At 67.8% G+C, this 221,132-nt stretch carries 208 protein-coding genes, 2 tRNA genes, 1 other RNA gene and 2 pseudogenes (2 of these 213 only partly in view); 95 read left to right on the forward strand and 118 right to left on the reverse strand.

Annotated features, from left to right (window positions below; translation table 11 throughout):
- A protein-coding gene (locus ACUTAG_RS07085) for a LysR substrate-binding domain-containing protein (protein ID WP_020926880.1) crosses the window boundary here: on the forward strand, positions 1–452 show its 3' end. The gene continues 496 nt to the left of window position 1, outside the view; 452 of the gene's 948 nt are visible here — the last part of the coding sequence; its start codon lies off the left edge, out of view; the stop codon is at positions 450–452.
- A 29-nt stretch (positions 453–481) separates the two neighbouring features.
- Here the strand turns inward: ACUTAG_RS07085 and ACUTAG_RS07090 are convergent, their stop codons facing one another.
- Positions 482–1,999 carry an acetyl-CoA hydrolase/transferase family protein gene (locus tag ACUTAG_RS07090; RefSeq protein WP_148319174.1) on the reverse strand — a complete coding sequence of 506 codons (1,518 nt, stop codon included), beginning with the start codon at positions 1,997–1,999 and terminating at the stop codon, positions 482–484.
- A gap of 238 nt (positions 2,000–2,237) precedes the next feature.
- Between ACUTAG_RS07090 and ACUTAG_RS07095 the strand changes: the two genes are divergently transcribed.
- Positions 2,238–3,143 carry a LysR family transcriptional regulator gene (locus ACUTAG_RS07095; RefSeq protein ID WP_054498053.1) on the forward strand — a complete coding sequence of 302 codons (906 nt, stop codon included), beginning with the start codon at positions 2,238–2,240 and terminating at the stop codon, positions 3,141–3,143.
- 111 nt (positions 3,144–3,254) lie between these two features.
- Positions 3,255–5,669: a DUF3772 domain-containing protein gene (locus ACUTAG_RS07100; RefSeq protein ID WP_053514801.1), complete on the forward strand. Its 2,415-nt coding sequence runs from the start codon at positions 3,255–3,257 to the stop codon at positions 5,667–5,669.
- A gap of 32 nt (positions 5,670–5,701) precedes the next feature.
- Here ACUTAG_RS07100 and ACUTAG_RS07105 read toward each other — a convergent pair whose 3' ends face one another.
- Complete coding sequence (locus ACUTAG_RS07105; RefSeq protein ID WP_148319175.1) at positions 5,702–6,403, reverse strand: hypothetical protein; 702 nt, start codon at positions 6,401–6,403, stop codon at positions 5,702–5,704.
- Positions 6,404–6,450: 47 nt separating this feature from the next.
- Positions 6,451–6,930: a hypothetical protein gene (locus ACUTAG_RS07110; RefSeq protein ID WP_020926875.1), complete on the reverse strand. Its 480-nt coding sequence runs from the start codon at positions 6,928–6,930 to the stop codon at positions 6,451–6,453.
- A gap of 526 nt (positions 6,931–7,456) precedes the next feature.
- Between ACUTAG_RS07110 and ACUTAG_RS07115 the strand changes: the two genes are divergently transcribed.
- Entirely contained in the window at positions 7,457–7,747 is a 291-nt protein-coding gene (locus tag ACUTAG_RS07115; protein WP_020926874.1) for an antibiotic biosynthesis monooxygenase family protein, read from the forward strand.
- 81 nt (positions 7,748–7,828) lie between these two features.
- Here the strand turns inward: ACUTAG_RS07115 and ACUTAG_RS07120 are convergent, their stop codons facing one another.
- From ACUTAG_RS07120 to ACUTAG_RS07140, 5 genes are all read right to left on the reverse strand, one after another.
- Positions 7,829–8,446 (reverse strand): 3'-5' exonuclease, encoded by a 618-nt coding sequence (locus tag ACUTAG_RS07120; RefSeq protein ID WP_020926873.1) that lies wholly within the window; start codon positions 8,444–8,446, stop codon positions 7,829–7,831.
- Positions 8,447–8,449: 3 nt separating this feature from the next.
- On the reverse strand, positions 8,450–8,674 hold the full coding sequence (locus ACUTAG_RS07125) for a DUF1653 domain-containing protein (protein ID WP_024070026.1): 225 nt from the start codon (positions 8,672–8,674) through the stop codon (positions 8,450–8,452).
- A gap of 120 nt (positions 8,675–8,794) precedes the next feature.
- A complete protein-coding gene (locus ACUTAG_RS07130) occupies positions 8,795–10,264 on the reverse strand; it encodes a methyl-accepting chemotaxis protein (protein ID WP_058665079.1) in 1,470 nt (489 codons plus the stop codon).
- A gap of 376 nt (positions 10,265–10,640) precedes the next feature.
- Entirely contained in the window at positions 10,641–11,351 is a 711-nt protein-coding gene (locus tag ACUTAG_RS07135; protein WP_148319177.1) for a glutathione S-transferase, read from the reverse strand.
- Positions 11,352–11,375: 24 nt separating this feature from the next.
- On the reverse strand, positions 11,376–12,458 hold the full coding sequence (locus tag ACUTAG_RS07140; protein WP_024070028.1) for a GlxA family transcriptional regulator: 1,083 nt from the start codon (positions 12,456–12,458) through the stop codon (positions 11,376–11,378).
- A gap of 124 nt (positions 12,459–12,582) precedes the next feature.
- Between ACUTAG_RS07140 and ACUTAG_RS07145 the strand changes: the two genes are divergently transcribed.
- The 7 genes from ACUTAG_RS07145 to ACUTAG_RS07175 all read left to right on the forward strand — a co-directional run bounded on the left by ACUTAG_RS07145 (position 12,583) and on the right by ACUTAG_RS07175 (position 18,672).
- A complete protein-coding gene (locus ACUTAG_RS07145; RefSeq protein ID WP_148319179.1) occupies positions 12,583–13,638 on the forward strand; it encodes an ABC transporter substrate-binding protein in 1,056 nt (351 codons plus the stop codon).
- A gap of 16 nt (positions 13,639–13,654) precedes the next feature.
- Positions 13,655–14,704 (forward strand): ABC transporter ATP-binding protein, encoded by a 1,050-nt coding sequence (locus tag ACUTAG_RS07150; RefSeq protein WP_054501155.1) that lies wholly within the window; start codon positions 13,655–13,657, stop codon positions 14,702–14,704.
- On the forward strand, positions 14,701–15,549 hold the full coding sequence (locus tag ACUTAG_RS07155) for an ABC transporter permease (RefSeq protein ID WP_024070031.1): 849 nt from the start codon (positions 14,701–14,703) through the stop codon (positions 15,547–15,549). The genes ACUTAG_RS07150 and ACUTAG_RS07155 overlap by 4 nt, the downstream gene beginning before the upstream one ends.
- Entirely contained in the window at positions 15,546–16,337 is a 792-nt protein-coding gene (locus ACUTAG_RS07160) for an ABC transporter permease (RefSeq protein ID WP_054428328.1), read from the forward strand. The genes ACUTAG_RS07155 and ACUTAG_RS07160 overlap by 4 nt, the downstream gene beginning before the upstream one ends.
- A gap of 39 nt (positions 16,338–16,376) precedes the next feature.
- Complete coding sequence (locus ACUTAG_RS07165) at positions 16,377–17,390, forward strand: proline racemase family protein (RefSeq protein WP_148319180.1); 1,014 nt, start codon at positions 16,377–16,379, stop codon at positions 17,388–17,390.
- A gap of 384 nt (positions 17,391–17,774) precedes the next feature.
- A complete protein-coding gene (locus ACUTAG_RS07170; protein WP_054516057.1) occupies positions 17,775–18,248 on the forward strand; it encodes a type II toxin-antitoxin system RelE/ParE family toxin in 474 nt (157 codons plus the stop codon).
- Positions 18,232–18,672 carry a CBS domain-containing protein gene (locus tag ACUTAG_RS07175; RefSeq protein WP_006383925.1) on the forward strand — a complete coding sequence of 147 codons (441 nt, stop codon included), beginning with the start codon at positions 18,232–18,234 and terminating at the stop codon, positions 18,670–18,672. The genes ACUTAG_RS07170 and ACUTAG_RS07175 overlap by 17 nt, the downstream gene beginning before the upstream one ends.
- A 33-nt stretch (positions 18,673–18,705) precedes the next feature.
- Here ACUTAG_RS07175 and ACUTAG_RS07180 read toward each other — a convergent pair whose 3' ends face one another.
- Positions 18,706–19,470, reverse strand: a complete 765-nt coding sequence (locus ACUTAG_RS07180; RefSeq protein ID WP_148319182.1) for a TSUP family transporter — start codon at positions 19,468–19,470, stop codon at positions 18,706–18,708.
- Between the two features lie 292 nt (positions 19,471–19,762).
- Here ACUTAG_RS07180 and ACUTAG_RS07185 point away from each other — a divergent pair, with 292 nt between their 5' ends.
- The 4 genes from ACUTAG_RS07185 (at position 19,763) to ACUTAG_RS07200 (ending at position 25,270) form a co-directional block, all read left to right on the forward strand.
- Positions 19,763–20,647: an FxLYD domain-containing protein gene (locus ACUTAG_RS07185; RefSeq protein ID WP_148319184.1), complete on the forward strand. Its 885-nt coding sequence runs from the start codon at positions 19,763–19,765 to the stop codon at positions 20,645–20,647.
- Positions 20,637–21,536, forward strand: coding sequence for an FxLYD domain-containing protein (locus ACUTAG_RS07190; RefSeq protein WP_148319186.1), 900 nt, complete (start codon positions 20,637–20,639; stop codon positions 21,534–21,536). The genes ACUTAG_RS07185 and ACUTAG_RS07190 overlap by 11 nt, the downstream gene beginning before the upstream one ends.
- Before the next feature lie 315 nt (positions 21,537–21,851).
- Positions 21,852–24,443 (forward strand): bifunctional aconitate hydratase 2/2-methylisocitrate dehydratase, encoded by a 2,592-nt coding sequence (acnB, locus tag ACUTAG_RS07195; protein WP_148319188.1) that lies wholly within the window; start codon positions 21,852–21,854, stop codon positions 24,441–24,443.
- Positions 24,444–24,670: 227 nt separating this feature from the next.
- Entirely contained in the window at positions 24,671–25,270 is a 600-nt protein-coding gene (locus ACUTAG_RS07200; RefSeq protein ID WP_006383920.1) for a transglycosylase SLT domain-containing protein, read from the forward strand.
- A gap of 88 nt (positions 25,271–25,358) precedes the next feature.
- Here ACUTAG_RS07200 and ACUTAG_RS07205 read toward each other — a convergent pair whose 3' ends face one another.
- Complete coding sequence (locus tag ACUTAG_RS07205; protein ID WP_054438655.1) at positions 25,359–26,018, reverse strand: thiopurine S-methyltransferase; 660 nt, start codon at positions 26,016–26,018, stop codon at positions 25,359–25,361.
- A gap of 275 nt (positions 26,019–26,293) precedes the next feature.
- Between ACUTAG_RS07205 and ACUTAG_RS07210 the strand changes: the two genes are divergently transcribed.
- The 3 genes from ACUTAG_RS07210 to ACUTAG_RS07220 all read left to right on the forward strand — a co-directional run bounded on the left by ACUTAG_RS07210 (position 26,294) and on the right by ACUTAG_RS07220 (position 28,207).
- Entirely contained in the window at positions 26,294–26,533 is a 240-nt protein-coding gene (locus tag ACUTAG_RS07210) for an RNA polymerase sigma factor (protein WP_241122880.1), read from the forward strand.
- A gap of 249 nt (positions 26,534–26,782) precedes the next feature.
- Positions 26,783–27,328 (forward strand): fasciclin domain-containing protein, encoded by a 546-nt coding sequence (locus ACUTAG_RS07215; protein WP_148319190.1) that lies wholly within the window; start codon positions 26,783–26,785, stop codon positions 27,326–27,328.
- 132 nt (positions 27,329–27,460) lie between these two features.
- Positions 27,461–28,207, forward strand: coding sequence for a hypothetical protein (locus ACUTAG_RS07220; protein ID WP_262352303.1), 747 nt, complete (start codon positions 27,461–27,463; stop codon positions 28,205–28,207).
- A 56-nt stretch (positions 28,208–28,263) separates the two neighbouring features.
- Here the strand turns inward: ACUTAG_RS07220 and ACUTAG_RS07225 are convergent.
- Both ACUTAG_RS07225 and ACUTAG_RS07230 read right to left on the reverse strand, forming a co-directional pair.
- A pseudogene (locus ACUTAG_RS07225) lies at positions 28,264–29,001 on the reverse strand (YoaK family protein); the annotation flags it as partial.
- Positions 29,002–29,259: 258 nt separating this feature from the next.
- Positions 29,260–30,306 (reverse strand): aldo/keto reductase, encoded by a 1,047-nt coding sequence (locus ACUTAG_RS07230; protein WP_006383913.1) that lies wholly within the window; start codon positions 30,304–30,306, stop codon positions 29,260–29,262.
- Positions 30,307–30,625: 319 nt separating this feature from the next.
- On the opposite strand from ACUTAG_RS07230, the gene ACUTAG_RS07235 reads away from it, so the two are divergent.
- The 3 genes from ACUTAG_RS07235 to ycaC all read left to right on the forward strand — a co-directional run bounded on the left by ACUTAG_RS07235 (position 30,626) and on the right by ycaC (position 33,433).
- Positions 30,626–31,573, forward strand: a complete 948-nt coding sequence (locus ACUTAG_RS07235) for an AraC family transcriptional regulator (protein WP_148319194.1) — start codon at positions 30,626–30,628, stop codon at positions 31,571–31,573.
- A 126-nt stretch (positions 31,574–31,699) separates the two neighbouring features.
- Complete coding sequence (locus ACUTAG_RS07240) at positions 31,700–32,680, forward strand: LysR substrate-binding domain-containing protein (RefSeq protein ID WP_148319196.1); 981 nt, start codon at positions 31,700–31,702, stop codon at positions 32,678–32,680.
- 129 nt (positions 32,681–32,809) lie between these two features.
- Positions 32,810–33,433, forward strand: coding sequence for an isochorismate family cysteine hydrolase YcaC (gene ycaC, locus ACUTAG_RS07245; protein WP_006383910.1), 624 nt, complete (start codon positions 32,810–32,812; stop codon positions 33,431–33,433).
- Positions 33,434–33,462: 29 nt separating this feature from the next.
- Here ycaC and ACUTAG_RS07250 read toward each other — a convergent pair whose 3' ends face one another.
- On the reverse strand, positions 33,463–34,608 hold the full coding sequence (locus ACUTAG_RS07250) for a sterol desaturase family protein (protein ID WP_024070034.1): 1,146 nt from the start codon (positions 34,606–34,608) through the stop codon (positions 33,463–33,465).
- A 258-nt stretch (positions 34,609–34,866) separates the two neighbouring features.
- Between ACUTAG_RS07250 and ACUTAG_RS07255 the strand changes: the two genes are divergently transcribed.
- From ACUTAG_RS07255 to ACUTAG_RS07265, 3 genes are all read left to right on the forward strand, one after another.
- The gene (locus ACUTAG_RS07255) at positions 34,867–35,091 is read left to right on the forward strand and encodes a YdcH family protein (protein ID WP_006383908.1); all 225 of its coding nucleotides are present in this window, start codon (positions 34,867–34,869) and stop codon (positions 35,089–35,091) included.
- 241 nt (positions 35,092–35,332) lie between these two features.
- The gene (locus ACUTAG_RS07260) at positions 35,333–35,584 is read left to right on the forward strand and encodes a hypothetical protein (protein WP_020926849.1); all 252 of its coding nucleotides are present in this window, start codon (positions 35,333–35,335) and stop codon (positions 35,582–35,584) included.
- A gap of 105 nt (positions 35,585–35,689) precedes the next feature.
- Positions 35,690–36,292 (forward strand): LysE/ArgO family amino acid transporter, encoded by a 603-nt coding sequence (locus ACUTAG_RS07265; protein WP_148319198.1) that lies wholly within the window; start codon positions 35,690–35,692, stop codon positions 36,290–36,292.
- Between the two features lie 19 nt (positions 36,293–36,311).
- Here ACUTAG_RS07265 and ACUTAG_RS07270 read toward each other — a convergent pair whose 3' ends face one another.
- From ACUTAG_RS07270 to ACUTAG_RS07285, 4 genes are all read right to left on the reverse strand, one after another.
- Positions 36,312–36,779, reverse strand: coding sequence for a carboxymuconolactone decarboxylase family protein (locus ACUTAG_RS07270; RefSeq protein ID WP_148319200.1), 468 nt, complete (start codon positions 36,777–36,779; stop codon positions 36,312–36,314).
- A 105-nt stretch (positions 36,780–36,884) separates the two neighbouring features.
- Positions 36,885–37,988, reverse strand: coding sequence for a glycosyltransferase family 4 protein (locus ACUTAG_RS07275; protein ID WP_035200342.1), 1,104 nt, complete (start codon positions 37,986–37,988; stop codon positions 36,885–36,887).
- On the reverse strand, positions 37,988–38,344 hold the full coding sequence (locus ACUTAG_RS07280) for a hypothetical protein (RefSeq protein WP_006383903.1): 357 nt from the start codon (positions 38,342–38,344) through the stop codon (positions 37,988–37,990). The genes ACUTAG_RS07275 and ACUTAG_RS07280 overlap by 1 nt, the downstream gene beginning before the upstream one ends.
- A gap of 299 nt (positions 38,345–38,643) precedes the next feature.
- Positions 38,644–38,720 (reverse strand) — tRNA-Pro (locus tag ACUTAG_RS07285).
- A 167-nt stretch (positions 38,721–38,887) separates the two neighbouring features.
- Between ACUTAG_RS07285 and ACUTAG_RS07290 the strand changes: the two genes are divergently transcribed.
- A complete protein-coding gene (locus ACUTAG_RS07290) occupies positions 38,888–40,243 on the forward strand; it encodes an MFS transporter (RefSeq protein ID WP_006385462.1) in 1,356 nt (451 codons plus the stop codon).
- Between the two features lie 144 nt (positions 40,244–40,387).
- Here the strand turns inward: ACUTAG_RS07290 and pstB are convergent, their stop codons facing one another.
- From pstB to ppk1, 5 genes are all read right to left on the reverse strand, one after another.
- Positions 40,388–41,164 carry a phosphate ABC transporter ATP-binding protein PstB gene (gene pstB, locus ACUTAG_RS07295; RefSeq protein WP_006385463.1) on the reverse strand — a complete coding sequence of 259 codons (777 nt, stop codon included), beginning with the start codon at positions 41,162–41,164 and terminating at the stop codon, positions 40,388–40,390.
- A 47-nt stretch (positions 41,165–41,211) separates the two neighbouring features.
- Entirely contained in the window at positions 41,212–42,069 is an 858-nt protein-coding gene (pstA, locus tag ACUTAG_RS07300; protein ID WP_006385464.1) for a phosphate ABC transporter permease PstA, read from the reverse strand.
- A 24-nt stretch (positions 42,070–42,093) separates the two neighbouring features.
- Positions 42,094–43,110: a phosphate ABC transporter permease subunit PstC gene (gene pstC / locus ACUTAG_RS07305; RefSeq protein WP_045953031.1), complete on the reverse strand. Its 1,017-nt coding sequence runs from the start codon at positions 43,108–43,110 to the stop codon at positions 42,094–42,096.
- A gap of 138 nt (positions 43,111–43,248) precedes the next feature.
- The gene (gene pstS, locus ACUTAG_RS07310) at positions 43,249–44,289 is read right to left on the reverse strand and encodes a phosphate ABC transporter substrate-binding protein PstS (protein ID WP_006385466.1); all 1,041 of its coding nucleotides are present in this window, start codon (positions 44,287–44,289) and stop codon (positions 43,249–43,251) included.
- A 445-nt stretch (positions 44,290–44,734) separates the two neighbouring features.
- Positions 44,735–46,810 carry a polyphosphate kinase 1 gene (gene ppk1, locus ACUTAG_RS07315; protein WP_148319204.1) on the reverse strand — a complete coding sequence of 692 codons (2,076 nt, stop codon included), beginning with the start codon at positions 46,808–46,810 and terminating at the stop codon, positions 44,735–44,737.
- 219 nt (positions 46,811–47,029) lie between these two features.
- Between ppk1 and ppx the strand changes: the two genes are divergently transcribed.
- On the forward strand, positions 47,030–48,517 hold the full coding sequence (gene ppx / locus ACUTAG_RS07320; protein ID WP_006385468.1) for an exopolyphosphatase: 1,488 nt from the start codon (positions 47,030–47,032) through the stop codon (positions 48,515–48,517).
- 170 nt (positions 48,518–48,687) lie between these two features.
- Here ppx and ACUTAG_RS07325 read toward each other — a convergent pair whose 3' ends face one another.
- From ACUTAG_RS07325 to ACUTAG_RS07345, 5 genes are all read right to left on the reverse strand, one after another.
- Positions 48,688–49,491 carry a GNAT family N-acetyltransferase gene (locus tag ACUTAG_RS07325; RefSeq protein WP_006385469.1) on the reverse strand — a complete coding sequence of 268 codons (804 nt, stop codon included), beginning with the start codon at positions 49,489–49,491 and terminating at the stop codon, positions 48,688–48,690.
- A gap of 218 nt (positions 49,492–49,709) precedes the next feature.
- Complete coding sequence (glmM, locus tag ACUTAG_RS07330) at positions 49,710–51,053, reverse strand: phosphoglucosamine mutase (protein ID WP_006385470.1); 1,344 nt, start codon at positions 51,051–51,053, stop codon at positions 49,710–49,712.
- The gene (gene folP / locus ACUTAG_RS07335; protein WP_006385471.1) at positions 51,050–51,895 is read right to left on the reverse strand and encodes a dihydropteroate synthase; all 846 of its coding nucleotides are present in this window, start codon (positions 51,893–51,895) and stop codon (positions 51,050–51,052) included. Before folP ends, glmM begins: the two co-directional genes overlap by 4 nt.
- Positions 51,896–51,913: 18 nt before the next feature.
- Positions 51,914–53,812 (reverse strand): ATP-dependent zinc metalloprotease FtsH, encoded by a 1,899-nt coding sequence (gene ftsH, locus ACUTAG_RS07340; protein WP_006385472.1) that lies wholly within the window; start codon positions 53,810–53,812, stop codon positions 51,914–51,916.
- Between the two features lie 228 nt (positions 53,813–54,040).
- Positions 54,041–54,673, reverse strand: coding sequence for an RlmE family RNA methyltransferase (locus tag ACUTAG_RS07345; RefSeq protein ID WP_006385473.1), 633 nt, complete (start codon positions 54,671–54,673; stop codon positions 54,041–54,043).
- Positions 54,674–54,691: 18 nt separating this feature from the next.
- Here ACUTAG_RS07345 and ACUTAG_RS07350 point away from each other — a divergent pair, with 18 nt between their 5' ends.
- Positions 54,692–55,294, forward strand: a complete 603-nt coding sequence (locus ACUTAG_RS07350) for a YhbY family RNA-binding protein (RefSeq protein WP_020926788.1) — start codon at positions 54,692–54,694, stop codon at positions 55,292–55,294.
- 124 nt (positions 55,295–55,418) lie between these two features.
- Here the strand turns inward: ACUTAG_RS07350 and greA are convergent, their stop codons facing one another.
- Positions 55,419–55,895 carry a transcription elongation factor GreA gene (gene greA, locus ACUTAG_RS07355; protein WP_006385475.1) on the reverse strand — a complete coding sequence of 159 codons (477 nt, stop codon included), beginning with the start codon at positions 55,893–55,895 and terminating at the stop codon, positions 55,419–55,421.
- A 697-nt stretch (positions 55,896–56,592) separates the two neighbouring features.
- Between greA and ACUTAG_RS07360 the strand changes: the two genes are divergently transcribed.
- Positions 56,593–58,212, forward strand: coding sequence for a methyl-accepting chemotaxis protein (locus tag ACUTAG_RS07360; RefSeq protein ID WP_006385476.1), 1,620 nt, complete (start codon positions 56,593–56,595; stop codon positions 58,210–58,212).
- A 114-nt stretch (positions 58,213–58,326) separates the two neighbouring features.
- Here the strand turns inward: ACUTAG_RS07360 and ACUTAG_RS07365 are convergent, their stop codons facing one another.
- Positions 58,327–59,637 carry a solute carrier family 23 protein gene (locus ACUTAG_RS07365; protein ID WP_024070092.1) on the reverse strand — a complete coding sequence of 437 codons (1,311 nt, stop codon included), beginning with the start codon at positions 59,635–59,637 and terminating at the stop codon, positions 58,327–58,329.
- Between the two features lie 131 nt (positions 59,638–59,768).
- Here ACUTAG_RS07365 and ACUTAG_RS07370 point away from each other — a divergent pair, with 131 nt between their 5' ends.
- The 6 genes from ACUTAG_RS07370 (at position 59,769) to ACUTAG_RS07395 (ending at position 66,195) form a co-directional block, all read left to right on the forward strand.
- Positions 59,769–60,200 carry a FlxA-like family protein gene (locus tag ACUTAG_RS07370; protein WP_020926786.1) on the forward strand — a complete coding sequence of 144 codons (432 nt, stop codon included), beginning with the start codon at positions 59,769–59,771 and terminating at the stop codon, positions 60,198–60,200.
- A 143-nt stretch (positions 60,201–60,343) separates the two neighbouring features.
- Entirely contained in the window at positions 60,344–61,669 is a 1,326-nt protein-coding gene (locus ACUTAG_RS07375; RefSeq protein ID WP_148319206.1) for an ABC transporter substrate-binding protein, read from the forward strand.
- Positions 61,670–61,756: 87 nt separating this feature from the next.
- Positions 61,757–63,466, forward strand: a complete 1,710-nt coding sequence (locus ACUTAG_RS07380; protein WP_148319208.1) for an ABC transporter permease — start codon at positions 61,757–61,759, stop codon at positions 63,464–63,466.
- Between the two features lie 16 nt (positions 63,467–63,482).
- Positions 63,483–64,568, forward strand: a complete 1,086-nt coding sequence (locus ACUTAG_RS07385) for an ABC transporter ATP-binding protein (RefSeq protein WP_026384023.1) — start codon at positions 63,483–63,485, stop codon at positions 64,566–64,568.
- A gap of 24 nt (positions 64,569–64,592) precedes the next feature.
- Complete coding sequence (locus ACUTAG_RS07390) at positions 64,593–65,501, forward strand: LysR family transcriptional regulator (protein ID WP_047993222.1); 909 nt, start codon at positions 64,593–64,595, stop codon at positions 65,499–65,501.
- A 49-nt stretch (positions 65,502–65,550) separates the two neighbouring features.
- On the forward strand, positions 65,551–66,195 hold the full coding sequence (locus tag ACUTAG_RS07395) for a histidine phosphatase family protein (protein WP_006385484.1): 645 nt from the start codon (positions 65,551–65,553) through the stop codon (positions 66,193–66,195).
- Between the two features lie 52 nt (positions 66,196–66,247).
- Here the strand turns inward: ACUTAG_RS07395 and ACUTAG_RS07400 are convergent, their stop codons facing one another.
- The 4 genes from ACUTAG_RS07400 to carA all read right to left on the reverse strand — a co-directional run bounded on the left by ACUTAG_RS07400 (position 66,248) and on the right by carA (position 72,461).
- Entirely contained in the window at positions 66,248–67,021 is a 774-nt protein-coding gene (locus ACUTAG_RS07400; RefSeq protein ID WP_006385485.1) for an SDR family oxidoreductase, read from the reverse strand.
- 87 nt (positions 67,022–67,108) lie between these two features.
- Positions 67,109–68,005, reverse strand: coding sequence for a lipid A hydroxylase LpxO (gene lpxO / locus ACUTAG_RS07405; RefSeq protein WP_020926779.1), 897 nt, complete (start codon positions 68,003–68,005; stop codon positions 67,109–67,111).
- A 48-nt stretch (positions 68,006–68,053) separates the two neighbouring features.
- Positions 68,054–71,296, reverse strand: coding sequence for a carbamoyl-phosphate synthase large subunit (gene carB, locus ACUTAG_RS07410; protein ID WP_020926778.1), 3,243 nt, complete (start codon positions 71,294–71,296; stop codon positions 68,054–68,056).
- Between the two features lie 10 nt (positions 71,297–71,306).
- Complete coding sequence (gene carA, locus ACUTAG_RS07415; RefSeq protein WP_006385488.1) at positions 71,307–72,461, reverse strand: glutamine-hydrolyzing carbamoyl-phosphate synthase small subunit; 1,155 nt, start codon at positions 72,459–72,461, stop codon at positions 71,307–71,309.
- A gap of 223 nt (positions 72,462–72,684) precedes the next feature.
- Between carA and tal the strand changes: the two genes are divergently transcribed.
- A complete protein-coding gene (gene tal, locus ACUTAG_RS07420) occupies positions 72,685–73,638 on the forward strand; it encodes a transaldolase (RefSeq protein WP_006385489.1) in 954 nt (317 codons plus the stop codon).
- A gap of 41 nt (positions 73,639–73,679) precedes the next feature.
- On the opposite strand, the gene ACUTAG_RS07425 is transcribed toward tal, so the two are convergent.
- Positions 73,680–74,207, reverse strand: coding sequence for a carboxymuconolactone decarboxylase family protein (locus ACUTAG_RS07425; RefSeq protein WP_020926777.1), 528 nt, complete (start codon positions 74,205–74,207; stop codon positions 73,680–73,682).
- Between the two features lie 166 nt (positions 74,208–74,373).
- Here ACUTAG_RS07425 and ACUTAG_RS07430 point away from each other — a divergent pair, with 166 nt between their 5' ends.
- Genes ACUTAG_RS07430 through ACUTAG_RS07445 form a run of 4 tightly spaced genes read left to right on the forward strand, consistent with a single transcriptional unit; the run spans position 74,374 to position 78,173 of the window.
- A complete protein-coding gene (locus ACUTAG_RS07430) occupies positions 74,374–76,581 on the forward strand; it encodes an ATP-binding protein (protein ID WP_148319210.1) in 2,208 nt (735 codons plus the stop codon).
- Positions 76,578–76,943: a response regulator gene (locus tag ACUTAG_RS07435; protein WP_020926775.1), complete on the forward strand. Its 366-nt coding sequence runs from the start codon at positions 76,578–76,580 to the stop codon at positions 76,941–76,943. The genes ACUTAG_RS07430 and ACUTAG_RS07435 overlap by 4 nt, the downstream gene beginning before the upstream one ends.
- A gap of 7 nt (positions 76,944–76,950) precedes the next feature.
- Positions 76,951–77,601, forward strand: coding sequence for a hypothetical protein (locus tag ACUTAG_RS07440; protein ID WP_020926774.1), 651 nt, complete (start codon positions 76,951–76,953; stop codon positions 77,599–77,601).
- Positions 77,598–78,173 carry a biliverdin-producing heme oxygenase gene (locus ACUTAG_RS07445; RefSeq protein ID WP_020926773.1) on the forward strand — a complete coding sequence of 192 codons (576 nt, stop codon included), beginning with the start codon at positions 77,598–77,600 and terminating at the stop codon, positions 78,171–78,173. The genes ACUTAG_RS07440 and ACUTAG_RS07445 overlap by 4 nt, the downstream gene beginning before the upstream one ends.
- 44 nt (positions 78,174–78,217) lie before the next feature.
- Here ACUTAG_RS07445 and ACUTAG_RS07450 read toward each other — a convergent pair whose 3' ends face one another.
- The 12 genes from ACUTAG_RS07450 to ACUTAG_RS07505 form a co-directional block, all read right to left on the reverse strand.
- Entirely contained in the window at positions 78,218–79,012 is a 795-nt protein-coding gene (locus ACUTAG_RS07450; RefSeq protein WP_020926772.1) for an ABC transporter permease, read from the reverse strand.
- Between the two features lie 51 nt (positions 79,013–79,063).
- A complete protein-coding gene (locus tag ACUTAG_RS07455; RefSeq protein ID WP_148319212.1) occupies positions 79,064–79,876 on the reverse strand; it encodes an ABC transporter ATP-binding protein in 813 nt (270 codons plus the stop codon).
- Positions 79,869–80,909, reverse strand: a complete 1,041-nt coding sequence (locus tag ACUTAG_RS07460; RefSeq protein WP_020926770.1) for an ABC transporter substrate-binding protein — start codon at positions 80,907–80,909, stop codon at positions 79,869–79,871. The genes ACUTAG_RS07455 and ACUTAG_RS07460 overlap by 8 nt, the downstream gene beginning before the upstream one ends.
- The gene (locus ACUTAG_RS07465; protein WP_006385498.1) at positions 80,890–82,179 is read right to left on the reverse strand and encodes a CaiB/BaiF CoA transferase family protein; all 1,290 of its coding nucleotides are present in this window, start codon (positions 82,177–82,179) and stop codon (positions 80,890–80,892) included. The genes ACUTAG_RS07460 and ACUTAG_RS07465 overlap by 20 nt, the downstream gene beginning before the upstream one ends.
- Positions 82,180–82,275: 96 nt before the next feature.
- Positions 82,276–82,884, reverse strand: coding sequence for a recombination mediator RecR (gene recR / locus ACUTAG_RS07470; protein WP_006385499.1), 609 nt, complete (start codon positions 82,882–82,884; stop codon positions 82,276–82,278).
- Positions 82,885–82,951: 67 nt separating this feature from the next.
- The gene (locus ACUTAG_RS07475; protein ID WP_006385500.1) at positions 82,952–83,278 is read right to left on the reverse strand and encodes a YbaB/EbfC family nucleoid-associated protein; all 327 of its coding nucleotides are present in this window, start codon (positions 83,276–83,278) and stop codon (positions 82,952–82,954) included.
- A 45-nt stretch (positions 83,279–83,323) separates the two neighbouring features.
- Complete coding sequence (locus ACUTAG_RS07480; RefSeq protein ID WP_446650085.1) at positions 83,324–85,588, reverse strand: DNA polymerase III subunit gamma/tau; 2,265 nt, start codon at positions 85,586–85,588, stop codon at positions 83,324–83,326.
- 121 nt (positions 85,589–85,709) lie between these two features.
- An RNA gene (gene ffs, locus ACUTAG_RS07485) (signal recognition particle sRNA small type) lies at positions 85,710–85,807 on the reverse strand.
- A gap of 780 nt (positions 85,808–86,587) precedes the next feature.
- Positions 86,588–90,088, reverse strand: coding sequence for a UvrD-helicase domain-containing protein (locus ACUTAG_RS07490; protein WP_148319216.1), 3,501 nt, complete (start codon positions 90,086–90,088; stop codon positions 86,588–86,590).
- 3 nt (positions 90,089–90,091) lie between these two features.
- Positions 90,092–92,755, reverse strand: coding sequence for a PD-(D/E)XK nuclease family protein (locus tag ACUTAG_RS07495; RefSeq protein WP_054499107.1), 2,664 nt, complete (start codon positions 92,753–92,755; stop codon positions 90,092–90,094).
- 59 nt (positions 92,756–92,814) lie between these two features.
- A complete protein-coding gene (locus ACUTAG_RS07500; protein ID WP_006385506.1) occupies positions 92,815–92,976 on the reverse strand; it encodes a hypothetical protein in 162 nt (53 codons plus the stop codon).
- A 16-nt stretch (positions 92,977–92,992) separates the two neighbouring features.
- On the reverse strand, positions 92,993–94,192 hold the full coding sequence (locus ACUTAG_RS07505; RefSeq protein ID WP_006385507.1) for an MFS transporter: 1,200 nt from the start codon (positions 94,190–94,192) through the stop codon (positions 92,993–92,995).
- Positions 94,193–94,413: 221 nt separating this feature from the next.
- On the opposite strand from ACUTAG_RS07505, the gene ACUTAG_RS07510 reads away from it, so the two are divergent.
- Positions 94,414–95,367, forward strand: a complete 954-nt coding sequence (locus ACUTAG_RS07510; protein ID WP_024070109.1) for an NAD(P)H-dependent flavin oxidoreductase — start codon at positions 94,414–94,416, stop codon at positions 95,365–95,367.
- Between the two features lie 75 nt (positions 95,368–95,442).
- Here ACUTAG_RS07510 and ACUTAG_RS07515 read toward each other — a convergent pair whose 3' ends face one another.
- From ACUTAG_RS07515 to ACUTAG_RS07555, 9 genes are all read right to left on the reverse strand, one after another.
- Positions 95,443–95,871 (reverse strand): type II toxin-antitoxin system VapC family toxin, encoded by a 429-nt coding sequence (locus ACUTAG_RS07515; RefSeq protein WP_035181958.1) that lies wholly within the window; start codon positions 95,869–95,871, stop codon positions 95,443–95,445.
- Entirely contained in the window at positions 95,868–96,122 is a 255-nt protein-coding gene (locus ACUTAG_RS07520) for a type II toxin-antitoxin system prevent-host-death family antitoxin (protein ID WP_006385511.1), read from the reverse strand. The genes ACUTAG_RS07515 and ACUTAG_RS07520 overlap by 4 nt, the downstream gene beginning before the upstream one ends.
- Before the next feature lie 151 nt (positions 96,123–96,273).
- On the reverse strand, positions 96,274–97,245 hold the full coding sequence (locus tag ACUTAG_RS07525; RefSeq protein ID WP_049053909.1) for a Bug family tripartite tricarboxylate transporter substrate binding protein: 972 nt from the start codon (positions 97,243–97,245) through the stop codon (positions 96,274–96,276).
- Positions 97,246–97,317: 72 nt separating this feature from the next.
- The gene (locus ACUTAG_RS07530) at positions 97,318–98,514 is read right to left on the reverse strand and encodes a CaiB/BaiF CoA transferase family protein (protein ID WP_024070111.1); all 1,197 of its coding nucleotides are present in this window, start codon (positions 98,512–98,514) and stop codon (positions 97,318–97,320) included.
- Positions 98,511–99,245 carry an enoyl-CoA hydratase/isomerase family protein gene (locus tag ACUTAG_RS07535; RefSeq protein WP_110059562.1) on the reverse strand — a complete coding sequence of 245 codons (735 nt, stop codon included), beginning with the start codon at positions 99,243–99,245 and terminating at the stop codon, positions 98,511–98,513. The genes ACUTAG_RS07530 and ACUTAG_RS07535 overlap by 4 nt, the downstream gene beginning before the upstream one ends.
- Before the next feature lie 91 nt (positions 99,246–99,336).
- Complete coding sequence (locus ACUTAG_RS07540) at positions 99,337–99,873, reverse strand: MarR family winged helix-turn-helix transcriptional regulator (RefSeq protein ID WP_006385515.1); 537 nt, start codon at positions 99,871–99,873, stop codon at positions 99,337–99,339.
- Between the two features lie 87 nt (positions 99,874–99,960).
- Entirely contained in the window at positions 99,961–100,911 is a 951-nt protein-coding gene (locus tag ACUTAG_RS07545; RefSeq protein ID WP_006385516.1) for a hydroxymethylglutaryl-CoA lyase, read from the reverse strand.
- A complete protein-coding gene (locus tag ACUTAG_RS07550) occupies positions 100,908–102,530 on the reverse strand; it encodes an AMP-binding protein (RefSeq protein ID WP_006385517.1) in 1,623 nt (540 codons plus the stop codon). The genes ACUTAG_RS07545 and ACUTAG_RS07550 overlap by 4 nt, the downstream gene beginning before the upstream one ends.
- Entirely contained in the window at positions 102,527–103,291 is a 765-nt protein-coding gene (locus tag ACUTAG_RS07555) for an enoyl-CoA hydratase/isomerase family protein (protein WP_148319218.1), read from the reverse strand. The genes ACUTAG_RS07550 and ACUTAG_RS07555 overlap by 4 nt, the downstream gene beginning before the upstream one ends.
- Before the next feature lie 215 nt (positions 103,292–103,506).
- On the opposite strand from ACUTAG_RS07555, the gene ACUTAG_RS07560 reads away from it, so the two are divergent.
- Positions 103,507–103,581: transfer RNA gene (locus tag ACUTAG_RS07560), tRNA-Arg, on the forward strand.
- Positions 103,582–103,893: 312 nt separating this feature from the next.
- The gene (gene pbpG, locus ACUTAG_RS07565; protein ID WP_024070114.1) at positions 103,894–105,177 is read left to right on the forward strand and encodes a D-alanyl-D-alanine endopeptidase; all 1,284 of its coding nucleotides are present in this window, start codon (positions 103,894–103,896) and stop codon (positions 105,175–105,177) included.
- 136 nt (positions 105,178–105,313) lie between these two features.
- On the opposite strand, the gene ACUTAG_RS07570 is transcribed toward pbpG, so the two are convergent.
- Positions 105,314–105,703, reverse strand: coding sequence for a ribbon-helix-helix domain-containing protein (locus ACUTAG_RS07570; protein ID WP_006385521.1), 390 nt, complete (start codon positions 105,701–105,703; stop codon positions 105,314–105,316).
- 211 nt (positions 105,704–105,914) lie between these two features.
- On the opposite strand from ACUTAG_RS07570, the gene adhP reads away from it, so the two are divergent.
- Complete coding sequence (gene adhP / locus ACUTAG_RS07575; RefSeq protein ID WP_020926756.1) at positions 105,915–106,943, forward strand: alcohol dehydrogenase AdhP; 1,029 nt, start codon at positions 105,915–105,917, stop codon at positions 106,941–106,943.
- 150 nt (positions 106,944–107,093) lie between these two features.
- On the opposite strand, the gene ACUTAG_RS07580 is transcribed toward adhP, so the two are convergent.
- The 4 genes from ACUTAG_RS07580 to ACUTAG_RS07595 form a co-directional block, all read right to left on the reverse strand.
- Positions 107,094–107,672, reverse strand: coding sequence for a DJ-1/PfpI family protein (locus ACUTAG_RS07580; RefSeq protein ID WP_006385523.1), 579 nt, complete (start codon positions 107,670–107,672; stop codon positions 107,094–107,096).
- 147 nt (positions 107,673–107,819) lie between these two features.
- Positions 107,820–108,308, reverse strand: a complete 489-nt coding sequence (gene ybaK, locus ACUTAG_RS07585; RefSeq protein ID WP_026383153.1) for a Cys-tRNA(Pro) deacylase — start codon at positions 108,306–108,308, stop codon at positions 107,820–107,822.
- Positions 108,309–108,374: 66 nt separating this feature from the next.
- Positions 108,375–109,358 (reverse strand): site-specific tyrosine recombinase XerD, encoded by a 984-nt coding sequence (gene xerD, locus ACUTAG_RS07590; protein ID WP_024070116.1) that lies wholly within the window; start codon positions 109,356–109,358, stop codon positions 108,375–108,377.
- A 125-nt stretch (positions 109,359–109,483) separates the two neighbouring features.
- Positions 109,484–110,389: a LysR substrate-binding domain-containing protein gene (locus tag ACUTAG_RS07595; RefSeq protein WP_006385526.1), complete on the reverse strand. Its 906-nt coding sequence runs from the start codon at positions 110,387–110,389 to the stop codon at positions 109,484–109,486.
- 167 nt (positions 110,390–110,556) lie between these two features.
- Between ACUTAG_RS07595 and ACUTAG_RS07600 the strand changes: the two genes are divergently transcribed.
- The 3 genes from ACUTAG_RS07600 (at position 110,557) to ACUTAG_RS07610 (ending at position 114,804) form a co-directional block, all read left to right on the forward strand.
- Positions 110,557–112,239: a thiamine pyrophosphate-binding protein gene (locus ACUTAG_RS07600; RefSeq protein WP_024070118.1), complete on the forward strand. Its 1,683-nt coding sequence runs from the start codon at positions 110,557–110,559 to the stop codon at positions 112,237–112,239.
- 132 nt (positions 112,240–112,371) lie between these two features.
- Positions 112,372–113,565, forward strand: a complete 1,194-nt coding sequence (locus tag ACUTAG_RS07605; RefSeq protein WP_006385528.1) for an acyl-CoA dehydrogenase — start codon at positions 112,372–112,374, stop codon at positions 113,563–113,565.
- 252 nt (positions 113,566–113,817) lie between these two features.
- Complete coding sequence (locus ACUTAG_RS07610; RefSeq protein ID WP_148319224.1) at positions 113,818–114,804, forward strand: TRAP transporter substrate-binding protein; 987 nt, start codon at positions 113,818–113,820, stop codon at positions 114,802–114,804.
- Between the two features lie 42 nt (positions 114,805–114,846).
- Here the strand turns inward: ACUTAG_RS07610 and ACUTAG_RS07615 are convergent, their stop codons facing one another.
- The 7 genes from ACUTAG_RS07615 to ACUTAG_RS07645 form a co-directional block, all read right to left on the reverse strand.
- Positions 114,847–116,454 (reverse strand): hypothetical protein, encoded by a 1,608-nt coding sequence (locus ACUTAG_RS07615; protein WP_058207473.1) that lies wholly within the window; start codon positions 116,452–116,454, stop codon positions 114,847–114,849.
- Positions 116,455–116,587: 133 nt separating this feature from the next.
- The gene (locus tag ACUTAG_RS07620; RefSeq protein WP_223203229.1) at positions 116,588–118,351 is read right to left on the reverse strand and encodes a phage tail protein; all 1,764 of its coding nucleotides are present in this window, start codon (positions 118,349–118,351) and stop codon (positions 116,588–116,590) included.
- Positions 118,352–118,512: 161 nt separating this feature from the next.
- A complete protein-coding gene (locus ACUTAG_RS07625) occupies positions 118,513–118,953 on the reverse strand; it encodes a MaoC family dehydratase (protein WP_024070121.1) in 441 nt (146 codons plus the stop codon).
- A 60-nt stretch (positions 118,954–119,013) separates the two neighbouring features.
- Positions 119,014–120,261: a benzoyl-CoA 2,3-epoxidase subunit BoxA gene (gene boxA / locus ACUTAG_RS07630; RefSeq protein ID WP_024070122.1), complete on the reverse strand. Its 1,248-nt coding sequence runs from the start codon at positions 120,259–120,261 to the stop codon at positions 119,014–119,016.
- 51 nt (positions 120,262–120,312) lie between these two features.
- On the reverse strand, positions 120,313–121,740 hold the full coding sequence (gene boxB / locus ACUTAG_RS07635) for a benzoyl-CoA 2,3-epoxidase subunit BoxB (RefSeq protein ID WP_006385534.1): 1,428 nt from the start codon (positions 121,738–121,740) through the stop codon (positions 120,313–120,315).
- A gap of 109 nt (positions 121,741–121,849) precedes the next feature.
- The gene (boxC, locus tag ACUTAG_RS07640; protein ID WP_054447987.1) at positions 121,850–123,511 is read right to left on the reverse strand and encodes a 2,3-epoxybenzoyl-CoA dihydrolase; all 1,662 of its coding nucleotides are present in this window, start codon (positions 123,509–123,511) and stop codon (positions 121,850–121,852) included.
- Positions 123,512–123,749: 238 nt separating this feature from the next.
- On the reverse strand, positions 123,750–124,661 hold the full coding sequence (locus ACUTAG_RS07645) for a helix-turn-helix transcriptional regulator (protein WP_006385536.1): 912 nt from the start codon (positions 124,659–124,661) through the stop codon (positions 123,750–123,752).
- A gap of 178 nt (positions 124,662–124,839) precedes the next feature.
- Between ACUTAG_RS07645 and ACUTAG_RS07650 the strand changes: the two genes are divergently transcribed.
- The 8 genes from ACUTAG_RS07650 (at position 124,840) to ACUTAG_RS07685 (ending at position 132,455) form a co-directional block, all read left to right on the forward strand.
- On the forward strand, positions 124,840–125,310 hold the full coding sequence (locus ACUTAG_RS07650; RefSeq protein WP_006385537.1) for a DUF4863 family protein: 471 nt from the start codon (positions 124,840–124,842) through the stop codon (positions 125,308–125,310).
- Positions 125,311–125,469: 159 nt separating this feature from the next.
- Positions 125,470–127,029 carry a benzoate-CoA ligase family protein gene (locus ACUTAG_RS07655; RefSeq protein ID WP_024070125.1) on the forward strand — a complete coding sequence of 520 codons (1,560 nt, stop codon included), beginning with the start codon at positions 125,470–125,472 and terminating at the stop codon, positions 127,027–127,029.
- Complete coding sequence (locus ACUTAG_RS07660) at positions 127,026–127,871, forward strand: alpha/beta fold hydrolase (RefSeq protein ID WP_006385539.1); 846 nt, start codon at positions 127,026–127,028, stop codon at positions 127,869–127,871. Before ACUTAG_RS07655 ends, ACUTAG_RS07660 begins: the two co-directional genes overlap by 4 nt.
- 19 nt (positions 127,872–127,890) lie before the next feature.
- Positions 127,891–129,051: an ABC transporter substrate-binding protein gene (locus tag ACUTAG_RS07665; protein ID WP_006385540.1), complete on the forward strand. Its 1,161-nt coding sequence runs from the start codon at positions 127,891–127,893 to the stop codon at positions 129,049–129,051.
- A 15-nt stretch (positions 129,052–129,066) separates the two neighbouring features.
- The gene (locus tag ACUTAG_RS07670; protein WP_006385541.1) at positions 129,067–129,948 is read left to right on the forward strand and encodes a branched-chain amino acid ABC transporter permease; all 882 of its coding nucleotides are present in this window, start codon (positions 129,067–129,069) and stop codon (positions 129,946–129,948) included.
- Positions 129,949–129,950: 2 nt separating this feature from the next.
- A complete protein-coding gene (locus ACUTAG_RS07675; RefSeq protein WP_052102912.1) occupies positions 129,951–130,991 on the forward strand; it encodes a branched-chain amino acid ABC transporter permease in 1,041 nt (346 codons plus the stop codon).
- Positions 130,984–131,757 carry an ABC transporter ATP-binding protein gene (locus tag ACUTAG_RS07680; RefSeq protein WP_038504272.1) on the forward strand — a complete coding sequence of 258 codons (774 nt, stop codon included), beginning with the start codon at positions 130,984–130,986 and terminating at the stop codon, positions 131,755–131,757. The genes ACUTAG_RS07675 and ACUTAG_RS07680 overlap by 8 nt, the downstream gene beginning before the upstream one ends.
- Positions 131,745–132,455, forward strand: coding sequence for an ABC transporter ATP-binding protein (locus ACUTAG_RS07685; protein ID WP_006385544.1), 711 nt, complete (start codon positions 131,745–131,747; stop codon positions 132,453–132,455). The genes ACUTAG_RS07680 and ACUTAG_RS07685 overlap by 13 nt, the downstream gene beginning before the upstream one ends.
- A 39-nt stretch (positions 132,456–132,494) precedes the next feature.
- Here the strand turns inward: ACUTAG_RS07685 and ACUTAG_RS07690 are convergent, their stop codons facing one another.
- Together ACUTAG_RS07690 and ACUTAG_RS07695 are read right to left on the reverse strand one after the other, a co-directional pair.
- Positions 132,495–134,051 carry an acetolactate synthase large subunit gene (locus tag ACUTAG_RS07690; protein WP_006385545.1) on the reverse strand — a complete coding sequence of 519 codons (1,557 nt, stop codon included), beginning with the start codon at positions 134,049–134,051 and terminating at the stop codon, positions 132,495–132,497.
- 228 nt (positions 134,052–134,279) lie between these two features.
- Entirely contained in the window at positions 134,280–135,302 is a 1,023-nt protein-coding gene (locus ACUTAG_RS07695; RefSeq protein ID WP_006385546.1) for an amino acid ABC transporter substrate-binding protein, read from the reverse strand.
- Between the two features lie 355 nt (positions 135,303–135,657).
- Here ACUTAG_RS07695 and ACUTAG_RS07700 point away from each other — a divergent pair, with 355 nt between their 5' ends.
- From ACUTAG_RS07700 to ACUTAG_RS07715, 4 genes are read left to right on the forward strand one after another with little or no spacing between them, the layout of a single operon-like run.
- Positions 135,658–136,674 (forward strand): Bug family tripartite tricarboxylate transporter substrate binding protein, encoded by a 1,017-nt coding sequence (locus ACUTAG_RS07700; protein ID WP_006385547.1) that lies wholly within the window; start codon positions 135,658–135,660, stop codon positions 136,672–136,674.
- A 44-nt stretch (positions 136,675–136,718) separates the two neighbouring features.
- Positions 136,719–137,399 (forward strand): 3-oxoacid CoA-transferase subunit A, encoded by a 681-nt coding sequence (locus ACUTAG_RS07705; protein ID WP_006385548.1) that lies wholly within the window; start codon positions 136,719–136,721, stop codon positions 137,397–137,399.
- 9 nt (positions 137,400–137,408) lie between these two features.
- Positions 137,409–138,050, forward strand: a complete 642-nt coding sequence (locus tag ACUTAG_RS07710; RefSeq protein WP_006385549.1) for a 3-oxoacid CoA-transferase subunit B — start codon at positions 137,409–137,411, stop codon at positions 138,048–138,050.
- Complete coding sequence (locus tag ACUTAG_RS07715) at positions 138,050–138,877, forward strand: IclR family transcriptional regulator domain-containing protein (protein ID WP_446650086.1); 828 nt, start codon at positions 138,050–138,052, stop codon at positions 138,875–138,877. The genes ACUTAG_RS07710 and ACUTAG_RS07715 overlap by 1 nt, the downstream gene beginning before the upstream one ends.
- A gap of 16 nt (positions 138,878–138,893) precedes the next feature.
- Here ACUTAG_RS07715 and ACUTAG_RS07720 read toward each other — a convergent pair whose 3' ends face one another.
- From ACUTAG_RS07720 to ACUTAG_RS07745, 6 genes are all read right to left on the reverse strand, one after another.
- Entirely contained in the window at positions 138,894–139,940 is a 1,047-nt protein-coding gene (locus tag ACUTAG_RS07720) for an L-threonylcarbamoyladenylate synthase (protein WP_006385551.1), read from the reverse strand.
- Positions 139,941–139,944: 4 nt separating this feature from the next.
- Positions 139,945–141,135 carry a 5-(carboxyamino)imidazole ribonucleotide synthase gene (locus ACUTAG_RS07725; protein WP_006385552.1) on the reverse strand — a complete coding sequence of 397 codons (1,191 nt, stop codon included), beginning with the start codon at positions 141,133–141,135 and terminating at the stop codon, positions 139,945–139,947.
- Positions 141,136–141,140: 5 nt separating this feature from the next.
- Positions 141,141–141,662 carry a 5-(carboxyamino)imidazole ribonucleotide mutase gene (purE, locus tag ACUTAG_RS07730; protein WP_026383173.1) on the reverse strand — a complete coding sequence of 174 codons (522 nt, stop codon included), beginning with the start codon at positions 141,660–141,662 and terminating at the stop codon, positions 141,141–141,143.
- Positions 141,663–141,736: 74 nt separating this feature from the next.
- On the reverse strand, positions 141,737–142,309 hold the full coding sequence (locus tag ACUTAG_RS07735) for a disulfide bond formation protein B (protein WP_020926730.1): 573 nt from the start codon (positions 142,307–142,309) through the stop codon (positions 141,737–141,739).
- 10 nt (positions 142,310–142,319) lie between these two features.
- A complete protein-coding gene (locus tag ACUTAG_RS07740) occupies positions 142,320–142,478 on the reverse strand; it encodes a DUF5993 family protein (RefSeq protein WP_006385555.1) in 159 nt (52 codons plus the stop codon).
- A gap of 258 nt (positions 142,479–142,736) precedes the next feature.
- Positions 142,737–143,618, reverse strand: a complete 882-nt coding sequence (locus ACUTAG_RS07745; RefSeq protein ID WP_006385556.1) for a phosphoribosylaminoimidazolesuccinocarboxamide synthase — start codon at positions 143,616–143,618, stop codon at positions 142,737–142,739.
- A 172-nt stretch (positions 143,619–143,790) separates the two neighbouring features.
- On the opposite strand from ACUTAG_RS07745, the gene ACUTAG_RS07750 reads away from it, so the two are divergent.
- Positions 143,791–144,246, forward strand: coding sequence for a GFA family protein (locus ACUTAG_RS07750; RefSeq protein WP_020926728.1), 456 nt, complete (start codon positions 143,791–143,793; stop codon positions 144,244–144,246).
- 85 nt (positions 144,247–144,331) lie between these two features.
- On the opposite strand, the gene fba is transcribed toward ACUTAG_RS07750, so the two are convergent.
- Together fba and ACUTAG_RS07760 are read right to left on the reverse strand one after the other, a co-directional pair.
- A complete protein-coding gene (gene fba / locus ACUTAG_RS07755; protein WP_006385558.1) occupies positions 144,332–145,396 on the reverse strand; it encodes a class II fructose-bisphosphate aldolase in 1,065 nt (354 codons plus the stop codon).
- Positions 145,397–145,569: 173 nt separating this feature from the next.
- Complete coding sequence (locus ACUTAG_RS07760; protein WP_035181935.1) at positions 145,570–146,469, reverse strand: SMP-30/gluconolactonase/LRE family protein; 900 nt, start codon at positions 146,467–146,469, stop codon at positions 145,570–145,572.
- Between the two features lie 333 nt (positions 146,470–146,802).
- Between ACUTAG_RS07760 and ACUTAG_RS07765 the strand changes: the two genes are divergently transcribed.
- Complete coding sequence (locus ACUTAG_RS07765; RefSeq protein WP_006385560.1) at positions 146,803–148,113, forward strand: dicarboxylate/amino acid:cation symporter; 1,311 nt, start codon at positions 146,803–146,805, stop codon at positions 148,111–148,113.
- Between the two features lie 113 nt (positions 148,114–148,226).
- Here the strand turns inward: ACUTAG_RS07765 and ACUTAG_RS07770 are convergent, their stop codons facing one another.
- From ACUTAG_RS07770 to phnG, 8 genes are all read right to left on the reverse strand, one after another.
- On the reverse strand, positions 148,227–148,661 hold the full coding sequence (locus ACUTAG_RS07770) for a hypothetical protein (RefSeq protein WP_006385561.1): 435 nt from the start codon (positions 148,659–148,661) through the stop codon (positions 148,227–148,229).
- Between the two features lie 118 nt (positions 148,662–148,779).
- Positions 148,780–149,985 (reverse strand): alpha-D-ribose 1-methylphosphonate 5-triphosphate diphosphatase, encoded by a 1,206-nt coding sequence (locus ACUTAG_RS07775; protein WP_049054883.1) that lies wholly within the window; start codon positions 149,983–149,985, stop codon positions 148,780–148,782.
- Positions 149,986–149,987: 2 nt separating this feature from the next.
- On the reverse strand, positions 149,988–150,704 hold the full coding sequence (gene phnL / locus ACUTAG_RS07780; protein ID WP_026383179.1) for a phosphonate C-P lyase system protein PhnL: 717 nt from the start codon (positions 150,702–150,704) through the stop codon (positions 149,988–149,990).
- 2 nt (positions 150,705–150,706) lie between these two features.
- The gene (phnK, locus tag ACUTAG_RS07785) at positions 150,707–151,483 is read right to left on the reverse strand and encodes a phosphonate C-P lyase system protein PhnK (RefSeq protein ID WP_006385564.1); all 777 of its coding nucleotides are present in this window, start codon (positions 151,481–151,483) and stop codon (positions 150,707–150,709) included.
- Positions 151,480–152,370 carry an alpha-D-ribose 1-methylphosphonate 5-phosphate C-P-lyase PhnJ gene (locus tag ACUTAG_RS07790; protein ID WP_024070138.1) on the reverse strand — a complete coding sequence of 297 codons (891 nt, stop codon included), beginning with the start codon at positions 152,368–152,370 and terminating at the stop codon, positions 151,480–151,482. The genes phnK and ACUTAG_RS07790 overlap by 4 nt, the downstream gene beginning before the upstream one ends.
- Positions 152,367–153,482, reverse strand: coding sequence for a carbon-phosphorus lyase complex subunit PhnI (locus ACUTAG_RS07795; protein WP_070541613.1), 1,116 nt, complete (start codon positions 153,480–153,482; stop codon positions 152,367–152,369). Before ACUTAG_RS07795 ends, ACUTAG_RS07790 begins: the two co-directional genes overlap by 4 nt.
- A gap of 1 nt (position 153,483) precedes the next feature.
- Positions 153,484–154,101 (reverse strand): phosphonate C-P lyase system protein PhnH, encoded by a 618-nt coding sequence (phnH, locus tag ACUTAG_RS07800; RefSeq protein ID WP_024070139.1) that lies wholly within the window; start codon positions 154,099–154,101, stop codon positions 153,484–153,486.
- Position 154,102: 1 nt separating this feature from the next.
- Positions 154,103–154,573, reverse strand: a complete 471-nt coding sequence (gene phnG / locus ACUTAG_RS07805; RefSeq protein WP_054438527.1) for a phosphonate C-P lyase system protein PhnG — start codon at positions 154,571–154,573, stop codon at positions 154,103–154,105.
- A gap of 184 nt (positions 154,574–154,757) precedes the next feature.
- Here phnG and phnF point away from each other — a divergent pair, with 184 nt between their 5' ends.
- The 4 genes from phnF to phnN all read left to right on the forward strand — a co-directional run bounded on the left by phnF (position 154,758) and on the right by phnN (position 158,095).
- Positions 154,758–155,480: a phosphonate metabolism transcriptional regulator PhnF gene (phnF, locus tag ACUTAG_RS07810; protein WP_006385569.1), complete on the forward strand. Its 723-nt coding sequence runs from the start codon at positions 154,758–154,760 to the stop codon at positions 155,478–155,480.
- Between the two features lie 97 nt (positions 155,481–155,577).
- Entirely contained in the window at positions 155,578–156,774 is a 1,197-nt protein-coding gene (locus tag ACUTAG_RS07815) for an alpha-D-ribose 1-methylphosphonate 5-triphosphate diphosphatase (protein ID WP_020926717.1), read from the forward strand.
- A gap of 2 nt (positions 156,775–156,776) precedes the next feature.
- Positions 156,777–157,520, forward strand: a complete 744-nt coding sequence (locus ACUTAG_RS07820; protein WP_148319226.1) for a DUF1045 domain-containing protein — start codon at positions 156,777–156,779, stop codon at positions 157,518–157,520.
- Entirely contained in the window at positions 157,517–158,095 is a 579-nt protein-coding gene (gene phnN, locus ACUTAG_RS07825; protein WP_006385572.1) for a phosphonate metabolism protein/1,5-bisphosphokinase (PRPP-forming) PhnN, read from the forward strand. Before ACUTAG_RS07820 ends, phnN begins: the two co-directional genes overlap by 4 nt.
- 41 nt (positions 158,096–158,136) lie before the next feature.
- Here phnN and ACUTAG_RS07830 read toward each other — a convergent pair whose 3' ends face one another.
- Positions 158,137–159,096, reverse strand: a complete 960-nt coding sequence (locus tag ACUTAG_RS07830) for a LysR family transcriptional regulator (RefSeq protein WP_070539957.1) — start codon at positions 159,094–159,096, stop codon at positions 158,137–158,139.
- Between the two features lie 107 nt (positions 159,097–159,203).
- On the opposite strand from ACUTAG_RS07830, the gene ACUTAG_RS07835 reads away from it, so the two are divergent.
- From ACUTAG_RS07835 to ACUTAG_RS07845, 3 genes are read left to right on the forward strand one after another with little or no spacing between them, the layout of a single operon-like run.
- Entirely contained in the window at positions 159,204–161,036 is a 1,833-nt protein-coding gene (locus ACUTAG_RS07835) for a gamma-glutamyltransferase family protein (RefSeq protein WP_054442910.1), read from the forward strand.
- A gap of 56 nt (positions 161,037–161,092) precedes the next feature.
- Complete coding sequence (locus ACUTAG_RS07840) at positions 161,093–162,064, forward strand: Bug family tripartite tricarboxylate transporter substrate binding protein (protein ID WP_006385576.1); 972 nt, start codon at positions 161,093–161,095, stop codon at positions 162,062–162,064.
- On the forward strand, positions 162,061–162,552 hold the full coding sequence (locus ACUTAG_RS07845) for a GAF domain-containing protein (RefSeq protein ID WP_006385577.1): 492 nt from the start codon (positions 162,061–162,063) through the stop codon (positions 162,550–162,552). The genes ACUTAG_RS07840 and ACUTAG_RS07845 overlap by 4 nt, the downstream gene beginning before the upstream one ends.
- Before the next feature lie 32 nt (positions 162,553–162,584).
- On the opposite strand, the gene phnE is transcribed toward ACUTAG_RS07845, so the two are convergent.
- From phnE to phnC, 3 genes are all read right to left on the reverse strand, one after another.
- Complete coding sequence (phnE, locus tag ACUTAG_RS07850; protein WP_070539952.1) at positions 162,585–163,379, reverse strand: phosphonate ABC transporter, permease protein PhnE; 795 nt, start codon at positions 163,377–163,379, stop codon at positions 162,585–162,587.
- 77 nt (positions 163,380–163,456) lie between these two features.
- Positions 163,457–164,437, reverse strand: a complete 981-nt coding sequence (gene phnD, locus ACUTAG_RS07855; RefSeq protein WP_006385579.1) for a phosphonate ABC transporter substrate-binding protein — start codon at positions 164,435–164,437, stop codon at positions 163,457–163,459.
- A 29-nt stretch (positions 164,438–164,466) separates the two neighbouring features.
- Positions 164,467–165,309 carry a phosphonate ABC transporter ATP-binding protein gene (phnC, locus tag ACUTAG_RS07860; protein ID WP_006385580.1) on the reverse strand — a complete coding sequence of 281 codons (843 nt, stop codon included), beginning with the start codon at positions 165,307–165,309 and terminating at the stop codon, positions 164,467–164,469.
- 198 nt (positions 165,310–165,507) lie between these two features.
- Between phnC and ACUTAG_RS07865 the strand changes: the two genes are divergently transcribed.
- The 5 genes from ACUTAG_RS07865 (at position 165,508) to ACUTAG_RS07885 (ending at position 168,157) form a co-directional block, all read left to right on the forward strand.
- Entirely contained in the window at positions 165,508–165,939 is a 432-nt protein-coding gene (locus ACUTAG_RS07865; RefSeq protein WP_049054896.1) for a GFA family protein, read from the forward strand.
- A gap of 52 nt (positions 165,940–165,991) precedes the next feature.
- Positions 165,992–166,351 (forward strand): ArsR/SmtB family transcription factor, encoded by a 360-nt coding sequence (locus tag ACUTAG_RS07870; protein WP_006385582.1) that lies wholly within the window; start codon positions 165,992–165,994, stop codon positions 166,349–166,351.
- Positions 166,348–166,887 (forward strand): SRPBCC family protein, encoded by a 540-nt coding sequence (locus tag ACUTAG_RS07875; protein WP_006385583.1) that lies wholly within the window; start codon positions 166,348–166,350, stop codon positions 166,885–166,887. Before ACUTAG_RS07870 ends, ACUTAG_RS07875 begins: the two co-directional genes overlap by 4 nt.
- A 517-nt stretch (positions 166,888–167,404) precedes the next feature.
- Entirely contained in the window at positions 167,405–167,668 is a 264-nt protein-coding gene (infA, locus tag ACUTAG_RS07880) for a translation initiation factor IF-1 (RefSeq protein WP_006385584.1), read from the forward strand.
- A 162-nt stretch (positions 167,669–167,830) separates the two neighbouring features.
- Positions 167,831–168,157: a hypothetical protein gene (locus ACUTAG_RS07885; protein ID WP_006385585.1), complete on the forward strand. Its 327-nt coding sequence runs from the start codon at positions 167,831–167,833 to the stop codon at positions 168,155–168,157.
- Between the two features lie 14 nt (positions 168,158–168,171).
- On the opposite strand, the gene ACUTAG_RS07890 is transcribed toward ACUTAG_RS07885, so the two are convergent.
- The 3 genes from ACUTAG_RS07890 to mog are packed head-to-tail and all read right to left on the reverse strand — an operon-like array spanning position 168,172 to position 170,090.
- Complete coding sequence (locus ACUTAG_RS07890; RefSeq protein ID WP_172561412.1) at positions 168,172–169,056, reverse strand: peptidoglycan DD-metalloendopeptidase family protein; 885 nt, start codon at positions 169,054–169,056, stop codon at positions 168,172–168,174.
- Positions 169,056–169,403, reverse strand: a complete 348-nt coding sequence (locus tag ACUTAG_RS07895) for a hypothetical protein (RefSeq protein WP_058665112.1) — start codon at positions 169,401–169,403, stop codon at positions 169,056–169,058. The genes ACUTAG_RS07890 and ACUTAG_RS07895 overlap by 1 nt, the downstream gene beginning before the upstream one ends.
- A 39-nt stretch (positions 169,404–169,442) precedes the next feature.
- A complete protein-coding gene (mog, locus tag ACUTAG_RS07900) occupies positions 169,443–170,090 on the reverse strand; it encodes a molybdopterin adenylyltransferase (RefSeq protein ID WP_006385588.1) in 648 nt (215 codons plus the stop codon).
- A gap of 264 nt (positions 170,091–170,354) precedes the next feature.
- Here mog and ACUTAG_RS07905 point away from each other — a divergent pair, with 264 nt between their 5' ends.
- The 4 genes from ACUTAG_RS07905 to ACUTAG_RS07920 all read left to right on the forward strand — a co-directional run bounded on the left by ACUTAG_RS07905 (position 170,355) and on the right by ACUTAG_RS07920 (position 174,026).
- Positions 170,355–171,479 carry a D-alanyl-lipoteichoic acid biosynthesis protein DltD gene (locus ACUTAG_RS07905; protein ID WP_058665113.1) on the forward strand — a complete coding sequence of 375 codons (1,125 nt, stop codon included), beginning with the start codon at positions 170,355–170,357 and terminating at the stop codon, positions 171,477–171,479.
- 43 nt (positions 171,480–171,522) lie between these two features.
- Positions 171,523–171,648, forward strand: coding sequence for a hypothetical protein (locus ACUTAG_RS07910; RefSeq protein WP_020926707.1), 126 nt, complete (start codon positions 171,523–171,525; stop codon positions 171,646–171,648).
- Between the two features lie 155 nt (positions 171,649–171,803).
- Positions 171,804–173,279 (forward strand): inorganic phosphate transporter, encoded by a 1,476-nt coding sequence (locus ACUTAG_RS07915; protein ID WP_148319228.1) that lies wholly within the window; start codon positions 171,804–171,806, stop codon positions 173,277–173,279.
- A gap of 99 nt (positions 173,280–173,378) precedes the next feature.
- Entirely contained in the window at positions 173,379–174,026 is a 648-nt protein-coding gene (locus tag ACUTAG_RS07920) for a DsbA family protein (protein ID WP_006385591.1), read from the forward strand.
- Here ACUTAG_RS07920 and ACUTAG_RS07925 read toward each other — a convergent pair whose 3' ends face one another.
- The 3 genes from ACUTAG_RS07925 to ACUTAG_RS07935 all read right to left on the reverse strand — a co-directional run bounded on the left by ACUTAG_RS07925 (position 174,027) and on the right by ACUTAG_RS07935 (position 176,052).
- Complete coding sequence (locus ACUTAG_RS07925) at positions 174,027–174,641, reverse strand: glutathione S-transferase family protein (protein WP_006385592.1); 615 nt, start codon at positions 174,639–174,641, stop codon at positions 174,027–174,029. It abuts the gene before it with no gap.
- A gap of 140 nt (positions 174,642–174,781) precedes the next feature.
- Positions 174,782–175,099, reverse strand: coding sequence for a chaperone modulator CbpM (locus tag ACUTAG_RS07930; RefSeq protein ID WP_006385593.1), 318 nt, complete (start codon positions 175,097–175,099; stop codon positions 174,782–174,784).
- A 2-nt stretch (positions 175,100–175,101) separates the two neighbouring features.
- On the reverse strand, positions 175,102–176,052 hold the full coding sequence (locus ACUTAG_RS07935) for a DnaJ C-terminal domain-containing protein (protein WP_035181969.1): 951 nt from the start codon (positions 176,050–176,052) through the stop codon (positions 175,102–175,104).
- 190 nt (positions 176,053–176,242) lie between these two features.
- Between ACUTAG_RS07935 and ACUTAG_RS07940 the strand changes: the two genes are divergently transcribed.
- From ACUTAG_RS07940 to fabI, 8 genes are all read left to right on the forward strand, one after another.
- The gene (locus ACUTAG_RS07940) at positions 176,243–176,728 is read left to right on the forward strand and encodes a GNAT family N-acetyltransferase (protein WP_026383191.1); all 486 of its coding nucleotides are present in this window, start codon (positions 176,243–176,245) and stop codon (positions 176,726–176,728) included.
- Positions 176,729–176,777: 49 nt separating this feature from the next.
- Entirely contained in the window at positions 176,778–177,107 is a 330-nt protein-coding gene (locus ACUTAG_RS07945; protein WP_148319230.1) for a DHCW motif cupin fold protein, read from the forward strand.
- A gap of 158 nt (positions 177,108–177,265) precedes the next feature.
- The gene (yfcF, locus tag ACUTAG_RS07950; RefSeq protein WP_446650087.1) at positions 177,266–177,901 is read left to right on the forward strand and encodes a glutathione transferase; all 636 of its coding nucleotides are present in this window, start codon (positions 177,266–177,268) and stop codon (positions 177,899–177,901) included.
- Between the two features lie 19 nt (positions 177,902–177,920).
- Complete coding sequence (locus tag ACUTAG_RS07955) at positions 177,921–178,322, forward strand: VOC family protein (protein WP_148319232.1); 402 nt, start codon at positions 177,921–177,923, stop codon at positions 178,320–178,322.
- Between the two features lie 184 nt (positions 178,323–178,506).
- A complete protein-coding gene (locus ACUTAG_RS07960; RefSeq protein WP_148319234.1) occupies positions 178,507–180,909 on the forward strand; it encodes a DUF3141 domain-containing protein in 2,403 nt (800 codons plus the stop codon).
- Positions 180,906–181,850: a phosphate acetyltransferase gene (locus tag ACUTAG_RS07965; RefSeq protein WP_024070154.1), complete on the forward strand. Its 945-nt coding sequence runs from the start codon at positions 180,906–180,908 to the stop codon at positions 181,848–181,850. Before ACUTAG_RS07960 ends, ACUTAG_RS07965 begins: the two co-directional genes overlap by 4 nt.
- 76 nt (positions 181,851–181,926) lie before the next feature.
- Positions 181,927–183,111 carry an acetate/propionate family kinase gene (locus ACUTAG_RS07970; protein ID WP_049054974.1) on the forward strand — a complete coding sequence of 395 codons (1,185 nt, stop codon included), beginning with the start codon at positions 181,927–181,929 and terminating at the stop codon, positions 183,109–183,111.
- A complete protein-coding gene (fabI, locus tag ACUTAG_RS07975; protein ID WP_006385602.1) occupies positions 183,108–183,881 on the forward strand; it encodes an enoyl-ACP reductase FabI in 774 nt (257 codons plus the stop codon). Before ACUTAG_RS07970 ends, fabI begins: the two co-directional genes overlap by 4 nt.
- Before the next feature lie 29 nt (positions 183,882–183,910).
- Here fabI and ACUTAG_RS07980 read toward each other — a convergent pair whose 3' ends face one another.
- A complete protein-coding gene (locus ACUTAG_RS07980; RefSeq protein WP_006385603.1) occupies positions 183,911–185,602 on the reverse strand; it encodes a SulP family inorganic anion transporter in 1,692 nt (563 codons plus the stop codon).
- A 297-nt stretch (positions 185,603–185,899) separates the two neighbouring features.
- Between ACUTAG_RS07980 and ACUTAG_RS07985 the strand changes: the two are divergent.
- Positions 185,900–186,861, forward strand: a pseudogene (locus ACUTAG_RS07985) (Bug family tripartite tricarboxylate transporter substrate binding protein).
- 88 nt (positions 186,862–186,949) lie between these two features.
- On the opposite strand, the gene ACUTAG_RS07990 reads toward ACUTAG_RS07985, so the two are convergent.
- The 3 genes from ACUTAG_RS07990 to tkt form a co-directional block, all read right to left on the reverse strand.
- Positions 186,950–188,143 carry a phosphoglycerate kinase gene (locus ACUTAG_RS07990; RefSeq protein ID WP_024070157.1) on the reverse strand — a complete coding sequence of 398 codons (1,194 nt, stop codon included), beginning with the start codon at positions 188,141–188,143 and terminating at the stop codon, positions 186,950–186,952.
- A gap of 97 nt (positions 188,144–188,240) precedes the next feature.
- Positions 188,241–189,251 carry a type I glyceraldehyde-3-phosphate dehydrogenase gene (gene gap, locus ACUTAG_RS07995; protein WP_006385607.1) on the reverse strand — a complete coding sequence of 337 codons (1,011 nt, stop codon included), beginning with the start codon at positions 189,249–189,251 and terminating at the stop codon, positions 188,241–188,243.
- A 15-nt stretch (positions 189,252–189,266) separates the two neighbouring features.
- Positions 189,267–191,303 carry a transketolase gene (gene tkt, locus ACUTAG_RS08000; protein ID WP_006385609.1) on the reverse strand — a complete coding sequence of 679 codons (2,037 nt, stop codon included), beginning with the start codon at positions 191,301–191,303 and terminating at the stop codon, positions 189,267–189,269.
- A 259-nt stretch (positions 191,304–191,562) separates the two neighbouring features.
- Here tkt and ACUTAG_RS08005 point away from each other — a divergent pair, with 259 nt between their 5' ends.
- The gene (locus ACUTAG_RS08005) at positions 191,563–192,069 is read left to right on the forward strand and encodes a hypothetical protein (RefSeq protein ID WP_148319236.1); all 507 of its coding nucleotides are present in this window, start codon (positions 191,563–191,565) and stop codon (positions 192,067–192,069) included.
- A 104-nt stretch (positions 192,070–192,173) separates the two neighbouring features.
- A complete protein-coding gene (locus ACUTAG_RS08010) occupies positions 192,174–192,905 on the forward strand; it encodes a 16S rRNA (uracil(1498)-N(3))-methyltransferase (RefSeq protein ID WP_020926689.1) in 732 nt (243 codons plus the stop codon).
- A gap of 74 nt (positions 192,906–192,979) precedes the next feature.
- Here ACUTAG_RS08010 and ACUTAG_RS08015 read toward each other — a convergent pair whose 3' ends face one another.
- The 4 genes from ACUTAG_RS08015 to ACUTAG_RS08030 form a co-directional block, all read right to left on the reverse strand.
- Positions 192,980–193,447, reverse strand: a complete 468-nt coding sequence (locus tag ACUTAG_RS08015; protein ID WP_006385613.1) for a barstar family protein — start codon at positions 193,445–193,447, stop codon at positions 192,980–192,982.
- A complete protein-coding gene (locus ACUTAG_RS08020; RefSeq protein ID WP_020926688.1) occupies positions 193,444–194,679 on the reverse strand; it encodes a patatin-like phospholipase family protein in 1,236 nt (411 codons plus the stop codon). The genes ACUTAG_RS08015 and ACUTAG_RS08020 overlap by 4 nt, the downstream gene beginning before the upstream one ends.
- Complete coding sequence (locus ACUTAG_RS08025) at positions 194,660–196,948, reverse strand: NADP-dependent malic enzyme (RefSeq protein WP_054446705.1); 2,289 nt, start codon at positions 196,946–196,948, stop codon at positions 194,660–194,662. Before ACUTAG_RS08025 ends, ACUTAG_RS08020 begins: the two co-directional genes overlap by 20 nt.
- Positions 196,949–197,087: 139 nt before the next feature.
- Complete coding sequence (locus tag ACUTAG_RS08030; RefSeq protein WP_148319238.1) at positions 197,088–197,984, reverse strand: FAD-binding protein; 897 nt, start codon at positions 197,982–197,984, stop codon at positions 197,088–197,090.
- Between the two features lie 44 nt (positions 197,985–198,028).
- On the opposite strand from ACUTAG_RS08030, the gene ACUTAG_RS08035 reads away from it, so the two are divergent.
- From ACUTAG_RS08035 to ACUTAG_RS08045, 3 genes are all read left to right on the forward strand, one after another.
- Positions 198,029–199,189, forward strand: a complete 1,161-nt coding sequence (locus ACUTAG_RS08035; RefSeq protein ID WP_020926685.1) for a pyridoxal phosphate-dependent aminotransferase — start codon at positions 198,029–198,031, stop codon at positions 199,187–199,189.
- 380 nt (positions 199,190–199,569) lie between these two features.
- Positions 199,570–200,679: a fimbrial protein gene (locus ACUTAG_RS08040; protein WP_262352305.1), complete on the forward strand. Its 1,110-nt coding sequence runs from the start codon at positions 199,570–199,572 to the stop codon at positions 200,677–200,679.
- Positions 200,680–200,996: 317 nt separating this feature from the next.
- Positions 200,997–202,103: a hypothetical protein gene (locus ACUTAG_RS08045; RefSeq protein WP_058665119.1), complete on the forward strand. Its 1,107-nt coding sequence runs from the start codon at positions 200,997–200,999 to the stop codon at positions 202,101–202,103.
- 113 nt (positions 202,104–202,216) lie between these two features.
- Here ACUTAG_RS08045 and ACUTAG_RS08050 read toward each other — a convergent pair whose 3' ends face one another.
- Positions 202,217–202,954 carry an anti-sigma factor family protein gene (locus ACUTAG_RS08050; protein ID WP_070539848.1) on the reverse strand — a complete coding sequence of 246 codons (738 nt, stop codon included), beginning with the start codon at positions 202,952–202,954 and terminating at the stop codon, positions 202,217–202,219.
- Entirely contained in the window at positions 202,951–203,466 is a 516-nt protein-coding gene (locus ACUTAG_RS08055; RefSeq protein ID WP_054446725.1) for a sigma-70 family RNA polymerase sigma factor, read from the reverse strand. The genes ACUTAG_RS08050 and ACUTAG_RS08055 overlap by 4 nt, the downstream gene beginning before the upstream one ends.
- Before the next feature lie 298 nt (positions 203,467–203,764).
- Between ACUTAG_RS08055 and ACUTAG_RS08060 the strand changes: the two genes are divergently transcribed.
- Both ACUTAG_RS08060 and ACUTAG_RS08065 read left to right on the forward strand, forming a co-directional pair.
- Positions 203,765–204,829, forward strand: a complete 1,065-nt coding sequence (locus ACUTAG_RS08060; protein ID WP_148319260.1) for a catalase family peroxidase — start codon at positions 203,765–203,767, stop codon at positions 204,827–204,829.
- Entirely contained in the window at positions 204,826–205,395 is a 570-nt protein-coding gene (locus tag ACUTAG_RS08065) for a cytochrome b (protein WP_148319240.1), read from the forward strand. The genes ACUTAG_RS08060 and ACUTAG_RS08065 overlap by 4 nt, the downstream gene beginning before the upstream one ends.
- 17 nt (positions 205,396–205,412) lie before the next feature.
- Here the strand turns inward: ACUTAG_RS08065 and ACUTAG_RS08070 are convergent, their stop codons facing one another.
- The gene (locus tag ACUTAG_RS08070; protein ID WP_006386629.1) at positions 205,413–206,231 is read right to left on the reverse strand and encodes a lytic transglycosylase domain-containing protein; all 819 of its coding nucleotides are present in this window, start codon (positions 206,229–206,231) and stop codon (positions 205,413–205,415) included.
- Positions 206,232–206,314: 83 nt separating this feature from the next.
- On the opposite strand from ACUTAG_RS08070, the gene ACUTAG_RS08075 reads away from it, so the two are divergent.
- A complete protein-coding gene (locus tag ACUTAG_RS08075; protein WP_148319242.1) occupies positions 206,315–207,859 on the forward strand; it encodes a UbiD family decarboxylase in 1,545 nt (514 codons plus the stop codon).
- 98 nt (positions 207,860–207,957) lie between these two features.
- Here the strand turns inward: ACUTAG_RS08075 and ACUTAG_RS08080 are convergent, their stop codons facing one another.
- The 7 genes from ACUTAG_RS08080 to ACUTAG_RS08110 all read right to left on the reverse strand — a co-directional run bounded on the left by ACUTAG_RS08080 (position 207,958) and on the right by ACUTAG_RS08110 (position 213,231).
- Positions 207,958–208,317: a hypothetical protein gene (locus tag ACUTAG_RS08080; protein WP_020926680.1), complete on the reverse strand. Its 360-nt coding sequence runs from the start codon at positions 208,315–208,317 to the stop codon at positions 207,958–207,960.
- 3 nt (positions 208,318–208,320) lie between these two features.
- Complete coding sequence (locus ACUTAG_RS08085; RefSeq protein ID WP_148319244.1) at positions 208,321–208,731, reverse strand: phage holin family protein; 411 nt, start codon at positions 208,729–208,731, stop codon at positions 208,321–208,323.
- 68 nt (positions 208,732–208,799) lie between these two features.
- Positions 208,800–209,117: a DUF883 family protein gene (locus ACUTAG_RS08090; protein WP_006386633.1), complete on the reverse strand. Its 318-nt coding sequence runs from the start codon at positions 209,115–209,117 to the stop codon at positions 208,800–208,802.
- A gap of 82 nt (positions 209,118–209,199) precedes the next feature.
- On the reverse strand, positions 209,200–209,925 hold the full coding sequence (locus tag ACUTAG_RS08095) for a hypothetical protein (protein ID WP_148319262.1): 726 nt from the start codon (positions 209,923–209,925) through the stop codon (positions 209,200–209,202).
- A 220-nt stretch (positions 209,926–210,145) separates the two neighbouring features.
- Positions 210,146–211,024, reverse strand: coding sequence for an ABC transporter ATP-binding protein (locus ACUTAG_RS08100; protein WP_020926678.1), 879 nt, complete (start codon positions 211,022–211,024; stop codon positions 210,146–210,148).
- A gap of 4 nt (positions 211,025–211,028) precedes the next feature.
- Positions 211,029–211,904 carry a nitrate ABC transporter permease gene (gene ntrB, locus ACUTAG_RS08105; protein ID WP_026384961.1) on the reverse strand — a complete coding sequence of 292 codons (876 nt, stop codon included), beginning with the start codon at positions 211,902–211,904 and terminating at the stop codon, positions 211,029–211,031.
- 28 nt (positions 211,905–211,932) lie between these two features.
- Complete coding sequence (locus ACUTAG_RS08110; RefSeq protein WP_047993284.1) at positions 211,933–213,231, reverse strand: CmpA/NrtA family ABC transporter substrate-binding protein; 1,299 nt, start codon at positions 213,229–213,231, stop codon at positions 211,933–211,935.
- Between the two features lie 607 nt (positions 213,232–213,838).
- Here ACUTAG_RS08110 and cysG point away from each other — a divergent pair.
- Entirely contained in the window at positions 213,839–215,254 is a 1,416-nt protein-coding gene (gene cysG, locus ACUTAG_RS08115) for a siroheme synthase CysG (protein ID WP_058665123.1), read from the forward strand.
- Positions 215,255–215,315: 61 nt separating this feature from the next.
- On the opposite strand, the gene upp is transcribed toward cysG, so the two are convergent.
- The 5 genes from upp to ACUTAG_RS08140 all read right to left on the reverse strand — a co-directional run bounded on the left by upp (position 215,316) and on the right by ACUTAG_RS08140 (position 220,398).
- Positions 215,316–215,954: a uracil phosphoribosyltransferase gene (gene upp, locus ACUTAG_RS08120; protein ID WP_006386639.1), complete on the reverse strand. Its 639-nt coding sequence runs from the start codon at positions 215,952–215,954 to the stop codon at positions 215,316–215,318.
- A gap of 122 nt (positions 215,955–216,076) precedes the next feature.
- Positions 216,077–217,525 (reverse strand): D-alanyl-D-alanine carboxypeptidase/D-alanyl-D-alanine endopeptidase, encoded by a 1,449-nt coding sequence (dacB, locus tag ACUTAG_RS08125; RefSeq protein WP_035182572.1) that lies wholly within the window; start codon positions 217,523–217,525, stop codon positions 216,077–216,079.
- Between the two features lie 111 nt (positions 217,526–217,636).
- Complete coding sequence (locus tag ACUTAG_RS08130) at positions 217,637–218,791, reverse strand: ABC transporter substrate-binding protein (protein ID WP_024070171.1); 1,155 nt, start codon at positions 218,789–218,791, stop codon at positions 217,637–217,639.
- A 66-nt stretch (positions 218,792–218,857) separates the two neighbouring features.
- The gene (locus tag ACUTAG_RS08135; protein ID WP_006386642.1) at positions 218,858–219,361 is read right to left on the reverse strand and encodes a flavin reductase family protein; all 504 of its coding nucleotides are present in this window, start codon (positions 219,359–219,361) and stop codon (positions 218,858–218,860) included.
- A gap of 23 nt (positions 219,362–219,384) precedes the next feature.
- On the reverse strand, positions 219,385–220,398 hold the full coding sequence (locus tag ACUTAG_RS08140) for an LLM class flavin-dependent oxidoreductase (RefSeq protein WP_148319246.1): 1,014 nt from the start codon (positions 220,396–220,398) through the stop codon (positions 219,385–219,387).
- A gap of 121 nt (positions 220,399–220,519) precedes the next feature.
- Between ACUTAG_RS08140 and ACUTAG_RS08145 the strand changes: the two genes are divergently transcribed.
- Positions 220,520–221,132, forward strand: partial view of an IclR family transcriptional regulator gene (locus tag ACUTAG_RS08145; RefSeq protein WP_054483102.1) — the 5' portion only. Its footprint extends 221 nt past the window's final position; the window shows 613 of its 834 coding nt (coding positions 1–613); its start codon is at positions 220,520–220,522; its stop codon lies off the right edge, out of view.

The following is a 221,132-nucleotide window of genomic DNA, read 5'->3' on the forward strand; positions in this document are numbered from 1 at the left end:
TGATTGCCCTGGCCTCGCCGGAAACGGCGGCGGCGCTGCCCGACAACACCGCCGAAACGCTGGCGCGCCAGCCCCTGCTGGGTGAACGCGACATGTGGCAGCACTGGTTCAACGCGGCCGGCTTGCGGGTGCCGGTCACGCCCGTGGCCACTTTCAACGACGCCGGCATGATGCTGCAGGCCGCCGAACAAGGACTGGGCATCACGTTGGGCCGCGAGCTGCTGGCGGCGGACGCAATCTGCGCGGGGCGATTGGTGCAGGTTTCCCCGGTGACCGTGCATTACGAGCAGGCCCAGACCTATCACCTGGTCTATCGGCCCAGTCTGCGCGACTGGGAACCGCTGGTCGCCTTGAAGCAATGGTTGCGCGATGAACTGGAGCGGTCGGGCAAGGGCCTGGTCACCGCGGCACGCCATGACCCCGCCCTGGCGGCGCGGGACGAGAAGCCATAGACGGTGCCGCCGGAAGCGGCGCTCGCGCCTCAGGCGACCTTGCGGGTCGCGGGCGGGACCGAACGCATCGTGTGGGTCTCATTGAAGCGTTGGTGCCAGGAAAACGCTTCCTCGAGCAGGTGCGGCGTCTGTCCGCCGCGTTCGCAGGCCCGGTCGAAATAGTCCTGCAGCGCTTCTCGGTAGGAAGGATGCACGCAATGCTGGATGATGGCGCGGGCGCGCTCGCGCGGCGCCAGGCCGCGCAGATCGGCCAGGCCGCATTCGGTGACCAGGACGTCGACATCATGCTCGGTGTGGTCCACGTGGGACACCATCGGCACCACACTGGAAATGTCGCCGTTCTTGGCCGTGGACTTGGACACGAAGATCGCCAGATGCGCATTGCGGGCAAAGTCGCCCGAGCCGCCGATACCGTTCATCATGTGCGTGCCGCCAACGTGGGTCGAATTGACGTTGCCGTAGATATCGAATTCCAGGGCCGTATTGATGGCGATGATACCCAGGCGGCGCACGATCTCGGGCGCGTTGCTGATTTCCTGCGGGCGCAGCACGATGCGCTGGCGGTAGTGCTCGATGTTGGCCAGGATCTTTTCGTACACCGGCTTGGACACCGTGATGGACGAGGCCGAGGCGAACGCCAGTTTGCCCTGGTCGAGCAGCTCGATGGCGCTATCCTGCAGCACTTCCGAATACATCGTCAACGATTCGAAATCCGACGATTCGAAGCCGTGCAGCACGGCATTGGCGATGGTGCCGATGCCGGCTTGCAACGGCAGCAGCGAATTGCCCAGTCTTCCGGCGTCGACTTCGCGGCGCAGGAAAGCATTGATGTGCGCCGCGATGGCGTTGGTCTCGGCATCGGGCGGCAAGGCGTTGGACGGGCTGTCCGGCTCCTGCGTGATCACGATGGCGGCGATCTTGTCCGGGTCCACCTCGATGAATGGCCGGCCGATGCGCTGGTCAGCCGACACCAGGCCCATGGGCTCGCGCTTTGGACGATCCGTGGGCACGTAGATGTCGTGCAGGCCCTCGATGGCGGCGGGCACGCCCAGATTCAACTCGATGATGACGCGCCGGGCCTGCTGCACGAACGAGGCCGAGTTGCCCACCGACATGGTCGGCACGATGGCCCCGGTTTCGGTGATGGCGGCCGCCTCGATGATGGCCACGTCGACCGGCCCGATATGGCCGGCGCGCAACTGTTCCGCGGTTTCCGACAGGTGCTGGTCGATGAAGGCGATTTCCCCCTGGTTGATCTTGCGGCGCAGCGTGGTGTCGACCTGGAACGGCATGCGGCGCGCCAAGGCATTGGCCTGCGCCAGCATCTTGTCGGTGTCGTGTCCCAGCGAGGCGCCGGTGATCAGGGTGATGGACAGCGGCTCGTGCTCGGCGCGTCGGGCCAGTTCGGCCGGCACCGACTTGCAGTCGCCGGCGCGCGTGAAGCCGCTCATGCCGACGGTCATGCCGTCTTGGACCAGCAAGGCCGCCTGTTGGGCGGAAGTGATCTTGGCGCGTAGCCCGGGGTGGCGGATACGGTCGGAATGCATGGTGTCTCCTGATTCAATAGCCGGCGACTTGCGGCCGGACGCGGCGGAAGCGCCGCTCGCATCCAGGCGCCGTCTGACGCGGCGTTTCCTGACGTCCGACGCGCATTCCAGCGCGGTTTCGGGACGAATTTCCGGCAGTATAGGAAGCGCCGGCAAAATCTCGTAATGACTTAAAATCATTCAATCCAGTCGTTTTTTTCATTGATTGAGTGTTTCGCGCATTGCGCGGGGATGAGCCATGGACGTGCGCGCCTTACGGTATTTCGTGGAAACGGTCAGGCACGCCAGCTTTACGCAGGCGGCCAAGGCGCTGTTCGTCACGCAGTCGACGGTCAGCAAGATGATCCGGCAGTTGGAAGAGGAGGCCGGCACGCCGCTGCTGGTGCGCGATGGCCACACCGCGCGCCCCACCGATACGGGCCGCGTGATGTACCAGCGCGGCCTGCAAGTGCTGGAAACCATGCGCCAGCTGACCGAGGAAATGCGGCAGACGGCGGAACTGCAACGCGGCTCGCTCGAAGTGGGCATCCCGCCGATGATCAACCTGCTGTTCACGCCGGTGGTCAAACGCTTCCGCGAACTTCACCCCGGGATACACCTGACCTTGCGCGAAGGCACCGGCCGCGCGGTGGAAGAATTGGTCGCCAGCGGCGAACTGGAGGTGGGCGCCACCATCCTGCCGATCGTCCCCGACTGCGGCCTGGCCGCGCGGGCCTTCGGCAGCCATCCGATCTGGGTGATCGGGCCGCCGGACGCGGCCTGGGCCGGCAAGACTTCATTGCCCCTGAGCGCCTTGCGCGATACGCGCCTGCTGATCCCGACGGACGATTTCGCCATGACCCGACGGTTGCGGCAGGCTTTTGCCGACGCCGGCTTGCAACCCGGCATTGCGGCCCAGAGCGCGCATTGGGACTTCCTGGTGGCCATGGCTTCCGCCGGCCTGGGCGCGGCGCTGCTGCCTGAACCCCTGATGCGGCGCATGAAGACCCGCGGCCTGAGCACCGCCCGACTGGCAAAATCGGGATTGCAGTGGGAGGTCGGCCACATCTGGCAGCAATCGGGTTACTTGTCGTACGCCGCCCGCGCCTGGCTGCAAGTGTGCGATGAGGTTCTGGGCGCGGGCAAACGGGTTGGACGCTCCTGAAACGCGGTCGCCGCGAATCTAAGGGGGACACAGAGGAGTTTTTGTTGCAACGGACCGGGTGGCAGCTTGTTATGCTGCCGCCTCGATGCGAGCCTATCGCCCCAAGAAAACATGACCCCGAACCCGCAACATCCGCTTTTTCGCGCCCGTTCTTTCGCCGCGCTGATCGCCGCCTTGCTGCTGGCGCTGTGCCTGGCGCCGGCATTCGCCGCCACGCCCGCTTCGCCCGCCGAAGTCGACAGCATGCTGGCCGGTGCCCGCAAGCAACTCGATGACATCCGCAAACGGGTGCCGGATGAAACCGACGACGCCGAGCTGGTCAAGCAGCGGGGCGATGCGCTCGATATCCAGTCCAAGGCCGACGCCACCGCCGACGCGCTCACGCCACAGTTGACCAGCGTCGCCGCCCGCCTGAGCGAGTTGGGCGCGCCGCCCGCAGGCGCCAAGGAAGCGCCCGACGTCGCCGCGCAGCGTACGCAACTGGAAAAGAACAGCCGCGCGCTGGACGCGCAGATCAAACTGGCGCGGCTGCTGTCGGTCGATGCCGCGCAGACGGCGGAACAGATATCGGGTCTGCGCCGCACGCAATTCCAGGCACGACTCGGGGAACGACGCGATTCCTTCCTGTCGGGGCAGTTCTGGGCCGAATTCCGCGAGGAATTCCCGGGCGACCTCGAGCGGCTGGTGGCGCTGCGCGACGATCTGGTCACAGCGGTCGGCCAGACGCCGAAATGGGGTTGGCTGCTGCTGGCCACGGCGGCGGCGCTGGTGGTCGCGTTGCGAGTCTGGATCGGCCGGGTGCTGCTGCGCCTCACGGCCACGCGTGTGCCGCCGGGACGCCTGCGCCGCTCGTTCCTGGCGGTGGCGCTGTTGACGCTGGCGGTGGCCACGCCAGGCATCATTGCCCTGCTGGCCCACGTCGGCCTGGACTGGAATTCACAGTTGTCGGAGAGCACCGGCGCCCTGTTGGCCAACCTCGTCGTGACGGTCTGTTTCGGCGGCTACGTTTCGGGCCTGGGTTATGCGCTGCTGTCGGCCAACCGGCCGTCATGGCGCCTGCCGCCGATCTCCGACAAGGTGGCGTACCGCCTGCGTTGGCTGCCGGGCGCGCTTGGCGTGCTGGTCGTGATGATCTGGCTGGCCGAGCGGCTGCCGGTGCTGTTGAACGCCAGTCTCACCACCACCATCACGTTGACCGGCATCGTCGCGGTGTTCGTGATGGTGACGATGGCGGTGGCGCTGTCGATCGGCCGCCGGCTGCGGCGCCGGGCGCTGCGGGAAGAGGGCCCCCCTCCGCCCTTCTGGACCTCGCTGTTGCTGACGGCCACCGGCACGGTGCTGCTGATCAGTCTGGCCAGCCTGCTGGCCGGGTATGTCGCGTTCGGCAGCTTCCTGACCAAGCAGGTGCTGTGGGTCGTGATCGTGCTGGCGTCGGCGTACCTGCTGGCCGTGCTGATCGAGGACGGCTTCAGCACCTTGCTCGGCACCTCGCACCGCGATGACAGCGAAGGGCCCAGCCTGCGCGACCAGGCGGCCGTGCTGCTGTCGGGCGTGGGCCGGGTGGCGGTTGCCCTGCTGGCCATCATCCTGCTGCTGGCGCCTTTCGGCGAAGGCCCGATGGATCTGTTGCAACGCTTCGACCAGCTGCGCAAAGGCCTGGCCATCGGCGAGGCCCAGATCCGCCCCGGCGCGGTACTGCAGGCGCTGATGGTGCTGGGCCTGTCGCTGCTGGGCGTGAAGATGCTCAAGCGCTGGCTGTCGAATCGCTACCTGCCCACCACCGAACTGGATCCGGGCATGCAGCTGTCGGCGGCGACGCTGTTCGGCTATGCCGGCTTCGTGCTGGCGGTGGCATTGTCGCTGTCGGCCGCGGGCATCGGGCTGGAGCGGGTGGCATGGATCGCCAGCGCGCTGTCGGTGGGCATCGGTTTCGGCCTGCAGGCGGTGGTGCAGAACTTCGTCTCGGGCCTGATCCTGCTGGCCGAACGGCCGGTCAAGGTGGGCGACTGGGTGTCGCTGGGCGGCGTCGAAGGCGACATCCTGCGGATCAATGTGCGCGCCACCGAGATCCAGATGGGCGACCGTTCCACCGTGATCGTGCCGAACTCGGAGTTCGTGACCAAGACGGTACGCAACGTGACGCGCTCGAATCCGCTGGGACTGGTGCAGATCAAGCTGCCGCTGCCGCTGTCAACCGATGCGCAGCGCGTGCGCGAGTTGATCCTGCAGGCCTTTGCCGACCACGAGGACGTGCTGGAGACGCCGGCACCCAATGTGTTCCTGGATGGCATCGAGGGTGGCAACCTGATATTTAACGCCAAGGGCTACGTCTCGTCGCCACGCTCGGCCTATGGCGTGCGCAGCGCGCTGCTGTTCACGGTGCTGCAGCGCCTGCACGATGCCGGCCTTGAGGTGTCGTCGCCGCCCACGATGCTGCTGGCATCGCCCCCTCCAGCCATGGCCTCGCAGCGCCCCGACGCGGCCGAGGGGCCAGGCGCCGCGGCCGCGCCCGCCGCCACGCCCTGACCACCCGGGTCGATGATCGCGCGCCACAATCGTCAACCCGGCGAGTAGAAATCAAGCAAGCCCTGGCGATCCATCCTCGGATTACGCAGCGGCGGCGAATTGGCCATGATGTTCTGCGCGGACGACACAGGATATGCCTGCGCGACGGGCGCGCTCGCCGCATATTGCGCGCCGGGCGCCGGCGAGGGGGCGTATTGGGCCTGCACCGGCGGCGCGACCTGCGCGACGTTGGGCGTCGGATTCTCGAAGCGGTGATCGGCCGTGGTCAGCGAGGGATTGGTGCACAGTCCCTGCGCGGTGAGGGCGGCCTTGGTGCGGTCATCCGTCTGGCACAGGATGTCGACGGCGGCGGTTTCCAGCCGACGCGAACGCTCGGGGTCCTTGGTGGACGCGGCCGCCTGCATGGTGCGCTCGAAGTTGCGGCGCAGGCTGCACTTCTGGTCCTCGACCGGAAAAGCCACGTTCATGCCGAAGCCCACCACCGAGCCGCCGCCCCCCGCCGACACCATGCAGCTGTCGGAGGAGAACGAACCGTAGAAACTCTGCGCGCCGATCGGCGGGGCGGTGCGCAAGGTGCTCGAACCGTTGCTGTTGGAATTGAACGTGATGCCCTGATTGTTGCCGGCGTTGGTCGAGCCCGATGTCGCCGAGGTGGTCGAGGAAGAAGTACTGGTCTGCGCACCGGCGGAGAAGGCCACCAGCGACAGGGATAAGGCAAGCGCAAGGATTTTCATGATGTCCTCTCGACCGGACGGCCGAAGCCGTCCGGATTGCGTGCTGCTCAGTGACCGAAACCGCCCACGTGGCCCACCGGGCCGATGCCGTGGATCGACGCGGTGGCCCCGATCGCGCCGGCGTTGTACGTTCCCGTCGCCGTTGCGTTGGTGGTGGTGCTGCCGAACGTGGCGCCGCCGTTGGCGATGCTGTCGCCGACCATGATCGGCGCGTTGCCATGGATGTGGCCGTAGGTCTCGCTGGTGGCGTATTGGCGGGTGCTGGTGACCACGGTGGTGCCATCCGGGCTGAACGATCCCCCCGCGGTGGCGACGCCGCCCGTTTCACCAAACGACGTCTGGCTCGACGAGCCGTAGCCGTTGATCTGGGTGGAGACCACGGACGTGCCGGTGGAGACCGAGGATACCGTTCCGGAAATGGTGCCGACGTAGCCAGAGGCGGAAATGCCGGGTTGGCCCGGCCCGGTCGCGTAGGCGGTGGATACCGCGACGAGGGACAACGCTGCGACTGCTGCGAGCTTTTTCATTTGAGCTCCTCCTGATCCGCTGCACGCGGATGAACAGGTGCCGGTGGCCGACCGGCGCGGACCTTTACCACCCCAACGCAGTACGCCTATGAGGCAACGTGGCGCTCGGGACTTTCGTATTGGTACGGAATGATTGCGCCGGACTAAGGACGTCGGTATCGGGTAAACGGGCGACCGGTCCCAAGAGACTGGGGAGGAAGACGTAAAAGATGTCGGGCAATCTGCGACTACCGCGCCGCGGGCCATGCATATGGCCGAGGCCGGACGCCCGTGGCGCCAGATTGCTGCGCCGCATCTCAGCTCATAGGATGGGATGCGCTGGCGCCCCCTCGCACGATTTCCCTAGCGCGCAAGACGGCGGCCCGGCGGGCGCACGCCGTTAGGCTTACTGTCAGGATGAAGGTGGCGCGCGCGACGATGAAGTGGGGCAGGGTCGGGGAGGATCGATTCATCGGCCGGGAAATTTTGGGCCATACTACTCCGCCGGCCGGCCCCTGCCCGGCCTCTTTTATCCGGAGACACCATCATGATCCAGGAGATTGCCAGCATCCACGTGCGCGAAGGACAGGAAGCCCTGTTCGAAGCCGGCGTGGCACAGGCCAAGCCGTTGTTCCTGCGCGCCCGCGGCTGCCACGGCATGGAGTTGTACCGCAGCATCGAGCAGCCGCAGCGCTACACCCTGGTGGTGGACTGGGAAACCGTCGAAAACCACATGGTGGACTTCCGGGAATCCGCCGATTTCCAGGAGTGGCGCAAACTCGTGGCGGGCTTCTTCGTCGAACCGCCGCAGGTGCATCACGAACAGAAGGTGATCTGAGCCTGGGGTACTTTCCGGCGGATGCGGTTCAGGTCCGCCGGGCCATTGGAACGGCGTCGGCTTGCCCGTCCGGCGATGGCCTCAGGCCGCCGCCAGGCGGGAGCTGGCCGCCAGCGCAACGGCCACCGTGGTGCGCACGTCGGCCAGGGCCCGGTGGGTCGGCTCCGAGGCGCCCACGTGGCGCGCCAGCACGTCGAGCTTGTGCGACGGCAGTTCCGGCCAGGCGCGCCGGGCCAGCGCCAGCGTGCAATGGGTGGCGTTGGCGAACGGCAGGCCGGTCTGCAACGCCGCGGCATCCAGGAAACGGCGATCGAACGAGGCGTTGTGGAAAAACACCGGCAAGTCCTCGACGAAATCCAGGAACGCGGCAAATGCCTGTCCCACCGGCACTCCCTGGCGCTCGACCTCCGCCTCGGTGATGCCTGTCAGTCGCGTGATGAACGGCGGCACCGTGGCGCGGGTACGCACCACCTGCGCGTATTCGCGCTCGGCCGCGCCGTCGGCGCCGACCCGGACCGCCGCAAATTCCAGGATCTCGCAGGACGCTGTCGACAGCCCCGTGGTTTCCAGGTCGGCCACCACGAAGGGGCCGCGCAAGGCGTCCAGCGCCGCCGACAGCGCCGCTGAAGGCGCTCGGCCAGCGGCTGGCGAGCGCGCCGCGGCCCCCGGCGCGCGGGCCCTGCGGTAATAGAAGGCTATGCCCTACTCAGCCCGATGCAACGGCGCGAAGCGCGGCGAACCGTCGGCCAACTGGCCGAAGAACAGCTCCGCCGGACGCACCCACAAGCCGCGCGCATGCGGCCACAGGTGCTCATAGACCACCATCGCTTCTTCCGTCTCGGAATGGCGCGCCGTATCGATGTAGCGATAGAGACCGCCCTTGTAGTGGCGATGGGTGGCGAGAGCCAGGGCTTCGGATTCGGTCATGGAGCATTGCCGCAAAAGACGCGGCCCGGGCGGAAAGGCTCCTGCCAGGGCCGACGGGTTCGAACAAGACCGTATTTATAGCGCACTCGGGCCGCGGCCAAGACGCCGCCGCCCGGGCGCTCAGTAGCGCACGTACTCGAGCACCGGCTCGGCCGGCAACGGTGTGTTGGCGGCCGGCCGGGCGCGCACCGCCGGCGCCACCGGCTTGAGCGCGGATTTCAGGACGCGGTTGCCGCCGTGCAACCCGTGGGCCGCCTGCGGCACCGAGGCGGCATCGGCGGTCATGTGAGTGATGTCCTCGGTCACCTCGCCCAGTTTGCCCGACTGGGCCAGCGACACTTCCACCACTTCGGCCATGATCTCCGTGACCCGGCGCGACGACGCCACGATGTCCTCCATGGTGACGCCGGCCGACTGGACCTGGCCGGCGCCGTTCTCGATCTGTTCGACCGAGGTGGTAATCAGTCCCTTGATCTCCTTGGCCGCCGCCGCGCTGTTCTGCGCCAGGCTGCGCACTTCGGAGGCGACCACCGCGAAGCCCTTGCCGTGCGTGCCGGCGCGCGCGGCCTCGACCGCGGCGTTCAGCGCCAGGATATTGGTCTGGAACGCGATGCCATCCATCACGCCGATGATCTCGGAGATGCGCTTGGAACTCTCGGTAATGGCGCCCATGGTGCGCACCACGCCCGCCACGGTCCTGCCCCCTTCTTCGGCCACCCGACAGGCATCCTGAGCCAGCGCATTGGCCTGCCCGGCGCGATCGGCGTTCTCGGTCAGGCCCTGCACCGCTACCCGCAGCGTCTGCGCGGCGGTGAAGCGGCGGGTGATATCGGTGGCGAACTTCACCACTTTGAATGGCCGCCCTTCGGCGTCGAAGATGGGGTTGTAGCTGGCCTCGATCCAGACCTGCCGGCCATTCTTGCCGATGCGCAGGTATTGTCCGGTATCGTGCCGTCCGCTACGGAGCTTGTGCCAGAAATCGGCATAGGCGGAGCCGCGCGCCTCTTCCGGCAACACGAACATGCTGTGATGCCTGCCGCGCACTTCGTCCTCGCGGTACCCGACCGCATTCAGGAACAGTTCGTTGGCACGAATGATCGTGCCGTCCAGCTCGAATTCGATGATGGCCTGCACCTTGGAAATCGCCTCCAGCTGGCCTTCGGTATCGGCCTGGCGCTGCTGCTGCGCGGTAATGTCGGTGGCGTACTTCACTACTTTGAATGGCCGGCCATGCCTGTCGAAAATCGGGTTGTAGCTGGCCTGCAGCCAGACGTCGCCGCCATCCTTGCGAATGCGGCGATAACGCCCTGAGTCATGCGCCCCCTGTCCCAGCCGCTCCCAGAACGCCAGATAATCAGCGGATTCGCGCTCGTCGGGCAACACGAATATGCGGTGATGTTGCCCGATCACTTCGTCCAGCTCGTAGCCCATGGTGTCGAGGAAATTCTGGTTGGCCATCAGCACATGGCCATCGAGATCGAACTCGATAACCGCCTGTGCCTTGTGGATGGCCGCGATCTGCCCGTATAGATCCGCTTTCCGCATGCCGCGTTCGGCGCGCAGCAGGCGTTTTAGGGTAAGCCATTGCATATTGACGTCTCCCGCAGGGAATGGGACGAGTTTGCTGAAAGGCGATGAGGAAACCAGTTGGCTTGTCTGAAACAGACTGCTGGCGCGTCCCACAAACCGGGCCGTGCACGCCGCGCCGCATGCACACGCTTGCCTGGATGTCCGCCGCCAACGCCGCGGCGGGAGGGCAGTGATTACAGGAAGATGAAGAATGTATCCAGTCGAAAATATTTAATCCCAAAAATGGGGCGTTCTCAATATATTCAGCGCGCGTTTACCAAAAAAATTCCGCTCACCGCTATTTCACCGTGTTTCATCGGCGCGCAAGCCGCGGCCTTCCGGATTATTAATAGGGGTTAATACGAATCCGCCCGCCCCCGATTGCGAACCGGAATCGTTATTCCGCGTCCAGTTCCGGATAATGGCGGAATATGCCTTCGCCGAACGGCAGGCGGCGACCGCTGGTGAAATAGGGCTGCAGCGCCGGCAATTCGGCGACACGGCGGTGCAAGGCCATGACATTGGGAAACCTGACCGCCTGCGTCCGCATGCGACGCGGAAAGGCATAGAGCAGGCCATCGACCAGTTGAAACAGCGACAGGTCGACGTAGCTCCAGCGCTTGCCGCCCGCGAGCCAGGCGTCCGGGCCGCTCAGCACCTGCTCGAAGTAACCCAGGAATTTCGGAATGCGCGCTTCGCGAAAATCACGGGCGCGCCGCGCCGCCTCTTCTTTTTGGTCTTCGTAATAATCGCTGGCGGAAATGGGGTGGTGAGTATCGTGCGCCTCGGCCACCATATCGGCGATGGTCAGCTGCAATTGATTCACCCACAGCCGGCCTTCGACACTGGCGGGCGCGAGGCCGTGCTTTTCACCCAGGAACAGCAGAATGTTGGCGGTTTGCGCCAGGGTCATCTTGCCTGCCACCAGGTACGGCGGCGCAAAGGGCGGATGCTTGCGGTCGGACAGCATGTCCTTGACCAGCGCGTCTTCGTCGCCGGCCGGCTCGCGCGCGCGCTCCCGATACGGAATCCCGCCCGCTTCCAGCGCCAGGCGCACGAATTCCCCGCGTCCGGGTATGCCGTCCCAATACCAAAGGTCGTATGTCATGCCGGTCTCCTTGCGGGCGCAAGGCTACGCGGGAAAGACGCTGATTTCGCCTTCGTGCCGCGCGGCCTGCCGCCCGTGGCTTTGCTGATACTGGCGTGGGGATTGCCCGAAATGCGCGCGGAAATCGCGTGAAAAATGCGCGCCGTCGGCAAATCCGCAATCCAGCGCGATTTGCGTGATGCTGCAGGCATTATTAAGCAACAACCAGCTGCCATATTCCAGCCGCAATTGCCGCTGGAACGCCATCGGCGACATGCCGGTGGCCAGGCGGAAGGCCCGTTCCAGCTGGCGCCGGCCCACGCCGACGTAACGCGCGATGGCGTCCAGCGGCGGCGGATTGTCGATGCGCTGCTCGATGAAATGCGCCGCCTGCCGCACGCGCAGGTCCTGGATGCCGGACAGGTCGGTGCGGAAATGCGCCTGCGGCACGCGGCCCGGCCGCGCGCCCTGCAACATCATGTGGCGCATGGCCTGCTGCGCCTTGTCGCGGCCGCAATGGCGCGCCACCAGGTACAGGCCCAGGTCGATGGCGGCGGTGGAACCCGCGCAGGAAATCAGGTCGCCCTCGTCGACGAACAGGCGATCGACCACGGCGCGGGTCTGCGCGAAGCGCTCGCGGAAGGCTTCCAGCACATTCCAGTGCACGCAGACCGTGCGCGGCCCGATCACGTCGGCCTGCGCCAGGGCGAAGGTGCCGGTGCAGATGCCCAGCAGCCGCACCCGCAGCGCCGCCGCCAGCCGCAGCCAATCGCGCAGCGGCTCGGGCATGCGGCCGCTCGAATAATCATTGCCGCCGCAGACCGCGATGTAGTCGAACTGCGCCGGATCGTCGGGCAGGCCGGCTTCCACTTCGATGGTCAGGCCGGCGCTGGAGCAGCGCGGCTTGCCGTCCCAGCTCATCACGCGCCAGGCGGTATGGATCTGGCGGCTGCGGCCGCCATGGTCGCCGGCCAGCCGCAACACGTCGACGAAACCGGCGAACGCCGCCAGCGTGAACTGGTCCAGCAGCACGATGCCGATGGTCAGGGCGGGTTTTCCCTGAGGCGGGCGCGCTTCGCCGTCTTCATAGGAGAGCGGCAAGGACGGGGGTGGCGCGACGACGGACATGACGCAATTATTCAAGTTTATGTCCCGCGCCTTCAAGCTCGTTTTCCCGAGCATCGCCCAAGATGCGCCTGTGGTACTTGAGTCAATGAGTCGCGGATCGACAAATCTACAAGGGGAATCCGACATGGCAACAAACACCCGCAGCGCGCTGGGCGCGGCTGCGCTCGGCGCGGGGCTGCTCCTGGCTTCGCACGCGGCGCTGGCGCAACAGCAGAAAATCACCGTCGCCTGGTATGGCGGCAACTGGGGCGACGCGTTCCGCGCCTGCGTGGCCGAGCCCTTCACCAAAGCGACCGGCGTCACCGTGGTGCCGGAAGTCGGCACCTCCACCACCACGCTGGCCAAGCTGCAGCAGCAGAAGGCCGCGCCCACCATCGACGTGGCCTGGATGGACGGCGGCATCAGCGAGCTGGCGCAGCAGGCCGGCGTGCTGGATGCGCTGGACGGCAGCGCCATTCCCAACCTGAAGAACGTCATCGAGCAGGGCGTGTACCGCGACGGCAATGCCGCCTTCGCGGTCAGCACCGGTTATTACTCGCTCGGCATCACCTACAGCACCAAGGAGGTGACGCAGCCGCCGAGCAGCTGGAAGGACCTGTGGAAGCCCGAGTATGCCGGCGCAGTGGCGGTGCCCTCGCCCGCCAACTCGTCGGGCGTGCCGTTCATCTTCTTCCTGGCGCGGGTGTGGGCGATCGACCCGTCGAACCTGGGGCCGCTCTATTCCAAGCTGGCCTCGCTGGACACCGCGCTGTTCTTCGACAGCTCGGGCGCGGCCACCAACGCCTTCCAGAGCGGCGAAGCGGTGATCGGCGCGCACTTCAACGTCGGCGCCTGGGACCTGATCGACAAGGGCCTGCCGATCGGCTTCAGCGTGCCCAAGGAAGGCGTGTGGGCCACCGACGCCCGCCTGCACCTGGTCAAGGGCGCGCCCAACAAGGCCGCCGCGCAGAAGTTCATCGACACCGCGCTGACGCCGGACGCGGCCGCCTGCCTGGCGACCAAGCTGTACCTGGGCTCGGCGGTCAAGGACGTGCAGGTCTCCAAGGACGTGGCCCGCAAGCTGCCCTGGGGCGCGGAAGGCTCGGTCAAGAACCTGAGCCTGTTCGACTGGAACATCATCAACGCCCGCCGCGCCGAGGTCACCGACGCGTGGAACCGGCAGGTCGCCCGCAAGCGCTGAGCAAGGTCCGTTCCCCATGTCCGCTTTGCTCACCATCGAAGGCGTGTCGATGCGCTTCGGCGCCTACCAGGCGCTGGACCGCATCGACCTGGCGATCCAGCAGGGAGAGTTCGTGGCGCTGCTGGGCCCCAGCGGCTGCGGCAAGACCACGCTGCTCAAGTCGATCGCCGGTTTCCTGCAGCCGGAATCGGGCCGGATCCTGATCGACGGCCAGGACGTCAGCCGGCTGCCGGCGCACAAGCGCCCGCTCAATACCGTGTTCCAGAACTACGCGCTGTTTCCGCACATGACGGTGCAGGAGAACGTCGCCTACGGTCCGCGGCGCCAGGGCGCGTCGAAATCGGAAGCGGCCGAGCGCGCCCGGGGTGCGCTGGACATGGTCGGCCTGGCCGACTTCGGTCCGCGCTATCCGCGCGAGATGTCCGGGGGCCAGCAGCAGCGCGTGGCGCTGGCGCGCGCCATCGTCAACCAGCCCAAGCTGCTGTTGCTGGACGAGCCGCTGTCAGCGCTGGACCTGAAGCTGCGCAAGCGCATGCAGCTCGAACTCAAGCATCTGCAGGCCCGCCTGGGCATCGCCTTCATCTTCGTCACGCATGACCAGGAAGAAGCGATGACCATGGCGGACCGCGTCGTGGTCATGCACGCCGGCCGCATCGAGCAGGTCGGCGCCGGCACCGACATCTACCGCCAGCCGGCCACGCGTTTCGTCGCCGAGTTCATCGGCGACGCCAATTTCATCGCCTATACCGTGGCCGATGACGGCGCCCTGATGCTGGATGCCCAGGGCCTGCGCGTGCCGCTCGCCCAACGCCCGGCGGCGGGTCGCGGCCTGGCCGTGCTGCGGCCCGAAGACCTGAAGCTGTGCCAACGCGCGGACGCCATGCTGACCGGCACCGTGAGCGACGTGATCAACGTGGGCAGCCACAGCATGATCCACGTCGACATCGGCGGCCAGACGCTGGTGGCGCGCCACGGCGGCCTCGCGCCCGGCGGCCTGCATGCCGGCGGCGAGGTGACGCTGGCGTTCGCGCCCGCACACCTGCACCTGATCGGCGGCCAGCCATGACGCGGCGCGCCTGGCTCTCTCCCGGCCTGCTGCTGGCGGCCCCGGTGCTGTTCTTCGCGGCCTTCTTCCTGGCGCCGCTGGCGGTGGTGGCGCTGGCCAGCGCCACCGGCGGACCCGACGGACTGACGCCGACCGCCGCGCAATACATGAAGGTGCTGGCCGACCAATACCACTGGGACGTGATCCTGGTGACGTTCCGGCTGGCCCTGTTCACCACCGTCGCCTGCCTGCTGCTGGGCTATCCGCTGGCCTGGTACCTGGTGCGCGTGGTGCGCTGGCAGGCCTGGCGCCGCGCCTGCGTGATCCTGCTGGTGGTGCCGCTGTTCACCAGCAACATCGTGCGCGCCTTCGGCTGGATGGTGCTGCTGGGCCGCAACGGCCTGGTCAACCAGGGCCTGATGGCGACCGGCGCGGTGGACCGGCCGATGCGCTTCATCGGCACCGAGCTGGGCATCCTGATCGGCATGGTCTACGTGCTGCTGCCGTTCGTGGTGCTGGCGGTAGGCAATGCGCTGGCGCGGGTCGATCCGGCCTGCGAGCAGGCTTCGGCCGACCTGGGCGCGAGTCCGGCCGCGACCTTCCTTCACGTGACCTGGCCACTGACGCTGCCCGGCGTGGTGTCGGGCGCCATCATCGTCTTCACGCTGGCGGTCAGCGCCTACGTGACGCCGGCGCTGCTGTCGGGCGGCCGCGTCACGGTGCTGTCGATGCTGATCTTCCAGCAGTACAGCACGGTGTTCGATTTCCACTACGGCGGCGCGCTGAGCATGGTGCTGCTGGTCTTCACCCTGATCCTGGTGGCGCTGGCCAACCGCGCCGCCGCCTTGCCGGGAGCCGCGCGATGATCGCCCGCCACCTGATCCGCCTGACCGCGCTGGCCGTGCTGGCCTACCTGGCGCTGCCGCTCGTGGTGATCCTGGGCGCATCGTTCACCGCCACGCCGTACCTGGCGTTTCCGCCGCAGGGCTGGACGCTGGAGTGGTACCGCACCTTGCTGGTCGAGGCCGGCTATGTGGCCGCGTTCACCACCAGCACGGTGCTGGCGCTGGCCGCCACGGTGGCGGCGGTGCTGCTGACGGTGCCGGCGGCGCTGGCGCTGGCGCGCTACGAGTTCCCGGGCAAGGCCGCGCTGACCTCGGTGCTGATGTCGCCGCTGGTGCTGCCGCACATCGTGCTGGGCGCGGCGCTGCTGCAATTCGGCGCGTACTTCGGCCTGACCCGCAGCTTCCTGTCGCTCCTGATCGGCCACGTCGTGATCATCGCGCCGTTCGTGCTGCGCTCCACCCTGACGCTGCTGACGCCGGAACAGCGCGCGCTGGAGGAAGCCTCGGCCGACCTGGGCGCCAATCCGTGGACCACGTTCTTCCTGGTGGTGCTGCCGCAGATCCGCCCGGGCATCGTGACCGGTTCGATCTTCGCCTTCATCTCGTCGTGGATCAATGTGGAGCTGTCGATTTTCAACACCACGGCGGACCTGAACACCATCCCCGTGAAGCTTTTCAACTACGTGCAATACACGATTGATCCGACCATCGCAGCCGTATCGGGCGCCACGATCGTGGCTGCGGTCGTCGCCATCGTGATCCTGGATTTGACCGTCGGGCTGGACATGCTGTCCGAACGCGGCAAATAACTTTCCTCTTCCCCCTATCTACCGCCTGGAGTCACTGTCATGCGCAAGCAAGACGCGTTCGATGTCATCTATACCCATACGGAAGGCGAGCCCCTGTGCATCGTGCACAGCGGCATTCCGTACCCCGCCGGCTCCACCATCCTGGAGAAGCGCGCGTTCCTGGAGCGGCACTACGACTGGCTGCGCAAGGCGCTGATGCGCGAGCCGCGCGGCCACAAGGACATGTTCGGCGTGTTCCTGACGCCGCCGTCCAGCCCCGAGTACGACGCCGGCCTGATCTACATCGACGGCACCGAGTATTCGCACATGTGCGGCCACGGCACCATCGCGGTCAGCATGGCCATGGTGGCCAACGGCCTGGTGCCGCGCGGCCAGGACGGCATCACCCGCATCCGCTTCGAGACCACCGCCGGCCTGGTGGTGTCGGAAGTGGCCTCGGAAGGCGACAATGTGCTGTGGACGCGCTTCGAGAACGTGCCGGCCTATGTCGCGGCGCAGGACATCCCGGTGGAATTGCCGGGCTACGGCACGCTGTCGGCCGACATCGTCTGGGGCGGCAACTACTTCGGCATCGTCGACCTGTCGAACTGCGACCTGCGCATCTCGCCCGACAACGGCACCGAGCTGTCGCGCATGGGCCTGATCGTGCGCGACCAGCTCAATGCCCGCCAGCGCATCCAGCATCCGACCGAAGCGCATATCAACAACCTGAACTTCATCACGTTCTGGCACCAGCCGACGATCGAGGGCGCGTTCTACAAGAACGTGCACGTGTTCAGCGCCGGCCAGCTCGACCGCTCGCCCGGCGGCACCGGCACCAGCGCGATGATGGCCATGTTCGAGGCGCGCGGCAAGATGGGGCTGAACCAGCCGATCAGGTCCGAAGGCCTGCTGGGCAGCGGCACCTTCGAAGGCTGCCTGCTGGGCGAGGTCGACCTGAACGGCACCCGCGCGGTGCGGCCGACGGTGAAGGGCACGGCCAGCATCCTGGGCACGGCGCGCTGGGTCATCGACAAGAACGATCCGGTGGGCGCGGGATTCCTGATCCGCTGAAGATGCGGGGCGGCCGGCGCGAGCCGGCCGCTCGCGCGCGTTCGTCGAAAGATAGGACGAGAGGAATGGCTCAAAGGACTTGTCGCGTCGTCGTGCCGCAAATAGGCTATCCAGGTCGCCCACGCCTTTGGAATTCTCTACATGCCACGCCGTCCAACGCCATCCCAACGCCCCCCGTGCGGGAACACTGCCAATCGGATCCTCCCCCGGAGCTGCCGCCTCCCTATCTACCCGGCGTTGATCAGCGGGACGAAAACGCCTGGCTCAAGCGGCTCGAAGCGATAAGCCGGGCCAGCAAGGCGGATCCATCCCGCCTGCTCACCCCTGGCGAGGTTCTGGCCGCGCTCGCCGCGGAGCGCGCCAGACGACCTTCAGGCCGCTGACATGTTCTGCGTCGTGTTCACGCCGGACGCGCTCCGCGACATCGTCAACATGCAACGGTATTTCAGCGCGGCGGGGACTTCCGCAACAGCGGACGGCTATGTCGACGGCGTAATCCAGGCCGGCCTGGACCTGGCCCATTTTCCAAGACGCGGAGCGCGGCGCCATGCCGCCAACCCCAATCTCCGCTTCCTGCATCATCAGCAGCGTTGCATCATCGCCTACTCGCTGAACGATGACGGGTCCTTGACCATTCTTGGCGTGTTCTACGGAGGCCGCGACTATAGCCACCTGCTCCATGAACCCGCCAGGCCATACCGCGTGAGAACCTACCGGAAACTTGCGGCAATCCCGTCGCCGGGCTTAGGATGGAGCCACGGCCAGACCGTGCGCCGGCTGAAGGCGCCCGGCACGGACTCGGGCCGGCGCGTGAACCTTGCCAGCGATTCGGGAGCACATCGTGAAGAAAGTTGCTGAGATTCTCAGGGAAAAGGCCAACCCCGCCGTCGTGACCGTCTCACCGGACTCGTCCGTGTACGACGCCATCAAGACCATGGCCGAGCGCAGTATCGGCGCCGTGGTGGTGGCGCAGGGCGACGAGGTGCTGGGCATGCTGACCGAGCGCGACTACGCCCGCAAGATCGTGCTGCAGGACCGCTCGTCGCGCACCACCAAGGTGCGCGAAATCATGACCGATTCCGTCTTCTACGTGCGTCCGGAAGACACCCGCGAACACTGCATGGCGCTGATGACCGAACGTCACTTCCGCCATCTGCCGGTCATCCAGGACCAGAAGCTGGTCGGTCTGGTTTCCATCGGCGACCTGGTCAAGGACGTCATGAGCGAACAGAAGTTCATCATCACCGAACTCGAACGCTACATCACCGGCGAGCGCGGCTGAACGCCATCTCCGGCATCACCGGGGGCCTCGCGGCTAACCCGCCGCGAGGAGCCGCGACGCCGGCACCACCAAGCCCAGGCCGGCCGCCAGCAGCAGCACGAACACCATCCGCTTGACGGTCTTCATCGACCCGGCGGTGGCATAGCGGCGCGCCACCCACGTCACGCCGATCACCACCGGCAGGGCCTGCAGGCTCAGCCAGAACGAGGTCGCCATGAAGGCGCCCTGTCCCGCCACCAGCGTCAGGCGCACCACGGCGTTCAACGAAAACAGCACCAGCAGGCTGTTGCGGATCGACGCCAGCGGCAGCGGCTGGCGGTACAGGTGATAGACCATGGGCGGCCCGGCGCTGGAGAACAGGCCGCCCAGCACGCCCGAGACGCCGCCGAAGAACAGGAACGACGCGCGCGATGACAGGCGCGCCAGCGGCTGGGTGCGCGCCACCAGCAATACGGCGCAGGCCATGATGGTGAGGCCCAGCAGCAATTGCAGCAGCACCGCCATGGCGCCACTGATCCAGGCGAGCGCGGCCACGCCCACCGCCACGCCCGCCAGGCTGCTGAGCAGCGCCGGCGCCATCAACGGCCAGTTGACCTGGGGCTTGGCGCGCGCCAGCGTGACCACGGCGTTCACCAGCGAGAGGACGCTGACCACATTGGCCACCTCGGACACGGACGCCAGCTGGAACACCCCTGACAGGCCCAACAGCACCAGGCCAAAGGCGAAACCGGTCATGGTCTGGGCGTACGTCGCCAGCGCCACGCAGGCGAGGAACAACACGTGTTGGAGGATGCTCATGCTGGGGCGGAGCCTGACCTGCCTCGGCTCGGCCCCGCCGCGAAATATCGCGATCCGGAGCGGAACGACTTGGGGGAAACGGCGTATCAAGAGGGGTGTTCGACGCCGGCGATGATAGCACCGGGTCCAGGGCTTGCCTGGCGGTTTTCCTACATTTTGTAATAATCAGATGCGCTCATGCACCCCGCCCGCCGCGCCCGGCCGCTATCCTTGCCGCCCAGTACGCCCGCCGCGCCCGGGCGGGCCGCGCCATCCCGGCGCCACCCCGGACGCGGCCCGCCCGTCCCCACGCATGACACCCAAACAGACCACGATCAATACGGTGACGCTGACCTGCTCGACCTGCGGCAGCGCCCAGTTCACCAAGCTGGACACCAACGAGTACCAGTGCAGCCATTGCCACGCCGTCACCCTGGTCGAGGACAACGTCGCCCAGCGGCTGGAGAAGATTCTGCGCGGCATGCACCAGCCGGCGCCAGCCGCCAAGCTGCAGCCCGGCGCGGTCATCGCGATCGGGCTCGTGGTGCTTGCCGCCATCCTGGTGCCGGTCACCGCCTCGTTGTTCACCAGTGGTTCGTCGAACCGCCCGCCTTCGCGCGCGGCGCCTCCCCCCATCGATGCGGCGCTGGTCAAGCTGACGGACGTGCAGGAGGTGCGTTCGCGTGGCCGTAGCCAGCTGGTGATGCTGATGCGCAACGAGACCGGCAAGAAGATCGATGCGCCGCGCGTCACCGCCACGTTCTACCAGGGCGAGCTGACCCTGTCGTCCTCCTCGGGTTCGCCGATGGCGCGCACCCTGCTGCCGGGCGAATACACCCCGGTGACGATCTCCCTGCCGGACACGGCCTATAGCCGCTACGTCCTGAAGCCGGCCACGCCGTCGCTGGCGCACAGCAACGCCCGCGAGGTCGCCGCCGACAAAGTGCAGTTGGTGCGCAACGATGGCGCCTATCGGCTGGTGGGCCTGCTGCGCAACAAGGGCACGGCCGCGGCCAGCAGCACCCAGGTGACGGTGATGCTGTACGGCGAGGACGGCAAGCTGATCGGCACCGGCAATGGCTACGGGTCGGCCAGTCCGCTCGCCCCCGGCGCACTGACCTCGTTCGACGTGCGCTGCGACATGCTGGCCGAAGGCAAGGTCGGATCCTACGATTACATGGTGCAAAGTGAAGGCTGACCGTTCCCCTGCACGGCCCCTGTCGCGGCCCACCCGGGCCGGGCTGGTGCTGATCATCCTGGCCGCCGGCGGCTATGCCCTGGCCAAGTACAACGGCCTGCTGCCCTGGGACGCGCCCAAGGCAGCCCAGGCCGCGCCGGCGCCCGCCGCCGCGACGCCGGTTCCCGAAGGCCCCGCCAGCCGCATCGTGCGTGTCAGCCCCGCCAACCCACGCATCATCGACGATGTGCGATTGACCACGGCCGAACTGCTGGATCCGGACTTCGCCCTTTTCGATCCGGCGGCGCTGGCCTTGTCGCCGCCGCGCCGCCTGCTCGACGAGATCGAACGCCCGCTGCTGCTGGCCGAGGTGGTCAACCGCAGCGACAAGTATGTGGCGTTGTCGCCGGGTATGGAGATCTCGGTGTTCGACGGCTCGCGCCCCCTGCGTCTGCGCCAGGAATGGTCGCTGCCGGCCATGCTCTATCCCGGCGAGCGCATTCCGGTACTGTTGAACGGCGAGAATTTCGAGCGCTATTCCGAGGTCAAGACCCACTGGAAGCCGGCCAAGCGCGCGGCCCTGCCCGGCTCGCGCCCGGCGCTGGACATCAGCGTCGAAAACACCGAGGCCGGCATCGGCACCGGCACCCTGAATTTCACCTACCGCTATCGCTACAAGTACGTCACCGTGCATGGCCGGGTGCGCAACAACGACAACGCCGAGATCGACAACGTCAAGGTCTGGGTCAGCCTCTACGACGCCCAGGACAAGCTGACCGGCGCGCGCTATTCGGAGCTGCGCCTGCCCAAGCTCAAGCCGGGCGAGAGCGCGCCGTTCCAGCTGGACGTCAAGCAGTATGGCGCCAACTTCGCCCGCGTGGGCGTGGTGTACGACGCCAAGGCCAACTGAGCCACGGCCGCGGCCCGCCCGCAATTGATTGAGGCAGCGCAAAGGCACCGTTACCCCACCGCGGGTACGGCGCCTGACGCAGCGCCCGCAACGTCCCGCCCTGGACGCCCCCCCGGCGCGGAAGGCTGAATCGACCCCATTTTCACCCACGGCAGACCGCCGCCGCCATGCCGGGCGACGCCCCGGCGTGGCCCGCAGGCAACGCCTATCGACCCAAGTCTTATATAAGATATAAGACATTTGCTAGCGGCCCCCTCTTCCCTCTACAATTCCGGCGACAACCCTTCTTCCAACCCGACTTTGAGCAGGCCTCACATGCTGGATACTTACCGCCAACACGTTGCCGAACGCGCGGCCCTGGGGATTCCCCCGCTGCCCCTGACGGCAAAACAAACCGCTGAACTGATCGAACTGCTGAAGAACCCGCCCGCGGGCGAAGAGCAGAACCTGGTCGATCTGCTGACCCACCGTGTTCCGGCCGGCGTGGACGATGCCGCCAAGGTCAAGGCCTCGTATCTGGCCGCCGTGACCCTGGGCACCGAAGCTTGTGCCCTGATCAGCCGCGCCAAGGCGACCGAACTGCTCGGCACCATGCTGGGCGGCTACAACATTGGCCCGCTGGTCCAACTGCTCGACGACAAGGAAATCGGCACGATCGCCGCCGACGCCCTGAAAAAGACCCTGCTGATGTTCGACGCCTTCCACGACGTCAAGGAAAAGGCCGACAAGGGCAACGCCAACGCCAAGTCCGTGATGCAGAGCTGGGCCGACGCCGAATGGTTCACCAGCCGCCCGGAACTGCCCGAAAGCCTGACCATCACGGTCTTCAAGGTGCCCGGCGAAACCAACACCGACGACCTGTCGCCGGCCCCGGACGCCACCACCCGCCCCGACATCCCGATGCACGCCCTGGCGATGCTCAAGAACAAGCGCGACGGCGCCGCCTTCCAACCGGAAGAAGACGGCAAGCGCGGTCCCGTGAAGTTCATCGAATCGCTGAAGGAAAAGGGCCACCTGGTCGCCTACGTCGGCGACGTGGTCGGCACCGGCTCCTCGCGCAAGTCGGCCACCAACTCGGTGCTGTGGTTCACCGGCGAAGACATCCCCTTCGTGCCGAACAAGCGTTTTGGCGGCGTGTGCCTGGGCAACAAGATCGCCCCGATCTTCTACAACACCATGGAAGACGCCGGCGCCCTGCCGATCGAACTCGACGTTTCCAAGATGGAAATGGGCGACGTGGTCGAGCTGCGCCCCTATGAAGGCAAGGCCATCAAGAACGGCGAAGTCATCGCCGAATTCGAAGTGAAGTCCGACGTGCTGTTCGACGAAGTGCGCGCCGGCGGCCGCATTCCGCTGATCATCGGCCGCGGCCTGACCGCCAAGGCGCGCGAAGCGCTGGGCCTGGCCCCGTCGACGCTGTTCCGCCTGCCCAAGGACCCGGCCGACACCGGCAAGGGCTTCTCGCTGGCCCAGAAGATGGTCGGCCGCGCCTGCGGCCTGCCGGAAGGCCGCGGCATCCGTCCGGGCACCTACTGCGAACCGAAGATGACCTCGGTCGGCAGCCAGGACACCACCGGCCCCATGACCCGCGACGAGCTCAAGGACCTGGCCTGCCTGGGCTTCTCGGCCGACCTGGTGATGCAGTCGTTCTGCCACACCGCCGCCTATCCCAAGCCCGTGGACGTCAAGACGCACCACACGCTGCCCGAGTTCATCAGCACCCGCGGCGGCGTCTCGCTGCGTCCGGGCGACGGCGTGATCCACTCGTGGCTCAACCGCATGCTGCTGCCCGACACCGTCGGCACCGGCGGCGACTCGCACACCCGCTTCCCCATCGGCATCTCGTTCCCGGCTGGTTCGGGCCTGGTCGCCTTCGCCGCCGCCACCGGCGTGATGCCGCTGGACATGCCGGAATCGGTGCTGGTGCGCTTCAAGGGCAAGCTGCAGCCCGGCGTCACCCTGCGTGACCTGGTCAACGCGATCCCGCTGTACGCCATCAAGCAGGGCCTGCTGACGGTCGCCAAGCAAGGCAAGAAGAACATCTTCTCCGGCCGCATCCTGGAAATCGAAGGCCTGCCCGACCTGAAGGTCGAACAAGCCTTCGAACTGTCGGACGCCTCGGCCGAGCGTTCGGCCGCCGGCTGCTCGGTGCGCCTGAACAAGGAACCGATCATCGAGTACATCAACAGCAACATCGTGATGCTCAAGTGGATGATCGCCAACGGCTACGAAGACGAGCGCACGCTGGGCCGCCGCATCAAGGCGATGGAAGCCTGGCTGGCCAATCCCCAGCTGCTGGAACCGGACGCCGACGCCGAATACGCCGCCGTCATCGAGATCGACCTGGCCGACGTGCACGAGCCCATCGTGGCCTGCCCGAACGACCCGGACGACGTCAAGACGCTGTCGGAAGTCGCCGGCGCCAAGATCGACGAAGTGTTCATCGGCAGCTGCATGACCAACATCGGCCACTTCCGCGCGGCGTCCAAGCTGCTCGAAGGCAAGCGCGACATCCCGGTCAAGCTGTGGGTGGCCCCGCCCACCAAGATGGATGCCACCCAGCTGACCGAGGAAGGCCACTACGGCGTGTTCGGCACCGCCGGCGCCCGCACCGAAATGCCGGGCTGCTCGCTGTGCATGGGCAACCAGGCGCAGGTCCGCGAAGGCGCGACGGTGATGTCCACCAGCACCCGCAACTTCCCGAACCGCCTGGGCAAGAACACCAACGTGTACCTGGGTTCGGCCGAACTGGCCGCGATCTGCTCGAAGCTGGGCCGCATCCCGACCAAGGACGAGTACATGGCCGACATGGGCGTCATCAACAAGAGCGGCGACCAGATCTACCAGTACCTGAACTTCGACAAGATCGCCGACTACAAGGACGTGGCGGACGTGATCGAGGTGTAAACCTCGCCACGTAGGCTCGCCTGCGACACGGCCCCGGAATGATCCGGGGCCGTTTTCATTGGCGCGGCCCACGGGTTTGGCGAAGCCGCAGATAGGACGGACACACCCTGCCATGCGTCCGAAAGTAGGGGACGGAACTTTCACGACGATACGTTTTCATACAATCACCGCAAATCGTGACAAGCAAGACGTAACCGCCGCCCGCCGGCACCGGGAGAAAACCGCCAATGACACGGCTCTTGATGCCGCTGCCGCTGCTGACCGCGCTGGCCGGCTGCGCCACCGCCCCGCCCTCGAATCCCGAGAACATCTGCGCCATCTTCCGCGAAAAGCCGGATTGGCACGACGCCGCGCTGAAGGTGCAGAAGAAATGGGGCGCGCCGGTGCCGGTGCCAATGGCGATGATGTACCAGGAATCCAGCTTCAAGCAGGACGCGGTGCCGCCGCGCTATTACTTCCTGGGCATCATTCCGTGGGGCCGGGTCAGTTCCGCCTACGGCTACGCCCAGGCCAAGGACGAAACCTGGGCCGATTACAAGAAAGATGCCGGCGGCTGGGGCGCCAGCCGCGACAATTTCGCCGATGCGCTCGATTTCATGGGCTGGTACATGAACAAGACCCAGCGCCTGAATGGCATCTCCAAATGGGACGCCTATGGCCAGTACCTGAACTACCACGAGGGCTGGACCGGCTATCGCAACCGCAGCTACGACCGCAAGGCGTGGTTAAAGACCGTATCAAAGAAAGTGCAGGCGCGCGCCGACAAGTTCGCCAGCCAGTACAAGAGCTGCGAGAAGGACCTGACCCGCGGCGGCTGGTTCTTCTGAGCCGGCGAGCGGGACACGGCGCCAGGCGGCAGGCCGGGCACGCCCCTAGCGCCCGACGGGCGGCGTCGACGCGCCGCCCGGCAACCTCTCAGGCCTGGCCCCCCAGCCGGTAGACGACGGTGTCCAGCCGGCTGACGCCGCGTTCGGCGAACTTGGGTTCCTTGGCCAGGATGTCGCGGCGGTCGATGATGACCGCTGGCGACACGCCGGTGAACAGATTGCGCATCTCGGCGTCGACCACCGCGAATGGCGGCCCGTCCATTTCTTCCTGCGGATAGTCCAGGGTGATCAACAGCCCACGGTAGCCGGGCGCCAGCTGGCCATAGACGTGGCGCACATAGTCGCCGCGCATGTCGGCGGGCAGCGCCACCAGCGCGGCACGATCATACGCGCCCACGCAGTGCGACAGCAGCGGCGCGTCCAGCTTGAAGATGTCGCCGCAGATGATCTCGATATTGCCCGCCACGTAGTGCCTGCCATAGGCGCTCTCGTGGATCACCGGCTTGAGCTCATTCTCGGTGAAGAACTGCTCGACGGCCAATTGCGACAGTTCCACGCCCAGGACCTGGTAGCCCTGCGCCGCCAGCCAGACCATGTCCAGCGACTTGCCGCACAGCGGCACCAGCACCTTGCCGCCCGCGGGCACCGAGAGTGTCGGCCAGTATTTCTGCAACAGCGGCGTCACTCGTGTCTGATGAAAATGCGTGCGCCCGTCACGCCAGCGCTCCAACCAGAATTCCGCGTCCATGTTTGTTCTTGTCCTCCGGAAAATAGCGAATCGCGCGATTCGCGGACAATGCCGCGCGCCGGTGCGCGGCATGGCAATGCTCCCTGGATACTAACCGGCCGAAAACCGATCGAGGTTTCGAACAGACGCCCGAAAGGCGCGTTTACCGGTATGCCGTGCCGGCCATGCCCGGATTGCGTGCCGGACTGGCCGTCAAACGCACTATTGTAGTGATCGCGCCAGGGTGACGCGCGGGCTCCACGCCGGCATGCTTTAGCCGGCCTGCCCCCACCGACGTGATCGACCTTCTCCATGATCCGATGCCCGACGCCCAGCGTCTCCAGGACCTGCGCGCCGAATGTGCGCAACAGCGCGGATCCGCGCTGGCCGAACTGTACCGGCTTGCGTCCCCGCATCTGTTTGCGCTCGCCAGGCGTATGTTGAGAGACCAGGCAGCCGCCGAGGACGTGCTGCAGGAATGTTTCGTTTCGATCCGGCGGCCGGCCAATACCGCGCCGAGCAGAGCCAGGCGATGACCTGGATGACCCGCATCGTCCGCGACCGCTGCATCGACCGGCTGCGGCGTCCCGACATCGAACCCCGGGCAGCGCGCCGCGGGGCGCTCCGACCGGTCCGATCGTGCTCGGCGGCAAGGTGATCCGGGTCCGCGCCACGGGCCGGCGCCAAAGGGCTCCACCTAGGGTTTGTCCTGATCAAGCGACGGCATCCAACGGCTCAGGCGCCCCGTATTTCCTGGTGACGGCCAACCCCAAAAGGAGATCGTCATGAAACTGCTAGCCTCGCTTGCCATCGCCTGCTCTGCCCTGACCCTGTCGCCCGCCCATGCGGCCGACGTCATGGTCGGCGGACAACCGATGATGCCCGCCAGGAACATCGTCGCCAACGCGGTCAACTCCGCCGACCACACCACCCTGGTGGCGGCGGTCAAGGCCGCCGGCCTGGTCGATACGCTGCAGGGCAAGGGCCCCTTCACCGTGTTCGCGCCCACCAACGCCGCCTTCGCCAAGTTGCCGGTGGGGACCGTCGACAACCTGGTCAAGCCGGAGAACAAGGCAACCCTCATCAAGATCCTCACCTACCACGTCGTTCCGGGAAAACTGGACTTCGACGCGCTGGCCGCCCGGGCCAGGAAGGGCGGCGTCACGGAACTGGCCACCGCCAGCGGCGGCAAGCTCTGGGTCATGATGAACGGCAAGCACAACCTGATCGTCAAGGACGAAAAGGGCGGCGTGGCCAATATCAGCATCTATGACGTCTACCAGTCCAACGGCGTGATCCATGTGATCGACACCGTGCTCATGCCCAAGTGATCGCGGCGAGCCTCGGAGAGCGGCCATGGGCCCGACGGCAATGCCGGGCCCATGGCCGCGCGGCGTGCATGCCGGGATTTCGCGATATCGTAGGGGCTCCATCCTGAGCCTGGGGCCTGCATGCCGCCGATCATGCCTTCATCTTCCCGCCGCCGCTTCACCCTGGCCCTGGCCGCGTTGGCCTGCGCCCCGTTGCGCGCCCGGGCGAGCCCGGGGCGCGACACCATCGTCAGGCAGGTGTTCCAGGCCGCCCCCGGACAGATCCGCTATGGCGCGCAACACGCCGCGTTGATGCGGCGCCTGGGCGTGATCTGGATTCCGGTGGAATCGGGCGCGCCCGGCATCGAATTCGAGCATCCCCTGGGCGGCAGGGACACCTTGGCCGCGGCCATGGCTGCACTGGACACGCGCGACCCCGCGCTAGCGGCGCAACGGCTGGCGGAAGTCTGCCGGCTGGTGCCGACCTATGTTCGCCAGCTGGGACGGCTGGCGCCCGGCCGCTACGCCGTGCCGCCGGCGCGCCGGGAGATGTTCGACTTTCCCGACAGCGGCGTCGACGCGCAGGGCCGCTTCGAACTGCGGCGCGAGCACCTGACGCTGCTGCGCGCGGCCAGCTGGCGCGAAGCCGGCAAGGACGAACTGGAAGCGGTGCTGCGTGAAGGCGACGCCTTTTGGCCCATGCCGTTCATCGATGGCAAGCGCCCCTATGGCGACAGCAGCCACTACCAGATCGACATGGCGCGGCTGCTGGGAGAGCCCTATCCCATCGACGCCAAGGGCCGCGCCATCACCGACCCGGCCAAGGACGCCCGCCTCGAAAGCCTGCATTGGCAGACGGCCGCCGCGCTGCAGGTCTTTCTGGCACACGCCAAGGCCTGAGCCGCGCCCGGACCAGGCGCCAGGGTCATGCAACGCTAGGGGCGCGCAAAGAAATGGCGGATGTCGTCGGCCACCGGCACCGCCGCCAGAACCAGCAGGAACAGCGCCAGCGGCAGGGTCGAGCCGAAACCGTAGTGGAAGAAGGAATAGGCGCCCACCACCCCGCCGCAGAAAAACAGCGTGACCAGCGTGCTGAGCACGATCAGCTTGCCACGGTCGGCCCGCACTCGCGGGCCGCCAGCCTTGTCGTCGTGAGCCAGGTTCCAGTAGAACAGCTTGCCCAGCTCGATGCCGATGTCGGTGACCATGCCGGTCACATGGGTCGTGCGGATCTCGGACTTGGACACCTTGGTGATCATCGCGTTCTGCAGGCCCATGATGTAGCACAGCAGCATCACCGTGCCCGGCACGTAGAACCAGCGCAGGTCCCCCAGGTTCGCGCCCAGCAGGCCGAAGGCCAGCAGCAGCAAGGCCTCGAGCACCAGGGGCAGCGCGAATTCGCTGGCCAGGTGCGAACGCCGCCCAAAGTTGATCAGCGAGGCCGACGTCGCCGCGCCCGCCAGGAACGACAGCAGCGCGGCCAATCCCTGCAAGACCACTGCCACGCTGCCGAGCACCATGTGATCGGCCATCATCGAAACAATGCCGGACATGTGCGAGGTGTATTGCTGCACCGCCAGGAACCCGCCCGCGTTGACCGCCCCGGCGACGAAGGTAAGGAAGTAGGCCAGCCGCCGGTTGGCCTGCGGTGTGCGGCTGACCGCGGTGAGCTGGCGCAGGAAAGGAATGGCCATGGCGACGCGATACGCTAGCGCGTCGGGCGGTCCCACGGACCCACGTAGCCGGTGCGCGGCATGAGTTCGAGCGCGGCCAGCGATTTGTCACGCTGCGCCAGGGTGGCAACGCGCGCGGTGCGCGGCATACGGAGGCTCCCGGAAATAGGCGGCGCGGCCGGCTGGCCGGCCGCGCCTGGTTCCAGGATTCTACCCGCCCGGCCGCCCCTTCGGCAGGCGGCAGCCGCCGCCATCGACGCTTTACCAGCCCAAATCCGTTCACACGGCGTCGGACTCGCTCAGCTGCTTGCGCCGGAACTCGCCCTGGCGCGTGAACATCCAGCCCGGATATTCCGGCGGCAGGGCGCTGACCTTGTCCAGGGCCGCCAGTTCGTCGCCGGTCAAGCGGATGGCGGTGGCCGCGAGGTTGTCGTCCAGCTGGTCGACGCGCTTGGCGCCGATGATGACGCTGGTGACCGCTCGCTGATGGAGCAGCCAGGCCAGCGCAACCTGCGCCACCGACACGCCGCGCGCCTCGGCCACCTGGCGCAAGACGTCGATGCTGTCGAAGGCACGCTCGCGGTCGACCGGCGGAAAGTCAAACTGGGCGCGGCGGTCGCCGGCCGCGGCCTGGCCATCGCGGCCGTACTTGCCGGTGAGCAGGCCGCCCGCCAGCGGACTCCACACCATCAGGCCGAGCCCCTCGCTTTGCAGCATGGGCACGATCTCGCGCTCCAGGTCGCGGCCGGCGATGGTGTAGTAGGCCTGCAGCGATTCGAAACGGGCCAGGCCCAGGCGCTCGGCGATGCCCAGCGCCTTCACGATCTGCCAGGCCGCCCAGTTGGATACCCCGACGTAGCGCACGTGCCCGTGCTGCACCAGGTTGTCGAGCGCCCGCACCGTTTCCTCGATGGGCGTGGCCGGGTCAAAGCCATGAATCTGGTACAGGTCGATATGGTCCAGCTGCAGGCGCGCCAGGCTCTTCTTGACGCTGTCCATGATGTGAAAACGCGAATTGCCGCGGGCATTGGCCCCTGGCCCGGTCTGGCCGAACACCTTGGTGGCGACGACCACATCGTCACGCGCCACCTTCAGGTCGCGCAACGCCTGTCCGGTGATGATCTCGGAACGGCCTTCCGAATACACGTCGGCCGTGTCGATAAAGTTGACGCCCGCCTCCAGGGCACGGCCCACCAGCCGGTTGGCGTCCTCCTGCTGCAAGGCGCCGATCTTGCTCCACAACTCGCCTTCGCCGCCGAAGGTCATCGTGCCCAGGCACAATTCCGAAACGAACAGGCCGGTATTGCCGAATTTCTTGTACCGCATGAGTGCACTCCTTCGCAGGCAGGGCGCGGTACCGGCCCGGGATGGGACGGCGGCGGCGCACGGCCGGGGTGGAAACAGTATGCGGCGCCGCAGGGGCCGCAGGCGATGCTCGATCCTGCCCTTTTTTTGCCCGATCCTCCGGCCCGGCCGCCCCCCTCCCCGGCATGCGCCCGATCCTCCACGTTTTTTGCCTATTTCTCCGCATCCACTTGCTGGATGGCATGCAAGTTCCCTGGTTGGATCTACACTCGACGACGCCTGATCCTCCGGCGCCCCACCCGCCACGCGCGCGCAAGGGCGCCTTGCCCGGAGCCCCTCCATGCCTCCCGCCCCCACCGACACGACCACCCCGCCGAATGCCGTTTTCGAACCCGCCCGGCACGAACTGCTGTGCCTGCTCGAGCGCATGACCGGCACGCTCGAAGGCTCGCTCGATACACCCATCGAAGGCCTGTTCCTGCACCGCATCTCGCAGCCGACCGGCCCCAAGCCCGCCTTGCAGAAGGCGGCGCTGGCCGTCATCGCGCAAGGATCCAAGCGGGTGCTGATCGGTGACGAAGCCTACGAGTACGATCCGTTCCACTACCTGATCTCATCAGTCGACCTGCCGGTGGTGGCCAAGGTCTCGATGGCCAGCCCGACCCTGCCCTACCTGGGCTTGCGGCTGGACCTGAACCCGGAGGAAATCACCGCCCTGATCAGCGACGAGAACCTGCCGCCGCTGGTGCCGGCCGAAGCCTCGCGCGCCATGTGCGTCAATCCGCTGGGCGGCACCCTGCTGGACGTGATGCTGCGCCTGCTTCGCCTGCTCGATACGCCACGCGACATCCCCATCCTGGCGCCCATGGTCAAGCGCGAACTGCTGTACCGCCTGCTGATGAACGGCCAGGGCGTGGTGCTGCGCCAGACCGTGCTGCAGGACAGCCAGCTCAATCGCGTGGCCAAGGCGATCCGCATCCTGCGCGACAACTACGCGCTGCCATTGCGCGTCGAGGAAATCGCGCGCGACGTGCATATGAGCGTGTCGTCACTGCATCATCATTTCAAGCAGGCCACCGCCATGAGCCCGCTGCAGTACCAGAAGCACCTGCGGCTCCAGGAGGCGCGCCGGCTGATGCTGACCGATGATGCCGGCGTGGCCCTGGCGGCCCATGCGGTCGGCTACGAAAGTTCGTCGCAGTTCAGCCGTGAATACAGCCGCCTGTTCGGCACGCCGCCCTTGCGCGACAAACAGCGCTGGAAGGACGAAGCGCTGGCGGCTGCCTGATCCTGCGACGCACGGCCGCAGCCACACAGCCACCCGGCTCGGGCCTCCCAGCGACGCGACGCGGAGCGCCTGACCGGAAATCAGCGATATGCTTGGGAACTCCCCACTGCGAATGCGGGCGCGCCCATGCAAGACCTGAACGACCTTTACTACTTCGTGCAAGTGGTGCGCAACGGCGGCTTCGCGCCGGCCGGACGCGCGCTCGACATCCCCAAATCGCGCCTCAGCCGGAGGATCGCGCTACTGGAAGAACGGCTCGGCGTACGTCTGATCCAGCGCTCCACGCGTACTTTCGCGGTCACGGAGCTGGGCCAGGAATATTTCGAGCAGTGCCTGTCGATGCTTGCTGGCGCGGAGGCGGCGCAGGAAGTCATCGACCGCACCCACGCCGAGCCGCAAGGCACCATCCGCATGAGCGCGCCACCGGCGTTGATCTATTATTTCCTGGGCGACATGGTGGCGCGCTTCATGGAGCAGTGTCCCAAGGTGAACGTGTACCTGAAAAGCTTCAGCCGACCCGTGGACGTGCTGCGCGAGGGTTACGACCTGGCGGTACGGGTGCGCTTCGGCCAGATCGAAAGCAGCGACCTGGTGATGAAGCATCTGGGCGTTGGACGCCAGTGCCTGGTGGCCAGCCCCGCACTGGCGCGGCGCCTGCCGGCGTCGGCCGATCCGCAACAACTCAGCCAGCTGCCGACGCTGGCGCTGGGGCCCGAGCAGCGCGAATCGGTCTGGAGACTGGATGGCGCCGATGGCGCCGATGGCGCGCGCCTGGAAGTGCCTTACTCGCCGCGGTTTGTCACCGACGACATGCTGGCCTTGAAGCAGGCCGCGCTACGGGGCGTGGGCGTCGTCGCCTTGCCGATGGTCATGATCCACGACGAACTGGATGCGGGGCGCCTGGCGAACGTGGGCGGCCCCTGGCAGCCCGAGCCGGGCAACGTGCACGCGGTCTTCCCCTTGCGTCGCGGCCTGCTGCCGGCGGTGCGCGAACTGCTGGATTTCATGGCCGAGCAATATCACGGCATCAGCGAACTCGAAGCGCAGGCGCAGCGCCGCCATTGCCCGCAGATTGTTCAAGGGGCGCATATATCGTCCCAGGAATAGAACGCTGAGGATCGCTTTGAACCACTACCGACATGTTCCCCGGCTAATCTAGGATGCAGGCTACAGACTCAAGATTCTGACCACGGCGCGGCCCTGGGCCCGCCTCCCTCACGCAACCGGAGCAAAGCCATGAGCAAACCCTACGTCAAACTGGACAAGAACGAAGCCGCCGTACTGCTGGTCGACCATCAGGCCGGCCTGCTGTCCCTGGTGCGCGACTTTCAACCCGATCAATTCAAGAACAACGTGCTGGCGCTGGCCGACCTGGCCGCCTATTTCAAGCTGCCCACCATCCTGACCACCAGTTTCGAGGACGGCCCCAACGGCCCCCTGGTGCAGGAGCTGAAGGACAAATTCCCCAAGGCGCCCTACATCGCCCGCCCCGGCAACATCAATGCCTGGGACAACGAAGACTTCGTCAAGGCGGTCAAGGCCACCGGCAAGAAGCAGCTCATCATCGCCGGCGTGGTGACCGAAGTGTGCGTGGCCTTCCCCGCCTTGTCGGCGCTGGAGGAAGGCTTCGACGTATTCGTGGTGACCGATGCCTCGGGCACCTTCAACGAAGTCACCCGCAACGCCGCCTGGAGCCGCATGGAACAGGCCGGCGCGCAACTGATGTCGTGGTTCGGCGTGGCCTGCGAACTGCATCGCGACTGGCGCAACGACATCGAGGGCCTGGGCACGCTGTTCGCCAACCACATCCCCGACTATCGCAACCTGATGGCGTCGTACTCGACCACCAAGGGCAAGTAAGCCGCCCGGCGCAAGCCTGCCTCGCGGGCCTACCTCTTGCGGAAGGGGTAGGCCTGTTGCGCCAGGAACGTGCCGGGCATGTCGTTGTCGAGAATGCCGTAGTTTTCCGGCAGGCGCTTGCCGGTGCCGCGCACCGCCGTGCCGAACAGATAGTCGATGAACGACAGGTGCGCCGCGTAGTTCTTGTCGATGGCCTCGGTGTCGGACGAGTGATGCCAGTGGTGAAAGTCCGGCGTCACGATCACGTAGCGCAGCCAGCCCCACGGCAGCTTGACGTTGGAGTGGATGAGCACCGCCTGGAAGCCGACGATGATGATGTAGGCATCCAGCACCGGCTTGGAAAAGCCCAGCGCGAACAGCACGCCCAGCACCGCCACCCGCGTGATCAGCAGCTCGACGATGTGCAGGCGCGAACCGGCCAGCCAGTCGAGCGTACGGGTGCTGTGATGCACGGCGTGGATGCGCCACAGGAACGGCACCTCGTGATACGCGCGGTGCGCGGCATACTGCACCAGGTCCGCCACCAGCACCGCCACGAACAGTTCCGCCAGATACGGCAACGACTGGATCGCCTGCTGCAACGGCTCATACGCGGCCCACGAGAACAACCGGTGCACGAAGAAGTTGATGCACAACAGCACCGCGCCGACCGACAGGTGGTTGAACAGGAAGTGCTTCATGTCCACCTGCCATTCGCCGCGGAACACAGGCTGGCCCGGGTACAGGGGGAACAGCTTCTCGAAGATGATGAACACCGTGCTCGAGGCCAGCAGGTCCAGGATGAACCAGTCCAGCCCCAGATAGGGGTGGTGGCCGGTATTGGAGGAGGTCACCACGACCTGGCTGCCGCCCGCCGCGACCGCGCAGCACACCAGCACGAAAGCGGCGATGTTGAGCCAGCGCTGGCGGCCGAACACGATGTTGGTCAAGGCGATGGTGCCGGAGGCCAGCAAGGCGGCGAACAGCAGCGTGCGCATTGCCTCCACCGTATAGAAACTGCGTAGCTCCGGGGTCGTGAGATATGCCGGGAAATGAAATGCCAGGACGCCCAGTACCGACAGGATCGCCAGGAACAGCGCGATCACGCCGGTGATCATTCCCGTGCCGGGGCGGATGCGGCCGTCCTGCTTGAACAAATCCAGGACCTGGCGGTAAATGGGCGCGCGCTGATTCATTTCACTTTTATGGCAGACCACGGGGAAGCGAGTGTATCCCCGGCCCAGGCATGCCATGTAAACAAACGTGAGTAGATAAGACCAGGCGACGGCGCGCCTGAACCGTGCTTGCGCCGCGTCAAACCGGCCGCGGCGGTACGGGCGCCGCGGGTTGACTTTGACGGGGCATTGTTATGTCATGGAACCGACAGCTCATTTACGGGCCGGTCCGCCGGCCCCGCGCAGTCCCCTTCCACCCGGATCCAGCAAGAGGCCGTCATGTTCCCTGAGTACCGCCAACTGATCACCCGCCTGAAAGCCGAGAACGGTCACTTCTCGGCCCTGTTCCAGCGCCATAACGACCTGGACCAGGAAATCAAGAATATGGAGGCGGGCATCGTGCCGGCCTCGGATACCAGCGTCGAAATCCTGAAAAAGGAAAAATTGCTGCTCAAGGACAAGCTGTACAGCTTGCTGAAGGCGGCAGACCAGAGCGCCGGCTGACCCCCCTCCTTCCCGAGCCCGACCATTGCGCAGGGCGCCGCCATCGCGGCGCCTTTTTGCTGCCTGGCAAGCCGTTGCCACCGCGCTGCCGCGGCGTTCCGCCCATCCACGGGGTAAAGCTCCAGCCCCTTGCCCAGTTATCCAGTCCGATTATGGAGGCGCCCGCTTGCTGACAAATAACTGAATGAATAAAATCAAGCCTTCCGGCCATCCGCCGGATGCGTAAACAGGATGGTGCAAGGTGCAAGACAGAGATTTCAAGGCCGGCGAAGCCGTGTCGCCCGTGACGGGCTGGGCCATGATGCCGCTGCGGGAACATGATTCGCTGCTGCTGCGGCTGGATTTCCTGACCGATCCTTCGCCCACGGCGATGGGCCGCGCTGGCCGCGGCCGCGTCTACGCCATGACCTCCGAACAACTGCAACTGCTGCTCGATTCGCTGCAGGCCCAGCTCGACAAGCTGCAGCCCGAACCCACCCGTCCGCGCCACTGAGCCGCCTCCCGCATTCCTTCAGCATCTTTAAAGATGGATTAGCATCTTTAGATTCTCTAATCACCTTGCAGCCGCTAGTCTGTCGCCCTTGATCCAGGGTATGACATGACCAGCGCCTTCCTTCCCGGTTTTTTCCTCAGCCTGAGCCTGATCCTTGCGATCGGCGCCCAGAACGCCTTCGTGCTCCGGCAAGGCTTGCGCCAGGAACACGTCTTTGCCGTCTGCCTGGTATGCGCCGTCTCGGATGCGATCCTCATTGCCGCTGGCGTGGCCGGCTTCGGCCTGGCATCGCATGCCCTGCCCTGGCTGGAACCGGTGCTGCGCTATGGCGGGGCGCTGTTCCTGCTGGCGTACGCGGCGCGCAGCCTGCGTTCCGCCCTGCGCAACCACGGCAGCCTGACGCCATCGGGTCGGCAAGCGGCCGGGCTGGGCGCCACCCTGGCCACCTGCCTGGCCTTCACCTGGCTCAATCCCCATGTCTATCTCGACACGGTGGTGCTGCTCGGTTCGATCTCCAGCCAGTACGACGGACACAAGGCTGCCTTCGCGCTGGGCGCGATGACGGCTTCGTTCACGTTCTTCTTCACACTGGGGTTCGGCGCCCGCCTGTTGCGGCCGGTGTTCGCCAGCCAGACGGCGTGGCGGGTGCTGGACGTCCTGGTCGGCATCGCCATGCTGGCGATCGCGTTGAAGCTGGTCTGGCCGTGATTCTGTCGCGCCGCCGGCCTCATTGGCCCGACGTGGCTTTGCGGACGGCGGCCGGCGTATTGCGGAACGTGACGCCCAGGCGATTGAACGCGTTCATCAGTCCGATTGCATAGGTCAGGTCGGCCAGCTCCTTGTCGTTGAACTGTGCCGAGGCGGCCTCGTAATCATCATCCGGCACGCCGCTGTCGGCCACGCGCGTCACGCATTCGGCCCAGGCCAGCGCCGCCTGTTCGCGCCCGCTGAACAAGGCGCCCGCTTCGCGCCACACCGGCACCAGCACCAGCTTGTCCACCGAGACGCCCTGCTTGAGCAGGTCGCGCGAGTGCATGTCGATGCAATAGGCGCACCCGTTGATCTGCGAGACCCGCAGATACACCAGGTTGACCAGCTCCTCGGGCAGGCCACATTGGCGCAGATAGGCGTATACGGCGCCAAAGGCCTTGTAGCCCTCGGGCGCGGCTTGGGCGTAGTCGATGCGTTGGCTCATGGTGAATCCTGAATTCGGCTGTGAAAACGTCATGTTGCGCCTCCATGGCGTTTTCCGGTAGATCCAAGAATCAGGTTGTGTGCTGGGCCATGTGAATCGGCCCCCTCATCGCTTCAACCATCGCAGATAGGCGGCTTCCATGCTTTCCGCCATGCCGGCGAGCGAGAATTTTTTCTCGCCGCGCACGTAGGCCGCGCCGGCGGCGCCCATGCGTTGCCGCAAGGTGGCGTCGGCGGCCAGGGTTTCCAGGCAGGCGCGCAAGGCGTCGACATCGCCGTAGGGCACCAGCAGCCCGGTCTCGCCGTGCTTCACGACTTCGGGGACGCCTCCCACGCGCGTGCCGACGATGGGCAGCCCGCAGGCGGCCGCTTCGATGAACGAAGTGCCCAGGGCCTCGAACTGGGTGGCAAGCGCGAATATGTCGCTGGCCGCCAGCACGTTGCCGATATCGGCGCGTCGGCCAAGAAAATGCGTGCGCGCCTCGCAGCCATGCTGGCGTGCCATGTCCTTGAGGACGTCGAGCTGCGAGCCTTCGCCCGCGAAGACCAGATGGATATCGGCCGGACCGTTCATCAGGGGCGCCGCCGCGGACAGCAACAGGCCCTGGCCTTTCTGCGGCCGCAGGTGCGCGACGCAGACGATGACGATGGCCGCCCGCGCAATGCCCAGTTCTTCGCGCAGGCTGGAGCGGCCGTCGTTCGGCGCGATGGGAATGGCGTCGGACACCGTCGCGACATGGCTCTGGGGCACGCCGCGCTCGATCATCTGGGTGGCGACATAGTCGCTGACCGCCACCACGCGGTGTGGCAGCCGCGTGTAACTCCATAGGGACCCTGGCCGCTTCGCCAGGTGGCGGGTCCGCACGATCAGCGGCGTGCCCGCGAGCCTGCCCGCCATCGCCGCGATCACCGTATCGCGCCGGCTATGGGTATTGAGGACGTCGAATTTGCCGCGCGCCAGGATCCCGCGGATCCCGTATACCGCCCGGGTGTAGTTCGACACGCCGTCCATCAGGAATTCGTGCACGCGAAACCCTTCGGCCTGCAGGCGCGAAGACAGCTTGCTTGCGGGTTGGCAGATCGCCTCGAGCGTATGGCCGCGTTCGCGCAGCGCCAGCATTTCCCGGAAGATCCGATTTTCCTGACCACCGAAGGTGGTGGCCGCCTCGGAGTGCATGATCCGCAGGCGCTTCTGGCCGCCGTCGCGCATCAGGATGCCTCGCTTTGCGACATCAGAACCATGGCCTCGGCGTAGAGAAAATCCTCGGTCGAGATCACGCCATAAGGGGTGGTGGCCTTTGGCTCGATGTCCAGGCGCTTGTCATGCTGACGCGCCTGGATATTGCCGGACGGGTCCAGGCACAGGCGCCAGCCGGCCTGCCGCAACCGGGTCATGGTGGCGGAAGGTTCCAGCACGGTCAGCGCATAAGGCTCGGCTGCTTCGGAAATGTGTGACGGAATCGCACTGGCCAGCCCTACATCCACGAGCCGCGGAGCCTTGCCATTGCCAGGATCGAAAGAAAACCGAAACAACGCGGGTAGCCGAAGGCCCTGAAAATGCGGCATAAGAATATTTCAATTTGAAAATTATTGTCGCATTTTAACAAATTGCCCCCAATGTGCCGGCTTCGGCACGTAACGCGTCAACTTCTTGGTCTTATATTTTTCACATCGGCACCGAGCGGCAGGGACGAGGTCGGCCGGGGCAGGCGGAAGCTTACCATTTCCTGAATAAACAGGTTGCAAAAGCCACGGAGCGGACAACCGCTTGATAAACGCCCGTTCCGCTTATCGCCGCAAAAAAACTCGAGCGGGAAACGACAAAGGCCGTTAGTGAACGCGTTCACTAACGGCCTTCTGATTCCTGGTCGGGGCGGCGGGATTCGAACTCGCGACCCTCTGCTCCCAAAGCAGATGCGCTACCAGGCTGCGCTACGCCCCGAGGGTCGCAACTATACCAGATACCGGCGCCATCCCCGATCACATCGGGAGCAGGCCGCCGCTCCGCGTCCGTCGGGCGCCCCCTGATTGACACCTATATAGTTGAAGCATAAATTAAATGCGCCCCTCAGAGCCCCACGACTCATAACGACATTCATCGGGAAACACATGGCAAACGCCTCCACTCCGTCCGCCTGGGCCACGCCCGCGCGGACCACCTACACCGTGCTGTTCGTTTGCTGGCTGGCCATCCTGTTCGAGGGCTACGACGTCGGCGTCATGGGCGCGGTGCTGCCGGCATTGGCCGACGACAAGAGCTGGAATCTCAGTTCGATCGAACTGGGCATGCTGGGCAGCTACGCGCTGGCAGGCATGTTCGTCGGATCGTTCGCGGTGGGCACGCTGTCCGACCTGCTGGGCCGCCGGCGCATGCTGCTGGCCTGCGTGACGCTGTTCTCCCTGACCATGATCGGCGCGGCCTGGGCGCCCACCCCGACCTGGTTCGCGGCCTTCCGCTTCATCGGCGGCCTGGGGCTGGGCGGCGTGATCCCGGTGGCGGCGGCATTGACGATCGAGTATTCACCGCCCGCAAAGCGCGGCTTCAACTACGGCGTCATGTACTCCGGCTACTCGCTCGGCATCCTGTGCTCGGCCGCGGTGGCCATGGCGGTGCTGCAGCACTGGGGCTGGCGCGCGGTGATCCTGGTGGGCGCGGCGCCGCTGCTGCTGGTGCCGGTGCTGGCGCGCCTGCTGCCCGAGTCGCTCGAATACCTGCTGGCCAAGGGCGACGAGGCCGGCGCCCGCGCCATGGCGCAACGCCTGGGCATCGCCTCGCTGGAGCCGTTCCGCCCGCGCGAAGTGACGGGCGAGAAGACCACCTGGCGCGATGTGATGGCCGCGGTTTTCGCGCCGCGCCACCTGCGCGCCACCCTGTGCTTCTGGGGAGCGCTGTTCCTGGGCATGATGCTGGTCTACGGCCTGAACACCTGGCTGCCGCAGATCATGCGCAAGAACGGCTACGACCTGGGGTCGAGCATCTCGTTCCTGCTGGTCTTCAGCCTGGCCTCCGCAATCGGCGGCCTGGTGCTGGGCCAGTTCGCCGACAAGAGCGAACCGCGCAGGATCGTGGCGCTGTTCTATCTGGTGGGCGCTATCGGCATCTATTGCCTGACCTACAACAATCCGCTGGCGGTCAATTACCTGTGGGTGGCGCTGGCCGGGATCGGCAGCATTTCGTCTTCGCTGATCCTGACCGGCTATCTGGCAGGCTACTACCCGGCGCATGCGCGTGGCGCCGCCACCGGCTGGGCGCTGTCGTTCGCCCGCATCGGCGCGATGAGCGGCCCCATCGTCGGCGGCTATCTGGCCGGGCTGCAGTTGCCGCTGGCGTGGAATTTCATGGCGTTCTCGTGCGCGGCGGTGCTGGCGGCGGTGTTCGTGATCCTGATCCCGGGCCGCTACGCCGGTGGCGCGTCGGCGCAACCCGCGGCCGGCGCGCGGACGCTGGAACAGCAGCGTTCCTGATGTTGCCCATCTGCCGGGCGAGCAACGCAGGCCAGCGGAAATGACAACGGCGCGCCCTTTCGGGCGCGCCGCCGATACCACCGTGATGAAGCGCCGCGGGAGCGCCGCCCGCCGGTTGCCCGCCAGGCGCGCTCCCGCCGCCGATCAGCCGAAGCGGCCGGTGATGTAGTCTTCGGTTTCCTTGCGCGACGGCTTCACGAAGATCTGGTCGGTCTGGCCGAATTCCATCAGCTCGCCCAGGTACATGTAGGCCGTGAAATCCGAACAGCGGGCGGCCTGCTGCATGTTGTGGGTCACGATGACGACGGTGTAGTCGTTCTTCAGTTCGGCGATCAGTTCCTCGATCTTGGCGGTCGAGATCGGATCCAGCGCCGAACACGGCTCGTCCAGCAGCAGCACTTCCGGCTTGATGGCCACGCCGCGCGCGATGCACAGGCGCTGTTGCTGGCCGCCCGACAGGCTGTTGCCGCTCTGGTGCAGCTTGTCCTTCACTTCGTTCCAGAGCGCGGCCTTGCTCAGCGCCCACTCCACGCGCTCGTCCATCTCGCCCTTGGACAGGCGCTCGAACAGGCGCACGCCGAAGGCGATGTTGTCGTAGATGCTCATGGGGAACGGCGTAGGCTTCTGGAACACCATGCCGACCTTGGCGCGGATCAGCGAGATATCGGTCTTGGCGGTCAGCAGGTTCTCGCCGTCCAGGATGATCTCGCCCTCGGCGCGCTGGCCCGGGTACAGCTCGAACATGCGGTTGAAGGTGCGCAGCAGCGTCGACTTGCCGCAGCCCGACGGGCCGATGAAGGCGGTGACCTTCTTCTCCTGGATCGACATGTTCACATTGCGGATCGCATGGAACTTGCCGTAGTAGAAGTTCAGGTTCTTGACCTCGATCTTGTTCTTGACGGCGGTGGCGGTGTTTTCCATTTGGTTTCCCTAGGTCCGGCGCGGCATGCGCGCCGGCAAAGCGATCTTTATTTGCGGAACATGTTGCGGGCAATGATGTTGATGCCCAGCACCAGCAGCGTAATCAGGGTGGCGCCGGCCCAGGCCAGGTCGTTCCAGTCCTTGAAGGGGCTGGCGGCGTATTGGTAGATCACGACCGGCAGGTTGGCCATCGGGCCGTTCATGTTGGTCGACATGAACTGGTTCGACAGCGCGGTGAACAGCAGCGGCGCGGTTTCGCCCGAGATGCGGGCGATGGCCAGCAGCACGCCGGTGATGATGCCGGTCTTGGCGGCGCGATAGCACACCAGGGTGATCATGCGCCACTTCGGGCAGCCCAGCGCGGCCGCGGCTTCGCGCAGGCTGTTGGGCACCAGCAGCAGCATGTTGTCAGTGGTGCGCACCACCACCGGGATCACCAGGATCGACAGCGCGATGGCGCCGGCCCAGCCCGAGTAGTGCCCGACCTGCGCCACGTACACGGCGTAGATGAACAGGCCGATGATGATGGATGGGGCCGACAGCAGCACGTCGTTCAGGAAGCGCGTGGCGGGCGCCAGCCAGCCGCGCTGGCCGTATTCGGCCAGGTAGGTGCCGGCCAGGATGCCGACCGGCGTGCCGATCAGCGTGCCCACGCCCGCCATCATCACGCTGCCGAAGATGGCATTGACCAGGCCGCCGGACTGCCCGGGCGGCGGCGTGATCTCGGTGAAGAGCGTGTACGACAGCGCCGGCGCGCCCTTGAGCAGCAGCGTCAGGATGATCCAGAACAGCCAGAACAGGCCGAACACCAGGGTGCCAAGCGAGATGGTCAGCATCACGCGGTTGACCACGCGGCGCCGGCGGTAGACGCCGTTTTGCATATTGAGTACGGATACAGCAGCCATGATCTTTTCCTTGTGCGGCGCCGGTCAGGTGCGCTTGCCTTCACCGGCCGACAGGCGGACCAGCAGCATCTTGGCAAGCGCCAGCACGATCGTGGTGATCAGGAACAGGATCAAGCCCAGTTCCAGCAACGCCGACTTCTGGATGCCGCCGGCCTCATTGAATTCGTTGGCCAGGGCCGAGGCGATCGAGTTGCCCGGGGAGAACAACGAACCGGACCACTTGAAGGCGTTGCCGATCACGAAGGTCACCGCCATGGTCTCGCCCAGCGCGCGCCCCAGGCCCAGCATGATGCCGCCGATGACGCCCGACTTGGTGAACGGCAGCACCACGCGCCACATCACTTCCCAGGTCGTGCTGCCCAGGCCGTAGGCCGATTCCTTCAGCATGGCCGGCACCAGTTCGAACACGTCGCGCATCACCGCGGCGATGAACGGGATGATCATGATCGACAGGATCAGCCCGGCGGTGAAGATGCCGATGCCGAATGGCGGCCCCGCGAAGATGCCGCCGATGACGGGCACGCTGCCCAGCGTGGCGATCAGGAAAGGCTGCACGTATTGCTGGAACACCGGCACGAAGACGAACAGGCCCCACATGCCGTAGATGATCGACGGAATCGCCGCCAGCATCTCGACCGCGGTGCCCAGCGGGCGGCGCAGCCAGGTCGGCGACAGTTCGGTCAGGAAGATGGCGATGCCGAACGACACCGGCACCGCGATGATCAGGGCAATGGCCGAGGTCAGCAGCGTGCCGATGATGGGCACCACCGCGCCATAGTTCTGCTTGACGGGGTCCCAATCGTTGAGCCACAGGAACGACAGGCCGTACTTGGCCAACGATTCGCGGCTGCCGTAGATCAGGGAAACGAGGATCGCCGCCAGCAGGATGAACACCAGGAAGGCGAACAGGCGGGTCAGGTTCTTGAACAGCGCATCCATCAGCGCGTTTTTGTTTTGCTTCATAGGCGAAGGCGTGCCGGTAGTCACGGAGTCCGCCACGCTGGGCGGAAGCGGCACACTATTATCCATTACCGCGCTCATGGATGGACTTTCCTTAGGAAACCTTGGGGGGAAACGACGAGTGGGTCCGGGAGACCCGCCCCGACGTCCGGCGAACCGGATGCCGGGGCAGTTGGCAGATGCCGGCGCGTGGCTGGGCCGTCGCGCCGGGCAACCGCTTTACTTCCAGACGGCCTTGCCGTCGGCGGACTTGACCTCGCCCCAGGCGGCGCGGATTTCCTTGGTGACGGCTTCCGGCAGCGGCACGTAGTCCATGGCTTCAGCCGACTTGGCGCCGTTCTTGAAGGCCCAGTCGAAGAAGTCCAGCACGGCCTTGCCTTGCACCGGCTTGTCCTGCGACTTGTGGACCAGGATGAAGGTGGCGGCGGTGACGGGCCACGAATCGGCGCCCGGCTCGTCGGTCAGCACCACGCCCATGCCAGGCGCGCTCTTCCAGTCGGCGTTCGCGGCAGCAGCGGCGAAGGCCTTCTGTTCCGGCTGGACGAACTTGCCGGCCTTGTTCTGCAGTTGGGTCCAGGCCAGCTTGTTCTGCTTGGCGTAGGCGTATTCGACGTAGCCGATCGAGTTCTTCAGCTGGCCGACGTAGGCAGCGACGCCTTCGTTGCCCTTGCCACCCTGGCCCACGGGCCACTTGACGGCCTTGCCTTCGCCGACTTGTTCCTTCCACTCCGGCGACACCTTGGACAGGTAGTTGGTCCAGCCGAAGGTGGTGCCCGAACCGTCCGAACGGTGCACGACGATGATGTCGGCCGACGGCAGCTTCAGGTCGGGGTTCAGCGCCTTGATGGCGGCATCGTCCCACTTCTTGATCTTGCCCAGGAAGATGTCGCCCAGGACCTTGCCCGACAGCTTCAGCTTGCCCGGCTCGATGCCGTCGATGTTCACCACGGCCACGGTGCCGCCGATGACGGCCGGGAATTGCAGCAGACCATTCTTTTCCAGGTCGGCGGCCTTCATGGGATCGTCCGAGGCGCCGAAATCGACGGTCTTGGCGATGATCTGTTGCTGACCGCCGCCCGAGCCGATCGACTGGTAGTTCACGGCGTTGTTGGTGGCAGCCTTGTAGTCCGACGCCCACTTGGCGTAGATCGGGTACGGGAACGAAGCGCCGGCGCCGGTCACATCGGCGGCCTGGACGGCGAAAACGGCGGCGCTCAGCGCGACACCCAGGGAAACTTGTTTGAAGACACGTTTGAACATCTTGGTTCCTTCTGTGCTCGTTAGAGGAGTCTTTGGCAGGCTTTCCACTGCCTGTCTTTCAGCGACCCTCGCATCTTAGAAGTCCAACGTGACAGGATAGTGACAGTCATATACCCCCCCCCGGAGCGCTGCGCGCTTCCCCCCCCAGGGGGGCGCCGGTGGCGGACCGGCGGAGCCGGATCCGCGCGGCCTGGCTTGGGAGGGGCCGGTTGGGATGGGGGGCGGCTTGCTGGTGGGGATGTGGGGACGGAGTCCGCCCCCCGGTGGGTGCCGGTAGCGGACCGGCGGAGCCGGATCCGCGCGGCCTGGCTTGGGAGGGGCCGGTTGGGATGGGGGGCGGCTTGCTGGTGGGGATGTGGGGACGGGTTGCTCGCTCTGGCCAGGCGTGCCTTTTGCCGGGTGTCCCGCTATGCGGAAATGGGGCGCGAGTTGCCCCGGCCTAGTGTTACACGCCCAGTTTCTGCATCAAGTATTGGTGCAGATTGAAGGGTTCGCGGCGGCTGCGGACGCGGACGTAGTCGCCGTCGGCCTGTTGTTGCCAGGCGAGCTGGTTGTCGCGCAGGGCGAAGGTGAAGGCCTCGTCGATGACGCGCTTTTTGAGGGTCTTGTCGTAGATCGGGAAGGCGATTTCGACGCGGCGGAAGAAGTTGCGGTCCATCCAGTCGGCCGAGGACAGGTACACCGTCTCGGCGCCGTCGGCATAGAAATAGAAGACGCGCGAGTGCTCCAGGAAGCGGCCGACGATGGAACGCACCCGGATGTTTTCCGACAGCCCCGGCACCCCCGCGCGCAGCGCGCAGACGCCGCGCACGATCAGGTCGATCTTCACGCCGGCCTGGCTGGCCTTGTAGAGTTCCTCGATGATCTGCTCTTCCAGCAGCGAGTTCATCTTGGCCATGATGCGGGCGCGCTGGCCCGCCTTGGCGGCGCGCGCCTCGGCGCGGATCAGCGCCACCATGCCGTCATGCATGGTGAAGGGCGACTGCATCAGCGACTTGAGCGCGCGGCGCGCGCCCAGGCCGGTCAGCTGCGCAAACACCTTGTCCATGTCCTCGCACAGCTTCGGATCGGCGGTCAGCAGGCCGAAATCGGTATACAGGCGCGCCGTGCGCGGATGGTAGTTGCCGGTGCCCAGGTGGGCATAACGGCGCAGGCGGCCCTTTTCGCGCCGCAGCACCACCGCCATCTTGGCGTGGGTCTTGTGCGCGACCACGCCGTACACCACGTGCGCCCCCACCTCTTCCAGCTTGGAGGCCCAGTTGATGTTGGTCTGTTCGTCGAAACGCGCCATCAGCTCCACCACCACCGTCACTTCCTTGCCGGCGCGCGCGGCGGCCAGCAGGATCTTCATCAGCTCGGAATCCTCGCCGGTGCGGTAGATGGTCTGCTTGATGGCCATCACGTCCGGATCCAGCGCGGCGGCGGTCAGGAAATCGATGACGGGCTGGAACGACTGATAGGGGTGGTGCAGCAGGCGGTCCTGCTCGGCCACGGCCTCGAACAGCTCGGCCGGCTTGTCACCCACGCGGTCGAACGGCGCCGGCACCGGCGCGCGGTAGTCGGGGAACAGCAGGTCGGGCCGGTTGGGCGAATTGCACAGCTGCATCAGGCGCGACAGGTTCACCGGCCCCGGCACGCGGTAGGTGTCCTCGGGCTTGAGCGAGAATTCGCGCTGCAGGAAGGTTTCCAGCTCGACCGGGGTCAGCTTGTCGATCTCCAGCCGCACCGCCGCGCCGAAGTTGCGCTGCGACAGCTCGCCCTGCAAGGCGTGGCGCAGGTTGGTGACTTCTTCCTCGTCCACGAACAGGTCGCTGTTGCGCGTCACCCGCCACTGGTAGCAGCCCAGCATTTCCAGGCCCGGAAACAGCTCGCCGACGAAGGCGCGCAGCAACGAGGTCAGCAGGATGTAGCCTTCCGGATGGCCGGACAGCTCCTGCGGCATCTTGATCAGGCGCGGCAGCGCGCGCGGCGCCTGCACCACGGCGATAGAGGCCTGGCGGCCGAAGGCGTCGGCGCCGGACAGGGAAACGATGAAGTTCAGGCTCTTGTTGTAGACCCGCGGAAACGGATGCGCCGGGTCCAGCCCGATCGGGGTCAGCAGCGGCATGACGTCGCGGTTGAAGACCTCGCGCGCCCATTCCTGCTGCTCGGCATTCCATTCCGACGCATGATGCAGCGCGATGCCCTCGGCCTGCAGCGCCGGCAGGATGGCGTCGTTGAGCAACGCATACTGGCGCCCCACCAGTTCGTGCACCGCCTGCTGGACGTTCTCGAACGCCTGGTCGGGCGTCATGCCGTCCGGCCCCACCAGGTTGGGCGACTGGCGCTGCTGCTCTTTCAGGCTGGAGATCCGGATCTCGAAGAACTCGTCCAGGTTGGAACTGACGATGCACACGTAGCGCAGCCGTTCGAGCAGGGGCGTGCCGGGACTTTCCGCCATCGCCAGCACGCGCTCGTTGAATTTGAGCAGCGACAATTCACGGTTCAGCAGCAGCGGCTCGGCGGGCGGGCGAGTGGTCATACCGGATTCCATACGTAAGGAAAGCGTGGAGTTTTACTTCAAAAGAGTGACGGTTCTATGACACAACGCCAAATGCGTAGCGTACGACAAAACCGGGACGTATGGCGCATGGTCTCCCGGCGCCAACTATCTGTTCCATAAGCGAAAACCCGCGGGGGCCGGCGCTGTCATATGGGGTCTCTATAATCAGGCCACCTCACAGCCAAAATCACGAGCCGCATGGATCAACTTCTGGCCGCCGTGGACCTCGGGTCCAACAGCTTCCGCCTCTCCATCGGACGCATCGTTCAGCAGGACGGTACGCCCCAGATCTACCAGATCGACCGCCTCAAGGAAACCGTCCGGCTCGCCGCCGGGCTGGACGCCGAAAAACGCCTGGGCGACGACGCCATCGAGCGCGCCATCGCCGTCCTCGAACGTTTCGGCGATCGCCTGCGCAGTTTCCATCCCAACCGTGTGCGCGCGGTGGCGACCAACACCTTCCGGGTCGCGCGCAACACCCGCGATTTCCTGCCCCGGGCCGAGGCTGCCCTGGGCTTTCCCATCGAAGTCATCGCCGGCCGCGAAGAGGCCCGCCTGATCTTCTCGGGCGTGGTCCATACCCTGCCCCCTTCGCCCAACAAGCGCCTGGTGATCGACATCGGCGGCGGCTCCACCGAGGTCATCATCGGCAAGGGCCACGAGCCCGGCCTGATGTCGTCCCTGTATATGGGCTGCGTCAGCTATAGCCGGCAGTTCTTCTCGGATGGCATCGTCGACGCCCACCAGATGAAGCAGGCCGAACTGGCCGCCCGGCGCGAGATCGAAGTCATCGCCAAGCAGTACCGCAAGACGGGCTGGAAGGAAGCCTACGGCTCGTCCGGCACCGCCAAGGCACTGTTCGCCATCCTCACCGAAGGCGGCATGTCCGACCGCGGCATCACCCGCGCCGGCCTGAGCAAGCTGAAGGACCGCATCGTGCGCGCCGGCCGCGTCATCCCGTCGGAACTGCCCGGCATCAAGGTCGAGCGCGCCGACGTGCTGCCGGGCGGGCTGGCCATCATGAGCGCGCTGTTCGACGAGCTTGGCATCGACGTCATGCACACGGGCGACGGCGCCCTGCGCCTGGGCGTGCTGTACGACCTGCTCGGCCGCGACGACGAACACGACAAGCGCGACGAATCGGTGCGCCAGTTCGTGAAGCGCTACCACGTCGACGTCAACCAGGCCCGGCGCGTGCGCCACGCCGCGCTCAGCCTGTTCGACGCGATGATGCCCGAAGGCGCCGAACGCACCGAATTGCGCGCGGCCCTGGGCTGGGCCGCCGACCTGCACGAAGTCGGGCTGTCGATCGCCCACAACGCCTATCACAAGCACACCGCCTACGTGCTTGAAAACGCCGACATGCCCGGCTTTTCCCGCGCCGACCAGCAGCTGCTGGCGCTGCTGGCGCTGGGCCACCAGGGCAAGCTGGGCAAGCTGGAACCGCTGGTGCGCAACCGCGCCCAATGGATGGCCATCCTGAGCCTGCGGCTGGCCGTGCTGCTGTTCCGCCGCCGCGGTGAAATCGAACCGCTGCCCCTGACCGCGTCCATGCGCAACGATTCCATCGTGGTGCGCGTGAACCGTGACTGGCTGGCGCAACACCCGCTCAGCGACTTCACGCTGCGGGCGGAAGAAGCGGAATGGTCGAAGGTCGGCTTCTCGTTCGAGCTGCTCGAGTTCTGAAAACGACAAGGCCCCGGAAATATCCGGGGCCTTTTGCCATGCAACGGCGGGGGGCGGCTAGAACGGCGACAGGTCGGTCTGGCGATCGAGCTGCTTGAGCTCCAGGCGGAAAGGCCGCGTGGCCCGCCGAATCAGTTTGATCTTCATACGGCGGAGCAGGCGGCGCATGATCAGCGCTGGCCGACGGTCGCGGGTTGATCCAGGCCGAAATGGCGGCGGTAGCGCTCGTCCATGCCGTCCATCTTCAGCAGCACCGGGAAATCCGCCGCGTTGAAATCGGGGTCCCAGGCCGGTTCGCCGCAAACCGTGGCGCCCAGTTTCAGGTATCCCTTGATCAGCGGCGGCACGCGCGCCGGCAGCGTGCTGTTGAGCTTTTCCACGGGGTAGCGATGCAAGGGCGTGACCTGCGGCTCGCCCTCTTTCGGCAGCTGCTTGGAAATGGTGCGCCACACTTCGGCCGCCGTGACGCCATCGTCGCGCAGGCTGACGCTGGCGCAACCGAGCACGTATTGGTAGCCGCCGCGGCGCAGGTATTCCGCCAGGCCCGACCACAACAGCATGATGACCGCGCCGTTGCGGTAGTCGGCGTGGGTGCACGAACGCCCCACCTCCACCAGTTCGTCGCGGATGGCGCCCAGCCCCGACAGGTCGAATTCGGACTGCGAGTAGTAGCCGCCCGCCTCGCGCGCCTTTTCGGGCGTAAGGATGCGGTAGGTGCCCACGACGCGGCCGGTGTCGAGCTCGCGCACCATCAGGTGCTCGCAGAAAGGATCGAAGCGGTCGTGCTCGATTCCGTCCTGGGCATCCGGGAAGACCGCACCCATGTCTTCGGTGAAGACGTCGTAGCGCAGGCGCTGGATCTGTTCGATTTCCTCGGCCGTGCGCGCCAGGCCGACCACCAGCACCCGGGGGGCGGCGCCCGTCCATGGTTCTGCGGCATTACGGCTTGGGTTGATGCGTGCTAGTTCCAGCATTGCGCGAAGCTCCTAGAGAGTCCGGTCAGTTTGGACGCCCTGTATGTCAATGACTTGACCAATATGTTACGTGACTATGAAGTTTAGTTTGGAGCGAGGAGAGTCAATTCCTGCAAAGCTCGACAAAACTTTACAAACAAAGACGAAATATTCACAAATAATGGCCATTCATCGCAAAACAATGAATGGCCATGTCGGGTCTGGAGCGGGTGGTGGACCTACCCCAGGCTGGCCGCCAGCTTCTCGGCGCTGGCCACGGCCAGGGCCTCGTCTTCGGCCTCGACCATCAGCCGCAGCTTGGGCTCGGTGCCGGAAGCGCGGATCAGGATCCGACCGCGGCCCGCCAGTTCCTCCTCGACTGCCCGGCGCGCCGCCGTCAGGCCGGGGTGCGTTTTCCAATCCTGGCCCGGCGTCAACGGCACGTTGATCATCTTCTGTGGGTACATGCGCAGATCCTTGACCCAATCGGCCATCGACACATGGTTGCGACGCAACGCCGTCAGCACCTGCAGCGCCGCCACGATGCCGTCGCCGGTCGAATGGCAGTCCAGGCACAGCAGGTGGCCCGAGCTTTCGCCGCCATACAGCCAGCCGCGCGCCTGCATCTGCTCCAGCACGTAGCGGTCGCCCACATTCGCGCGCTCGAAACCCACGCCCAGGCGTTGCAGTTCGCGCTCGAAGCCGAAGTTGGTCATCAGCGTGCCGACCACGCCATCCACCTTGCCGCGCTGCATGCGCTCGCGCAGGATCGCGTAGAGCAATTCGTCGCCGTTGTAGATGCGGCCGTCGCCATCCACCATCTGCAGGCGGTCGGCATCGCCGTCCAGCGCGATGCCCAGTTGGGCGCCGCGCGCCTTCACTTCCTTGGCCAGCAGTTCGGGGTGCAGCGCGCCCACGCCCTTGTTGATGTTGAAACCGTCGGGATGCACCCCGATGGCGTGCACTTCGGCGCCCAGTTCGCGGAACACATGCGGCGCGATGTTGTAGGCCGCGCCGTGGGCCGCGTCCACCACGATCGTCATGCCGTTCAGGTCCAGATCGTTGGGGAAGGTGCTCTTGCAGAATTCAATGTAGCGGCCCTGGGAATCCGACATGCGGCGCGCGCGCCCCAGGCCTTCAGAGCTGACGCAGCCCAGCGGTTCGTCCAGGGCGATCTCGATGGCGGCCTCGATCTCGTCGGGCAATTTCATGCCCTGGGCCGAGAAGAACTTGATGCCATTATCCTGGTAGGGATTGTGCGAGGCGCTGATGACGATGCCGGCGACCAGGCGCAGCGCGCGGGTCAGGTAGGCGACCGCGGGCGTGGGAATCGGGCCGGCCAGCAGCACGTCGATGCCCGCGGCCGACAACCCGGCTTCCAGCGCCGATTCCAGCATGTAGCCGGAAATGCGGGTGTCCTTGCCGATCACCACCTGCGGGCGGCTGCCGCCACGCACCGCGTGCTCGCGGGCCAGCACGCGGCCCGCGGCGTAGCCCAGGCGCAGGGCGAATTCGGCGTTGATCACCGCGCCGCCGACTTCGCCGCGCACACCATCGGTACCAAAATACTTGCGTCGAATCATGAAGTGATTGCTCCTTGTTCAGCCGCCTGCCAGACCTTGAGCGCGTCGACCGTGGCCGCCACGTCGTGCACCCGCACGATGGAGGCGCCACGGGCCACACAGGCCAGGGCGGCGGCAATGCTGCCGGGCAGCCGGTCGCCGACCGGCCGGCCGGTGGCCTGGCCGATCATGTTCTTGCGCGACAGGCCGATCAGCAATGGATAACCGCCGCTGCGCAGGCTGGACAGCCGGCGCAGCAATTGGAAATTCTGGTCGGCGGTCTTGCCGAACCCGAAACCGGGGTCCAGCACGATGCGTCGGGGATCGACCCAGGCGGCGCGCAGCTTTTGCGCCCGCGATCCCAGGAAGAGTCCGATTTCGCCGATCAGGTCGGAATATTCAGGCGGCGTCGCCTGCATGGTGCGCGGCTCACCTTTCATGTGCATGACGCACAATCCGCAGCGCGACTGCGCCACCGCCTCGATGGCGCCCGGCTGCCTGAACCCGTAGATGTCGTTGATCATGTCGGCGCCGGCGTCGAGCACGGCGCGCATGACTTCGGGCTTGAAGGTGTCGATGGACAGCGGCACGCCGCAATCGCGCAGCGCCTCGATCACCGGCAGCAGGCGCGCCAGTTCGTCGGCGACCGACACCGGTTCGGCGCCCGGCCGCGTCGACTCGCCGCCCAGGTCCAGGATCCGCGCGCCCTCTTCGATCAAGCGGCGCGCATGCGCCACCGCGGAATCGGTATCGTCGTGCTGGCCGCCGTCGGAAAACGAGTCCGGCGTGACATTGACGATACCCATGACAAGCGGGCGCTCGAGATCGAACTCGAAGCGCCCGCAAAGGAAGTTATTCGCCATAAATCAGGACGAAAGACCTCAGACCGCGGCTGCCGTGTTGCCGCCGGCGGCCAGGCCGGTCGGAGGCGTGTCCGACGTGTCCGACGGACCCTGCGGCGTCTTCGGGGGACGCGGCGGGCGGCCCTCGATGATGTCGTCGATCTGGTCGGCGTCGATGGTTTCCCATTCGAGCAGCGCGGCGGTCATGACTTCGACCTTGTCGCGGTTGTCTTCCAGGATCTTGCGCGCGACACCGTACTGCTCGTCGATGATGCGGCGGATCTCGGAATCCACCTTCTGCATGGTGGCTTCGGACATGTGCGTGGTCTTGGTCACGCTGCGGCCCAGGAAGACCTCGCCTTCGTTCTCGGCGTAGACCATCGGGCCCAGTTCGTCGGTCATGCCGTAGCGTGTGACGATGTCGCGGGCGATGGCCGTGGCGCGTTCGAAGTCGTTCGAGGCGCCGGTGGTCATCTGGTTCATGAAGATCTCTTCGGCGATACGGCCGCCGAACAGCACCGCGATGGTCGACAGCAGGCGGCTCTTGTCCATGCTGTAGCGATCGGTCTCGGGCAACTGCATCGTCACGCCCAGCGCGCGGCCGCGCGGGATGATGGTGACCTTGTGGACCGGATCGGTCTTGGGCAGCATGCGGGCGACGATGGCGTGGCCGGACTCGTGGTACGCGGTGTTCTTGCGTTCCTCTTCGGGCATGACGATCGAGCGGCGCTCGGCGCCCATGATGATCTTGTCCTTGGCCTTTTCGAAGTCCGACATGTCGACCGTGCGGCCGTTGCGGCGCGCGGCGAACAGCGCGGCCTCGTTGACCAGGTTGGCCAGGTCGGCGCCCGAGAAGCCCGGGGTGCCGCGCGCCAGGATGGTAGCGTCGACGTTGGGCGACAGCGGCACTTTGCGCATGTGGACCTTCAGGATCTGCTCGCGGCCGCGGATGTCGGGCAGCGGCACCACGACCTGGCGGTCGAAGCGGCCCGGACGCAGCAGCGCCGGATCCAGCACGTCGGGACGGTTGGTGGCGGCGATCACGATGACGCCCTGGCCCGACTCGAAGCCGTCCATTTCCACCAGCATCTGGTTCAGCGTCTGCTCGCGTTCGTCGTTGCCGCCGCCCAGCCCGGCGCCACGCTGGCGGCCGACCGCGTCGATTTCGTCGATGAAGATGATGCAGGGCGCGTGCTTCTTGGCGTTCTCGAACATGTCGCGCACGCGGGCCGCGCCCACGCCGACGAACATTTCAACGAAGTCCGAACCGGAGATGCTGAAGAACGGCACCTTGGCTTCGCCGGCGATGGCCTTGGCCAGCAGCGTCTTGCCGGTGCCGGGCGAGCCGACCATCAGCACGCCGCGCGGGATGCGGCCGCCCAGCTTCTGGAACTTGCTGGGGTCGCGCAGGAAGTCGACCAGTTCCTGGACGTCTTCCTTGGCCTCATCGCAGCCGGCGACGTCGGCGAAGGTGATCTGGTTGGTGTTCTCGTCGAGCATGCGAGCGCGCGACTTGCCGAAGCTGAACGCGCCGCCCCTGCCGCCGCCCTGCATCTGGCGCATGAAGAACACCCACACGCCGATCAGCAGCAGCATGGGGAACCAGGACACGAAGATGCTCATGAGCAGTGACTGCTCTTCGCGCGGCTTGCCCGACACCTGCACGCCGTACTTGAGCAGGTCGGAAACCATCCAGAGGTCGCCCGGCGAGGTCAGCGTGTAGGCGCGGCCCGCGTCCGGCGTGACGTAGAGCACGTCACCACCAGGGCCGCCCTGCACGTCCACCTTGCGGATACGGCCCGCCTTGGCGTCGTCCATGAACTGCGTGTAGGTCACGCCGTCCTGGGTCTGCGCGCGTCCGTCGAACTGCTTGAAGACCGTGAATAGCACCAGGGCTATCACCATCCAGACGGCGACTTTCGAAAATGAATTATTCAAGGTCGATCTCCTGCTTTCGATTCCGACCGGCGACCGCGCACCCGCATATGGCACAGTCACAAGTATGTCAATAGCCCATTCTACCCTGTCGGACCGGGTTGCGTCCTGGGAAGGGGCGGGCCGCTAAGTTACGTCTGATTCGTGATTTTGCTGGTCGTTGTCTCGGCAGGCCGGCCGCCGTCGGGCCGGTAGGTTCTTGTGACACCAGGGCACGTGCCCTGGCGCGGGTCATTTCAGATCGCGCGCAACCAGAAAGGTTTCGGAGGACTTGTCCCGCGATGCCTTCGGCTTGCGCTCGACCACCCGCTTGAAGTGCTGTTTGTAGGACTCCACGATCTGCGAAAAGCCGGTTCCGTGGAATGCCTTGACGATCAGCGCCCCGTTGGGCTTGAGGTGGGCAAGGGAAAATTCCATCGCCAGCTCGCACACGTGCTGGATGCGCGCGGCGTCGGCGATACCCACGCCAGACAAGTTGGGGGCCATGTCGGAGATTACAAGGTCCACTGCGCGCGATCCGACCATGTCTTCCAGTTGTTTCAAAATGTCATCCTCGCGGAAGTCGCCCTGGATGAATTCGACGCCCGCCACGGGCTCCATGGGCAGCATGTCGAGCGCGATGATGCGCCCGTCCACCACCCCGCCGGGGCCCGCCAGGCGCTCGCGCGCCACCTGCGACCAGCTGCCGGGCGCCGAGCCCAGGTCGACCACCAGGTCGCCACGCCGCAACAGCTTCTCGGTATCGAGAATCTCGATCAGCTTGAAGGCGGCGCGGGCCCGGTAGCCCTTCTGTTGCGCCATCTTCACATAGGGATCGTTGATGTGCTGGTGAATCCAGTCTTTGGAGAATTTATTCTTGGCCATTACCGTACAATTCCACGCATGCCTATATTAGAACTTACCTCTCGTGAGCGTAGCGACCTTCGGTCCGCCGCCCACCCTCTGCGCCCCGTCGTCCTGATCGGCGACAACGGCCTGACCGAAGCCGTGCTCAAGGAAATCGACCTGGCACTCACTTCCCACGGCCTGATCAAGGTCCGGGCCGGCGGCGACGATCGCGAGGCCCGCGAGGCCATGCTGTCGACCATCTGCGACACGCTGTCCTGCGCCCCGGTGCACCACCTGGGCAAGACCCTGATCCTGTTCCGCCCGCTGGCCGGCAACATCAAGCCGCCCGTGCTGGCCGCCCTCGAGCCGGAACGCCCCGCCAAGCGCCGCGCCTCCGAGCCGCATACGCCCAAGAAGCTGGCCGCCGAGGGCAAGACCCTGGCCAAGCGCCCGCGCCGTTCCGAAACCGAAGAGCCCAAGCCCAAGACGCGCTTCGTGCCGCAGGACCAGCTCAACAAGAACGGCAAGCCGATGCGTCCCGGCACCAAGAAAACCACTTCCGGCAGCCACGGCATTCCGCGCCGCGCCGGCAGCGCGCTGAGCCTGCGGGCCGGGGCCCGCAGCGGCACCAGCCGCAAGTCGTCGCCCAAAAGATAGTACCGCCGGGCACAAAAACGGGCGCTTTACGCGCCCGGTCCACCATAGCGTTCCGCAATATTGCCGTGCCGGATATCCGGTGCGGGCTATGGTGTTTTGCTGATTTTACCGCTCAGAGCCAGCGTCAGATGTAACGCACGCTCAACACTTCATACTCACGAACGCCAGCCGGGGCCTTGACCTCGACCACGTCGCCTTCGCTCTTGCCGATCAGCGCGCGGGCCACGGGGCTCGACACGGAGATCAGGTTCGACTTGATGTCGGCTTCGACGTCGCCGACGATCTGGTACGTCACGCGATCGCCCGAATCCAGGTCCTCGATGTCGACGGTGGCGCCAAACACGGCGCGACCTTCGGCCTCGAGCGAGGTCGGATCGATCAGGTGGGCATTGGAAAGCGTGCCCTCAAGCTCGGCGATCCGGCCCTCGATGAAACCCTGGCGCTCGCGAGCCGCGTCGTACTCGGCGTTTTCCGACAGATCGCCCTGCGCGCGCGCTTCGGCGATAGCGTTGATGACGGCGGGACGTTCCACGGTTTTCAGCCGCTGGAGCTCTTCTTGCAAGCGCTCGGCCCCGCGCACGGTCAAAGGAATGGCAGACATGTCGTTTCCCAAACAAAAGTAGAAAACGCCCCCGACGGAGCGTTCTCGGTGTGAAGGTCTTGGACCTGACGCATGGGGCGCCGTCGGAAGCTGATACGTGACGGGCATCGCCAGGAGCGGAACGGCCAGGGGCGGGCAAAGCTGAACCCGATGGATCCCCTTGCGCCCGCTCGGGCCGGCCCGCCGGACGAATGCGGCAAGCTGCGACCAAAACAAAACCCCGGCTCGGGTCGGAACCGGGGCAATCAAGGTCATATTGTGGTCAAAGTCCGCGGGAATTGCAAGCCACCGGAGAAACCGGCGTTTTCGGCGCATTTCGCCGCCGTAACCCGCTAAAACCCGTCGTTTCCCAGCTACAACCCGCGTTGCGTAAAAGATACTGCGCGATAGGGATAAACCCGGCGGTGGCCGGGTTTATGTAAAAACGGCCGGTTGTATTCAATAAAAAAGGTATAACCGACAAACTGGCCCATTAATAACAATTAAATACATGCCGGTATTCGCCGGCATTTTTTCTGGTTCGCAGCGAAGGGACGCGCCGGCTGTTCATGGCCGCCGCGTAAATCGATTGATTGTGCGTGTTGCAGGTTGGGCGGACGCATCGCAGTCATCCGGCTCGACGTTCGTCCCTCCGCCGTGGCGCTTGCGGGCAAAGGCCCGCGCCTGGGGTGGAGCGCGTTCAAGAACGGGAGCTCCCATGCTGGAAAAAATGAAAGTCCGTACGGGCATGATGCTGGTGCTGTTCTTTTTCGTCATTACCCTGGCCCTGGCGTGCGGGCTGAGTTGGCGCAATGCGGAAAACAGTGTCCGGGAAATCGAGGACCTGAATAATGTGGCCGTGCATCAGGTCGACCCGCTATACGAGGCCAGCGGCGCCCTGCTGCGGGCGCGGCTGGCGCTCGGCGCCGGTATCGCCGACCTACAGGCGGGCGCCGCCGACCAGGCCGCCACCGCCGAGTCCGCCGCCGCCAGCCAGCTGCAACAGGCGCGCGAGCGGTTCACCCGCTATATGGCGGTGCCAAAGAGCGAACGCGGCCAGGAGCTGGCGCAGATTCTGCAAGGTCAGTTCAATGCCTATGTGGCAGTGCTGGACGAACTGGACGCCGCCCTCAAGGAACGCTCCGCGGCCCGCTACCAGCAGAGCGAGCCGCGGGTGCGCCAGGCCGATGCCGCTTTCGCCAAGGACATGCAGGTTTTCCTGACGCGGGTGCAGGAACGCAGCGACGACGTGCTGGCACGCTCGCAGACCACTTATTCCACCGCAAGAATGTCGGCAATCGTGCTGCTGTCCGTGGCGCTGTTGTTGGCCGCGCTGTGCTGGGCCTTCATCCGGCGTGGCGTGCTGCTGCCGCTGCAGGACGCCGGCCGGCATTTCGATCGCATCGCCGCCGGCGACCTGACCCAGCGCGTCGAGGCACGCTCCAATAATGAAATCGGCATGCTGTTCTCGGCGGTGCGGCGCATGCAGGAAGGGCTGACCCGCACGGTGACGGCCGTGCGCCAGGGAGTCGAGGAAATCAACATCGGCGCCGCGGAAATCGCCGCCGGCAACGCCAACCTGTCCACCCGCACCGAGGAGCAGGCAGCGGCGCTGGAGGAAACCGCGTCGACCATGGAAGAGCTGGCCACCACGGTAAAGCAGAACGCCGAGAACGCGGCCCAGGCCAACCAGCTGGCGGCGGTCAGCATGGAGGTGGCGCAGCGTGGCGGCCACACGGTCGGCCAGGTGGTGGCCACCATGCAGGGCATTTCCGACAGCTCGCGACGCATCGCCGACATCGTCTCGGTGATCGACGGTATCGCCTTCCAGACCAACATCCTGGCGCTGAACGCGGCGGTGGAGGCGGCCCGGGCGGGCGAACAGGGCAAGGGTTTCGCGGTGGTGGCGGGCGAAGTGCGCACGCTGGCGCAGCGCGCGGCGCAGGCGGCCAAGGAAATCAAGGCGCTGATCGAAACCTCGGTCGAGACGGTCGCGGCCGGCTCGGCCCAGGTATCGGCCGCCGGCCAGACGATGGAGGAAATCGTGACCTCGGTGCAGCGGGTGGCCGACATCATGGGCGAGATCTCCGCCGCATCGACGCAACAGGCGGGCGGCATCGATCAGGTCAGCCTGGCGGTCTCGCAGATGGACGAAGTGACGCAGCAGAACGCCGCGCTGGTGGAACAGGCCTCGGCGGCCGCATCGGCGATGGAGGAGCAGGCCAGGCGCCTGGCCGAGGCGACCGCGGTGTTCAAGACCCAGTCGGGCCAGGTGATCGAGGCGGCGCCGGTGCAGATGACCGGCCGGGCGCCGGCTTCGCGCTTGTCGCGCCCCTGAAAAGGCGCGGCGGGTTTCTGAATCCGGGGCGGCGCAGGCACGGCGGCGCCCCGGGCAGGATCGGGGCGGCCCATGGCCCTGGAACAGCGCATGGGCCGCCGCCCATGCCCCGTCCTATTTCTTGCGGCGCAACAGGGCGTAGAGAATGATGGCGCCGAAAGTCGCGGTACCGATGCCGCCCAGGGTGAAATTGCCCAGCTTGACGGTGAAGTCGCCCGCGCCCAGCACCAGCGTGACCGCGGCCACGATCAGGTTGCGGTTGTCGCTGAAATCGACCTGGTTGACCACCCAGATGCGGGCCCCGGCAATGGCGATCAGGCCGAACACCACCACCGACATGCCGCCCAGCACCGGCGCGGGAATGGTCTGGATCAGGGCCCCGAACTTGGGCGAGAACCCGAGCACGATGGCGATCAGCGCGGCGATCACGAATACCAGGGTCGAGTAGATGCGGGTCACGGCCATCACGCCGATGTTCTCGGCGTAGGTGGTGACGCCGGTGCCGCCGACCGCGCCCGAGACCATGGTGGCCACGCCGTCGCCGACGAAGGCGCGGCCCAGGTAGCGATCCAGGTCCTGGCCGGTCATGGCGCTGACCGCCTTGACGTGGCCCAGGTTCTCGGCGACCAGGATGATGGCCACCGGCACGATCAGGCCCATGGCCTCGGCCTTGAACACCGGCGCGGCGAAGTGCGGCAGACCGAACCAGGCGGCGGCCGACACGGCCGAGAAGTCCATCGGCTTGCCCAGGCCCATGCCGTTGGCGAAGATCGCGTACACCACGCAGGCCAGGATCAGGCCGACCAGGATCAACAGGCGCTGCACCATGCCCTTGGTATAGACGGCGATGCCGCCCACGCACAGGATGGTGACGATCGCCATGGCACTGTCGAAGCCCGAGGCGCCCATGGCGCCCTTGGCGGCGATGGGGGCCAGGTTCAGGCCGATCACCGCGACCACCGCGCCGGTCACCACCGGCGGCATCAGGGTGTCGATCCAGTTGGCGCCGCCGCCGGCGCGGCCGTTGGCGATCCAGACGAGAACGCCGATCAGCGTATAGGCCAGGCCGCAGGCGATGATGGCGCCCAGCGCCACGCCAATGTTGGCGTTGGCGCCGCCGCCGGCGTAACCGGTGACCGCGATGACGCCGCCGATGAAGGCGAAGCTGGACCCCAGGTAGCTGGGTACGCGCCCGCCCACGAACAGGAAGAAGATCAGCGTGCCGATGCCCGACATCAGGATGGCAACGTTGGGGTCGAAGCCCATCAGCAGCGGTGCCAGCACGGTGGAGCCGAACATCGCCACCACGTGCTGGGCGCCCATGGCCACGTTCTTGGGCCACGACAGGCGTTCATCGGGCGCGATGATGACGCCGGGCTCGGCGTCGTCCGCCAGGCGCCAGCGCGGAAAATAGGAATTGGACATGGATTCCCCGGGAGTGTTTGGTGTGAGCGGGCGCCAGTGTAAAGGGGGCCGGGAACGGGCGGCAACTTAAGTTCCCCGCCAGCATGCCGTATTAGTGGAAACCCCAGTCAAACCTCTCCCCGGAGACCTTCATGGCCATCGATTCCATCAGCGGTACCTCGCGCATCGGCAGCATGGCCGACCTGTGGGCGCAGAAGATCCAGGCCAACAAGGAGGCCAGGGACGCCAAGGCCGGTGACCCGGGCGTCACCGTCACGCCCGACGGCAAGATCCGCGTCACCAATGCGGGCGCCATGAAGGTGGGCCAGGCCGAGGAAACGGAATCGTCCGACAATGACGACCATTACACGCGCCAGATCAAGGAGCTGCAACGCCAGCTCAAGCGCGTCATGGAGCAGATGGAGCGCGTGCGCGCCAGCAATGCGTCGGCGGAGCAGAAAGCCACCCAGTTGCAGGCGCTGAACGCCCAGGCGATGCAGATCATGGGCATGATCCAACAGGTGATGGCCGAGCAGGCCAAGGCGATGGCCAAGGCAAACGGCGGCGTGTCGGCCACGGCCTAGATGGCCGGCCTGATCCGCGCGCTCACGCGGGTTCTCCCGAATGCCCGCCAAACTGATGGCGCGCATCAAAATTTGTGATTGGACCGGCGGCGCATGCAGCCGCTAAGGTCTCCGGACAAATCGAAAAACCACGGAGACAAACCATGCATGCAATGCGCACAGCCCTTGCAGGGGCGCTGCTGGCCACCTGCGCCGCCCCCGCCCTGGCGGGCACCGTCACGGTGATCACGTCGTTCCCGAAAGACCTGACCCAGGCCTACAAGACCGCGTTCGAAAAAGCCAACCCCGGCATCACGCTGGAGATCCTCAACAAGAACACCGTGTCCGGCATCGCCTACGTGCGCGAGACGCCGGCCGGCCAGCGCCCGGAAGTGTTCTGGGCCAGCGCCCCGGACGCCTTCGAGGTGCTGGGACGCGACAAGCTGCTGGCCAAATCGGCGGACGTCGCCAACAAGGACGTGCCGGACAAGATCGGCAACTACCCCATCAACGACCCGGGCGGCATGTACCTGGGCCAGGCGCTGGCGGGCTACGGCATCGTCTACAACACGCGCTACATCGCGGCGCACAAGATCCCCGCCCCGGTCGAATGGAAGGACCTGCTGGCGCCACACTGGTTCGGCCACGTCGGCATCACCTCGCCGTCGCGCTCGGGCACCATGCACCTGACGGTCGAGACCATCCTGCAGGGCGAAGGCTGGGACGACGGCTGGAACACGCTGCTGCGCATGTCGGGCAACAGCAGCGCCGTGACCGAGCGCTCGTTCGGCGTGCCGGACGGCGTCAACAACGGCCAGTTCGGCGCGGGTCCGGTGATCGACTTCTTCGGCCTGTCGAGCAAGTACTCGAAGTTCCCGGTGGAATTCGTCTATCCCTCCGAGACGGCCATCGTGCCGGCCAACATCGCGCTGATCGACGGCGCCAAGAACACCGAGGAAGGCAAGAAGTTCATCGCCTTCACGCTCAGCCAGGCGGGCCAGGAACTGCTGCTGGAGCCGAAGATCTCGCGCCTGCCGGTGCTGCCGTATTCGGCGCTGGGCGGCAAGGTGCCGCAGGGCTATCCGGATCCGGCCGAGATCGCGCGCCGCAGCAAGGTGCAGTTCAACGCCGACCTGTCGCAGACGCGCTACTACGTGGTGCAGTCGCTGTACGACCAGACCGTCACGTTCCGCCTGAAGGAATTGCAGGCGGCGACCAAGGCGATCTACGACGCCGAGGCCAAGCTCGGCGACAAGGCCAAGAGCGGCAAGCCGGCCGAACTGCTGGCGCAGGCCCGCAAGCTGGCCTGGGCGCCGCTGGTCGACGGCAAGCAGGCGGCCGATCCCGAGTTCCTGAAGATCTTCAGCGGCAACAAGAAGGACGCCGCGGTCAACCAGCAGATCACCAAGCTGGAAGGCGAATGGAACGGCACGGCCAAGAGCAATTATGAGCAGGCCGTGAAGCTGGCGCGGGAAGCCGCGGCGCTCTAGGCCCGGCTCGCGCCGGACGGGGGGCTCGCCCCGTCCGGCCGCCGCCCCGCCGCGGGCGGCCTGTCTTGAACCTTTACGGGAATCTCGATGAATCTTCCGGGCCATTCACGCCTGCCCGCCGGCCCCGTGCTGGCCGCGCTCCTGGTGCTGGGTTTCCTGGCGCTGTTCCTGGCCGTGCCGGTGGGCACGGTGTTCTACAGCGCCTTCGTCAATGCCGATGGCGGCTTCACCATCGGCCACTTCGGCGCGTTCTTCAACCAGCCGCTGATGCTGGAAGCGTTCTTCAACAGCCTCTACGTGGCGGGCTGGTCGGCGCTGCTGGCCTCGCTGATCGCGGTGCCGCTGGCGTACTTCACGGTGCGCTTCGATTTCCGCGGCGCGCTCATCATCCAGACGCTGGGCGTGCTGCCGCTGATCATGCCGCCCTTCGTCGGCGCGGTGGCGATGCAGCTGATTTTCGGGCGTTCCGGCAGCGTCAACCTGCTGCTGAACGACTGGTTCGGCTTCACCATCCCGTTCATGGAAGGCCTGAACGGCGTCATCTTCGTCGAGGCGCTGCACTACTTCCCGTTCATCCTGATGAACCTGATGGTGGCGCTGCGCAACATCGACGGCGCCATGGAGGAAGCGGCCTTCAACCTGGGCGCGCGCGGCTTCCGGCTGTTCCGCCGCGTGATCTTCCCGCTGGCGCTGCCGGGCTACGTGGCCGGCGCCTCGCTGGTGTTCGTGAAGGTGTTCGACGACCTGGGCACGCCGCTGGTGCTGGGCACCACCAACATGCTGGCGCCGCAGGCCTATCTGCGCATCACGCAGGTGGGGCTGGAAGATCCGCTGGGCTATGTCATCAGCGTCATCATGATCGCCTTTTCGATCCTGGCGCTGTGGCTGTCGGCGCGCGTGCTCAAGGGCCGCGACTATTCCACCTTGCAAAAGGGCGGCAACTCGATCCAGAAACGCAAGCTGCGGCCGGCCGAAAGCGTGCTGGCCTATGGCTGGATCGTCCTGGTGCTGCTGCTGGTGCTGTCGCCGCACATGGGGGTGCTGCTGCTGTCGCTGGCCAGCGTCTGGAGCTTCGCGCCGCTGCCGGACGGCTACACGCTGGCGCACTACGGCGCGGTGTTCAGCGAATCGCAGGGCATGATCGCCAACACCCTGCTCTATTGCGGCCTGGCGGCGGGCGTGGATGTGATCCTGGGCACCGCCATCGCCTACCTGATGCTGCGCACCCGGCTGCCGGCGCGCCAGTGGCTGGACTTCCTGGCCTCGGCGGCGCTGGCGATTCCGGGCATCGTGCTGGCGATCGGGCTGCTGCGCACCTTCCGCGGCGTGGAGATCCCGGGCACCGGCACGCTGCTGACCTCGTCGTGGATCATCATCATGATCGCGTACTCGGTGCGGCGGCTGCCGTACGCCTTGCGTTCGTGCGTGGCCGCGCTGCAGCAGATCAACGTATCGCTGGAGGAAGCGGCGCAATCGCTCGGCGCGACCCGGATGCGCACCATCCGGCGCGTGGTGGTGCCATTGATGGCCGGGGGCATGCTGGCCGGCTTCGTGACCAGCTTCGTGACGGCGGCGGTGGAGCTGTCGGCCACCATCATGCTGGTCACCAAGGACAGCCAGGCGCCGATGAGCTATGGCATCTATCTGTACATGCAAAGCGCGGCGGGCCGGGGCCCCGGCGCGGCGCTGGGCGTGCTGGCGGTGGTCGCGGTCGCGGTCGGCACGTATGTCTCGCACTTGCTGGTGGAACGCGCCCAGGCGCGCCAGCGCCCGGCGCGTCACGACGAGACGGCCTGAACAAAGGGGAATCGACATGAAGAAAGTCAGCGTTGAATGCCGCAACATCCGGCTGTCGTATGGCAAAACCGAAGTGCTCAAGGACGTCAACATCCACATCGAGCCGGGCGAGTTCTTCGCCCTGCTGGGGCCGTCGGGCTCGGGCAAGTCCACCCTGCTGCGCCTGATCGCGGGCTTCAACCGGCAGGACGCCGGCCAGTTGCTGGTGGACGGCAAGGACATCAGCGCCATCCCGCCATGGGACCGCAACATCGGCATGGTGTTCCAGAACTATGCGCTGTGGCCGCACATGACCGTGTGGGACAACGTGGCGTTCGGGCTGGTCGAGCGCAAGCTGCCGCGCGAGCAGATCCGCGCCAAGGTCGAGGCCGCGCTGGAACTGGTGGGCCTGTCGCAATACGCGCGCCGCCGCCCCAACCAACTGTCCGGCGGCCAGCAGCAGCGCGTGGCGCTGGCGCGCACCATCGTGATCGAGCCGCAGGTGCTGCTGCTGGACGAGCCGCTGTCCAACCTGGACAAGAAGCTGCGCGTGCAGATGCGGCAGGACCTGCTGAGCCTGCAGCGGCGGCTCGGCATCACCACCATCTTCGTCACCCACGACCAGGAAGAAGCCATGACCACCGCCGACCGCATGGCGGTGCTGGACCACGGCGTAGTGCAGCAGATCGGCGCCCCCAGCACGCTGTTCGATTATCCGGTGAACCGCTTCGTGGCCAACTTCGTCGGCACCATGAACGTGCTGGAGGGCGAGGTGCGCGAGCGCACCAGCGGCAGCGTGGTGCTGGCGGTGGACGGCGTGGGCGACCTGCACCTGCCGCTGGCGGCCGAAGCGCCCGCGGCGCAGCGGCTGGCGGCCAGCTTCAGGCCGCACACGGTGCAGATCGAAATGGCCGACGGGTTGGGCGACGCGCGCTACGTGTGGCTGCCGGGCGTGGTGGAAAGCAGCGAGTTCCTGGGCGAGTTCACCCGCTACCAGGTGCAGATCGGCGAACAGCGCCTGACGGCCGATCAGTCGCACCTGGCGGGACTGTCGCCGTTCCCGGTGGGCGCGCCGGTGTCGATCGGGTTGGAGCCGACGCAAGTACGGCTGCTTGCCGCCTGAGCCGGCTTCCCCTACAAAGGCGGCATGGAAATCTATCAGATCCGCGCCTTCGTCACCGTCGCCCGCCTGGGCAACCTGACGCGGGCCGCCGAAGCGCTGTCGCTGACCCAACCCGCCGTCACCGCGCAGATCAAGGCGCTGGAACAGAGCCTGGGCGTGGCGTTGTTCGACCGCAGCGGCGGACGGCTCGCCCTGGCCAAGGCCGGCGAGATGCTGCTGCCCACGGCCGAATCGCTGCTGGTGCTGGGCGCGCAATTCAAGTCCGAGGCGCAGCAACTGCAAGGCAGCCTGCAGGGCGTGGTGGAACTGGGCCTGCCCAGCGAGAAGCCTGACTTCCTGCGGCTGGGCGAGCTGGCGGCGGCCATCACGCAGCGGCTGCCGCTGATCGAACTGAAGACGCAGATCCAGCCCACCGCCGTGCTCGCCGAGCAGGTCAGCACCGGCCGGCTGCCGGCGGCGTTGACCATCGCCGCGCACCCGCCGCGCGGCGTGCTGTGGCTGCCGCTGCGCAGCGTGCGCTATCGCATCGCGCTGCCGACCGAACATGCCGCCGTGCTCAAGCGCGGCGGCTGGCGCGAGGTGGCGCAATTGCCGTGGCTGGACGGCCCGGCCGGCAGCCACACCCACCTGCTGTTGCGCGACATGTTCGAGCGCCACGGTCTGTCGCCGCGCATCGCCATGCAGAACGACGACCAGGCCAACCTGGAAGCGCTGGTGCGGGCCGGCGCCGGTTGCGCGCTGCTGCGCGAGGAAACCGCGCTGGCCGGCGCGGCCTCGGGCGATTTCATGGTGTGGGGCCAGGCGCGGGCCGATGCCATGCTGGGTTTCATCCTGCCCTATGAACGCGCTAGCGAGCCCGCGCTGGTCGCGTTAAGCTCGGTGATTCAAGCCATCTGGAAGCCGCGCGCGCCCGTCGCGCCCGAGCCGCTCTGAGCCGGGTCGGTCCGCCACCCGCGCCCTTCCCCACCGTATCGACACCGCAATGACTGAAATCTGGTTCATCCGCCACGGCGAAACCGACTGGAACCGCCAGCGCCGCCTGCAGGGCTGGCAAGACATCCCCTTGAACGAATTCGGCCGCAACCAGGCCGGTTTGTTGGCCTCGCGCCTGCGTGAAGACGCCCGCAGCACGCCGATCCACGCCATCTACAGCAGCGACCTCCAACGCGCCCATGCCACCGCCACGCCGGTGTCGGAACAACTGGACCTGCGCGTGCGGGTCGAGCCCGGCATCCGCGAACGCGGCTTCGGCGTGCTCGAAGGGCTGGACCTGGAACGCATCGACGCGCTGGCGCCGGAAGCCGCGGCCGCCTGGCGCAGCCGCGATCCGCTGCGCGCGCTGGACGGCGGCGAAACGCTGGGCCAATTCCAGTCGCGCGTCATCTCCACGGTGGATGACGTGGCCAGCCGCCATGACGGCGAACGCATCCTGATGTTCACCCACGGCGGCGTGCTGGACATCATCTGGCGCCATGCCAGCGGCGTGCCGTTGAATGCGCCGCGCGACGCGGCATTGCTGAACGTCAGCATCAACCGGGTCGGCGTGCGCGGCCGCCAGTGGCAAGTGCTGGATTGGGGGGACGTGGGCCACGTGGCCGCCGAGGTCGGCGACGACGTCGTGCCGTGACGGCCGGCGCCAGGGTGTCGTCCTGACGCCCTGGCCGCTGTCGCCCTGCGGCTCAGCCGGCTTTGTCCGCCTTGCGCGGCTTGCGCGGCGCGTTGCGCGCCAGCCGGTCGTAGACCGCGTTGGGCAGCAGGCGCATCAGTTTCGCCACCACGCCCATCTGCCAGGGAATCACCGTGTACGTGGTGCCGCGCCCAATCGCCGCCTGGGCGCGCTGCGCGAACTTGTCGGCGTCCATCAGGAACGGCATCTTGTACGGATTGTGCGCCGTCATCGCGGTCTTGATGTAGCCCGGCGCGATGGTGACGACACGGATGCCGTCGCCCGCCAGTTCCAGCCGCAGGCTTTCGCAGTAGGTCACCACCGCCGACTTGGAGGCGCTGTAGGCGCCCGCGCCCGGTAGCCCGCGCACGCCGGCGACGCTGGCGATGCCGACCAGCCGGCCGCCGCCCGTCGCGCGCATCGGCTCGACGAAGGGTTCGAAGGTCGCCACGGTCGCCAGCAGGTTGGTATCGACGATGGCCTTGAAGACCTCATAGTCCTCGTGATGCCCCGTCAGGGTGCCGGCGCTGATGCCGGCGCTGGCGATGACCACGTCCACCCGCCCCTGGCAGAAGGCGATGAAATCCTGCGCGGCGGCATGCAGCGCCTGGCGGTCGCGCACGTCCACGGCGTAGCAGCGATGCTGGCCGGGCAGGCTGTCGGCCAGTTCCCGCAGCGCGTCTTCGCGCCGGCCCAGCAGGCCGAGCGTGGCGCCGCTGGCGGCGTAGCGTCGTGCCAGGGCGCGGCCCAGGCCGCTGCTGGCGCCGGTGATGAAAACCCTGTCCATGAAGGTGGCCCCGGTCGGATGTAAAAAAGCGGAGCCTCCCGGATGAGAGGCTCCGCCCGCTATGCTACAGGAACGCTGGCGCCGGGTTTACAGGAAGATGAGCGCGAAGATCGCCGCCACCAGCGCCCACTTGGACAGGTAGTACAGCGGCTTGCTCTTTTTCTTGAGCGCCTTGCCGAAGCGGCGCACGGCGTAGACCGCGCCGAAGATGCGGTTGATGCCGCCGGTGGCGTCGCCTTCCTGGTTGGGCGCGGCGGCCGCGCGCAGCAGGAAACCGCCGACCACGCGATTGAACGCCTGGGCCCAGCGATAGCGCATGGGACGCTCGACGTCCGCGAACAGGATGATCCGGTTCTGGTCGGTCTTGTTTTCGGCGTAATGGATGAAGGTCTCGTCGAACACGACCGCCTCGCCGTCGCGCCAGTAGTATTCCTGGCCGTCGACGTTGATGTAGCAGTCGGGGCTGTTCGGCGTGATCAGGCCCATGTGGAAACGCAGCGAACCGGCGTAGGGATCACGATGGCGCGGCAGCCGGCTGCCCGGCGGCAGCGAGGCGAACATGGCGGCCTTGATGGTCGGGATGCCCGCCAGCAGCTTGGTCGTGACCGGGCAGAGGGCCTCGGCCGACGGATGGTCGGCGTCGTACCACTTCAGGTAGAAGCGCTTCCAGCCCGTCTTGAAGAACGAGTTGAAGCCCGCGTCGTTGTACTTGTCCGAGGCCTTGATGTGGCCGTCGCCATAAAGGTTGACGGCCTCGGCCCGGATTTCGTCGCAGCGGTCCAGCAAGACCTTCAGTTCCGGGAACTGGTCCAGGTCGAGATAGGGCTTGTTGGGCACGCTGGAGAATGCGTACATGAAGCAGTTCAGCGGCGCGGTGAAGGTGGAATGATCCAACGCCTGCCGCGAGAACTTGTGCCGGACGCGACCACGGTAGTGAACTACCGTGGCGCATACTACGAATAACGCCAGAATGAACCACTTCATTCTTTTGTCCTTGATTCACTTGAGGCGCGCCCCCTGCGCGCCCAAGCACTATTTGTCCAATAAAGATGCGTGAAGTTCCTGCAGCGGGTAAACCTGCAGGCCGAGGCCCTGGCGCAGATACTGCATGCCTTCGACGGCCGCGCGGGCGCCGGCGATGGTGGTGAAGAAGGTCACACGCGCCGCCAGCGCCTGGGTGCGGATGGTGCGCGAGTCGGCGATGGCGTTGCGGCGTTCCTCGACAGTGTTGATGACCAGCGAGATCTCGCCGTTCTTGACCATGTCGACGATGTGCGGACGGCCTTCGGTGACCTTATTGACCAACTGCACCGGGATGCCGGCCGCTTCGATCTCGGCGGCGGTGCCGCGGGTTGCCACCAGCTTGAAGCCCAGGGCGTGCAGGCCGCGCGCCACTTCCACGGCGCGGGGCTTGTCCTGGTTCTTGACGCTGATGAACACCGTGCCGGATTCCGGCAGGCGCACGCCGGCGGCCAGCTGCGACTTGACGAAGGCTTCACCGAAGCTGGTGCCCACGCCCATGACTTCGCCGGTCGACTTCATTTCCGGGCCGAGGATGGTGTCCACGCCAGGGAACTTCACGAACGGGAACACAGCTTCCTTGACCGAGAAGTAAGGCGGCACCACTTCGCGGGTGATGCCCTGGGCCGCCAGCGTCTGGCCGGCCATGGCGCGCGCGGCGATCTTGGCCAGTTGCAGGCCGGTGGCCTTGGACACATAGGGCACCGTGCGCGAGGCGCGCGGGTTCACTTCCAGCACGTAGACGTCGCCACCCTGGATGGCGAACTGCACGTTCATCAGGCCGCTGACGTTCAGCGCCTTGGCCATCATGCCGGTCTGGCGCTTGATCTCGGCGATGACGTCAGCCGACAGCGAGTACGGCGGCAGGCTGCAGGCGGAGTCGCCCGAGTGCACGCCGGCCTGCTCGATGTGTTCCATGACGCCGCCGATGAAGACGGTTTCGCCGTCGGCCAGGCAGTCCACGTCGACTTCGGTGGCGTTGTTCAGGAAGCGGTCCAGCAGCACGGGCGAGTCATTGCTGACCTTCACGGCCTCGCGCATGTAGCGTTCGAGGTCCTGCTGCTCGTGCACGATTTCCATGGCGCGGCCGCCCAGCACGTAGCTGGGGCGAACCACCAGCGGGTAGCCGATCTCGGCGGCATGGGCCAGGGCCTCGGCTTCCGTGCGGGCCGTGCGGTTGGGCGGCTGGCGCAGGCCAAGCTTGTTCAGCAGCTTCTGGAAGCGCTCGCGGTCTTCGGCGATATCGATGGATTCCGGGCTGGTGCCGATGATCGGCACGCCGTTGGCCTCCAGCGCGCGCGCCAGCTTCAGCGGGGTCTGGCCGCCGTACTGGACGATCATGCCGACCGGATTTTCCTTGTGGACGATTTCCAGCACGTCTTCCAGCGTCAGCGGCTCGAAATACAGGCGGTCGGAGGTGTCATAGTCCGTGGAGACGGTTTCCGGGTTGCAGTTGACCATGATGGTCTCGTACCCGTCGTCGCGCAGCGCCAGCGCGGCGTGCACGCAGCAGTAGTCGAACTCGATGCCCTGGCCGATGCGGTTCGGGCCACCGCCCAGCACCACGATCTTCTTGCGGTCGGTGGGCGCGGCTTCGCACTCTTCCTCGTAGGTCGAGTACATGTAGGCCGTGCGGGTGGCGAATTCGGCGGCGCAGGTGTCCACGCGCTTGTAGACCGGGCGCACGTTCAGCTGATGACGCAGCTTGCGCACCTCGGATTCCACGGTGTCCAGCAGGAACGCCAGGCGGCGGTCGGAGAAACCGCGGCGCTTCAGTTCCCACAGGGTGGCGTGGTCCAGGTCGGACAGCGTCTTCTGTTCGAGCGCCAGCTCGATGTCGACGATTTCCTTGATCTGCGACAGGAACCAGGGGTCGATGTGCGTGATGTTGTGCACTTCGTCCAGCGTGAAGCCTTGCGCGAAGGCGTCGCCCACATACCAGATGCGTTCCGGACCGGGTTCGCCCAGCTCGACCTGCAGCTTCTCGCGGTCGGTGGTCTTCTGGTTCAGGCCGTCGACGCCGACTTCCAGGCCGCGCAGCGCCTTCTGGAACGATTCCTGGAAGGTGCGGCCGATGGCCATGACTTCACCCACGGACTTCATCTGGGTGGTCAGGCGCGCGTCGGCGGTGGGGAATTTCTCGAAGGCGAAACGCGGCACCTTGGTGACCACGTAGTCGATCGACGGTTCGAACGAGGCGGGCGTGGCGCCGCCGGTGATTTCGTTCTTGAGCTCGTCCAGCGTGTAGCCCACGGCCAGGCGCGCGGCGACCTTGGCGATGGGGAAACCGGTGGCCTTGGACGCCAGCGCCGACGAACGCGACACGCGCGGGTTCATCTCGATGACGATCATGCGGCCGTTCTTGGGGTTGACCGCGAACTGCACGTTCGAGCCGCCCGTGTCCACGCCGATCTCGCGCAACACCGCGATCGATGCGTTACGCATGATCTGGTATTCCTTGTCGGTCAGCGTCTGGGCCGGCGCCACGGTGATGGAGTCACCGGTGTGCACGCCCATGGGGTCCAGGTTCTCGATGGAGCAGACGATGATGCAGTTGTCAGCCTTGTCGCGGACCACTTCCATCTCGAATTCCTTCCAGCCCAGCAGCGACTCTTCGATCAGCAGCTCGCTGGTGGGCGAGGCTTCCAGGCCGCGGCGGCAGATGGTTTCGAATTCTTCGGCGTTGTAGGCGATGCCGCCGCCCGAGCCGCCCATGGTGAAGCTGGGGCGGATCACGGCGGGGAAGCCCGAGGTGCCGACTTCCGCGGCGATGCGGCGCTGCACTTCCCAGGCTTCGTCCATGCTGTGGGCAACGCCCGACTTGGCCGATTCCAGGCCGATGTCGGTCATGGCCTGCTTGAACTTCTGGCGGTCTTCGGCCTTCTCGATGGCGTGCTCGTTGGCGCCGATCAGTTCGACGTTGTGCTTTTTCAGCACGCCGTGGTGGGCCAGGTCGAGCGCGCAGTTCAGCGCGGTCTGGCCACCCATGGTGGGCAGCAGCGCATCGGGCTTTTCACGCTCGATGATCTTTTCGACGGCTTGCCAGGTGATGGGCTCGATGTAGGTGACGTCGGCCGTTTCCGGATCCGTCATGATCGTGGCGGGGTTGCTGTTCACCAGGATGGTGCGGTAACCCTCGGCCTTGAGCGCCTTGCACGCTTGCGCGCCGGAATAGTCGAATTCGCAGGCCTGCCCGATGATGATGGGGCCGGCGCCGATGATGAGAATGCTTTTTAGGTCTGTACGCTTGGGCATGATGCAATCTTTACTTTTGGCCGGACATCAGGCTGATGAACTTGTCGAACAGCTCCAGGATGTCGTGCGGACCGGGGCTGGCTTCGGGGTGGCCCTGGAAGCAGAAGGCCGGACGGTCGGTGAGCTCGAAGCCCTGCAGCGTGCCGTCGAACAGCGAGACGTGCGTGACGCGCGCATTGGCCGGCAGGCTGGCCGCGTCGACCGCGAAACCGTGGTTCTGGCTGGTGATGAACACGCGCTTGGACGCCAGGTCCTGCACCGGGTGGTTGGCGCCGTGGTGGCCGGTCTTCATCTTGAGCGTCTTGCCGCCGACGGCCAGGCCCATGATCTGGTGGCCCAGGCAGATGCCGAACACCGGCAGCTTCTTGTCCAGGAACACGCGGGTGGCGTCGATGGCGTAGTCGCAGGGCTCGGGGTCGCCGGGGCCGTTAGACAGGAACACGCCGTCGGGGTTGAGCTTGAGCACTTCCTCGGCGCTGGTCTGGGCCGGCACCAGCGTCAGGCGGCAGCCGCGGTCGGCCAACAGGCGCAGGATGTTGGACTTGATGCCGAAGTCGTAGGCAACGACATGGAACTTGGACTGGTCGGGCTGGGTGTAGCCTTCGCCCAGCTGCCAGGTGCCCTGGGTCCAGGTGGTGCTGTCCTTGATGGAGACGACCTTGGCCAGGTCCTGGCCGGCCATGCCGGCAAAGCCGCGGGCCAGTTCGACGGCGCGGTCGGCGTCCGATCCGACGAAGATGCAGGCGCCCTGGGCGCCCTTTTCACGCAGGATGCGGGTCAGCTTGCGGGTATCGATGCCGGAAATGGCGACGATGCCCTGCTCGGACAGGTACTCGGGCAGCGATTGCGTGGAACGGAAGTTCGACACGCGGGCGGGACAGTCGCGCACCACCAGGCCGGCGGCGTAGACGCGGTTGGCTTCGACGTCCTCGGCGTTGACGCCGGTGTTGCCGATGTGCGGATAGGTCAGCGTGACGATCTGGCCGCTATAGCTGGGATCGGTGAGAATTTCCTGGTACCCGGTCATCGCGGTGTTGAACACCACTTCGGCGACGGTATGGCCAGGCGCACCGATCGACACGCCTCGAAAAATGGTACCGTCCGCCAGAGCCAGAATTGCAGGAGGGAAGCGGTTGATCCCCTCGGGAAAGAGTTGCGGCAGCACAGTAAACCCCGGTTTTAGAATCGATAATCAAACCTTGGAATTATACCTTGAGCGGGCGTTTTTCCCGGGGAACCGCGCCAAATAAGGCTGAGATCGGAGATTTCAGCCGCCGCGGCGGGCCGGCCGTGCCCCTCCTTTGCCATACCAACGGTGACAGCGCCGTCGGCGGCTCGGTGATACGCTAAAGCACCTTCAACCCCTGATGCTGCGAGCCGTATTGTCCATGTCCAGCCAACTTGACGCCCTGCGCAATCACACCACCGTTGTCGCCGACACCGGCGATTTCGAGGCAATGAAGGCGCTGCGTCCCACCGACGCCACCACAAACCCGTCCCTAATTTTGAAGGCTGTCCAGCAGGACGCCTACCGCCCGCTGCTCGAAAAGACCGCCCGCGACCACCGCGGCGCGCCCACCGCCGAGCTGATGGACCGGCTGCTGGTCGCCTTTGGCCGCGCCATCCTGGATATCGTGCCCGGCCGCGTCTCGACCGAAGTGGACGCGCGCCTGTCGTTCGACACCCGCGCCACCATCGAGCGCGCCCGCGCCCTGATCGCGCTGTACGAAGCCGCCGGCGTGCCGCGCGAGCGCGTGCTGATCAAGATCGCGTCCACCTGGGAAGGCATCCAGGCGGCCCGCGCGCTGCAAGCCGAGGGCGTGCGCTGCAACCTGACGCTGCTGTTCTCGCTGCCGCAGGCGGTGGCCTGCGCCGACGCCCAGGTGCAATTGATCTCGCCCTTCGTCGGCCGCATCTACGACTGGCACAAGAAGGCCGCCGGCGCCGCCTGGGTCGAAGCCGACCACGCCGGCGCGCGCGACCCCGGCGTGCAGTCGGTGACCCGCATCTATCACTACTACAAGCGTTTCGGCATCGCCACCGAGATCATGGGCGCGAGCTTTCGCAACGTCGGCCAGATCCTGGCGCTGTCGGGCTGCGACCTGCTGACCATCAGCCCCGAGCTGCTGACCCAGTTGTCGCAGACCGAGGGCGACGCGCCGGCGCAGTTGCGCGCCGATGCGGCGGGCGGCGATATCGCCCGCATCGCGTCGGGCGAAGTGGCCTTCCGCACCCAGCTCAACGACGACGCCATGGCCAGCGACAAGCTGGCCGAAGGCATCCGCGCCTTCGTGGCCGATGCCATCAAGCTGGACGCGCTGATCGAAGCGCAGCGCGCCTGAGACCGCCGGCACCGGCCCGGCGGCCACGGCCGGGCCGCGCTTCAGCGGTGATCGTGCGAATGCACCTGCAGCGCTTCCAGGAAGCGCGACACCATGTTGTAGGCCGCCACGGTGGCGGTCAATTCCACGATCAGCTTTTCCGATCCCATGGCGGCGCGAGCCGCCTGGAACACCGGCTCGGGCACCTGCACGTGGCGCGTCATGGCATCGGTGTAGGCCAGCACCGCGCGCTCGCGCTCGCTGAACAGGGTCGACGCCTCCCAGTCGGGCAAGGCGTCCAGCTGGGCTTGTGACACGCCCTCTTTCAGCGCGATCGGCGCATGCTGGTCGGCCTCGTAGGGCGCGCCGTTGATCGCCGCCACCCGCATGATCACCAATTCGCGGATGTCGCCCGGCAGGGTCGACAACTGCCGGATCGAGGTCAGGTAGTTGAGCCAGCCGCCGGCCACGGCCGGGCTGTGCAGCAACATCTGGTACAAGTGCAGCACGCTGCCGCGCTCGGCGACGATACGGTCGACCAGGGGTCGCGCTTCGGGATGGGACAGATCGGCGTAGGGAAGACGCGCCATGGAAACTCCGGAATAATCCGGCCGCTTGCGCCAAACGGCCAGAGGGATGGTGGACGTCCAAAAAACGAGGCGGCGCGCGCCAAAATCCCCGACGCTGCATATGCACACATTCGCAAGAACTTTGACATAATGACAACACATTGCGCACCTCCAGGACAAGCCTAGAATGAATGCGCCACCCCAGTCCCATCCGCCTGTCACGCTCGCGAACTGCGACAGCGAACCGATTCACGTCCCGGGCGCGATCCAGCCCCTGGGCGCGTTGCTTGCCTTCGATGCCGCGGGCGTGTTGCGCTACGCCAGCGAAAACGCCCCGCAGGTGCTCGGGATGCCGGTCGCATTGGGCTATCGCTGCGATCCGGCTTCGCCGCCGCCGGGCCTGGCGCGGAACCTGCCGGGCTGGCTGTCCCAGGACGATCCCGTCTTCGATCCGCTCAGCATCTCGCTGGACGGGCACGCCTACGACGTCATCGCCCACCGCAACACCGACGACCTGACGCTGATCGAACTCGAGCGCCGCGGCAACGACGCCGGCATCGCCGATCCCGCGCTGATCTACCGCAGCATCGAGCGCGTGCGGGCGCAGCGCGACATCGCCGGCCTGCTGGAGCGCGCCGTCCAAGAGGTACAACGCGCCACCGGCTTCGACCGCGTCATGGCCTATCGCTTCCATCCCGACGACAGCGGCGAGATCGTGGCCGAGCGGCGCGGCGATCCCGCGCTCGAAGGCTGGGTCGGGCGCCGCTATCCCGCCGGCGACATTCCGGCCCAGGCGCGTCGCCTGTACACCGTGAATACTTTGCGCCAGATCGCCGACGGCCAGTACCAGCCGGTGCGGGTGCTGGCGCAGGACGGCATCGACGCGCCGCTCGACATGAGCTTCTCGGTGCTGCGCAGCGTATCGCCGGTGCATCTGGAATACATGGCAAACATGGGCGTGCGCGCCACCATGAGCCTGTCGCTGGTGATCGGCGGCAGGCTCTGGGGCATGATCGCGTGCCACCACCATTCGCCGCGCCTGGTCCCCTACCCGGCCCGGCTGGCCTGCGAGGCGCTGACACAGGTGCTGTCCGCGGCGCTGGCGACCATCGAAGGCAACGACCGCGCCGCGCAAACACGGCGCAATGTCGCGCTGGTCAGCCGGTTGACCGAGCGCGCATCGGATTCCGAAAACATCCACCAGGCCCTTTCCGGCGGGCCGGAAACGCCCGCCTCGCTGATCGCCAACGACGCCGCGCTGTGCCTGTGGGGCAACAGCGTCACGGTGTTCGGGGGCATCGCGCCGCGCGGCGAACTTGCCGGCATCCTGTGCGCGCTGGACCAGAGCGGGCAACGTTTGGTCCACACCAACCACATCGCGCGCGACTATCCCGAGCTGCAGACCGACCTGGTGCCCTATGCGGGCCTGCTGGCGTGCAAGTTCGATCCCATGAACAACGGCTGGCTGATCTGGTTGCGGCGCGAACAGATCGAGACCGTGGTGTGGGGCGGCAAACCCGAAAAGCAATACGCGGTGGGCAACCTGGGGCCGCGCCTGACCCCGCGCGGCTCGTTCGAGGCCTGGCGCGAGGTCATGCGCGACACCAGCCCGCCCTGGCTGCCGGCCGAACTCGAGGCGGCCGACAACTTGCGCGACGAGCTGTCGCACATTGCCACCAGCCGCGCCGCCGACGTCGACCGCGCCCGCACCGCGCTGCTGGCGATGCTGGGCCATGACCTGCGCGATCCGCTGCAATCGATTTCCATGGCGGCCACGCTGCTTTCGCGGACCGACGCCGGCGCGCGCATGGGCGAGCGCATCCGCTATTCCAGCGGACGCATGCAGCGGCTGATCTCGCAGGTGCTGGATCTTTCCCGGCTGCAGGGCGGCATGGGGTTAGGCATCGAAAAGCGCGAATGCCGCCTGTCCGACCTCTTGAACGGCCTGATCGAGGAAAAGCGCCAGGCCTATCCCGGCCTGCTCATCGAGCCGGACGTGCACCCCGACCTGGTGCTGACGGCCGACACCGACCGCATCGCCCAGGTGGTCACCAACCTGATGAGCAACGCCCGCCAGCATGGCGCGCCGCGCATGCCGATCCACGTCAGCGCGATGCCGCGTGGCGACACCATCGAACTTACCGTGGCCAACCATGGCGCGCCGATCCCCGACGACGTCATGGCGCACCTGTTCTCACCCTTCAAGCCCGAATCCCTGGGCCATTCGCGCAACCGCAACGGCCTCGGGCTCGGCCTGTACATCGCCGAACAGGTGGTGCGCGACCACCAGGGCGAGATCGCCGTCGACTGCCGCGACGGCCTGGTCATTTTCACCGTTACCCTGCCGCGCGACCAGGATGCGCCGCGGGTCCCCGAATCTGGAGACATCCCTTGAACGACGAGCGCGCCCTACGCGTCCTGCTGGTTGACGACAATGAAATGGGCTCGGAACTGCTGGCCGAATTCCTGGCGCTGTCCGGCCTGGAGGCGCGCTGCGCGGGTACCGGCGAAGACGCGCTGCGGCAGGCCGCCACGTTCGCCCCCGAAGCAGTACTGGTTGACATCCTGCTTCCCGACATGGACGGCTACGAGCTGGCCCGCCGGCTGCGCGAGCGCAATGTGTCATCGCGCATCTACGCCCTGAGCGGCCTGGCGCGGCATGAACGGCACGAAGACGCCTCCGCCCTGTTCGATGGCTGGATCGAAAAGCCTGCCGACCCCGATGCGCTGCTGACCGTGCTGCGCCAGGCGGGCTGACATCGCCATGCAAGTCGATATATCCGCCCAGGCGCTGGCCGCGCAAGGCGTACGGCTGAAGGTGCTGGCGCAGATATTCCCGGTGCTGCGCCACGAGGCCATCGCGCCGCTATCGAATGCCACCTTGGCGGCGGCCATGCTGAGCCACGCGCCTGAAGACGCGGATGCCGAGGCACGGCAGCAGCGCTGCGAACGGCTGGCCGGAGACCTCAACGACATGCTGGAAGACAGCGTCAGCGTGATCCGCGACCTGGACCAGTGGTTCAGCGACAACGGCGCGACGCTGCCGCTGGCGACGCTGCTCAAGGAATGCCGCAAGCTGCTGTTCTCGCAATTGATGTGGTCCAAGCGCCGGGTCCGCTGGCCCGAGGACCCGGGCGCGCTCGAACTGCCCGCTTTCACCAGCCGTTATCTGCTCATGGCCTGGCTGCTGTGCTTGGTGGCCTGGCTGCCTGAAGGCGCCGAAGTGGAGCTTGACACGGCCGACCCATCGGCATGGCATGCCCGCTTCACCGTGCCCGCGCAGGCGCCGGACGGAGCCGCGCTGTTCGACACGCGGGACATCGAATGGCTGGCCGCCGACTCAGGCTGGCGCTTCGAGCGGCAGCCGCAGAGTTGGTCGTTGCACCGCGCCGCCTCGGGCAAGGAACCCGCATGATCTCCCCGGTGCACCAATTCCTGCGCGATGGCACCCGCGACCGCCACGAGGCCCTGGATCAGGGACTGGCGCTGGCCGATGGCAACGTCAGTCCGGCCCGCTATGTGGCGTATCTGCGCGCCATGCTGGGCTGGCTTGAACCGGTCGAAAACCGGCTGTGGCAACTGGACTGGCCCGCCGCGCTGCGGGCCGAAGACAGGGACGGCAAGAGCGCGCTGATCCGCGCCGACCTGCGGGCGGCGGGCGACAGCGCGCCGGTTCCGCAATGCCCTGATGCGCCGCGCCCGCGGGCGGCCGACGCCTATGCGCTGGGCGTGGCGTACGTGGTGGAAGGTTCGCAACTGGGAGGACGCTTCCTGGCCAAGCGGCTCGAGACGCTGGCGCCGCCGCTGCCGCTAGGCTACCTGCGCGGCTACGGCGACGACGTCGGGCCGCTGTGGAAGGGGTTCCTGCTGCACCTGGACGAGGCGGCCCAAGGTCACGAAACGCAGGCGCTGCGTGGCGCGCAGGATGCCTTCGACAGCCTGGCCGCCTGGCTGCGCGAACAGCGTGCCCTGCGGGCTGCAGGCTAGCGCCCCCCCCCCGGGACCAGCCCGCGCGGCAGACCGGAAGCGGCTCAGATCTTTTCTGTTTCGCCCGACTTCGGCTGCCACTTCATCAGGCGCTTTTCACCGATCCCGACAATGTAGTCGAGTACCAGCGCGAACGCCGTCAGCACCACGATGCCCGCGAAAACCGTATTGACGTCGAAGGTGCCTTCGGCCTGCAGGATCAGGTAGCCGACCCCGCTGGCCGAGCCCAGGTATTCCCCGACCACCGCGCCGACGAAGGCCAGGCCCACCGAGGTGTGCAGGCTCGAGAACACCCAGCTTGTGGCCGACGGCAGGTAGACGTGGCGCAGCAGCTGGCGCTGGCGCGCGCCCAGCATGCGGGCATTGTCGAGCAGGGTCGGGCTGACCTCGCGCACGCCCTGGTAGACGTTGAAGAAGACGATGAAGAACACCAGCGTCACCGCCAGCGCCACCTTGGACCAGATGCCAAGCCCGAACCACATGCCGAAGATCGGCGCCAGGATCACGCGCGGCATCGAATTGGCCGCCTTGATGTAGGGATCGAGAATCGCGCTGGCGCGTGGCGAAAGCCCCAGCCACAGGCCGAAGGCCAGGCCGGCGATGGTGCCGATGAAGAAGGCCAGCACGGTTTCGGTCAGCGTGACCCACAGGTGGGTGTAGATGTCGGCGTTGGTGACGAACCAGGCCCAGATGCGGCCCCACACCTTGAGGGGTTCGCCGAAGAAGAACGCCACCTTGGGATCGCGCGAGGCAAAGTGCCACACGCCCAGGATGACGACCAGCAGCAGCAACTGCCAGAAGCGCAGGCTGGCGGAGCCTGGTTTGAACGACTTGGACATGGTCAGGGCCTGTTCATGGGGAAGCGGGCGTGGCCGGGATCAGGCACGGCCTCAGGCCCGCTTCTGTTGTTGGGCGTAGCCCTTGAGCACTTCCTCGCGCAGCACGGCCCAGATGGCCGCGTGCAGTTCGACGAAGCGCAGGTTGTTGCGCACCTCGGCCACGTCGCGCGGACGCGGCAGGTCGATGGCGAATTCGCCGATCGGATGCGTGCCCGGCCCGGCCGACAGCACCACCACGCGGTCGCTCATGGCGATGGCTTCATCCAGGTCATGGGTGATGAACAGCACCGCCTTGCGCTTGGCCATCCACAGGTCCAGGACCTCGTTTTCCATCAGCTGGCGCGTCTGGATGTCGAGCGCCGAGAACGGCTCGTCCATCAGGATGATGTCGGGATCGCGGATCAGCGTCTGCGCCAGCATGGCGCGCTTGCGCATGCCGCCGGACATCTGATGCGGATAGCGGCTCTCGAAGCCGCCCAGGCCGACGCGGCGCATCCAGTCGCGGCCGCGCTCGAGGGCCTCGACACGCGGCACGCCGGCGAAATCCAGCCCGGCCACCACGTTGTCGAGCGCGCTGCGCCAGGGCAGCAGCGCCTCGCCCTGGAACATGTAGCCAGCACGCGAATTGATGCCCGACAGCGGCTGGCCGAACACGTTGACCTGCCCCGACGACGGCGCCAGCAGGCCGGCGCTGACGTTGAGCAGGGTGGACTTGCCGCAGCCCGTCGGCCCCACCACCGACACGAACTCGCCCGGCGCGATGGCCAGGCTGGTGTCGCTGACGGCGGTGTAGCGCTGCGAGCGGTCGTCGCGGGAGACGAAGGTGCAGCTGATGTTTTCCAGCGAAAGCGCGGCTTCAGCCATTGGGGTACTTCTCGTTGGCGCGGCGCGCGAAGTCGTTGGTCCAGACCTTGGACGGATCGATCTTGGCGCCGTCGAAGTCCGCCTGGTAGGCGGCCAGGGCCTTGAGCGCGGTGGCGGCGCCGTCCTCGGGGATCAGGCCGTCAGGCGACAGGCCTTCGAGGCTCTTGCCGATGGCGGCCTTGTACACCGCCGGGTCGCCCAGCAGGTAGGTCTCGGGCACGACCTTGGCGATCTCGTCCGGGCCTGCCTTCTGGATCCACTTGTCGGCGCGCACCATGGCGTTGGTGAGCGCCTGCACGGTATTGGGATTGGCGTCGATGAACGCCTGCGGCGCATACAGGCAGCCCGCGGGCATGTTGCCGCCGAAGATGTCCTGCGTGTCCTTGAGCGTGCGGGTGTCGACGATGATCTGGATGTCGCCCGGCATTTCCAGCATCGACACCACCGGGTCGGTGTTGGAGATGGCGTCGATCTGGCCGCTGCGCAGCGCGGTCACCGCGCCGGCGCCAGCGCCCACGCCGATGATCGACACGTCCGAAGCCTTCAGGCCGTGCTTGGCCAGGAAGAAGCTGACCACCATGTTGGTGGACGAGCCCGGCGCGGTCACGCCGATCTTCTTGCCCTTGAGGTCGGCGGGGCCCTTGTAATTGGGCAGGTTCTTCTTGGACACGCCCACGCCGATCATCGGTGCGCGGCCCTGCAGCACGAAGGCGCGGTAGGCCTGGCCCTTCGATTGCATCGACAGCGTGTGCTCGAAGGCGCCCGAAACCACGTCGGCGCTGCCGCCCACCACGGCCTGCAGGGCCTTGGAACCGCCGGCGAAGTCGGCGATGGAGACGTCCAGGCCCTCGTCCTTGAAGTAACCGCGCGCCTCGGCGATGGACAGCGGCAGGTAGTAGATCAGGGGTTTGCCGCCCACGGCGATCTGGACCTTGGTCTTTTCCAGCTTCTGGGCGCGCACGATGGCGGGGGCCATGCCCATGACACCGGCGGCGCCGGCCATCTTGAGCAGATCACGACGTGTGACTGACATGTGTTGTCTCCTTGGGTGCGGGGATACCGATAGCGCCGGTCTGCGCCAGCTTGTCGATAGCCGCTGAATCATACCCCAGCGATTTCAGGACTTCCTCGGTATGTTCCCCTAATGACGGACCGATCCAGCGGGTGCCGCCCGGGGTTTCCGAGAGCTTGGGCACCACCGCCGGCAGCTTGACCGGACTGCCGTCGGCGAAGTGGTGCTGTTCGATCATGCGGCGCGCCAGGAACTGCGGATCCGTGAACATGTCGGCCACGCTGTAGATCTTGCCGACCGGCACGTCGGCCGCCTTCAGGGTGTTGAGCGCCTCCTCGATGCCGCGGCCATCGCACCATTGCTGGATGGCGCCATCGATCTCGGCGACGCGGCGGGCGCGGCCGTCGTTGCGCACCAGGTCCGGATCCGAGGCCAGGTCGTCGCGGCCGATGGCCAGCATCAGGCGGTGGAAGATCGCATCGCCGTTGCCGGCGATGACGATGTTCTGGCCGTCGCGCGTGGTGTAGGTATTGGACGGCACGATGCCGGGCAACGCGCCGCCGGTGCGTTCGCGCACCACGCCGGCCACGTCATACTCGGGCACCAGGCTTTCCATCATGTTGAACACGGCCTCGTACAGGGCGACGTCGACCATCTGGCCCTGTCCCGCCTGGCACCCTTCGCCCTGCACGCCGTTCCAGCGGCCGCCGGTGGCGTCGCGGTGGCGCAGCGCCATCATCGCGCCGATCACGCCATGCAGCGCGGCGATCGAATCGCCGATCGAGATGCCGACCCGCAGCGGCGGGCGGTCCGGGTGGCCGGACACGTAGCGCAGGCCGCCCATGGATTCGCCGATGGCGCCGAAGCCCGGCTGGTCCTTCATCGGGCCGGTCTGGCCATAGCCGGACAGGCGCACCATGATCAGCGCCGGATTGATGGCGCGCAGCTGTTCATAGCCCAGGCCCCACTTCTCCAGCACGCCGGGACGGTAGTTCTCGACCACCACGTCTGCGTCCAGCGCCAGCCTGCGGGCGATTTCACGAGCCTCGGGATGCTTGAGGTTGAGGGCGATGGATTGCTTGTTGCGGGCCTGCACGGTCCACCACAGCGAATTGCCTTCGTGCAGGTGGCGCCAGCTGCGAATGGGGTCGCCGCCGCCGGTCCCGTCGGGGCCGTGCGGCGTTTCCACCTTGATGACGTCGGCGCCGAATTCGCCGAAGATGCGCGCGGCGAACGGGCCGGCGATGAGCGTGCCGAGTTCCAGGACCTTCAGGCCGGTCAGGGCTGACATGTTGGTTGTCTTCCTCTCGTGGAGGCCGCGCCGGCGCGGGCGGGCCGTTTTTCCAATGCCCGCCGGTACATTGCCGGCGCGCTATTGTGGGGCGTGTCAGGTGGTCTTGCGCTCCATCAGCGCCCAGGCGATGGTGCCGGCGTCCACGTATTCCAGCTCGCTGCCGGCCGGCACGCCCCGCGCCAGGCGCGTGACCCGCAGGCCACGCTCGCCCAGGGCCTCGCCCAGGAAATGCGCGGTGGTCTCGCCTTCGGCGGTGAAGTTGGTGGCCAGGATGACCTCCTGCACCACGCCGTCGGTGGCGCGGCGTATGACCCGGTCGAAATCCAGTTCGCGCGGGCCGATGCCCTCCAGCGGCGCCACCCGACCCATCAGCACGTAGTACAAGCCGCGGTAGCCGTGGCTGGACTCGATCATGTTCTGATCGGCCGGCGTCTCGACGATGCACAGCAGCGAGGGATCGCGCTTGGGATTGGCGCAGGTCGCGCACACATCCTCTTCGGCGAAGCTGTTGCAGCGCGAGCAATGGCGCAGATCGCGCACCGCGCCCGCCAGCGCGCGTCCGAGCATATCGGCGCCCTGGGGATCGTGCTGCAACAGGTGATAGGCCATGCGTCGCGCGGAACGCACACCCACGCCGGGCAGGCGCCGCAGCGCCTCGATCAGCGAGACCAGCGGTTCGGGTTCGGGCAGTAGAGGGTCCATGACACGACGGCAACTTGCGGACGGCAAAGGCCGCGCCGCCCGGGGCGGCGGCGGCCGGAACGTTCGATCAGAACGGCAGCTTCATGCCCGGGGGCAGCGGCATGCCGGCGGTGACGGACGCCATCTTTTCCTGGGAGGTGGCCTCGGCCTTGCGCAGCGCGTCGTTGAAGGCGGCGGCGACCAGGTCTTCCAGCATGTCCTTGTCGTCGGCCAGCAGCGACGGATCGATCTCGACGCGCTTGACGTCGTGGCGGCAGGTCATGGTGACCTTGACCAGGCCGCCGCCGGAGGCGCCTTCGACCTGGATCTCGGCCAGCGCGTCCTGCGCCTTCTTCATGTTTTCCTGCATCTGCTGCGCCTGGCGCATCAGGCCGGCCAGTTGTCCTTTCATCATGATGGAGCTTCCTTGAACGAGGGAATGTAGGGATTTGCCGGCGCGTTACGCGGCGGCGGAAGGAGAGTCGACGTGGCGGATCGAACCGGCCACGACATGGGCGCCGAAGTCCGCCACCAGCGCCTGCACGAAGGGATCGACGGCGACCGCGTCCTCGGCGGCCTGCTGGCGCGCCGCGCGTTCGGCCTGGGCCACGGCGTGGGCCGTGGCTTCACCGACCGCGCCGACGTCCACGTCCAGCCGGATGCCCTGGCCGAAGTGTTCGCACAGCACCGTCTGCAGGCGCACGCGGCTTTCGCTTTCGGCCAGCGTCTTGACGGCCACGCGCAGGATGATGGCATCGCCCTGCACGCCGGCCCATTCGCTCTGGCGCGCCAGTTCGGCGGCCAGGCCGGTGACCGGCAGGCGCGCGGCCAGTTCGGGCCAGGCGGCGGAGGTCATGTCGGCCAGGCGCGCGCGCGACTGGCGCTTGCGGGCCGGGGCCGGGCCTTCGCGCCGGGCCGGCGCCGCGGAAGGCGCGGGCGCGGACGATGGCGCGCTGGCCAGCGTTTCGAAATCGTCGTCGGGGTCGGACGTGAAGCCGCCGTCGGGCGCGAAGCCAGCATCAGGCACGAAGCCGCCTTCGGCCTCGAACGGGATTTCCTCATCGACCCAGGACGGCGGACCGTCGTCATCGGCGGCCGGCGCGACCGCGGCGGCCGCGGGCGTCACGGCCAGCGGGGCCGACTTGGCGGGCACCGGGGCCGCGGAGACGGCAGGAGTGTCCGTGGCGGGGGCATGCGGGGCGGGCGCTTGCGCGACGGCGGGAGCGGCGCTGGGCAATGCCGTCTTGGCCGGAGCGCCTGCGGCTGCGGCATTCGCGGGGGACGCCGGCTGGGCAGTGGCTGCGGCGGCCTGGGCGGCATCCGCGGCGGCGGGAGCGTCTTCCCAAGGCGGCACGCTGGCAGCGGCCGGCTGGGCGGGCGCGACAGGTGCGGCGGGCGCGGTGACAGGCGCCGCGGCCATCGGCGCAGGCGCGGCGGCCGGAACCGGCGCGACGTTCGCTTGCGGCGCGCTCACAGGCACGGATGGCGCGGGTGCCGCCGGTTGCGCCGCCTGCGCGGGCCGTTCCACCGCAGGAGCGGCGGCGACCGGCGCCGCATGCGGCGGCTGCGCGGCGGCCACGGCGGGTTCGGCCGTCTGGCGGGCCGGCGTGGCGGGGGCCTCGATGGCGGTCTGCGGACCGGCGTCACCGTTGAGCGCCAGCATGCGCAGGCACGCCATGATGAAACCGGCGTACTCGTCCGGCGCCAGCGTCAGTTCGCCGCGGCTGTGCACCGCCACCGAGTAGAACAGTTGCACCGCGTCGGGATGCAGGGTCTGCGCCAGGCGGGCGATGTCGGCCACCAGCGGATCCTCGGCCGGCGTCACGCCGGACACGCGTTGCTCGATGGCGACGCGTGACAGCAGCACCGCCAGGTCGGCCAGCGCGCCGGCGTACGACAGGCCGCGCGTGGCGAGTTCGTCGGCCACCGCCAGCACACCCTTGGCGTCGCCGGTGGACAGCGCGTCCAGCAGGCGCACCAGGTGGCGCTGGTCGATGGTGCCGAGCATGCCGCGCACGGCGTCTTCGGTCAGGTTGCCGGCGCTGTAGGCAATGGCCTGGTCGGTCAGCGACAACGCATCGCGCATGGAACCCGACGCGGCCTGGCCGATCAGGCGCAGGGCCGGCACTTCGAAGCCGACCTGCTCTTCGCCCAGCACCGCCTGCAGGTGGCCCACGATGGAGTCGGCCGGCATCTGCTTCAGATTGAATTGCAGGCAGCGCGACAGCACCGTGACCGGGATCTTCTGCGGGTCGGTGGTGGCGAGGATGAATTTGACGTGCGGCGGCGGCTCTTCCAGCGTCTTGAGCATCGCGTTGAACGCGTGCCCGGTGAGCATGTGCACTTCGTCGATCATGTAGACCTTGAAGCGGCCCGCGCCCGGCGCGTAGACGGCCTGCTCCAGCAGCTGGGTCATTTCCTCGACGCCGCGGTTCGAGGCCGCGTCCAGTTCGAGATAGTCGACGAAACGGCCGGCATCGATCTCGGTGCAGGCGCGACAGACGCCGCAGGGCTTGGAGGTGATGCCGGTTTCGCAGTTGAGCGATTTGGCCAGGATGCGCGACAGCGTGGTCTTGCCGACGCCGCGGGTGCCGGTGAACAGCCAGGCGTGATGCAGGCGCTGGGTGTCGAGCGCATGCGTCAGCGCGCGCACCACGTGATCCTGTCCCACGAGGGTATCGAACGATCGCGGCCGCCACTTGCGGGCCAGTACCAGATAAGTCATGGCGGGATTGTAGAGCCTTTGCAAGAGCCTATGCGATTGCCGGCGCGAAATGCAAAGGGGACGGAATCATCTTCCGGGGAAATCCCCTTGGAAAACAACCCCGTCCCCTTTGCGAAAACCGGTTGGCGAGCCTTACTCCGGCACTGACCCTAAACGACTATGGCTGCTTCGTTCCCGACCTGACCAGGTTCACCGTCGAACCATGCGAAGGGGCCCGCCAAGCAAGATTCTAGCAGAGCTTCGCGTTGCTCGCTCGGCTAGCCTCTTGCTTGGCGGGCCCCGAGGGGCTGTATGTGTGCCCCTCCACGGCCCTCCCCCCTAGGGGAGGGAGGAAGACTTTGCTTCGCTTGTCTTGGGGGCTCGCTTCGCTTTGCCTTGCTTTACGCTGCTTTGCCTTGGCGGGTTATAGGTCTATCAGGCCCGGGCGCGAGGGAAGCAGAGCTTCGCGTTGCTCGCTCGGCTAGCCTCTTGCTTGGCGGGCCCCGAGGGGCTGTATGTGCGCCCCCTCCCCGGCCCTCCCCCCCGAGGGGAGGGAGGAAGACGTTGCTTCGCTTGTCTTGGGGGCTCGCTTCGCTTTGCCTTGCTTTACGCTGCTTTGCCTTGGCGGGTTATAGGTCTATCAGGCTCGGGCGCGAGGGAAGCAGAGCTTCGCGTTGCTCGCTCGGCTAGCCTCTTGCTTGGCGGGCCCCGGGGGGCAGTGTGTGTGCCCCTCCACGGCCCTCCCCCCTAGGGGAGGGAGGAAGACTTTGCTTCGCTTGTCTTGGGGGCTCGCTTCGCTTTGCCTTGCTTTACGCTGCTTTGCCTTGGCGGGTTATAGGTCTATCAGGCCCGGGCGCGAGGGAAGCAGAGCTTCGCGTTGCTCGCTCGGCTAGCCTCTTGCTTGGCGGGCCCCGAGGGGCTGTATGTGCGCCCCCTCCCCGGCCCTCCCCCCCGAGGGGAGGGAGGAAGACGTTGCTTCGCTTGTCTTGGGGGCTCGCTTCGCTTTGCCTTGCTTCTTTTTTATAGGTCGATCCAGGCGCGGGCGCGGGGGAAGTAGAGGGCGGCGCGGGCTTTGCGGCCGTCCAGGGCGGTGACTTGGGCGCAGTAGCGCAGGAGTTGGTCGCCGTGGCGTTGGCGCATGCGTTGGGCGAAGGCGGCGGGGGATTCGTTGGGTTGGGGGCGGCCTGTTTTGTAGTCGACGATCAGCCAGCCGTCTTCGGTGCTCAGGGCCAGGTCGATGACGGAGACCTTGCCGGCGGCGTCGATGAGCGGCCATTCGCGGCGGGCGCCGGATTGGGACAGGAGCCAGAGGCCACGGTCGTCGGCCAGAGTGGACTGGAGGGTATCCAGGACGGCTTCGGCAGCGGTATCGGCCTGGCTGGCGGGGATGCCGGCGCGGGTCAGTTGACGGCGCATGGCGGGCAGGCGGTGGGCCAGGGCCTCGGCTGGCCAGGCGGCGATGCCGTCCTGGCCGATGCGGGCCAGCCAGGCGTGGGCCAGGGTGCCGATGGCGGCGTCGTAGCCGGATTCGAGTTGCCAGGCGGGATGCTCGGCGCTGTCGCCCCAGGCGCCGCGCGCGGCCGCGGCGAAGCCGGGGCTGATGGCGATATCGGCCTGGCGCGCCAGTTGCGCCAGGCCGTCGCGATGCACGCGGCGCAGGGGCTCGCCTTGCCATTCAGGGCCGTCGTCGCGGGGTTCGGCGCTATCGCCGTCCGTCGCGGGCGGCACGGGTGTTGTCAGGCAGGGCCAGAGGCGGCCCAGCAGGCTGGCGGAGGACGGTGTCTTGGCCTGGCCGGTGGCTTCGTCGATGGCGACGTGGCCAACCAGATGCAGGCGCTTGCGGGCGCGGGTGGCGGCCACGTACAGCAGGCGGTCGATTTCGTAGGAAGCGCGGCGCGCCTCGCGCGCGCCGAGGTAGCGCGACACGGGGTCGGCCTCGGTCTCGGCGCGCGGCTTGACCGGGCCGAACAGCACCCGCCCGCCGCTTTGCTCGAAGCGCACCAGCGGCGGCTGGTCGCCGCGCGGAGCGCGATGCAGGCCGTAAAGGATGACGGTTTCGAACTGCAGGCCCTTGGACTTGTGCATGGTCATGATCTCGACGGCGGCCTCTTCGTCGGCCGCATCCGGCGCCGCGAACAGCCGCGCGATGCCGGCGTCCAGCGCGGCCGGATCGATGGCGCCGTGCGGCGCCAGGCGCTCGACCAGCTGGAACAGGCTTTCGGCGTCATTGGCCACCGACGGCCCGCTGTAGAGCGCGGGACCGCCCAGGCGGCGCCACAGCGTCTCGATCCAGGCCGCGAACGGCATGGCGCCCGAGGCGTTGCGCGAGTCCAGCAGCACCGCCGCCACCTGCCGCAGGCGGGCGTATTCATCGGGATGCAGCAAAGCCTCGGCCGAAAGCCGCGCGCCGGCATCGTCCGGCGGCAACGCCCCCTGCGCCGGATTCTCGGTGTCGTCGAACAGCGAGCCCTGCCGCGACGCGGCTGGGACCGTGGCCGAGACGGCCCGCACCGGCGGGGTGTCGGCGGGCCGGGCCGGCGCGGGGCGCAACAACCGCTCCAGCAGCACCGGCACCGGCGTGACGTGGTCGGCGCCGAACAGGCGCTGCAACGATTCCAGCGTCAGGCCGCAGAACGGCGCCCGCAGCACCGACAGCCAGGCCAGCCGGTCGCCCGGGTGGGACAGCGCCCGCACCAACTGCACCAGGTCCGCCACCACCGGCCGCAACGCCAGCGGCACCAGGTCCACCGCGCGGCAGCGGATGCCCTCCTGCGCCAGCCGGCGCGTGAGGTTGCCAAGGTGGCTGCGGGCCCGCACCAGGATGGCGACCGGATGCTTGCTGCCCGCGTGGTCTGCCAACGCCTGGCGCACCAGGCCGACCGCGATATTCTCGGCCTGCTCCTCCGCCGGAACGCCGCCGCCGCGCGACCAGGCGGGATGAAAGCGCACCGCCGGATCCGGCAGGGTCTCGTGGAACGCGCTGGACGGGCTGTACTTGATGGCGCCCGCGGCGGCGTCGCTGCGCTTGGGCAGCAATTGCGCGAACGATTCGTTGACCCAGTCGACGATGCCCGCCTGCGAACGGAAATTGTCGGTGAGGTTGAGAAAGCCGGGCTGGAGTTCCCCCACGCCCCGCTGCGCCACTTCCAGGAACAGGCCCACTTCCGCCTTGCGGAAACGGTAGATCGACTGCATCGGGTCGCCCACCAGGAACAACGTGCGGCCATCTCCCGCCTGCCAGCCGGAGGTCAACGTTTTCAACAGATCCAGCTGCGTCTGGCTGGTGTCCTGGAATTCGTCGATCAGCAGATGGCGGATGGACGCATCCAGCTTGAGCAGCAGTTCGCCGGGATCGTCGGCGCTGCCCAGCGCCGCGGCGGCGCGTTGCGAGATCTCGATGAAATCGACCTCGCCGGTATCGGCGAAGCGCAGCCGCAGCTGCGCCACGGCCAGCGCCAGCGTCATCAGCTGCGCGCCCAGCACTTCCCACTGGGCATCGCTCAATCGCGGCGCGGGGATATCGCGCACGGCAGCCAGGCGCCGCACCCACGGGGCGTCGCCGTCGGCGCTCTCGAGCCAGGCGACGAAGGGTTCCTTATGCGCACACTTGGCGGGAAAGCCCAGGTTCTTGTTGACGGTCTTGCGCAGCGACCCGGTGCCGGTCAGCAGCAGATGGGCCACGGCGCGCCACTGGTCCAGCGCCTCGGCGTCGGCCGGCAGTTCGTCGGTCCAGTCGCGCAGCGGCGCCAGCCGGTCGTCTTCGCCGCCGTCCTGCAACTGGGCCGCGGCCAGCCGCGCGGGACCGCACAGCGCTTCGGCCCAGCCAAGCGGCATGGCCTCGCACAGCGCGTCCAGGTCCTCGCCGATGGCTTCGGCCAGCGTTTCTTCCAGGGCCTCGCGGTCGGAGCCGTGGCGCAGCAGCGGCAGCCACTGGTCGCGCTGGCCAAGCATGTCGGCGATGGCGTCCTTGGCGGCCTGCACGTCCACGTCCATGTGCTGCAACAGGATGCGCACCGCGTCGTAGTCGTCCGCCAGGTCGAGCGTGGCGCGAGCCGCGGCTTCGTAATGCGCGCGCGCGTCGTCGGTGATCTCGGGCATGCCGCCCAATTCGGACAGCCACGGCATGCTGCGCACCAGGCCGGCGCAGAACGAGTCGATGGTACGGATGGCCAGGCGCGCGGGGTGGTCCAGCAAATGCCACTGCTGCGCGTCGTTGCGCGCCAGCGCGGCGCGCGCCAGGTCCCAGCTGCGGCGTTCGTGCGCGGCCTCGGGCGGCGCGTCCAGCCCGCGGCGCAGCTTGCTGAGCACGCGCGCATGCATCTCGGACGCGGCCTTGCGCGTGAAGGTGATGGCGACGATTTCCTCGGGGCGGTTGACGGTGGCCAGCAGCGCCAGGATGCGGTCGGTCAGCAGCTCGGTCTTGCCGGAGCCGGCGGGGGCCTGCACCAGGAACGAGCGGGCGGGGTCCAGCGCGGCCGCGCGCGCGGCGTGGTCCTGGGGCTGGCGTTCGACATCGGCCATGGCTCAGGCGTCCTCATCGTCCAGGTGCAAGCGCAGGAACGGCAGCGCATCGCAGTATTTCAGGTCGTCGCGGCGATAGGCGACGTTGGCGGCGTAGCCCGCCACGTATTCATCGGCCAGCGACTCGATCGCGGCGCGCCAGCGCTGGCGGATCTCGGGCCAGGGCAAGCCATCGAAATACTTGCTCTCGGCCGCCAGCGTCACGCCTTCCATGCCCAGGTCTTCGTCGGCCAGGCCCTGCGCCGCCACCTGGCGAGCGTGGATCTGGGCCAGCACCAGGCCGGCCACCTCGCCGCCAGCGGCATCGGCCAGCACCGAGGCATAGAACGGCAACTGCACGTTGACGGGACGGCTGCGCGACCAATCCGGCTCGGGCTTGGCGGCGGCCACCCCGGTCTTGTAGTCGACGATGACGTTGCGGCCATCGGCCAGCGTGTCGATGCGGTCCAGCCGCAGCTTCAGGTGCAGCGCGCCATGGCGCCATTGGTGATTCTTCTCGACCTGCGCCACCGCGAACGGCAGGCGTTGCGCCTCCATGTCGAGCCACGCCGCCAGCACCGTCCTGGCGCGCGCGCATTCCAGCGCCTTCAGGGCCGGCGCGTATTCCTGGAGCTCCTCGTCCGCCGCCTGCGCCACCGCCTGTTCCAGCAGCGCCGGCAGGCGCCCCTGCGCCAGCGTTTCATGCAGGGCATCCTGGTCGGGCAGCATGCCCCACACCAGCTCGAGCGCCTTGTGCAGGAACTGGCCGCGCACGTTCACCGTGGCCGCGTCGGCATAGGGCGCCAGTTCGCGCCCGCCCAGCCGATGCCGCACGAAGGCCCACAAGGGGTTGCGCGCCTGCGTGTCGAGCACGTCCAGGCCGCCGCCGCCGCGGTCATCGGCCGCCAGCGGCGGTCCGCGCATATCGTCCAGCGATTCCTGCGGCAGGGCGGCCACGGCCGCGACCGGCGCCGGCCGCCAGTCGGTGGGGGCAGCAGCGGCGATCAGCGGCGACGGCCGCAGTTCGCGTTCGCCGTCCATGTGCGCATGGCTGACGATCACCTGCGGCGCGCAACGGCACAACGCCGCGTAGATGCCCTCGGCCCATTCGCGTTCGCGTTCGGGCGTGGCGCGCGGCGCCTTGGCCTGGCGCAGCACCGCCAGGGGCAGCAACGGATTCGGCTTGGGCGAGGCAGGCAGCACGTCGTCGGTCAGGCCCAGTATCCAGATACCGTCCCAGAAGCCGCCTTCGGCTTCCAGCAGGCCCAGCACGTCGAGCCGCGCCGAGGGATCGCGCTGCGGCTGGAACGAAGCCGAGCGCGCCACGCTCTGCAGCAGATTGACCGCCGCCACGCCGCCCAGCTTGCCGGCGGCGGGCGCCAGCGCGGAGAAACCGCCCAGGGCTTCTCCCAGCGCCCCCAGCGCCTGGTAGCCGACACTGTCCAGCACGCCTTCGCCGGGAAAGCCCAGCGCCGTCAACGCCGCTTTCATGCGCAGCATCCAGACGTCGCAAGACGCGCGGGCGCCACCGCGCGTCCAGATTTCCATGGCCTGGTCCCAGGCCTGCGCCAACGGCGGCAAGGCCGCCAGTTGCTTGCGCCACTCGGCCGCGCCGACATGGACCTGCCCGCGACGACGCCAGCGCGCGTCGATGGCGGCCAGGCGCGCGCGTTCGCTGACGTCGCCCGCGCAGTGCCCCGCCAGCAGGGCCGCGCCCAGCACCTCGACGGCGCAGCCCTTGCCGGCCGCGCATTCGGCCAGCGCCCGCAGCCAGGCCAGCGCCGCGCGCGCCATCGGCCATTCGTCGAGCGGGCGGCCCACGGCCACGTTGAAGGCGAATGCCGGCGCGCCATCGCGGCCGGCCAGCGCCTGGCTCAGGATGCGGCGCGCGAACGGCGACTCGGCCTCGAGCTGCGGCGAAACGATGGCGTAGCGGCCGGTGGGATGCTGTGCCAGCTGGCCCGCGGCCCATTCGGCCGCCGCGCGCCATTCGGCGCCGTGGTCGGCCGCCTCGAAGCGCCGCGGCGTGGCCGGCGCGCGCTGGGTATCGCGCCATTGCGCGATCAGGCAGCCCTGGTCTTCGAAGGCGCGCAGCAGGCGCCGGAAACGCGGCGACAGATCGGTGAAGCCGGCCAGCACCAGCTGCCCGGGAACGGCCAGCTGGCCGTCTTCGAGCGCCCGCAACACCCGCGCATAACCCTGGTTCGCGTCTTCGGCGTCGATGGCGGCCAGCGCCTTGCGGTAGCGCTGGCGCCAGCGGGCGAAGCCGCGGTACTCATCGGTATCGGCGCCGGACGGCACCTGCAGTGTCCATTCGTCCATCAGCAGGTCGGCGTCCATCGACAGGCGGGCGGCCTGGCTGGCATCGAGCAGCACGCGCTCGGCTTCTTCGGCGCGGATGGCCTCGGTCCAGACCAGCTGCGTGGCGAAGCTGTCGAGGCGATAGGCCGGCACGTCCTCGTCGTCCTCGAACGCCAGTTCGTTGGCGGACTCGGCCAGCCAGGCGGACAGGGGCAGGATGCGCGGCAGTTCGCTGACCTGGCGTTCCTGGCGCAACAGCCCGGCCAGCTCGAGCGTGAGCCGGCGCGACAGGCGGTTGTTGACCGTCAGCACCAGCAGGTCGGCGGCGGGCATGGCGCCGATTTCGGGCAGGCTGAGGTCAGGATGGGAAAGCGGGTCGTCCTGCATGGAAAGGCGAAGAATCGTTCACCGCCGTAGGATACCGCGAGGCCGCCGCGCCAGCGCGGCTAAAAACCGCACAGCGAAGCCAGGTTTTCCCAGTGGATCTGCATCTCGGGCGTGGTGTAGCCCCAGAAGGCCAGGCCCAGCACCAGCGCCAGTGCCGTCCAGCCCAGCAGCCGCCAGCCGCGATGGCGGCGGGCGGGCGTGGGAGCAGGCCGGGCGTTCATGGCGGGTTGCGACCTGTCAGGCTGCGGCCGGCTGCGCCAGCGGCTGTTCGCGCACCGGCAGGCACAGCAAGGCCGCGGCCACCGCCAGCGCCACGCCGAGCCACCAGACCAGGTCGTAGTTGCCGGTCTTGGCATAGGCGTAGCCGCCCAGCCAGACACCGATGAAGCTGCCGACCTGGTGCCCCAGGAAGACGATGCCGGACAGGGTCGCCGCATAGCGCAGGCCATAGATCTGGCCGATCAGCCCCTGCGTCAGCGGCACGGTGCCGAGCCAGAACAGCCCCATCCAGGCCGCGAACGCATACAGCACCCACGGCGACAGGGGCATCCACAGCAGCAGCAGGATGCCGAATGCGCGCATGCCGTAGACCACCGCGAGCAGCCGCTTCTTGCTGTACTTGCCGCCCAGCTTGCCGGCGTAGAACGACCCCAGCACGTTGAACAGCCCGATGAGCGCGATCGCGGTGGCGCCCTGCCCCGGCGTCAGGCCGCCGTCGGTGACGTAGGCCGGCAGGTGCAGCGTGATGAAGGCCGTGTGGAAGCCACAGACGAAATAGCTCCAGAACAGGAAGTGGAACGACGGGTGCCGCACCGCCTGGCGCACCGCCGCCGCCAGCGACTGCTGCGGCCCGCCGTGGGCCTGCGGCCGGCCGCGCAGGAAATAGGCCAGCGGCGCGGCGCATGCCACGAACAGCGACAACGCCCACAGCGCGCCCGGCCAGTCCAGGCCGGTGATCAGCGCCTGGCCGGTCGGCACCACGGCGAACTGGCCGAGCGAGCCGCCGGCGCTGGCAATGCCCATGGCCGTGCTGCGGTAGGCCGGCGGCACCACGCGCGCCACCACCGGCAGGATCACGGGGAACGTCGTGCCGGCCTGCCCCAGGCCGACCAGCACGCCGGCGCTCAGGTACAGCGTGGTTTCGTCCGTGGCAAAGCGCGTGCCGATCATGCCCAGCATGTACAGCACCGCGCCCAGCGCGATGGTGCGGCCGGAGCCATGGCGGTCGGCCAGGATGCCCATGAAGATGCAGGCCACGCCCCACACCAGGTTCTGCAGCGCGAAGGCCATGGAAAACACATCGCGGCCCCACCCGTGGGCCAGGCCCATGGGCTGCATGAACAGGCCAAAGGTGGCGCGCACGCCCATGGCAAGCAGCACCACCAGGGTACCCAGGATGATGGTGCGCACGTAACGCGTATCGGTAGTGCTGGACATGATTGTTCTTATTGATGGGGGAAAGGCGCCCCCTCCTCGGGACGGCCGGGCCTTGGGCCAGACGCGCACATCATAAACAAATAACCTGGCGCGACCGGCAATACCCGCGTCGGCGCATCGCGCATGGCGTGCTCGACGCGCCCGCTGGCGTGCCACGCAAAATATAGTTGATTTTATCAACCATATATTCCAGAATGGGTTTTTCCCTCTTCTGATCAGCCATGACTCTGCAAACCCCGCTGACCCGCCTGTTGGGCACGCGCTATCCCATCATCCAGGGCGGCATGAGCTGGGCCTCGTCGAACGCGGCGCTGGCGCTGGCGGTGTCGCGCGCCGGCGGGCTCGGCGTGATCGCCGCCGGCCCGATGTACCCCGAGGCGCTGCTGGCCGCCATCCGCGAGGTCCGCGCCGGCACCGACGCGCCCTACGCGGTCAACATCCCGCTCTACAACAAGCGCGCGCAGGAACACATGGACATCGCGCTGGCCGAAGGCGTGCCGGTCATCATCGCCTCGCAGGGCGGGCCGCAGAAGCACATCGGCCGCGCGCGCGAGGCGGGCGTCAAATGGCTGCAGGTCATCGCCAGCCCCGAGCATGCCGCCAAGGCCGAAGCGGCCGGCGTGGACGCGGTGATCGCCGTCGGCCTGGAGGCCGGCGGCCATCCCGGCCCCGATGAAATCGGCCTGCAAGTGCTGCTGCGCTCGGTGGCGCGGCGCGTGTCGGTGCCGGTGGTGGCGGCTGGCGGCATCGCCGACGGCGCCGGCATCGCGGCCGCGCTGTGCCTGGGCGCCGCGGGCGCGCAACTGGGCACCCGGTTCCTGCTGACGCCCGAGGCCGGCGTGTGCGATGCCTACAAGGACGCGGTGCTGGCGGCCGGCGTGGCCGACACCACGCTGGTGGGGCGCGGCCGCTCGCCGGTGCGCATGCTGCGCAACGCCTTCGCCCGCGACTACCTTGCGGCCGAGCGCGGCGGCGACGAGGCCATGCTGGAGACGATGTTCGCCGGCAGTTCCCTCAAGCAGGCAGCCTTCGACGGCGACGTGCAGGGCGGCAAGGTCGAGGCCGGCCAGAGCGCCGGATTGATCGACAGCCTGCAGCCGGCCGGCGCCGTGATGGAGCAACTGGTGGCGGAAACGCGCGACGCGCTCAGGCGCGTGGCGGCGCTGGCGGGTTGACGGCGAAGCGCCGCCGTCGGTCGGCGCGGGACATCCGACGCCGGCTCAACGCCGGCGCAGCCTGGGCGTTGTCTTTCAGGCACTCGCTTCCCAAGGGTTCACGAGGCGGACCCCGCAACCGGAAAAATCGGACACGTTTCGCGTAACGAGCGTCATCCCGTGCACCAGCGCGGTAGCCGCGATGAAGGCATCCCGTTCCGGACGCAGATCCGGCACATGCAACCTGGCGCAACGCAACGACACGGCCGCATCGAGCGGCAGCGTCCGGTTGGAGAATTCCGGCAGGACGCGATCGCGCATCCAGGCCCGCAGGCGCGCGCCCTGGTCGGCATCCCGCCGCTCCATGCGCAGGATGCCGATTTCGATTTCCATGAGCGTGATCGCCGAAACGTAGAAGTTCACCGCGTCCTCGTTCGAGAACCAGGCGATCACGTTCCTGTCCGCCTTGCCGTCGCCGGCTTTGCGCAGCTCGGACAGCACATTGGTATCCAGCAGGAACATCAGTCGACGTCCGCGGGACGGGGCAGCTCGCGTGAGCGCGGGGCATCGAGATCGATGCCGGCAAGGCCCGGCATGGACAATGCGCTGACGAGATTTCGTTTTTGGCCGACCAGGCGCCAGTATTCCTCGATGCCGAGCAGGACGTGGGATGGCTTGCCGCGGTCCGTGATGAACACCGGGCCATGCAGGGCCGCCTTCTTGGCGCGGGTCACGTCCTGATTGAGTTCCCGGCTGGACAGTGTGGTGATAGACATGATGCATCCCCTGATCCTTACAAATAACATAGTAATGTTACTACATAGAAAGCAATGAAACAACCCCGGCAGCCAGGGCCACCGGGAGATTTTCCCGCTCATCAGGATCCGACCAGGGCGGCAAACCGTCATTCCGGCCGCCGGAACCGTCCTATTTCTTCATCAACCCCGCCGCCTGCACCAGCTTGCGCATGGCGGCCTGGTCCTTCTCGACGAAGGCGGTGGCCTCCGCCGGCGTCATGTTCCACAGATCCACCCCTTGCGCCTGCATCAGCTTGCTGTATTCAGGATCGGCGTTGATCTTGGCCACCGCATCGTTCAGACGCTGGAGGATTTCCGGCGGCGTGCCCTTGGGCGCGGCCAGGCTGTACCAGGACGCCGACTCCGCGCCCTTCACCCCGGATTCGGCCAGGGTCGGCACATCCGGCAACAACGGCGAGCGCTGGCCGTTGGCGTAGGCCAGCGCCTTGAGCCGGCCGCTACGGATGAACTGCAGGCTGGCGGCCAGGTTCAGCACCGCCATGTCCACCTGGCCGCCCACCAGGTCATTGATGGCGGGCGCCGCGCCGCTGTAGGGGATGTGGACGATGTCCACGCCGGCGCGTTCGCGGAACAGTTCGGCGCCCAGGTGGGGCGAGCTGCCCGGCCCGGCCGAGGCATAGTTGATGCGGCCCGGTTCCTTGCGCGCCATCGCGATCAATTGTTCGACGCTGTCGGCCTTGAGCGTGGGCCGCACCACCAGCATGTTGGGCTGGTTGGCGACGATCGAGACGAAGGCGAAGTCCTTGATGCCGTCGTACGGCGTCTGCTGCATCAGCGGCGTCACCACGTGGGCGGCCGAGGTGCCGAGCAACAGCGTGTAGCCGTCCGGCTTGGCCCGCGCCACGAAGTTGGCGCCGATGGCCGCGCCGCCACCGGCCTTGTTCTCGACGATGATGGTCTTGCCCAACTGCTTTTCCAGCTCGCGCGCCAGCGCCCGCCCCAGCACGTCGGCGGGACCGCCGGCGGCATACGGGTTGACCAGCGTGATCGGCTGCGAGGGATAGGAATCGGCGGCGACGACAGGGGCGCACAACGCGCCCGCCACCGCCACGCCGCACAGCAGGCGCTTGAGAGTCTTCATGGTTTGTCTCCTGGGATATTTGTGTTTTATGCGTGGTGCGGGGAAAGGCCCCGGGGCTCATGGCCCCGATGGCTAGATCGCGCCCTGCGCGCGTAACGCCTCGATCTGCGCCGGCGACAGGCCCAGCCGGCCCGCCAGCACGCTGTCGGTGTGCTCGCCCAGCAAGGGCGGACGCTCCAGCCGCGGATCGTCGAAACCATCGAACTTGAACGGCACCGGCACCGCGCCGAAGCGGCCGATGGCAGGATGCTCGTAGCTGGCCACCATGCCGCGCGCCAGCACGTGCTCGTTGTGCAGGATTTCCTCGACGTCCAGGATCGGGCCGGCCGGCACGCCGCGCGCATCGCAGCGGCGACACAGTTCGTCGCGCGTCAGCCGCGCGGCGGCCGCCGACAGGCCGGCCATGACTTCGTCGCGGCGCGCCACGCGCACGGCGTTGCGCGCCAGCTCCGGATCGTCGGCCCATTGCGGCAGGTCGAGCGCCTCGCACAGCGGCTTCCAGTGCTGATCGCTGCCGGTTATCTGCACCCAGCGTCCGTCGCCGCACTCGAAGGCGGCGGACGGCACCCGGCCGGGATGTTCGGTGCCCAGCCGCGGCGGCACCTCACCCAGCGCGAAGTAACGCGCGGCCGCCAGCGACAGCAGGCCGACCTGGCCGTCCAGCATGGAGAAGTCGATGTGGCAGCCCTGCCCCGAACGCGCCCGCCCCACCAGCGCCGACAGGATGCCGATGGCTGCCCACAGGCCCGAGGTCAGGTCGCTCACCGGCAGGCCCGGCTTGACCGGGCCGCCGCCGCGCTCGCCGGTCAGGCTCATGATGCCGCCCATGGCCTGGAATACGGTGTCATAGCCTTTGCGCGGCGCGTACGGCCCGGTCATGCCGAAGCCGGTGCACGAGAAATAGATCAGGCCGGGGTTGTCCGGCGCGATGTGCTCGCGGTCCAGCCCGTATTTGGCGAGCGTGCCGACCGGGAAGTTCTCGACCACCACGTCGCAGGTCTGCGCCAGGCGCCGGATCAGCGCCTGCCCTTCGGGGTGGCGGAAGTTCACCGTGACCGATTGCTTGCTGCGGTTGAAGGCCAGGTAATAGGCCGACTCGGTGCCGCCTTCGCCGCGCACCTTGGGCTCGAAACCGCGCGTCTCATCGCCGCCGCCGGGCTGTTCGACCTTGATCACGTCGGCGCCCAGCTCGGCCAGGATCATCGAGGCGAACGGGCACGCCAGCACGCGCGACAGGTCCAGGATGGTGACGCCTTCGAGCGGCCTCATCGCGCCGCTCCCTGGCGAAAGCCGCGCATGATGACGTTGGCGTCGCGGCCCACGCCCAGCGCCTCGGCCAGCCCCAGGTCGGCCGCGCGATGGAAGGCGCGCTTGGTCAGGCCCATGGCGGCCGGCTCCCAGCCAGCCAGGCGTTGCGCCATCGCCAATGCCTGGTCCAGCACCTGCGCGGCGGGCGCGACGCGGTTGGCGATGCCCAGCTGCAGCGCGCGGGCGCCGTCGATGGGCTCGGCCATCGCCACCAACTCGAAGGCATGCTTGCGGCCCACCTGCCGCACCAGGTTGGCCATGACCACCGCGGCCACGATGCCGTGGCGCAGTTCCGGATAGCCCAAGCGCACGTCCTCGGCCATCACGGTCAGGTCAGACGCCAGCGCCAGGCCGGCGCCGCCGCCGAGCGCATTGCCATGGACCGCGCCGATCACCGGCTTGACCATGCGCGAGAACACCAGGTGCAGATCGGTAGTGAGGTCGGCGCGGCGCAGCACCGCGTCGGGCTGTTCCGGCGTCAGGGCCGAGAACTCGCCGGTGTCGGCGCCGGCGCAGAACGACTTGCCGTTGCCCGCCAGCACCACCGCGCGCACCGCGTCGTCGCGGTCCGCCTGGCGCAAGGCCTCCAGCAGCGCCGTGGTCAACGCGGTGTTCAGGGCGTTGTGCTTTTCCGGACGGTTCAGGCGCAGCAGCCTCACCGCACCCAGGTCTTCAATGATCAATTCCGACATCACGGATATCCTCTTCCAATGGCGACAAGCAAAGTGATTGATTAAATCAACAATAAGGGTAAAAAAAGGCGCGGAGCGCACCCTCGCGCGGTCAGCGCGGCTGCACGCCGCGGCCGCGGCGCGCCGGCACCTCCGCCTTGCATTCATTCAGCATCTCCAGCGCATGCGCCGTCAGCTTGTCCAGCATGCGCTCCATCGCCTCGCGCTCGGCATCCGACAGCACCGACAGCATGCTTTCGTTGCGCTCGATCGCCGCGGGGAAAATTTCCTCGTACAGAGCGCGGCCGGCGCGCGTCAGGTCCAGGCTGACGCCACGGCCGTCCTGGCTGTCGGCGCTGCGCTGGATCAGGCCGCGCTCGATCAGTTCGGACACGGTGCGGCTGGCCTGGCTCTTGTCGATGTTGGCTTCGCGCGCCACGGCGTTCAACGACATGTCGGGCGCCGCGCCCAGCAGCGCGATGATGCGCCATTCGCGCGGACCGACGCCGTAGCGGCTTTCGTTCAAGCCGGCGGCAATGCGGCTGGAAACATAGGCCAGCCGGTTCAGCCGGTACGAGAACAGTTCCTTGAGCGCCCGGGGTGCGGGACGCGCGGCGGTGGCGGACTTGGATGCGGTGCGGGTGGCCATGGCGGACTCGTCAGATGCGGGAAAACGTGGCGTTCGCGCCCGGCGCGCGCCACTGCCCGCATGATATACAAAGGCGGCGCGCGCCCCTCACGCGGCCGCTCCCGCGGCAGCGCCGATCAGCGGGTTCAGCCCGCTTTGCGCCACCCGGCTGTGCAGGGCGCGACCCAGCACTTCCTGGCAATGGGCCGAGACGGCCGCCAGCCCCGCCAGGTCCAGGCCGGTGCGCACGCCCATGGACTCGAACAGGCTGACCAGATCTTCGGTGGCGACGTTGCCGGTATGGCCGCCGCCGTAGCGCACTTTGGCCGGATGCCCGCCGACACCGCCGAAGGCGCAATCGAAGTGGGTGACGCCTGCCTCCAGCGCCGCCACGTAGTTCACCAGGCCGGTGCCGCGCGTGTCATGGAAATGCGCCACCGGGGTCACCTGCGGCACCTCGCGCGCCATGCGCCCATACAGGTCGCGCACCGATGCCGGCGTGGCCATGCCGGTGGTGTCGCCCAGCGTGACAATGTCCACGCCCAGCGCGGCGAAGCGCCGCGCGTCGGCCATGACCGTCTCCGGATCGACGGCGCCTTCGAACGGGCAGCCGAACGCCACCGAAATCGTGCCGATCAGGCGGAAACGGCCGTCCGCCAGCCGCGCCATCTCCGCGATGTTGTCCCATTGGGCGGCGCGATCGCGCTTCAGGTTGCGCGTCGAATGCGATTCACTGGCCGAGACCAGCAGGCTGATCTCGTTGGCGCCGATGCCGGCATCCAGGTCGGCCCGCGCGCGCTCGACGGCGCGCGCATTGGCGCAGGTCGCCTTGTACCAGACGCCGGCGCGCCGCGGCAGCGCCGCCAGCAACTCGGTGGCGTCGGCGAATTGCGGCACCACCTTGGGATTGGAATACGAGGTCGCCTCGACCCGCTCGAAGCCCAGCGCGGCAAAGCGGTCGATCAGGTCGACCTTGACCGCGGTGTCGATGAAGTCCGGCTCATGCTGCAGGCCGTCGCGCGCGAAACATTCGCACAGCACCACGTCGCGCGCGCTCATGCCTGCTGCTCCAGTCCGAACAGCGCCAGCGCGTGGGCGCGCAGCTTGTTCTTCTGCACTTTGGAACTGCCGGTCATGCCGATGTGCTCGAAGCTGTCGACGATCTCGACATAACGCGGCACCTTGAAGTTGGCGCAATGCGCCTTGCACCAGGCCGTCAGCTCGTCCGGCGTGCAGTCCTGGCCTTCCTTGAGCAGCACGAACGCCGCCGGCACTTCGCCCAGGCGCGCATCCGGCACGCCCACCACCTGCGCCATGCGCACGGCGGGATGGCCGTGCAGCGTCTCTTCCACTTCCGCCGGCGCGACGTTCTCGCCGCCCACGCGGAACATGTCCTTCAGGCGGCCCACCATGCGCAGCCGGCCCGCCGCATCCATTTCGCCCAGGTCGCCGGTGCTGAGCCAGCCGTCCGCGCCAAGCGCTTTGGCGGTAGCCTCGGGCATCTTGTAGTAGCCCTTCATCACGCTCCAGCCACGCGCCTGGATCTCGCCCTGCATGCCGGCGGGCAGCGGCGCGCCCGTGCCCGGGTCCACCACGCGCACCTGCATGCCGGGATGCGGCAACGCCCAACCCATGGCGCGCAGCTCGAAGGGATCGTCGTGCGCGGACAGCGTGATGTTGGGCGAGGCCTCGGACTGGCCGTAGGCGTTGCAGATGCCCGGCACGCCCATCACGTCGCGGATCTTGCCCATCACCTGCGGACCTGCCGCCGCCCATCCGCCGCGCAGATGGATGCGCTTGCGGTCGAAATCGGGATGTCCCATCAGCATGAGGAAGATGGTGTCGTTGCCGGACGTCAGCGTGCAGCGTTCTTCGTCGAGCATGCGCAGCGCCTCGGCCACGTCGAACTTCGGCAGCGTCAGCAGGCAGCAGCCGGTCATCAGGCTGACCAGGATCGACAGGGTGGTGCCGGCCACATGGAAGTACGGACGGATGCTGAAATAGCGGTCGTCGGGCCGCACGCCGATGCGCTGCGCCGCGGCCCAGGCGTTGGTCAGCATGTTGGCATGCGTCAGCATCACGCCCTTGGGAAACGAGGTCGTGCCCGAGGTGTACTGGATCAGCAACACGTCGTCGGGCGCCACGGCGCGCAGGGCGGCGTCGAGCTCGATATCGTCGACCGTCTCGCCGGCACGCAGGAAGTCCTGCCACGGCTGCGCGCCCGCGAGGCAGCGCGCGCCCAGCACCACGACGCGCCGCAGCAACGGCAGCGCCTCGCCGGGCAAGCCACTGTCAAGCGCCGGCTCGACCTGGGTGAGCAGGCCGAGGAAGTCGATGCCCAGGAATGAGTCGGCCGTCAGCAGCAGCTTGACGTCGGCCTGCCTGAGGCAGAACGCCAGCTCATCGGTCTTGAAGCGCGTATTGACCGGCACCGTCACGGCGCCCAGCATGGCGCAGGCATAGAACACCTGCACCCAGGTGCCGCCGTTGCCCAGCAGCACGCCGACGTGGTCGCCACGGCGCACGCCGGCCGCATGCAGGCCGCGGGCGATACGTTGCGCGCCATCCTGCAGCGCGGCCCAGGTGTGGCGTTCGCCGGGCGCGACGAAGGCCTCGGCGGCGCCGCGCTCGGCCACCTGGCGCGCCAGCGCCTGCGACAGGGTCATCGGACCGATCATGCCTTGTCTCCCGCCGCGCCGAAGCCGGCGATGGCCTGCTTCCAGTCGCTGCCGCGCAGATTTTCCTCGATGGCCAGCAACTCGATCGCCATCGCGCCTTCGCGCGTGGTCGCCAATCCCTGGTCGATGCTGCGCTTGGTCAGCCTGACGGTCAGCGGCGCGGCGCGCGCGATGGCCGCCGCCATGCGCGCCGCTTCGCCCGCCAGCGCGTCGGGCGCATATACATGATTGACCAGGCCGATCTCGCGCGCTTCGGCCGCATCGAAACGGCGGCCGGTGAACAGCAATTCCTTGGCCTTGCGCGCGCCGGCGATGCGCGGCAGGCGCTGCGTGGCGCCGACCGTGCCCCACCCCACCTCCGGATAGCAGAACGTGGCCTCGGACGAGGCCAGCACGAAGTCGCAGGCGCCGGCGATCTCGCAACCGGAGCCGAACGCTGCGCCCTGCACCACCGCGATCACCGGCTGCGGCAGGCGTTCGATCGCGGCATAGGCGGCGAAGCCCTGTACCCGGCGCGCCGTCATTTCCGCGTTCGACATGGTCTTGCGCTCCTTGAGGTCGGCGCCGGCACAGAATGCCGTGCCGGCCGCGACGATCAACACCACGTGCGCGTCCGGATCGTCAGCCAGTTGCTGCATGGCCTGCACCAATTCGGCGCACATAAGGGAATTGAGCGCGTTGCGGCTGTCGGGCCGGTTCAGCGTCACCGTGGCGACACGGTCCTGCACGTCCAGCAGGATCGTGTGGAAAGTCGGGGTCATGCCTGCTCCTGGATGTTCTAGGTATGCGGCCGGACCGCCGCGCGGCGGCGACGACTGGCCATGCCAGGCAATATAGGGCACATAGTTGATTTAATCCACTAAATTTCGATGCTTATCCAATGGTGTTACACTTGCGCGCCGGTCTTTCCCTGGAATATCAAAGCACTAGGCGTCACTTAGCCTGATGCGATTCCAGCGCGAAGCCATCGCGCAGTCTCGCCGTAGTTAAATGGATATAACCGGCCCCTCCTAAGGGTCAATTGGTGGTTCGATTCCACCCGGCGAGGCCACCCTTCCCCGGCCTCGATTCCGCAGGCCATCCCAAGAAAATTCCCCGCTTTCAGCCAGATGAGGGTTAATCCGGGCTACGCTCACGCGCCGCGCGCCGGTAGCGTCTCGGGACGCGTTTGGTGACGAATACGCCATCCGTCAATACGACCCCGATATTTTTTTGGGCGATGATAGCGAATCGTCTTGCGCGTCACTTGAAATTGCTGTTTAAATTCGACGCGTAAGCCTCTAATTCATCTGGACTTTTCCTGAACCGTCACTAGCACGACCAGGGAAACAATTCTTCACAGACTGACAAGCCTGTTCAAACCATGGCATTTAACTGGAAACGTGCAATTGCGAACGCGATAGCGCCGGCGGCGCTGGCGATGTGCGCGCTCCTGCCCTCCGCCGCGCTCGCCGCGAAAAATACCGACCCTTGCAAGACCAACGCCAAATCGGCCGCTTGCAAGGCGCAACAAGCCAAGAAGGCGCCCGCTCCCGCCAAGAAGGCCGGCGCCGGCAAGGCCGCCGCCCCCAAGCAGAACGCGGCCAAGGGCGCGCCCAAGGCAGCCGCCGGCAAGCAAGCCGCGCCCAAGTCGGCCGCCGCCAAATCCACGCCCAAGGGCGCCGCCGGCAAACAGGCCGCGGGCAAGGGCGCGCCCAAGCAGGCCGCCGGCAAGAAGGCGCCTCCCAAGGGCGGCAAGCAGGCCGTCGCGCAGCAGGGTTCGTCCAAGAAGGGCGCCGCCGGCAAGAACGGCAAGCCGAACAAACCGTCGCGCGCGCAGCGCACGGCCGCCGCTGCGGCGGCCGCCGCCATGCCGCCGCCCGCGGTGTCGGTGCGCGCCGAAGCCGCCGCGCTGCGCTCCAGCACCGCCTATGTGCAGGACCTGGCCACGTCCACCGTGATCTTCGCCAAGAACGAAAACGTGGTGCGCCCCATCGCCTCGATTTCCAAGCTCATGACCGCGGTGGTGGTGGTGGATGCCAACCAGCCGATGGACGAGATGCTCGAGATCACCGATGAAGACATCGACGGCCTCAAGCACACCACCTCGCGCCTGCGCGTGGGCACCAAGCTGTCGCGCGGCGACATGCTGCACCTGGCCCTGATGTCTTCCGAGAACCGCGCCGCCAACGCGCTGGGCCGCCATTATCCGGGCGGCCTGCCCGCGTTCGTGGCCGCCATGAACGCCAAGGCGCAGTCGCTGGGCATGACCAGCACGCACTTCATCGAACCCACCGGCCTGTCCAGCGACAACGTGTCGTCGCCGCACGACCTGGCCCGCCTGCTGCGCGCCGCCTCGCAGCGTCCGCTGATCCACCGCTACTCCACCGATACCGAGTACGACGTCGAGATCAACAACCGCACGCAGACCTTCCGCAACACCAACCTGCTGGTGCGCAAGCCCGACTGGGACATCAAGGTGTCCAAGACCGGCTACATCAACGAAGCCGGCGAATGCCTGGTGATGCTGGCGCGCATCAATGGCCGCGACCTGGCCATCGTGCTGCTGGACTCGCAGGGCAAGCTGTCGCGCATCGGCGATGCGGTGCGCATCCGCCGCATCGTGCAAAGCGAAGTGGCCATGGCCTCGGCCCAACCCGGCGGCTGATCCGCGCCTCGCCCGCCCACGAAAAAGCCCGATCCTGGATCGGGCTTTTTTTCGTCCGGCGCCGGCCCGCCGCATGCGCGGACGCGGGCATCCGCTTTCCACAACGGCGGCCTTCGGAAGGCCTGTGTATGCTCGCCTACGCCGCGACCGCCCGTTTCGGCCGCAGCGGTTGCGGGTCGTACATCGAAGGCGGCAGGCCTTCCAGCACCGCCTTGGCGTTGAGCGAGCGGATCGGCACCGCGGCATCGGCGGGGATGCGGCCCTCGGCCTGCAGCAGTTGGTAGCGCAGGCAGCACACGCGCAGGAAGGAGGTGAAATTGGCGGCCTCGCCGCGGTACTCCACCAGTTCGTCGTAAAGGCGCTCGATCAATTGCGTGACCCGCATGCCGTCGCGCGCCGCGATCTCTTCCAGCACCTGCCAGAACAGTTGTTCCAGCCGCAGGCTGGTGGCCGCCCCATGCAGGCGCAGGGAGCGGGTTTCGGGCGCGTAGGACTGTTCGCTGGCGCGGATGAAGATTTCACACATGGGCGCTCCTGGTGCGGACACGATACTTGCGAGCCACTTTACGACGACACCCGGCGGCACGGCAAGACACCCCTGCCGGCAGGAGGACCTCGCCGATTCTGCAACGATAAGTTTCCTTGCCGCCCCCATCCGGACACCGTTGATATAAATCAAGGTCTCGGACGCGTACCCATCCGAGCATGCTAAGACTGATCTGACTTCGGAGGCAGCAATGAACAAGACCATGAAGGCCGCGGTGGCCCGCGCGTTCGGCAAACCCCTGGAAATCGAAGAAGTCGAGGTGCCGCGCCCGCGCGCGGGCGAACTGTTGGTGAAGATCGAGGCCTGCGGCGTCTGCCACACCGATCTGCACGCGGTCGAGGGCGACTGGCCGGTCAAGCCCAATCCCCCTTTCATCCCGGGCCACGAAGGCGTGGGCCACGTGGTGGCGGTGGGCGAAGGCGTGACGCACGTCAAGGAAGGCGACCGCGTCGGCATCCCCTGGCTGTATTCCGCCTGTGGCCATTGCGAGCATTGCCTGGGCGGCTGGGAGACGCTGTGCGAACAGCAGCAGAACGCCGGCTACTCCGTCAACGGCGGCTTCGCCGAGTACGCGCTGGCCGCGGCCGACTACGTGGGCCTGCTGCCGAAGAATGTCGGCTTCGTCGACATCGCCCCGGTACTGTGCGCCGGCGTCACGGTCTACAAAGGCCTGAAGATGACGGACACACGGCCGGGTAACTGGGTCGTGGTCTCCGGCATCGGCGGCCTGGGCCACATGGCGGTGCAGTATGCGCGCGCCATGGGCTTGAACGTGGCGGCCGTGGACATCGACGACGACAAACTGGATTTCGCCAAGCGTCTCGGCGCCGAGGTGGTCGTGAATGCCAAGACCACCGATCCGGCGGCTTACCTGAAGAAGGAAATCGGCGGCGCCCACGGCGCGCTGATCACGGCGGTTTCGCCCAAGGCCTTCGAGCAGGCGCTGGGCATGGTGCGTCGCGGCGGCACGGTGGCGCTCAACGGCCTGCCGCCGGGCGACTTCCCGCTGTCGATCTTCGACATGGTGCTCAACGGCGTGACGGTGCGCGGTTCGATCGTGGGTTCGCGGCTGGACTTGCAGGAATCGCTGCAGTTCGCCGAGGAAGGCAAGGTGCGCGCGACCGTGGCGACCGAGAAGCTGGAGAACATCAACAGCGTGTTCGACCGCATGCGCCGCGGCCAGATCGAAGGCCGCATCGTGCTGGACATGGCGGCGTAACACTCGCCTCGCCCAGCAAAAAGGCGCCTGCCATGGCAGGCGCCTTTGTTTTGCTGCGGAGCGGGAATGCACGCAGGGCGCGGGAACGGCGCCCCCCCTTTCATGGCGCGGCAGCGGATCGCGCGAGGCGGCGCCGGCCACGCGGCCGGTTCAGTGCGTGATCCGGGTCCCAAGCACGGCCAGGAACTGCGCCAGCCATGCCGGATGCGCGGGCCAGGCCGGCGCCGTCACCAGGTTGCCGTCGGTGTAGGCCTGGTCGATGCCGATCTCGGCGTAGGTGCCGCCGGCCAGGCGCACTTCCGGCGCGCAGGCGGGATAGGCCGAGCAGGTGCGGCCTTCCAGGATGCCCGCGGCCGCCAGCAATTGGGCGCCATGGCAGACGGCGGCGATCGGCTTTCCGGCCTTGTCGAAGGCGCGCACGATCTCCAGCACCTTTTCGTTCAGGCGCAGGTATTCCGGCGCGCGTCCGCCCGGGATCACCAGGCCGTCGTAGGAATCGGCCTCGACGCGGTCGAAGTCATAGTTCAGGGCGAAATTGTGGCCGCGCTTTTCGCTGTAGGTCTGCGCGCCCTCGAAGTCGTGGATGGCGGTGGCGATGCTCTCGCCGGACTTCTTGCCCGGGCAGACCGCGTGCACCGTGTGGCCCACCGCCAGCAGCGTCTGGAACGGCACCATGGTTTCGTAGTCTTCGGCGTAGTCGCCGACCAGCATCAACAGTCTCTTGCTCATGTTTGTCTCCTGGGGATGGGGGATCGCCGGCTGGTGCGCCCGCGGGCCGGGCGGCCGGTTCTTGATGTTCTTGGACCATTGTGCCCCCGCCGGAGGACGCGGGGGTGGTAACGGGATACCACGCGGGCCGCGAGGCCGCTGCGCCCCTTATTCCAGCGCCACGGTCACCGGCCTGGCGTCCAGCAGGCTCACCAGCACGTTCGGGTCGATTCCCACCAGGTAGCCGCGGCGGCCGCCGTTGATGTAGACGACCGGGTATTGCAGCACCTCGGCCTCGACCCACACCGGCATCTTCTTGCGCGTGCCGAACGGCGAGGTGCCGCCGACCTGGTAGCCGGAATGACGCTGCGCGACTTCCGGCTTGCACGGTTCGACCTTCTTCAGGCCGGCCTGGCGCGCCAGGTTCTTGGTGGAGACTTCGCGGTCGCCGTGCATCACCACGATCAGCGGCTTGGCCGATTCGTCTTCCATCACCAGCGTCTTGACCACCGCGTGCGGGTCCAGACCCAGCTGGCGCGCGGCCTCGCCGGCGCCGCCGTGATCGACGTAGTCGTAGGTATGTTCGGTGTACGCCACCTTGTGCTGCTTGAGGAACTGGGTGGCGGGCGTTTCGGAAACGTGGCGGGCTTTGCTCATGGCGGTGCGGCGAAAAGGCGAAGGCAAAAGTGTAGGCAGGCCGGCGATGGCGCGCAAACGCCCGCGTCAGCCGCGCGGATGATGCGCCGCGTGCAAGGCCTTCAGGCGTTCGCGCGCCACATGCGTGTAGATCTGGGTGGTGGAGATGTCGGCGTGGCCCAGCAGCATCTGCACCACCCGCAGATCGGCGCCATGGTTCAGCAGATGGGTGGCGAAGGCGTGGCGCAGCACGTGCGGCGACAGCGGCGCATGCACGCCCGCCAGCACCGCGTACTTCTTCACCAGCTGCCAGAACGCCTGGCGCGACATCGCCTCGGCGCGGCCGGTGATGAAAAGCGCGTCGCTGACGCGGCCCGCGGCCAGCTCGGGCCGCGCCATTTTCATGTATTGGTCGATCCAGTGCGCCGCCTCCGCCCCCAGCGGCACCAGGCGGTCCTTGCCGCCCTTGCCCAGCACCACGCGCACCACGCCTTCGTTCAGGCTGACGTCCAGCGCCCGCACGCCAACCAGCTCGGACACGCGCAGGCCGGTGGCATACAGCATTTCCAGCATGGCGCGGTCGCGCAGGCCGCGCGGCTCGTTCAGGTCCGGCGCGCGCAGCAACGCGTCGACCTGTTGCTCGGACAGCGTCTTGGGCAGGCGCGGCGGCTGCTTGGCGGCCACCAGCGTCAGGCAGGGATCATGCGCCGCGCGATGCTCGCGCAATGCCCAGGCGTAGAAGCGCCGCAGCGCCGCCAGGCGGCGGTTGGCGGTGGTGGCGCGGGTTTCCTCGTGGCGAAAGGCAAACCAGGCCTCGATATCGGCCTTGCCGGCCTCGGCCAGCGCCTTGGCGGGGCCGGCCGGCAGCGCGTGCGCCGACGCCGCGTCGCCGTAGCGGTCGGCCATCTCGCGGGCGTAGGCCTCGGGGTCTTCCAGCCAGCGGGCAAAGCCGGTCAGGTCGCGCCGGTAGGCCGCCAGGGTGTTGGCCGACAGGCCGTCCTCGAGCCAGACGGCGTCGATGAAGGCATCGATGTCGGCCTGGGAAGCAAGCGGCGCGCGGGAATCAGGCATGGGACCGGGAGGAAGGCGTCAGGAAAACGGGTCGGCCAAGGCGTAGCGGAGCGCCGCGCTAAGGCCTGGCGCGGCATCGGCCGCGGGATGGGCAACATTCTACGGCGGCGCTGTCGCCTGAGCATTCAGCGTCCCGCGACCGCCGCCGCCGCCGACTTCAGCCAGGTCTCGAACAGCTTCAGGGCCTCGGAACGCTCGCTGCGCTGCGGATAGCCGAAGTAGTAGCCCTGGCTGACCGTCAGCGACTGCGGCACCGGCATCGCCAGCGCGCCTTGGTCCAGCGCCGGCTGCGCCAGGAAGCGCGGCATCAGGCCCACGCCCAGCCCGGCCTGCACCGCCGCCATCACCATGGTGAACAGTTCGTAGCGCGGCCCGCCGGCCGCCTGCGGGCCGTACAGGTAGTTGTTGGCGCCGTACCACTGGCGCCAGGCATCGGGCCGCGAACTCAGGTGCAGGTGGGTCATGCCGGCCAGCGCGCCGGCGCCGGCCTCGGTCACGCGCGCCGCCAGCTCGGGCGCGCACACCGGCACCAGCTCGCGTTCCGGAAACAGCAGCACGCCCTGGGTGCCCGGCCACAGCGTGTCGCCGTGGTAGAGCGCGCCGTCGAACGGCTGGTCCTTGAACTGGAATGGCAGCGTGCGCACCGACAGACTGACGGTGATGTCCGGCTGCTCGCGCTGGAAGTCCGCCAGCCGCGGGATCAGCCAGGTGGTGGCCAGCGTTGGCACCACGGCGATGTGGATGCTGCGGCCCATGCCCGTGCGGCTGACCAGGCCGAAGGTGTCCTTCTCGATCTGGTCGAGGTGATGGCGGATGCGTCCCGCATATTCCGCGCCATGATCGGTCAGGACGATGCGGCGCCGCACCCGCGTGAACAACTGCACGCCCAACCGTGCCTCCAGGCTGGCCACCTGGCGGTAGACCGCGCTGTGGGTCAGGGACAGTTCCTCGGCCGCCCGCGAAAAACTGCCCAGGCGGGCCGATGCCTCGAAGGCCTGCAGGGCGCTCAGATTGGGGATGCCGTTTCTCATGGGGTCAGGGACGCAACAAAACCGGGGACCACCGCCGCACGCCGCGTGGCGCCTGGCGCCGGGTCGTGCCGGCGGCTCAATAGATTGTGCAATTTTATCAATTGCGTTGTGCGATCAAGGAACATTATGCTCGGATGTCTTAATCTCGGCTCATCCTGACACCCACCATGTCCCAGCAAGCATCCCGCCTCGGCGGCCACATCCTCGTCGACCAGCTCGTCGCCCAGGGCGTCAAACACGTTTTCTGCGTTCCCGGCGAGAGCTACCTGGCGGTGCTGGACGGCCTGCACGACGCCGACATCAAGGTCACCGTCTGCCGTCAGGAAGGTGGCGCCGCCATGATGGCGGACGCCCATGGCAAGCTGACCGGCGAACCCGGCATCTGCATGGTGACCCGCGGCCCGGGCGCCTCCAACGCGCTGGCCGGCGTGCACATCGCCAAGCAGGACTCGACCCCGATGATCCTGTTCGTCGGCCAGATCGAGCGCGGCATGCGCGAGCGCGAAGCCTTCCAGGAAATGGACTACCGCGCCGTCTTCGGCACGCAGGCCAAGTGGGTCACCGAGATCGACCAGGTCGAGCGCATTCCCGAACTGATCTCGCGCGCTTTCCACATCGCCACCTCGGGCCGTCCGGGCCCGGTGGTGATCGCGCTGCCCGAGGACATGCTGGTCGAAGCCGCCCAGGTGGCCGACGCGCCGCGCTACGAGGTCATCGATTCCGCCCCCACCGCCGGCCAGCTGGCCGACCTGGAGCAGTTGCTGGCCCAGGCCAGCAATCCCGTCGCGATTCTCGGCGGCACGCGCTGGGACGCGCGCGCGGTGCAGCAGTTCGCCGACTTCGCGCAGCGCCATGCCTTGCCCACGGCGGTGTCGTTCCGCCGCCAGATGCTGTTCCCGGCCGACCATCCGTGCTTCATCGGCGACGTCGGCTTGGGCATCAACCCGGCCCTGCTCAAGCGCGTGGCCGACGCCGACCTGGTGTTGCTGGTCGGCGGCCGCATGTCGGAAAACCCCAGCCAGGCCTACACGCTGCTGGACATCCCGGTGCCGAAGCAGAAGCTGGTGCACGTGCATCCGGACGCCGCTGAACTGGGCCGCGTTTATCGCCCCACGCTGGCCATCAACACCTCGCCCGCCGCCTTCGCCCAGGCGCTGGCCGGCCTGAAGGCCCCCGCGCAACCGGCCTGGGCCGACGGCACGCAGGCCATGCGCGAGTCGTACCTGAAGTGGAGCGACCCGACGGCCGTCACCACCCCGGGCGCGCTGCAGCTGGGCCAGGTCATGGCCTACCTGGAAAAGACGCTGCCGGCCGACGCCGTCATGACCAACGGCGCCGGCAACTACGCCACCTGGCTGCATCGCTTCCACCGCTTCACCCGCTTCGGCACGCAGCTGGCGCCGACCTCGGGCTCGATGGGCTATGGCCTGCCGGCCGCCGTGGGCGCCAAGCGCGTCTGGCCCGACAAGACCGTGGTCTGCTTCGCCGGCGACGGCTGCTTCCTGATGCACGGCCAGGAATTCGCCACCGCCGTGCAGTACGACCTGCCCATCATCGTGGTGCTGGTCGACAACGGCATGTACGGCACCATCCGCATGCACCAGGAAAAGCACTACCCCGGCCGCATTTCCGCCACCGAGCTGAAGAACCCGGACTTCGCCGACTACGCCCGCGCCTTCGGCGGCCACGGCGAACGCGTCGAGACCACCGAGCAGTTCGGCCCGGCGTTCGAACGCGCGCTGGCCAGCGGCAAGCCGGCCATCCTGCACTGCTTCATCGACCCGCAGACCATCACGCCGTCGACCACGCTGGACAAGATCCGCGACGCGGCGCTCAAGGCCCGGCACTGATACCCGGAGGCGACGGCATCCCCACGGCGACGCGCCCCGCGCGCGTCGCGTAAACCCCGGGTTGCCGCGCCAATTATTTTAGGTTTAAACTTTCCAGATTCCGAAAACGGAAATCCATAGCGGAGACCCAGCATGTCCTCGAATCCCTCGTTCCATTGGCAAGACCCCCTGTTGCTGGACCAGCAGCTCACCGAAGAAGAACGCATGGTGCGCGATGCCGCCCACGCCTACTCGCAGGACAAGCTGGCCCCGCGCGTGCTGAATGCCTTCCGCAACGAAAAGACCGATCCGGAAATCTTCTCGGAAATGGGCGAGCTGGGCCTGCTGGGCGCCACCATCCCCGCCGAATACGGCGGCGCCGGCCTGAACTACGTCAGCTACGGCCTGATCGCCCGTGAAGTCGAGCGCATCGACTCCGGCTACCGCTCGATGATGAGCGTGCAGTCGTCGCTGGTGATGGTGCCCATCAACGAATTCGGCAGCGAAGCGCAGAAGCAGAAGTACCTGCCCAAGCTGGCCCGCGGCGAGTGGATCGGCTGCTTCGGCCTGACCGAACCCAACCACGGCTCCGATCCCGGCGGCATGGAAACGCGCGCGGTCAAGACCGCCGACGGCTACAAGCTGACCGGCAACAAGATGTGGATCACCAACTCGCCCATCGCCGATGTGTTCGTGGTGTGGGCCAAGTGCGTCGGCGGCGAGTTCGACGGCAAGATCCGCGGCTTCATCCTCGAGAAAGGCACCAAGGGCCTGACCGCCCCCGCCATCCACGGCAAGGTCGGCCTGCGCGCCTCGATCACCGGCGAAATCGTCATGGACGAGGTGGAAGTGTCCGCCGACCAGATGATGCCGGGCGTGTCCGGCCTGAAGGGCCCGTTCACCTGCCTGAACTCGGCCCGCTACGGCATCGCCTGGGGCGCTATCGGCGCCGCCGAAGCCTGCTGGCACACCGCCCGCCAGTACACCCTGGACCGCAAGCAGTTCGGCCGCCCGCTGGCCGCCAACCAGCTGATCCAGAAGAAGCTGGCCGACATGCAGACCGAGATCACGCTGGCCCTGCAAGGCTGCCTGCGCCTGGGCCGCATGAAGGACGAAGGCACCGCCGCCGTCGAGATCACCTCGATCATGAAGCGCAACTCGTGCGGCAAGGCGCTGGACATCGCCCGCCTGGCCCGCGACATGCTGGGCGGCAACGGCATCTCCGACGAATTCGGCGTGGCCCGCCACCTGGTCAACCTGGAAGTGGTCAACACCTACGAAGGCACCCACGACGTGCACGCCCTGATCCTGGGCCGCGCGCAGACCGGCATCCAGGCCTTCTATTGATTTGCAGTGCCCCGCGCGGACGGAGCCCGGCTCTGCTCCGGACGCGCGATTCGCCGGCGTGGCGAAGATTGGGCGCCCCTTTCGAGGGGCGTTTTTTTTTGGATGCCGACCATCGCATCCGCCTCGCATTAGGGTTATCAGGAGCTAGCCCGCGCGCGGCCCATGGCTTACGCTGCGTGCAATTGGCCTGGTGCCGGCCCGCTGCATCCGCCTGCCCGACCCCGGATTTTTCGTCACGACCAGGAGTCGCGCATGCACGGCAGTCCCTCGTTCCGCCTGTGGGCGGGCATCGTCATCGCTTTTGCGGGCCACGGCGCATTCGCCGCCACCACTCTCACCATGACCACCGAGTACCCGGCCACGTCGATGCCGGGACAAGGCGTGTCCACCTTCGCCGATCTGGTGCGCAGCAAGAGCGCGGGCCAGGTTGTCATCGACGCCAGCTTCGACGCCGCCAAGGGCATCAAGTCGGGCGACATGATCGACGCGGTCGAGACACGCAAGGTCGATGCCGGCGATGCCTTCGCCGGCGCGCTGGCGGCCAAGTACCCGCTGTTCGGCGTGTCCTCGCTGCCGTTCCTGGCCGATTCGCTGTCCAAGGCGCGCGCGCTCAACAAATCGGCCCGCCCCGCCTACGAGAAACTGCTGGCCGCGCACGGCCAGAAGCTGCTCTACACCACCCCCTGGCCGGCCTCGGGCATCTGGTCCAAGGACAAGGTGGACAGTGTCGCCGCCCTGAAGGCCTTGAGCATCCGCACCTATGACGCGACCTCGCAGGACGTGATGCAGAAAGCCGGCGCGCGCGCGCAGAACATTTCGTTCGCCGACGCCATGCCGCGCATCGCCTCGGGCGAGGTCAACGCGGTGCTGTCCTCGGGCGATGGCGGCGCCGGCCGCAAGCTGTGGGAACACCTGCCACGCTTCGCCGAGATCAACTACGCGATGCCGATCTCGGTGGCGACGATGAACCTGAAGGCCTATCAGGCGCTGGACGCGAAATCGCGCAAGGCGATCGACCAGGCCGCGGCGCAGACCGAGGCCGAGCAGTGGAAACGCATCGAAGGCCGGTTGCAGCAGAACTACGCCAACATGCGCAAGAACGGCGTGACCATCGATACCGCGGTGCCGATGCCGGTGCGCCAGGCGCTGAAGAAAGCGGCGGCGGACTCGGTCAAACAGTGGGAGGCGGCGGCGCGGCTGGAAGGGGCGAATATCCTGAAGGCGATGCGGCGGCCGTAGGAAGGCGGAAGCCGTCCATACACGAGTCCGGGGGCTTTTCGGTCATGCGTATTCCCAGATCGAACCGGACTCGACATTGGCATTTATGGTGTCGGCCATCCACCACATGCCAGGTGGCACGTGCATGGTGAAACCGCAACGCATGCCGGCATACCCGCCAGGGGTCGTGTCGTAATGATAAGGAACCGATCCCGCATTACCGGAGACATTGTTGAGGTATCCAGCAACGATGATCGTCCCCGCAGCGACGCCAACACAATGAAACCCGACCAGTATGGGGCGGCCTGTGGTGTTCTGATACCACGTGCGCAACACCGTCGTGCATGAACGAAGCTGCTGCCCTGTACCGAACACTTGTCCCTTCAACTGCTGCAAAGTGGATTGGGCCACGCCCAGGTCGGACGCCAATTGTGCGGCGTCGACGCTCCCCGCGTTGGTGACAGTCCCGAAGGCCTGCACGGTCCAAACACCGGAAGCGAACGTCGGATGCGCTTCTGCGCCGCCTTCGCTAGTGGTGTTACGGGTAAAGATAGGAGTGACCGAGGCGGTAGTTCCGTAGAAGGAAGAGCTTCCGCCAGTCTCCCCGTACAGGTACTGCGGCGACGAAAAAACGTGCTGGTGCGCCTTGTTCTGGCTGGCTTTCAACACGCCGTTCAAAAGCGCGCCATCGCCGCGCATGAACGGCGCGCCAATTGAGCCGGGGGACTTCCCGTTGTAGTCCGGCATTCGGATGGTGGTAGAGCCGTCTCCCAACGTGAAGCTGCCGCGCTTGAGCGGATCGGCGAGCCATTCGGCCTCCTGCACCACCGGTAGTGAACGCGCTGCCACCATGGCGGCAAGATCCTTGAAAGTGGCGCGGCTGATTATCTGCCCATCCGCAGGAATCTGGCCAGCGGGAATGGACGTACGCAGCGGCCACCATGCAACCGAGCCTACGGGCGGACCGCTGGGGATCGGTGGCAGTTGATCGACCGGCACCTTGCCGCCATCGTCCAATGTGGCGATACCCCCGGGCTGGCCTTTTTCCGCCGGCGGCACCGCTGACAGCTGCACCGCTGGCACGCGGCCATCGGCGCCCAAGGTCGCCACGCCGCCCGGGCGCCCCTTATCCGAAGCAGGCACCAGGGGCGGCAACTGATTTGCGACGATCAATCCGTCCGCGCCCAAGGTCGCCACCCCGTCAGGCTGAGCTTTTTCCGCCAAGGGAATCAAGGCAGGCAATTGCGCTGGCGCGACTTTGCCATTGCCGCCCAACGTGGCAACGCCATTGGGTTTCCCCTTCTCCGCCAACGGCACCGACGGCACCGGAATTGGCAGATGTTCGACAGGCACACGCCCATCCTCGCCCAGCGGGGCAACGCCACTCGGTGCCGATTTTTGCGACAGAGGGATCGCAGGTGGAGGCAGATGCGCAGCCGGCACCTTGCCAGCCGCATCCAACGGTGTCACGCCACCCGCCGCGCCTTTTTCAGACATGGGCACGGCGGCGTCCGCCTTGCGTTGCGCGGCGGCGGTGGCCACTTCGACGGCTTCGACGCCCGCGCGGGTCTTGCCGAAGTTCTCGTTCACCAGCGCCATGGCGTCGCGCAGCGTGTCGCCGGTCTGGTCGTTCGGCGCGAGGCCGATGTTGATGGGTTTTAGGATTTGCATGGGAGAAAAGCCCTGACGGCGTGATGCCGCGACACGAAATGGAACAGCCACCCACGTATTCGGGCGGCGGGAAAAAAATGGGATTGCGCGGACAGATGCCGCTGCCAACGTCCCGGCGAGCTTTCCACTAGCCTCACCGGTACTCGGTCCAGAAATTCTGCGTCATGCTGTCGGCCACCACCCGATAGGTGATTCCTGGGGGAATGACAGCGGTGAGCGCCAGCGAGACGCCGTTCATTGTGGTGATGGAGCGCGTCCCCGCGATGCCGCCCACCATCACATACATGTTGCCGCCGGAGCTACTGTTGGAAGAGCCAACGATGTAAACCGAGATCGGCCGACCGGTACTGTTGGTGTATGTCACACCGAATGCCCGGGACGCGCCCATGTCTTGAAGCGTCTGCCCAACGCCGAAGACCTGCGCGCGTAAAGTCTGAAACGCCGCATTGAGCGCCGCATGGTCGCTGACCAGCTGTGCGATATCGACGCTGCCGCCATTGGCGACCGCGGCGAAAGCATGAATGGTCCAAACGCCCGTGACGTTTAACGGACGCGTTTCAGCAGCGGTGCGAACGGAGCGGGAAGCGTTGAAGTCCAATCGCCCGCCCACATTTGTCGTGTTGAATTGCGGCGCGCCATCACTTATACCGGCCGAAGCCAGCAATGCCCCTTCCCCGCCGCCGATAGCACCATATGTGGTGCGGACGCTTCCAGTAATGTTCTGAAGCGCATCGCCCTGAATCAAGCCATTTTCGCGGGCGGATAGCGCACCGTCGCCCCGAAGAAAGACCGCGGCGAGCGATCCCGACGCCATGCCGTTCAAATCAGGCACGCGGATGGTGCTGCTGCCATCCCCCAATGTGTAGCTCCCCCGCTTGAGCGGATCCGCCAACCAGTCCGCCTCGGACACCACCGGCACCTTGCCTTCCGTCACCATAGCCGCAAGATCGGGAAACGTGGCGCGGGTAACGATCTGCCCATCAGCGGGAATCTGGCCCGCCGGAATGGAAGCGCGCAGCGGCCACCACGCGACCGAACCGACCGGCGGTCCGCTGGGGACAGGCGGAAGCTGGCCGACCGGCACCTTGCCCTGCGCATCCAGCGTGGCAACGCCACCGGGTCGGCCTTTTTCTTCCGGCGGCACGGCGGCCAGCTGAAGCGCCGGCACGCGACCGTCAGCGTCCAGGGTTGCTACGCCGCCGGGACGCCCCTTGTCGGCCGCAGGGATCAACGGCGGTAATTGATTGGCGACGATCCGGCCATCCTCGGCCAGCGTGGCAACACCTTTGGGCTGCGCCTTCTCCGCCGCCGGAACCAGATCGGGGAGTTGAGCGAAGGGCACCTTGCCGTCCGCGGCCAACGCCGCGACACCACCCGGCTGGCCCTTTTCCGCCAGCGGCACGGACGCCACCGGTACCGGCAGGTGATCGACCGGCACGCGCCCATCCTCATCCAACGGCGCGACGCCGCCGGGCGCCGATTTCTGCGATAGCGGAATGGCCGGCGGCGGCAGGTGCGCGGCCGGCACCTTGCCCGCCGCGTCCAGCGGCGTCACGCCGCCGGCCGCGCCTTTTTCGGCGGAGGCAATCGCGGCATCCGCCTTGCGTTGCGCGGCGGCGGTGGCCACTTCGACGGCTTCGACGCCCGCGCGGGTCTTGGCGAAGTTCTCGTTCACCAGCCCCATGGCGTCGCGCAGCGTGTCGCCGGTCTGGTCGTTCGGCGCCTGGCCGACATTGATAGGTTTCAGGAGTTGCATGAAGGGGACCTTGATGACGAATCGCAGCAGCGGCGCTGCGCAAAAAAAAGCCCGCCGGCGGATGCGGGCGGGCCTGGGCGGAATGCCGGGTTCACGGAAGGAAGTGATCGTCTTGCGGGCTGCCTCATTCGGCGGGCCCATGCAAAAGGCCCGCCTGGTATCCCGGGCGGGCCTTCAATGCCGGTGGACGCAATTTGCCCACGACGCGGTCATGTTACGGGTATCCGCGGGAGCGGACAAGGCAACTGCGACACGGACGCCTGGCCCCGCCGCGGCGGGCGCGGGCCCGGCATGGCGGCGGGCTAGTCGCCCGCCAGATCGAACAGGCTGGTCGCGTCCAGTTCCAGCACGGCTTCGTCGTGCTGGTTGATCACCGTCCAGGCCCAGGTGATGATGCCCAGGTCCGGGCGCGACGAGGAGGTGCGCGCGCCTTGCACCCGGGCTTCCAGGCGCAACTGATCGCCGGGCCGCACCGGCGTGCGCCAGCGCACCTCGCCCAGGCCGGGCGAGCCGAACGATTCGGAATCGTGCAGCGCCGAGTCCACCGCCATGCGCATGGCCAGCGCGCAGGTGTGCCAGCCGCTGGCGATGAGGCCGCCCCAGCGGCCTTCGGCGGCGCGCTTGAGATCGGTGTGGAACCACTGCGGGTCGTACTTGCGGGCGAACTCGAGGATTTCGGCTTCCGTGATGGTGACCGGGCCGGCCTTGATCAGCATGCCGTCCTTGAAATCAGCGAACTTCATTGGTGGACTTCCCCTCGCGTAGGTGACCGATCGACGGCGTCCTTCGCGGCGGCCGCCGGTTCAATAGGTCTCGAAGTGCAGCCGCCCCTCGCGGCGCAACACATCGTGCAGGATAGTCCAATCCTGCCCCGCTTGCACCGTCACCTCGCGCAGGGCGTCCAGCACGCCGACTTCCATGCCTTTCAGGCCGCAGACGTAGATGCAGGTGTTGCGATCGGCCAGCAGGCCCCGCACGTCGGCGGCGCGTTCGCGGATCAGGTCCTGCACATAGCGCCTGGGCCGGTCCGCTTCGCGCGACAACGCCAGATTGATGTCGATGAAGTCGCGCGGCAGTTTCATCAACGGCCCGAAGTACGGCAGCTCGCGTTCGGTGCGCGCGCCGAAGAACAGCATCAGCCGACCGTTCTCGCCGGTCTCGATGCGGCGGCGGTAGCGCTCGGTCATGGCGCGCATCGGCGCCGAGCCGGTGCCGGTGCAGATCATGATGAGGTTGGCGCGCGGGTGGTTCGGCATCAGGAAGGTGTGGCCGAACGGCCCGATGACCTGCACGGTGTCGTTCCTGGCCAGGTCGCACAGGTAATTGGAGCAGACGCCATTGACCGACTGGCCCTGGTGGTCTTCGGTGACGCGCTTCACTGTCAGCGACAGGTTGTTGTAGCCGGCGCGCTCGCCATCGCGCGGGCTGGCCAACGAATACTGGCGCGCGTGGTGCGGCCGGCCCTGGGCATCGGTGCCGGGCGGCAGGATGCCGATGGACTGGCCTTCCAGCACCGGGAACGGCAGTTCGCCGAAGTCCAGCACGATGTGGTGGATGTCGCTGTCGGTGTCGGCGCCGGTGACGCGGTAGTTGCCGACCACGGTGGCGGTCACCGGCGTCTTGTGGGTGTAGAGGTTGACGTAGGGATGCGCGGCGGACCACGGCGGCACGCTGGCGCCGGGCGTCACGGACGGCATGGCCGCCACAGCGGCGGACGACACCGGCTCGACGACCGCGTTCGCCGCCTCATCCACGATCGCCGCGGCTTCCGGCAGGGGCTGCTCGCGCGGCAGTTCGTCCCAGCCCAGCTGGTCCTGCACCGAATAGGCGTCGCTGCGCAGCACCAATCGCCAATTGTCGATCGAGCCGGTGGGGCACGGCGGCACGCAGGCCATGCAGCCGTTGCAGATGTCCGGGTCGACCACGTAGTTGTTGCTGTCGTGCGTGATCGCGTCGATCGGACAGGTTTCTTCGCAGGTGTTGCAGCGAATGCAGATCTCGGGATCGATCAGGTGCTGCTTCAGGACTTCCATGGGCAGGGCGGCGTTCATCGCGGTCATCCGAATGCGCGGCGCGGCGGCGCATGGCGCCGCCGCGGGGCCTTAGTTGAAACGAACGTACTCGAAGTTCACGGGCTGGCGGTTGATGCCCATGACCGGCGGCGCGATCCAGTTGGCGAACTTGCCGGGCTCGGTCACGCGGCCCATCAGCGAGGCGACGAACTCACGGTCCTCCGGCGTGGGCAGCCATTGGTGGCGGTGCGCCTGCCATTGCGCTTCGGACAGGATCTCGCCCTCGGGCGACATGCGGATGCCGGCCAGCGTGCCGATCTGGCGGTTGAAGGCCTTGTGCGGCACCTGCAGGCGGAAGGCGATGCCGCTCTTTTCGATGACCTTGTTCCAGCGGCCGATGCCGGCCACAGAGTCGCGGATGAAGTCGTCGCGCAGCACCTCGTTCAACGCGTTCAGCATCGGCACCTCGACCTCGCGCAGCCTGCCGTTGTCGACCGACAGCACGCGGTAGGTGTCGTTCTTGAGCTGGTGGTCGTCGTTGCGCTTGCTTTCTTCGTAGCGGCCCTTCAGGCCCGAGCCGTAGAAGATGGCGGCGTTGGACGATTGGTCGGCGCCGAACAGATCGATGGTGACGCTGTAGTGGAAGTTCAGGTAGCGCTGGATCGTCGGCAGATCGATGACGCCGGCGGCACGCACGGCGGCCGGGTCGTCGGTCTTCAACTGGTTCATCACTTCGCAGGTGCGCTGGATCACGCGCGAGATGCCGGATTCGCCCACGAACATGTGGTGCGCCTCTTCGGTCAGCATGAACTTGGTGGTGCGGGCCAGCGGGTCGAAGCTGGATTCGGCCAGCGCGCACAACTGGAACTTGCCGTCGCGATCGGTGAAGTAGGTGAACATGTAGAACGCCAGCCAGTCCGGCGTCTTCTCGTTGAAGGCGCCGAGGATGCGCGGGTTGTCGGAATCGCCGGAGGTGCGCTGCAGCAGCGCGTCGGCCTCTTCGCGGCCGTCTCGGCCGAAGTAGCGGTGCAGCAGGTAGACCATGGCCCACAGGTGGCGGCCTTCCTCGACGTTGATCTGGAACAGGTTGCGCAGGTCGTACTGCGACGGCGCGGTCAGGCCCAGGTGGCGCTGCTGCTCGATCGACGCCGGCTCGGTGTCGCCCTGCGTGACGATGATGCGGCGCAGGTTGGCGCGGTGTTCGCCGGGAACGTCCTGCCACACGTCGCGGCCCATGTTCTCGCCGAAGTGGATCTTGCGCTGGCCGTCCTGCGGCGCCAGGAAGATGCCCCAGCGGTAGTCGGGCATGCGCACGTGATTGAAGTGGGCCCAGCCGTCGGGCTCGACGCTGACGGCGGTGCGCAGGTAGACGTCGAAGCCATGCGAGCCGTCCGGACCCATGTCCTGCCACCATTGCAGGTAATTGGGCTGCCAGTGTTCCAGCGCGCGCTGCAACGTGCGGTCGCCGGACAGGTTGACGTTATTGGGGATCTTGTCGCTGTAGTTGATGCCTGACATTGTCTCTGCTCCTGGATGGACGGCCGCGTCGGGGCGGCGTCGGGTCTTGGGGCGCCGGCCGCGCTGCGCGGGCCGGCGCCGTGTATGGGGACTTGCTGCGTGGGCCGCGCTAGACGCGGTTCCAGTCGAATGTCGCCTGCTCGCCCTTGCCGTAGAGCTTGAGCGCGCCCTTCTCGCCCGCCGCGTTGGGTCGGTTGAAGATCCAGTTCTGCCAGGCGGTCAGGCGGCCGAAGATGCGCGTTTCCATGGTTTCGCGGCCGCCGAAGCGCAGGTTGGCTTCCAGGCCGGTGAGCGCATCGGGCGACAGCGCGCGGCGCTCTTCCAGCATCATGCGCACCTCGTCGTCCCAGTCGATGCTGTCGGGCGCGTAGGTCACCAGTCCCAGCGCCAGCGCGTCGCGCGCGGCCAACGGCTGGCCGGCGCGGGCCCGCACCGCTTCGAGCGGCGCGGTTTCCTCGTGGAAGCGGCGTTGCAGGCGGCTCTGGCCGTTGACCATCGGGTAGGCGCCGAAGTTGGCCTCGCCCACGATCAGCTGGGCCGGGTCGTGTTCCTCGCCTTCGCTGTCCAGCATGTAGCTGCGGTCGGCGGCCAGCGCCAGTTCCAGCAGCGTGCCGGCAAAGCACGAACCCGGCTCGACCAGCGCGAACAGGCTGCGCGAGGTCACGTCCAGGCGCGCCAGCGTGCGGCGCAGCAGGCCGGCGGTCTCGCGCACGAACCAGTGGCCGGCATGGCGTTGCAGCGAAGCGTCCGCGGCCAGCACGGCCTGCGCGTCGCCCTCGGTCTTGAAGATCCAGGTGCCGATGTCCAGCTCGTTGGTGCGCAGCGACAGGATGGCGTCGTCCAGTTCGCGCGCCATCTGCAACGGCCACCAGGCCGCGCCGGCGGCCAGAATGTCGGCCAGCTCCGATTGCACCGGCCCCTGCGGCGCGCGCACGGTCCAGGTGGCCTGGCGCTTGTCGCGGTCCAGGCGCACGTCGACGTAGCGGTAGGACAAGGCATCGGCGCTTTCCTCGCGCGCCAGCGGGGTGAGCGTCACGCCGGCCTCGCCGGCCGGACGGTGGCTGCCCTCGGCCAGCGCCAGCGCGCGCTCGCGCACCGCGGCCTCGAACTGCGCCGGCTTGACCACATCATCGACCAGGCGCCAGTCCTTGGCGCGCTGGCCGCGCACGCCTTCGACCAGGGTGCAGAAGATATCGGCGTGATCGTGGCGCACGCGGCGCTTGTCGGTGACGCGGGTCAGGCCGCCGGTGCCGGGCAGCACGCCCAGCAGCGGCACTTCGGGCAACGCGACCGAGGACGAGCGATCGTCGATCAGCAGGATCTCGTCGCAGGCCAGCGCCAGCTCGTAGCCGCCGCCGGCGCAGGCGCCGTTGAGCGCGGCGATGAACTTCAGCCCGCTGTTGCGGCTGGAGTCCTCGATGCCGTTGCGGGTTTCGTTGGTGAACTTGCAGAAGTTCACCTTCCAGGCGTGCGAGGACAGGCCCAGCATGAAGATGTTGGCGCCCGAACAGAAGATGCGGTCCTTCATGCTGGTGACGACCACGCTGCGCACCTCGGGATGCTCGAAGCGGATGCGTTGCAGCGCGTCGTGCAGCTCGATGTCCACGCCCAGGTCGTAGGAATTGAGCTTGAGCTTGTAGCCGGGGCGCAGGCCGCCGTCCTCGGCCACGTCCATCGCCAGCGTGGCGACCGGGCCATCGAACGACAGGCGCCAATGACGATACTGGGTGGGATCGGTCCGAAAATCGACCTTGCTGGCGGTGCTGCTCATCGCTTGTCTCCTGATGCCCTGATCTGACAGGAAAAATACTGCACGACATGAATTATTATGCAGATTAGTGCAGGTGAAAATCAGCGTCAAGCAAAAGATGCACAAAAGTGCAGGTCACCAAGGGGCCCATCAAAGCGTCCTTCAATGAAGCCCGCTCTCCGAACGGACAGGCCGAGGCCCCGCCAAAGAAAAGGCCGCCTCAACGGGCGGCCCTGGCGGTCGGCGAAAGACGCGGGCGCTACAGCGGCAGACCGCAAGCCTTGCGCACCTGGGTACGCAGGCCGGCGAAGCTCTCCTGCACCTCCAGGTGGCTGGTGACCCAGGTCAGGTCGGCCTTGGCATAGAAAGCCTCGCGCCCGGCCAGGATGCGCTTCAGGTCGGCCATGGCTTCGTTGTTGCCGGACATCGGCCGGAAATCGCCCTGCGCCATCACCCGGCCCATGTGCTCCTCGGGCGTGGCCCGCAGCCAGACCGTGTAGCAGTGCGCCAGCAGCAGGTTGAGCGTGGCGGGCTCCGACACCAAACCGCCGGGTGTGGCCAGCACCATTTCCGGATAGATCTGCACCGCCTCTTCCAGCGCGCGGCGCTCGTAGCGGCGGTAGGCGTTGGGCCCGTACAGGTTGTGGATCTCCAGGATGCTGCAACCGGCCACCCGCTCGATCTCGCGGTTCAGCTCGACGAACGGGTAGCCCAGGTCATCGGCCAGCATCTGGCCCAACGTGGACTTGCCCGCGCCGCGCAGGCCGATCAGCGCGATGCGCTGGGTACGGTTGGGGCGCTGCGCGCCGGCCCCCACGCCGAACAGCTGGGTCAGCGCCTCGCGCGCGCGCTGCAGGTCGGACTCGGTGCGGCCGCTGAGCAGTTCGCGGATCAGCAGCCAGTCGGGCGACTCGGTGGTGACGTCGCCGACCAGCTCGGCCAGCGCGCAATTGAAGGCCTTGGCGATCTGCAGCAGCACCAGGATCGAGGCATTGCCCACGCCGTGCTCGAGATTGGCCAGGTGCCGTTCGGACACGCCGGTCACCTGCGACAGGCCCTTGCGCGTCATGCCGCGGATAGCGCGCAGGCGGCGCACCCGTTCGCCCAATGCCACCAGGAAAGCTTCCCGCCTGGGTTCGGTTGGCGCCGCGTCTTCTAGCGCTTGGTTCATGGTGTAGCTGACTCCGCAAAAACCCTGATAACACCTGATTTATGCACTATAGTGCTTGACCCACATCAATGGAAGCACTATTTTTCCTTCAACAGCTTCAACAGCGTGTCAGGTGCGACAAAACAGCACTGGATTGCATCCGCCGCTGAAGCGCCGACAGTGTATAGGAGGAGACCGGGTGAGCACGCCAGAACGATTCCACGCGCTGATGCGCCAGGTGACGGGCCTGATGGCCGGCCAGGCGCTGGACAGCGCCCTGCAGCAGCGCCTGAACCAGGAGGCTGGCCCCGACAGCGCGCTGTACGCCGACATCTTCGCCACCTGTAGGCAGGGAGTGGCCGACGGCTGGATGTGCAACCGCGAAGGCGGCGGCATCCGCTACGGCCGCGTCATCAAGCCGGCCGAGGACCTGGGCGGCTGTTCGGTCGACGTGGTCGACATGGACGATCTGGCCGGCCCGCACCACGCGCATCCCAACGGCGAAGTCGACATGATCATGCCGCTGACCGACGCGGCGCGCTTCGACGGCCACGGCGCCGGCTGGCTGGTCTATGGCCCCGGCAGCGCCCACCGCCCCACCGTGACGCAGGGCCGCGCGCTGGTGCTGTACCTGCTGCCCGGCGGCGCCATCGAGTTCACCCGCGCATGAATCCGCGCCTCGCCCTTCCCCATCGCCCCGGTCGCCCCCCGCGCGGCCGGCCGGCCGCCGGCGCGGGCTGAGCCACACCCTGCCGCCGGTCACGACAAGCCGCCAGACGCTTGCGGACCGCCGGACAGCCCCCGCCCGCCAGGACACCAGGAGACAACCGTGAATGCCTGCCCCGCCGAACTGAACTTCGCCAGCCATCTGGCCGCCTTGAACGCGCCGCGCGCCGCCAAGCTGGCCTACATCGACGACACCCGCCAGCTCACCTACGGCGAACTGGCCGAGCGCGTGGCGCGCATGGCGGGCGCATTGCGCCAGTTGGGGCTGCGGCGCGAGGAACGCATCCTGCTGCTGATGCAGGACACGGCGGATTGGCCGGTGGTGTTCCTGGGCGCGCTGCACGCCGGCGTGGTGCCCGTGGCCGTGAACACCCTGCTGACGCCGGACGATTACGCCTACATTCTCAACCACAGCCGCGTGCGCGCCGCCTTCGTCTCCGAGAGCCTGCTGTCGACCTTGCAGGCCGCGCTGGCGCAAGCGCCCGGCGAGGTCGAACACCTGGTGGTGTCACGCCCCGCGGCGGCGCTGCCCGCCGGCGCTCACGAACTCGACGCGCTGCTGGCCGCCGCCCCGCTGGCGCCGGCCGCGCGCACGCTGTCCGATGAGATCGCCTTCTGGCTGTATTCGTCGGGCTCCACCGGCAAGCCCAAGGGCGTGGTCCACACCCATGGCAACCTGTGGCACACCGCCGAGCTGTACGCCAAGCCGGTGCTGGGCATCCGCGAGGACGATATTGCATTCTCCGCCGCCAAGCTGTTCTTCGCCTACGGGCTGGGCAACGGCCTGACCTTTCCGCTGTCGGTGGGCGCCACCGTCGTGCTGATGGCCGAGCGGCCGACGCCGCAGGCCGTGTTCCAGCGCCTGGTGCGGCACCGCCCGACCGTGTTCTACGGCGTGCCGACGCTGTACGCCAGCATGCTGGCCGCGCCCGACCTGCCGCCGCGCGAACAGGTGGCGATGCGCGTGTGCACCTCGGCCGGCGAGGCCCTGCCGCGCGACATCGGCGAACGCTTCCAGCGCCATTTCGGCTGTGACATCCTGGACGGCATCGGCTCGACCGAGATGCTGCACATCTTCCTGTCGAACCGCGCCGGCCAGTTGCGCTACGGCACCACCGGCAAGCCGGTGCCCGGCTACGAGGTGCAACTGCGCGACGACAACGGCGCGCCGGTGGGCGCTGGCACGATTGGCGACCTCTACATCAAGGGCCCGAGCGCCGCGCTGATGTACTGGAACAACCGCGACAAGACGCGCCAGTGCTTCCTGGGCGACTGGCTCAAGAGCGGCGACAAATACATCTGCGACGCCGACGGCTACTACACCTATGCCGGCCGCAGCGACGACATGATCAAGGTCAGCGGCCAGTACGTGTCGCCGGTGGAAGTGGAGAACGTGCTGGTGCAGCACGAGGCGGTGCTCGAAGCCGCCGTGATCGGCGTGCCGGACCACGACGGCCTGGTCAAGACCAAGGCCTACGTGGTGCTGCGCCCGGGCTACGCGCCGGACGCGAACACCGGCGCCGACCTGCAGCGCTATGTGAAGCAGCACCTGGCGCCCTTCAAGTATCCGCGCCAGATCGACTTCACCGATGAACTGCCCAAGACCGCCACCGGCAAGATCCAGCGATTCCGCCTGCGCCAGCTGGAACAGGTCACGCCATGAGCGCCGTGCCCGCTCCCGAGCCCGCTGCCCTGGCCGACGTGCGCGCGGCGGGCCGCGACCTGCGCCTGGAATACCAGTGGATCGCGGCGTCGCGCCAGGGCGCGCCATTGCTGGTGTTCCTGCACGAAGGCCTGGGCTCGGTGTCGATGTGGAAGGACTGGCCAAGGCAAGCTTGTGAAGCCGCCGGCTGCCGCGGGCTGGTCTATTCGCGTTACGGCTATGGCCGCTCCACGCCGCTGGCCACCGGCGAAAAGCGTGCGGTCGACTTCATGCACCGCGAGGCCGCCGACGCGCTGCCGGCGCTGCTCGCCGCGCTCGGTATCGATGCCAAGCGGGATCGCCCCATCCTGTTCGGCCACAGCGATGGCGGCTCCATCGCCCTGCTTTACGCCGCCATGCATCCGGACGCAGTCGCGGGCGTGGTGGTGGCCGCGCCGCACATCTTCGTCGAGGACCGCACCGTGGCGCATATCGAACAGGCGCGCCAGGCCTACCGCGACACCGACCTGCGCGCGCGGCTGGCGCGCCATCACGACGACGTCGACTCGGCCTTCCGTGGCTGGAACGACGTCTGGCTGGACCCCGCCTTCCGCAGCTGGAACATCGAGGATCACCTGCCCGCCATCGCCTGCCCGGTGCTGGCGATGCAGGGCGTGGACGATGAGTACGGCACGCTCGAACAGATACGCGGCATCCGCCGCGCCGCGCCGCAGACGCGGCTGCTGGAAATTCCCGACTGCCGCCATTCGCCGCACAAGGACCAGCCCGCCACCGTAATCCAGGCCATCGCCGGCTTCGTCGGCGCGCTGGACCAACCCGGCCGCCCCAGCGGCAGCCCATGACAAGCACGGAGACACCACCATGACCCACGCCCTGACCCGGGCCGCGCTAGGCGCGGCGCTGATGCTGGCCGCAAGCGGCGCCCTGGCCGCCGACAAGCTCAAAGTCGGTTTCATGCTGCCCTACAGCGGCACCTACGCCGCGCTCGGCAACGCCATCGAGAACGGCTTCAAGCTGTATGTGGCCGAGCAGGGCGGCAAGCTCGGCGGGCGCGAAATCGAATACTTCAAGGTGGACGACGAATCCAATCCGTCCAAGGCCGCCGAGAACGCCAACCGCCTGATCAAGCGCGACCAGGTCGACGTGCTGATCGGCACCGTGCACTCGGGCGTGGCGATGGCGCTGGCCAAGGCCGCCAAGGACGCCGACACCACCCTGATCGTGACCAACGCCGGCGCCAACGCCATCACCGGCCCGCTGTGCGGCCCCGGCATCTTCCGCACCTCGTTCACCAACTGGCAGCCGGCCTACGCCATGGGCCCGGTGGCCAAGGCGCGCGGCCACAAGACGGCGGTCACCATCACCTGGAAGTACGCGGCCGGCGACGAGGCCATCGGCGGCTTCAAGGAAGGCTTCGAGCAGGCCGGCGGCAAGGTGGTCAAGGAACTGAGCCTGCCCTTCCCCAACGTCGAATTCCAGTCGCTCCTGACCGAGATCGCCGCGCTCAAGCCCGATATGGTGTTCACTTTCTTCGCCGGCGGCGGCGCGGTGAAATTCGTGCAGGACTATCACGCCGCGGGACTGGACAAGACCATCCCGCTGTACGGCTCGGGCTTTCTCACCGACGGCACGCTGCAGGCGCAGGGCGCGTCGGCGCAGGGGCTGCTGACCACCCTGCACTATGCCGACGGCCTTAACACGCCGCGCGACAACGCCTTCCGCGCCGACTACGGCAAGACCTACAACATGCAGCCTGACGTCTACGCGGTACAAGGCTACGACGCCGCGCAACTGATGCAGTCGGGGCTGGCGGCGGTCAAGGGCGACTTCGGCAAGAAGGCCGAATTCCGCGAAGCCATGCGCGGCGCCACGGTCGATAGCCCGCGCGGCGCGTTCACGCTGTCCAAGGCCGGCAACCCGGTGCAGGACATCTACCTGCGCCGCGTCGACGGCCTGGAGAACAAGGTGGTCGACGTGGCCGTGCGCAAGCTGGCCGACCCGGCCCGCGGCTGCAAGCTCTAGGACCGGAGAGTCCCCATGGACCTCGGCATCCTGCTCATCCAGAGCCTGAACGCCTTCCAGTACGGCTTGTTGCTGTTCCTGGTGGCCAGCGGGCTCACGCTGATCTTCGGCATCATGGGGATCATCAACCTGGCGCACGGCAGCTTCTACATGATCGGCGCCTACATGGCGTTCGCGCTGGGGCCGGCGGTGGACCGCTGGCTCGGCGGCGGCTTCGTCGCCACCCTGGCGGTGTGCGTGCTGGCCGCGGCCGCGCTCGGCTATCTGCTGGAGGCGGCGTTCTTCAGCTACCTGTACCGCCGCAACCACCTGCAGCAGGTGCTGATGACCTACGGCCTGATCCTGGTGTTCGAGGAACTGCGCAGCATCCTGGTGGGCAACGACGTGCACGGCGTGCCGCTGCCGTCCTGGCTGCAGGGCAGCATCGCGCTGGGCGACGTGATGACCTACCCGGTGTACCGGCTGTTCATCTCGGCGGTGGGCATCGCGGTGGCGCTGCTGCTGTATTGGGTCATCGCGCGCACGCGGCTGGGCATGATGCTGCGCGCCGGCGCCAGCAACCGCGAGATGACCGGGTCGCTGGGCATCGACGTCAACAAGCTGTACCGGCTGGTGTTCGCCGCCGGCGTGGCGCTGGCGGCGCTGGCCGGCAGCATCGCCGCGCCGGTGTCGTCCGTATATCCCGGCATGGGCAACGGCGTGCTGATCATCTGTTTCGTGGTGGTGGTGATCGGCGGCATCGGCTCGATCCGCGGCGCGTTCCTGGCGGCGATGCTGGTGGGCGTGGTCGAGACCTTCGGCCAGGTGCTGTTCCCCGCCGCGGCGGGCGTGCTGGTGTACGTGCTGATGGCCGCGATTCTGCTGTGCAAGCCCGAAGGGCTGTTCAAACAGGGCTGACCATGAATGTGAATCGACTCCTGCCCGTCGCGACCCTGCTGGCGCTGGCCGCCTTCGCCTGGAGCGGCAGCGACTACTACACCGGCCTGGCCGTGAAGATCATGATCTACGCGGTGTTCGCGCTCAGCCTGCAATTGCTGGTGGGCGGCGCGGGGCTGGTCAGCCTGGGCCATGCGGCGTTCTTCGGCATCGGCGCCTATGCCGCCGCGCTGCTGTCGCCGTCCTCGGAAGCGGCCAGCCTGTGGTGGCTGCTGCCGGCGGCGCTGCTGGCCGCGGCCGCCTACGCCGCGCTGACCGGCGCGCTGGCGCTGCGCACGCGCGGCGTGTACTTCATCATGGTGACGCTGGCCTTCGCGCAGATGGCGTACTACGTGTTCCATGACACCAAGGTCGGCGGCGGCAGCGACGGCATCTACCTGTATTTCCGGCCGCGGGCCGAGATCGGCGGCTGGCTGCCGTTCGACCTGGACCAGGGCAATGCCTATTACTTCTTCGTGCTGGCCTGCCTGGCGCTGACCTGGGGCTTCCTGGCCCTGCTGCGGCGCTCGCCGTTCGGCGCGGCGCTGGCCGGCATCCGCATCAACGAACAGCGCATGCGGGCGGCCGGCTATTCCACCTATCCCTACAAACTGGCGGCCTACGTCATCGGCGCCGCGCTGGCCGGCCTGGCCGGCTTCCTGTTCGCGCTCAAGGACGGCTTCGTCACGCCCGAGCTGCTGGCCTGGGAACAATCGGGGCTGGTGCTGCTGATGGTGATCCTGGGCGGCATGGGCAGCCTGGGCGGCGCGGTACTGGGCACGGCCACGCTGGTGCTGTTGCAGGAGCTGTTCCAGTCGCAGGCGCTGTTCGGCGACTACGCGCGCCATTGGCATCTGCCGCTGGGCCTGGCCATCATCGCGCTGGTGGCGCTGCTGCCCGACGGCCTGGCCGGCCTGCCGGCGCAGTGGCGCCAGCGTCGCGCGCGCCACGCTCCGAACGCGCCGGCCGCATCGCCCGCCGCCAAGCCGCTGCCCCTGCCGATCCAAGGAGAGCCTCATGCCTGATCCCCTGCTGACCGCCGACGCGGTCACCCGGCGCTTCGGCGGCCTGACCGCCGTCAACGGGGTGTCGCTGGCATTGCAACGCGGCGAAGTGCATGCCGTCATCGGCACCAATGGCGCGGGCAAGTCGACCCTGATCAACATCCTGTCCGGCGAACTCGCGCCCAGCAGCGGCCAGGTGTCGCTGGGCGGGCGCGACATCACCGCCTGGGGCCAGCCCGAGCGCGCCCGCGCCGGCCTGGGCCGAAGCTACCAGCGCTCGACCCTGTTTCCCGAACTGAGCGTGTTCGAGAACTGCCGGCTGGCGGCGCAGGCGCGGCGCCAGCGCTTCTGGCACTGGTGGCGGCCGGCCTCGGCCTGCGCGGTCAGCGCCGACCTGGCCGCGCAGGCGCTGGAGCGCACCGGCCTGGCGGCCGACGCCGCGCGGCCGGCGGGCCTGCTGCCGCATGGCCGCAAGCGCCAGCTCGAGATCGCCATGTGCCTGGCCGGCGAACCGCAGGTGCTGCTGCTGGACGAACCGCTGGCCGGCATGGGCCCGGAGGAAACCGACCGCATCCTGGCGCTGCTGCAGACACTCAAGGCCAGCCACGCCATCCTGCTGGTGGAGCACGACATGGACGCGGTGTTCCGCATCGCCGACACCATCACCGTGATGGTCAACGGCAGCAGCATCGCCAGCGGCGATCCAGCGCGGATCCGCGCCAATGCCGAGGTGCGCACCGCCTACCTGGGCGAAGACCTGGACGGAGACTTCACATGCGCGCACTGATCGAGGCCGACGGCCTGCACGTGTACTACGGCGCCAGCCACGTGCTGCGCGGCGTCGGCCTGTGCATCGGCGCCGGCGAGTCCGTCGGACTGGTGGGCCGCAACGGCATGGGCAAGACCACGCTGATCCGCAGCCTGGTCGGCCAGGTGCGCAGCGCCCAGGGCCGCGTGGCGGTGCGCGGCGCCGACTGCACCCGCGCAAGGCCGCACGCGATCGCGCAACTGGGCGTGGCCTACGTACCCGAAGGCCGCGGCATCTTCCCCAACCTGAGCGTGCGCGAGAACCTGCTGGTGGCGGCGCGCGCCGGCGAACAGGGGCGGCGCGACTGGACCTATGCGCGGGTGCTGGAGACCTTCCCGCGCCTGACGGAACGGCTGGGCCATGGCGGCCAGCAGTTGTCGGGCGGCGAACAGCAGATGCTGGCGATCGGCCGGGCGCTGATGACCAACCCCGACCTGCTGATCCTGGACGAAGCCACCGAAGGCCTGGCGCCGCTGATCGTGGCCGAGATCTGGAAGATCATCCGGCAGATCTGCGCCACCGGCATGTCGACGCTGATCGTCGACCGCAACTACCGCGCCGTGCTGGCGCACACCGACCGCTGCCTGGTGATGGAAAAGGGATTGATCGTGCGCGACGGCGACAGCGCGGCGCTGGCCGCCGCGCCGGAACAACTGACGCGCTACCTGGGCGTCTGATCGCCCCGCGCCTGCTCCTTGCAGCACGGGGCAAAAGCGTCAGATCAGCGCTTCGATCAGGAACGGGCCGCGGCGCTTCAGGCCGTCCTGCAAGGCGCGAGCGAAGCCTTCCACGGTATCGACGCTGACCGCCTCCACGCCCATGCCGCGTGCCAGGTGAGTCCAGTCCAGGTACGGCTCTTCCAGGTCGAGCATGCGGCGCGCGTTGCGGCCCGGCTCCTGCACGCCCACGTTCTTCATCTCGCCGTGCAGCGTGGCGTAGGAACGGTTGGCCAGGATCACCGTCAGGCAGTCCAGGTTTTCGCGCGCCTGCGTCCACAGCGCCTGCAAGGTGTACATGCCGCTGCCATCGGCCTGCAGGGTGATGACCTTGCGGTCCGGGCAGGCCACCGCCGCGCCGGCCGCCAGCGGCAGGCCGATGCCGATGGCGCCGCCGGTCAGCATCAGCCAGTCGTGCGGCGCGCTGCTGGCGCTGTAGATCGGGAATTCGCGGCCCTGGGTGATGGACTCGTCGCAGACGATGGCGTTGTCGGGCAGGTGATGCGCCACCAGGATGTTGACGGCGGCGCCGGTCAGCTTGCCGCTGGCCGGCACCTCGTAGGCCGGCGCCGGCGCGGCCAGGCGCGGCGCGTCGGCGGCGATGCCGAGTTCGTCGGCCAGCCATTCCAGCGCGTGCGCCAGGTCCTGCTCGACGGTGGCCAGCACGATCTTCTCGCAGTCCTCGGGCGCCAGCAGGCTGGGCTTGCCGGGATAGGCGAAAAAGCCCACCGGCGCCTTGGCGCCGACCAGCACCAGGTGGCGCACGTCCTTGAGCTTGGCCACGGCCAGGTCGATCGGATAGGGCAGCCGGTCCACCGGCGTGCGGTCGCCGCCGCGCTCGATGCGGCGGTTGGAGGTTTCGGACAGCAGCCGCACGCCGGTGGCGCGCGCGATGCGGCCGGCGGCGTCGAGCGCGCGCTGGCGCAGCGCGGTGCTGCCCAGCATCAGCGTGGTGACTTCGCCGGAACGGATCGCCTTGGCGGCGGCGCGCACGGCCTCGATGGTGGTGTGCGGCACGGCTTCATCGACCACTTTGACCACCTGGGAGTCGGCAGGCAGCTCGGTCCAGGCGGAGTTGGCCGGCAGGATCAGGGTGGCGATGTTGCCCGGATGGCGGCGCGCCACGGCGATGGCCTCGGCGGCGTCGGCCGACATCGATTCGGCCGACATGCCGCGCTTGACCCAATGCGACATGGGGCGCGCCACGCCTTCGACGTCGCTGGTCAGCGGCGCGTCGTATTGCACGTGATAGGTGGCGTGGTCGCCGACGATGTTGACCATCGGCGTGCGCGCGCGCTTGGCGTTGTGCAGGTTGGCCAGGCCGTTGCCCAGGCCCGGGCCCAGGTGCAGCAGCGTGGCGGCCGGCTTGTCGGCCATGCGCGCATAGCCGTCGGCCGCGCCCGTCACCACGCCTTCGAACAGGCCCAGCACGCAGCGCATCTTCGGTTTGCGATCCAGCGCCGCGACGAAGTGCATCTCGGACGTGCCCGGGTTGGCGAAGCAGACGTCCACATCATTGGCCAGAAGGGTATCGCAAAGACTATCAGCGCCGTTCATCGTGTTTCCCTGGTTGTTTTGTATCGGGCGGGCGCAAGCGGCTGCGCGCCCTTCCCCGGCAATCATAGGGAGGGTAACGCAAACCGGCTAGAGCCATTTGCGGCGCCCGGCATGGAACCATTTCAGGGGTTCCGGCAGCCGGAATTTCCAGGGCGCCCGCGGCGCCGGCAAGCGCCGAAAACAGAACGGCCCGCTTGCGCGGGCCGTTCCGGGCTCATGCCGTCACGTTCAGCGGATCGGCCACGGATACATCGCGCCGCCCTTGCTCCACAACGCGTTGGTGCCGCGTTGCAGGCCCAGCTTGCTGTCCTTGCCGACGTTGCGCTCGAACACTTCGCTGTAGTTGCCCACGGCCTTGATGGCGTTGTAGGCCCACTTCTCGTCCAGGCCCATGTTCTTGCCAGCGCCCGGCGTCACGCCCAGGATGCGCGAGATGTTGGGGTTGTTGCTCTTGAGCATCTCGTCCACGTTCTTCTGCGTGATGCCGTATTCCTCGGCTTCCAGCAGCGCGAACAGCGTCCAGCGGACGATGCCCAGCCAGTTCTCGTCGCCCTGGCGCACCATGGGGCCGAGCGGCTCCTTGGAGAAGCGCTCCGGCAGAATCTCGTAGTCGTCCGGCTTGGCGACCTGCGTGGCGCGCACCGCGGCCAGTTGCGAGGCGTCGTCGGTGAAGGCGTCGCAACGGCCCGATTCGAAGGCGCGCACGACTTCGGTGACCTTGTCGATCACGACCGGCTTGAATTCGATATTGTTGGCGCGGAACCAGTCGGCCAGGTTCAGTTCGGTGGTGGTGCCCGGCTGCACGCAGACGGTGGCGCCGTTCAGTTCCTTGGCGCTTTTCACGCCCAGCTTCTTGTTCACCAGGATGCCCTGGCCGTCATAGAAGCTGGCCGCCACGGCCGACAGGCCCAGCGAGGTGTCGCGCGTCTGCGTCAGGGTGACGGTGCGCAGCAGCACGTCGACTTCGCCCGATTGCAGCGCGGTGAAGCGTTGCTGGGTCGACAGCGCGGTGCCCTTGAACTTGGTCGGGTCGCCGAACACGGCGGCGGCGACGGCGCGGCAGATGTCCACATCCATGCCTTCCCATTCGCCCTTGCTGTTGGTGGCCGAGAAGCCCGAAACGCCGTCGGTCAGGCCGCACTGCACGTAACCCTTCTTCTTGACCGCATCCAGCGTGGGGCCGGCCACCGCCGCCTGGGATGCGCACGCCAGGGCAAGCGCGCCGGCAGCAAACGAAATCAACCGCTTCATTATTGCTTCTCCTGAATTAGATGCCCGCGCCGGCCTGTAGGCCCGCGGCGGCTGAAACCAAGCCCATGCTTTGCGGGCCGGCCGCCAGATTACGCCATGTCCACGGCGTGAACAACGCACACCGGCCTAGTGGAAACCCGAGTAGCAAATGGATGCGGACGAGCGCAGGAAGTCCGGTGATCGAACTTTATTGGCAGCTGTGCGCCCCGGTTGGCGCGGCCCTGCGTGCCATACTTTTTTCGCGCCCTGTCCGCTGGACGGCGCGATCACCAACCCACAGAAAAACCGGCCGCGCCACAACAAAAACCGCGGGACGCGCGCCGGCATTCGGCCGATTCATGGAGGAGACAAATCCATGGCACTCGCAAGGAAACCGCAGCTCCGCAGCCTCGCGGCAAGGTATCGCCGCCACGCCCTCAAGACCCTGTTGTGCACCGCCCTGGCCGCCCTCGGCCTGGCCGCCGGCCCCGCCCAGGCGGATGACTGGCCCAGCAAACCCATCAAGATCATCGTGCCCTACACGCCGGGCGGCTCCACCGACATCGTCACCCGCATCGTGATGGAAAAGCTCGGCCCGCGCCTGAAGCAGACCATCATTGTCGAAAACCGCCCGGGCGCCAACAGCAGCGTGGGCTCGGCGATCGCGGCCAAGGCCGACCCGGACGGCTACACCTTCCTGTCGATCCTGCCGGCCTACATCATCAACTTCCACCTCTACAAGCTGGGCTACAAGCCCGAGGACCTGACGCCGGTGGCGCAGATGGCCGACCTGCCGCTGTTCCTGTTCGTCTCGCAGGACCTGCCCGTCAACAGCGTGGCCGAGCTGGTGGAATACGCCCGCAAGCATCCCGACAAGCTCACCTATGCCTCCAGCGGCAACGGTTCCAGCGCGCACCTGACCGGCGCCGACTTCGCGCTGCGCAACAAGATCACCATGACGCACGTGGCCTACAAGGGCAGCGCGCCGATCCTGACCGACCTGCTGGGCGGCCGGGTGTCGATGGTGTTCGACCCGATCCTGGTGCCGATGCAGTACGTCAAGCAGAACCGCCTGAAGGCGCTGGGCTTCACCGGCAAGCAGCGCTGGCCCACCGAGCCGTCGATTCCGACCATGGAAGAGGCCGGCATGCCGGGCTTCGTCACCGGCTCCTGGGCCGGCCTGATGGCGCCGGCCAACACGCCCAGGCCGATCATCGAACGCATGGCGCGCGAGATCAGCGAAATCGTGCAGGAACCGGACGTGCGCCAGAAGTTCCTGGATGCCGGCTTCCTGCCGGCCAGCGGCACCTCCGCGCAGTTCGCCGAACTGATGAAGCAGGACTCGGCGCGCTACGCCGGGATCATCCAGCAGGCCCGCATCACGGTGGATTGAGCAACACGGGGCGCGCCGCGCGCGCCCCATCGGAAGCAACAACCATGATCGACAAGTTCATCGACACTCCCGCGGCCGCCGTGGCCGACATCCACGACGGCGCCACCGTGCTGGTCAGCGGCTTCGGCGGCGCCGGCATGCCCACCGAACTGCTGCACGCCCTGATCGAGCAGGGCGCGCGCGAACTCACCGTGGTCAGCAACAATGCAGGCAACCACGAGACCGGCCTGGCGGCCCTGATAAAGGCCGGCCGGGTGCGCAAGGTGATCTGCTCGTTTCCCAAGGCCTCGCATTCGTGGGTCTTCGACGACCTGTACCGGCGCGGCGGCATCGAGCTCGAATGCGTGCCGCAGGGCACCATCGCCGAACGGCTGCGTGCCGCCGGCGCCGGCCTGGGCGGCTTCTTCACCCCCACGGCCTACGGCACCGAACTGGCCGCCGGCAAGGAAACCCGCATCATCGATGGCCGCGGCCATGTATTCGAGACGCCGCTGCACGGCGACTTCGCCCTGGTCAAGGCCGATCTGGCCGACCGCTGGGGCAACCTGACCTACCGCAAGAGCGCCCGCAACTTCGGCCCCATCATGTGCATGGCCGCGAAGACCACCATCGTGCAGGTGCGCGCCAAGGTGGCGTTGGGCGAGCTGTCGCCCGAGGCCGTGGTGACGCCGGGCATCTTCGTCAAGCGCGTCACCCAGGTGGCCCACTCCGCGTTCTCCAGCTGAAGGATTCCCATGCCCACTCCCCTTACCCGCGAAGCCATGGCGCGGCGCCTGGCCCAGGACATTCCCGACGGCAGCTACGTCAACCTGGGCATCGGCATGCCGGTGCTGGTGGCCGCCCATTTGCCCGCCGGCCGCGAAATCGTGCTGCACAGTGAAAACGGCATTCTCGGCATGGGCCCGCCGCCGGCCGAGGACGACATCGACCTGGACCTGATCAACGCCGGCAAGCAGCCGGTGACGCTGCTCGAAGGCGGCGCCTATTTCCACCACGCCGATTCCTTCGCCATGATGCGCGGCGGCCACCTGGACATCTGCGTCATGGGCGGCATGCAGGTCGCGGCCAACGGCGACCTGGCCAACTGGTCCCTCAACAAGCCGGGCGAAGCGCCGGCCGTGGGCGGCGCCATGGACCTGGCGGTGGGCGCGCGCAGCGTCTACATCCTGATGGAACACAACAGCAAGGACGGCTCGCCCAAGATCGTCGAGCGCTGCACCTACCCGCTGACCGGCGCCGGCGTGGTCGACCGCATCTACACCGACCTGGCCGTGATCGACGTCACGCCCGACGGCCTGCGGGTCCGGGATATGATCGACGGCATGACATTGACAGCGCTGCAGGCGCGCACCGGCGCGCCGCTGCGCGCAGGCTGATGCTGCCCAACCTTCCCCCGCCCGGCTACGCCGCGCCCCTCGCCCCCGAGGACCACCCCGACCAGCTGCGCGGTGATCCCGACTACATGCTGACGCTGGCGCGCGGCCTGCACGTGATCCGTGCCTTCGGCACGCGCCGCCATCCGCAGACGGCGGCCGAGCTGGCGCGCCGCGCCGGCCTGCCGCGCGCGGTGGTGCAGCGCTGCCTGCACACCCTGATCCTGCTCGGCATCGCCGAGCAGCATGGCCGCCAGTACATCCTGACCCCGCGCATCCTGGGGCTGGGCTACGCCTACTTCTCGTCGACGCCGTTCGTCTCGCTGGCGCAACCGGTGCTGGAGGAACTGAGCGCCACGGTCAACGAGACCTGCGCGCTGGCCATCATGGAAGGGCACGAGATGCTGTACCTGGCGCGCTCGGAAGTGAACCGGCTGCTGGCCACCTCGATGGGGCTGGGCAGCCGGCCGCCGGCCTACTGCACGTCGATCGGCCGCGTGCTGCTGGCGCAGCTGTCCGAGCCGGCGCTGGCGCGCTACTTCGCCGCCATCGAACTGCAGCCCTACACCGAGTTCACCATCACCACCGAGGCGCGCCTGCGGGCCGAGCTGGCGCGCATCCGCGAGCAGGACTACGCGGTGGTCGACCAGGAACTGGAATTGAATGTGCGCGCCATCTCGGTGCCGGTGCGCTCGGCCAGCGGCAAGGCCTGCGGCGCGGTCAACGTCAGCGTCAAGGCGGCGCGGGTGCCGCTGGAGCGGCTGACGGGGGAGTTCCTGGCGCCGATGCGCCAGGCGGTGGCCAGGATCGGGGAATTCCTGGCGGCCTGAGCCGCCGCCCGCCGTCCTAGAGGTCGGTCGTATCCAGCGTGAACGCGGCGGCGGCGCGGCCGATGCGGTCGTTGACCGCGTGCCAGGCCTCGCTGTCCGGCGGCGCCTGCACGATGATGCGCGCGAAGCCCTGGCCATCCAGGTCGCGCAGCAAGGCATACAGCGCCTGGGCATAGCGCGCCGGATCGGCCGGCACCTGCTGCCACTGGATGCGCGTGTCGCAGGCCGCGGGCGGCGGTGCGTAGGCCACCACCACGACCTTGCCCGGCGGCAGGCCGCGGCCCTGCAGCGCGGCTTGCAGGCGCGCGTCGGACGCCAGTTCCAGCGCGGTGCGCGGCGCATAGTGCGCCTTCAGCGTGCCCGAGGCGCGCGGCGCGGCGGCGTCGGGCGCGAACACCTGCACGCCCAGCACGGCCTCGATCTGCGCCGCGCTGATGTGGCCCGGGCGCAGCAGCACCGGGCCGGCGCCGCGATCCAGGCGCGACAGGTCCAGGATGGTGGATTCGATGCCGACCTCGGAGGCGCCGCCTTCCAGCACCGGCATGCCGGCCGCGACCTCGTCGGGAAATTCACCGCGCACGTGGTCGGCGCGGGTCGGCGAAACCTGGCCGAACTTGTTGGCCGACGGCGCGGCCACGCCGCCCTGCCCGTTCGGCTTGCCGGCCGCGAACGCCGCCAGCAGCGCCTGCGCCACCGGATGCGAGGGGCAGCGGATGCCGATGCTGTCCTGGCCGCCGCTGACCGTGTCGGCGATATGCGGCGCGCGCTTGAGGATCAGCGTCAGCGGACCGGGCCAGAAGGCGTCGATCAACAGGCGCGCCTCGGGCGGCACCTCGGCCGCCCAGTACGACAGGTCGCCCTGCGGCGCGATGTGCACGATCACCGGGTGGTTCGACGGCCGGCCCTTGGCGGCGTAGATGCTGCCCACCGCCCGCGGGTTCTCGGCGTCCGCGCCCAGGCCGTAGACGGTTTCGGTCGGGAACGCGACCAGCTCGCCGGCCAAGAGGCGCCGGGCGGCGTCGGCGATGTCCGCGGCGCTGGCGGAGACGGACGAAGCGGACATGGCGTTACTCGGGCGCCTGCATGCCCAGCGCGGCGGCGACACGCGCCGCGTCGGCCTGGGCCTGTTGCAGCGTCGGCGCGACGATGGTGACGTGGCCCATCTTGCGGCCGCGGCGCGCTTCGCGCTTGCCGTACAGGTGCAGCTTGGCCGTGGGCACCGCCAGCGCGGCGGCCCAGTCGGGCTCGCGCTGCGTGTCGCCGGTAGCCGACGGATACCAGATGTCGCCCAGCAGGTTCAGCATCACGGCCGGCGCCAGCAGGTCGGTGCTGCCCAGCGGCAGGCCGGCCATGGCGCGCGCCTGCTGCTCGAACTGGCTGGTGACGCAGGCGTCCATGGTGTAGTGGCCGCTGTTGTGCGGACGCGGCGCGATCTCGTTGACGATCAGGCTGCCGTCCTGGAGCACGAAGAATTCCACGCACAGCACGCCGTGGTAGCCCAGGCCCTGCGCGATGGCCTGCGCGGCCGCGGTGGCCTGCGCCTGGCGTTCGGCGTGGGCGGCGTCAAGCTTGACCGGCGCCGCCGTCGACACGGCCAGGATGCCGTCGCGGTGCACGTTGCGCGCCACCGGGAACACCACGCTGGCGCCGTCGAAACCGCGCGCGATCACGACCGAGATCTCATAGTCCAGCGGCATCAGCGCTTCCAGCACGCAGGCCACCCCGCCGAACTCGGCGAACGCGGCCAGCGCGGCCTCGCGCGAATCGATGCGGGCCTGGCCCTTGCCGTCGTAGCCCAGGCGCGCGACCTTCAGGATGCCGGGGAACAGGCTGTCGGGCGCGGCGCGCAGGTCGGCCTCGCTGCGGATGGCGGCGTGCGGCGCGACCGGGATGCCCTGGCTGGCGATGAAGGCCTTCTCGGCGATGCGGTCCTGCACGATGGCGACCGCGTCGGCGGCCGGGCTGACGCGGCAACGCGCCGCCAGCGCGCGCAGGCTGTCGGCCGGCACGTTCTCGAATTCGGTGGTGACGGCCTGACAGGTCTGCGCCAGGCGCGCCAAGCCGTCTTCATCGTCATAGGCGGCCTGGATGTGCAGGTCCGCCACCATGCCCGCCGGGCATTCGGCGGCCGGGTCCAGCACCGCGACCTTGTAGCCCAGGCTTTGCGCCGCGTGGCAGAACATGCGGCCCAGCTGGCCGCCGCCCAGCAGGCCGAGCCAGCCGCCGGGGGCAATGGTGAAAGCAGTCGATTGCGTCATGGGGGTCAGGCCTCGGGCGGAACCTTCATGTCGCGCGCGGCCTGCGTCTGGCGCGCGCGGAATGCCACCAGCTTCTTGTGCAGGCCGGCATCGGTGCCCGCCAGCGTGGCGATCAGGTGCAGCGCGGCGTTGGCGGCGCCGGCCTCGCCGATGGCGAACGTGGCCACCGGCACGCCCTTGGGCATCTGCACGATGGACAGCAGCGAATCCTCGCCGCGCAGGTACTTGGACGGCACCGGCACGCCGAACACCGGCACTTCGGTCAGGGCCGCCATCATGCCCGGCAGGTGGGCCGCGCCGCCGGCGCCGGCGATGATGCCGCGCAAGCCGCGATCAAACGCGGCGGCGCCGTACTCGGCCATGTCCTGCGGCATGCGGTGCGCGGAAATCACGCGCGCCTCGTACGGCACGCCGAAGTCTTCGAGCATGGTGACGGCGTGCTTCATGACCTCCCAATCGCTGGAAGAACCCATAATCACGCCCACCACGGGGGTGGCGTCTGCCGCTGCGGAAGTCTTGGCTGTCATAACCGGTGTCGAGTCGTTGAAAGGCCGCGGCCGTGCCGCGAAACCCGGTATTTTACCCGGCGCCGGCGCCACCCCTATGGCGTATTGCCCGAACCCAGCCAGAGATACCCGGCGGGATTGTCCGGGCAGGGCCCGAAACCGCATTGCAGCGTGGTGCTGCCCAGGTTGGCGAGCACCATGATGAAAAACAGGGCCATGATGACCACGCCCAGCACCGACACCGGCCGCTTGAGCATGTTGTCGCCCCATTTGCGGTCCACCGACAGCATCAGCACGCAGAACACGATCAGGACGCCGAAGGCGATGAAGGCCCAGGTATAGAAGTGCAGGCCCAGGAACGGCGTGCCGTAGCCGGCATCGCCCGGGGCGATGTGCAACAGCACCTGGCGGCCCGACGCCACCATGCCGCCCAGCGAGGCGGCAATGGTCATGGCGTAGTGCATGGGGGACGGGCCCAGCCGCAGGTTCAGCAACAGCCCCACCCCGGCCAGCATGAAGGCCACGCGTTGCAGCAGGCAGAGCGGGCACGGCAATTCGTCGTAGGCGAATTGCCAGGCGAAGGCCAGCCCGAGGATGGCGGTCACGCCCAGCAGGGCCAGGGCGTTGAGCACGCGCGAGCCGCGCGCGGGATTGCGGGAAAAGATCATGTCGGCGGGCCTACAGCGACAACGCCAGCGGGCTGGTCATGTGGAACTGGCACCAGGCGGCGAACACCGCCAGGGTGATCAGCCAGAAAGCGACGCAGGGACGGCGCTTGCCCAGCAGGCCGAACCAGACGGCGACCAGTCCGGTCAGGAAAGGCAACATCATGATCATGCGCAGCTCCTTTCTGCATCCGGTGGGCGTTCAGGCCCAGGCGGCGGCTGCGGGCCGCGTCCGGCAAGTTGACAGAGAGAAAGCCGCGCGGGCGCGCCGACGGCTTCCTGTTGCAAGTTGCCGGCGAGTATAACGTAACAATACGCAATAATTCTTACCGAAAAACAGGGATTACCCTGACGAACGGTCTGCGCCGGGCAAAAAAAACCGCCCGGCGATCGGGCGGTCTTTCGGGCGGTCTTTCGAATGGGCGGCGCGTCAGGCCACCAGGCGGTCGAGCGCTTCGCGATACTTGGCGGCCGTCTTTTCCAGCACGTCCTGCGGCAGGCGCGGCGCCGGCGGGGTCTTGTCCCAGGTCTGGGTCTCGAGCCAGTCGCGCACGAACTGCTTGTCGAACGAAGGCGGGCTGATGCCGACGCGGTAGCCGTCGGCCGGCCAGAAGCGCGAGGAGTCGGGCGTCAGCACTTCGTCCATCAGGTACAGCGTGCCGTCGTCGTCCAGGCCGAACTCGAACTTGGTGTCGGCGATGATGATGCCCTTGGTGGCGGCGAAGCGGGCCGCCTCGGCATACAGCTTGAGCGTGACGTCGCGGATGCGCTCGGCCATTTCCTGGCCGACTTCCTTGACCACATGCGCGAAATCGACGTTTTCGTCGTGCATGCCGAATTCGGCCTTGGCCGCCGGCGTGAAGATCGGCTCGGGCAGCTGGCTGGCCTGCTGCAGGCCGGCGGGCAGCTTGATGCCGCAGACGGCGCCGGTGGCCTGGTAATCCTTCCAGCCGGAACCGATCAGGTAGCCGCGGGCCACCGCTTCCACCAGGATCGGCTTGAGGCGCTTGACCACCACGGCGCGGCCGCGCACCTGGTCGACTTCGTCGGGCGCCACCACGTCTTCGGCCTTGATGCCGGTGGAGTGGTTCGGCAGGATGTGGGCCAGCTTCTGCAGCCAGAACTCGGTCAGTTCGGTCAGCACCTGCCCCTTGCCGGGAATGGGATCGTCGAGGATGACGTCGAACGCCGAGATGCGGTCCGACGCGACGATCAGCAACTTGTCGTCGCCCACCGCGTACATGTCGCGGACCTTACCGCGGCCCAGCAGCGGCAAGGACTTGATGCTGGATTGATGCAAAGCAGAAGTCACGGAAAAATGGCCTATGGCAAAAATGGGGGTCGCGCAAAGCGCATAGGTTACTGCAAATAGCCCCGTCTTGCCGCGCGGCGGGCCCCGGGTTAGTCTGGCCGGATTCCAAAAAATGCGCCGGCCGCGCACCGCGTCACGGCGCCCCCTTTACCCCTGGAGGAGACAGAGTCGTATGCAGGATGCAACCCAGAAACGCCCGCCGCACGCCGACGCGCAGGTCCACCTGACCGGCGGCTGCCAATGCGGCGCGGTGCGCTACGCGGTGACCGAAGAGCCGATCATGGCGGCCACCTGTCATTGCCGCGATTGCCAGTATTCCAGCGGCGGCGCGCCGGCCCACGCGCTGATCCTGCCGGCCGGCTCGGTCACCCTGCTGCGCGGCAAGGCGCGCGAGCACCGCTACCAGGGCGATTCCGGCCACACCGTGATGCGCAGCTTCTGTGCCGACTGCGGCACGCCGCTGTTCGGCGGCTCGGACGGCATGGGCTACGAGGTGGTTCGGGCCGGTTCGCTGGACGACCCCGAGGCCTTCCACACCCGCGTCACCATGTGGACGGACTCGGCCCCGTCCTGGCACCACGTGGACAGGACCGTGCCGCATTTCCCCCGCAACGCCCCGCCCGCCTGACAGGGCCGGCGCGCAAAGAAAAAAAGGCGGACCCGCCAGGGTCCGCCTTTTTGCTGCCCGCCTTCCGGGGAAGGCGGCCGGCGGCTTACTGCACCACCTGGGTCAGCTTGCCCGAGGCGTACTGGGCGGCGATCTCGGTCAGCGGCAGCGCCTTGATCTTGCTGGCGTTGCCGGCGGTGCCGAACTCGGTGTAGCGAGCCACACAGATCGCCTTGGCGGCGGCGCGGGCCGGCTTCAGGTATTCGCGCGGGTCGAATTTCTCGGGGTTCTCGGCGAAGAAGCGGCGGATGGCGCCGGTCATGGCCAGACGGATGTCGGTGTCGATATTGATCTTGCGCACGCCGTACTTGATGGCTTCCTGGATTTCCTCGACCGGCACGCCGTAGGTTTCCTTCATGTTGCCGCCGAATTCACGGATCTCGGCCAGCAGTTCCTGCGGCACGCTGGAGCTGCCGTGCATCACCAGGTGGGTGTTGGGCAGGCGGGCGTGGATTTCCTTGATGCGGGCGATCGACAGGATGTCGCCGGTGGGCTTGCGCGTGAACTTGTAGGCGCCGTGGCTGGTGCCGATGGCGATCGCCAGGGCGTCGAGCTGGGTGCGGCGCACGAAGTCGGCGGCCTGCTCCGGGTCGGTCAGCAGCTGGTCCATGGTCAGCTTGCCGTCGGCGCCGTGGCCGTCTTCCTTGTCGCCCTGCATGGTTTCGAGCGAGCCCAGGCAGCCCAGTTCGCCTTCGACCGTCACGCCCAGCTTGTGGGCCACGTCCACCACCTTCTTGGTGACCTCGACGTTGTAGTCGTAGTCGGCGATGGTCTTGCCGTCTTCCTTGAGCGAGCCGTCCATCATGACGCTGGAAAAGCCCAGGTCGATGGCGCCCTGGCAGACCTTGGGCGACTGGCCGTGGTCCTGGTGCATGACCACGGGGATGTGCGGGTAGGACTCCACGGCGGCCTGGATCAGGTGCTTCAGGAAGCCTTCGCCGGCGTACTTGCGGGCGCCGGCCGAGGCCTGCATGATCACCGGGCTGTCGGTCTCCGCCGCGGCTTCCATGATGGCCTGGACCTGTTCCAGGTTGTTGACGTTGAATGCCGGGATGCCGTAGCCGTGCTCGGCGGCGTGGTCGAGCAACTGGCGCATGGAGACTAGGGCCATGAGTGGTCCTCCTTAGGTACTGTCGATTGAAAGATGGTTGAAATCAAGCGGAATGGTGAGATTTTACGGGGGATTCGAAGAAAGGTCTTGAAACGACGGGTATCCCTATCCGCCAGGACTAAACCGGCCGCCCGAGCCGCGGCCGGGCGCCTCCCCCATAAGCAGGCCCGCCGTTAGGGGCGGCCGGCGCGCGGCACGTCCACCCGCGTCACCAGGATCCGCCCTTCGGGCCGGGCGCGGCGGTTGGCCTCGATGAAATCGGGCGCCGCCGCCATGAACAGCGTCTTGCCGTCCGGCCCGCCCAGCGCCGCCGCAAAGATGCCCAGTTCGCCGGTATCGATTTGTTCCAGAATCTCGCCGCCGCGCGCCAGCCGCACGATGCGCTTGCCGATCGCGTCGGCCACCCACAGCGCGCCCTCGGCGTCCAGCGCGCCGCCGTCCGGCCCGATGGCCGACGCTTCGATCAGCACCGACAGGTCGTCCGACTCCGGCAGGGCGCCGAAGTGGGCCCAGTCGCGCCGCGGCCCCAGCGCCCCGTCCGCCAGGATGTCGAATTCCGAGATCCGGTTGCCGAAGGTCTCGTTGACGATCAGGGTCTTGCCGTCGGGGGTGATGAAGGAACCGTTGGGAAACCACAATCCGTCCGCCACCACCTGGGCCACCCCGTCCGGATCCACCCGCACCAGGGTGGTGGTGGCGAAAGGCTCGCCAGCCATCAGGTCGAAACCGAAATTGCCCACGTAGGCGCGGCCCAGCTCGTCGACCACCATGTCGTTGACCGGTCCGCCGGTCAGGGCGGACAGGTCGCAATGCGTGACCAGCCGGCCGTCGGGCTCGCGCCGCAGCAGCTTGCGGTCCTTCATGGAGGAAATCAGCAGGCGTCCGTCCGGCAGCCACCCCAGGCCGGACGGCTGCTCCAGGACGCGGCAGATGACTTCCGCCCGACCCTCCAGGTCGACGGCGATGACCTTGCCTGTATAGAAGTCCGATGCCCACAGGCGCCCGTCGCGCCAGCGCAGTCCCTCCAGGAAGGTGTACCCCGAGGCCAGCACGGACAATTCGCGTTGCGGCATGGCTTTGTCTCCCACGGCTTTCTCCTTATTGGTGACGGCGGGCCTGGCTGGCCCAATATCTGTATGGATGGCGCCCGCCCCGGGCAGCGCCTGGGCGTCCCGGGGCCAGGCCATTTTGTCATGAGGCCGGCGCGGCGGCAGTCGGGGTTGACCCGTCCCCAACCTGACAACTAACTGTCAGGTTGACGGCGTTAACATCGCGCCCCAAGGGTTAACCCGCGCCGGTTGCCCTCCGGCATATCCGTCATTGGACCGATCCGCCCCGCCCCATGCCGGCGGGTAAGGCCTTCCCCCGGGCCGACCGCGACGATCCCCGTTTTCCTGTTTTTGAAGATGAATACAAAGAAGCTGACGCGTTACATCGGCATCGCCATGGTGCTGGGCGTCGTGGTGGGCTATTTCTGCAACAAGTACGCGCAGAACGCGCAAGAGGCCAAGGAAATCGCCTCGTACTTCAGCCTGATCACCGACATCTTCCTGCGCATGATCAAGATGATCATCGCGCCCCTGGTATTCGCCACCCTGGTGTCCGGCCTGGCCAGCATGAGCGATGCCAGCGCCGTCGGCCGCATCGGCCTGCGCGCCATGTTCTGGTTCATCGCGGCCTCTGCCATCTCGCTGCTGCTGGGCCTGGCGCTGGTCAACATCTTCCAGCCCGGCGCGCACCTGAACCTGGCGCTGCCCGACGCGGCCGCCACGGCCGGCCTGAAGACCGGCGACTTCACCCTCAAGGCCTTCATCGCGCACGTGTTCCCCAAGAGCATTGCCGAAGCCATGGCCAACAACGAGATCCTGCAGATCCTGGTGTTCTCGCTGTTCTTCGGCGCGGCGCTGTCGTTCATCCGCGGCAAGGGCCACAACACCATCTACAACATGATCGACGAGCTGGCCAAGATCATGTTCCGCGTCACCGACTACGTGATGCGCTTCGCGCCGCTGGGCGTGTTCGCCGCCATGGCCGCCGCCATCACCACCGAAGGCCTGGGCGTGCTGGTCAGCTACGGCAAGCTGATCGGCGAGTTCTACCTGGGGCTGGCGCTGCTGTGGGCCATCCTGTTCGGCGTGGGCTACCTGTTCCTGGGCCGTTCGACCTTCCGCCTGGGCGGCCTGATCAAGGAACCGACCCTGCTGGCCTTCTCGACCGCCAGCAGCGAATCGGCCTATCCCAAGACCATCGAGGCGCTGGAGCGTTTCGGCGTGTCCAAGCGCATTTCGGGTTTCGTGCTGCCGCTGGGCTACTCGTTCAACCTGGACGGCTCGATGATGTACCAGTCGTTCGCGGTGCTGTTCATCGCGCAGGCGTACAACATCGAGATGAGCTTCTCGCAGCAACTGACGCTGCTGCTGGTGCTGATGGTGACCAGCAAGGGCATGGCGGGCGTGGCGCGCGCCTCGCTGGTGGTGGTGGCGGCGACGCTGCCGATGTTCCACCTGCCCGAGGCCGGCCTGCTGCTGATCATGGGCATCGACCAGTTCTTCGACATGGGCCGCACCGCCACCAACGTCGTCGGCAACAGCCTGGCCACCGCCGTCATCGCCAAGATGGAAGGCAAGGAAGAGGACCTGGCGGCCGCCGATGCCGCCGCCGACACTGCCACCGGCGCGGTTTCAGCGCCGCCGCGCACGGCCTCCCGCGAGGCCTGAGCCAGGCGCGCCGACTCGTTCCAGAACCGCAAGCACGGGCCCCGCGATGAATGCGGGGCCCGTTTTTCATGAGTCGGCCGATCCCGCGGCCCGCCTGGGGCCGCCGCGTGGATTCAGTCGTTGACCGAACACGACACCGGCGCGCCGTCCTCGAATTCCACGTCGTAGGTGTGCACCGGGTCCCAGGGCAGCGTGAACCACAGTTCATAGCCGTCGCCGTCCTCGTCGAACAGCCAGAGGGCGCGCAGCACGGCCTTCCCGGCCATCGCCTCGGCGGTTTCCTCGCCCAGCAGTTGGTCGTCCTCGATGCCGAGCTTCTTGTAGTGTTCGTACGAGTAGTTGTCCAGCAGGAAGTCGGCCGCGGCCAGGACCTGCTCATCGAGATTGTCGATGATGGCCTTGACCACCTTGGACGCCGCGCCGGAGGGCTCCTCGCCGTCGGTCTGCACCATGACGTGGATGGGCGGACGCCCCTCGCCCACGGGCACGTTTTCGGCGGCCCAGAGATCGGGTTCTTCGGGGTCCTGGGTGAAATTGAATCGTGCCATCACGCGCTCCGGAAAATAAGGCAGACGGGCCGCTCGCCCGCTGGCGGCGTCCTCGTCCGCCCATTTAACCAGATGCGCGTGCCGCCCGCTTGTCCGGCGACAAGGTCTGGCGGTTTCCTCAGGCCGCCACCAGGCCGTCGGCCTCGGCCGCGCGCGCGGGCGTCGGCGCGCGCGCCGGCGCATAGTGGGTCGAGAACACCAGGCGGCCGGCGCTCCAGGTATGGCTGATGAGCGGCAACGCGCCAACCTGCGCCACGGCCACCAGGTCGGCGCGCTGGCCCACCGCGATGCGGCCGCGATCGGCCAGGCCGCAGGCGTCGGCCGGATTCGCCGTCACCAGCGCAATCGCCTGCGGCAGCGTCAGGTCGGTCTGCGCCGTCACCGCGAAGGCCGCGGCGATCAGGGTCGAGGGCTGGTAGTCCGAGCACAGGCAGCTGGCCACGCCCGCGCGGATCGCGTCGATGGCGCGCATCGAACCGCTCTGGCTCTTGCCGCGCAGCACGTTGGGCGCGCCCAGGATGGTGGGCAGGCCGCAGGAAACCGCGGCGCGGGCGGTATCGAGCGTGATCGGAAACTCGCTCATCGCCACGCCCAGGTTGCGCATGGTGGCGATGCGATGGATCGAATCGTCGTCATGGCTGGCGGTGGGGATGCCCCGGTCGCGCGCATGCGCCAGCAGCGTTTCCACACGCTGCACCGCGCCATCCTTGGCGCGCGCCTTGGCATGCGCGGCCTCCTCGGCCTGCTCGCGGCTCATGGCGTGGTTGCCGATCATGTATTGCAGGTATGACTCCAGCGTCTTGAACTGGCCCTGGCCCGGCGAATGGTCCATCACCGAAAGCAGGTCCACCGCGCCCTCGTCCATCAGCTGCCGCAACACTGGCACCGAGGTGGCGTCGGTCACTTCGTAGCGGCAGTGCACGCGGTTGTCGACCAGGCTGTGCTGGCGGAAGGCGCGCACGCTGCGCACCACCTGCGCGGCGGTGTCGTTGTTGCGCACGCCCCATTCGCTGTTGGCGAACGACAGCGCATGGTAGGGCGTGGTGATGCCGGCCGCGGCGTTGCGGCGATCCACCTGCGCCACCGCGAAATCCAGCGGGAACAGCACTTTCGAGCGCGGCTCGGCTTCCTTTTCGATGGCATCGCAATGCAGGTCGACCAGGCCCGGCACCAGCGTCAGGCCGCGCAGGTCGATCTCGCGGTCGGCCGCGGCGCCATCGGGCGCGATGGCGGCGATGACGCCATCCTCGATCAGGACGGCGCTGTCTTCCAGCACGCGGTCGGGCAAGACGACGCGGGCGTGGGTCAGGTAGGTGCTGGTCATGCTCACTCCAATTCGACGGCGGCCTGCGCGGGACGCAGGGCCAGGACCCGCGACGCCACCGCGTCGCGCACTTCTTCATCGTGGAAGATGCCCAGCAGGCAGCGGCCGGCGGCGCGCGCTTCGCGGATCAGCGCCACCACCACCGCGCGGTTGTCCGGATCCAGCGACGCGGTCGGCTCGTCCAGCAGCAGGATGGGATGCCGGGCGATGAAGCCGCGGGCAATGTTGACCCGTTGCTGTTCGCCGCCCGAGAAGGTGGCGGGCGCCAGCCCCCACAGCCGCTGCGGCACGTTCAGGCGGCGCAGCATGGCGGCGGCGCGCTCGCGCGCCTCGCCGGCGTCGATGCCGGCCATGCGCAGCGGCTCGGCCACCACGTCCAGCGCCGACACGCGCGGGATCACCCGCAGGAACTGGCTGACGTAGCCGATGACGTCGCGCCGCAGCGCCAGGATGCGCTGCTCGGGCGCGCCGACCAGTTCGACCCAGTCGTCCCCGGCGCGCACGCGGATGCTGCCTTCGGTGGCCAGGTAGTTGCCGTAAAGGCAGCGCAGCAAGGTGCTCTTGCCGGTGCCCGAGGGGCCCGCCAGCACCAGGCAGTCGCCGGCGGCGGCGTCGAAATCGACCGCCTCCAGCACCGGCAGGCGAATGCCGCCCTGGTTGTGCAGGGTGAACATCTTTCCGAGGCCCCGCACCTCGATCATGGGAGTCGCAACGGTCATGGTCAGCTCTGCAAAATGGAAGACACCAGCAACTGGGTGTAGGGATGCTGCGGGTCGTCGAGGATCTGGTCGGTCAGGCCGCTTTCGACCACCTCGCCGCCGCGCATCACCAGGGTGCGGTGCGCCAGCAGGCGCGCCACCGCCAGGTCGTGCGTCACCACGATCGCGGCCAGGCCCAGGTCGGTCACCAGCTGGCGCAGCAGGTCCAGCAGGCGCGCCTGCACCGACACGTCGAGCGACGCGGTCGGCTCGTCCATGAACACCAGGCGCGGATGGGTCACCAGATTGCGGGCGATCTGCAGGCGCTGCTGCATGCCGCCGGAGAACGAGGCCGGCGCGTCGTCCAGGCGGCCGGCGTCGATCTCCATCTTTTGCAGCCAGCTGCCCGCGGCCTGGCGCAACTCGCCGTAGTGGCGGTCGCCCACCGCCATCAGGCGCTCGGCGATGTTGGCGCCGGCGCTGACCTGCATGCGCAGGCCGTCGCGGGCGTTCTGGCGCACGAAGCCCCAGTCGGTGCGGGCCAGCAGCCGCAGGCGCGCGCCGGACAGCGCGGCCAGGTCGGTGAAGCCCTGGTCGCGGGTGTCGTACCAGACGCTGCCGGCGTCGGGCGCGGTCTGGTACGACACGGCCGACAGCAGCGTGCTCTTGCCGGAACCGGATTCGCCCACCACGCACAGCACCTCGCCGGGGAACAGGTCGAAACTGACGTTGCGGCAACCGTGCACGCCGTCCCAGGTGCGCGTCATGCCGCGCACGGAAAGCAAGGGTTGGGCGTTCATGCGGTGGCTTCCTTTTCGGCTTGCGCGGCCTGGCGGTCGTTGCAGTATTCGGTATCGGAGCAGACGAAGCGGCGCGTGCCGGCGTCGTCCAGGATGATCTCGTCCAGGAAGCTGTCGCGCGAGCCGCACAGGTCGCAGCATTCCGACCACTTCTCCACGGTGAAGGGATGGTCCTCGAAGTCCAGGCTCTTGACCCGGGTGTACGGCGGCACCGCATAGACCCGCTTCTCGCGGCCCGCGCCGAACAGCATCAGCGCCGGGCTGTTGTCGAGCTTGGGGTTGTCGAACTTCGGGATCGGCGACGGCCGCATCATGTAGCGGTCGTTGACGATCACGGGATAGTCGTAGGTGGTGGCGATGTGGCCGTGCTGGGCGATGTCCTCGTACAGCTTGACGTGCATGCCGCCGTATTCGGCCAGCGCGTGCATGGTGCGGGTCTCGGTCTCGCTCGGTTCGAGCCAGCGCAGCGGCTCGGGGATCGGCACCTGGAACACCATGATCTGGTCGGCCCGCAGCGGCGTTTCCGGAATGCGGTGGCGCGTCTGCACGATGCTGGCGTCGCGGGTCGATTCGGTGGTGGCCACGCCGGTCACGCGGCCGAAGAAGCGGCGGATGTTGATGGCGTTGGTGGTGTCGTCCGAGCCCTGGTCGATCACCTTGAGCACGTCGCCCGGGCCGATGATCGACGCGGTCACCTGGATGCCGCCCGTGCCCCAGCCGTAGGGCAGCGGCATCTCGCGGCTGCCGAACGGCACCTGGTAGCCGGGAATCGCCACCGCCTTGAGCAGCGCGCGGCGCAGCATGCGCTTGGTGGACTCGTCGAGGTAGGCGAAGTTGTAGTGGTCGTCGCGTTCGACCGCGGCGCCGGGAGTATGGGAAGTTTTCATGGGGCAACGGCCTCGTCCAGCTGGCGGGTGGTCTCGGGGGCCGGCGCGGCGCGTTCGGCGCGCAGGCGGCGCAGCAGTTCCAGGTTGGCCTGGAAGTCCACGTAGTGCGGCAGCTTCAAGTGCTGCACGAAGCCGGAGGCCTCGACGTTGTCGCTGTGGTACAGCACGAACTCATGGTCGTTGGCCGGCGCATCGGCGCGTTCACCCAGGTCGCGCGCCTTCAGGGCGCGGTCCACCAGCGCCATCGACATGGCCTTGCGTTCGCCGTAGCCGAAGGTCAGGCCATAGCCGCGGGTGAACTTGGGGCCTTCCTCGGCATTGCCGGAGAACTGGCTCACCATCTGGCATTCGGTGATCTCGATCTCGCCCACCGTCACGGCGAAACCCAGTTCCTCGATGTGCATCTCGACTTCCAGGGAGCCGTAGCGGATCTCGGCGGCGAACGGATGCGTGTTGCCGTAGCCGCGCTGCGTGGAATAGCCCATCGACAAGAGAAAGCCTTCGTCGGCGCGCGCCAGGTTCTGCAGGCGCGCCGCGCGCGAGGCCGGGAAGTCCAGCGGCTGGCGCGTCAGATCGAAGGGCTCGGGATCGCCTTCGGGCACCGGCTCGGCGTCGATCAGGTCGTCGTGCGCCAGCAGGTCCGTCACGCGCGGCATGGCGCTGTCCAGCGGCTCGCCAGCCGCCGGCAGGGCGTCGGCCTCGCGCTCGGCTTCCAGCGAGAAGTCCAGCAGGCGCTGGGTGTAGTCGTAGGTCGGCCCCAGAATCTGCCCGCCCGGCACGTCCTTGAAGGTCGACGAGATGCGGCGTTGCAGGCGCATGGCGCCGGTGTCGATGGGCTGGGTGTAGCCATAGCGCGACAGCGTGGTGCGATAGGCGCGCAGCAGGAACACCGCCTCGATCACGTCGCCGGCGGCCTGTTTCAGCGCCAGCGCCGCCAGTTGCGGATCGTAGAGCGAGCCTTCCGCCATCACGCGCGACACCGCCAGCGGCAACTGTTCGCGGATCTGGTCCAGGCTCAGTTCGGGCAAGGCCCGGTCGCCGCGCCGGTAGTCGTCCAGCATGCGGTAGGAATTGAGGATGGCGCGTTCGCCACCTTTGACGGCCACGTACATGTCAGCTCTCCACGCGCGTGCTGCGGGGCAGCGCGCACAGTTGCCGTCCGTGCGTCAGGAACACGTCGACGCCCAGCGGGAAACGTTGATGGTTGATGCGCCAGTCGCGCCAGAAGCCTTCCGGCAGGCCGGCGGCGCGCAGCGCCTGGCGGCCCTGGATGCCGGGACCGGCCAGCGAAACCTCGGGGCCGGCGTCCAGCGATGCGACCTCGATCAGCAGCGTGGTGGACAGGTCCGGATAGGCCGGGTCGCCCGGGTGGCAGGACGCCAGCGTCGGCGCCGCGCTACCGGCCGGCACCACGGCAAAGCGCGCCAGCGAGGCCGACGGCACCACCGGGCAGGCGCAATGGAAGCGCAGGAAGTCCAGCACGCCGGCGTCCAGGCCCTGCGGCAGCCAAAGCGGCGTGTCCACGTCCACCAGCGTCAGCAACAGCGCGGTCAGCGCCGGCGACAGGCCGGCCGGCACGCCGCAGGTGGCGGCCACGTCGTACACGCGGCCCGGATGCGCCATGGCATCGAGCGCGGTGCGGAAGGTGGTCTGCGCATCGTTCACCGGATCCGCGAAGCCCGGCAGCAGCCGGCGGCTGGCGGCCGCGGCGCCAAGAAGTTCTTGATGCATGTCAGTCCTCGCCTCGCACCATCGTGAAAAATTCGACCTTGGTCTGCGCCGCCACGCGCGCCTGGCGCTCGATGCGCTCGGCGCGTTCGCGCGCCAGCGGCTGGATCAGCTGCGCCTGCACCGTGTCGTGCCAGTCGGGCAGTTGCAGCAGCGCGTCGGCCACCGCGGCCTGCTCGGCATGGCGCAACGAGCGGCCCTGCACGTAGGCGATGCCGACCACGCCGTTGTCCAGGCTGACGGCGCAGCGTGTCACCGTCATTTCACCCAGGTTGAAACGCGCCCCGGTGCCGCCGCTGCGGGCCCGCACCATGGCCATGCCGGTCTGCGCCGGGCGCAGCATCTGGTGCGGCGGCAGCCCGCCGAGCGAGCCGAAGGCCCCTTCCAGCATGGCCGGATCGGCCAGCGCCAACACCCGCATCCAGGCGGTCCGTTGCGCCTGGATTCCGCCCTGCGCTGTTTGTGGATGGTCCATTATTTCCTCTAAACGTCTAGACGACTGGATGGAGTATGATCGCGTTCAGAAGCAAGTTCAACAGCCTGGCGTGAATTTTTGATGACAGTTGCGGCAGGGACGCATCGCCTATCCCCCGCCCGCCGCTTGGTGCACAATCACAGCCATTCCTGATGAAGCTGATATGACAGCACGAGCACATTCCATGGTCGAAAGAGGTTCCGGCATCGCCGTGTGGCGACAGATTGGCGAGTCCCTGGCGGACGACATCCGCAACAAGCTGTACACGGCGGGCGAACAACTGCCCTCCGAACCGGAACTGGCCGCCAAGTTCTCCGTCAACCGCCACACCATCCGGCGCGCCATGGGCGAACTGGAACAGAGCGGACTGGTGCGCATCGAGCAGGGCCGCGGCACCTTCGTGCAGGAACACGCCATCGACTACGCCATCGGCAAGCGCACGCGCTTTTCCGAGAACCTGCGCAGCCAGGGCATGCTGGGCCACCTCGAAGCGCTGGGCAGCCAGACGCTGCGCGCGGCCGAGATCGCCAAGCACCTGGGCCTGGCGCGCAACGCCCCGCTGCTGCGGGTGCAGATGGTCGGCAAGGCCGAGAACCGCCCCATCAGCGCCTCGGAACACTACTTCGACGAAAAGCGCTTCCCCGATTTCATCGAGCGCATGAACACCCTGCGCTCGGTGTCCAAGGTCTACGCCCATTACGGCATCGGCGACTACACCCGCAAGTGGTCGCGCATCACCGCCACCCTGCCGTCGCCGGAGGTGGCGCGCATCCTGGGCCAACCCAAGACACGCCCGATCCTGCAGGTGGAAGCCCTGAACGTCGACCAGGCCGGCGCGCCGCTGCAATACAGCATCACCCGCTTCGTGGGCGACCTGGTGCAACTCATGGTGGCGGACGACAGTTGAGCGCGGCTGCGGCCGCTTTCCGGCGGCCGCGCGGGCGGCACGGCGATTTCATTCATCTAGACATCTGGTTGTAATGCAACACCGCTAACTTCCCTTCATGAACCAAGCACACGCCCCCTCGCCCCTGGCCGGTGTCACAGGCCAACGTATCCTGACCCCGCGCGGCATCGAGCACGCCAGCCTGCGATTCCACGCCGGACTGATCGACGACGCCGGCGGCACGCCCGCGCGCGGCGCGGCCTGGTTCGACGCCGGCGACCTGCTGGTGCTGCCCGGCATCGTCGACCTGCACGGCGATGCCTTCGAGCGCGCCATCATGCCGCGCCCCAGCGTCACCTTCCCCTACGACGGCGCGCTGTTCGACGTCGACCGCCAGTTGCTGGCCAACGGCATCACCACCGAATTCCACGGCGTCACGCTGTCGTGGGAAGGCGGCCTGCGCGGCGAGGCCTACGCCGAGCGCATGTTCGCCGCGCTCGAACGCATGCGGCACCTCATGGGCGCGCGCCACTACGTGCATCTGCGCTTCGAGACCCACCACGTCGGCGGCGTCGAGACCGCCCAGCAATGGATCCGCGACGGCCGCGTGCGCTTCGTCGCCCTCAATGACCACCTGCCCAGCATGGCGCGCCGCCTGGGCGACGACCGCAAGCTGCTGCAATACGCCGACCGCGCCGAATGCGACCTGGACACCTTCCAGGAGCGCATCCGCCGCGCCATGGGCGCGGCCGACTCGGTGGCCGACGCCATGCGCGAGCTGACCGCCAGCGCGCAGGCGGCCGGACTGCGGGTCGCCTCGCACGACGATCCCGACGCCGCCACCCGCCGCTACTACCACCAACTGGGTTGCGGCGTGGCGGAATTCCCGCTGACGCGCGACGCCGCCAGCGTGGCCCGCGACCTGGGCAACTCGGTGGTGTTCGGCGCGCCCAACGTGGTGCGCGGCGGCAGCCACACCAACGCCCCCAGCGCCACCGAAATGGTCCGCGCCGGGTTGTGCGACATCCTGACCTCCGACTATTACTACCCCGCGCCGCTGGCGGCGGCGCTGCGCCTGGTGAACGACGGCGTGCTGCCGCTGGAGCAGGCCTGGAACCTGGTGTCGCTGAACCCGGCGCGCGCCGCCGGCCTGCAGGATCGCGGCATGCTGGCGCCCGGCCTGATCGCCGACGCCATCGTGGTCGACGACCAGGTGCCCGGACTGCCGCGCGTCTGCGCCGCCATCGTCGGCGGCGAGCTGCGCTACGCCACCCGCGCCTTCGGCGACGACCGCCACCAGCGCATGGCGGCCTGACCATGCCGTCGGCCCACCGCTACGCGCTGTATCTCGCCCCCACCGGCCCCTGGCGTGAGCTGGGCAGCCGCTGGCTGGGCCGTTGCGCCGACACCGGCGCGGCCCTGCCGCCGCTGCCCGGCCAGCCCGAGGCCGCGCGCGACTGGACCGCGGCGCCGCGCCATTACGGCCTGCACGCCACGCTGAAGCCGCCCTTCCGGCTGCGCGCCGGCGCCACGCCGCGGGATGTGGACGCCGCCGCGCGCCGCCTCGCCGCCGGCGACAGCGCCTTCGGCATCCAGCTCGAATGCGAGCCGCTGCGCGGCTTCCTGGCCTGGCGCATCGCATCTTCCGACGCCGACGGCCGCGCCCGCATCAACGCCCTGGCCGCCGCCGCCGTGCGCGGCCTGGACGACCTGCGCGCCGCGCCCGGCGCCGACGAACTGGCCCGGCGCCAGGCGCATGCGCTATCGCCCAAACAGCAGGCCATGCTGGCGCGCTGGGGCTACCCCTACGTGTTCGATACCTTCACCTTCCACATCACGCTGACCGGCAAGCTCGACGGCGAAGCGCTGGAACAGGCCCGGGCAGGCATCGCCGCCTTCGCCGACCCATTGCGCGGCCAGCCCATGCCGGTGCCCGGCGTGAGCGTGTATGTACAGCCGGAAGCGGGCGCCGACTTCATCACGGCGCGCCACTACCGCTTCGACGGCGGCCACGTCGACGCGGCGGGCGCGGCCTACCTGGAAGGACCGGCCGCGGCATGAACCCGCCCGTTCCCGCCAGCGGCGAACGCCTGGTCTACCTGATGGGCGCGTCCGGCAGCGGCAAGGACACCCTGCTGCGGCTGCTGCGCGCCGGCCTGCGCGGCGACGAACCGGTGCTGGTGGCGCACCGCTACATCACCCGCGACAGCGGCGCCAGCGAGGACGCGCTGCGCCTGAGCGTCGATGAATTCGCGCGCCGCGCCGCGCTGGGCTGCTTCGCCCTGCGCTGGGCCAGCCACGGCCTGCATTACGGCATCGGCATCGAGGTCGATACCTGGCTGGACGGCGGCGCGGCCGTCATCGTCAACGGCTCGCGCGCCCACCTGGCCGAAGCGCATCGGCGCTATCCGGCGCTGACGGCGGTGGAGATCACCGTCGATCCCGCGCGGCTAGCGCAGCGGCTGGCGGCGCGCGGCCGCGAATCCCCCGAACAGATCAGCCAGCGCCTGTTGCGCGCCGCGCAGGACTTCCCCGTCCCCGACGGTTGCCGCCTGCTGCGCGTCGCCAACAACGGCGCGCCGGAAGCCGCGGCCGCCGAATTGCTGGATATCGCCCGCGGCCGCCTCATCGCATAGACCGCGCGGAGCGCCAGGCAGCCCGGACGCGGCCACACGCCTCAAGCCCGCGGCCGCGCATCCTGGCCAAGGTCCGCGCACAACTCCAGCAGGATGTCCGAAAAGCGTTCCTCGGCCGCCAGCGCCTGCGCGCGCCGGCGGCGGATCAGGTTGATGGGCGGCAGCTCCCAACCGAAATCCCACGGCACCATGCCGAGCTTGCCGCGCTGGCACAGCTCGCGCGCGATGTCTTCCGGCACCACCGACACCAGCGCGGGGTTGGCGCTGAGCATGCCTTCGATCACGTCGGTGGAATAGGCCTCCAGCACCGGCGATGGCGAGCGCAGGCCGGCGCGGATGAAGTGTTCGACGATCAATTGCCGCGTCGGCGTGTTCACCGCCGGCAGCACCCAGTCCATCCCCGCCAGTTGCGCCCAGTCCGGCGCCCGCCGCGCCAGGCGCTGCGCCAGGCGGCTGTGCGCGATCACGCGCGGCCGCTGCCGGTACAGCACCCGATGGTCCAGGTCATCTTGCGCCACCGTCGACGTGGCGCGGCTGATGACGCAGTCGAGTTCGTGCCGCCGCAGCATCGGCACCAGGTGATCGGTCGTCGCCCGGTGCAGCGTCAGGGTGACGCCATGGCGCTGGTGCAGCCGGCCAATGGCCGCGGTCAGCAGCGCGCTCGATACATACGGCACCACGCCCACGTGCAGGTGGGCGGCCCTGCCATCGTGCAGCGCCTCGACCTCGCGCGCCCACAGGTCCAGGTCGCTCTGCATGCGCCGGGCGCGCACCAGCGCCAGCTCGCCCAGCGGCGTGGGCTGCATGCCGCGCCCGGTGCGCAGGAACAGCGGCGCGCCGAAAATGGCCTCCAGCTCGGCCAGCGCCTTGGTGGCGGCCGGCTGGCTGATGCCGGTGGCCGCTGCCACGCGCGTCAGCGTGCCGTGGCGGGCGATGTTTTCCAGCAGCACCAGGTGGCGTTGACGCAGGCGGTTGGCAAGTCGGGCGGCATCCCAGGTCACGGGCGCATTCCTATAACTGATTGGTTATTCAATTATGCCAACAATGGCTTCCTGAGTTATTTCAGGCTCCTATACTGCGACGAAACCCATCCTTGCCCGTACCATCCATGTCCACCTTCACCACCCGTCCGGAAATCCGCGGCACCTTCGGCGTCGTCTCGTCCACCCACTGGCTGGCCTCGCAGGTCGCCATGGGCGTGCTGGAGCGCGGCGGCAATGCCTTCGACGCCGCGGTGGCCGGCGGCTTCACGCTGCAGATCGTCGAGCCGCACCTGAACGGCCCCGGCGGCGAAGTGCCGATCCTGCTGTGGAGCGAACGGGAGAGCCGCATGCGCGCCCTGTGTGGCCAGGGACCGGCGCCGGCGCTGGCGACGCCCGCCTACTTTCGCGGACTGGGCGTGGACCTGGTGCCCGGCATCGGCCTGCTGCCCGCCACCGTGCCCGGCGCGTTCGGCGCCTGGCTGACCCTGCTGCGCGACTACGGCACCTGGGAACTGGCCGACGTACTGCGCCCGGCCATCGACTACGCCCGCAACGGTTTTCCGCTGGTGCCGCGCATCTCGCAGGCCATCCTGGCGGTGCAGGCCCTGTTCCGCGACGAATGGACCAGCTCGGCCGCCGTCTGGCTGCCCGACGGCAAAGTGCCCGCGCCCGGCGCGCTGCTGCGCACGCCGGCCATCGCCGCCACCTACACCCGCATCCTGGACGAGGCGCACGCGGCGGCAACCGACCGCAATGGCCGCATCGATGCCGCGCTGGCCATCTGGTACCGCGGTTTCGTGGCCGACGAGATAGACGCCTACTACACCCATGAAGCGGTGCGCGACACCACCGGCCAGCGCAATCGCGGCCTGCTGCGCAAGGCCGACCTGGCCGACTGGCGCGCCCGCTACGACGATCCCGTCACGCAGCAATACGGCCGCTACACCGTGGCCAAGTGCGGCGTGTGGTCGCAAGGCCCGGTGCACCTGCAACAGCTGGCGCTGCTGCGCCACCTGGAGATGGACGGCCTGGACCCGGCCTCGCCGCAGTTCGTGCACCGCGTGGCCGAAGCCGCCAAGCTGGCCTTCGCCGACCGCGCCGCCTGGTACGGCGATCCCGATTTCGTCGACGTGCCGTTGGCCGCATTGTTGAGCGACGACTACGCCCGGGCGCGCGCCAGCGGCATCGGCCCCCGCGCCGCCGCCACGCTGCAACCCGGCTCTCCCGCGGGCCGGGCGCCGCGCCTGCCCGACCTGGAGGCCGCCGCCCGCACGCTGGCTGCCTCGGACACGCGCTTCGGCGTGGGCGAGCCGACCTTCGCGGCGCTGCCACCGGTGGCGGAATGGGCCGCGCGCGAGATCTTCGTCGGCGATACCTGCCAGATCGACGTCATCGACCGCGACGGCAACATGGTCGCGGCCACGCCGTCCGGCGGTTGGCTGTCGTCCAGCCCGGTGGTGCCGGCGCTGGGCTTCCCGCTGACCACGCGATTGCAGATGACCTGGCTGGACGACGGCGTGCCCGGCCAGCTGCAACCCGGCAAGCGGCCCTGCACCACGTTGTCGCCGGGCCTGGTGTTGCGCGACGGCCAACCCTACATGGCCTTCGGCACGCCCGGCGGCGACCAGCAGGACCAGTGGACGGTGGCCTTCTTCCTGCGCCATGCCATGGGCCTGAACCTGCAGGAGGCGATCGATGCGCCGTCCTGGCACATCGATCATTTCCCGGGCTCGTTCTGGCCGCGCGCGCTGACGCTGAACCGCCTGACGGTCGAGGGCCGCCTGCCCGAAGCCACGCAACAAGCGCTGCGCGAGGCCGGCCACGAGTTGCGTGTCGGCCCCGACTGGTCCGAAGGCCGCATCAGCGCTTGCACCCGCGAGCCCGCGGCCGGCGGCGGCCTGCTGCTGCGCGCCGCCGCCAACCCGCGCGGCATGCAGGGCTACGCGGTCGGCCGATGAACCGATTTTCCATCCAGCCGGCGTACAGACCGGCCACATCACAAGGGGTAAACACCATGAAGACCATCCGACGACTGTTGCGCGCCTGCGCCCTGACCCTGGCCTGCGCCGCGCCCGTGCTGGCGCACGCCGCCTGGCCCGAAAAGCCGATCACGCTGATCGTGCCGTGGGCCGCCGGCGGCTCCACCGACATCCTGGCGCGCGTGCTGTCCGAAGGCCTGACGCAATCGCTCGGCCAGCCCGTCATCGTCGAGAACCGCTCGGGCGCCTCGGGCAACATCGGCAGCACTTTCGTCGCGCGTGCCAAGCCCGACGGCTACACGCTGCTGGTCGGCTCGATGAGCACCCACACCATGAACCAGGCGCTCTACGGCAACATGCCGTTCGACGGCGTCAAGGACTTCACGCCGATCGCCGAACTGGCGCTGGTCACCAACACCATGGTGGTGCATCCCTCGGTGCCGGCCGCCAACGTCAAGGAATTCATCGACTACGTCAAGGCCAACCCCGACAAGGTGGCCTACGCCTCGGCCGGCCAGGGCTCGACCAACCACCTGAGCGCCGCGCTGTTCGAGAAGGCCGCGGGCGTGAAGATGATGCACATTCCCTACCGCGGCGGCGCGCCGGCGGTGCTGGACACGGTGGCCGGCCGCACCCAGGTGCTGTTCAGCGCCGGCACGCAGACCCTGCCGCATGTGCAGACCGGCAAGCTCAAGCTGCTGGCCGTCACCGAAGAACAGCGTTCGCCGCTGCTGCCCGAGGCGCCGACCGTGGCCGAGACCCTGCCCGGCTACGAACTGTCGGTCTGGTACGGCGCCTTCGGCCCGGCCGGCATGCCGCCGGAACTGACGACGCGGCTGAACCAGGAGATCAACAAGATTCTCAAGCGGCCCGACGTCGTCAAGAAGATGGGCGACATGGGCGTGCTGCTGCTGGACACCACGCCGGAGCAGTTCGGCCAGGTGCTGGCGCGCGATGCCGACAAGTACGGCAAGCTCATCAAGGAACTGGGAATCACCGCCGAATGAGCATCACGTCCGACACCGTCGAGCGCCTCGCGCAAGCCTATGACGCGGCCTCGGCCCCGGCGGCCTTCGCCGCGCTCGACGCGCACGCCCACGCCACGCTGGGGCACACGCTCTGCACCATCAACCGCCATGACGCCGAACGCATGCGGGTGGTGCGGCTGTACAGTTCGAACCCCACCGCCTATCCGCCCGGCGGCAGCAAGGACAAGCGCGGCACCGCCTGGGGCCGCCACGTCCTGCTCGAACGCCAGGTCTTCATCGGCGAGGGCAGCGACGCGATCCGCGAGTTCTTCGACGATCACGACGCCATCCAGGCGCTCGGCCTGCGCTCGGTGATCAACGTGCCGGTGGTGTTCGACGGCGCCTGCCTGGGCACCGTCAACTTCCTGATGCCGCGCGCGGCGCTGGCGCCAGCCGACATCGCCGCCGCCCGGCTGGCGGGACTGCTGGCTCTGCCCGCCTTCCTGGCGCTCACGCCGGCCGACTGAGCCAAAGGGGCGCGCCGCGGCGCGCCCGTGGTTCAGATCAACGCGCGGCGGATGCGGGCCGACGCCATGTCGATCACGACCACGAAGCCGACGATGATGATCATCACCGCGCAGGTTTCGGCATAGCGGAAGCTGCGGATGATTTCCCACAGCACCGTGCCGATGCCGCCAGCGCCGACGATGCCCACCACCGAGGCCGAGCGCACGTTCGACTCGAAGCGGTACAGCGAATACGAAATCCACAGCGGCAGCACCTGCGGGATCACGCCATAGACGATCTCTTCGAGCGCGTTGGCGCCGGTGGCGCGCACGCCCTCGACCGGGCGCGGGTCGATGGCCTCGACCGCCTCGGAAAACAACTTGGCCAGCACGCCGGTGGTGTGCACCCACAGCGCCAGCACGCCGGCGAAGGGCCCCAGGCCCACCGCCACGATGAACAGCATCGCGAACACCATTTCATTGATGGCGCGGCTGGCGTCCATCAGGCGCCGCATCGGTTGGTAGACCCAGGCCGGCACCATGTTCGACGAACACAGCAGCCCCAGCGGCACGGCCACCACGATCGCCAGGAACGTGCCCCACACCGCGATCTGCACCGTCACGATCATCTCGTCCAGGTACATGCGCCAGTCGCGGAAATTGGGCGGAAAGAAGTCGGCCGCGAACTGGGCCATGTTGCCCGAGTCCCGCAACAGGTCCAGCGGCCGCATGTCGGCGCCGCGCCAGGACATCACCAGCAGCGCCAGCACGAAGGCCCATACGAGCAGGACCGGCAGCGACGAGCGCGGCGCGGCGGGGGAACGGGAAGAAGGCACGGCCAGGGTCATGGGGATTCCGGAATAGAAAAATCGGATGGACGCGGCGCCGGCGCTTGACGGGCAAGCGCCGGCGCCGCGTGGCATCGTTACTGCTTGGCGGTCGGCTGGCCCAGGCTGGCCAGCTTGGCGTCCAGCTCGGCCAGCTGCTTCTGCTTCTCGGCCTGGCCGATGGTGGCATCGGCCTCGATCTTGGCCTTTTCACGCGCCAGTTCGATCTGGCGGATCGGCACCAACTGCTGGTTGTCCGAGGCGCGGAAGCCCTGGTAGGTCAGCGCCTTCAGGTTGGCCATCTCGCGCGCGGCGTCCTTGCCCTTGCCGTAGTTGACGAAGAAGTCGCGGATCTTGGCCTTCATGTCGGCCGGCAGGTCGGTGCGCATGACCAGCGGATCGGCCGGGATCAGCGGCGACTTCCACAGGATGCGCACGCTGTCGTTGGCGTCCTTGCCGGTGCTCAGGCGATAGCGCTCCAGCGCCTCGGTGTTGTTGACGGCCACGTCGACCTGCTTGTTGATCACCGACAGCAGGTTGGTCTCGTGGTTGCTGACGCGCACGGCCTTGAAGAAGGTCTTGGGCTCGATCTTGTTGGCGGCCCACAGGTAGTAGCCGGGCACGGCGGTGCCCGAGGTCGAGTTGGGATCGCCGGCGCCGTAGGTCAGCTGGCCGCGGCGCTTGAGCAGGTCGTCCAGGCTCTTGATGTCGCTGTCCTTGTTGACGATCAGCAGCGACCAGTAGCCCGGGTTGCCGTCCTTGTCGATCACCGAGGCGAACACTTCGCCGCTGGCGCGGTCCACGGCTTCGATCGCCGACTTGTTGCCGTACCAGGCCAGTTGCACCTTGTTGAAGCGCATGCCTTCGATGATGCCGGCGTAGTCGGAAGCGAAGAACGGCTTGACCGGCACGCCGATGGCGCGGCTCAGGTCGTCGATGACGGGCTGCCACACCGACTTCAGGTTGGTCGACGACTCCGTCGAAATGATGCCGAAGTTCAACGGCTTGGCCTCTTGCGCATGGACTTGCGTGGACAAGGCGGCAGCGGCGATCAGGGCAACAAAGGTTCTGCGTAGCATGGAAAGCTCCGGGTAGGGAACGGGTAAGATCAGGCCGCGCAGGCCTGTCGGGAAAGCGGCGCCAGGCCCGGCATGGGCAGGACCTGCGGCGTGTATTCGGGAAGCAGCTCGCTCAATTCCGAGCCGTACAGGTCGCGCAGCATGGCCGGCGTCAGCTCGGCCGAGGGACCGTCGTAGACCACCTTGCCATGGCGCAGCGCCACCACCCGCGGGCAGTAGCGCAGGGCGACATCGACCTGGTGCAGCGAGACCACCACGGCCACCTTGCGGCTGCGATTGATCTGCGCCAGCGTGTCCATCACGCGACGTGACGATTCCGGATCGAGCGAGGCGATCGGCTCGTCGGCCAGGATCACGCGGGCGTTCTGCACCAGGGTGCGGGCGATGGCGGCGCGCTGCTGCTGGCCGCCGGACAGCGTCGAAGCGCGCTGAAATGCGTAGTCGTCTATACCAACCTGGGCAAGCGCGTCGAGCCCCTGGCGCACTTCGGCCCGCAGGAACACGCGCGTCAGGCTGCGCCACATCGGCACGCGCGGCAGCAGGCCGGTCAGCACGTTGGTGATCACCGGCAGGCGGCCCACCAGGTTGAATTGCTGGAACACGAAGCCGATGCCGGCGCGGGCGCCGCGCACATTGCGCGACAGGCGGCCGTGGCGCTGGATCAGCTGGCCATTGACGGTAACGCTGCCCTGCCCGGCGTCGCCCACCACGAAGCCGGCCAGGTGGCGCAGCAGAGTGGACTTGCCGGAGCCCGAGGCGCCCAGCAGTGCCACCATCTCGCCGTCGGCCACGCGCAGGTCGACGTTGTCCAGCGCCCGCGCGCCGGGATGGAAGGACTTGCTCAGCCCCTGTACTTCGATGGCGTAGGTCATCGTTGAATCCCCTTGGTCTGGTTCATTCGCGCATTCTGTTTTCGCGGCATGACAACGCGATGACCCGGGGATCGAATCATTTGGCGGAAAATAGGGGCCATGGCAACCAACTGAAAGACATCCGTCATATATGGCCGCGCCGCTGTCGCGGGCCCCGGGTATATTCAAGGCATCCCCTCTTCCCGACAGGCGGTCATCATGCTCAACGGTTCCTGCCTCTGCGGCCGCGTTGCCTACCAGATCACCGGCCCGCTCACCGACGCCCTCAATTGCCATTGCGCCATGTGCCGCAAGTCGCACGGCGCCGCGTTCCGCAGCCGCGCCACGGTGCAGGCCGCCGACTTCGCCTGGACCAAGGGGGAAAACCACGTCACCTGGTACTGCTCGTCGCCCGGCAACTACCGCGGCTTCTGCGAGGCCTGCGGCACGCCGCTGCTCAGCCGCTTCGACCAGACGCCCGACATCTACGGCCTGCCGCTGGGCGCCCTGGACGACGACCCGGGCATCAAGCCAGCCGCGCATTGCCACGTCGCCAGCAAGGCGCCGTGGTTCGACATCACCGACAACCTGCCGCGCTATCCGGGGGCCTATGAAGATGCCGAAGCGGCCTTGCCCCACGCGGTTACATAAAATTCAACCAAACAGTTGAATTCGATATGAACGGCAGGCTATATTCAACCCTATGGTTGAATCAATGCCTTCCTCCCTCGATGCCGTCTTTCGCGCGCTGGCCGACCCCACGCGCCGCGACATGCTGCAAAGCCTGGCGGGCGGAGACCGGACCATCGGTGAACTGGCCGCGCCCCTGCGCATGAGTTTCGCCGGCGCCTCCAAGCACGTGCAGGCGCTGGAACGGGCCGGCCTGCTGCGGCGCACCGTCAAGGGCCGCAGCCACGTGTGCAGCCTCGAGCCGGCCCCCATGGCCGAAGCCATGCAATGGCTGCGTTTCTACGAACATTTCTGGTCGGGCAGGCTGGACGCGCTTGAAGCCGCGCTGGCCGCCCATGCGCCCCGGCCGGACTCCCCCGGAGAGCCAACATGAGTGAATACGGTGTCGTCACCAGCCCCACGTCCCTCTGCTTTACCCGCGTGCTGCCAGCCAGCGTCGAACGGGTCTGGGCCTTCCTGACCGAATCCGACAAGCGCGGCCTGTGGCTGGCGACCGGCGACATGGAATTGCGCGAAGGCGGCGGCGTTACGCTGCGTTTCGTCCATGCCGACCTGTCGTCCGTGGCCGAGCCCACCCCCGAGCCATACAGGCCGTACGAGAACGGCGTCACCACCCACGGCGTCATCACGCGTTGCGAGCCGCCGCGGCTGCTGGCATTCACCTGGGGAGGCTCGCCCGGCGAACCGTCCGAAGTGACGTTCGAACTGTCCCCACAAGGGGACGACACCCGCCTGGTGCTGACCCATCGCAAACTGGCTTCGCGTGCCGGCATGATCGACGTGGCCGGCGGCTGGCATACGCATCTGGGAGTACTGTCGGCCCGCCTGGCGGGGCGCGAACCGGGCCCCTTCTGGTCGGCGCTGCTGCGCTGGGAAGCCGACTACCAGGCGCGCATCCCCGCGCAATGAAAAGCCGGTCAGTCGTTCAATAGCAACTATCACGCCACGAAGCCGGATAAAAACTGGCTAATCATTGCGCTTTGCAGTAACATAAGTGCGTGATTTTTCCGCAAAAACCGGGCTTCGTTCACGTCGAGCGCCTACCCGCAGTTACTACGGGCCATGCCGGACTTTCGCCTGGCATACCTGCGACGCTGCAACCGGTTTTCTTGGGTGAAACCTGCCCCTGGCCCATGGCGCAACCCGCGCCGCGCGCCGTTGCAGCAGACACTCCAACCCGCTTCTTCCGGCGACGCGCCACAAGCGCCGACCCGCGACCAAGCTGCGCATCGCGCGCACACTGCCCTCGCGGCGCGAGTATCCGTCATTTCAGACATCCACTCGGGATGCCATGGCCCATACCCGCGCTTGCCCGGACGTTTTACGTTCAACCGCTGGACCTGGCTATCAGAGTCCGACGCGCTCGCCGCCCCGGTGGCGCGCCATGCCGACGGCATGGCGGCGCGTATTGATCAAGGAGTAGAGAATGGCTAAAGAAGAACTCATCGAACTGGATGGCATCGTTGACGAAGTGCTGCCCGATAGCCGCTACCGCGTCACCCTGGATAACGGCATCGAAGTGGGCGCCTACGCCTCCGGCCGCATCCGCAAGCACCGCATCCGCATCCTGGCCGGTGACCGCGTCACCCTGGAAATGTCGCCGTACGACCTGACCAAGGGCCGCATCAACTTCCGCCACAAGGATGAGCGCGGCCCCGCCCCGAGCCGTCCCCAGCAGCATCGCCGCTGAAAAACCGCGGGGCCGGCATGCGCCGGCTTTCCGCCCCGCCCTGGCGCGCCACGCGGCCTTAAGCCCGCCCGCGCGCTGCCGTAGTAATGCGCAAGACCCCGGTTCGTGAAAGAATGGCGCTCCGCCCGGCGCCCGGCCCGGCGGCAACGCATACGCAGCAAGATGGATCTGACCCAGGAACTGAAGGAAGCCGCCGACCAGCTCTCCCTGACGCGAAGACGCTTCGCCAAGGGGGAAGAAGGCCTGCGCCTGCTGCATCAGTCGCGCGAAGCGTTCATCAACAGCCTGCGCAATACCGGCCTGACCTACGCCGAGGCCAAGACCAAGTACGACAACTGCCTGGATGACCAGGAAGTGCAGTTGCACGACATGCTGGAAAAGATGCGCTACGCCGAACGCATGCACCAGTACATCCTGCACCGCATCGCGCTGCAGCAGTCGCAGGATGCCGCCGCGCTGCGGCCCGAGCAGGCCGCCGCCCCCGCCTGAGGACGGCGCCCCCGTCAGGGCTTGAAGGCGCCGATGAAGATCGCGGGATCGACCCGCGCATCGTTCAGGCTGACATTCCAATGCAAGTGCGGCCCCGTGGCGCGGCCGGTGGCCCCGACCTTGCCGACCACGCCGCCGCGCGCGACGCTATCGCCCACCTTCACGTCGATCGCCGACATGTGGCAGAACATGCTGACAAAGCCCTGCCCATGGTCCAGGAAGACGGTCTTGCCGTTGAAGAAGTAATCCCCCACCAGCGACACCACGCCCGCGGCCGGCGCCTTGATCGGCGTGCCGGCCGGCACCGCGAAATCCAGCCCGGAATGCGGATTGCGCTCTTCGCCGTTGAAGAAGCGGCGCAGGCCGAACGGACTGGACAGGCGGCCGCCGCTGACGGGCCGGTCCAGCAGCACGTTGCTGGGCGTGACGCCAGCGCGGTAGGCGCGGTTGGCCGCGCTCTGCTCGGCCATTTCGCGCTCGATGCGCTTCATGTCGTCGGGATCGGGATTGACCTGGCGCGGGTTCTTCAGCGTGATGTGCTGGGCCACGTATTCCTTGGCGCCCACCGTGAAGGGCAACTGGCGCGAGCCGCCAGCGTCGCGCACGGTGACCTCCTGCGGGCCGGGCTTGACCGCCAGCGGGATGCCGACCACGGCGATCCATTGCTTGCCGTCTTCGCGCACCACCAGCACGCGGCGGTCGCGGTAGGTGACCTCGGGCGCCGTCGCGGCGTCGCCCAGCGCCAGCACGGCCACGCCGCCCGGCACCGGTGCGTTGAGCTTGCGGCTGATGTAGCCGCCCGCCTGCGCGGCGGGCGCCTGTCTGGCGCGGGCCGGCAGCGCCAGGCATACCGCCGCCGCGGCCAGGCCCAGCCGCAGCATGTCTCGGCGTTGCGGCATCACTGTTGCAGGCAGAGGTTGGCGGGTTCGATCAAGCTCTGGTCGCGCCGCGCGATGCGGGTCGACAGGCGGGCCTCGGTCTTGCCCTTCCAGGTGGTGGTGGTCAGCACCGCCTCGACGCCCAGGCTGTCCGACTGGATCAGCTCGAAGCCGTTGCGCACCGTCTTGCGTTCGAAATTTACGTCCAGGCTCTTCCAGGCGTCGGCCACGCAGTTGGTGTAGTCCTCGGCCGTGCGCTGGGTCGAGCCGTAGAACACCGGATCACGCTGGCGGACGTCTTTGACGTTGGCGCACGCCGACACGGCGAGCACGGCGGCGGCAAGGGACAAGGCGGTACGGACCTTCATATCTGGACTCTCTGGCAATGAATGGAAAGAGGCGGCCAACTATACCGCAGCGTCCGGCGACGGTTGCGGGCGGCGCGCCGACTTGGGGCGGAAGGCCGCGATGACCTCGGGATGGGTCTCGGCGTAGGGGCCGCCGATCAGATCGATGCAGTAGGGAATGGCCGCGAAGATGCCCGCCGCCAGCACCGTGCCGTCATCGGCCTTCAGGCCCTCGAGGGTTTCGCGGATCGCCTTGGGCTGGCCCGGCAGGTTGACGATCAGGGCGGCGTGCGATGGCCGTTCGCGGATGACGGCGACCTGCCGCGACAGGATCGCCGTGGGCACGAAGCGCAGGCTGATCTGGCGCATCTGTTCGCCGAAGCCCGGCATTTCCTTGGTGCCGACCGCCAGCGTGGCCTCGGGCGTGACATCGCGCCGCGCCGGGCCGGTGCCGCCGGTGGTCAGGACCAGGTCGCAGCCGCAGGTGTCGACCAGTTCGATCAGGGTGTCGGAAATGCGCCCCGCCTCGTCGGGAATCAGCCGCTCCACGGCCTGCCACGGCGAAGCCAGCGCCCCGCCCAGCCATTCGCGCAACGCCGGCAACCCCTGGTCCTGGTAGGCGCCGGCCGAGGCGCGGTCGGAAATCGACACCAGGCCGATGATCAGTTCGTCTGGGTGGCGGCGGGCGATGCGGGCAGGGGCGGTCATGGGCAGGCGGGGCGTGGATTGGGCGGATGGCGGCAACCACCGTCCCGGCGGCCGGGACGCGGTCAATCCTGGTAATCCAGGGGTCCGCCAGACAAGGATGCTAGCGCATTCTCCCGCCTTGGGCCCGCGGACGGGCCTGCCGTCCCTGTGGCAAAAAGGGGAATCCCCGGGTTTGCGCGCTTGTATCGGTCATGGGCGCTGGATAACATCCGCTCACAATCTTCCCTTCCACCCCGACCCGCGCGCCGCGCCTCCTGGTTCCTCATGTTCAAACGCACCCTCGGGCAGCATGCGCTGGCGGCGGCACTGGCCTTGACGGTCGCGCTGGCCGCGGGCCTGGGCGCCTGGCACGGGCTGGCCCTGCGCACCGGCCCGGCGCCGGACGCGGCAACGGGCGTCTACATCCACAACCTCGGCAATACCCTGCAGGACCAGACCCGCAACCTGTCGCGCCTGAGCCAGGCGCTGCGCACCGGCGACCGGCTGGTGGTGATGGGGTCGTCGGAACTCACCAGCACCGACCTGCGCTTCGTGCCCTACCGTTTCCTGGCCGATGAATTGCGCATGCCGGTCATGGCCTACGGCCATTCGGGCTTCCAGTCGCTCGGCATGCAACTTGTGCTGGCGGCGCTGGCCGACGACCTGTCGCCGGCCTCGCGCGTGGTGATCATGGTGTCGCCCGGCTGGTTCGACGGCGACGGCGGCCTGGGGCCGGACGAATTCCGCGAACATGCCAACCCCCTGCTGCCGCGCCTGGTGCGCCAGCCCGAGGGCCGCGAGCAACTGGCGCGCTGGCTGCGCGACAAGGGCGATGCCCGGGTGGCGTGGTCGATGGCCGCCGAGCAGGCCTATGTGTTCCGCCAGCGGCTGGTCGACCTGTGGACGCCGGCCCATGCCGCGCCGGCGCCCGAGACCGAAGCGGCGGGCCCGGCGGCGGCCGCCCGGGTGGTCGACTGGGACGGCCTGGCGCGCGAGGCGCAGGAAGCCGAACAGGCGCGGATGGCGCGCAACCGCTACGCCGTGCGCGACGATTTCTTCGACAAATACCTGCAGGCCGTCCCGGCCGGCGGCAAGACCGCCTTCCTGCCGCGGCCGCTGACCGGCAAGGACGAATTGCGCGAACTGGAGGCGCTGATGCGGCTGCTGCGCAACCACGGCGTCAACGCGCTGTTCGTGATGCAGCCGCTGCACCCGCTGGTGTTCAAGGACCTGGACCGCTTCGCCCCGATCCAGCGCCAGGTCGACGCGCTGTGCGCGCGCTACGCCATGGCCTGCATGAACATGTACGACGCCCCCTACGAGATCGGCACCCTGCGCGACGTGCAGCACCTGGGCGAACTGGGCTGGCTGCGTGTCAACCAGCGCATCGCCGAGGTCTTCCGCCCGTGAACCCGTTCCCCGATACCCCTTCCCTGGCCAAGGACGCCGCGCGATGAGAAAAACCCTGTGGCTGTGCCTGCTCTACCTGGGCCTGCTGGCGGTCATGATGATCCAGGCCGACACGTCGGCCAATCTGGGCAAGCCGCTGGAAATCGAGTTCCAGTACCAGAAGTTCTAGCGGGCTGGCCGGCGCCCGGGCCCCGGCCAGCCCGCCATGGCCCCGCGCGGCGGGAGCCCCGTCGGAAAGGCGTCGAGAAAATTGCCCCCAGCAACCGGGGACAGGTCACAAATCTGTAATAATCTGGGCTCGCCGGAACCTCTCCCCGCCCCCCCATGCCCTCCCTCTTCCACGGCCTAGATCTCTGGGTCGGCCTCAGCCTCGTCCTGGCCCTGACGTTCGTCCTGGCCTTCGAATTCATCAATGGCTTCCACGACACGGCGAACGCCGTCGCGACGGTCATCTACACCAAGGCCATGCCGCCCCACCTGGCGGTGGTGCTCTCGGGCATTTTCAACTTCCTCGGCGTGCTGCTGGGCGGCGTGGGCGTGGCCTATGCCATCGTCCACCTGCTGCCGGTCGAACTGCTGATCAACGTCGATACCGGCCGCGGGCTGGCCATGGTGTTCGCCATGCTGGCCGCCGCCATCGCCTGGAACCTGGGCACCTGGTATTTCGGCATCCCGGCCTCCAGCTCGCACACGCTGATCGGCTCGATCCTGGGCGTGGGCCTGGCCAACGCGCTGATCACCGACCTGCCGCTGGCCGATGGCGTGAACTGGGGCAAGGCGATCGACATCGGCGCCTCGCTGGTGGTGTCGCCGGTGGCCGGATTCCTGGTGGCCGGCGGCCTGCTGCTGGCGCTCAAGCGCTGGCTGCCGCTGTCGAAGATGCACAAGACGCCGGAACAGCGCCGCGCCATCGACAACAAGAAACACCCGCCGTTCTGGAACCGCCTGGTGCTGGTGCTGTCGGCCATGGGCGTGAGCTTCGTGCACGGCTCGAACGATGGCCAGAAAGGCATCGGCCTGATCATGCTGGTGCTGATCGGCATCGTGCCGGCCAACTTCGTGCTGGACACCAACAGCACCACCTACCAGATCGAGCGCACCCGCGACGCCGCCACCCACCTGAGCGCTTTCTACCAGCGCAACGAAGCCATGCTGGGCGACTTCCTGGCGCTCAAGCGCGCCGGCTCCGCTTCGGACCTGCCGCGCAATTTCCGCTGCGACCCGCAACTGACCCTGCCCACCATCGACGCGCTGCAGGCCGACCTGCGCGGCGTCAGCAACTACGCCGACCTGTCCGCCGCCAAGCGCATCGACGTGCGCCGCTACCTGCTGTGCCTGGACGACACCGCCAAGAAGGTGGCGCGCATCGAGGGCCTGCCGGCGCGTGAACGCACCGACCTGCAGCGCCTGCGCGCCGACCTGACCGCCACCACCGAATACGCGCCCTTCTGGGTGATCGTGGCGGTGGCGCTGGCGCTGGGCGCCGGCACCATGGTCGGCTGGCGCCGCGTGGTGCTGACGGTGGGCGAGAAGATCGGCAAGCAGGGCATGACCTACGCGCAAGGCATGTCGGCGCAGCTCACCGCGGTCGGGGCCATCGGCCTGGCCAACGTCTTCAGCCTGCCGGTCTCCACCACCCACGTGCTGTCCTCGGGCGTGGCGGGCACCATGATCGCCAACAAGAGCGGCCTGCAGGGCGGCACGGTGCGCAACATCCTGCTGGCCTGGGTCCTGACCCTGCCCGCCTCGATGCTGCTGGCGGCGGGCCTGTTCTGGATCGGCGTGCAGATCGCCGGCTGACGCCGCCACCGGCCGCGCGAACGATCTGCGCGGCCGGCGCAACACAGTGGCTACCGCGGCGGGCTATGTCCCGCGCGGACGCGCCCCTACCATGGCGCCATGGCTACCCCTTTCCCCATCCTGCATTACATCTACGACCCGCTCTGCGGCTGGTGCTATGGCGCCGCGCCGCTGGTGCAGGCCGCCCGCGGCATCGACGGCCTGGCCATTGCGCTGCACGGCGGCGGCATGATGACCGGCGGCAACCGCCAGCCGGTCACCGACGCGCTGCGGCGCTACGTCATGCCGCATGACGAACGCATCGCCGGCCTGACCGGCCAGCAGTTCGGTCCGGATTATTTCGACGGCCTGCTGCGCGACAGCGGCGCGGTATTCGACTCGGCCCCGCCCACCACCGCCATCCTGGCGGCGCAATTGCTGGGCGGCCGTGGCCTGGACCTGCTGCAACGCCTGCAACGGGCCCATTACGTCGAGGGCCGGCGCATCGCCGACCCGGCCGAACTGCGGCGCCTGGCGCAAGACGCCGGCCTGGATGGCGCCGCCTTCCAGGAGGCCTATGCCGCCACCGAAGGCGCGGCCACCGATCGCCACATTGCCGAAAGCCGCGCGCTGCTCGGGCGGCTGCGCGGCTCGGGCTTTCCGACGCTGGCGCTGGAACGCGACGGCGCCTGCGAACTGCTGGAACCGTCGCGCTTCCTGGGCCGCCCGTCGCAATGGCAGGCGGACCTGCGCGCCCGGCTCGGGTAGTCAGCCTTCGCCGATGTCACCGTCGCGCTGCAAGGCGCGGTGCATCGCCGGACGCGCCGCCAGCCGCTCGGCATAGGCCGAGAACACCGGGTTCTCGGCAATCACCTTCATCTGCATCATGAACTGCAAGGTGCCGCCCAGCACGATGTCGACGGCGCTGAAATGCTCGCCGAGGAAATACGGGCGGGCCTGCAGCACCCGGGTCACGACCTGTTCGACCTCGTCGGCCGAGCCCCACCCCATCGTGCCCTGCTGGTGCGCCGTCTTGAACACGCGCTCGGTCATGGCGGGCTCGAACACGCCGGTCGAGTAGGCCAGCCAGGTCAGGTAGGGACCGCGTTGCGGATCGCCGATGACCGGACCCAGGCCGGCCTGGGGGAACAGGTCGGTCAGGTAAAGCGCGATGGCGGGGGTTTCGAACACCGGCACCCCGTCGTGCACCAGCGCCGGCACCTTGCCGTGCGGGTGGATGTCGATGTAGTCGGGCGGGATATGGCCGGAGCCGTCACGGCGGCGGATCGACACCATCTCGGTGTCGTAGGGCACGCCCAGCTCTTCAAGCAGCCAGAGGATGCGGAAAGAGCGTGAGCGCGGGGCGTGATAGAGGGTCAGCATGGGCGGTCTCCTGGTTCCGGGGCGCGGCCCCTGCGGCCATTGTGCCGCAGGCCGCCCAGCCGCGGCCAGTACCGTCACCGGCGACCAGGCGCCTGTCCGCCGGTCGCCCTGTCCGCCGGTCGCCCTGTCCGCCGTCCGCCCTATTCGCCGGTCGCGCCCAGCGCGCGCAGTTGCGCCTTCAGGCGGCGCACTTCCTGGCTCAAATCCAGGATCAGCGCCACGGCATCCAGGCCGGCGCCGAAGTCGCGCTCGAGGCGGCGCGCATCCAGCGCTCGCTGCAGGTCGACGCTGTAGAAGCGCCATTCGGCCGGACGCGGCCCGCTGGCGTCGACGATGCCGACCTCGACCAGTTGCGCGACCCATTCGACTTCCGCGCCGCAGGCGCGGGCCAGGTCGTCGGCGCTGAGCGGCTGCGACTTGCCCACCACGGTGGCGCTGCTGATGACGACTTTCTTCATGATCAGACCCCCAGGTGGCGCCGCGGGTTGAACGGCAGGTCGTGCTGCATCTTGCGGTAGGCCTCCTTGGCCGCTTCGGTGTCGGCCGGCGGCAGCGCCAGCTCGAGCACCAGGTACAGGTCGCCGGGCGGATCGCCCGGAATGCCGCGGCCGCGCAGCCGCAGCTTGCGGCCGTTGCCGGACCCCGCGGGCACCGAGACCTCGACCGTGCCGCCCGGCGTCGGCGCATTGACCTTGGCGCCCAACGCCGCTTCCCACGGCGCCACCGGCAGCGTCATGTACAGGTCGCGGCCTTCGGCGCGGTAGCGGGCGTGCGGCTTGAAGCGGACCTCCAGGTACAGATCGCCGTTCTCGCCGCCGCCGTAGCCCGGCATGCCCTGCCCGGCCAGGCGGATGAACTGGCCCTCTCGCACGCCCGCGGGGATCCGCACGCTGAGCGTGCGGGTCTGCACCTGCGGGCGGCCCTGGTCGTCCACCGTCATGGAGCGCAGGCTGATGTCGCGGGTGGCGCCCTGCAAAGCGTCTTCGAGGTCGACCTCGATGGCCGCGTGGTGGTCGTCGCCGCGGGCGCGGAATTCCTGCTGGTGGCCCTGGCCCGGCGCGCCGCGGCGGCCGCGGCCGCCGAACAGCGACGAGAAGAACTCGCTGAACTGGGCCTCTTCGCCCGACGCCGGACCGCGGTGGAACTCGAAGCCCTCGTCCCATCCCGGCGGCGGCTGAAAGCCCCCGCCCGGCGACACGCCGGCGGCGAGATTGTCGTAAGCCTCGCGCTTTTCCTTGTCGCGCAGCACGTCGTAGGCTTCATTGACGTCGCGCATGCGCGCCTCGGCGTCGCTTTCCTTGCTGACGTCGGGGTGGTACTTGCGGGCGAGCTTGCGGTAGGAGCGCCGGATCTCGTCTTCGGAGGCGCCGCGCTCCACACCAAGAATGCTGTAGTAGTCCTTGAACTCCATTTCCCAGCCCATGGTAAGGGTTGCAGCCAAAGGCGGCTCGCGCCGGATTCGGCCCTGAATGGAAAGAAGATAGGGGTTACGGTGCGATTTTTCAATGCGTTTCGTCAGCCGCGCGGCTTCGCGCATAATGGACGGTTGCCGCGCCCGCCGCCGGGCCCGGCAGGCCATCGCCAATGAACAGGAACCGATCGTGCTGGAAATCATCGACGTCGACTTCAACAACCCGGAACACGGCCAGCAGGTGCTGGCCATGCTCAACGAATACGCCAGCGGCCCCATGGGCGGCAACACGCCCCTGCCCGAGTACGCCCAGCGCAACCTGATTCCGGAACTGGCCAAGCGGCCGACGGCGCGCGCCCTGCTGGCGCGGGTCGACGGCGAGGCGGCCGGCGTGGCCATCTATATCGAGGGCTTTTCGACCTTCGCCTGCCGTCCGCTGGTCAACCTGCACGACCTGGGCGTGTCGCCCCGGTTCCAGGGCCAGGGCGTGGGCAAGCAGCTGCTGGCCGCGCTGGAAGACCGCGCCCGCCGGCTGGGCTGCTGCAAGATCACGCTGGAAGTGCTGGAAGGCAACGACGTGGCCCAGGGCCTGTACCGCAAGCTGGGCTACGAAGGCTATTCGCTGGACGAAGACACCGGCCGCGCCATGTTCTGGCAGAAGAAGCTGGCCGCCTGAGTCCTCCATTCGCGGCGCGCGGGGCGCGCCGCCCCCAAGGGAAAAACACATGAAGATGAGCAACATCCCCTTCGGCACCACCGATTGGTCCGAGGTCGAAGCCACAGAACATTCCGGCGACACCGGCATGGCCTATTGGCGCACCCGCCAGTTCGGCGACCTGCGCGTGCGCATGGTCGAATACACGCCGGGCTACCTGGCGGACCACTGGTGCAGCAAGGGCCACATCCTGTTCTGCCTGGAAGGCGAGCTGCATACCGAGCTGGAAGACGGTCGCACCTTCGTGCTGACGCCCGGCATGAGCTACCAGGTGGCCGACCAGGCCGAGCCGCATCGCTCGTCCACCACCACCGGCGCCAGGCTGTTCATCGTCGACTGACGCGCCGGCGCGACACGCGAAATTTCAGTTGCGTTACGCTTTGCGCTACGCACCCCTTTTTCAACGCCGCGCCGCCTCGAGATGAAAGCCCCTTTTCCGGGGCAGCAAGCCGAAGGCGCAACGTTGGAGTTTTTTCAATCGCCTGACCGGAGATCCACTTGGGCGCCCCGTTTACGCTGTACGTCGATTCCCAGTTCCTCAGCCCCTACGCCATGTCGGCCTATGTGGCGCTGGCCGAAAAACAGTTGCCCTTCGAGGTTCGCCTGATCGATCTGGACGCGGGCGAACAGCGCATGCAGCCCTACCAGTGCCGCGCCCTGACCGCGCGCGTGCCGGCCCTCACCCACGGCGATTTCAACCTGACCGAATCGACCGCCATCACCGAGTACCTGGAAGACCTGCATCCGGCGCCGGCCTGTACCGCCTTGTACCCAGCCCTGCCGCGCGAGCGCGCCCGCGCCCGCCAGCTGCAGGCCTGGCTGCGCAGCGACCTGGGCGCCCTGCGCCAGGAACGGCCGACCGAATCGGTGTTCTACGGCGACGCCGGACAACCCCTGTCCGACGCCGGCCATGCGGCCGCGGCCAAGCTGATCCACGTGGCCGGCGCCCTGATCGGCGCGGGCCAGGCCAGCCTGTTCGACGACTGGTGCATCGCCGACCTGGACCTGGCGGTGGCGCTGCGCCGCCTGTGGCAGGACGGCCTGCCCGACCCGCTGCGCGAGTATGTCGAGATCCAATGGCAGCGGCCCTCGGTGCGCAAATGGCTGGATCACAACGCGGCCGCCCGCGCCTGATCCACCACCCGGAGCCGCCATGCAATTGCTGGATCACGTCTCCATCAGCGTCGCCGGGCTCGACACCGCCCGGCCCTTCTACGACGCCGTCATGGCCGCCCTGGGCGCGGCCAAGGTCTACGACCACGCCGACGCGCTGGGCTACGGCGAACGCTGCCGCCCCGGCGATTCCGGCCACACCTACCTGAGCGTGCAGGCCGATCCGGTCGCGTCGCCGAGCGCGCCGGCGCGCCGCCACTGGTGCTTCAAGGCCGCCAGCCGCGCCGCGGTGGATGCGTTCCATGCCGCCGGGCTGGCCCACGGCGGGCGTGACGAAGGCGCCCCCGGCCCGCGCCCCCACTACCACCCGCATTACTACGCCGCCTTTCTGTCGGACCCATCCGGCAACCGTATCGAAGCCGTTTGCCACGACGCGCCGTGAGGCCGGGCGCGGCTGCCGCGAACAAGCAGGGACGGATAGTCCCGGACGTTTGACCTGCATCAACCGTCCCCATGTTGCGATGCAACATCCATTCAGGTGTAATGGGGGGGTCAAGTCAGCTGGTTCCACTTGAGGAACCGGTCCGGTAGCACCCGCTGCCGGGTGCTACCTATAGGAGATCGCCATGGCCGGATCCGGCAACGATCGCGTCCCCGCCCCGTCCTTCAACCCCTGGACGGCCGCCTATGAATACGCTGTGGACGCCTGGCAGCGCGGCGTGCTGTACGCCGATGTGATGCGCCAGCGCGGCAACCAGTACCACGACCACATGGCCAAGCGGGCCCCCAACGTGCTCAGCATGGAGTACGAACTGGTGCTGGACGGCCGCGAACTGCCGCGCCCGGTCAACTACGGCCTGCTGCGCATCAAGCCGCCCGAGGGCGTGACGGTCGACCCGATCAAGCGCCCCTTCCTGGTGGTCGATCCGCGCGCCGGCCACGGCCCCGGCATCGGCGGCTTCAAGCCCGAGAGCGAGATCGGCGTGGCGGTGCGCGCCGGCCATCCCTGCTATTTCGCCACCTTCCTGCCGCAGCCCGTGCCCACCCAGACCGTCGAAGACGTGATGAAGGCCGAGGCCCATTTCCTGGAAGAGATCATCGCGCGCCACCCCGACGCCGAAGGCAAGCCGGTGGTGGTGGCCAACTGCCAGGCCGGCTGGCAGATCATGATGACCGCCGCCGTGCGTCCCGAGCTGTTCGGCCCCATCATCATCGCCGGCGCGCCGCTGTCCTACTGGGCGGGCTGGCGCGGCATGAATCCGATGCGCTACGCCGGCGGCCTGCTGGGCGGCAGCTGGCTCACCGCCCTGACCAGCGACCTGGGCGACGGCAAGTTCGACGGCGCCTGGCTGGTGCAGAACTTCGAGAACCTCAACCCGGCCAACACGCTCTGGTCCAAGCAGTACAACCTGTATTCCAAGGTCGACACCGAAGCCGGCCGCTACCTGAGCTTCGAGAAATGGTGGGGCGGCCACGTGTTCCTGAACGGGCCGGAAATCCAGTACATCGTCGACAACCTGTTCGTCGGCAACCGGCTGTCGACCGCCGGGCTGGTCACGTCGGACGGCATCCGCATCGACCTGCGCAACATCCGCTCGCCCATCGTGGTGTTCTGCTCCAAGGGCGACAACATCACCCCGCCGCCGCAGGCGCTGGGCTGGATTCCCGACCTGTACCAGGACGACGCCGAGGTGCTGGCGCACGACCAGACCATCGTCTACGCCGTGCATGAAAGCATCGGCCACCTGGGCATCTTCGTGTCCGGCAGCGTGGCGCGCAAGGAACACCAGGAATTCACCTCCAACATCGACATGATCGATGTGCTGCCGCCGGGCATCTACCAGGCAGAGATCGCCGACAAGACGCCGGACACGCCCAACGCCGACCTGGCCTATGGCAACTACGTGCTGTCGTTCGAGCAGCGCCGCATGGACGACGTGCGCGCCATCGTCGAACGCAAGGAAGACGACGACCTGCGCTTTGCCGCCGTGGCCCGCATCTCCGACATCAACCTGGGCATGTACCGCAGCTTCGTGCAGCCCTGGGTGCGCGCCCTGGTGACGCCGCAATCGGCCGAATGGAGCCAGCGCCTGCATCCGCTGCGCCTGCCCTACGAACTGGTGTCCGACCGCAACCCGCTGATCGCGCCCATCGCCCAGGTGGCCGAGCAGGTGCGCGAACATCGCCAGCCCGTGTCGCCCGACAACCCGTTCCTGCTGGCCCAGGAAATGTTTTCCAAGCTGGTCGAGACCAGCCTGAACATCTTCCAGGAACTGCGCGATTCGGCCGACGAGCGCACCTTCATGAGCGTCTACGGCTCGCCGCTGGTGCAGGACCTGGCCGGGCTGGGCGGCAAGGATGGCCAGCCGCGCCGCCACCCCGGCGTGTCGCCCGAACACCGCCGCTTCATGGAAGAACGCGCCGCCGAACTGCGCTCGCTGCTGCAGGAAGGCGGCCTGCGCGTGGCCGCCATCCGCATGCTGCTGTACGTGGCCGGCGCCGAGGGCGGCCTGGACGAACGCAGCTTCGCGCTGATCCGCAAGATGCGGGCCGAGGCCGGCAACGCCATGACGCTGCAGGAATTCAAGGACATCACCCGCGACCAGGCCATGATGATGCGGCTCGATTCCGCGGCCGTGCTGCAGACCATGCCGAAGCTGCTGGAAGGCTCGTCGCCCGCCGCCATCCGCGAGGCGCTGGAGGCCATGAAACACGTGCTCGAGGCGGCCCAGCCCCTGAGTCCGGCGGCGCGTGACAGCCTGGCCGAGATGGAACGGATCTTCGAGACCGCCGCGCGCCGCGCGCAAAAGCATGAGCCGGCGCCGGGCGCGCGCAAGGCCGTGCGCGCCGCCACCGCGAAACTGCAACCGTCGCCGCCGGCGCCGCCCGCCGCCCGTGCGCGCCGCGCCACCACGGCGGCCGCCGCCAAGTCCACGCCGCAGGCCGCGGTCAAGGCCGCCGCCCGCAAGAAGGAAGCCGCGCCCGCGCGCGTCCGCAAACCCGCCACCGCCAAGGCCAAACCGGAATGAGCCTGCCCACCTCCACGCACTACGACAAACTGATCGCGCGCGCCCAGACCCTGGCGCCCGCGGCCTGCGCCATCGCCCATCCCTGCGACGAACCGTCGTTGTCGGCCGCGCTGGAAGCGCGCGACCTGGGCCTGCTGCGCCCCATCCTGGTGGGGCCGGAACTCAAGATCCGCGACACGGCCGCGCAGCACAAGCTGAACCTGGGCGACGCCCGCATCGTCGATGCGCCGCACAGCCACGCCGCGGCCGAGACCGCCGTGGCGCTGGTGCGCGGCGGCGAGGCTTCGCTGCTGATGAAGGGCAGCCTGCACACCGACGAACTGATGCACGAGGTGGTGGCGCGCGCCACCGGCCTGCGCAGCGGCCGGCGCATCAGCCATGTGTTCATCATGGAAGTGCCGACCTACGCCGAGCCGCTGTTCATCACCGACGCGGCCATCAACATCTTTCCGGACCTCGAAACCAAGGCCGACATCATCCGCAACGTGATCGACCTGCACCACGGCCTGGGCCTGGGCGAGCCGCGCGTGGCGATCCTGTCGGCGGTGGAACAGGTCACGCCCAGCATCCCCAGCACCATCGAGGCCGCCGCGCTGTGCAAGATGGCCGACCGCGGCCAGATCAGCGGCGGCGTGCTCGACGGCCCGCTGGCGCTGGACAACGCCATCAGCCCCGACGCCGCCCGCATCAAGGGCATCCGCTCGCTGGTGGCGGGCGTGGCCCAGGTGCTGGTGGTGCCCGACCTGGAAGCCGGCAACATGCTGGCCAAGAACCTGACCTTCCTGGCCAACGCCGAGGCCGCCGGCATCGTGCTGGGCGCGCGCGTGCCCATCATCCTGACCAGCCGCGCCGACAGCCCGCGTTCGCGCCTGGCGTCCTGCGCGGTGGCGGCGATCTACGCGCACCACCTGGCCGCGCAGCAGGCGCGCCCGCTGGCTTAGGCGGGCCGACAGGCCGTGAATGAGCGGCGGGGCCCCGGCCCCGCCTTGTCCCTTGCATCAAGAGGCGATCGACTCCATGTCCGACACCATTCTCGTCATCAACGCCGGCAGTTCCAGCATCAAGTTCTACCTGTACGACATCGACGGCAAGCAGGCCCTGGCGCCGCGCCTGGGCGGCCAGCTCGAAGGCATCGGCACCGGCCATCCGCGCCTGCGGGTGCGCGACGCCGCCGGCCAGACGCTGGTGGAACGCGACATCGCGCCCAGCCACGCGCCCGACGTGCCCAACGGCCAGGAAGTGGTCGGCACCTGGCTCAGCGGCCACCTGGGCGGCGCGCCGCTGGCCGTGGGCCATCGCGTGGTGCATGGCGGCCCCGACCTGTCCGAGCCGGTGCTGATCGACGACGCCATCCTCGCCAAGCTGGACACCTTCACGCCGCTGGCGCCGCTGCACCAGCCCAACAACCTGGCGCCGATCCGCGTCATCCGCGAGCGGCGCCCGTGGATTCCGCAGGTGGCGTGCTTCGACACCGCCTTCCATCGCAGCCATTCCGACGTGGCCGACCGCTACGCCCTGCCCGAGAACCTCTACCAGCAGGGCGTGCGCCGCTATGGCTTCCACGGCCTGTCGTACGAGTACATCGCGCAGCGGCTGCGCCAGGCGCTGCCCGAGATCGCGATGGGCAAGATCATCGCGGCGCACCTGGGCTCGGGCGTGTCGGCCTGCGCCATGCACCAGGGCAGGAGCGTCGACAGCACCATGGGATTCACCGCGCTCGAAGGCCTGCCCATGGGCACGCGGCCCGGGCGCCTGGATGCGGGCGTGGTGCTGTGGATGATGGAACAGGGCATGTCGCACGACGACATCGAGCACCTGCTGTACCACGACTGCGGCATGAAGGGCCTGTCGGGCATCAGCAACGACATGCGCGAGCTGCTGGCCAGCGACGCGCCGTCGGCCAGGCTGGCGCTCAAGTACTTCGCCTGGCGCGTGGCCGAAGGCATGATCGGCCTGGGCTGCGCCATGAACGGCATCGACGGCATCGTCTTCACCGCGGGCGTCGGCGAGAACTCGGCCGAGATCCGCCAGGCCATCAGCGAGCATTGGGGCTGGCTCGGCATCAAGCTGGATCCCGAGCGCAATGCGCATCACGGGCCGCGCATTTCCAGCGACGACAGCCGCATCGGCGTGTACGTGGTGCGCACCAACGAAGAACTGATCATCGCGCAGCACACGCTGGCCCTGGTGAAGCAACGATGAGCGCCGCCCTGCCTCTTGCCGGCAAGCGCGGCCTGGTCACCGGCATCGCCAACGCCGACTCCATCGCCTGGGGCTGCGCCAAGGCGTTCCGCGCTATGGGCGCGGAACTGGCCGTGACCTACCTGAACGACAAGGCCCGCCCGCACGTCGAGCCGCTGGCACGCCAGGTCGACGCGCCGCTGCTGATGCCGCTGGACCTGCTGCGCGAGGGCGAGCTGGAGGCGGTGTTCGAGCGCATCGCGACCGAATGGGGCGGCCTGGACTTCGTGCTGCATTCCATCGCCTACGCCCCGCGCGACGACCTGCACGGCCGCGTCACCGACTGCTCGCGCGCCGGCTTCCTGACGGCCATGGACGTGTCGTGCTGGTCGTTCATCCGCATGGCCAAGCTGGCCGAGCCGCTGATGCCGACCGGCGGCACCTTGTTCTGCATGAGCTACTACGGCTCGCAGATGGTGGTCGAGCACTACAACATGATGGGCCCGGTGAAGGCCGCGCTGGAATCGGCCACCCGCTACCTGGCGGCCGAGCTCGGCCCGCAGGGCATCCGCGTGCATGCGATCTCACCCGGACCGCTCAAGACCCGCGCCGCCTCGGGCATTGCCGAGTTCGACGCGCTGCTCGACCGCGCCCAGGCCAAGGCGCCGGCGCGCAGTCTGGTGTCGATCGACGACGTCGGCGAGGCCACCGCCTGGCTCGCCACCGACGCCGCCCGCCGCATGACCGGGCAGACGCTGTATATCGACGGCGGCTATCACATCATCGATTGAGGCGCGGGCGCCACGGCCCGCGCCAAGTATCAGGAGAGCGTGGCTGGCGCCGGCCCCTGGCGCCAGCGCTCGATGGCCTCGACCGCCTGTTCGGGCGACGCAAAGATCTTGTCACGGCCGATGCGCTCGGCCAGGCCCGAGCGCTCCAGCGCCATGCGGAACTGGCCGTGGCCGCCCGCCACCAGCAGCACCATGCCGCGGTCGCGCAGCTCGCGCCGCAATTCGTACAGCGCCTCGATGGCGTCGGCATCGGCCTGCGTCATGGCTTCGGCGTCCAGCACGAACCAGGTGACATCGCCGGCCTGCTCGATGATTTCGCGCGCGCGCCGGCGGAAAGCGTCCGCGTTGAAGAACCACACCGACGACTCGAACAGCCAGATCACCGCGCCCGGCACCGGCTGCGCCTGCGGGTTCAGGTGCATCTTGCCCAGCACCGACTCGCCCGGCAGCCGCCCCAGCAGCGCATCGCGCGGATTGCCGGACACGTACATGGCGTACAGCAGGGTCGCGCCCACCGACACCGCCACGCCCTGCAGCACGCCGAAGCCCACCACGCCCACGGCCGCCAGGATGCCGAAGGCCAGCTCGATGCGCGAAATGCGCGCCAGCCGCATGAAGGCCTGGCCGTCGAACAGGCTGGCGGCCGCCAGCAGCAGGATCGCCGACAGCACCGCCTGCGGCAGCCAATAGAGCGGCGCGCTCAGCAGGCCCACCACGACGGCCAGCGCCACCGCCGCGCTCACGCCCACCAATGGCGACGAGCCGCCCGCGGCCAGGCCCACCGCCGTGCGCGAATCGGCCCCCGTCACCACGAAGCCCTGGAACAGCCCGGCCGCCACGTTGGCCGCGCCGAAGCCGACCAGCTCGCGGTTCGGATCGACGTGTTCGCCGGTGCGCGCGGCAAAGCTGCGCGCCGTCACGATGCCGCTGGAAAAACTCACCACCAGCACACCCGCCGCGCCCAGCAGGATGTTGTCCACGCCGTCCAGCCGCACCGGCAGGCGCAGCGCCGGCAGGCCCGCCGGCACCTCGCCCACCACCGCGATGCCAAGGCTGGGAAAATCGAACAGCCACGACAGCAGGCAGGCGCCCACCACCAGCATGATCGGCCCCGGCCAGGTCGGCCGCCAGCGCTTGATCGCCACCAGCAGCAGGCACGACGCCAGCCCCAGGCACAGCGTCGGAATGCGGATCTCCGACACGCGCCGCGACAGTTCCAGGAACGGATGCACCAGCCCGCTGTTGCGCAGGCCCACGCCGGTCAGGCCGCTCAGTTGCGACAGCGCCAGCGTCACCGCCACGCCCGCCATGTAGCCGATCAGCACCGGCCGCGACAGCAGGTTGGCCAGCACGCCCAGCCGCAGCAGCCGCGCGATCAGGCAGCCCACCCCCACGGTCAGCGCAATGCCGGTCGCCGCCACCAGGCGGTCTTCGGGCGAGGTCAGCGCCATGCCGGTCAGCGTCGCCGCGATCAGTGTGCAGGTGGCCGTGTCCGGCCCCACGATCAAGGTGCGCGACGACCCGAACAGCGCGTACCCCAGCATGCCCGCGATGGCCGCCCACAGCCCCGCCACCGGCGGCACGCCCATCATCGCGGCATACGCCAGCCCCACCGGCAGCGCCACCGCGGCCACGCTCAGGCCCGCGGCAATATCGCGGCCCGCGGACTCCCGGGTCATGCCCCGGAAATTGTTCAGGCCAGGAAGAAAACGTAGGTTCATGGTGCTGCGGGGCAGGCGAAACGTGGACGGATACCGCGGAGCGCGGGCGAGCGCCAAGCCTACACCAGTCCGCGTCCCCCAAACCGGGGGAGAATCAAGCGCCGATCGACCGTAGACGCGCCTTCATTCCAAAAAGGAATCGACTTCCTTAAATATTTATCCCTTTTTATCAATCTGGGGATTGCGTAGAGTCTGGGGCACAACAGATGCGGCCTCGCGGCCGCTCACGGGGTCGTCCAGCGGCCCTTGAACAAGAGCGCGGCCGAACCCATGGACCGCGCGCCAGGAGACCCCAGCATGCCCCACGCATTCCTGCGCCGCGCCGCCGGCGCCGCGCTCGCATTCGCCGCACTTGCCGCCTTCCCCGCGCTGTCCCACGCCCAGGCCTACCCCGACCGTCCCATCAAGCTGGTCGTGCCATGGCCTCCGGGCGGCGCCACCGACGCCCTGGGCCGCATGCTGGCGCAGCGCCTGACCGAACGCCTGGGCCAGACCGTCATCGTCGACAATAAGGCCGGCGCCGGCGGCAACATCGGCACGGCCGCATTCGTGCGCGAGAAACCCGACGGCTACACCCTGCTGGTCGCCACCAGCTCGACCAACGCCGCCAACCCGCACCTGTATGCGCGCCTGGGCTTCGACCCGGTCAAGGACTTCACGCCCGTCGCCTTCGTCGCCGAGATCCCCAACATCCTGGAAGTGCCCAAGCAATCGCCCTACCGGTCGGTGCAGCAGTTGGTGGACGCCGCCAAGGCCGCGCCCGGCAAGCTCAACTACGGTTCGGGCGGCGTCGGCTCGTCGCAGCATCTGGCTGGCGCCATGTTCAAGGCGCGTACCGGCGTCGACATCCTGCACATCCCCTACAAAGGCAGCGGCCCCGCCGTATCCGACCTGCTCGCGGGCCAGGTCGACATGATGATCGACACCGGCTCGCTGGCCCAGGTCCAGCCGTCGCTTCGCGCCAGCGCCTGCCCGCTTTGCCGGACGTGCCCACCTTTGCCGAAGTGGGCGTCAGCGACATGTATGCCTCGGCCTGGTACGGCATCGTCGCCCCGGCCGGCACGCCCAACGACATCGTCGCCCGCCTGAACCGCGACATCAACGCCATCACCAGCGACCCGGCCATGCGCCAGCGCATGGAATCCATGGGCGCCATCATCCCCGCCGGCCAGACGCCCGCGGCCTTCGGTGATTTCATGCGCGCCGAGGTCGACCGCTACGGCGGCATCGTGAAGCTGTCGGGCGCGAAGATGGAATAAATGCCCCGCGGCGGACAATGTGGTCTCCGGCCCATGAAAAAAAAGCCGCTCCTGTCGGAGCGGCTTTTTCATCGCGCGGGCGGAAAGATTACTGGGCCCGCTCTTGCAGCACCGCCACCGCCGGCAGGGTCTTGCCTTCCAGGAATTCCAGGAACGCGCCGCCGCCGGTCGAGATGTAGCCGACCTGCTCGCCGATGCCGTACTTGGCGATCGCGGCCAGCGTGTCGCCGCCGCCCGCGATCGAGAAGCCCTCGGAATCCGCGATCGCCTGCGCCACCACCTTGGTGCCGTTGGCGAACTGGTCGAACTCGAACACGCCCACCGGGCCGTTCCAGACGATGGTGCCGGCCTGCTTGAGGATCTCGGCCAGCTGCTGCGCGGTCTGCGGGCCGATGTCCAGGATCATGTCGTCGGCGGCCACGTCATCGGCCGCCTTCACGGTGGCCTCGGCGTCCGCGCCGAACGCCTTGGCGCACACCACGTCCACCGGGATCGGCACGTCCGCGCCACGCTGCTTCATCAGCTCGATCACGGCGCGCGCCTGCTCCACCTGGTCCGGCTCGGCCAGCGACTTGCCGATCGGCAGTCCGGCCGCCAGCATGAAGGTGTTGGCGATGCCGCCGCCCACCACCAGCTGGTCGACCTTGTCGGCCAGCGATTGCAGGATCGACAGCTTGGTCGACACCTTGGAGCCGCCGACGATCGCCACCAGCGGGCGCTTCGGTTCGTGCAGCGCGCGGCCCAGCGCGTCCAGCTCGGCTTCCAGCAGCGGGCCGGCGCAGGCCACCGGCGCGAAGCGCGCGATGCCGTGCGTGGTGGCCTCGGCGCGGTGCGCCGTGCCGAAGGCGTCATTGACGTAGACGTCGCACAGCGCCGCCATCTTGCGCGACAGCGCCTCGTCGTCCTTCTTCTCGCCGACGTTGACGCGGCAGTTTTCCAGCAGCACCACCAGGCCCGGCTCGACCTTGACGCCGTCGACCCAGTCGCGCACCAGCGGCACGGGCATGCCCAGCAGCTCGGACAGGCGCTGGCCGACCTTGGCCAGCGAATCGGCCTCGGTTAGCTCGCCTTCCTTGGGACGGCCCAGGTGCGAGGTGACCATCACCGCGGCGCCGGCGTCCAGCGCCAGGCGGATGCCGGGCACCGAGGCACGGATGCGGGTGTCTTCGGAAATGCGGCCGGCGTCATCGAACGGCACGTTCAGATCGGCGCGGATGAACACGCGCTTGCCGGACAGGGCGCCGGCCTTGGCCAGCGCGGACAGGGTATTGACCTTGGACATATGCTTTGCGTCTCCTAGAGTTGGCGAACGAAGGGGACGAACCCGCTTTCCGCCGTGGCGGAAAACCTGTTCGTCCCCTTCGGTTCGACAGCGATGCTTACTTGGCCGACATCAGCGCGACGGTGGTGTCGAGCATGCGGTTCGAGAAGCCCCACTCGTTGTCGTACCAGGACGAAACCTTGACCAGGCGGCCCGAGACCTTGGTCAGCGACGCGTCAACGGTGCTGGAGGCCGGGTTGTGGTTGTAGTCCACCGAGACCAGGGGTTCGGTGTTGTAGTCCAGGATGCCCTTGAGCTCGCCTTCCGAGGCGGCCTTCAGGATGCCGTTCACTTCCTCGACGGTCGTGTCGCGCTTGGCCACGAAGGACAGGTCGACGATCGACACGTTGATGGTCGGGACGCGGATGGCGTAGCCGTCCAGCTTGCCGTTCAGTTCCGGCAGCACCAGGCCGACCGCGGCGGCGGCGCCGGTCTTGGTCGGGATCATGCTCATGGTGGCCGAACGGGCGCGGCGCAGGTCTTCGTGGTAGACGTCGGTCAGGACCTGGTCGTTGGTGTAGGCGTGGACGGTCGTCATCAGGCCGTTTTCCAGGCCCAGCTTGTCGTTCAGCGGCTTGACCAGCGGGGCCAGGCAGTTGGTGGTGCACGACGCGTTCGAGATGACGGTGTCGGTCGACTTCAGGACGCCGTGGTTGACGCCGTAGACGACGGTGGCGTCAACGTCCTTGCCGCCCGGGGCCGAGATGATGACCTTCTTGGCGCCGCCCTTGATGTGCGCGCCGGCCTTTTCCTTGGTGGTGAAAAAGCCCGTGCATTCCAGCACCACGTCGACCTTCAGCTCGCCCCACGGCAGTTCGGCCGGGTTGCGGTTGGCCAGCACGCGGATCTTGTCGCCGTTGACGACCATGTACTCGCCGTCGACGTCGACGGTGCCCGGGAACTTGCCGTGGGCGGTGTCGTAGCGGGTCAGGTGGGCGTTGGTCTTGGGATCGCCCAGGTCGTTGATGGCGACGATTTCGATATCGTGCTTCTTGCCACCTTCATAGTGGGCACGCAGGATGTTGCGGCCGATGCGACCGTAACCGTTGATGGCGACGCGAATGGTCATGACTAGGCTCCTTTTTTACAGAACTTGCTTGACGGTCTCGGCCACCTTGTCGGCGGTCAGCCCGAAGAACTTGAACAGCGCGCCCGCCGGGGCCGATTCGCCGTAGCGGTCGATGCCGACCACGGCGCCTTCCAGGCCCACGTACTTGTGCCAGAAGGCGGTCACGCCGGCCTCGACGGCCACGCGCGGCAGGCCCTTGGGCAGCACCGATTGCTTCCAGGCGGCGTCCTGCTTGTCGAACACGTCGGTGCTCGGCATGGACACCACGCGCACCGCGATGCCTTCCTTGGCCAGCTGGGCTTGCGCGTCCAGGGCGATGGCGACTTCGGAACCGGTGGCGATGATGACGGCGCGGGCGCCATCGGCGTCGCGCAGCACGTAACCGCCGCGGGCGATGGCGTCCACGGTGGCGGCATCGCGTTGCACGAACGGCAGGTTCTGGCGCGACAGCAACAGGGCCGTCGGGCCGCCGTCATGCACGTCCATGCCGATGCTGGCAGGACGCGTCACGGCGGCGTTCCAGGCCACGGCGGTTTCGGCCGTGTCGCACGGGCGCCAGAGCGACAGGTTGGGGATCAGGCGCAGGCTGGCGGCGTGCTCGATCGACTGGTGGGTCGGGCCGTCTTCGCCCAGGCCGATGGAGTCGTGCGTGAACACGTGCACCACGCGCTGCTTCATCAGCGCGGCCATGCGGATGGCGTTGCGCGAGTAATCGGAGAACGTCAGGAAGGTGCCGCCGAACGGCAGGTAGCCGCCATGCAGCGCCACGCCGTTCATGATGGCGGCCATGCCGAATTCGCGCACGCCGTAGTTGATGTGGCGGCCGAACTGGATGCCCTTGTCGCCGGCGCGCACGGCGCCCACGCCCTTCCAGTCGGTGAAGTTCGAGCCGGTCAGGTCGGCCGAGCCGCCCAGCATTTCGGGCAGCGCGGCGGCCAGCGCCGTGATCGCGAACTGCGAAGCCTTGCGGGTGGCGACGGTTTCGGCCTTTTCCAGCGTGGCGTTCAGGAACGCCTTGAATTGGTCGGCGTAGCCGGCCGGCAATTCGCCCTTCATGCGGCGCGTGAACTCGGCGGCCTCGGCCGGGAATTCGGCGGCGTAGGCGTCGAACGCCGATTGCCATTCGGCCTGCGCGGCGGCGCCGGCCTTGCGGCCGTCCCAGCCGTCGTAGACGTCCTGCGGGATCTGGAACGGCTCGGCCGACCAGCCCAGCGCGGCGCGGGTGGCGGCGATCTCGTCCTTGCCCAGCGGCGCGCCGTGCACGTTGTGGGTGCCGGCCATGTTGGGCGAACCCTTGCCGATGACGGTGCGGCAGACGATCAGCGTGGGCTTTTCCGATTGCGCGCGGGCGGCCTTGATGGCGGCGTCCACGGCGGCGGCGTCGTGGCCGTCGATGCCGCGGATGACGTTCCAGCCGTAGCCCTCGAAGCGCTTGGCGGTGTCGTCGGCGAACCAGTGCTCGACATGGCCGTCGATCGAGATGCCGTTGTCGTCATACAGCACCACCAGCTTGGACAGCTTGAGCGTGCCGGCCAGCGAGCACACTTCGTGCGAGATGCCTTCCATCAGGCAGCCGTCGCCGGTGAAGGCGTAGGTGTGGTGGTCGACGATGGTGTGGCCGGGTTTGTTGAACTCGGCGGCCAGCAGCGCTTCGGCCAGCGCCATGCCGACGGCGTTGCCCAGGCCCTGGCCCAGCGGGCCGGTGGTGGTTTCCACGCCCGGGGTGATGCCCACTTCGGGGTGGCCCGGCGTCTTGGAATGCAGCTGGCGGAAGTTCTTCAGTTCTTCGATCGGCAGGTCGTAGCCGGTCAGGTGCAGCAGCGCGTAGATCAGCATCGAGCCGTGGCCGTTGGACAGCACGAAGCGGTCGCGGTTGGCCCAGGCGGGATCCTTGGGGTTGTGGCGCAGGTTGCCGATCCAGAGGGCCTGGGCGATTTCCGCCATGCCCATGGGAGCGCCCGGGTGCCCGGAGTTCGCTTGTTGCACGGCATCCATCGCGAGGGCGCGGATGGCATCCGCCAAGGCAAGTTTAGGGGCGGTCGGATTGCTCATTCGGAAGGCTCTTTGAGGCTGGCGCGCCCACGCAGGAAATGGGGGCCAGTTGAGTAGGTTGCGAAGCAGACGATTTTAACACCTGGGGATGAGCCGGCCGGCGGCTGGCGGCTGGGTCCGCCAGATGGACGATACCCCCTGGCGAAAACGCGGTCCCCCGGGGCGGAAACCGCAATGGCATGGCGTAGTTCCCACAATTGCGGCGGGCCGGTCCGAGATTCATGATGGACCGGCATCCCCCCTTGCTGGATTCCGTATCATGCTTGCCATGTTGAGCTTCACCATTCCCGCCGCCGGCATCCTGGCCCTGCGCAACGCGCTCGGCGAGGAACGCGCCATCGCGGTGGCGCAGGCGCTGGAACACGCCCGCCTGCAGGGCGAGGCCGACCTGCTCAAGCGCTCGCAGGACGAAGCACGCGCCGAACTCCAGGCCTATGCCCTGTCACGCGTCGACTTCGCCCGCGAACGCGCCGAGCTCGAACGCGACATCGCCCGCGAACACGCGGCACTCGAACGCGACATCGCCAACCGCGCCGCCCAGGAACAATTCGACAAACTCGTCGAAGTCGTCGCGCAACTGCCCACTCGCGAGGAACTCAAGCGTTTCGCCACCCACGAAGACCTGGCCGAGGTGCGCCACGACCTCCTGCGGCTGGACAAGAAAATGACCGTGGGTTTCCTGACCCTGCTGACGCTGCAACTGGCGTCCAGCGCTCCCACCCTGATCGACTGGGGCATCAAGATGGTAGGCTACGCGCTCAGGTGACCGGGCGACGAGCCTGGCCCCTGAGTCGCCGGGCCGCTGCCCGTGCCGCGCCCCGGGTCTGCGCCCGGCCCCACGTCCGCTTTCCGTCCGCCACCGCGTTACCCATGTCCGCTCCCCGCTTCTTCTGCGACGCTCCCCTTTCCGCCGGCGCCCGCATCGCCCTGCCGGAGGCCCTGGCTCACCACGCCATCCGCGTGCTGCGACTGCGCGCGGGGGAACCCATGGTGCTGTTCAACGGCCACGGCGGCGAATACCCGGCGGCGCTGGAAATCGAGGGCAAGGCCGGCTTCGCCCAGCTGGGCGCGTTCGATCCGCGCGAAGCCGAGCTGGCCGGCCGCATCACGCTGGTACAGGGCCTGCCCGCCGGCGACAAAATGGACTGGGTGGTGGAAAAAGCCGTGGAGCTGGGCGCCGCCCGTGTCTGTCCCATCGCCGCGCAGCGCAGCGTGCTGCAGTTGTCCGGGTCGCGGCTGGAAAAAAGGGTGGCGCACTGGCAGCGCATCGCCCAATCGGCGGCCGAGCAATGCGGCCGCAACCGGCTGATGGCGGTCGACGCCCCCGTGACGCTGGCCGACTGGCTGGCCCTGCCGGCCGACGGCCTGCGCCTGCTGTGTCATCCGGACGCCGACGCCGACCTGGCCGGCCGGCTCGACGCGACGCCGGGCCTGCAATCGTTGACGCTGCTGGTCGGCCCCGAAGGGGGCTGGTCGGAAAAGGAACTGGCGCAGGCGCGCGAAGCGGGGGTCCAGGCCGTCAGGTTCGGCCCGCGCGTGCTGCGCACGGAAACGGCGGGATTGGCCTTGATTTCAGCGGCCGGCGCCTTGCTCGGCTGGTGATCGGCGTCCCGCCCCGGGGACATGACAGGCCGTTGACCCACCGGCCGGCGGCGCGAGCGCCCCAGCCCGGGTCTTCAGTCGTTCTCGCCGTAGGGCGCGGCGGCCACGCCCGGTTCCGGATCGGGGTGCTTGCCGGCGTGCTCCACCACATACGCAAAGGTGCGACCATTTTCGTGGGCGAATTCGGCGGCGTCGGCGCACACCGACTCGATGCGGGCGGCGTCCTCTTCCAGCGCCGGGTCCCCCGAATGCAGCTTGTACAGCCACAGCACCACGCCGGTCTTGTGGTCCAGCACGGTGTCGCACAGGCAGTCGTAGAGCGCGTCGAGGTTGCCGCCGAAATACTCGGGGAAATCGACCGCCTTGACGATGGCGCGCAGCACCGCGGAACGGCTGCGGGCCGGGTCGCAATTGGCCACGAACAGTGCCAGGCCGAGCTCGTGCGCGGCGTCGACCACGGCCTTTTTGTCCAGCCCGTCATGGGCCAGCGCTCCACCTCGCTTCAACTGCTTGTGCAGGGTAGATTGGGCATTGCGCGTCATGCCTGTGCCTCCTTGAAAAAGGCGATCACTTCATCGTTACGCTGCATCGTATCGGCATAACCCAGTTCGATCAATCGCTTGGTGTAGCTGGACTCGAACAACAGGTAGGACATCAGCGCACCGCCCCCGGGACGGCCTGGGTCGGACGATACACCGAGTACGCGGAAAAGGGCACGGGCCTGCGCCGGCATGTCGCCCAGGTGCTCCAGCGCCAGCGAATCCAGCGAGCGGCTCGGGGTGATGGTCAGCACCTGGATGCGGCGCACGGTGACCGGCTCGCCCCCATCGCGTGGAACGGCCTGGTCGACCAGGTAGTTCATCCGCTCCAGGCGCTCGACGTCCATCGACAGGCCGTCCAGGAAAATGCTGGACAGGGCATGCCCGCCCACCTGGGCCAGGGAGGGATACGGCGGGGAATCCTCGCGGTGTTCAGGATGGGTGTCGTCGCGAAAGCCGGTGCCGATCACCAGCACCCGGTGCGCGCCCAGGTGGATGGCGGGGCTGATCGGCGCCAGCTGCCGCATGGAACCGTCGCCGCACCACTCGCCCTTGCCGTGCACCTTGATCTGCCGGGCCGGGAAGACGAAGGGAATGGCGGACGACGCCATCAGGTGATCGACCGTGATCGGCGTCGGGATGGCCAGCCGCAGGTAGCGGTGCCAGGGCTCGATCGGCGTGTGCGCCTGGTAGAAGGTCAGGTGCTCGCCGCTGGTGTAGCCCGAGGCCGTGATCGCCAGCGCCGACAGGGCGCCGCTTTCCAGGCTGGACTGCAGGTGGTCGAAATCCAGTACCCGCGCCAGCAGCGCCTGCATCGGGCTGTTGTCCAGCAGCGACTGCGGCCGCTTGCGCGTCAGGCCGGAGTACATCCACCCCAGCGACAGCAGCCCCAGCCAGCGCACGCCCGTGCGGATCAGGCCGGGCGCGTCGGCCCGGTAGATCATGTCGGTGTTGAGCGACGACCACAGGCGCCGGATGCGCCGTACGCCCAGGTGGGGACGCTCGGCCCGGCAGGCCAGCGCGGCGGCGTTGATGGCGCCGGCGGACGTGCCGCAGATGATGTCGAAGGGATTCTTGAAACGCGAATGCCAGTCGGGGTCCAGCAGCTCCATGATGGCGCTGAGCACGCCCACCTGATAGGCGGCGCGGGCGCCGCCGCCTGTCAGGACCAGGCCGGTCGGCGTGCGCGGGCACGCCGGACCGCCATTGGTGACTTCAACGCGGGGTATTGGCATCCACCACCGTCATCGCGGTCATGTTGACGATGCGGCGCACGGTCGAGCTGGAGGTCAGGATGTGCACCGGGGCATTGGCGCCCAGCAGGAACGGGCCCACCGCCACGTTGCCGCCGGCCGCCGTCTTGAGCAGGTTGTAGGCGATATTGCCGGCGTCCACGTTCGGGCACACCAGCAGGTTGGCCTCGCCCTTGAGCGTGGAGGACGGCAGGATCCGCAGGCGCAGCGCTTCATCCAGCGCGCAGTCGCCGTGCATTTCGCCGTCGATCTCCAGTTCGGGCTCGGCTTGGCGCACCAGTTCCAGCGCGCGGCGCATCTTGGCGCCCGAGGCCGAACTGCCCGAACCGAAGTTCGAGCGCGACAGCAGCGCCACCTTCGGCGCCAGGAACATGCGCTGCATTTCCTTGGCCGCGGCGATGGTGAACTCGGCGATCTGCTCGGCCGTGGGTTCGTCGTTGACGTGCGTGTCCACCAGCACCACCGTGCGCTCGTTGAGCAGCAGGATGTTCATGGCGGCGTAGACGTTGCGGCCCGGCCGGCGGCCGATCACTTCGTCGATGAAGCGCAGGTGGTCGTGATAGGCGCCGACCGAACCGCAGACCATGCCGTCGGCATCGCCCAGGTGCACCATCATCGCGCCGATCAGCGTCATGCGGCGGCGCATTTCCACGCGCGCCATTTCCTTGGTGATGCCACGTCGGCACATGCGCTCCCAGTACGTGGTCCAGTACTGATGGAAGCGTTCGTCGTATTCCGGGTTGGTGACTTCAACGTCCTCGCCCAGGCGCAGGCGCAGGCCCAGTTTCTCAATGCGGGTCAGCAGCACCGAGGGGCGGCCCACCAGGATGGGACGGGCCAGGCCTTCGTCCACCACTACCTGCACCGCGCGCAGCACGCGCTCGTCCTCGCCTTCGGCGAACACGATGCGGGCCGGGCCGCCTTCGCGCACGATGCGCTTGGCGGCCGAGAACAGCGGCTTCATGAAGGCGCCGGAGTGGTACACGAACTGCTGCAGCTGCTCTTCGTAGGCTTCCAGGTCTGGCAGCGGACGCGTGGCCACGCCGCCTTCCATGGCGGCCTTGGCCACCGCCGGCGCGATGCGCACGATCAGGCGCGGATCGAACGGCTTGGGAATCAGGTATTCGGGGCCGAACGAGATATCGAAGGTGCCGTAGGCGGCGGCCACCACCTCGTTCTGCTCTTCCTCGGCCAGCTCGGCGATGGCGTACACCGCCGCCTTTTCCATTTCACGGGTGATGGTGGTGGCACCCACGTCCAGCGCCCCGCGGAAGATGTAGGGGAAGCACAGCACGTTGTTGACCTGGTTCGGGTAGTCCGAACGCCCCGTCGCCATCACCACGTCGTCGCGCACGGAATGGGCGAGTTCGGGCAGGATCTCGGGCGTGGGATTGGCCAGCGCCAGGATCAGCGGGCGCGGGCCCATGGCCGCCACCATCTCGGGCTTGAGCACGCCGCCGGCCGACAGGCCCAGGAACACGTCCGCGCCCTCGATCACTTCGGCCAGCTTGCGGGCGTCGGTCTTCTGCGCGAAACGCGCCTTGTCCGGGTCCATCAGCACGGTGCGGCCTTCGTAGACCACGCCTTCGATGTCGGTGACCCAGATGTTTTCCAGCGGCAGGCCCAGGTCCACCATCAGGTCCAGACAGGCCAGCGCGGCCGCGCCGGCGCCCGACGTCACCACCTTGACCTTGTCGATGTCCTTGCCCACCACCTTCAGGCCGTTGATGAAGGCCGCCGACACGCAGATCGCGGTGCCGTGCTGGTCGTCGTGGAAGACGGGAATCTTCATGCGCTCGCGCAGCTTGCGCTCGACGGTGAAGCATTCCGGCGCCTTGATGTCTTCCAGGTTGATGCCGCCGAAGGTGGCTTCCAGGCCGGCGATGATCTCGACCAGCTTGTCCGGGTCGGTCTCGTTGATCTCGATGTCGAACACGTCCAGCCCGGCGAACTTCTTGAACAGCACCGCCTTGCCTTCCATCACCGGCTTGGAGGCCAGCGCACCGATATTGCCCAGGCCCAGCACCGCGGTGCCGTTGGTGATCACGCCCACCAGGTTGCCGCGCGCGGTGTAGCGGAACACATTGGCCGGGTCCGCCACGATTTCCTCACAGGCCGCCGCCACGCCGGGCGAGTACGCCAGGGCCAGGTCGCGTTGGTTGGAGAGCTGCTTGGTCGGCGTGACGGAGATTTTGCCGGGACGGCCGTGCTCGTGGTATTCAAGGGCGGCTTTGCGGAGGTTGGCATCCATAGGGGCGGCTACTGGCTAGAGTGAGGAACACGAAAGGGGGCAATTCTATTCCGATGACGGGCCGGACGAAACGTTCCCGCAGGGGGCCGCCGGCGTGCACGGCCGCCATGGCCGCGGCGCCGCCCATCTTACCCCCGGCTTACAAATTGTCGCCATCCGGGCGCGCCGCCAATTCGGGAAAACGCCCATACGGATCGAACAGCGCCTTGATCCGCGCGCGCAGCGCGGCGGCCTGCGGCGGCGCGGCGTCGCCCGACGCGGAATCGGCCGGCGCCGCCCCGATGGCCAGCGTCACCCCCTGCACCCAGGCCAGCGTGCCGCCGTGTCCCAGCACCAGATGCGCCAGGTTGACGGTGGCGGGCGCCTCGGGCGCCAGCGCATCCAGGCGGTAGCGCGCGCCCCAGCGCGGCGCCGCGCGGCAGGCGCTGGCCAGTTCGCCTGCGGCCAGCTGGAACAGCGCCGGCACCAGCCGTTGCACCGTCGCCGACCGCAGCGGCTGCACGTCGTCCGTGCCAAAGGGGCCCAGGGTTTCCTCCACCCCATCGGCCAGCAGCAGGTCCACGGCCAGCACGCCCGAATCGGCGCAGCGTCCCATCGGCCACGCCGCCGGGGCCGCCAGCCATTGCGCCAGGGTCATGCTGCCCGGCAGCCCGTCGAACTGCCGCAGGCCCGCCTGCGCCAGGGCCGCCAGCGGCACGCCCGGCTGGGCGCGCCAGCGCGGAGTCGGCCCCGTCAACCGCGCCAGCCCCGCCAGGCGGCCCGGATCGACCGCCAGCAGCGGCCCATTCACCGGCGCGAACGGCCCCTGCGCCTCGTCCAGCGCCATCACCACGCCATACTCCGCGCACAGCGCGCGCGCATGGGCCACGTCCGCTTCGCGCTGCGGCGCCAGCATGGCGCGCGGCCCCAGGCCCGGCGCCTCGCCCAGGTCGCGCACGGCCCCCTGGCACAGCAGCGCCAGCCGTTGCAGGAAGGTGGCCCAGGGGGTCTGGACCGGCCGTCGGCCAAGGAGGAAAGCGCGCCGCGATGGCTGCATGACTACAATCCTTTTTTCCGCTTCAAATCGCCTTCGAGATTCCGATGCCCCGCCTTGCCGCCCGTACCAACGATTTCCTGACCTTCCAGGTGGTTGAACTGTTCAAGCAGGCGCAAGCGCTGCAGGCGGCGGGCAAGGACATCATCAGCCTGGGCATCGGCGAACCGGACTTTACCGCGCCGCCCCAGGTCGTGGAAGCGCTGCAGCGCGCGGCCCAGGCCGGCCACAGTGGCTACAGCGCCCCGGCCGGCCTGATGCCGCTGCGCGAAGCCATCGCCCGGTTCTACCACGAACAGTTCGGCGCCAGGATCGATCCGCGCCGCGTCATCGTCACCGCCGGCGCCTCCGGCGCCCTGACCCTGGCCTGCGCCGCCCTGGTCAACACCGGCGCAGAAGTCCTGATGCCGGACCCCTCCTACCCCGCCAACAGCAACTTCGTGCTGGCGGCCGGCGGCCGGCCGCGCCTGATTCCCAGCTCGGCCGACAAGCGCTTCCAGCTGTCGGCGCAGGACGTCGCCGCGCACTGGACCGAGGCCACCCAGGGCGTGCTGGTGGCCTCGCCCAGCAACCCCACCGGCACCTCCATCGACCATGGCGAACTGGCCAGGCTGCTGGCCGAAGTCCGCGCCCGCGACGGCTTCGCCATCGTCGACGAGATCTACCTGGGCCTGTCGTACGAGGGCCAGCCGCGCTCCGCGCTGACGCTGGACGACGACATCATCGTCATCAACAGCTTCTCCAAGTATTTCCACATGACCGGCTGGCGCCTGGGCTGGATGATCGTGCCCGAGGCCATGGTGGCCGCGGTCGAGAAGATCGCCGGCAGCCTCGCCATCTGCGCCCCCACCCTGGCGCAGCACGCCGCCCTGGCCTGCTTCACCCCCGACGCCCTGCGCACCTTCGAACACCGCCGCGAAGCCTTCAAGCAGCGCCGCGACTACCTGCTGCCCGAATTCGAGCGCCTGGGCCTGAAGGTGCCGGTCAAGCCCGATGGCGCTTTCTACATCTACGCCGACATCAGCGACCTGGCCAACGACAGCGCCGCCTTCTCGCAACGCCTGCTGCTCGAAGCCGGCATCGCCGCCGTGCCCGGCCTGGACTTCGGCCCCGCGCACGGCCGTCACACCATGCGCTTTTCCTACGCCACCGGCCTGGACCGGCTGGAAGAAGCCGTGGCCCGCATGGGCAAGCTGCTGGGCCGCTGACGCTCCGCAAGGCCGCACCGGCGCGGCCCCGCACCGGTCCGCGGCGCCCCCTGCCGAGGTCACGCCCGGCCCTCGCGGGTACACTCGCCGGGCGGCTTTGCGCCGCCCTCTCCCCGTCTGACGAAAAGTTAACGTTCAGATAATCCTTGCCATGCAAACTCGCCTGGCAAGAGGCCGCCTGGCCCTTCCCCTCGCCCGTTGATTCTGGATCGCCGGACCGGTATTTCCAATCCGTCCAGATCTTCCCGACTCAATAGCCAACCCTGTGCTGACGCGGTCTCGGGCGCCCCCCTTCCACTTATATTTTTCCGTTCATTTTTCGGCATTCCGGCCAGCCCCGGCCGCGCCGCGTGACACGGCGCCGACCCAGGAGAAATCGCATGATCCCGCCCAAGACAAGGACCGTCCGCCCCGGTTGGCGCGGAGCGTTGGCGGCCGCGTGGCTGGCGGCCTGCCTGCTGCCCCTGCCCGCGCATGCCCTGGGACCGGGATGTCAGCTCGACCCTTCGCGAGCCGGGAACTACGCGCAAGACGCGGGCATATCCTACGCGTTGGGCAAGCTGGCGCCCGACATCCTTACGCTGGACAAATCGAATCCCCCAGGCATGGTCGTGTATGACCAGCCCCTGCCACCGGTCCCCTGGGTCTGCACTGCGGGACTCGCAACCCAACACCCTTTCCTGACACCCGGCGGATACATGCAGGTGGTGCTGAAGGAACTGGCCAAGACCGGCCTGAAAATGGTTCTGCTGATCGACAACTATCCACCCTGGGAACCGACAGGCAATACCACCGACGACAAGCTTCCCCTGACCAGCGCCATTTATGCGCCCAAGTCGGCAACGGATCCCACCCTGACGGCCAAGGGGGTATTGCTCGGCAGGATGCAACTCGTCGTCGTAACGCCTCCCACGAGGCCGATCAGTGCCTATTTCGGCCCCATGGACGATATCGTCAGAATGCACCCCGGCTACCTGGCCGCCACGAACAGGATCCAGATCGGATCGACCAACGGCACCAGGGTGGCCCTCATTCCCAGATGCATCGCGAAGATTTCGACACCGGGAACGGTCCACTTGGGCAGAGCCTACGGGGTCGGCCATCTGCCACTGCCTGCCCCGGTAAATTTCGTGCTCTCTGCGGATTTCGACGAAAGCTGCGACGGCGGCTTTCGCATCGTCGACCTGGGCCCGCTCACCGTGCCGCTCAAGGTCAGGTTCCAGCCCGAGGGCAACCAGGAACTCACTCCGTTCGATAGCGCAATCGTATTGAAAAACAGCGACGGGCAGCCCAATGGCCTGGCGCTCGGGATCAAGGCGGCCGGGGCGTACCCCATCACATTCAACCAATGGCACGACACACCCACCTCGCTGACTGTGAGCAATCGGCCATTGCCCCTGTACTACTCGGCGCAATTGCAAAAGACCGGCGCGCCGCTGGTGCCGGGCGCATTCAGCCAGCAGGTCACCATCCAGGTGACCTTTCAGTGAACATCGCAAGATAGCGCGGCAGCGCCGCGCGTTCGCGAGGCCCCCCACCCGCCGCCACCCCAGGCATCTGACGAGAAGTTAACGTTCAGATAATCCTTGCCATGCAAACTCGCCGGGCGTCACGGCTTCCGTGCCACGCCCCGGTGAATCCCGACTGCCATGGCGGGCCTTCGCGCCCGCCGAAATCGCCCGGAACCAATAGCCACGCCCATCGCGGCGCGGCATTTCCGCGCGTGGCCACCGATATTCCCCGAGGACTTTTCCGCAATCCGGCCGGCCGCCGCGCGGCCCGGCCGCGCCTATCCAGGAGTCAATTCATGATCAAGCGGATCGCGACGATGGTCCGCCGCCCCCGGCGTGGCGCGCTGGCGGTGGCGGGAAGCCTATTCGCCTGCCTGCTGCCCGTTGCCGCCCATGCGCTGGGCCCTGGGTGCCAGCTCGACCCGAAGCGGGCCGGCAACTACACACAGGACATGGGAACGCAGGCCGCGCCCGGGCAATTCGCGCCAACGCTCCTGACGTTGGACAAGTCCAATCCGCCCGGCACGGTCGTCTACGATGCCCCCTTGCCGCCCGTGCCTTGGGTGTGCGTCAGCAACAGTGCGAGCACGGCGCCTTTCCTGGTGTCCGGAGGGAACTTGACCTCGGTACTGAACGAGTTGCGCAGGGTTGGACTGAAACTCATCATCAAGATCAACGGTTACCCGGACTGGGAACCCACAGGCAACACCACCGACGACAGATTCCGCTTGAGCGCCGAGCGTTACGCCCCCAAGTCCGCGACAGACCCCACGCTCACGGCGGCAGGGCTGCTGCTCGGCAGGATGCAACTGGTCACCGTCACGCCTCCGACCAAACCTGTCAGGGCCTACTTCCCCCCGTATGCCGACCTGGTCAGGATGCACTACGCATTCATCAATACGAATCACATCGAGATCGGCTCCAACAACGACACGGCCATAAGCCTGATCCCGACATGCATCGCCAAAATCTCGACGCCCGGCACGGTTCACCTGGGCAGGGCATACAGCGTGGGCAATCTGCCGCTGCCAGCGCCCACGCAGTTCACCATTGCCGCGGATTTCAACGAAGCCTGCGATGGCGGTTTCCGCGTCATCGACCTGGGCAGCATGGTGGTTCCACTGCAGATCAAGTTCCAGCCCGAAGGCGGCGCGGTGCTGACGTCCCAAAACCAGAACATCGAGCTGAAAAACACCGACGGCACGCCGAACGGCCTTGCGCTGCGAGTCAAGGAAAACGGCGCCATTCCGATCGCCTTCAATGAATGGCGCGCGACCGAGTCATTGACCGTTGCCCAGCATCCCAGGAACCTGTACTACTCGGCGGAACTGATGAAGACCGGCGCACCGCTGGTGCCGGGGACGTTCAGCCAGCAAGTCACGATACTCGTGACCTTTCGCTGATCCCCGGCCCCGCGCCAAGGACCAGCGGGGATCAATCATTCCAGACGCCGCCGGCGACACGCAACATTCCAACAAATACGTACGCGCGCCAAAGGCCTTGGATTACCCGGGCGTCACGATTCGCCCATTTGGGGGGCCTGGCCGCGAACATCCCTCGCTGTCACCAACGCATAGTTGTACCCCCGCCCCGACCAATACCGCGCCAGCAGTTCGCCATCCCTCCGGCTCCCTTGCGCCAAAAACTGGCCACCCGGCCCGGGCGGCCGGATATAGAACATCGCGCGCTGTCCTGCATTTTCGTAGATGACAAGCGCCGCCGGCCCCTGATCGGTAGCCAACAAACGCGCGGCAACAGGCGCGAACCCACTGTCGCTCAGATTGGGCAATCGCTCGGCATGAGCAAAGTACTCATCCAGCCAACGCTGCAAATCACCGGCGTCGGCGCGCACGTCCGGCTGCGGCGCCTCGGCAGACGCAAACATCCGATAGGCCTGTATCGCGTCCTGCATCGGCAGCACCCGATTCGCCAAGGCCGTATCGCGAACACTCCATCCCGTAACGCCGCCAATCGCCATTGCTACCACGAGACTCGCCGCCATCGCCATACGCCGTCGTGTACGGGCGCGTAGCCTCGCGCGGACGGCAGCAGGATCCAACACAGGGTTACCCGGAAGACTATCCCCGCTGCCCAATTCCCTAAGCCGTTGCGCATCGCGCCGCCACGCCTCCAGTTCCTGCGCCTCGTCAGGATGCGTCCGCAAATACGCTTGCAGCTCCAGCAATTGCGCCGGATCAAGCTTTCCATCCACATATGCGTTACGCGTCAGATCATCAATGGAGTGTCTATTCATTTCATTATCCTCAGGCGGGACTCGCCGGCCTGGCCCTCATGCAATTCGCGCAAGGCGCTGCGCGCGCGGGACAGGCGCGACATGACAGTGCCCAGTGGCACGTCAAGCATATCGGCGACGGCCTTGTAGCTCATGCCTTCCACGCTGACGAGCCACAGCAGCGTGCGCTGGGCCTCGGGCAGGCGTTCGAAGACATCCAGCGAAGATCGCGCGATGACCGCGCGCTCGGCCGAGGGCGCGGCGGCCTCGGAGCCGGAGAACCATGACAGCAGCCGCGCATACCGGCGCGAGCGGCGTTGAGAGTCCAGGAATTGGCGATACAGGATGGTGAAGAGCCATGCGCGCACATCCCCTTGCGAACGGCGGCCGCGCCAGCGGGTGAGTGCCCTTTCCAAGGCGGACTGCACCAGGTCGTCGGCCGATACCGGGTCGCGCGTGAGCCGCAGCGCAAAACGCCGCAGGCGCGGCAGTAGCTGGCGCAACACCGCGTCGGATAACTCTTCCGCAGGCATCTCGTCGTCGGTGGATGCCGGCACGTCTGACGGCAAGCGTACAGGCTGAATCATGGCGGGTTCCTGGGGGAGGCCTGCGCACCCAGCATACAGGCCAATGTAGTAAGACGCCGCCCCGGCGGGTTTATTCCCTGGGGGAATAACTTTTTTTGCGCAGCGTCCTACAAGGGTATTCATCGCCCCCTGGGCAAGGAGCCATATGCAACAAGGATCTGACCGCAACGGCCAGCCGCCGGGCCGCAGACAGCCGGAAAACAGTACTCCGGAGCGCCCGTCGCCAAACAGCCATCCCCTCACGATGCCCCAAACCTTCCTGCGCCTCACCGCAATCGGCGCTATCGTCCTCGGCTCCGGCGCCGCGTTCGCCTACGTAGGTGGCTGGCTCGACCCGCACCGGCTGACCCCCAATCAGGTAGTAAACGCCCTGGAAGCCAACAGCGGCGTCCACGAGGGCTTCCGCCGCAATCACGCCAAGGGGATCTGTGTCGTCGGCCGCTTCGAAAGCAGCGGCGCCGCCCACGCCTTATCCACCGCTGCGGTGTTCGCCGCTGGCAGCACACCGGTGGTGGGACGATTGGCCCTGCCCGGCGGCAATCCCTATGCGTCCGACTCCAGCGTCCCCATCCGCAGCTTTGCATTGATGTTCACGTCGTCCAATGGCGAACAGTGGCGAACCGGCATGAACAGCATGCCGGTGTTTCCAGTGGCGACACCGCAGGCGTTCTACGATCAGCAACTGGCCGGCCGTCCCGATCCCAAGACGGGCAAGCCCGATCCACAGCGCATGCAGGCTTTTTTCGCGGCGCATCCGGAAACGGCTGCGTTCCGCGCATGGGCCAAGAACGCCAAGCCTTCGGCCAGCTATGCGACGGAGAGCTATTACGGCCTGAATGCGCTCCACCTGGTCGATGCGAAGGGAACGCGGCAGCCGGTGCGCTGGCAGTTGGCGCCGTTGGACGCCGTGGCGGCGCCTGCGGCCCAGCCGGGTCACGATGCCGACTATCTGCAGACCGACCTGCAACAGCGGCTGACCCAGGGGCCGTTGCGCTGGCGTCTGCTGCTCACGCTGGGCCAGCCTGGCGATCCCACCAGCGACGCAACCCGCCAGTGGCCGGCGGACCGACCGACCGTTGATGCCGGCACGGTGGTGATAACGAGCAGCGCTGCGCAAACCGATGGCCCTTGTCGCGACGTGAACTACGACCCGACCGTGTTGCCGCAAGGCATCGCTGTTTCCAACGACCCACTGCTGGCGGCGCGTTCCGCAGCCTATGCGGCCTCCTATGAACGCCGCACTGGCGAAGGGCCGCCTCAAGCTGCCGCTGCGCCATCCCATTCCACCCAACTGGAGCGCGCCCAATGATCCCGTTGCCCAATCAAACCCGCCGGACACCCGCCACGTTCAGCCTTTTTGCACGTGTGCTGCATTGGTCGATGGCGGTCGGCATCCTCGCGATGCTGTTCATCGGCGTTGGCATGGTGGCGTCGGTTTCCGAACGACATCAGTGGCTGGTACAGATCCATAAGCCATTGGGCCTGGCGTTGCTCGCGCTGGTGTCCATACGGTTGGCCAGGCGGCTGTACAAGGAGGGCGCACCGGCGTTGCCCGCCGACCTGCCGGCCTGGCAGCGCCACGCGGCATTGGCCTCTCACGTCCTGCTGTACGCGCTGATGTTCGCGATGCCGCTGATCGGCTGGGCGATGCTGTCGGCCGGCGGGTATCCTGTGGTGGCGGGCGGTTGGCAATTGCCGCCGATCGCGCCCGCCAACGCGGCACTGTTCAGTCGGCTGCGGGACGCGCATCGCTATCTGGCCTTCCTGCTGCTTGCGACGGTGCTGCTGCATCTGGCCGCGGCGTTGTTCCACGGCTGGATACGGCGCGACGGCGTGCTGGAGTCGATGACGCGCGGCCGTTCCAAGCCTGGCTGAGGACGGGGCCGCCTGGATCAATCCCGAGCCAACGCAATCCCCGATGCCAGCGCCAGGCGGCGGCGCTCGGCCTGCACCTTGGCGCCGTAGCCGTTGTCGTCCGGCCCGGTCGAGCCGACATAGCAGGCCAGGCCGCCATCGACCGAGCCGCGCCGGTTGATGCAGTCGCGCAGGATGGTCGCGCCCACGGCGATGTTGGCGCCCGGGTCCAGCGGGTTCTTGCCCACGGCATCGAACTTGTCCTGGTGCACGCTCGTCATCACCTGCATCAGGCCTTGCGCGCCGACATGGCTTTCGGCCAGCGGGTTGTAGCGTGATTCGATGGCGATCACGGCCAGCAGCAGCAGCGGATCCAGCTGCTTCTCGCGGCCCACCTTGTACACGGTGTTCAGAAGCGGGCCGGTCGCGTCATAGGCGACCTTGTACTTGCGCGAAATATAGTTGCGCAACGCTTCGGCCTGCGGGCCGGTGGCGACCATGGCGGGCTTCTTGGGCGCGGCGGGCGCCGCGCGGGCAGGCCCCAGCATGCCGGTCGCATTGCTGGACGGCGCGGTGGGAACGGCCATGGCGATCGCCGACGAGGAATCGGCGCCGAGTTCGGACCCGGCTTCGGATTCGACGCCGGTCTGCATGGATGAAGGCGCGAGGGCGGTCAACAAGGCTTTGTGCACTTGCAATGCCTGGTCGCGCAAACCGGGCAAGGCGAATCCCATGCTTACCGTCACGATCACCGCAATGCCCAGGTAGAGGGCGCAGATGCGCAGTGATTCGGCAAGATATTGGTGCACTCCTTGGGCCATGCTCCTGAACAGGCTGGCCACTGACGCATCGGGCATGAAAACCTCCTGCGTTAAAAAAGAGGGAGTCAATGTTAACCTCTCTTTCTACCCAAGATGTAACCAAATAGCCGGGATCTGTAGTGAAATACCGCGACCTTAGAGACTTCCTCGCCCAACTTGAACGCATGGGCGAGCTCAAACGCATCGCCGCGCCGGTCTCGACGCGCCTGGAAATGACCGAGATTTCCGACCGCGTGCTGCGCGCCGAGGGCCCGGCCCTGCTGTTCGAAAAGGCCCTGCACGACGGCAAGCCGGCCGGGATGCCGGTGCTGGCCAACCTGTTCGGCACGCCCTCGCGGGTGGCGCGCGGCATGGGCGCCGACGACGTCAGCGCGCTGCGCGACATCGGCGAACTGCTGGCCTCGCTGCGCGAGCCCGAGGCGCCCAAGGGCCTGCGCGATGCACTGGCCAAGGTGTCGATGCTGAAGTCGGCGCTGTGGGACATGAGCCCCAAGAACGTCAAGGGCCCGGCCTGCCAGGAAATCGTCTGGGAAGGCAAGGACGTGGACCTGACGCGCCTGCCGATCCAGACCTGCTGGCCCGGCGACGTGGCGCCGCTGTTGACCTGGGGCCTGGTGATCACGCGCGGCCCCAACGCCCGCCGCCAGAACCTGGGCATCTACCGCCAGCAACTGCTGGGCCCGAACAAGCTCATCATGCGCTGGCTGTCGCACCGCGGCGGCGCGCTCGATTTCCGCGACCACGCGCTGGCGCATCCCGGCACGCCCTTCCCCATCGCCGTGGCGCTGGGCGCCGACCCGGCCACCACGCTGGGCGCGGTCACCCCGGTGCCGGACAGCCTGTCCGAATACCAGTTCGCCGGCCTGCTGCGCGGCTCGCGCACCGAGGTGGCGCAGGCGCTGGGCAGCAACCTCTCGGTGCCGGCCTGGGCCGAGATCGTGCTGGAAGGCCACCTGCTGCCGTCGTCCGATCCGCGCGCCATCACCCCGGTGGTGCCGGACGGCGTCAACCCGCCGCCCCACAGCGACTACGAGATGGCGCTTGAAGGCCCCTACGGCGACCACACCGGCTACTACAACGAACAGGATTGGTTCCCGGTGTTCACGGTCGAGCGCATCACCATGCGCCGCAACCCCATCTACCACTCCACCTACACCGGCAAGCCGCCCGATGAACCCGCGGTGCTGGGCGTGGCGCTGAACGAGGTGTTCGTGCCGCTGCTGCGGCGCCAGCTGCCGGAAATCGTCGACTTCTACCTGCCGCCCGAGGGCTGCAGCTACCGCCTGGCGGTGGTGTCGATCCGCAAGCAGTACGCCGGCCACGCCAAGCGCGTCATGTTCGGGCTGTGGAGCATCCTGCGCCAGTTCATGTACACCAAGTTCATCGTGGTGGTGGACGAGGACATCAATCCGCGCGACTGGAAGGAAGTGGTGTGGGCCATGACCACGCGCATGGACCCGGTGCGCGATACGCTGCTGGTCGAGAACACGCCCATCGACTACCTGGACTTCGCCTCGCCGGTGTCCGGCCTGGGCGGCAAGATGGGCCTGGACGCCACCAACAAATGGCCCGGCGAAACCCAGCGCGAATGGGGCACGCCCATCACCATGGACGCCGACGTCAAGAAGCGGGTGGACGACATGTGGGGGCAGCTGGGGCTGTAGCCCGATAGCCGGGCCTGCCGCCCTGGCCGCATCCCCCGCCCCAAAAGAAAACCCGCCGGATACGGCGGGTTTTCTTTTGGGGGACGCAAAGACCGGAATCAGCGCGCGTCGTTGCGTTCGTCGCGCGAATCGCGCCAGAGCTTGAACACCTGCCAGCCCACCAGCGCGCCGCCGGCCAGCTTGAGCAGCCTGGACTTGCCGCCGCCGCGCATGAACATGGCCGACAGCGACGAGCTGATGAGCGGATAGCGCCGTGCCAGGCCGATGGCCTGCATGGCCCAGCGCGATGCCCCGCCCGAGGCCAGCCCGGGCAGCAAGCTCTTGAACAGCGCGGCCGGTTCGAGCCTGCGCCCGGCGGACACGATGCCCTGCGCCAGCGATTCGCGCTCGATGGCGGCGCGGGCGCGCAACAGTTCGATGCGCACGGCGCGGTCGACGGCGGGAGACCTTTTCGTCATGATTCAGTCCTCCTGGCGCCGCTGCGCGCGGTCATCGTCCTGCGCGTCGCGCACGCGTTCGAGCAATTCGGCGTCGCGGCCCAGTTCTTCCAGCGTGACCGAGAACGGCGGCGGGCCGTAGACCAGGCCGTGGCGCACCACCAGCAGCAGCACCACGCCGACCACCAGGTACAAGGCCGCCAGCAGGCCCAGGGCCAGGTAGCGGTCTTCGGTGGGCCAGAACGCCACCGCGATCGTGATGGTGAACACCAGCACCGCCAGCGTGAGGAACAGCAAGGCGGCGAACGCCATGCCCAGCAGCTTGAGCAGGCGCGCCTTCTCGCCCGCCGCCTCCAGCGCCAGCAGTTCCAGGCGCGTGCGCATCAGCCCGACCAGGCTGGACGCCACGCCAAACACAGATTTGCGTAGACCCATGGCCAAAAGGACACCGGGCGGGCGAGCCGGCCAAAGGCCGGCGCCGCCCGCCCGGAGGTCCTGCCTTGTCAGCGGCGGCTGATCAGCAAGCCGAGCAGCAGGCCGGTCACGCCCGCGATGCCGATGGCTTGCCAGGGATTGTCGTGCACGTAGTCGTCGGTGGCGCGCGCCGCCTTGCGACCGCGTTCGAGCACCGCGTCCTGCGCTTCGTACAGGGCTTCGCGGGTGCGCTTGAGCGAGGTCAGGGCGCGTTCGCGCAATTCAGCGGCCTTGTCGCCGGTGCTGCTGGCGGCTTCGCGCAGCAGGCTTTCGGCGTCGTTCAGGCTAGTCTTGACACTGTCGATGAGTTTTTCTTTTGCGACGTCTTCGGATTTTCTCGTGGCCATGTTTTGAGCTCCTGTTTGTGTCTATGACGAAACCATCATACCAGCCGCTCCGCGATGAGCCCGGCCGGCTTGCTACCGTGTGCTACTTGATTTGCGTAATCTCAACGGCGGACTTGACGCCGCCCTGGTCGATATCCTGCTTCATGACCAGGTTGACCGCCGGGCAGTACCAGTCGGTGACCGTGGTGTTCATGCCGGGGATGGGAATCGTCAGCCCCTGGAACGTGGCCATGGTGGGATCGGAATTGCGGGTGTAGGTGATGGGGTGGCACGACTGCTGCCCCAACGCCGTGTTGATCGCCGCGGCGCGGCCGACCGTCTTGTCGCCGATGCGGACCGTGGTGCTGGGCTGGCCGCCGACCGGCGCTTCCTTGCCGATTTTCAGACGGAACGAATTGCCCGGCAGCTTCTGGCCGGCGCTCAGCTTGCCGTCGTAGGCGAACAGGCCCAGCATGCGCAGGTCGAACTGGCCTTCGGACGGCTTGGGCGCTTCGCCCGCGCTGGCGTACTTCAGGAAGGTGGCCTGGCCGCCCTGGACGGTCATCAGGTAATCGAGCTTGGACTTGCCAGGCGGCAGGCCCGCGTAGCTGAAGCGCGCCACGCCCTGCACGCGGGCGCGGCAGTTGTCGCCATTGCTTTTTGTAACCTCGGCGAAGGTCAGGTCGGCGCCCAGCGCGATATTGCCGGAGCCGGTCAGTTGCACCGCGCCGCCGTCATGCATGAACTGCGCATCGCAGACGCCGGCCTGCGCCGCGCCGGCCGCGCCCAGCGCGCCGGCCACAAATACCAGGGATGCCAATTTTCGCAACGCCACAAGCCACTCCAGAAATCCAGGAAACGCACCGCGCGCCGGTCCGCGCACGGCTGGCTTGATACTACACCGGTTGGCGAAACCGGCGCATGACGGAACGTGTCAGCCGGACGACGCGCCGCGACGGCCCCCGACCGCCCCAATGGCCCGCGACGGCTCGCCACGACCGGGCGACCCGCCGGCGTAGGCGCGGCGCCCGTGCCTATCGATCCCCTCGCTAGGCCACGGCCCGCGAGCCGGTGGCCGCACCGGCCTCGGCGTCGATATCCTCATCGGGCACGGCGGCCAGCGCCACGGCAGCCTGGGCGCGTTCCGGGTTGCCATGGCGCCGGTGCAGGAAATCGACCACCGCCGCGCGGCACGACAGATAGACAGGATCGTTGGCCAGGCGCACCCGGTCGCGCGGGCGCGGCAGCGGCACCGGCAGGATTTCGCCGATGGTCGCGGCCGGCCCGTTGGTCAGCATGACGATGCGGTCGGACAGCAGCACCGCCTCGTCCACGTCGTGGGTCACCATGATGGTGGTGGTGCGGGTCTTGGCGACGATCTTGAGCAGTTCGTCCTGCAGGTGCGCGCGGGTCAGCGCGTCGAGCGCGCCGAACGGCTCGTCCATCAGCAGCACGCCCGGCTCGATGGCGAGCGCGCGGGCGATGCCGACGCGCTGCTTCATGCCGCCCGAGATCTCGCGCGGCAGCTTGTTCTGCGCCGGCAGCAGGCCCACCAGGTCCAGCGCGGCGCGGGTGCGCTCGGCCAGCTGGGCGCGCTTTTCCGAGGCGCCGAAGACCCGTTCCACCGCCAGGTGCACGTTCTGGAAGCAGGTCAGCCAGGGCAGCAGCGAATGGTTCTGGAACACCACGGCGCGGTCCGGGCCGGGGCCGGTGATTTCGCGCTCGGCGCACAGCAGCACGCCGCTGGTCGGACGGGTCAGGCCGGCGATCAGGTTCAGCAAGGTGGACTTGCCGCAACCGGAATGGCCGATGAGGGTGATGAACTCGCCCTGCTCCACCGTCAGGTCGATGTCGCGCAGCGCGACGAAGGCGCCCTTGCGGGTGGCGAAGGTCTGGCCCACGCGCTCGATGCGTACGAATTTCTTCATGGCGCTACTCCTCGGTGTAGGTGAAGCGGCGGGCCAGCGCGACCAGCAGCGTTTCCAGGATCAGGCCGACGATGCCGATCACGAAAATGGCGATGACGATGTGCTCGACCTTCAGGTTGTTCCACTCGTCCCACAGCCAGAAGCCGATGCCGGTGCCGCCGGTCAGCATCTCGGCCGCGACGATCACCAGCCAGGCGGTGCCGATCGACAGGCGCACGCCAGTCAGCATGTACGGCAGCACGGCCGGCAGCAGCACCTTGGTGGTGACCTTCCATTCCGACAGGTTGAGCACGCGCGCCACGTTCAGGTAGTCCTGCGGCACGCGCGACACGCCGACCGCCGTGTTGATGATCATGGGCCAGATCGAACAGATGAAGATCGCCCAGATCGCGGCCGGGTTGGCGGCCTTGAACAGCAGCAGGCCGAGCGGCAGCCACGCCAGCGGCGACACCGGCCGCAACAGGCTGACAATGGGCGAGAACATCGCCCGCACCGGCGCGTAGCGGCCAATGGCAAAGCCCACCGGGATGCCCACCAGCGCGGCCAGGCCGAAGCCGATGCCGACCCGCTGCAGCGAGGCCAGCAGGTTCCAGCCGATGCCCTTGTCGTTGGGACCGTTGTCGTAGAACGGATCCGAGAACAATGCCACCGCCGCCTGCCAGGTCACGCCCGGCGTGGGGATCTCCGGGATGCGCATGGCGACCACCTGCCAGACCAGCACGAACAGCGCGAAACCGGCCACCGGGCCGACCACGGCGCGCAGCGCCGCTTCCAGCCGTTCGCGCCAGGCATCGGCCCATTGCAGGGGGGGCGTGGCGGGCGCGGCCGGCTGCGGCGCCGGCGCGGCGGCGGCCCGTTCCATACTCGTTACGGTAGACATGGCGAGTCTCTCCTCTGCGTGGCGGCGCTCAGGCCTTGACCTTGAAAGCGTCGGCATAGGCCGCCGGATTGCTGCCGTCCCAGACCACGCCGTCGACCAGCTTGGAACTGCGCATCTCGCCGGCGGGCACGGCGATGCCGGCGGCCTGCGCGGCCTGCTTGTAGACGTCGATGCGGTTGACCTGGCGCGCGGTGGCCAGATAGTCGGGATGTTCCTTGAGCAGGCCCCAGCGCTTGTGCTGCGTCAGGAACCACATGCCATCGCTCAGGTAGGGGAAGTTGGCCGCGCCGTCGCCCGAGAAGCGCATCGGATGCGCGTCGCTCCAGCGCTTGCCCAGGCCGTCGTCGTACTGGCCCAGCATGCGGTCGACGATGCCGCTGGCGTCGGTGTTGACGTATGACTTGGCGGCGATGGTCTCGGCCGTCTTGCGGCGGTTCTCGGGCGAGGCGTCGATCCACTTGCCGGCTTCCAGGATCGCGGCGGTGACGGCGCGCGCGGTGTTGGGGTTGCGCGCCACGAAGTCTGCGCTGGTGCCCAGCACTTTCTCGGGATGGTCGGTCCAGATCGCCTGGGTCGTCACCGCGGTGAAGCCGATCTTGTCGAGGATGGCGCGCGCGCCCCATGGTTCGCCGACGCAGAAACCGTCCATGTTGCCCACGCGCATGTTCGCCACCATCTGCGGCGGTGGCACCGTGATGACCTTGGCGTCCTTCATCGGGTCGATGCCATAGGCGGCCAGCCAGTAGTACAGCCACATGGCGTGGGTGCCGGTGGGGAAGGTCTGGGCGAAGGTGTATTCGCGCTTCTCGGACGCCATCAGCCTGGCGAGCGATTCACCGTCGCGGGCGCCGGCCTGCGACAGCTTGCTCGACAGGGTGATGGCCTGGCCATTCTGGTTCAGGTTCATCAGCACGGCCATGTCCTTCCTGGGCCCGCCGATGCCCATCTGCACGCCGTAGATCAGGCCATAGAGCACGTGCGCCATCGCCAGTTCGCCGTTCAGCAGCTTGTCGCGCACGGCCGCCCATGAGGCTTCCTTGGACGGCGTGATGGTCACGCCATATTTCTTGTCGATGCCCAGCACCGAGGCCATGACGACCGAGGCGCAGTCGGTCAGCGGAATGAAGCCGATCTTCACCTCGGCCTGTTCGGGCGCGTCGCTGCCGGCGGCCCAGGCGCCGGCGCGCACCAGCGGGTCGACCAGAGACAGCAGGCCGGCGCCCGCCACGGCGCGCGCGGTGCCGGCCAGCCACTTGCGGCGGCTGGCGTCGGTGGTCGAATCCGGGTCCGCGGCGGTGGCGGGAAGGCGGGGTTTCACTGGCGTCATACGGGGCTCCTGGCAAAAAAAAACGTCCCGCGCGCCGCGCGGGAACAACCCGCTGGCGCCGCGGAACGTCGTTGTTCCCTGCCGCTGTCGCGGCGCTTGGCGTGGTCGAGCCGCTCGCGGCCCGCCCATGAACCGTTAAGCAATCCGCGTGCCAAGGCGCCTCGCATGGCCGGCGCGGCGGCCCTGCGCCCGCGTGCCCACTGGCTTTGCGGGCGTCCACGGCAGTGGCGCGGGCGCAGTTTGCGGGCCAAGCCCGATGGCGACGGCGGGACCCGCGATCCAACTTGGTGCGTAAACGAATGCGGCGGCGCACCATCGATGTGCGCGCCACGCCACTTCCTGTGTTCGATGGCCCGGTCGCCCTGCCCCCTGCCGGCCGCCGCCTTTTTCCGCATTTACGGGCAGCGCGCCCGCGGACACCGGCGTTGCGTCGCGCCGCTTCCCCGGCGCGGGCATGGAACTTGCATAGCTTGAGGCGGCGCAACGCGCATGCGCGCCGCGCCAAATAAGTTATGGCTATATGGATTCAAGAAATCAGAAGTTGTGGGGATGAAACCCGGTCCCTATGATCGTTTGACCTTCTGCCGGGTGCGCCCGAGGCTGCGTGATGAAGCTTTTCCCGATTTTTGCCGATCTGAAAGACCGGCCCGTGCTGGTCGTGGGCGGTGGCGCGGTGGCCGAGCGCAAGACGCTGGCTCTGCTCGAAGCCCACGCCGCGGTCGCCGTCGGCGCCCCCGAATTGACGCCGGCCCTGGAGGCCTTGCTGGCCGACGGCCGCATCCGCCACCTGCCCGGCCGTTTCGACCCCGCGTGGCTCGAGGGCGCCTGGCTGGTGGTGGCCGCCACCGATGACCGCGACGTCAACGCCACGGTTTCCGCCGCCGCCCAGGCCCGCCGCATTTTCAGCAATGTGGTGGATGACCCCGAGCTGTCCTCGTTCCAGGTGCCGTCCATCGTCGACCGTTCGCCCGTGATCGTGGCCATCTCGTCGTCAGGGGTGGCGCCGGTGCTGGCGCGGCGCCTGCGCGAACGCATCGAATCGCTGTTCGACCACAGCCTGGGCCGCCTGGCAGCACTGGCCGAACGCTACCGCGCGCGCATCCGCGCCGGCCATCCCGACCTGGGCGCGCGGCGCCGCTTCTACGACTGGCTGCTGGACGGCCCGGTGGCCGGCCTGCTGCGCCAGCAGCGGCCCGAGGCCGCCGAAGCCGCGCTGGACGCGGCGCTGGCCCAGCCGCTCAGGCCGGCCGAGGGCAGCGTGGTGCTGGTGGGCGCCGGCCCCGGCGACCCCGGCCTGCTGACGCTGAAGGCGCTGCGCGCGCTGAACGAAGCCGACGTGATCCTGTACGACCGGCTGGTCAGCGACGAGGTCATGTCGCTGGCGCGCCGCGACGCCGAGCGCGTTGCGGTGGGCAAGCTGCCGGGCGAAGACCACCACGCCACGCAGGCGCGCATCCACGCCCTGCTGGTCGAGCACGCCCGCGCCGGCCGCCGCGTGGTGCGCCTGAAGGGCGGCGACGCCTTCATCTTCGGCCGCGGCGGCGAAGAACTGGAACATCTGCGCGCGCATGGCGTGCGCTACGAGGTCGTGCCCGGCATCACCGCGGCGCTGGCCTGTGCGGCCTATGCCGGCATTCCGCTGACACACCGCGAGCACGCGCAATCGGTGCGCCTGGTGACGGCGCACTGCCGCGAGGACGAGGACAATCTGGACTGGCCGGCGCTGGCGCGAGAACGCCAGACGCTGGCGTTCTACATGGGCGTGGGCCAGCTGGAATTGCTGACGCAGCGCCTGATCCGCCATGGCCGCGCCGCGACCACGCCGTTCGCGCTGATCGAGAACGGCAGCCGGCCCGAGCAGCGGGTGCTGTCCGGCCCGCTGGAAGACCTGCCGCGTTTGGCGCGGGCGCACGCCATCCGCTCCCCCGCCCTGCTGATCGTGGGCGAAGTCGCGGGACTGGCGCAATCACTGCATTGGTTCGGCGAGCACCTGGAAGGCGCGCCGCAAAGGCTGGCGGCGTAGCGGCCGCGTGGGCCACGGCTGCCGTCGGCGGGCCGGGGCCGCGCCGCCTCTGGCTCCGGCTTCAGTCGGTCTTCTGGGTGGTGCCGAAGATGCGGTCGCCGGCGTCGCCCAGGCCCGGCATGATGTAGCCGTGCTCGTTCAGGCCGTCGTCGATGGACGCGGTGTAGATATGCACGTCCGGGTGCTTGGACAGCACCGCGTCGATGCCGACCGGCGCGGCCACCAGCACCAGCGCGCGGATTTCCTTGCAGCCGGCGCGCTTGAGCAGGTCGATGGCGGCGACCATGGAGCCGCCGGTGGCCAGCATCGGGTCGACGATCAGCGCCAGGCGCTGGTCCAGTTCGCCCACCAGGCGTTCCAGGTAGGTGTGCGCTTCGAGCGTCTCTTCGTTGCGGGCCACGCCCACCACGCTGACCTTGGCGCCCGGGATCAGGCTGAGCACGCCGTCCAGCATGCCGATGCCGGCGCGCAGGATGGGCACCACGGTGACTTTCTTGCCGGCGATCTTCTCGACCTGCACGGCGCCACACCAGCCTTCGACGGTGGCGGGCGCCAGCGGCAGGTCCTTGGACGCTTCGTAAGTGAGCAGCGCGCCCACTTCCTGCGACAGTTCACGGAAGCTCTTGGTACTGAGGTCGGCGCGGCGCATGATCCCGAGCTTGTGGCGGATCAGCGGATGGCGGATTTCGTGCACGGGCATGTGCGTAAATCTCCAGAATATTGATAAGCAGGGTTGGTTCGCCTCAGGCGCCGCCACAACATGGCGCACGCCCGAGAATCGTAATCGGTTTGGCAGGAGGATGCAGGGGGCCGCGTCAACCTTTATTGTTCGGCCAGCCAGGCGATCAGGGCGTCGTCGAATGCCCGCACGGCGCCGGCCTGCTCGTGGTTGACGATGCTGACCACCACGTAGCGCTTGCCGCTGGCGCCCAGCACGTAGCCGGCGATCGAGCGCACGTCGCGCAGCGAGCCGGTTTTCAGGTGGGCCATGCCCAGGGTGCCATCGCCTTTCATGCGGCGCCGCACCGTGCCGTCGACGCCCGCGATCGCGAGGGATGAAATGTACTCCGGCATGACGGGGGAATTCCAGGCCAGGGTCAGCATCGAGGCCAGGCTGTCGGCCGAGACCCGCGCGTCGCGCGACAGGCCGGCGCCGTTGTCGATCACCAGTTCGGGCATGTCCAGGCCCTGCCGCGCCAGCAGGTCCTTGGCCACGGCGCCGCTGCTGGCCACGGTGGCCGGCCGGCGGCCCTTTTCCGCGCCCAGGGTCAGCAGCAGCGTGCGCGCCATGACGTTGTTGCTGCGCTTGTTGATCTGGCGGATCACCTCGGCCAGCGTCGGCGAATCGTGCGAGGCCAGCACCACGGCATCGCCAGGCACCATGCCGGCGCGCACCTGGCCCTTGAAGGTGCCGCCCAGTTCCTTCCACAGCAGGCGGAACAGCTCGGTGGCGTAGTCGGTCTGCGACAGCGCCAGCCGGTACAGGTCGAATTCACCGCAGGAGCCGGCGACCTTGCCGCCCACGCGCAGGGTCACGCCCTGCTGGGTGATGACCGGATCGGTGGTGACCACCGGCGCGCCCGGGCAACGGGCATCGCTCCATTCGACCCGGCCCTCGATCTTCAAACCGGGCAGCGGCGGGTCGATCAGCGGCACCCACTTGTTGGCGGCGGGATCGGGGGTGAACAGGATGCGCACGGCGCCAAAGCCCACCATCAGGGCGTCGGGGCTGGCGTTGTAGGCGCGGTCGGGCGCGCCGTCGAAGGCGCCGGGGTCGGTGGCGACCTGGCCAAAGATGCTGCGGTCGATCACCAGGTCGTTGATCTGCTTGACGCCGCGCAGGCGCAGTTCACGCAGCAACACCCACAGGTCCTGCATCAGGAATTGCGGATCGCCGCCGGCGCGCAGGTAGAGCGGCCCCGGCAGCACGCCCTTGGCGTCGGGCCGGGCGCCCGGCTCGGTCATGAAGGCGGTGCGCCAGACGTAGTTGGGGCCCAGTTCGGACAGCGCCGCCCAGGTCGTGACCAGCTTCATCACCGAGGCCGGATTGCGCGCTTCCTTGGCGTTCAGGGCCGCCAGGCGCGGGCCGCCGACTTCCTGCACCACCAGCGACAGCGAACTGTCCGGCAGCTTGCTGGCCTTCCAGGCGTTGACCACGCTGGGCGGCAGGCCCGGCACCTGGGCGCAGGCGGCGCCGGCGGCCAGGGCCAGCAGTCCACCGGCCAGCCATTGCCGCGGCCCGCCCACACGCTTTTTCCCTAGTCCCGTCATGCCCTGTCCACCCGGTTGCTCGTCCTGCAAAACCGTGAGCATACAAAACCTGGGACGGTTACGGGCGGCGACACGGGTCGAACGCCGGCGCCGGCCGCCTTCGCCGTGGCACTACTGCTGCAATTTCCACTTGCCGCCGGCCACGGTCGCCATGACCAGGGCGCGCTCGTCCAGGCCGTTGTGGTCGGTGGCGCCCATGTTGACCACGCCGGTGGCGGTCGGCAGGTTCTTGACGTTCTCCAGGGCGTCGCGCAGCGCCGCGCGGAATTCCGCGGTGCCGGGCTTGGCCTTTTTCAGCGCCACCGGCACGGCCTGCTGCAGCAGCAGGCCGACGTCCCAGGTGTAGGCGGCGAACAGCGACACGCTGCCCGCGCCGTTGGCGGCCTCGTACTTTTTGGCGAAGGCCTGGGCCGTGGCCTTGACCGGATGGGTGTCCGGCAGCAGGTCGGCCACCATCACCGGCCCCACCGGCACCCAGGCGCCGTCGCAGGCGGCGCCGCAGACGCGCAGGAAGTCGTTGTTGGCCACGCCGTGGTTGAAGTAGATCTTGCCCTTGAAGCCGCGTTCGCGCAGCGAGCGCGCCGGCATCGCCGCCGGCGTGCCGGAGGCGCCCACCACCACCGCGTCCGGGGCGGCGCCGACCAGTTTCAGCGTCTGCGCCACCGCCGAGGTGTCGGTGGGCGCGAAGCTTTCCTTGCCGACGATCTCGATGCCGTGCTGCTTGGCGGCCTTTTCCACTTCCACCCAGAAAGTCTCGCCCAGGGCGTTGTTGAAGCCGATGAAGGCCAGCTTCTTGACGCCGTTGGCGGCGGCGTGGCGGGCGATGCCCTCGGCCATCAGGGAATCGGAATGCGGCGTCTTGAAGACCCAGCGGCGCTTGTCGTCCACCGGATCGATCAGGCGCGCCGACGAGGCCAGCGTGATCACCGGCGTTGCGCCGCTGGCCACCGTGTCCAGCATGGCCATGGTGTTGGGGGTGGTGGTCGAGCCGACGATCAGGTCGACCTTGTTCTCGGAGATCAGCTTGTGCGAATTGCTGACCGCGCGGGTCGTGTCGGAGGCGTCGTCCAGCACCACGTATTCGACCTTGACGCCGCCGATCTCGGTGGGCAGCAGGCCGATGGTGTTGCGTTCGGGAATGCCCAGGGACGCCTGGGGGCCGGTGGTGGACAGGGTGGCGCCGATCTTCACTTGCGCCAGCGCGGGCGCGGCGCCCGCGACCAGCAGGGCCGCCAACGCGGCCGTCAGAGTGCTACGAGGGGTCATGCGGTATCTCCTTTGGGGCGCGGATATCGTTATGCGTCTTGCCGATCCGCTACGGCGTAGAAAGCGTTATACGACGGGATCCCCCCGGTGCGACAGGAAAGCGCCGTCATGGAAAACCAGGGCGCCGCCGTGGTCGTCCGGCGCGTGCAGGCGCCGCACCTCGCCGATCAGCACGGCGTGGTCGCCCACTTCCAGCACCTGGCGGGTGGCGCACTCGAAGCGGGCGGCGCAGGCGTCGAACACGGGGATGCCGTCCTCGGTGGCATACCAGTCCAGCCCGGCATAGCGGTCCGCCACGGGTTGCGAGAACACCCGCGCCAGGTCGCGCTGCGGCGCCCCCAGCACATGGATGGCGAAGCCGCCCCGGGTGGTGAAGTCGGCGTAGTGGATGCTGGCGCGGCGCAGGCTCCACAGCACCAGCGGCGGCTCCAGCGAGACGGGCGCGAAGGAGTTGACCGTGAGGCCGATCGGCCCGTCGGCGCCCGCGGCGGTCACCACCGTGACGCCGGTGGCGTAGCGCCCCAGCGCCCGGCGCAGACGAAGCGGGCTGAGATCGTCGCTGGCAGGCATGGCGGCTTCCCCGCGGCCGCCGCTCAGGCCGGCACCGTGCTGGCCGGGCGCACGCCCGACAGCGGCATGGCCTCGGCCATCAACCGCTGCATCGAGTCCAGCACGAGGTCCTGCGGCATCAGGCCGAAGTTGTGCAGGCTCATCACGTGGTCCAGGCCCATGTCGGCCAGCCGCGCCAGCTTGTCGGCCACGGTGCGGGGCGAGCCGAACAGCGACAGGCCGCTGGCGATGATGTCGTCGTAGACCTGCTTGCGCGCGTACAGCCGGGTGTCCACGTACAGGTCGAAGGCGCGGGCGGCGCGTTCGCGGGCCTCGTCGTCGGTCTCGGCCACGTGGGTGTGCAGCGCCACCGCCGCCATGCCCGTGGCATCCTCGATGCCGGCCTCGGCCAGGCCGCGGCGGTAGTCCTGCATCATCAGGCCGATCTCTTCGAAGTTGTCCACCGCCGCGTACGGCACGAACAGCATGCGGCGGCCCTGGCGGCCGACGTGGTAGGCGGCCTCGCGGCGCAGGATCGCCACGTAGACGGGCACCGGCTGCTGCACCGGCTGCACGTTCAGGCGCACCTCGTGGATGCGGTTGAACTTGCCTTCGTGGCTGACGCGCTCGCCGGCCAGCAGGCGCTCGACCAGCATCAGGTTCTCGTCGAAGCGCTCGCGCTTGGTGGCCGGATCGACGTCGTAGCCCTCGAACTCGTGCTTCAGGTAGCCCGAGCCCACGCCCAGCGACAGCCTGCCTTGCGAAAGCTGGTCCACCAGGGCATAGTTTTCCGCCACCGTCAGCGGGTTGTGGAAGGTGAGGATGGAGATCGCGGTGCCCAGCCGCAGCCACGTCGTCTGCTGCGACAGCGCCGCCAGGAATACCGCCGGGTTCGGCACCGCGCCGTATTCATGGAAGTGGTGCTCGGCCACCCAGAAGGTGTCGTAGCCCAGCTGTTCGGCGCGGCGCGCCTGCTCCAGCACCTGGCTGTAGAGCTGGCCCAGGCTGCGGGGCTGGTCGGGGTAGTGGTCCTGCACCGAGAAGATGGACATCTTCATTGCTTGTCTCCGTCTTTGTCCGCTCGCGCCCCCGAATCGGTCTTCCGGCCCGGATGGTTGTCCGCCACGGCACTCTGATGTATTTTTTAGTGATACACGTATTCTAATAAGAGACGAACTGATGTCAACAGAAAGCAGCACCGGGATCCAGTCCGCCGAAATCGCCCTGGACGTCCTGACCCGGCTGGCCGAACTGGGCGGCGCCGTGTCGGTGTCGGAACTGGGCCGCAGCCTGGACATGCCGCGCGCCAAGGCGCATCGCTACCTGGTGTCGCTGGAGCGGCGCGGTTACGTCGAGCAGGATCCGGCCAGCGCCCGCTACCGGCTCGGGCCGCAGGCGCTGCACACAGGGCTGGCGGCGCTGGCCGAGGTGGATTTCGTCAAAGTGGCGGCCGGCTGCCTGGAAGACCTGAGCGCCGCCATCGGCCAGACCGTCTTCCTCTCGGTCTGGGGCCAGCACGGTCCCACCATCGTCCAGTGGCGCGACGCGCGGCTGCCGGTCACGGTCAACGTGCGCGTGGGTTCGGTGCTGCCGCTGCTCAACAGCGCCACCGGGCGCGTCTTCGCGGCCTGGCTGCCGGAGCCGCTGGCGCTGCCGCGCGCACTGGCCGAATGGGACGCGGCGCGGCGCCAGGGCGGCGACACCGCGGCGTTGCTGGACGACCCCGCCGCCACCGGCCTGCCGCTCGACCCGGCCGACCCCGCCGCCGCGCTGCGGGCGCGCTGGCAGGCCA

The sequence above is a fragment of the Achromobacter sp. CSND-B12 genome (genome assembly GCF_052906545.1).

What these genes read in the sequence shown, in the direction of transcription:
- glmM (WP_006385470.1), bottom strand. Translation starts at nt 51,053, where the DNA reads ATGATTCGACGCAAGTATTTTGGTACCGATGGTGTGCGCGGCGAAGTC.
- phnF (WP_006385569.1), top strand. Translation starts at nt 154,758, where the DNA reads ATGGTCGAAAGAGGTTCCGGCATCGCCGTGTGGCGACAGATTGGCGAG.
- ACUTAG_RS07325 (WP_006385469.1), bottom strand. Translation starts at nt 49,491, where the DNA reads ATGCTGGAACTAGCACGCATCAACCCAAGCCGTAATGCCGCAGAACCA.
- ACUTAG_RS07350 (WP_020926788.1), top strand. Translation starts at nt 54,692, where the DNA reads ATGCCTATATTAGAACTTACCTCTCGTGAGCGTAGCGACCTTCGGTCC.
- ACUTAG_RS07595 (WP_006385526.1), bottom strand. Translation starts at nt 110,389, where the DNA reads ATGAGAAACGGCATCCCCAATCTGAGCGCCCTGCAGGCCTTCGAGGCA.
- ACUTAG_RS07965 (WP_024070154.1), top strand. Translation starts at nt 180,906, where the DNA reads ATGAGCCTGCCCACCTCCACGCACTACGACAAACTGATCGCGCGCGCC.
- ACUTAG_RS07125 (WP_024070026.1), bottom strand. Translation starts at nt 8,674, where the DNA reads ATGACCGAATCCGAAGCCCTGGCTCTCGCCACCCATCGCCACTACAAG.
- ACUTAG_RS08060 (WP_148319260.1), top strand. Translation starts at nt 203,765, where the DNA reads ATGCCCCAAACCTTCCTGCGCCTCACCGCAATCGGCGCTATCGTCCTC.
- ACUTAG_RS07820 (WP_148319226.1), top strand. Translation starts at nt 156,777, where the DNA reads ATGCCGTCGGCCCACCGCTACGCGCTGTATCTCGCCCCCACCGGCCCC.
- ybaK (WP_026383153.1), bottom strand. Translation starts at nt 108,308, where the DNA reads ATGAGCAAAGCCCGCCACGTTTCCGAAACGCCCGCCACCCAGTTCCTC.
- lpxO (WP_020926779.1), bottom strand. Translation starts at nt 68,005, where the DNA reads ATGAAGTGGTTCATTCTGGCGTTATTCGTAGTATGCGCCACGGTAGTT.
- ACUTAG_RS07440 (WP_020926774.1), top strand. Translation starts at nt 76,951, where the DNA reads ATGCAAGTCGATATATCCGCCCAGGCGCTGGCCGCGCAAGGCGTACGG.
- mog (WP_006385588.1), bottom strand. Translation starts at nt 170,090, where the DNA reads ATGACCGCCCCTGCCCGCATCGCCCGCCGCCACCCAGACGAACTGATC.
- ACUTAG_RS07750 (WP_020926728.1), top strand. Translation starts at nt 143,791, where the DNA reads ATGCAGGATGCAACCCAGAAACGCCCGCCGCACGCCGACGCGCAGGTC.
- ACUTAG_RS07160 (WP_054428328.1), top strand. Translation starts at nt 15,546, where the DNA reads ATGATCGCCCGCCACCTGATCCGCCTGACCGCGCTGGCCGTGCTGGCC.
- ACUTAG_RS07155 (WP_024070031.1), top strand. Translation starts at nt 14,701, where the DNA reads ATGACGCGGCGCGCCTGGCTCTCTCCCGGCCTGCTGCTGGCGGCCCCG.
- ACUTAG_RS08140 (WP_148319246.1), bottom strand. Translation starts at nt 220,398, where the DNA reads ATGAAGATGTCCATCTTCTCGGTGCAGGACCACTACCCCGACCAGCCC.
- phnL (WP_026383179.1), bottom strand. Translation starts at nt 150,704, where the DNA reads ATGACCGTTGCGACTCCCATGATCGAGGTGCGGGGCCTCGGAAAGATG.
- ACUTAG_RS07580 (WP_006385523.1), bottom strand. Translation starts at nt 107,672, where the DNA reads ATGAGCAAGAGACTGTTGATGCTGGTCGGCGACTACGCCGAAGACTAC.
- ACUTAG_RS08135 (WP_006386642.1), bottom strand. Translation starts at nt 219,361, where the DNA reads ATGCCTGCCAGCGACGATCTCAGCCCGCTTCGTCTGCGCCGGGCGCTG.
- ACUTAG_RS07765 (WP_006385560.1), top strand. Translation starts at nt 146,803, where the DNA reads ATGAATACAAAGAAGCTGACGCGTTACATCGGCATCGCCATGGTGCTG.
- pstA (WP_006385464.1), bottom strand. Translation starts at nt 42,069, where the DNA reads ATGGCTGCTGTATCCGTACTCAATATGCAAAACGGCGTCTACCGCCGG.
- ycaC (WP_006383910.1), top strand. Translation starts at nt 32,810, where the DNA reads ATGAGCAAACCCTACGTCAAACTGGACAAGAACGAAGCCGCCGTACTG.
- ACUTAG_RS07840 (WP_006385576.1), top strand. Translation starts at nt 161,093, where the DNA reads ATGAAGACCATCCGACGACTGTTGCGCGCCTGCGCCCTGACCCTGGCC.
- ACUTAG_RS07740 (WP_006385555.1), bottom strand. Translation starts at nt 142,478, where the DNA reads ATGATCATGATGTTGCCTTTCCTGACCGGACTGGTCGCCGTCTGGTTC.
- pstB (WP_006385463.1), bottom strand. Translation starts at nt 41,164, where the DNA reads ATGGAAAACACCGCCACCGCCGTCAAGAACAAGATCGAGGTCAAGAAC.
- ACUTAG_RS08100 (WP_020926678.1), bottom strand. Translation starts at nt 211,024, where the DNA reads ATGAAGAAATTCGTACGCATCGAGCGCGTGGGCCAGACCTTCGCCACC.
- ACUTAG_RS07875 (WP_006385583.1), top strand. Translation starts at nt 166,348, where the DNA reads ATGAGTGAATACGGTGTCGTCACCAGCCCCACGTCCCTCTGCTTTACC.
- ACUTAG_RS07845 (WP_006385577.1), top strand. Translation starts at nt 162,061, where the DNA reads ATGAGCATCACGTCCGACACCGTCGAGCGCCTCGCGCAAGCCTATGAC.
- ppx (WP_006385468.1), top strand. Translation starts at nt 47,030, where the DNA reads ATGGATCAACTTCTGGCCGCCGTGGACCTCGGGTCCAACAGCTTCCGC.
- ACUTAG_RS07715 (WP_446650086.1), top strand. Translation starts at nt 138,050, where the DNA reads ATGCTGCCCAACCTTCCCCCGCCCGGCTACGCCGCGCCCCTCGCCCCC.
- ACUTAG_RS07790 (WP_024070138.1), bottom strand. Translation starts at nt 152,370, where the DNA reads ATGAAAACTTCCCATACTCCCGGCGCCGCGGTCGAACGCGACGACCAC.
- fba (WP_006385558.1), bottom strand. Translation starts at nt 145,396, where the DNA reads ATGGCCCTAGTCTCCATGCGCCAGTTGCTCGACCACGCCGCCGAGCAC.
- ACUTAG_RS07390 (WP_047993222.1), top strand. Translation starts at nt 64,593, where the DNA reads ATGGAAATCTATCAGATCCGCGCCTTCGTCACCGTCGCCCGCCTGGGC.
- ACUTAG_RS08080 (WP_020926680.1), bottom strand. Translation starts at nt 208,317, where the DNA reads ATGACGAAAAGGTCTCCCGCCGTCGACCGCGCCGTGCGCATCGAACTG.
- ACUTAG_RS07215 (WP_148319190.1), top strand. Translation starts at nt 26,783, where the DNA reads ATGAAACTGCTAGCCTCGCTTGCCATCGCCTGCTCTGCCCTGACCCTG.
- ACUTAG_RS07235 (WP_148319194.1), top strand. Translation starts at nt 30,626, where the DNA reads ATGCCTCCCGCCCCCACCGACACGACCACCCCGCCGAATGCCGTTTTC.
- ACUTAG_RS07255 (WP_006383908.1), top strand. Translation starts at nt 34,867, where the DNA reads ATGTTCCCTGAGTACCGCCAACTGATCACCCGCCTGAAAGCCGAGAAC.
- ACUTAG_RS08130 (WP_024070171.1), bottom strand. Translation starts at nt 218,791, where the DNA reads ATGACCCCTCGTAGCACTCTGACGGCCGCGTTGGCGGCCCTGCTGGTC.
- ACUTAG_RS07605 (WP_006385528.1), top strand. Translation starts at nt 112,372, where the DNA reads ATGTCCTCGAATCCCTCGTTCCATTGGCAAGACCCCCTGTTGCTGGAC.
- ACUTAG_RS07895 (WP_058665112.1), bottom strand. Translation starts at nt 169,403, where the DNA reads ATGAAGGTCCGTACCGCCTTGTCCCTTGCCGCCGCCGTGCTCGCCGTG.
- tkt (WP_006385609.1), bottom strand. Translation starts at nt 191,303, where the DNA reads ATGAGCAATCCGACCGCCCCTAAACTTGCCTTGGCGGATGCCATCCGC.
- ACUTAG_RS07915 (WP_148319228.1), top strand. Translation starts at nt 171,804, where the DNA reads ATGCCCTCCCTCTTCCACGGCCTAGATCTCTGGGTCGGCCTCAGCCTC.
- ACUTAG_RS07870 (WP_006385582.1), top strand. Translation starts at nt 165,992, where the DNA reads ATGGTTGAATCAATGCCTTCCTCCCTCGATGCCGTCTTTCGCGCGCTG.
- ACUTAG_RS07140 (WP_024070028.1), bottom strand. Translation starts at nt 12,458, where the DNA reads ATGTCCGTCGTCGCGCCACCCCCGTCCTTGCCGCTCTCCTATGAAGAC.
- ACUTAG_RS07550 (WP_006385517.1), bottom strand. Translation starts at nt 102,530, where the DNA reads ATGATCGGTCCGATGACCCTGTCGCAGGCGCTGGCGCGCCAGGTGGCC.
- ACUTAG_RS07865 (WP_049054896.1), top strand. Translation starts at nt 165,508, where the DNA reads ATGCTCAACGGTTCCTGCCTCTGCGGCCGCGTTGCCTACCAGATCACC.
- ACUTAG_RS07570 (WP_006385521.1), bottom strand. Translation starts at nt 105,703, where the DNA reads ATGTGTGAAATCTTCATCCGCGCCAGCGAACAGTCCTACGCGCCCGAA.
- ACUTAG_RS07610 (WP_148319224.1), top strand. Translation starts at nt 113,818, where the DNA reads ATGCACGGCAGTCCCTCGTTCCGCCTGTGGGCGGGCATCGTCATCGCT.
- ACUTAG_RS07455 (WP_148319212.1), bottom strand. Translation starts at nt 79,876, where the DNA reads ATGGCTGAAGCCGCGCTTTCGCTGGAAAACATCAGCTGCACCTTCGTC.
- ACUTAG_RS07500 (WP_006385506.1), bottom strand. Translation starts at nt 92,976, where the DNA reads ATGAACGCCCGGCCTGCTCCCACGCCCGCCCGCCGCCATCGCGGCTGG.
- ACUTAG_RS07100 (WP_053514801.1), top strand. Translation starts at nt 3,255, where the DNA reads ATGACCCCGAACCCGCAACATCCGCTTTTTCGCGCCCGTTCTTTCGCC.
- ACUTAG_RS08025 (WP_054446705.1), bottom strand. Translation starts at nt 196,948, where the DNA reads ATGGATGCCAACCTCCGCAAAGCCGCCCTTGAATACCACGAGCACGGC.
- ACUTAG_RS07150 (WP_054501155.1), top strand. Translation starts at nt 13,655, where the DNA reads ATGTCCGCTTTGCTCACCATCGAAGGCGTGTCGATGCGCTTCGGCGCC.
- fabI (WP_006385602.1), top strand. Translation starts at nt 183,108, where the DNA reads ATGAGCGCCGCCCTGCCTCTTGCCGGCAAGCGCGGCCTGGTCACCGGC.
- ACUTAG_RS07265 (WP_148319198.1), top strand. Translation starts at nt 35,690, where the DNA reads ATGACCAGCGCCTTCCTTCCCGGTTTTTTCCTCAGCCTGAGCCTGATC.
- boxC (WP_054447987.1), bottom strand. Translation starts at nt 123,511, where the DNA reads ATGAGCAGCACCGCCAGCAAGGTCGATTTTCGGACCGATCCCACCCAG.
- ACUTAG_RS07115 (WP_020926874.1), top strand. Translation starts at nt 7,457, where the DNA reads ATGATCCAGGAGATTGCCAGCATCCACGTGCGCGAAGGACAGGAAGCC.
- ACUTAG_RS07530 (WP_024070111.1), bottom strand. Translation starts at nt 98,514, where the DNA reads ATGAGGCCGCTCGAAGGCGTCACCATCCTGGACCTGTCGCGCGTGCTG.
- ACUTAG_RS08040 (WP_262352305.1), top strand. Translation starts at nt 199,570, where the DNA reads ATGATCCCGCCCAAGACAAGGACCGTCCGCCCCGGTTGGCGCGGAGCG.
- ACUTAG_RS07525 (WP_049053909.1), bottom strand. Translation starts at nt 97,245, where the DNA reads ATGAAGACTCTCAAGCGCCTGCTGTGCGGCGTGGCGGTGGCGGGCGCG.
- ACUTAG_RS07600 (WP_024070118.1), top strand. Translation starts at nt 110,557, where the DNA reads ATGTCCCAGCAAGCATCCCGCCTCGGCGGCCACATCCTCGTCGACCAG.
- ACUTAG_RS07615 (WP_058207473.1), bottom strand. Translation starts at nt 116,454, where the DNA reads ATGCAAATCCTAAAACCCATCAACATCGGCCTCGCGCCGAACGACCAG.
- ACUTAG_RS07935 (WP_035181969.1), bottom strand. Translation starts at nt 176,052, where the DNA reads ATGGAGTTCAAGGACTACTACAGCATTCTTGGTGTGGAGCGCGGCGCC.
- ACUTAG_RS07955 (WP_148319232.1), top strand. Translation starts at nt 177,921, where the DNA reads ATGCAATTGCTGGATCACGTCTCCATCAGCGTCGCCGGGCTCGACACC.
- ACUTAG_RS07270 (WP_148319200.1), bottom strand. Translation starts at nt 36,779, where the DNA reads ATGAGCCAACGCATCGACTACGCCCAAGCCGCGCCCGAGGGCTACAAG.
- ACUTAG_RS07430 (WP_148319210.1), top strand. Translation starts at nt 74,374, where the DNA reads ATGAATGCGCCACCCCAGTCCCATCCGCCTGTCACGCTCGCGAACTGC.
- ACUTAG_RS07385 (WP_026384023.1), top strand. Translation starts at nt 63,483, where the DNA reads ATGAAGAAAGTCAGCGTTGAATGCCGCAACATCCGGCTGTCGTATGGC.
- pstC (WP_045953031.1), bottom strand. Translation starts at nt 43,110, where the DNA reads ATGAGCGCGGTAATGGATAATAGTGTGCCGCTTCCGCCCAGCGTGGCG.
- ACUTAG_RS07535 (WP_110059562.1), bottom strand. Translation starts at nt 99,245, where the DNA reads ATGTCGGAATTGATCATTGAAGACCTGGGTGCGGTGAGGCTGCTGCGC.
- phnN (WP_006385572.1), top strand. Translation starts at nt 157,517, where the DNA reads ATGAACCCGCCCGTTCCCGCCAGCGGCGAACGCCTGGTCTACCTGATG.
- ACUTAG_RS07885 (WP_006385585.1), top strand. Translation starts at nt 167,831, where the DNA reads ATGGATCTGACCCAGGAACTGAAGGAAGCCGCCGACCAGCTCTCCCTG.
- ACUTAG_RS07520 (WP_006385511.1), bottom strand. Translation starts at nt 96,122, where the DNA reads ATGTCTATCACCACACTGTCCAGCCGGGAACTCAATCAGGACGTGACC.
- ACUTAG_RS07180 (WP_148319182.1), bottom strand. Translation starts at nt 19,470, where the DNA reads ATGAGCATCCTCCAACACGTGTTGTTCCTCGCCTGCGTGGCGCTGGCG.
- ACUTAG_RS07555 (WP_148319218.1), bottom strand. Translation starts at nt 103,291, where the DNA reads ATGACCCCGACTTTCCACACGATCCTGCTGGACGTGCAGGACCGTGTC.
- ACUTAG_RS07400 (WP_006385485.1), bottom strand. Translation starts at nt 67,021, where the DNA reads ATGGACAGGGTTTTCATCACCGGCGCCAGCAGCGGCCTGGGCCGCGCC.
- ACUTAG_RS07290 (WP_006385462.1), top strand. Translation starts at nt 38,888, where the DNA reads ATGGCAAACGCCTCCACTCCGTCCGCCTGGGCCACGCCCGCGCGGACC.
- pstS (WP_006385466.1), bottom strand. Translation starts at nt 44,289, where the DNA reads ATGTTCAAACGTGTCTTCAAACAAGTTTCCCTGGGTGTCGCGCTGAGC.
- ACUTAG_RS08020 (WP_020926688.1), bottom strand. Translation starts at nt 194,679, where the DNA reads ATGCCAATACCCCGCGTTGAAGTCACCAATGGCGGTCCGGCGTGCCCG.
- ACUTAG_RS07770 (WP_006385561.1), bottom strand. Translation starts at nt 148,661, where the DNA reads ATGGCACGATTCAATTTCACCCAGGACCCCGAAGAACCCGATCTCTGG.
- phnG (WP_054438527.1), bottom strand. Translation starts at nt 154,573, where the DNA reads ATGGACCATCCACAAACAGCGCAGGGCGGAATCCAGGCGCAACGGACC.
- ACUTAG_RS07495 (WP_054499107.1), bottom strand. Translation starts at nt 92,755, where the DNA reads ATGCAGGACGACCCGCTTTCCCATCCTGACCTCAGCCTGCCCGAAATC.
- ACUTAG_RS07775 (WP_049054883.1), bottom strand. Translation starts at nt 149,985, where the DNA reads ATGACCAGCACCTACCTGACCCACGCCCGCGTCGTCTTGCCCGACCGC.
- ACUTAG_RS07645 (WP_006385536.1), bottom strand. Translation starts at nt 124,661, where the DNA reads ATGAACCAAGCGCTAGAAGACGCGGCGCCAACCGAACCCAGGCGGGAA.
- ACUTAG_RS07185 (WP_148319184.1), top strand. Translation starts at nt 19,763, where the DNA reads ATGACACCCAAACAGACCACGATCAATACGGTGACGCTGACCTGCTCG.
- ACUTAG_RS07280 (WP_006383903.1), bottom strand. Translation starts at nt 38,344, where the DNA reads ATGCCGCATTTTCAGGGCCTTCGGCTACCCGCGTTGTTTCGGTTTTCT.
- ACUTAG_RS07135 (WP_148319177.1), bottom strand. Translation starts at nt 11,351, where the DNA reads ATGACATACGACCTTTGGTATTGGGACGGCATACCCGGACGCGGGGAA.
- ACUTAG_RS07690 (WP_006385545.1), bottom strand. Translation starts at nt 134,051, where the DNA reads ATGAACGGCGCTGATAGTCTTTGCGATACCCTTCTGGCCAATGATGTG.
- ACUTAG_RS07725 (WP_006385552.1), bottom strand. Translation starts at nt 141,135, where the DNA reads ATGACGCAATCGACTGCTTTCACCATTGCCCCCGGCGGCTGGCTCGGC.
- ACUTAG_RS08050 (WP_070539848.1), bottom strand. Translation starts at nt 202,954, where the DNA reads ATGAATAGACACTCCATTGATGATCTGACGCGTAACGCATATGTGGAT.
- ACUTAG_RS07275 (WP_035200342.1), bottom strand. Translation starts at nt 37,988, where the DNA reads ATGCGCGACGGCGGCCAGAAGCGCCTGCGGATCATGCACTCCGAGGCG.
- ACUTAG_RS07990 (WP_024070157.1), bottom strand. Translation starts at nt 188,143, where the DNA reads ATGTCCAAGGTCAATACCCTGTCCGCGCTGGCCAAGGCCGGCGCCCTG.
- ACUTAG_RS07205 (WP_054438655.1), bottom strand. Translation starts at nt 26,018, where the DNA reads ATGGACGCGGAATTCTGGTTGGAGCGCTGGCGTGACGGGCGCACGCAT.
- ACUTAG_RS07165 (WP_148319180.1), top strand. Translation starts at nt 16,377, where the DNA reads ATGCGCAAGCAAGACGCGTTCGATGTCATCTATACCCATACGGAAGGC.
- ACUTAG_RS07540 (WP_006385515.1), bottom strand. Translation starts at nt 99,873, where the DNA reads ATGGCCACCCGCACCGCATCCAAGTCCGCCACCGCCGCGCGTCCCGCA.
- phnH (WP_024070139.1), bottom strand. Translation starts at nt 154,101, where the DNA reads ATGCATCAAGAACTTCTTGGCGCCGCGGCCGCCAGCCGCCGGCTGCTG.
- ACUTAG_RS07505 (WP_006385507.1), bottom strand. Translation starts at nt 94,192, where the DNA reads ATGTCCAGCACTACCGATACGCGTTACGTGCGCACCATCATCCTGGGT.
- ACUTAG_RS07170 (WP_054516057.1), top strand. Translation starts at nt 17,775, where the DNA reads ATGTTCTGCGTCGTGTTCACGCCGGACGCGCTCCGCGACATCGTCAAC.
- ACUTAG_RS07705 (WP_006385548.1), top strand. Translation starts at nt 136,719, where the DNA reads ATGATCGACAAGTTCATCGACACTCCCGCGGCCGCCGTGGCCGACATC.
- ACUTAG_RS07250 (WP_024070034.1), bottom strand. Translation starts at nt 34,608, where the DNA reads ATGAATCAGCGCGCGCCCATTTACCGCCAGGTCCTGGATTTGTTCAAG.
- ACUTAG_RS07980 (WP_006385603.1), bottom strand. Translation starts at nt 185,602, where the DNA reads ATGAACCTACGTTTTCTTCCTGGCCTGAACAATTTCCGGGGCATGACC.
- boxB (WP_006385534.1), bottom strand. Translation starts at nt 121,740, where the DNA reads ATGTCAGGCATCAACTACAGCGACAAGATCCCCAATAACGTCAACCTG.
- ACUTAG_RS07475 (WP_006385500.1), bottom strand. Translation starts at nt 83,278, where the DNA reads ATGATGAAAGGACAACTGGCCGGCCTGATGCGCCAGGCGCAGCAGATG.
- ACUTAG_RS07145 (WP_148319179.1), top strand. Translation starts at nt 12,583, where the DNA reads ATGGCAACAAACACCCGCAGCGCGCTGGGCGCGGCTGCGCTCGGCGCG.
- ACUTAG_RS07450 (WP_020926772.1), bottom strand. Translation starts at nt 79,012, where the DNA reads ATGTCCAAGTCGTTCAAACCAGGCTCCGCCAGCCTGCGCTTCTGGCAG.
- ACUTAG_RS07460 (WP_020926770.1), bottom strand. Translation starts at nt 80,909, where the DNA reads ATGTCAGTCACACGTCGTGATCTGCTCAAGATGGCCGGCGCCGCCGGT.
- ACUTAG_RS07890 (WP_172561412.1), bottom strand. Translation starts at nt 169,056, where the DNA reads ATGCCGCAACGCCGAGACATGCTGCGGCTGGGCCTGGCCGCGGCGGCG.
- ACUTAG_RS07945 (WP_148319230.1), top strand. Translation starts at nt 176,778, where the DNA reads ATGAAGATGAGCAACATCCCCTTCGGCACCACCGATTGGTCCGAGGTC.
- ppk1 (WP_148319204.1), bottom strand. Translation starts at nt 46,810, where the DNA reads ATGACCACTCGCCCGCCCGCCGAGCCGCTGCTGCTGAACCGTGAATTG.
- ACUTAG_RS07345 (WP_006385473.1), bottom strand. Translation starts at nt 54,673, where the DNA reads ATGGCCAAGAATAAATTCTCCAAAGACTGGATTCACCAGCACATCAAC.
- ACUTAG_RS07110 (WP_020926875.1), bottom strand. Translation starts at nt 6,930, where the DNA reads ATGAAAAAGCTCGCAGCAGTCGCAGCGTTGTCCCTCGTCGCGGTATCC.
- phnD (WP_006385579.1), bottom strand. Translation starts at nt 164,437, where the DNA reads ATGCTACGCAGAACCTTTGTTGCCCTGATCGCCGCTGCCGCCTTGTCC.
- ACUTAG_RS07090 (WP_148319174.1), bottom strand. Translation starts at nt 1,999, where the DNA reads ATGCATTCCGACCGTATCCGCCACCCCGGGCTACGCGCCAAGATCACT.
- ACUTAG_RS07510 (WP_024070109.1), top strand. Translation starts at nt 94,414, where the DNA reads ATGACTCTGCAAACCCCGCTGACCCGCCTGTTGGGCACGCGCTATCCC.
- dacB (WP_035182572.1), bottom strand. Translation starts at nt 217,525, where the DNA reads ATGACGGGACTAGGGAAAAAGCGTGTGGGCGGGCCGCGGCAATGGCTG.
- carB (WP_020926778.1), bottom strand. Translation starts at nt 71,296, where the DNA reads ATGCCCAAGCGTACAGACCTAAAAAGCATTCTCATCATCGGCGCCGGC.
- ACUTAG_RS07620 (WP_223203229.1), bottom strand. Translation starts at nt 118,351, where the DNA reads ATGGGCCCGCCGAATGAGGCAGCCCGCAAGACGATCACTTCCTTCCGT.
- phnE (WP_070539952.1), bottom strand. Translation starts at nt 163,379, where the DNA reads ATGACCCTGGCCGTGCCTTCTTCCCGTTCCCCCGCCGCGCCGCGCTCG.
- ACUTAG_RS07545 (WP_006385516.1), bottom strand. Translation starts at nt 100,911, where the DNA reads ATGAGCGCGCGCGACGTGGTGCTGTGCGAATGTTTCGCGCGCGACGGC.
- ACUTAG_RS07905 (WP_058665113.1), top strand. Translation starts at nt 170,355, where the DNA reads ATGTTCAAACGCACCCTCGGGCAGCATGCGCTGGCGGCGGCACTGGCC.
- ACUTAG_RS07095 (WP_054498053.1), top strand. Translation starts at nt 2,238, where the DNA reads ATGGACGTGCGCGCCTTACGGTATTTCGTGGAAACGGTCAGGCACGCC.
- ACUTAG_RS08110 (WP_047993284.1), bottom strand. Translation starts at nt 213,231, where the DNA reads ATGACGCCAGTGAAACCCCGCCTTCCCGCCACCGCCGCGGACCCGGAT.
- ACUTAG_RS07675 (WP_052102912.1), top strand. Translation starts at nt 129,951, where the DNA reads ATGAATGTGAATCGACTCCTGCCCGTCGCGACCCTGCTGGCGCTGGCC.
- ACUTAG_RS08045 (WP_058665119.1), top strand. Translation starts at nt 200,997, where the DNA reads ATGATCAAGCGGATCGCGACGATGGTCCGCCGCCCCCGGCGTGGCGCG.
- ACUTAG_RS07395 (WP_006385484.1), top strand. Translation starts at nt 65,551, where the DNA reads ATGACTGAAATCTGGTTCATCCGCCACGGCGAAACCGACTGGAACCGC.
- ACUTAG_RS07370 (WP_020926786.1), top strand. Translation starts at nt 59,769, where the DNA reads ATGGCCATCGATTCCATCAGCGGTACCTCGCGCATCGGCAGCATGGCC.
- ACUTAG_RS08090 (WP_006386633.1), bottom strand. Translation starts at nt 209,117, where the DNA reads ATGGCCACGAGAAAATCCGAAGACGTCGCAAAAGAAAAACTCATCGAC.
- cysG (WP_058665123.1), top strand. Translation starts at nt 213,839, where the DNA reads ATGAAGCTTTTCCCGATTTTTGCCGATCTGAAAGACCGGCCCGTGCTG.
- ACUTAG_RS07695 (WP_006385546.1), bottom strand. Translation starts at nt 135,302, where the DNA reads ATGAAGCGGTTGATTTCGTTTGCTGCCGGCGCGCTTGCCCTGGCGTGC.
- ACUTAG_RS07380 (WP_148319208.1), top strand. Translation starts at nt 61,757, where the DNA reads ATGAATCTTCCGGGCCATTCACGCCTGCCCGCCGGCCCCGTGCTGGCC.
- ACUTAG_RS07625 (WP_024070121.1), bottom strand. Translation starts at nt 118,953, where the DNA reads ATGAAGTTCGCTGATTTCAAGGACGGCATGCTGATCAAGGCCGGCCCG.
- ACUTAG_RS07480 (WP_446650085.1), bottom strand. Translation starts at nt 85,588, where the DNA reads ATGACTTATCTGGTACTGGCCCGCAAGTGGCGGCCGCGATCGTTCGAT.
- ACUTAG_RS07720 (WP_006385551.1), bottom strand. Translation starts at nt 139,940, where the DNA reads ATGTCCGCTTCGTCCGTCTCCGCCAGCGCCGCGGACATCGCCGACGCC.
- ACUTAG_RS07360 (WP_006385476.1), top strand. Translation starts at nt 56,593, where the DNA reads ATGCTGGAAAAAATGAAAGTCCGTACGGGCATGATGCTGGTGCTGTTC.
- tal (WP_006385489.1), top strand. Translation starts at nt 72,685, where the DNA reads ATGTCCAGCCAACTTGACGCCCTGCGCAATCACACCACCGTTGTCGCC.
- ACUTAG_RS07685 (WP_006385544.1), top strand. Translation starts at nt 131,745, where the DNA reads ATGCGCGCACTGATCGAGGCCGACGGCCTGCACGTGTACTACGGCGCC.
- ACUTAG_RS07375 (WP_148319206.1), top strand. Translation starts at nt 60,344, where the DNA reads ATGCATGCAATGCGCACAGCCCTTGCAGGGGCGCTGCTGGCCACCTGC.
- ACUTAG_RS07680 (WP_038504272.1), top strand. Translation starts at nt 130,984, where the DNA reads ATGCCTGATCCCCTGCTGACCGCCGACGCGGTCACCCGGCGCTTCGGC.
- ACUTAG_RS07220 (WP_262352303.1), top strand. Translation starts at nt 27,461, where the DNA reads ATGCCTTCATCTTCCCGCCGCCGCTTCACCCTGGCCCTGGCCGCGTTG.
- ACUTAG_RS07710 (WP_006385549.1), top strand. Translation starts at nt 137,409, where the DNA reads ATGCCCACTCCCCTTACCCGCGAAGCCATGGCGCGGCGCCTGGCCCAG.
- ACUTAG_RS07105 (WP_148319175.1), bottom strand. Translation starts at nt 6,403, where the DNA reads ATGAAAATCCTTGCGCTTGCCTTATCCCTGTCGCTGGTGGCCTTCTCC.
- ACUTAG_RS07660 (WP_006385539.1), top strand. Translation starts at nt 127,026, where the DNA reads ATGAGCGCCGTGCCCGCTCCCGAGCCCGCTGCCCTGGCCGACGTGCGC.
- ACUTAG_RS08015 (WP_006385613.1), bottom strand. Translation starts at nt 193,447, where the DNA reads ATGACGCGCAATGCCCAATCTACCCTGCACAAGCAGTTGAAGCGAGGT.
- ACUTAG_RS07665 (WP_006385540.1), top strand. Translation starts at nt 127,891, where the DNA reads ATGACCCACGCCCTGACCCGGGCCGCGCTAGGCGCGGCGCTGATGCTG.
- ACUTAG_RS07200 (WP_006383920.1), top strand. Translation starts at nt 24,671, where the DNA reads ATGACACGGCTCTTGATGCCGCTGCCGCTGCTGACCGCGCTGGCCGGC.
- ACUTAG_RS07700 (WP_006385547.1), top strand. Translation starts at nt 135,658, where the DNA reads ATGGCACTCGCAAGGAAACCGCAGCTCCGCAGCCTCGCGGCAAGGTAT.
- infA (WP_006385584.1), top strand. Translation starts at nt 167,405, where the DNA reads ATGGCTAAAGAAGAACTCATCGAACTGGATGGCATCGTTGACGAAGTG.
- ACUTAG_RS07925 (WP_006385592.1), bottom strand. Translation starts at nt 174,641, where the DNA reads ATGCTGACCCTCTATCACGCCCCGCGCTCACGCTCTTTCCGCATCCTC.
- boxA (WP_024070122.1), bottom strand. Translation starts at nt 120,261, where the DNA reads ATGAACGCCGCCCTGCCCATGGAAGTCCTGAAGCAGCACCTGATCGAT.
- upp (WP_006386639.1), bottom strand. Translation starts at nt 215,954, where the DNA reads ATGCCCGTGCACGAAATCCGCCATCCGCTGATCCGCCACAAGCTCGGG.
- ACUTAG_RS07960 (WP_148319234.1), top strand. Translation starts at nt 178,507, where the DNA reads ATGGCCGGATCCGGCAACGATCGCGTCCCCGCCCCGTCCTTCAACCCC.
- ACUTAG_RS07760 (WP_035181935.1), bottom strand. Translation starts at nt 146,469, where the DNA reads ATGCCGCAACGCGAATTGTCCGTGCTGGCCTCGGGGTACACCTTCCTG.
- acnB (WP_148319188.1), top strand. Translation starts at nt 21,852, where the DNA reads ATGCTGGATACTTACCGCCAACACGTTGCCGAACGCGCGGCCCTGGGG.
- ACUTAG_RS07230 (WP_006383913.1), bottom strand. Translation starts at nt 30,306, where the DNA reads ATGCGGTACAAGAAATTCGGCAATACCGGCCTGTTCGTTTCGGAATTG.
- phnC (WP_006385580.1), bottom strand. Translation starts at nt 165,309, where the DNA reads ATGACCTACGCCATCGAAGTACAGGGGCTGAGCAAGTCCTTCCATCCC.
- ACUTAG_RS08005 (WP_148319236.1), top strand. Translation starts at nt 191,563, where the DNA reads ATGCTTGCCATGTTGAGCTTCACCATTCCCGCCGCCGGCATCCTGGCC.
- ACUTAG_RS08065 (WP_148319240.1), top strand. Translation starts at nt 204,826, where the DNA reads ATGATCCCGTTGCCCAATCAAACCCGCCGGACACCCGCCACGTTCAGC.
- gap (WP_006385607.1), bottom strand. Translation starts at nt 189,251, where the DNA reads ATGACCATTCGCGTCGCCATCAACGGTTACGGTCGCATCGGCCGCAAC.
- ACUTAG_RS07365 (WP_024070092.1), bottom strand. Translation starts at nt 59,637, where the DNA reads ATGTCCAATTCCTATTTTCCGCGCTGGCGCCTGGCGGACGACGCCGAG.
- ACUTAG_RS07970 (WP_049054974.1), top strand. Translation starts at nt 181,927, where the DNA reads ATGTCCGACACCATTCTCGTCATCAACGCCGGCAGTTCCAGCATCAAG.
- greA (WP_006385475.1), bottom strand. Translation starts at nt 55,895, where the DNA reads ATGTCTGCCATTCCTTTGACCGTGCGCGGGGCCGAGCGCTTGCAAGAA.
- ACUTAG_RS07445 (WP_020926773.1), top strand. Translation starts at nt 77,598, where the DNA reads ATGATCTCCCCGGTGCACCAATTCCTGCGCGATGGCACCCGCGACCGC.
- ACUTAG_RS08030 (WP_148319238.1), bottom strand. Translation starts at nt 197,984, where the DNA reads ATGCAGCCATCGCGGCGCGCTTTCCTCCTTGGCCGACGGCCGGTCCAG.
- ACUTAG_RS07670 (WP_006385541.1), top strand. Translation starts at nt 129,067, where the DNA reads ATGGACCTCGGCATCCTGCTCATCCAGAGCCTGAACGCCTTCCAGTAC.
- ACUTAG_RS07835 (WP_054442910.1), top strand. Translation starts at nt 159,204, where the DNA reads ATGTCCACCTTCACCACCCGTCCGGAAATCCGCGGCACCTTCGGCGTC.
- ACUTAG_RS07930 (WP_006385593.1), bottom strand. Translation starts at nt 175,099, where the DNA reads ATGAAGAAAGTCGTCATCAGCAGCGCCACCGTGGTGGGCAAGTCGCAG.
- ACUTAG_RS07910 (WP_020926707.1), top strand. Translation starts at nt 171,523, where the DNA reads ATGAGAAAAACCCTGTGGCTGTGCCTGCTCTACCTGGGCCTGCTGGCG.
- ACUTAG_RS07425 (WP_020926777.1), bottom strand. Translation starts at nt 74,207, where the DNA reads ATGGCGCGTCTTCCCTACGCCGATCTGTCCCATCCCGAAGCGCGACCC.
- ACUTAG_RS07795 (WP_070541613.1), bottom strand. Translation starts at nt 153,482, where the DNA reads ATGTACGTGGCCGTCAAAGGTGGCGAACGCGCCATCCTCAATTCCTAC.
- ACUTAG_RS08085 (WP_148319244.1), bottom strand. Translation starts at nt 208,731, where the DNA reads ATGGGTCTACGCAAATCTGTGTTTGGCGTGGCGTCCAGCCTGGTCGGG.
- ACUTAG_RS08055 (WP_054446725.1), bottom strand. Translation starts at nt 203,466, where the DNA reads ATGCCTGCGGAAGAGTTATCCGACGCGGTGTTGCGCCAGCTACTGCCG.
- purE (WP_026383173.1), bottom strand. Translation starts at nt 141,662, where the DNA reads ATGACAGCCAAGACTTCCGCAGCGGCAGACGCCACCCCCGTGGTGGGC.
- ACUTAG_RS08070 (WP_006386629.1), bottom strand. Translation starts at nt 206,231, where the DNA reads ATGCCCGATGCGTCAGTGGCCAGCCTGTTCAGGAGCATGGCCCAAGGA.
- ntrB (WP_026384961.1), bottom strand. Translation starts at nt 211,904, where the DNA reads ATGTCTACCGTAACGAGTATGGAACGGGCCGCCGCCGCGCCGGCGCCG.
- pbpG (WP_024070114.1), top strand. Translation starts at nt 103,894, where the DNA reads ATGGCATTTAACTGGAAACGTGCAATTGCGAACGCGATAGCGCCGGCG.
- ACUTAG_RS07130 (WP_058665079.1), bottom strand. Translation starts at nt 10,264, where the DNA reads ATGCAATGGCTTACCCTAAAACGCCTGCTGCGCGCCGAACGCGGCATG.
- ACUTAG_RS07815 (WP_020926717.1), top strand. Translation starts at nt 155,578, where the DNA reads ATGAACCAAGCACACGCCCCCTCGCCCCTGGCCGGTGTCACAGGCCAA.
- ACUTAG_RS07920 (WP_006385591.1), top strand. Translation starts at nt 173,379, where the DNA reads ATGGCTACCCCTTTCCCCATCCTGCATTACATCTACGACCCGCTCTGC.
- ACUTAG_RS07240 (WP_148319196.1), top strand. Translation starts at nt 31,700, where the DNA reads ATGCAAGACCTGAACGACCTTTACTACTTCGTGCAAGTGGTGCGCAAC.
- ACUTAG_RS07465 (WP_006385498.1), bottom strand. Translation starts at nt 82,179, where the DNA reads ATGTCAGCCCTGACCGGCCTGAAGGTCCTGGAACTCGGCACGCTCATC.
- phnK (WP_006385564.1), bottom strand. Translation starts at nt 151,483, where the DNA reads ATGAACGCCCAACCCTTGCTTTCCGTGCGCGGCATGACGCGCACCTGG.
- ACUTAG_RS08035 (WP_020926685.1), top strand. Translation starts at nt 198,029, where the DNA reads ATGCCCCGCCTTGCCGCCCGTACCAACGATTTCCTGACCTTCCAGGTG.
- ACUTAG_RS07735 (WP_020926730.1), bottom strand. Translation starts at nt 142,309, where the DNA reads ATGATCTTTTCCCGCAATCCCGCGCGCGGCTCGCGCGTGCTCAACGCC.
- folP (WP_006385471.1), bottom strand. Translation starts at nt 51,895, where the DNA reads ATGGCGAATAACTTCCTTTGCGGGCGCTTCGAGTTCGATCTCGAGCGC.
- ACUTAG_RS08010 (WP_020926689.1), top strand. Translation starts at nt 192,174, where the DNA reads ATGTCCGCTCCCCGCTTCTTCTGCGACGCTCCCCTTTCCGCCGGCGCC.
- adhP (WP_020926756.1), top strand. Translation starts at nt 105,915, where the DNA reads ATGAACAAGACCATGAAGGCCGCGGTGGCCCGCGCGTTCGGCAAACCC.
- ACUTAG_RS07490 (WP_148319216.1), bottom strand. Translation starts at nt 90,088, where the DNA reads ATGGCCGATGTCGAACGCCAGCCCCAGGACCACGCCGCGCGCGCGGCC.
- recR (WP_006385499.1), bottom strand. Translation starts at nt 82,884, where the DNA reads ATGGACCCTCTACTGCCCGAACCCGAACCGCTGGTCTCGCTGATCGAG.
- xerD (WP_024070116.1), bottom strand. Translation starts at nt 109,358, where the DNA reads ATGCCTGATTCCCGCGCGCCGCTTGCTTCCCAGGCCGACATCGATGCC.